We start from the raw sequence: 205,817 nt of genomic DNA, 5'->3' as shown, positions 1-205,817 counted from the left end.
CACTTAATTTAAAAGCCATTGTGTAATCTCTTTGCGTTCGCTTTTCTCTCTTTGATTCTTCTTTTTTCATAAATAAGTCGGTTTTCTGTCAACTTATTTTAGGACGGGACAGAGAAAATAAAAAAGCTGTCCTTAAAAAGAACAGCCTTTATATCATGATACATAAGAAATGGCAATTAAAAGCCAATAACCTATTTATTTCCATTTAATATTACATCCCATGCTTGGTCTCTGAATTTCTTCCTGTGCTTCACCAGCCAAAAGATTTTCAAAAGCAATAATTAAATCTTCTCCGGTTACATCTTTATTATTCCCAGGTCTTGAATCATCCATCTGACCTCTGTAGACAAGGTCCAATTTATCATCAAAGAAATAAAAATCCGGTGTACATGCCGCTTCATAAGCTTTTGCTACTGCCTGGCTTTCGTCAAATAAATAAGGGAAATCAAAATTCTTTTCGATTTGGAACTCAATCATTTTTTCAGGAGAATCAGCAGGATATTTTTCAATATCATTCGCATTAATGGCAATGAATTCAATTCCTTTATCATTATAATCTTCATATAGTTCGTTGATCTTATCGATCACATGAAGAACAAATGGACAATGGTTACACATAAAGATCACTAATGTACCTTTTTCGCCTTTCAGATCTTCTAAAGACTGTATTTCATTCGTTTTTGATGGGTTTGGAAGTTCAAAAAAGGGAGCTTTGGTTCCTAATGCCAACATATTTGAGGGAGTATTCATACCTTATTTCTTTGTTCACAAAGATAAAAATTTCTTTTATTAATAAACTGAGTTCTGAATAAGACATTTTTATTTTTATTTAATAGAGGATGGAAGTTATATGCCCTTAAAAACTCTTGATCATCAATTGTATTGATTTTCACTTTACTTATTTTTTATAAGATTTTTAAATTACATTCAAAAAGAGGTCTCTAGCTCCCATTCTTACAGCTTTGAGCTACTTCTATCAATATCTATTAAATGTTAAAATCAAAATAACATTTGGAAGTTATGTTCAAAAGTTTGTAGTTTTGCTAACACTGTTAGTAAATAAATATCATGGGCCTACATGAACGCCGTCAAAGAGAAAAAGAATCTATCCGTGCAAATATTTTGCAGGCTGCTTTCACATTGGCGAAAACTGAAGGTTGGGCTTCGCTATCCATGCGTAAAATAGCAGATGCTATTGAATACAGCGCACCGGTAGTCTACGATTATTTTGAAAATAAAGAGGCCATCCTATTTGAAATTTCTTTAGATGGCTTTCACAATTTACATATAGAATTATTAAAAGCTCAGAAGAAACATGACAGTCCGGAGGATCAGCTTGTGGCTATTGTAGATGCCTACTGGAATTTTGCTTTTAAAAATAAAGAATACTACCAGCTTATGTTTGGTTTGGGAATGCAGTGCTGTGGAAAAGGCCAGATGAAAAAAGAATTTTCATCTTTTCAGGAAATGATTTATGAATGTACTTATGAAATTATCAAGAAAAACGGATCCAATCCGGATAATGCATGTCATATGTCTCATGCCCTGTTTTCAGCAGTTCACGGAATGATTTCCATTATGATGATGCGTACGGCAGATATCCCGTCTACTATGAATAAATCATCTTTAGATGAAACTGTTTCGTCTTTTATCAGATCTTTATAGATTTTTTTTGAGCTAAAAATTAACACCGTTAGGAAATTTAACACTGAATTAATGTAAATAATTCATTCAAACCTGATTAAAAACTAAAATTATTATGTAAAACTTATACAATTTAATCGGTAAAAGTAAGGATTTTTTCTTTAAACATTAACACCGTTAGCAAAATTAACACACTCACACCTCACACCTTCATACATTATATATATTTTAAAAATTCAATTATGGGAACATTCAACTTTATCGGACATTAAAAATTATGTAATTTTTTTTGAACAAATTATTAACACTGTTAGGAAAAAAAACAGCATTTATTACAAGGAATATTACTTAAATCTAACACTTCATTAAAAAAATTAAACTCAAAATGAAAATACCTGGAAAAACAAAGTTTATTGTACTTATCTCAAGTATAATTCTTTTACAGAGTTGCACCAAGGCTGCCGAAGGATCTAACGCCGCACCGCCAGCACCTGAACTTCCGGTTTATACCGTTATCACCTCTCCTGCCACCACTTATCAGGAACTTCCTACTGCTTTAGAAGGAAAAAACAATGTAGAAATCAGATCTCAGGTAGATGGATATCTTGATAGGATCTATGTAGAAGAAGGAGCTTATGTAAGAGCCGGACAGCCTTTATTTAAAATAGACTCCAGAAGCTATGGTGAACAGATGAATATGGCACAAGCCAATCTCCAAGTGGCCCATGCTAATATACAGAAAGCAAAAGTAGAAGTTGACAGACTTCAGCCATTGGTTGCTGCAAAAGTAGTGTCTGATGTGCAGCTTAAAACAGCGAAAGCCAACTATGAAGCTGCGGTTGCAGCGGCAGCCCAGGCCAGAGCATCAGTAGGAAGCGCAAGGATCAATGTAGGATTTACAACTATTACAGCACCGGTAAGCGGTTATATTGGAAGAATTCCTTATAAAAAAGGAAGCCTGATCTCCAGAACAGATCCTAATCCATTGACTTTATTATCAGACATCAGTGAAATTTATGCCTATTTCTCTTTAAGTGAACTTGATTTTATTGCTTTTCAAAATAAATATCCAGGTGCTACTTTAGAAGAGAAACTGAAAAATATGCCAATGGTAGAACTGGTAATCGCCGATAACAGTATCTATCCTCAAAAAGGAAAACTAAGTATTGTAGACGGGCAGTTTGATAAAACAACCGGAGCTATCAGCGTACGGGCAGTTTTCCCTAATGCACAGGGATCTTTGAGAACCGGAAATACGGGAAGGGTACGTATGCCTCAACTATTATCCAATGCTGTAGTTATTCCACAGGAATCTACTTTTGAAATTCAGGACAAAACATATGTCTACATCTTAGGAAAAGACCAGAAAGTAACAAGCAGACCGATAAAGATTTCCGGAAAAACAGACAGCTATTACTTCATCTCTGAAGGTCTTCATTCCGGAGACAAAATCGTCTACACCGGAATAGGAAGCTTAAAGGATGGAGCTTCGATCAAGCCAAAAGCAATTTCGTCTGACAGCTTATTGAAAGCAAAACCTTTATAGTCCTTTTCCGAATACAGAAGACTTAAAAAAATAAACTTCTTATGTTAAAACAATTTATAGAAAGACCGGTACTTTCAACGGTCATCTCCATAATACTTTTGTTATTGGGAGCCTTGTCTCTCTTTAATTTACCGATTGCCCTCTTTCCGGATATTGCTCCGCCAAGTGTTCAGGTAACGGCTTTTTATCCGGGAGCGAATGCCGAAGTAGTGGCTCGTTCTGTAGCTACCCCCATTGAGGAAGCTGTGAATGGAGTTGAGAATATGACTTATATGACCTCCAATTCCAGTAATGACGGAACCATGACACTGAGTGTTTTCTTCAAACAGGGAGCTGATGCTGATAATGCAGCAGTAAACGTACAAAACCGTGTATCAAAAGCAATGAGCCAGCTTCCTCAGGAAGTAGTACAGGCCGGAATTTCAACACAGAAAGTTCAAAACAGTATGATTATGTTTATGGGACTTACCAGTGATGATCCGAAACAATACGACGAGCTTTTCTTACAAAATTACCTGAAGATCAATGTCATTCCCCAAATACAGCGTATTCCGGGAGTAGCACAGGCTCAGGTATTTGGAACAAGAGATTATTCCATGAGAATCTGGCTGAAACCGGATAGACTGGCAGCCAATAATCTTTCTCCTCAGGAAGTTCTCGCTGCAATCAAAGACCACAACCTTGAAGCGGCCCCAGGCCGTCTTGGGCAGGGAAGTAAAGAAACTTACGAGTATATCCTTAAATATAAAGGAAAGCTGAACAAAAATGAAGATTACGAAAGTATCGCCATTAAAGCAAATAATGACGGATCATTCCTAAGATTAAAAGATGTTGCAAGAGTAGAATTTGGTTCTTATACTTATACTGCAACAAACAGAGTAGACGGAAAACCGGTTGCAGGATTTGCTATTTTACAAACTGCCGGTTCTAATGCCAATGAGATCCTTACAGAAATTGAAAAACAGGTTGATGTATTGAATACTACCCTGCCAAAAGGGGTAAAGCCAATTATCATGTATAACTCCAAGGACTTTTTGGACGCTTCTATTCATCAGGTTGTTGAGACATTGGTGATCGCTTTCATTCTGGTATTTATTGTGGTGTATATTTTCCTTCAGGATTTCAGATCTACGCTTATACCGGCTATTGCAGTACCGGTTGCTATTATCGGGACGTTTTTCTTCCTGCAGCTGTTCGGTTTCAGTATCAATATGCTTACATTATTTGCTTTGGTACTGGCCATTGGTATTGTAGTGGATGATGCCATTGTAGTAGTGGAAGCCGTCCATTCTAAAATGGAACATACAGGCATGCCCGTGGAACAAGCTACCATGAACTCTATGAGTGAAATTTCCGGAGCTATTATTTCCATTACATTGGTGATGTGTGCTGTATTTATTCCGGTAGGATTTATGCAGGGCCCGGCAGGGGTCTTCTACAGACAGTTTGCTTTCACTCTGGCAATTGCCATCCTGATTTCTGCAGTAAATGCATTGACATTAAGCCCCGCTTTATGTGCCATGTTCTTAAATGATCCTCAGGGTGAGCATGGTGAGCATGGTCATAAAAAAGGTTTTGGAGCGAGATTCTTCAATGCATTTAATGTGAGCTTTAACAATATGACCAGAAAATACATTTACAGTCTTAAGTTTTTAATTAAAAATAAATGGGTGGCTGTAGGAGGTCTTGTCCTTATTACAGCGGTAAGTATTTTCCTGATTAAAAAAGCACCTTCAGGATTTATTCCGACAGAAGATCAGGGATTCGTATTATATGCCGTGAACACACCTCCGGGAAGCTCACTGGAAAGAACTCACAGAGCAACTGCACAAATTGATAAAATCATTAACGGCGAAAAAGCAACCAATCACCTTTGGGTAGCAGACGGGATGAACTTCATCAGTAATGCCAATGCTTCTCCTTATTCTGCAGGTTTTATCAAGCTTAAAGATTATGACAAACGTGGGGATATGAAAGATCCTGACCAGATTGCAGCAACGTTGACAGGAAAGGTAAGCCAGGTAAAAGATGCCAACGCATTCTTCTTCAACTTCCCTACTGTACAAGGTTTTGGTAACGTTTCCGGTTTTGAATTCATGCTTCAGGATAAGACAAACGGTACTTTTGAACAATTGGGAACCACCACACAGGCATTCATCGGAGAACTGATGAAACGTCCGGAAATTGCATTTGCCTTTACAACGTATGCCGCCGGAAACCCACAGTATACTATTGATGTAGATACAGACAAAGCCAACCAGCTTGGAGTTTCTATAACTGAATTGATGCAGACTATGCAGATTTATTATGGAAGTAGCTTTGTCTCGGATTTCAACAGGTTTGGTAAATATTACAGAGTAATGGCCCAGGCAGATATTCCTTATCGTACGGATATTAACTCTTTAGAAGGAATTTATGTTAAAAATAAATCCGGAGAAATGGTTCCTGCCAAGACCCTGGTTACTTTAAAAAGAACTTTTGGCCCTGAAACCGTAACAAGAAATAACCTTTTCAATGCCGTAACTATTAATGGAACGCCAAAACCTGGATACAGTACCGGTGATGCCATTAAGGCTGTAGAAGAGGTAGCACAGAAATCCCTTCCCAGAGGCTATGGCTATGAATGGACAGGAATTACCCGTGAAGAGATTAAAACAGGTGGACAAACTGTATTTATCTTCCTTTTAAGTATCCTCTTTGTATACTTCCTGCTGGCAGCTCAGTATGAAAGTTATATTCTTCCGTTTGCCGTTATCCTTACCATTCCTACAGGAGTCTTTGGGGTATTTGCCTTCACAGGATTAGCCGGAATTGATAATAACATTTATGTGCAGGTAGGACTCATCATGCTTGTAGGGCTTTTGGCAAAAAATGCCATCCTGATTGTAGAATTTGCTGTTCAGAGAAGAAATGCAGGAAAATCACTGATTGAATCGGCTCTTCAGGCTTCAAGATTACGTTTAAGACCCATCTTAATGACCTCTTTTGCCTTTATCGTGGGTATGCTTCCATTAGTATGGACACAGGGTGCTTCTGCAAAAGGAAACCATTCCATCGGGTACAGTACTGTAGGAGGAATGCTTACAGGAGTTATTTTCGGAATTTTCATTATCCCGGTAATGTATGTGATCTTCCAATATCTGCATGAAAAAATGCCAAGCAGAAAAAAGAAAAGACTTCAGAAAAAACTACAGCAAGAGCAGGCTTTACCAGCTGTTCATTAAAATTATTGACAAATCTTAGGGATATAGAAACAATAACGTAACAAAAGGGTACACTTTAATTATTTTAAACTACAAGCTGTACCTCTATAAACTGTCCCTAAGAATTTTGTATCCTTTAAAAGCCTATTAAACAATGAAAAGAGTAAAAAATATTATATTAACGTTTGCACTGGCTTTAGGCTCTGTTTCGTGTGTGTCCAAACTGGCATACACAGAACCGGACCTTCCGCTTCCGGAAAAGTTCCAGTATACAGCAACTGCTGATACGGCAAGCATTGCCAACCTGGAATGGAAAGAATTTTTCAGTGACTCTATTTTACAGGGGTTGATTGAAAAAGGAATTAAAAATAATTATGACCTTCAGATTGCATTAAAGCAGGTTGCCGCTTCACAGGCAAAATTGAAACAGGCAAAATATATGCAATATCCTGATGTGGGTTTTGGAGTGTCCGGTCAGATTTCTAAACCATCCAAAAACAGCATGAACGGGCAAAGCTTAAATTTATTTTTAGGACAAAGTCATGTTGAGGATTATAATGCAGCATTCAACCTTTCATGGGAAGCTGATATTTGGGGGAAGATCAAAAACCAGCAGGAAGTTTCAAGAATGCAGTATCTGCAGACTTATGAAGGCTCAAAAGCTATCCAGACCCAGGTTGTAGCAGCTATTGCTCAGGGATATTATAACCTGCTGATGCTTGATAAACAACTGGTAATTGCAAAATCCAATCTGGAATTGAGTAGTAATACATTGCTGATTACCCAGAAAATGTGGGAAAGCGGTGATACTACTTCTTTAGGGGTACAACAGTCTGCAGCGCAGAAGCAGGCAACAGAACTGCTGATTTCTCAATTGGAACAGAATATTGCTATTCAGGAAAATGCTCTAAGTATTTTGGTAGGAGAAATCCCTAGTAAAATAAACAGAACGATTGAAATGGTTGATACATCTTTACCACAGAATATAACTACCGGTCTTCCGGCAGCTATGGTAAGCCGCAGACCAGATGTACGCCAGCAGGAGCTTGTTTTACTGGAGTCCAATGCTTTTGTCGGAATTGCACAGGCCAATATGTATCCTGCCTTAAAGATTACAGCTAACGGAGGGGTCAATTCCTTCAAATTTGATAACTGGTTTCAGATTCCGGCATCATTATTCGGATCTGTTTTAGGAGGAATTACCCAACCTATTTTCCAGAAAAGGCAACTGAAAACGGATCTCGAAGTAGCCAAAATTCAAAGAGAAAAAAATGTTTTGGCCTTCCGCCAATCGGTATTGAATGCCGTGGGTGAAGTTTCTGATGCCCTGGTTTCTAATGAAAATTTAAAAATCCAGGAACAAAAAGCAACGGAACAGTCTACTACATTAAAAGACGGAATTAAAAGTGCACAGCTTCTTTATAGAGGAGGTTCAGCCAATTATCTCGAAGTAATTACCGCACAGGGCAACTCACTTCAGGCAGAGCTGAATCTGGCTTCCATTAAAAGACAGAGATTAAGCAGCATTGTAGATTTATACAGAGCGCTTGGTGGCGGTTGGAAGTAGTAAATTAAATTATATTGTTATCATGCAGTCCTCTTTCAGGACTGCATTTTTATTTAAACCCATAATGTTCTGATAGATCAGGGTGTGCTTTGACCATATTTTTTTTGAACTGCAAATACGGATCCCGCTGTAGCAGAGTTTTTTGTAATAAATATATTATCAAACTGGGTTTCACTAATTGTCACATTCAATGTGTTATTACTCAATACTTTTACCATATCAGGAACTGTATTTGAATGCCCAACAATAACTACAACTTTCCCCTGATTTTGGGCAAGAATGCTGTTGATAAATAATTGAGTAGCAGCAATGGTAGTAGCCGGTGTATATTCTTTAATCGTAATTCCTTTGCTCACCGCTAGTGGGCTGGCTGTTTGCCGGGTGCGGTTATATGGGGTGGTATAAATATTATCTATATGAACATTTTCCAATAAGCGCTTTAATTCATCTGCCCTCAACTTCCCGGCACTGGTAAGATTAGGATCAGTTCCAAAATTTTCTTTTTCTGCATGTCTCAATAGAATGCATACCGTTTCTGTGCTGCTGATTTCTGACGGAAGAGGAATGCCTAATGGATTCTCAGTTCGCATAGCTGTATTCGCAATGTGGTTTTCTGCGGTACCTTGTTGATTTTCCTGGCTGGAAACTCTTTCACAACTTGTGAAAAAGACCATAATAAATGCCAATCCTGAAATAATTAATTTCTTCATAATGGTGTTAAATTGTGTTTTTAAAAATCTCTTATGTATTAGTAAGGAAATTTAATATAAAAAACACATATAAAGCTAATTACGAAAAAAAATAATGATTATATCAATGATATATTAAGTATTTCTCTAAAATCAATATTATCCCATTATATATTTTGAATAGAAAGATATTCAATTAAATTATTGAAATCATTTTGGCTGTAACCTAATGATAAATAGTAGATATCATCTGCTTTTCTATACCAGGTCAGCTGGCGTTTAGCATACCTGCGGCTGTTTTTTTTAATTTCAGATACCGCAAAATCCAGATCCCATTCTCCGTCAAAGTATTTGAATAATTCAGCATAGCCTACCGTATTTAAAGCTGTCAGCCCTTTGAATTTTTCAAGCCCTTTCACCTCTTTCAGTAAGCCTTTCTCCATCATTATATCTACCCTGCGGTTGATTCTGTCATACAATTCTTCTCTTGGAGCCTCTATTCCAATTCTGATCACCTTAAAATCTCTGGAATCCTGGGAAGTGGCAATCAGTTCAGAATATTTTTTTTGAGTCTGCCAGATCACATCAATGGCACGAAGAAGTCTCCGGTGGTTGTGAACATCCACTACTTCAAAATACTCCGGATCAAGCTCTTTTAAAATCTCCTGAAGCTTTTCTATACCTTCCTGCTCCATTATTCCCTGAAGCTTTTCCTGGTTTTCAAGATTAGCTTCCGGCAGATCATTTAAGCCTTCAATCACTGCTTTTTCATACATCATACTGCCACCCACAAGAATTACGGTATCGTGATCTTTAAAAAGTTCATTAAGTTTTTGCAAAGCATCTTCTTCATATTGCCCGATAGAATAATATTCTTCAACGGAAAGATTCCCTATAAAATGATGAGGAGCTTCAGCCAGTTCCTCTTCAGAAGGAGAAGCTGTCCCAATTTTCATTTCTTTAAAAAACTGTCTGGAATCACAGGAAACAATCTCTGTATTGAAATATTGAGCCAGGTCAATTGCCAATCTTGTTTTACCAATTCCGGTGGGTCCTACTACAGAAATCAAATTTTTCATCAGTTCACATTCATTATTTTATCGGTCAGATAGAATCTTTACAGATTTCACAGTGCTAATTTAAATGTTTATCTTTGTAGAACAATAAAAAACTATGATTTTATCAATGACTGGCTTCGGTAGAGCCGAAGGTGTTTTTGAAGGAAAAAAAATAACAATAGATATTAAATCATTGAACAGCAAGAGCTTTGATTTAAATATCAAGATTCCTTTACGTTATAAAGAAAAAGAATTTGAAATCAGAAAAATTCTTAACGATAGAATTATCCGTGGAAAGGTAGACTGCTACGTTAATCTGGAGAACCTGGAAGAGTCTAACGATGTAAAAATCAATAAAAATTTAATTGATTCATACATCAATGAACTTAAAACCATTACTTCAGACGGGCCTGATTATGAATATCTTAAAATGGCAGTAAGACTTCCTGATGCCATTACTTCAAGACCTGATGAACTTACAGATGGGGAATGGGAAGCTTTGGCAAAAATTGTCAGTGCAGCTATTGACCGTTTTGAAGAGTTCAGAAAAACTGAAGGAAGCATTTTACATGAAGAATTAAACAGAAACATCCAGAATATTGATAAATATCTTGGTGAAGTGATTCCTTTTGAAGAAGAAAGAATTATCAGTGTGAAAGAACGTTATCAGAAATCTTTGAAAGAATTTGAAAATGTAGATGAAACACGTTTCTACCAGGAAATGGCTTACTTCACAGAGAAGCTTGATATTTCAGAGGAAAAGGTAAGACTTACCCAACATTTGAAATATTATAAAGAAGTAATGGATAATGAATCTTTCAATGGAAAAAAACTGGGCTTTATTTCTCAGGAAATCGGAAGAGAGATCAACACATTAGGTTCAAAAGCCAATCATGCCCAAATTCAGAAACTTGTGGTTATGATGAAAGATGATTTGGAAAAAATTAAAGAACAGACGTTAAACGTATTATAGACGATAGACCTATAGACATGAGATGAGAGATTTGGTCTCCTGTCTCTCATCTAAAAATCTCTAAAATCTAAATGGATAAAGTAATTATATTTTCAGCACCATCCGGGAGCGGAAAAACTACATTGGTAAAGTATTCTTTGGAAACATTTCCGGAGCTGAAGTTTTCAATCTCCTGTACAACAAGACAACCGAGAGGAAGTGAGGTTCATGCAGTAGATTATCATTTTTTAACTCCTGATCAGTTCAGACAGAAAATTGCAGAAGGAGCTTTTGTAGAATATGAGGAAGTATATACTGATAAATATTACGGTACTTTAAAATCTGAGGTAGAAAAAATCTGGAATCAGGGAAAAGTTGTTATTTTTGATGTAGATGTAAAAGGAGGGATTTCTTTAAAAAAATATTTTGGTGAGAAAGCACTGTCTATTTTTATAGAACCCCCTTCCATTGAAGAATTGGAACGAAGATTGATTTCAAGAAATACAGATGATGCTGAAACCATCAAAACCCGCGTAGCAAAGGCAGAAGAAGAAATGTCCTATGCAAAGGATTTTGACAAGATCGTCATCAACAGTGATCTTGACCAAGCTAAAATAGAAATAGAAAGTTTAATAAAAAGTTTTATAGAAAGAAACTAGAATGTAGACATAGAAGTCAGTTAAAAATATGTGGATCACTTTTTACAGACTACAATCTACCTATACCTTCTATAAAGAAAAAAATTGAGGTTGATATGAGTACCGAAACATTAGAAAAAGCTAAATCTGCAATTCCTGTAAAGGGATTTCTGGATATAAAGGATATAGCAATTCCTCAGGGTGAAGAATTGGTAAAAGCCATTCTTAAACTTAAAGAAGAGAAGAATGCTGTCATTCTTGCCCACTATTACCAACCGGGAGAAATTCAGGATATTGCTGATTTCCTTGGAGATTCTTTACAGCTGGCAAGGCAGGCTAAAGATACAAATGCTGATATGATTGTATTCTGTGGAGTGCATTTCATGGCAGAAGCTGCAAAAATTCTGAACCCAACTAAAAAAGTAGTTCTTCCAGACACTCTGGCAGGATGCTCTTTGGCAGATGGATGTTCCGGAGAAGGATTGAGAAAAATGCGCGAGCAGCATCCCAATGCCTTAATTGCTACTTACATCAACTGTAACGCAGAAACAAAAGCGGAAAGTGATATCATTGTAACAAGTTCAAATGCGGAAACCGTAATTGAAGCATTACCGACCGACCGGCCGATCATTTTTGCCCCGGATAAAAACTTAGGAAGATACTTATCTAAGAAAACCGGCCGTGATATGATCCTTTGGGATGGAAGCTGTATAGTACATGAAGCATTTTCTATGGAGAGAATTGCCAAGCAATTAGCGGATAATCCTGATGCCAAACTGATAGCGCACCCGGAAAGTGAAGAAGCCGTACTAAAACTGGCTCACTTTATTGGTTCCACATCCGCTCTATTGAATTATGTAGAAAAAGATGACTGTCAGAAATTCATCATTGCCACAGAAGAAGGAATCCTTCATGAAATGAGAAAACGTGCTCCTCATAAAGAATTGATCCCGGCATTAGTTTTCGATGAAAGCTGTAACTGTTCGGAATGTTTCTATATGAAACGCAATACAATGGAGAAACTGTATTTGTGTATGAAATATGAACTTCCGGAAATTCTTATCGACGAAGAATTAAGGTTAAGAGCACTAAAACCCATTGAGGCGATGCTTGATCTTTCAAAAAGCATAAAATAAGCAAAAAGCACTGTTGTCACAGTGCTTTTTTTATATTCGTCGTCTATCCGGAGATAGTAATTCAATCAGTTTTCAGTTACCAATCTCCAAAACAATAAATACTTACTCTTACACAATTCTTTTCTTTGCAGTATTCGGGTAAGGCAAAATAATTATCGCAAGTTTGGTTGTATTCAGGTCCAGGGCCATACTTATTTTGAGTAGGACATCCTGCACAAATAGATGAATCGGCACCTTTAATATTCTTCAGTTTATTTCTTGATAACTTTTTCATATGATATTCATTTTAATAGGTTAAGCTTACAATATTTTTTTACTTATAGCATAGGTGCATAACATTTTCCTCCAGGTTTTAGCCAGCATCCCCATCTACCGCCTCCCATAAAACATACAAACTGTTCACCACCACATGCTTCAATCTGGATTTGTGTTGCACCACCATTAATCATTTTTTTCTCGTCTCTTGATAATTTTTTAATTGTTTTCATAATGTTATTATTTAATGATTTGTAAAAAAGATAGGCATTTCTTATATTAAATTAATGAGGATCAAAGCACTCATAGCTTACCAACACTCTACCTTTGCAGCACTCCGGTAACCCGTGATAGTCGCCACAGGATTTTGGCTGGCCAGGTCCATACGGTCCATCAGGACAGTATTCATTACAAACACCAATACCTCCGCCATTCACAGACTTTAGATTTTGTCTGTGGATTTTTTTTAAATTTCGCATGCTTATTTTTATTATGGTTAATACACTAAAAGTAAGATTTTTAATTAGTTAAATCTAATATTTTAACAAATATTTCTCCAAAAAAGGAATTAAAATAAACTATCTGAAATAATTTGCCATTTCAAATTAATTTGTACATTTGTCCTGTAAATGAATTTATTAAGAAACATATCTGATATTTCTGCTCTGAAACTACCTATTTCAGGCATATCTTCTGTTTCTACATTTACAACTACAACAACTACCCCATAACGGGGTAAATTTTCACATATTATTTCCAGTACCTGTGCTCTTTTTTCTAAAGAGTAAACATTTTGTTTTATCCAACCTTAAATAAATAATTGATGAAAATTTTAAAATTTGGCGGAACATCAGTCGCCACTTCCCAACATATTTTGCTGGTAGAAAATATTATAAAAAGAGAATCATTGCAAAGCAGAGCAGTCGTTGTAGTATCCGCACTTCATGGTGTAACGGATCAGCTGATTAAAGCAGCTGAATATGCCTCTCAAAAAAATGAAAATTACTTGCAGCTTATCAAGAATCTTGAAGAGAAACATTTAATCTTGGTCAAAGAGCTTATCCCTGTTTTAGAACAAAGTTCATGGCTGAGTTTTGTTAAAAAACATTTTAATGATCTGGAGGATTTTTATAATGGCATTTTTGTATTAGGTGAATTTACCCCCAGAATAAAAGATAAAATAGCTTCATACGGAGAATTTTTATCTTCAAATATTATTGCAGCAAGACTTCAGTCTGAAGGTTTAGACTGCCTGTGGATGAATGCTGGAGAGCTGATCAGAACCGACAGCAGTTTTACCAATGCTAAAGTACATTTTGATCATACAGGAGGCAATCTGGAAAAATATCTCAGCGAACATCAGAATCAAATCATTATCTGCCCCGGTTTTATTGCCCATGATGAAAAAAACAATACAACAACGTTAGGACGGGGAGGTTCCGATTATACTGCTTCTATCATTGCTGCGGCCATTCAGGCTGAAGAACTTCAGATATGGACAGACGTAAACGGAATGATGACTGCCGATCCCCGTTTGGCATCCAATGCAAAACCTATTGCAGAAATCTCTTATCATGAAGCAATGGAACTCTCCCATTTCGGAGCTAAAGTACTATACCCACCTTCCATTCAACCTGTGATGATAAAAAATATTGATCTTAAAATCAAAAATACTTTTGATCCTGATGCCCGGGGAACATTGGTATCCCATCATCTAACAGCTTCGGAGAATGATGAAAAACAAATTGCAGTAGGAATATCAAACATGAGTAGTATTGCTCTTCTTACTTTAGAAGGAAGCGGAATGGTAGGTATCCCGGGGATTTCTGCAAAGCTATTCCAATGCCTGAGCCATGAAAAGGTTAATATCATTCTTATTACCCAGGGTTCTTCGGAACATTCTATCACCATAGCCATTAATGAAAAGGATATTTTTTTTGCAGAAGCTGCCATCAACGCTTCTTTTGCAGATGATATTAATCTAAAAAGAATTGCTCCGGTAAAAATAGAACCCGGGCTTTCTATTATTGCCCTGATAGGAGAAAATATGAAAAGCAGAAGTGGTGTGAGTGCTAAAATGTTCGGGTGCCTTGGAAATAATGGCATCAATATAAGAGCTATTGCACAGGGCTCCTCGGAAAGAAATATCAGCATAGTCATTTCAGAAAATGACACCAAAAAAACAGTCAATATCCTTCATGAAGAATTTTTTGAATCTGAAATAAAACAAATCCACCTTTATATCTGTGGAACAGGTAATGTAGGTTCCAAACTGATACAGCAGATTTATAATCAGAATCCTTATCTGAGAGAAAATTTCCTGATCAATTTAAGAATTGCCGGGCTGTCCAATAGCCGTCATATGATATTTTCAGATCAGGGAATCAGCCGGGAGGAATATTCGGGCTGGAAAGAGCAGGGTGAAAAAGCTTCTGCCCAAAGATTTGCAGAGGAAATTATATCCCGTAATCTTCGGAATTCTGTTTTCGTAGATGTTACAGCAAGCTCTAAAATCCCGGAAGTCTATGAAAGCCTTCTAAAAAGGAGCATTAATATTGTTGCCTGTAATAAAATAGCAGCCTCATCAGATTTTGAAACCTATAAAACATTAAAAAATACAGCGAGAAACCACAGTTGCAGTTTCTATTTTGAAACGAATGTAGGGGCTGGGCTTCCGGTTATAGGCACTATCAGTGATTTGATCAAGAGTGGTGATAGAATTACATCAATTCAGGCCGTACTCAGCGGAACATTAAATTTTGTCTTTAATAATTATGATGGAAGCAGAACTTTCTCCGAGGTGGTTGCACAGGCTCAGAAAGAAGGATACACAGAACCTGATCCCAGACTTGATCTTTCAGGAACTGATGTAGCCCGCAAGATTTTAATCCTCGCCAGAGAAGCCGGATATCCGCTCCAATTTGAAGAAATAGAAAATACCAGTTTCCTTCCTGAAGAATGTATGCAGGGAAGTGTAGAAGATTTTTATGAAAAGCTTACAAAATATGAAGACCATTTTAAAAATCTGCTTAATGAATCCCGAAAAGCCGGCAAAATTTTAAAATATACTGCCGAGTTTAAAAACGGAAAAGCCAATGTAGGGTTACAGCATGTAGCTCCGGAAAGTGACTTGTTTCATCTTTATGGCAAAGATAATATAGTCATTTTTCAAACGTTACGATATTCCGAACAACCATTGGTGGTAAAAGGAGCCGGGGCTGGGGCTGAGGTAACGGCAAGCGGTGTTTTTGCAGATATTATGCGCTCAATTTAAAAAAAACAGAAATTATGAAAAGAATACGATTAAAAATACCTGCTACAGTGGCCAATCTGGTTTGTGGGTTTGATATTTTAGGAATGGCTATACATGATCCTTATGACGAAATGGAGCTGAGAATACTGGATGCTCCCGACATTATTATAAAACATGAAGATCTCTTCGGACTTCCTGAAGAACCTTTAAAAAATGTGGCAGGCATTGTATTGCTGAAGATTCAGGAACACTTTAACCTTTCTCATGGTTTTGAGGTGATCATTCGTAAACATATAAAACCGGGAAGCGGGCTCGGTTCCAGTGCGGCAAGTGCCGCCGGAGCTGCCTTTGGTGCCAATGTGTTATTAGGAAATATATTATCTGCGGATGAGATGATTCATTTTGCCATGTTTGGAGAAGAGCTTGCTTCGGGAGTACGTCACGCAGACAATATTGCCCCTTGTATTTATGGTGGAATCACATTGGTAAAATCCACCCATCCTCTAGACATCATCCCGTTGAATACTCCTGAGCTTTTTGTAGCCGCTGTACATCCTCAGGTTGAAGTAAAAACATCGGACTCGCGACAAATCTTAAAGAAAAATATCTCTTTAAAAAGTGCTGTTGAGCAATGGGGAAATATCGCCGGGTTAATAGCTGGGATTCAGAATAACGATTTCTCTCTCATTGGCAGAAGCCTTAATGATGTTATTATAGAGCCTGTCAGAAGTATTTTAATTCCAAAATTTGATGAAATTAAAATGAAAAGTATAGAAATCGGTGCCTTAGGAGGTGGAATTTCAGGGTCAGGACCTTCTATTTTTATGCTGGCCGAGAAAAAAGAAACAGCAGAGGAAATTGCCCTGATGATGAAGTCTGTTTACGATGAAGCAGGGATTGAAAGTTTGGTATATGTATCCAAAATAAACCCTTCAGGGATTGAAATCATTGAAAAAGTATAATTAAGAATATAATACAGATGAACTATTATAATTTAAAAGACAGCTTAGAAAAAGCTGATTTCAGAACAGCAACTATAAAAGGCCAGGGAAAAGAAAAAGGATTGTTTTTCCCCGAAAGCATTCCTCAGTTTGAAGAAGAGTTTATTCAAAATCTTCATCAATATACTCATGAAGAAATTGCTTACAGGTGTATGAGAGATTTCGTGGGAGATGAAATTCCCGAGGAGATATTGTGGGAAATTGTTTCAGAAACGGTCAGTTTTGATATTCCTTTGAAAAAAATTAACGATAAAATATCCATTTTAGAACTTTTTCATGGGCCTACTTTAGCATTCAAAGATATTGGAGCCCGATTTATGAGCCGGTGTCTTTCCTATTTTTTAAAAGATCAGGGAAAAAAAGTGACGGTACTTGTTGCCACTTCAGGAGATACAGGAGGTGCCGTTGCTCATGGTTTTTATAAGCTTCCGGAAATTGATGTAGTTATCCTTTATCCCAAAAACAGAGTAAGCCCGGTTCAGGAAAAACAACTCACAGCACTTGGTGAGAATATTTCAGCACTGGAGATCAACGGAAGTTTTGATGACTGCCAAAGCCTGGTAAAACAAGCTTTTTCAGATAAAGAAATTAATGATCATTTATTTTTGACATCCGCCAATTCTATCAATGTGGCAAGATGGCTTCCCCAACAGATGTATTACTTACTCGCCTTAAAACAATGGAGCCAATATGAAACTGAAAAACCTGTAATATGTGTTCCCAGTGGAAATTTTGGGAATATTTGTGCCGGGCTTCTGGCTCATTTCCGGGGGCTTCCGGCAGAACATTTCATCGCGGCATGCAATGAAAATGACACAGTTCCGGATTATCTGAACACTCAAAATTTTATCCCTCAAAAAGCAGTAGCTACCCTATCCAATGCAATGGATGTAGGAAATCCCAGTAATTTTGTGAGGATTTTAGAGCTTTTTGATCATCAGTTTGATCATTTAAAAAATAAAGTCTCCGGATATTCAGTAGATGACCAGCAGACTTTAGAAACTATTGCTGATGTTTATAAAAAATATCATTACATTCTTGAACCTCACAGCGCCGTTGCCTTCACCTCACTGGAACAGTACTTAGAAGTAAATCCTGGCAAGAAAGGATTTATTCTCGGAACTGCACATCCTGTAAAATTTCCTGAAGCCGTAGAAAAAGCTACTGCTGTAAAAGTAGAAATTCCTGAAGCGTTGAGTGACCTCATGAAAAAGGAGAAAAAAACTGTAGAAATAAGTTCGGATTTTAAAGAATTAAAGCGATTTTTGCTTAGTAAAATTTGAGACAATGAGTAAAATATATCTTGAGGATGTAAAAATATATGCCTACCACGGTGTACTCCCGGAAGAGAATATTATAGGAACATATTATATTCTAAACCTGGAGCTTCACACTGACCTTTGGGAAGCTGCGGAATCCGATAATCTGAATGACACCATAAGTTATGCAGATATCAATGACATTATTCATACCGAGATGAAGATCAAATCAAAACTTCTGGAACATGTGGCAGGAAGAATAATATCTAAAATCCATGACAACTTTCCTCAGGTTGACTACATCAGACTCAGAGTAACCAAAACGGCTCCTCCTATGCAGGGAGAGATGAGAGGAGCCAGCATTGAGCTTGAAAAAAGTTTTAAACCGGGAAATTAAAATTCTTATTTTCGTTTCATAAAAAAGATAGACCGTTGAAATTCATTAAAATATTATTTTTAGTAGCATGTATCAATGCTTTTGGCCAGGCCAGCGTTGATAACCAATTAGCCAGTTACAATTTTCCAAAGATCAAATCCAGTATTACAATGCCGGTAACGATCCCTCTTTCGGAACTTAGTAATATGATCAATGCTTCGGTAAAAGAGCTTGTGTATCAGGATGACTCTTATACCGATAATAATAACGACCAGTTTAAAGTAAAGGTATGGAAAACCAGGCCTATTCGTCTGGTAGGGGGAACCAGCCAAAACTTATTAATTGAAGTTCCTTTAAAAGTGTGGGCAGAAAAAGGCATTGGAACATTAGGCGTGTATACGTATCAAAATACAACCTTTGAAACGGTGATGTCTTTTAATACGACAGTAAGCTTAAAAAATAACTGGACCATTACCACCAATACACAGCCCAATGGCTTCAGATGGGTTACAAAACCTGTCCTGGATTATGGAAGAATACAAATTCCTATCACGCCTATTGTTGAAAAAAGCCTCCGGGAACAACAGCAAAAATTCTGTAAAACCATTGATCAGCAAATGGCTACCCAGCTGAACTTTCAACAATATGCATTAATGGCCTGGAATACTTTTCTACAGCCGTTCAATATTTCTGAGGAATATAATACTTGGCTGAAAATAAGCCCTGTTGGGGTCAATATCACTCCTTTAAAATTCTACGGGAACCAGATCAATGCCACACTTGGAATGGATATTTATTCTGAAACTTTTACAGGAAGTAAGCCTGTGGCCTCTCAACCTGTAACTGCAGTAACGAATTTCAACTTCTCTCCTACTGTTGCAGATAAATTTCTTTTGCAGACTACAGCCAATATCCCTTTTACAGAAGCCAGCAGCATGGCCAGAAAGACTTTCTTAAATAAAGAATTTGACATACGGGATTCTAAAGTAAAAGTAACAGACATCAGAGTCTACGGTGTTGACAACCGGGTTATCCTCGAAGCCCAAACCGACGGCTACATCAAAGGAACAGCTATCATTTCAGGGATTCCGGTGTATGACGAAGTAAAAAGAAAAATTGTTTTATCAGAAACCAAATTTAAACTGAAAACCACCAATATCCTGCAAAAAACAGCTTCCGTATTATTTCAGGGGAAAATTGTCAAAATGATTGAAGAGGAATACGGTATCCCAACTCAGGAACTGGAAGAAGCATCCAGAAAAAGTATTGAAGATGCTTTTAACAAAGAATATTATAAAGGGTTAAAGATGAATGGAAAAGTTTTTAATCTTAAACCCAGTAAAATCCTGCTGAACAGCACAGGAATTACCGCTGTAATTGATACAAATGCAGCATTAAAACTTCTTGTCAACGGATTTTAAACTTCAAATAAAATTAATTATAAAAAACTAATAACCAACTATGAGAAAATATTTAGTAATTGTGGATAGAAACAGATCCCAAAAGTGGACAAGGTTCGCTAATTTTGTTATTGACAGGCTTGTCATTACTTTGGCATTTCTTGCTCTTGGGTTTATTTCATCCCTACTATATCAACTTGCAAACATTGACTTTTTCATCAAAATTATTTATAAAATGTCACAAATGAATAGATTTGTTGATATACTGATAACCTCTTTAATTTATTTTATATACACCTTCCTTATTGAATACTTTACCAAAGGAAGATCCATCGGTAAGTATATTACAGGAACTAAAGTTATTTGTATTGATGGTACAGAACCTACCTTCAATGATTATCTTATCCGGAATATCTCCAGAATTGTTCCTTTTGATGCCCTCTCTTTTTTAGGTGAGAATGGCTGGCATGATAAATGGAGCGAAACAAGAGTTATTAACATCAAAAATTATCAGACTGAAATTCAAGCAAAAAGCGAAATTGACAGTCTTGGAAAGAAAGAAATTGCCTGAAAACTTTTGTTCATTAAGAAATTTTACTATATTTGCACACCTCAAAAATGGTAAAAATGGTACTTTGGCCGAGCGGCTAGGCAGTGGTCTGCAACACCATCTACAGCGGTTCGAATCCGCTAGGTACCTCTTCAAAAACCTCTAAATTTTATTTAGAGGTTTTTTTATGATCTAACGAGTATATTTAAAAATTTACGCTTTTTCCATATTGTAAAATTGTTATCTTTTAACATTCAGAAGAACCTGAAGCATCAATGTTTTCAAAAAAAAGCCTCCCGGAAAGAATGGGAGGCAGATAAAAGATAAATATGGATGATAATAATGTTTTATAAAATTAAAAAAGATTGAGAGAGGTAATTATGAGTATAATCATAAAATTAAAAACCCCGGACTTCTCCGGGGAACAATTCAAATAAACGGGCGATGAAAAACTTGTTATCGAAATTACAATACTTTATAGTACTGCTTTTATGAGTAAGGTCATAAAATATGGAAACAAAAAAAACCTCCCATTCAGGAGGTTAACAATAACTTAAAATAGGTTTTGAAAACTCTATCTTCCTCCAAAGATATCAATTATTATTCTTATAATCCATGATCTTAATCATCAAAAAAAGAAAAACCTTGCAAACTACCGACAGGCAAAGTATTAATTGGCAGAAATATAATCTTCAAAGCATCAAATATAAAAATTATCCTATTTTTGAAGCATGACCAGGGTCATAATAGCAAATTCCTGATCTATAAAATTCAACTTCTTACATTTTAGCTTATTCTGATTAAGCTATACTGATCATTTCTTGTAATTCTCTGTTGATAGATCAAGCATCGTATTAATTCAAGTTACATGCCAGATAATCACCTGCTTCTAAATTTTAATTTTATGGTACTTATTTTTTAATTCAAAAATGAACCGTAGATGTGTGCACAGATTGTCAAAAGTACTTATTGGGGGAGAAATTAAATATTACTAATATGTTATTAATTTATTTATTTTACTGTAAAATCAATAAAATATTTACAGCGCACAAATCGGTTTAATAGACATATGGTTATTTAACAATAAAAAGTATATCACGCTATTTTCATCTTTCCAAAACAATCAGCTACGTTTTTTTGTACTTCCAATGTAAAATTTACAGCCATATTTATGGTTATTTTTTGTAAATACAGAGCCAAATTTTCAAAAAACAACATAAATTTTCCTTGATATTTTTTTATTTAATAGAAATTTAAAAACATAACAAAAACAACACAACACACTCATTTACAGATAATTAAAATCAATAAACTTATCAAAAGGCAGGGATAAATTCATGAATTTATAAAGCATTTCCTTGATAATCATTCAAGCTTACAGCATATTTGTCTAAAGCAAGAATGTAGTGAGATTTTTTTATCTGCCTCATATCAACATCAGAAATAACTAATATCAATGAAAAAAACAATCTCTACTCTTAGTATTATATTTTCGGTTTTTATGTTTTCACAACAGAAAAAAAATGATTCTGTGAACAAGATAGTCGAAAAGCAAATACAGGAAGTCGAGATCAACATGAAGAAAAAACTTATAGAAAGAAAGGTTGACAGACTGGTTTTTAATGTTGAGAACTCAATAACAGCTTCCGGCTCTGATGCGGTAGAGGTTTTGAAAAAAACACCGGGTGTTGCCATTCAGGGAAACACTATCGGTATTATTGGCAAAAGCTCTGTTTCTGTTATGATAGATGAAAAAATGGTTCAGTTATCAGGAGAAGCCCTGATGAACTATCTAAGAGCCACCTCATCTGAAAATATAAAAAGTATAGAGGTGATTACCACACCTCCGTCAAAATATGATGCTGAAGGGAACAGTGGTATTATCAATATTCAGCTGAAAAAAGCAAAACAGAATTCCTGGAGTAACAGTACAAGGACTACTTATACACAAACCAGCTATCCTGCATTATCCCTGGGGAATACATTTAACTATAACAAAGACAGATACTCATTTTCAATCATGCTGGATGCTAAAAAAGGAAATGAAAATGTAACCGAGAGATCAAATATTGAATATCCATCCTATTTATGGATGAGTAAAGTGAAAAGAAAAGACAGCAAAGATGTTCAGAGTGTAAAAGTATCAGCGGACTATCAGATTTCAAAAAAATCAAGTATTGGAGCAATTTTTCAATTTTATAATTCCACACCGGACGTCCAGGAAACGAATATTGTAAACCTACTTAGCAGACAAGGTCAGGAAAATAAAATTTTATCAACGCTTGCTGAAACAGATGTGAAAAACTGGAACAATTCATTAAACCTGCATTTCACACACGATCTTGATTCTTTAGGAAAAAAACTCTCTGTTGATTTGGATTATTTCAAATTTAAGGAAGATAAAAACAGGCTTTTTGACACGCATGAAAACAATGTGTTACAATTATCAGCACAGAATCTAGGGCAACAGGATATCAATAACTTATCAGCTAAGATTGATTTTATCCACCCTGCAAAGTTTGCAAATTATACTTATGGAGCGAAGTTAACTTCAACAAAAAACGACAGTTCCATAAAATTTATAGATCAGACGACTGGAACTCCTGTAGTAGATCCGTTACAGACTGATGCTTATCAATACAGAGAAAACATACAGGCTGCCTATTTTGATCTTGCTAAAAGCTTTGGAGAAAAATGGCAGATAAAATTAGGGGCAAGAGCAGAATATACCCAGACTACGTCTAAATCTGTCACCAACAATACGGAATATAAAAATGATTATTTTAAAATTTTTCCAACGTTTTACATACTTAGAGCTATTAATGAGACTAATACCATCAACCTGAGCTATAGTAAAAGAATAAACAGACCTTCGTTTTGGGAATTAAACCCTTTTAAGTGGTATTTCAATGCCAACTCTTATGCTGAGGGGAATCCTTTTTTACAGCCAGCAATCAGTCATAATTTTGAACTGACACATACTTATAAGGAAAAATTATTTACTTCATTTTTCACCCAGCTAAAAAGCAACGGGTTTAGTCAGGTCCCTTATGTCAAAGATGATTTGACTCAGGTTTTTACAAGGTTAAATTATTATAAAAGCTATGCCTATGGAATTTCACAGAATTATGTTTTCAATAAATGGAGCTGGTTAGAAAGCAATGCCCAATACAATATTTATTATATAAAAACCAAGATTGATGATCAGTATAAAGATGCTGTACCTTCTCAAAGCGGGCTTGGTTTCGCCTTCTCACTAAACAACAGTTTTGTACTTAATAAAAGTAAAACAGTATCGGGAGAGCTTAATTACAATTACAACGCACCCAATAAAGGGTTGATATATAAACAAGGCGGGTCGATGAGGTTAGATCTCGGGTTAAGGTTCTTGTTCCTCAATAAAAACCTGCAATGTTCTATTAGCATAGATGATATTTTAAAAACAAGTAATCCTGATAACACAACATACACCAATGGTATCACCCAAACCTACAATGTGTATGCGGATACCAGAAGACTGAGGCTATCCCTACGATACAACTTTGGAAACAAAAATATTAGGGGTAAAAGCAGAGAAGCAGGAAACAGTGATGAAAAAAACAGATTAAAATAATATGATTTCCGGTTTTGTATGTGCACAATACACGACTACGAATAAATATAACCGTTTGCAAACAAATACCAAAGAAGGTTAATGTATCAAAACTTTACCAAAAACTTTAATTTAAAATTTTAATTAACATGAAAAATTCAAAACTTAAGAACATTTACAGTGCTGTACAATTAGACGCTGTAAATAGAGGTGAAATCATTAGTGTAAATGAGCAATTAGCTATCAGAGGTGGACAGGCTGCAGGATGGCAACCACTGTGTACAGTAAACGTAAACTCTGGTTGTAATATCGGTTGTACTCCAACAACTCCAACCACTCCAACTAAAGAAATCTCTACTATAGAGTAAATTAATTATCCTCCATAACTATTTTCAATAGTTATGGAGGTTTTTAACCCTTTTAAAAACTATACTATGTTCAAAAACTCTTATTATAAAATAAAATCGGAAGTAGGAAATGATACCGTGCTTTTTTATTCTACAAGGAGTGGCGAAACAATGGCTTTAGAAAGCCACACTGCCCTACTGTATGAAAATGAAAATTATGATGATCTTCCTGAGAATGTTTTTTCTAAGCTTCTGGCATCAGACCTCATTGTACCAAAAGAAGAAAATGAGCTGGATGAAGTGATACTAGAAAATAAAACAAGTATTGCCGAAAGCAGAACGTTGTATCAGGTGATACAACCTACAGCCAACTGCCAGTTGGGATGTGGATACTGTGGGCAAAACCATACCAAAGCCCTATTGAATAATGAACAAATGGATGCTATTGTTGAAAGGGTAAAATTTAAACTTGAAAGAGAAAATAATTTTGACGCTCTGGAAATAGGTTGGTTTGGAGCGGAACCGCTAATGGCCTTAAGCAATATTAAAGCATTAACTCCAAGATTAAAAGCATTAGCCGACAAGCACAATTTAAGATACTCTTCAAAAATGGTAACTAATGGGTTGTCTTTAAAATTGAATGTTTTCCTGGATCTGGTTAAAAACTATCACCTCAGCTTTTTTGAAATTACATTAGACGGTACAGAAGAATACCATGACAAAAGAAGATTCCTGAAATCAGGAGAGAAAAGTTACAGAATCATTCTCGACAATCTTATTGATATATTCAACTATGAAGGTTTTTCTGAATTAAATACTACTGTAAATATCCGCTGTAATGTAGATCAAACCAATCACGACAGCGTTACCCTGTTAATTGATGAGCTGAATTCTTTGGGAATTCATAAAAAGCTTTCCAGTTTCTATGTTGCCCCTATACATTCCTGGGGAAATGACGCCCACCTGATGTCTCTGGAAATTGCCAACTTTGCAGATAAAGAGATTGACTGGGTGATGTATTGCCTTAAAAAGGAATTCAATACCCCTGTGGTACCTAACAGAAAAAAACAGACATGTATGGCTATAGATCCAAAAGCAGAACTGATAGATGCTTACGGAAATATTTATAACTGTACAGAAATTTCATATGTTCCGGCTTATGACAAATCCGGTTATATCTTAGGAAATTTAAACAGAACAGAACCCAGCAATTTATTGGAAGAAAGACCATTTATTGACTGGAACGACCTGATTAGGGAAAACAAATCAAACTCTCCGTGTCATACCTGTAAAATACTTCCTATCTGTGGAGGGGCATGCCCTAAAACATGGAAAGAAGGAATTTTTTCTTGCCCGTCATTTAAATTCAATATGGAAGACAGGATCGCTTTATCCTATATAATTGCTCAAAAAGGATCAGAAGTTTTAAGTGCCTTTTAAAATAAATACCATGAAAAAATTTGATAATCTTTATAGTAAACTAGATCAGCTGGAAAAGCTAAACAAGCAAAAATACAAAGAGCAGCTGAAATTTGACGAACATGTGAATGAGATGATTAATTCTGTATGTTTAAATAAAAAAATATTCCTATTTTACTATGAAAATTATCAGAAAGCTCTGGAACAATCCAGACATGGAAATATCCTTACCGCTGAAAATCTTATAGTAAGAGCAGGAAAATACATAGACAAATCTTCACTGAGTGAAGATGAAAAAAAACTATATGATTTGATTTGTGTACCTATTGATGCCTATCTGCACTACAGGAAAGGAGATTTTTCTGCTGCTTTCACAGGTACAAAAAAAACAATGGAACTGGATTCTTATTTTGAAAAAAGATTTCCTATAGTTTTCTTTCATAAAATTCAGCAGATCCACAACCTGGCAAGAATCAGTTTCAGATCAATGGAAGTGGACCAGGCGCTTATGATCTTAAAAGACATATTCAGACTATTGATAGACAAAATTCCAATCACTTTTGAAAATATTGTTTACAACCCCGCATACCTGGAATACAATAGTGACGACCTTCGCAAGTCCATGATTTTTGACATCCTGGCCGATGTGATCACAACAGCAGAAAAACATAAGGAAAATGAAAAAATCACTATCTTAGATTTTTGTGATGAAATAATCAGCCATTCCTCATTTAATAAACTAGAAAACCAGCTAATCCTATGAAAGTATTCAAATTATTTATTGTAATGATCCTTTTCTTTTCTTTTGAAAAAGCCCATTCCCAAATGATTAAAAGCGAATTAAATACCGAAAAAACAGATTTTAAAGAAATCAGGATTGAAGATATTGCCCAGGTATTTTTCACTAAAGGTTCCGAAAATTCAATTATCGTGGAAAGGAGCTCAGACAAAGACAAAGAGATCCAATTCAGCATAACTGACGGTATTGCCTCTGTAAAGGCAGTCCATTCTACCGAAGAAAGCAAAAAAAATAATTACAACCTTTATATTACATCAAAAAGTGATGACATTTTCATCAATGCCTATAATCTGGGAATAGTACAGACCACAGATAAAGCCCAGTTCGGAACAATCAAACTTAAGGTTATCAATGCCGGAAAAATAGATCTCACCGTTGATACTCAAACCTTAGTTCTGAATATAGAAAATGTAGCTTCACTGAAAATTAGTGGAAAAACAGATCAGCTGACGTTAGATAAAAAAAATGTAATGCTTTCTAATCTGAGAAAATTGAAAGTAAAAAAAGATTAAGCACACACCGGGGGAAACAAAATTTTAATAACTGTATCCCTTAATTAATCCTGTTTCCGAAGCATAAATCAAAATGCTCAACAATACAAAATTGAAACAGGTTTTCCATCAAAGCACAAGTATTCATTGTTGCTCAGTATCCTTATACCAATCAAAGATAAATAATTAAGATAGTGCGTTTTATTGCTCAATATGATCAAATGGATTGCGGCCCTGCTTGTATAAGCATGGTGGCCAATTCTTATGGAAAAGAATATCCATTGGAATACCTTAGAGAAAACTCCTATATTACAAAAGAAGGGGTTTCTCTTTTAGGCATAGGAGAAGCCTCAAAAAAAATAGGATTCGATTACCATGCTGTAAAAGAGGAGTCTGACCACTTAATTTCCAATATTGAAAATAGTAAGAAGCCTGTTATTTTACACTGGGACCAAAACCATTTTGTTGTACTCAATAAAGTTAGCAATTCCTTATTCTCCAAAAAAAAAATATTTGAAATTTACGATCCTGCTCATGGTATCATCAAAATTTCTCAGAAAAAATTCGAAGAATCCTGGATTTCAGATCACAGCAAAGGAGTTTCTGTCTATTTAACTCCTACAGATTCTTTTTATGAAAATGAACCTCCTCAGCAGAAACTACTAACCGTTAAGCAGACTGTTGAATATCTACAACCCTACAAAAAAAAAATAGCACTGATGTTCTGCCTGCTTCTTGCAGGAAGTGCCATCACATTGATCTTTCCATTTCTTACACAGTCTCTGATAGATGACGGAGTAAGTTCAAAGAATTTAAATTTTATTTTTATTATCCTGCTGGCACAGCTGTCATTATTTTTAGGCAGTATCGTTATCAATATCTTCAGAAACTGGCTGACCCTCTATATAGGTACCCATCTGAGTATCAAAATTATTTCAGACTTTTTAAAAAAAATAATAGAACTTCCCATCCGGTTTTTCGACACCAAACTGCTTGGAGATTTCCAGCAAAGAATTCAGGACAATAATAGGATTGAGGAATTTTTAACCTCCCAGAGCTTACTCACATTTTTTTCCATAGTCACCTTCTCTGTTTTTTTTGGTGTTCTCGCGTATTACGATGTCAAAATATTGTTAGTCTATTCCATTTTAACCCTGATCTCTATTGCATGGTCATTTTACTGGCTTAGAAAGAGAAAAGTAATGGATTATTTTCGATTTAAACTCCGTAGTGAAAATCAGGATTCCATCTATGAGATGCTGAACGGAGTTACCGAAATGAAATTAAATCAATTTGAAGATTTTAAAATCTCAGAATGGGAAAAAATTCAAAAGAAACTGTTTAAACTTAATATCAGGATCTTAAAAATTGATCAGTATCAAATGTCCGGATTTGAGTTTTTGAATCAGCTTAAAAATATAATTGTCACTTTCCTGGCTGCTACCTATGTTGTAAAGGGAAACATGTCTTTGGGAGCTCTTTTATCCGTATCTTACATAATAGGGCAGATGAATTCCCCCGTAAGTCAAATGGTGAATTTCTTCCGTTCCTTTCAAGATGCAAAACTAAGTATGGAAAGGCTTAATGAAGTTCAGTTTAAATCCAAAGAAGAAAAAGAAGACGACCAACCTATCGAATCCAATGAAGATACAGCAGGCGATATACGCTTTGAAAATGTATCATTTCAGTATGAAGGGCCTCAATCACCTTATGTATTGAAAGATATCTCGCTTACCATTCCCCACGGCAAGGTCACCGCGATTGTGGGAGCCAGCGGAAGTGGAAAAACAACCTTAATGAAACTTTTACTGAGATTTTATAATCCTGTATCGGGTAAAATAAGTTTCGGAAAAACGAATATTTTAAATATTTCTCCTAAAAGCATCAGAAAAAGTTCAGGAGTTGTTCTTCAGGACGGATTTATATTTTCTGATACCATCGCCAGAAATATCATTACCCATGATGAAGCGGGTGATGATGAAAAATTATTAAAAGCAGTTACAACAGCCAATATCAGTGAATTTGTAAACTCTCTTCCTTTGAGATATAATACCAAAATTGGAGCTTCAGGTAATGGAATTTCCGGGGGCCAAAAACAAAGAATACTCATTGCAAGGGCAGTATATAAAGATCCTCAATACTTATTTTTTGATGAGGCAACATCAGCCCTGGATGCTGAAAATGAAAAAGTAATCCATGATAACCTTCAGGAGTTTTTTAAAGGAAAAACAGTAGTCATTATAGCTCATCGTTTATCAACTGTGAAAAACGCTGACAACATTATCGTTTTAAATGGGGGAAAAATAGTAGAAGAAGGCAGTCATCAGGAATTGGTCACTAAAAACGGTGAATATTACAAATTAGTCAAAAACCAGTTGGAATTAGGAAGTTAATATTCTATGGTTTTAACAAAACAAGCTTCCCTTTCACAGAGAAGCTTAATAAATAATGCAAAAAGTGATGATATGTAAAAAAATTATTACATAAAAATAATTAATAAGTTCATTTCACTTTTATGATCAGGATCATATAAAAAAAATCCTCGGAAATTCCGAGGATAAAAACTAATAACCATGAAAACTCAAATTAAACATGAGTTACATATCTACATTGAAAAATCGTGCCAAAATTTAAATTTTGATAAAAATATTTTAATGTATATTTTCAAAAGGTTAAATATTATATTTTAATATTTTCACCTGTTTTTTTTCATATTATTAAAAATAAGATCTCACTAATTACAACTATTCTAAATAGAAAACATCAAATAATCAATATAATTAAAGATCATTCAATAATAAGTCTAATAAAAAAGCTGAATTATAAAAAATAAAAAAAGCAGCCATAAATTCCAACCATTATAAATTGAAAATTAAATCCGTAAATTTAATGCAAAATATCTTGATAATTATAAATTAATTTGAAGATATTTTTTTTTAAAATGAAAAATAAAATTTAATTAAAAAATGTTTATTGGGATTACATGTAAATAGTGGCATTGACAAAATACTAAGCTTATTGTTAAAATGAACAAAAGAAGAAACACAAATATTAAATCCTCTGGCTTATGAAGTTCATTTTTATAAGGACTCTTTTTTTTGGCTCCATCTGATTAGGTTATAAAAGCTAGTTCATCAAAATCGATTTCTAATCTATTCATTCTTGGCTCATTTAAAACCAAGCATAATAAAAATAGAATATTACATCAAAAAGAAACTATATTGATGTAAGTTTATATTACCCAAACCTTTGCACCAGATCCGTACTATCTTTTCATCTGCTGTTATTTTAAAATAAAAAAAGCCTCCAGGAGAGGCCTTAAAAAACACAAATGATGAAAAAAAATTTTATATATTCAGAAATAAAATAATAATATTTAATCTTTATTCAAAATTATGCTGCTTTTTATTTTTATTTTATGACCTCAGTCATAAAATAATTTTTATTTTGTAATAATAAATCAAAACTAAAAACCTATAAAATAAGAAAAATATATCAACTATACTATGATCAAAGATATGTTTTTCATGAATATAGTTTTATAGTTTTACACATTAATTAACTCAAAAAAACGTGATAAAATTTTCTATACTTATAGCCAACTATAATAATGGAAAGTATTTTAGGGACTGCTATAATTCATTAGTCAATCAAACTTATGAAAATTGGGAAGCCATCATTGTTGATGATGCCTCTACAGATAATTCAGTAGAAGTTATACAATCAATTATCAAAGATGATCCCCGTTTCAAACTGTATCACAATACAGTAAATCAGGGCTGTGGATTCACCAAAAGAGAGTGCATGAAATATGCCGAGGGAGAGCTATGTGCTTACCTTGACCCTGATGATGCTATCTATACGCAAGCATTGGAAAAAACAATCCAGGAATTTGCAAATAATAACGATCTTGTAGCTACCTATTCCCAGATGATGCTGTGTGATGCCAATCTTATCGCTGATAAGGTGTTTGCCAGTACCAAACAAGTCTATAATAACCGATATTTTTTCAATTGCCCTATTCAATTCGCCCATTTTTTTACCTTTAAAAAAGAAACGTATTTAAAAACTTCAGGCATTAATCCAACACTGAGAAGTGCTGTTGACCAGGATCTATATCTGAAAATTCTGGAATATGGTGATGTAAAGTACATCAAAGAACCTTTATACCTCTACCGGCTTCATTCTAATGGAATTTCACAGCATAGCAGCAAGAAGGGAGCAAAAGAATCTTTCGCTAAAGTGATTTATGACACCATGAAAAGAAGAGGAATCAAGAAGATCAATAACCAGAATGTTCCCGAAACCTATACCAATTCAGAAGAAATATATCAACTCCTGGCTTATCAAACCAGTACTTTTCATCGTTTGCTTAACAAGATAAAGGTAACTCTACACTTATAATAAGAACTCCTCATTTGAGGAGTTTTTTTATGGAATAAAATAATTACTTATTGTATCTAAAACTCCTATTACCTTCCTTAATTTAAAGGTAGACATTCATTAAAAAGAATAATTTCTCCATTATTATACATAGAAAAGACCTCCAATCAGGAGGCCTAAAAAACACAAATGATGAAAAAAATCTATTCAGAAAAATCCAAACAGAATATCGTAAAATGTTTACTATTTATACTATAATTACATTTATGATTGATTTTACCATGAATGAAATAATAAGTATAAATTAAGTAACCAATGCAATTAACTTAATAATTAATTAAAAATACTTCTTTTAGAGGTTGGTAAATTTACTAAATATTTTGTTTTATGCAATATTATTCTTCCCAAGTTATTGGAATATATACTGTAATATATCCATCAGGACCTACCTGAGCATCTGAAACAGTCACTACAACCGATCCATAGCCAGTCCAGCCACCCTGTCCCTGCATTGCAGAAAACGTATAAGTTCCTGCGGGAATTCCTTCATAATACTGAGGTAAAGTCTGAAAGCCTCCGCTATAATACGTGTCATACACATCACCCGTAGTCATATTTTCAGCAAGAAAACTACCGACATCATGACTTCCGGAAAGAATTTTTGTTCCATTTTTAGAAAGCAAACCATATCGTATCTTATAAGTCTGTTCTTTTGTTTCATTCTTTGATACCTCTGGACGAGCTTGCGACTGTGTCTTCATAACATTATCAGTAGAAGACCATGAAACAGCAGTACCTAGCAGTCCGATGAAAGCCAGCGCTGTAAATGTTGTTTTTTTCATATTGAAAGTAATTTAGTTCTTCAAAATTAATCATCTCAGATTAATTTAAAGAAAACTATTAATTAATTAAAACTTACAATTAGCTCCTTACAAAAAAATCCCATTACCAACACTCAAAAAACCTTTTAAACAAATAGCAAAAACTATACTGAACACACACCTAACGTACAATATTTATGATATTTTACACAATAGCTTCTGCCTTATTTGATAATTTTAACATCCTTTAACAGAAATTTGGCTTCATAATTGGAAATAGAAATAAAACTAAAGTTGTTTAGACTCTAGCTTATTAAAATTTGAATTATGAAAAAGGTAATATTAGCAGGTTTTTTATCCGTTTTTTTAATGACGGCCTGCAAAAAAGATGATAGCATCGCTGAAAAATCTCTGGAAGCACAAAAACTTGAGTTTCAGGCCAAACAGCTTGAAATAGAAAAACAGAAGCTAGCCATTGAAAAGGAAAAGCTGGTTTACGAAGCTCAGAAAAAATCTGACAGCATTTCAGAACGCAAAAAAGCAAGAGCTGAAAATAATTCAAAGCCACAGGTTATAAGAGAAACCAGAACAGTCTACAGAGATAGAAACTCTGGTTCTAACTCCAATTCTAATTCCAGTTCCGGAGGAAGCAATGGAGATTATGCAGATAACGGAAGCAGTTCTTCACAAGGTACAACTAAGAAAAAAGGAATGAGTAAAGCCGCTAAAGGAACCATCATTGGTACTGTAGGTGGAGCCGCTGCAGGAGCTATTATTTCTAAAAACAACAGAGGTCTTGGAGCTGTAATTGGTGGTGTAGTAGGTGGAGCTACCGGATATGCCATAGGGAGATCAGGAGACAGAAAAGACGGAAGAGTACAGCCACGCAGGTAATATTTTTTAACAATACAATATAAAGATTGCTTATTTTTAAGCAATCTTTTTTTATGATACTGATTCTTTTTTCTGCTATTTTTATCATTCCGGTTCTGATTGGTGCAGGTAAAATCATGGACCTTTTCTGGGGCTCTCTCTCTCCTGGTATTGCCGCAAAAGCTTTAGCAGGAATTTTAGGAATAAGTATAGTATGGACTCTCCTTTCCTTTTTTATCCCCTTAAATATTTATGTAGAAATAGGTACCCTCTCATTGGGATTCCTTTTCTTTTTTAGAAATAAATTATACCTGGAATTATATCATTTCTCAGGAAAGGATATTTTTTTAATGATTACAATATCATTTATTATAATATTAGCCGGTACATTTTCGCCTTATATATTAGATCATTTCGGATACTATGTTCCAACCATACAATGGCTTACTGAATATGGATTGATAAAAGGAATTTCCAATCTGGATTTTACATTGGGCCAAATGTCTGTATGGCATATTTTTCAGGCTGGTTTTTCAAATTTCTCAGATCCTTTTTTAAGAATCAATACGATCTTGTTGAGTATTTATACCATTTATATTATGGAAAGAAAAGCATGGATACATCTGTGTTTTCTCCCTGTTTTATTATTGTTTTCACAATCTCCAAGCCCTGACCTCCCTGTTATTGCACTTTCTTTAATTATTTTGAATGAAATAATAGCTGGAAACAGAAACACAACCTTACTTTTTGCATTTTCCATTTTTATTTTTGCCATAAAGCCTACCATGATCTGGCTGCCCTTATTGACATTCCTCCGTACTGTTTTTATTTTTAAATCAGATTTTAAAAAACTGCTTTTTGGAATTTTTATTCTCCTTTTATTTTTCGCAAAAAATATCTGGACATTCGGTTACCCCGTATTTCCCGTTGCCTTAGGTGATTTGGGAGTATCCTGGAAACCTAATCCTGAAATCTTAAAAACTTCTTCACAATATGCTGTTCAAAAAACATATGATATGCAGTATTCTTATGAAGAAATTCAGAGATTCTCAACCTTTGATTACATCAGAAACTGGTTTTTCCTGGACGGAATAAAATCCATAATCAACATCCTGTTTATGGTAAGCCTGATTACTTTTTCAGCATTTGCCTGGATCAAAAAAAGAAAGCTGGTCACTTTAATTTGTATTTCATTACTCATAAAAAGTATACTTGTACTTGCTTTTTCCGCTCAGTACCGTTTTTTCATTGATGTATTCTTTGTGATATTTCTCATATTTTTTTATGACTATTTTGACAAACGGAAATCAGTCACCGTTTTCTCAACGTTAAGTATATTATTTATTTTTATTTTGTCCTTTCCAAACTTCATTCAGGAACATCTTCCAAGTTTTAGACCCGGAAATTTTATCGCCGGATTTGAAAAAAAACAATTTTACAGACCATCAACCTATGAATATCATCAATACAATACCTATGAGGTGGGCAATTTAAAATTCAATGTTTCGAAAAATTATCCTTTTAATTTTGACACTCCCCTTCCCGCCATATCAACAAGTTTTATTTTTGATGACGGCAAAGCAGGAATATTTCCCCAGCTTTCCGACAAAAACGATATCAGGAAAGGTTTTATATGGAAAAAAATGATTTCAAAAGAGAAAATAGAAGCCGAAGATGTTATTAACACTATTAAAAACACTGATAAATAGAACAAATACTGAAACTTTATTATCTGGAGAAAAAAAGGTAATTTTGTACTATGTTCAATACATTAGGTAATCTTCTTAGTCTTACAACATTTGGAGAAAGTCACGGAGTGGCTTATGGCGGTATCATCAATAATTTTCCGGCAGGTTTAACGGTAGATCTCGAAAAAGTTCAGTATGAGCTGAACCGGAGAAAACCGGGGCAGTCTGCTATCGTTACCCAAAGAAAAGAAAGTGACACCGTAAAGTTTCTTTCAGGAATTTTTGACGGAAAAACAACAGGTACCCCAATCGGTTTTATCATTGAAAACGAAAATCAGAAATCAAAAGATTATGACCATATTGCGGGTGCATATCGTCCGAGTCATGCAGATTTCACTTATGACCAGAAATTTGGGTTTAGGGACTATCGTGGGGGTGGGAAATCTTCAGCAAGAGAAACCATGAACTGGGTAGTTGCAGGTGCATTTGCCAAACAGCTTCTACCGAAACTTGAAATAAATGCTTACGTTTCTTCCGTAGGAGATATCTTCTGTGAAAAGCCATATCAGGCATTGGATTTTTCTAAAACTGAAAGCAATGATGTACGTTGTCCGGATGCGGAAACTGCTGAAAAAATGATTTCAAAAATTAAAGAAATCAAAAAAGAAGGCAATACCATCGGTGGAACCATTACCTGCGTTATTAAAAATGTTCCTGTAGGAATTGGTGAACCTATATTTTCAAAACTTCAGGCAGAACTGGCAAAAGCAATGCTGAATATTAATGCATGTAAAGGTTTTGAATATGGCAGTGGATTCTGTGGTGCAAAAATGACCGGAAAGGAGCATAATGATGCCTTCAATACAGATTTCACCACAAAATCTAATCTTTCAGGAGGTATTCAGGGAGGAATTTCCAATGGAATGGATATTTATTTCCGTGTAGCATTCAAACCTGTAGCTACTATTTTAAGGCCTCAGGACAGTATAGATAAAGAAGGAAACCCTGTTATTGTAGAAGGCAAAGGGCGTCATGATCCATGTGTGGTTCCAAGAGCAGTTCCTGTAGTAGAAGCTCTGGCTGCATTTGTATTGGCTGATCTGTTTTTGATCAACAAAACAAGAAATATCAATAATTTTTAAATATAATTTTTTGGTAATGAAAAATTACTGGGATAAAGGAATTTCATTTGAAGAATACCTTCAAATTGCAAAACAAAGATTAGAAAATCCAGCTAACCAACAGGAAGCGGACTACAAACAATATTACGAACTGGGACTTCAGAGAATGGACAGAACACTCAAGAAGTATGTTCCGGATGAAGAGCAATTGAAGGAATTAGCGGCTAAAAAATTTGACGGAAAGATTTTAATTATTTCTGAAGCTTGGTGTGGGGATGCAAGCGCTACCGTACCCGCCCTTTTCAAGTTCTTTGAAGACCATAATGAAGTCAAAGTTTTCCTGAGAGACAGTGATAAAAGTCTGATCAATCAGTTTTTAACCAATGGAACAGAGTCTATTCCTAAAGTAATTATCCTGGATAAAGATTTTAATGTGAAAAATTCATGGGGCCCACGTCCGAAATATGGATATGAGCTGCTTATGAAACATAAAGCTGATCCTGAAGGATATCCAAAAGACAGTTTTTACAATGACCTGCAGATTTATTATGCAAGAAACAGAGGTAAAGATTCTGTTCAGGAAATTTTAGATTTATTATAAAAATACGTCTGATACTTATTAACAGTAAAAAACAGTAAATGAAAAAGAACATTATTTATATTGTACTCATCGTCATTATTGCCATCATTGCTTTTGTGCCGGGAATAAGAAATTTCATGAAAGATCAGTTCTTTCCTATTGCTACTATTGAAAATGCTGTACATATAAGTGAGGAAGATTATGATATCGACCTTAAAGGGATCAACGCTTCAAGCACCAATCTTAAAAACTTTAAAAATAAAGCTGTTTTTCTGAACTTCTGGGGAACATGGTGTCCACCGTGCAGAAAAGAATGGCCCACTATTCAGAAGCTATATGATTCCAGAAAAGACAATGTTGATTTCGTCCTTATTGCCATGAATGATAAGGAAGAGGATGTAAGAAAATTTTTGAAAGAAAATAATTATACTGTTCCGGTGTATATTGCTCAAAGTCCTATTTCTGAAAAAATTCTTCCAAAAGTATTCCCTACTACTTTCCTTTTAGATAAAACAGGGAGGATTATTATAAAAGAGGATGCTTACAGAGATTGGAATACAGAGACTGTGCATCAGTTCATTGACAATATTATTAAATAATTACTTTTAACTAAATTTTATAATTTGTTGGTATAAGATTTGCGAAATTAACAGCGTTGAAAAACTTATTTAAAACCAAACACAAAATGAAATATTCAAAGTTAAACATTGCTAAAGAAGCTATCAATCACAAAGGTTTTGTGAGAAAGATTCCCGACATATTCAGAATGGTAAAAATGTGGAGAAAAGGAGCATATCCAATGAAATCCATAGATATCATTCTTCCTCTACTGGGAATTTTATATATCATCTCCCCTATCGATCTTCTTCCTGAGTTTGCCATACCGGTACTTGGAGTAATGGATGACCTGGCAGTATTATCGTTAACGATACCCAAGCTCATCAAAGAAGTTGATAAGTTTTTACTTTGGGAAGCCGAGCAAAAATACAGCGGGGCCAAAGTTATTGATGCTGAAATTATAAAATAATAATTTATTATAGTCTTTAAAACCATCCTTCAGGGTGGTTTTTTATTTACAAATAGGTGATAAATTTTTAAGCCTTATTTCAAATCCTTAAATTTGCAATATCTAATAAAAAATAATGGAAAGTAAAAAAGAATTCTTCTTAGAGTGTTACAAGCTAGGGATCATCAAATTTGGAAGGTTTACCTTAAAAAGTGGTATTGAAAGTCCATTTTATGTAGACTTAAGACCTTTAGCTTCAGATCCGAAAATTTTAAAAAATCTGGCCAATTATTTATTGGAAATGCTTCCATTAGATAATTTTGATCTTATCTGCGGAGTTCCTTATGCTGCACTTCCGATGGCTACTGCAATGTCTTTGGAAAGTTACATTCCATTAATTATTAAAAGAAAAGAAGCTAAAAGCTACGGTACTAAAAAGCTGATTGAAGGTATTTATCAGAAAGGCCAAAACTGTCTTTTAGTGGAAGATGTTATTACTTCAGGAAAATCTTTATTGGAAACGATTCCTGAAATAGAGCAGGAAGATCTGAAAGTTTCAGATATTGTTGTGGTTTTAGATAGAGAACAGGGAGGAAAGCAGCTTTTGGAAAGCAAAGGTTACAGAGTTCATACTCTTTTCAACATTTCAGAGGTATGTGTTATTCTTCAGGAAACAGGAGAATTATCTGATGAAGAAGTAAAAAGAATTCAGGACTTCCTACAGGGTAATCATATCCAGTTTGAAGAAGAAATCAGAGCCTCTTATGAGCAAAAACTGAACAGTGCCCAACATTCTGTTTCAAAGAAATTATTAGAAACCGCTTTGTCAAAGAAATCTAACCTTATTGCTTCCGCAGATGTTACTACAACACAGGAACTATTGGATTTAGCTGAAAAAGTAGGCCCCCATATCATTGCTTTGAAAACACATATCGATATCATCTCAGATTTTGACTATGAAAAAACAATTCGCCCATTAAAAACTATTGCTGAAAAACATCAGTTTTTATTAATGGAAGACAGAAAGTTTGCAGATATTGGAAATACCCAGGAGCTTCAGTTCACCAGTGGAGTTTTCAAAATTACAGATTGGGCAGATTTTGTAACCTCACAGGTTATCGGTGGATTTGAATCATTGGATTGCTTTAAAAATGTAGGAGTGGTAGCCATTGTAGGGATGTCTTCTAAAGGGGCCTTAACTACTGCCAGCTATCGTGAAGATGCTTTAAAAGTAGCTTTATCCCATCCTAATGTAATCGGTGGTGTATCCCAGAATAAAATTCCTGAAGACCTTTTATTGTTTACCCCTGGAGTGAATTTAGCTGATTCAGGCGATGGTAAAGGCCAGCAGTACAATACTCCCGAACATGTTTTTAAAACCTTACATACAGATTTCATCATCGTAGGAAGAGGAATTTATAAATCAGACAATCCGGAAGCTTCAGCGCTAACTTATAAAACTGAGGGTTGGAATGCCTATATTAATTCTTTGGAAAAAAAGGCAACTCAGGGTTAAAAATCCTATAAAGTATTTACAAAATAAGTTATATTTGGTACTTTATCACTTATATTTGAAAAAGATCACGTTTTGCCTTATTTTGTTTTTAGGAGTTGTACAGGTTTCTGCACAGAAAGACAGTATATATATTGAAGCAAAGTTATCTGCTGACAGAAAAACGCTTGAAGTCAATCAGGAAATTGTTTATTACAATCACTCCGACAAGCAGCTTCAAACCGTAAAACTCCTGAACTGGATTTCCGCCTATCATAAACGTGGAACCGCATTAGTCTACAGGAAACTGGAAGACAGAAACAATGATTTGCACTTTGCAAAGCCTGAGCAGTTGGGTAAGCTTCTGGAACTGAGTATTAAAAATTCAGAAAACCAGCCTATTGCTATAAATACTCTTTCGGATGAAAATTTATTTCTTCCTCTGAAAGATGCTTTACAACCCGGCGAAGCCGTTACGTTAAAATTACAGTACCGGATACAGCTTCCTGATAAAACATTTACAGGATATGGAACAGCCGGCCAGAATACAGCCTTAAAATATTTCTTTATTGTTCCGGATCAATTTGATCCGGACAATATTTCTAAAAAAGAATACCGTGATATTGAAGAATCTGTAAGTTTTAATACTTTCTGGACCGTCAATTTTGATATTCCTGTCAATAATTTTATCGAAAGTAACCTTCCTCAGGTTCAGATGAATTCTTTTAAAGGATACCTGGATTCTGACCCGGAATTTATAATTTCCACCAACAGCTATCCTTCTATTAAGGTTGATGTTGACGGCTTCAGTTCTGATATTAAATTTGGGTACAATCTGAAACCTGAAGAAAAACAAAACCTGGAATTCCTCCTACCTTTACAGTTGAAATTCCTTAAAGATAAAATTGGTTTTGTTCCGCAAAACCTTTTCATTTCTGATAAATTCAGGGCTAAGGAAGATTTCTTCGGAAATAATGATATCAGATTCTGGAAATTCAAATTCCAGTTATTTACAGATGCTGAAAAAACCGACCTTGATTATTTTGGAATCATAACCAAAAAAATTCTTGATGAAAATATCATTGCTGATAAAGAGAAAGATCACTGGTTTAAAAATGGCTTAAAATCTTATCTTGAAATTCAGTATCTGAAAAAATTCTATAAAGACACCAAACTTTTAGGGGCTCTTCCGGAGACCAAGTTATTCGGAATTAAGCCTTTAAAAATATTTCATGCATCAAAAGTTAAGCTTCTGGATCGTTATGGTTTGGCTTACCAATATATCATGCTGCAAAATCTGGATCAAAAGATTGACGACAATTTTTCTTCACTAAGTAACTTTAATGACATGGCTGTCAGCAGTTTTGAAACAGGAAGCCTATTTGATTATTCTGCTGATAAAATGGGAAATGACACCTTCAATGGTATCATAAAAAATTATATTTCACAAAATTCCGGAAAAAAAATAAAGCCTGAAGAATTTCTGAAAGGCCTTAGCGAAAAAGATAAAGCTTCGGGATATCTCACCAATTTCCTTAAGCTGAAAAACAGGGTTAATTTTAAACTGAAAAACATACGAAAAGAGAATGATTCTCTACATATCAAAATCACAAAAAATACAGATGCCTCTATTCCGGTAAAACTTGAAACCCAAACACGGGAAGGAGAGAAAAAAGCATATTGGATAGAAACAGAAGAAAATAAGAATAATAATGAATTACTTCTTCCGGCGTCAGATAATATTTATAAAGTCACATTAAATACAGGCTATAGCTTTCCGGAATCAAACTACAGGGATAATTTTCTGTATGCAAAAGGTATATTTTCGAATGCTAAAAAAATAAAGCTTAAGCTCATCAAAGACATTCCTGATCCTGAATACAATGAGATCTATATCAGTCCGAGAGTACGCTTTAATAATGCTTATGATAAATTTCTTTTAGGAATCAATCTTAAAAATCAATCATTCTTTGATCAGAAATTTTTGTATTCATTCACGCCAATGTACAGTTCAGGAACAGGAAAACTCACCGGTTCCGGAGCAGTCTCCTATTCTTTTCTGCCTGCTGAAAGTATTATTCGAAGCCTTACCTTTGGGGTTTCAGGATCTTATTTCCACTATGATTACGGATTGGCTTACCGAAAGGCATCGGTACTTTCCAATATCAGCTTCAGGAAAGATCCCCGGAGTACGATAAGCAGAAGTATTGGAATGTCTTATAATTATTTCGACAGGGATCTCAGCCCTGTTATGATTGCTAATAATGATTACAAAAAATATAATCTGTGGAGCTTAGGGTATGGTTACAGTGATAATCAGATGATTCATGAAAAGAGTTTCAGCCTGAGCACACAAGGAATGGAAGATTTCAACAAAGTTACTGCTGAAGCCTTTTACAGGTGGGAATTTGCCCCGAAACAAAAACTGAGCTTACGTTTATTCGCTGGGTATTTCGTAAGAAATGATACCCGAAATAATTTATTTAATTACGGAATTTCAAGAGTTTCAAATTATGCGTTCTCTTACAGCCTTTTGGGTGAGAGTGCTAACAGCGGCCTTCTTTCGCAGCAATTTATTTTAGCTGATGGAGGGTTTAAATCATTTATACCCGGCTCCGTTAACAAATGGATCACTTCCTTTAATGTAGATTCCAGTGTATGGAAAATATTTCATGTATATGCTGATGCGGGGATCTATAAAAATCAAAACCATCCTACCAAGTTTATATGGGACAGCGGTATTAAAGTAAGAATTATTCCGGATTTCCTTGAAATTTATTTCCCTATACAATCTTCACTAGGCTTTGAGCCTTCATTCAAGGATTACGCAAAACGTATAAGATATACGCTGGTTCTCAATCTGGGGACCATTATTAATGCTGCCAGAAGAGGCTGGTATTAAACAGGAAACAGATAAAACAATGGTTATATTCTAAACCGGATATTTAAAAATAAAAGGCTATCTTACTTTAAGGTAGCCTTTCTCTATAAAAATTAATCTCTTACAATTTTCTGAGAAATAGGAACATTATTAATTGTCCCTGTTACGAAATAAGTCCCTTTAGGCAATTCTGCAATATCGAGAGCTAAGACAGTTTTTGTAGGTGCTTTTTTCACAACGCGCCTGAAGGTATCATACACTTTAACATCGGTAATTTCGGATCCGAAAATGATCTCATTTCCTTTTATAAATGGATTTTGTACAAAACCGGACTTTGCAGTACCCTCAAGGGAGAAATCAACCAGATTATCATTGCTTGTACCCATTATTCTTTTGATCCCTGTTGTTATTGTTGGAGATGGAGCCGGCCCGTCACCCATAAACTGATCTGCATTAGAGCCATATCCTACAAAATCCAGCACATTGGATGATCCCGGTCCGGGAACCTGTACATTATCGGATGCCAATGCAATTTTTCCGGATACCCCTGAAATATGTATCCCCTTTGATTTATTAGGAGTTGCATCAAAATTAATTACCGTTGTAGCAATAAAATCAGGAGTTGGTAAATTGATGGTACCACCGCCAATCTCAGCCTCCTGAATCAAATAGGTTTGCTCCGGATTCAGAGTAATGTCAGGTAATGTATGATATTGGTTAAATGCCCCTACTGCCGGTGCATACTGAATAGTAGCTCCCGATAAAGAAACAGGAACACTTCCTATATTTTTTAAAATAATATAATTATTTTTTAATACAGCTCCGGAGTTTTCATTTCCTCCATAGATCTCATTAATAACGATTTGAGCATTTGTAAATACAGCAAACAGTACAGATCCAACAATAGTAAATATTTTTTTCATAGATGTTTAATTTTAGCAACAGGTTAATATAAAAATATCAAAAATAATACCATGGAATTGATAAATATTTAAAGCAACATGTTTAGGATATACCAAAAAACTACTGTTACAATGATTTTGATTACTATAAGAGTCCGAAGCTTCAATGAAGGGAACACGGTATTTACAGTAGAACCATGGGCTAATGAAATTAATTTCAGGTTTTATTACTATTTTTCCAGTATAAATAGCGACGTTATTATTCGTTCTTTTTGAGTGCTGATTTTATTAATGTTTCTGTACCGAACCAGCCCCAGTAAATACGGTGATTTGTAATTTTGCCATCTTTAATCTTCATTAATTCCAAAATATCAATTTGGTCACCATCGGGAGTCTCCCTCGGATATTCCCAGATTAATGTTTCTTTAGCCGTATAAGAATCTCCATTCCTATACCATCTTACCAATTCATTGGGGCGCCTTTTTGTCCCTTCTTCCAAAAACCGCAGAATTTCATTTTTACCTTTTAAGATCCCCGATTTTGTATCCAGAATTCTGGGTACAAGCGGGCTTTCAAAAACAGCATCTTCGGCATACAGATCAATCAGGTCCTGGGTTTGTATGTTTTTGGCATACAGGTGCCATTTTTCGTAAATATAGTTAAGTTCATTTTCCATCTTTAACCTAATATTTTTCAACTTTTCTCTATTGTAGAAAACTTCAATTTACAAAAAAATTGTTGTTCTTTATATAAGAAACCGTATTCGAGACAGAAGAGGTAGTATTGGAATAAATGGTCAACCGCAAATCAAAACTTTAGATAAAAAATCCGCTATTTCAATGAAATAACGGATCTATATTTTATCTAAAAGCTTAGTTTTAGTCTTTCAAAATCTTTTGAGATACCGGCTGATTGTTTACTGTACCGGTTACAATATAGTTTCCTTTTGTAAGTTCAGCTACGTTTACAGTTCCGTTTTGTTTTACAGAAGCTGTTTTCACAACTTGTCCATACATATTGAAAACTTTTACATCTTTTACATCAGCTCCAAAAGTAATTTCTTCATTTTTAACGAAAGAATTCTTTACAAAGTTTCCTGATTTTCCATTTTTAAATTCTGAAACGGCTAATGTTGGAGAATATACTTTGGCCACTAGATTATCAATGGAGATATTCCCAGTTCCTGAAGTAGCACTTCCACCCTGTCTGATAGCTACCCCACCAATTGTTGCAGAAGCACCTCCTGTTCCTGTACTGTTTGTAAGTAATGGCTGTGAATTGATTTGTAAAGTCGCTGTATTTGTACCAGGAGTTACTGTATTATCAATAATATAAGTTACTGTAATATTGGCAGGTGTTCCATAAGGAATTTCAGTTCCATAAGTAGGTGTTACAGCTCCCGCACCGTTATTCAATACGCCTAAAGTATACCCTGATGCAGTTCCTTTAGCATAAAGTCTTGCATTAAAATTATTTCCCGGACTAGCCCCTGAAGTAATTGTAAACATTAAAAAATAATCTCCAGATGTACTTAAACCCGCTGCACTGGCTACATTAATTGTAGCAGAATATTCGGCTTTGCTAACGGCAGTTGCACTAATAGTATACAAAGATGAAAATGCTTTATTTACATCTTCTGTATTTCCTGCAACTAAATTAGCAGCAGTTCCGTTAGATGTCAATTGTCCCGGAATAGCTCCACTGTGAGTAACCCAGCCATTTGCATTAAGAGCTCCTGTAAAACTAAAATCTTCCGTCAAAACGGTAGTTTGCGCATTCATAAAACCAATAGCAGAAGCTATTCCCAAAATAGTAAAGATTTTTTTCATTGTATGATGATTTAAATTTATAGCTTAAAAGTACAAAAAAACCATCACTCTACTAAAGTGATGGTGTATATTTAACAATTAGTTAAAATTATCTTTTAATAACCTTCTCAGAAACGTTTTTACCGTTTACAATTCCTGTTACAAAATAAATACCTTTTTGAAATTCAGCTACATTTAAACTTCCGTTTTCTCTCACTGAAGCTGTTTTGATCAATTGTCCACTTACATTGAAAATTTTAACTTCTGATTGTACTCCGAAGTAAATTTCATTTTCAACTGAAGTATTTTTAACAAAAGATTTGCTTGAAATTCTATTTTCTCCTGTTGCCAAGGTTCCTCCCTGAGGTGTTAAGGAAAAGTCATCTATAGCAAGACCGTCATCAGACTGATCAGCATTAAAATCAACAAACCGGATCCAAAATGTCTGTCCTACAGGAATATTTAGCGCCGTAATTGTTGAACTAAGTGCCGTTCTATAGCTTGCAGCATTCCCATCTCTTAGTCCTGCAGTTCCTGTAGCGTTAGTGGTTTCATAGGTTAAAGCTGAAACAGCAGTCCATGTTCCTGTAGTCAATGACGCAGCATCCGTGCTGTATTCAAATATAATTTTATCATTACTCCCTCTGTTCAGCTGTCCCATTCTCCATTCTTCACCAGTATACGATATTTGAAGATCTGTAATTTGATTTCCTGTATCATTTTTAAACTGAGCACCCCATCTTGATAATAAGTTACTGCTCGCCACAGATCCTAATGCTCTGTCTGTGCTGCCTGCTGATCCATAACTATAGGTATTTCCAGCATTTAAAGCTCCTGTATCTGCTGCGTATGTAGAATTTGCATTAGCTCCTGTCTCTAGAATGCTCCACCCTGCTAAACCTCCGGTTAAAGCCAGGGAACCTGTTCCCGTATTTACCAATTCATCAAAATTCTGAACGTAAGGAGTGTTTAGTGTCGTTAAGCTAATTTGACCAAATGCAAAACCTGTTAAACAAAATAAAGCTAACGAATAAAATTTTTTCATGATTAAAATTTAAATATTAATAATTTCAACCGCTAAATTATAGCTAAATTTCAGTCATTCGCAATAATTACATTAATTTTTTGTTAATAATACTAAACCCCATTCCGTTAACATTTTTTAATTATTTTTACGGATTATTTTCAGGACTTGCGGAATTTTATTCTACTATTCGTATTCTTCTTTTTAGGCATCTTCTCAGGGAGTGCCCAGGTATTTTCATGGAAAAACCCCAATGTGCCTGAAGACAGTATAAAAAAGGACAGTATTCTGGCTGCAAGGCTAGAACAGGATATTTTCACAAAGGATACCCTTGACTTTATAAGGACGAATAATAAAATTATTATTGATGAAGCTGTACTGGCTAAAAATGATAAAAAAAGATTTTTAGGAGAACTGAATTCTAAAGGTTCCATCATCCGGGGGATTACTTTTGGGAATAATCAGGGGCAATCTGTACAAAGTTCTATGGATCTTCAGATTTCAGGACGCCTTTCCAAGGATGTAACCATTCTGGCGAGTATTTCAGATCATAATCTACCAATTCAGGCTGATGGATATACGCAAACTCTGGAAGAATTTGATAAAATTTATATGCAGCTTAATATTAAGGATAAATCTATTCTTAGAGCCGGGCATTTAGATCTTGTTGAATCTAAAAATTACTTTGCCAAATATCAGAGAAGAAGCATGGGACTACAGTTTCAGACTGAATTTGGAACTGAAAATAAAACGCTTGTAGATGTTTCTATGGGAGTTGCACGAAGTGAGTTTCACAGAATCCGTTTTCAGGGGGTAGAAGGAAACCAGGGACCTTACCGCTTAACAGGTAAAAACGGGGAACAGTTTATCACACTGATCTCGGGATCTGAGCAGGTATTCATTGACGGTATTTTAATGAAGCGTGGTGAAAACCAGGATTATATCATCAATTATAATACGGGCGAGGTTACTTTTACCAGCTTCCGCCCTATTTTCCAGCAGAATTTCATTACCATCTCTTATAATTACGCCAACAGAAATTATTCCAGATATTTATTTACGGGTAAACTGGAGCATCAGAGGGAAAAGTTCAAAGTAGGCCTTAACTGGTTTATGGAAAATGATAATAAAAATGCACCTCTTTCTTTAAACCTGTCTAAAGAGGATGAGGAAATTCTTGCCAATGCCGGAAATGACCCTAATTTGATGTATGCTCCATCGGGGGTTGTTACCGAATATGATGTCAATAAAATCTTATATATTTTACATTCAAGTCCTACCGGAGACTTCTATGAGTTTTCCACAGATCAGAATGGAACACTTTATCAGGTTTCCTTTACTTATTTCGGAGCCAACCAGGGAGATTATAAAGTAGCACAAACCACTAATAACGGGCGTGTTTTTGAATATGCAGGACCCAATGGTGGTGATTACAGAGCCGTAAGAAAGCTTCCTTCTCCTCAAAAATCCCAGGTTTTCTCCTTAAACTCAGAGTATTTGTTACATGAAGGAAAAATAGGCACTGATATTTCCATGAGTAACTATGATATCAACTTATTCTCCTCAAAAGATTCTGATCAGAACATTGGATATGCCTGGCGAATTTTTGGAAATAAAAGTTTTACTAAAAACAACTGGAAAGGAACTCCAAGTTTTGAATACCAGTATATCGACAGACAATTTCATATTCTGGACCGTATCAATGATGTAGAATTCTCCAGAGACTTCAACTTAGTACAGGAATTCAACAACAGAACTCAAAACAGGTTCACTTTCAGCTTCCTGAATAAGTGGAATAATAAATCTACCTTAAATTACCGTATTAACTATCTGAATGAACAGGATTCTTATAAAGGAATTAAAAACGACCTGGATTTTGGTTGGATCAAAGGAAAATTCTTTACGAAAGGAAACTTTTCATTCCTTAATACCAATGCAACACTGCAGGATACCAAGTTTATCCGTGGTGGTGTTTCCACAGAATATACCGGTAAAAAAGGCAGCTGGACTATCGGAGGGAGCATGGAACATAATGAGAAAAAGTACAATGATACTCAACTCCTGGATGTGACCAGTTTCAGCTGGAAAGAAATTTTTGTTCAAAAGAAAATTGGCGACAGCACCCGAACCAAATTGCTTGCAAAAGTATACATGAGGGATAATGACTCTGTACGTGATAACAGGCTTCAAAGCATGAACAATATTTTGGGAATCATGGCAGAGAGCCAAATCATCAAGACTGAAAGAACTACTTTAAATGCGTTAATTCACTATAGAAAATTCTTCTATCAAAATGATATTGCTGATGCCGTAACCAGAAATAATGATTTTGTGGTTGGAAATATCCTTTACAATCAACAGCTTTTCAGAAACGGAATGCGTTTACAGGCATTCTATGAATTAGGAAACGGACAGGAGGCACAAAGAGAATTTCAATACATTAAAGTAACTGATGGACAAGGGGTTTATAAATGGACTGATTATAATGGAGATGGTATTCAGCAGCTGGATGAATTTGAGATCGCAGAATATTCGGATTTAGCGAAATATATTCGTGTTTACACCAATTCTGTACGATATATTCCTTCCAATAAAAATAAGCTGCAGCTGGCTTTATTTGTGAATCCTGCTATTGTATTTAATTCTGAAAATGCATTTTTAAAGCGTTGGAACTTCAATATTTCATTAAATTCTCAAAACTCTTTCTATAAAAAAGATAGGGTGCTGGTTCTTAACCCTTTTGAAAAAAACAGTGATCAGATTCTTAAAAACCAGAATATACTGACCTCTGTACAGTTTAATCCTACCGACAAATCCGGCTGGAACGGGAACTACCGGTTTATATCTAATGACAATCTTATCAATGCCAACTTCAGCAGTGAAGAGCGTGAGCAGATTTCTCATTTCCTGAATATAGGATATTGGTTCAATAAAGAATTCAGGGTAGACTGGGAAAACTCAATACATGATATTAAAAATTCTTCGCAGCTGTTTGCAACAAGAGATTACCGTTTAAATAATATGGAAACCAAGCCAAAGGCTACCTATAAATTTACTGATGCTATCCAGACTGAGCTCTCCGCTGCTTACCGCAAAAAAGAGAGAGTGGACGGAGAAGAAAACCTTAAAGCCTTTGATATCACCGGAACCATTCAGTGGGAGCGTAAAAAAACATCAATTCGTGGGAATTTCTCATTCATTAACAATACATTCACCGGAAACAATTACAGTATTGTAGGAAACCAGATGCTGGATGGTTTAAAGCCCGGAAAAAACCAAGTATGGAGTATCTTCATTCAGCAGGCAATCAATTCTTTCATTCAGCTAAATTTAAATTACGAAGGAAGAAATTCTGGCGACAGAACAATCCATATCGGAAGTATGCAGGTAAAAGCAAGCTTCTAAGGCTTGAAGACATTAGGAAGACAATGCTATACGCGCATATCTTCCATTCTTAGACGCTTAAAATCACCCCATCACACTCATAGATATTATCATATTTTCTAATCCTTAGAATTTTGTAAATTTGCACCATGATAAAAATAGGCAATATAGAACTGCCGGAATTTCCACTTTTGCTGGCTCCGATGGAAGATGTAAGTGATCCTCCGTTCAGACGTTTGTGTAAAATGCATGGTGCAGATTTAATGTATTCGGAATTTATTTCTTCTGAAGGCTTAATTCGTGATGCTATGAAGAGCCGTAAAAAGCTGGATATCTTTGATTATGAAAGACCTGTCGGAATACAGATCTTTGGAGGAGATGAAGAAGCAATGGCTATGTCTGCAAGAATTGTAGAAACGGTAAATCCTGATTTAGTTGATATTAATTTTGGGTGCCCTGTAAAAAAAGTGGTGTGTAAAGGAGCTGGAGCAGGAGTTTTGAAAGATATTGACCTTATGGTTCGTCTTACAAAAGCAGTGGTAAGTTCTACTCATTTGCCGGTGACCGTTAAAACCCGTTTGGGCTGGGACAGTACATGTATCAATATTGATGAAGTGGCAGAGCGCCTGCAGGAGACGGGAATCAAAGCGCTGACGATACATGCCAGAACCCGTGCCCAAATGTACAAGGGAGAGGCAGACTGGGAACATATTTCAAGAATAAAACAGAATCCAAATATTGAAATCCTTATTTTTGGAAATGGGGATATCGATTCTGCTGAAAAAGCATTGGAGTATAAACAAAAATATGCATGCGACGGAATTATGATTGGACGCGCAGCTATAGGCTATCCCTGGATATTTAATGAGATTAAACATTTCTTTAAAACAGGTGAACATTTACCTGAACCAACCGTAGCAGACCGTTTGTTAGCAGTACGCCAGCATGCTGAATGGAGTGTAGAATGGAAAGGGGAAAAATTAGGATTAATTGAAATGCGTCAGCATTACAGTAACTATTTCCGCGGGGTTCCTCACTTTAAGGAATTCAGAAAAAAATTCCTGGAAGTTTTCACATTGGAAGAAATGAGCAGCCTTATTCTGGAAACTCAACAGTTTTACGAAGAATATCAGGCACAGGCATAATAAACAAAACCATCAAAATGAATTTGATGGTTTTTTATTTATATTGTGTCAATGTTAATATCCTTCTGATGATGGTTGATTCTTAATTAATGCCAATGCTGAGGAAGTTCCAATTCTTTTCACTCCCATATTGATCATTTTTTCGGCATCTTCGGGAGTTCTTACTCCTCCTGCTGCTTTTACAGGAAGTTTTCCAGCATTATCCAGCATTATTTTCACGCCTTCAAATGTTGCTCCGTTAGGTTTTCCACCAGTGGTTTCAAAAAAACCTGTTGAAGATTTCACAAAAATGTGAGGAAAATCTTTTTCTGCAAAATTTTCTTCAGCCCAGTTGGAAATCTTTTTGGTAAGATCAGCAATTTGTTCATCTGTTAAAGCTGCAATTTCGATAATCCATTTTACAACCTTATGGTGTTCCAGCCCAAGCTGTGTACATTTTACAAATTCATCTTTTACCAAAGCTATATTTCCTTCAAGGTATGCCTTGTAATTAATAACAAAATCCAACTCATCTGCTCCATCTTCAATTGCTGTTGAAGCTTCTGCAAGCTTTTCATCAATAGAGTATGTTCCTTCATGAAAACCTATTACAGTTCCCACTGCAACATTTGAATCTCTTTCCTGAATATATTTTTTGATCTCTGCTACATAATCCGGACGGATCATTACAGCAAACAAACCATTATCAATAGCTTCCTGAGCCAGTTCCTTATCTTTTTGAAGAGTTTCTCCGTGTGAAATTCCTGATTGCTCAGGCGTTTTCAAGTAAGTGGAATCCAAATATTGTCCTATGTTCATATCGTTATACTTTCAATTGTCTGTAAATACCTTGTTCTAGAGATATAAAAGTTTCTGTTCTGGTTACTCCTTTTAGCTTCTGAAGCTTGCTAAGGATCTGCATCAAATGATCATTATCTTTACAAAGAACCTTCAGGAATATGGTGTAATTTCCTGTAGTATAATGGGCCTCCACTACTTCATTAATATCATGCAAAGATTTTACCACGTCAGGATAATGACTTGGCTGATCCAAAAACACACCGATATACGAAATCACCTTATATCCAATTTTCTTAGGATTAAGGAACGAGATCGAGTTTTCAATAACGCCTGCGTGTTCCAGTTTTTTAATTCTTTGATGTACTGCTGTTGTAGAAATTCCAACATTTTTTGAAATGTGTGCTAAAGAAGTTTTAGCATTGTCCATCAACATGTAGATGATTTCTTTGTCGATTGAATCTAAATGATAACTTGTGTTACTCGAATTTTTCATTTTCTACTTTTTTATTATTTATGTTTTTTAAGATAAGCCATTAAATCTGACAAAAACCGGAAAGTGATCGCTGTATCCGCCTAAATACCGTGTACCGGCATAAGTTCGGAAAGGACGTCCTTCAAAATTTCTGGTCCTGCTGCTTATTTTCTCAGAATTGAATACGCAAGCCTCCTGAAAGGCAAGAGTTTTATGGTCAAGAAGTGATCTCGACATAATGATCTGATCATACAGCAATCCAGATTTATAATGAAAAGTAGAATAATTTCTTGTGGAAAACAATTCCTGAAAAGGATTCATCAAAACCTTCTCATGATTATTGTCATAGAGAATTTTTACTAAATTTTCATCATCCGGGTTTTCGTTAAAATCACCACACAATATAACATGTTCCTTATCATCATCTACAATTTTCAGGATCCGTTGCCGGATTTCGTTTAATATAAAAGCTCTTTTAGGTTTATTGATATCTTTTTCGCGCTTAGAGGGAAGATGGGCGATAAAGACATTAATAATTTCCCCTTTATATTTAACCTTAGAAAAAAGTACGTCCCTGGTTGTGTCGTAACTTCCTGTGTTTTTATTTGATATTTCAAAAAAGAAAGTAATGGTTTCAGAATCTACAACCTCTACTTTATTTTTATCATATAGCATTGCTACATCTACTTTTCTTTCATCCATAGAATTGTAATGTACAATTCCATATTCTGAATGAAAAGGATCCATCTCTACAAGTTCTTCCAAAACTTTCCTTCCGGAAACTTCAGATAAACCTATTATAAATGGCAATACACCATTCTCCTCCTTCATCAGTTGGAATACATGAGAGATTTTAAAAAGTTTATTTTTATATCTCTTTTCATCCCAGCTTCTTAAACCTGATTTTGTAGGGTCCAGTTTATGAACAGGTTTTGGATCAGGTAAAAATAAATTTTCAACATTATAAAAAGAGAATAGCTCCATCAGCACAAATTTCTATCTTTAGTTAGTATGCTCTTTTTCAATTATAAATTTACTATTTATTTTAATTTCTTTAATTAATATTTGTTAATCTCAAAATTAATTTTTCAGTAAGAAACGGTCAAATATAATAAAAATCACTAACAAAACAATACTTAGTGAATTAATTTTTCAATCATTTTGTGATATTACCTCAATATCGAAAATTGAGACAATAAGCAAAATTTAAAATAAATAAAATAAAATATTACCTTAAATAAAAAACTACTAATATTTTTCTTTATAAAATATCATATAACAAATATTATTCCATTTACAAATATGATAAATAGGTTTGATAAAAAACCATATTATTTTTTAAAGTAAATCGGGACGTTTTTCTTTGGTAATTCTTACGGCTTCGTCATGCCGCCATTCTTCAATTTTTGCAAAATTCCCGCTCAGTAAAATTTTAGGAACTTCCAGGCCTTTATAACTTTCGGGTCTGGTATAAATAGGTGGTGAAAGCAGATCATCCTGAAAACTATCTGTAAGAGCACTCTGTTCATCATTTAAAACACCCGGCAGCAATCGGATCACCGAATCTGCAAGAACACATGCTGCCAGTTCACCTCCGGTAAGCACGTAATCCCCTATTGAAATTTCTTTTGTAATATGAAGATCTCTTAGTCGCTGATCAATTCCTTTGTAATGTCCACATAGGAAGATCAGATTATTCTTTATTGAAAGTGTATTGGCAATTTTTTGATTTAAAGTGACTCCGTCCGGCGTCAGATAAATAACCTCATCATATTCTCTCTGAGATTTAAGCTCCGAAATACATTTATCCAGAGGCTCTATCATCATAACCATTCCTGCTCCGCCTCCATAGGGTTCATCATCAATCTGCCTGTGCTTATTGACTGCCCAGTCTCTCAAATGATGAAAATGTACTTCTGCCAATCCTTTATCCATTGCTCTCTTCAAAATAGAAGTTTGAAACGGACTTTCCATTAATTCCGGTAGTACGCTTATTATATCAATTCTCATTGTAATGTTCCGTTTTTCTTTGTAGGTATAATAATTAATCTTAAAGATGAATCTTTATTGAAATAGCTCCACATCCAGTTGAAAAATATGGCCAGCTTATTTCGAACGCTCAAAATTAACATTAAATGCAGAAACATCCAGAAATACCACGCAAAAAATCCCTGAAATTTTATAAACGGCAGATCAACAACAGCCCTATGTTTACCAATAGTAGCTAAAGAGCCCTGGTCATTATATTCATATTCTTTCCATTCGGAAGAATTTTTCTTTAAGAAATTTTTTCCTAAATTTTTCGCCTGATTAATGGCCACATTAGCAACCTGTGGATGCCCTTGCGGATATTTCGGAGTTTCCATATAGGCAATATCTCCGATGGCATAAATATTATCGTAGCCTTTTATTTTATTATGCCGATCTACTATATATCGGTTTCTTATTAATTTTTCTTCCGGAAAGCCGTCTATTACATTTCCTGTAACTCCTGCTGCCCAAATAACGTTATTGGACGGAATTTGTTTACCGCTTTTCAGATGTACCTTATCTCCATCATATTCTGTAACCACTTCCCCACTCATAAAAGTTACCCCAAGGTCTTTGAGGTATTTTTCAGATTGATCCTGTGCTTCATTACTCATCACGGCAAGAGGTTTTTCTGTAGAACTTACCAGAATAATTTTCAGCTGATCAAAATTCATGTAAGGATAATCTCTGGGTAGAATTTCTTTTTTCATTTCTGCAAAAGCACCTGCCAGCTCTACTCCGGTAGGTCCGCTTCCTACAATTACAATATTCCAGTTTCCGTCATCACTTCTGCTTTTTTCCAGGATCAGTTTTTCAAAGGTTGTTAAAACATGATTTCTGATCCCGATGGCTTCCTGAGTATTTTTCATCCCAAAAGCTTTGCTTTCAAGATCTTTATTTCCAAAAAAGTTAGTTTTGCAGCCTGTAGCTATAATCAGCTTATCGTAAGTAAATTCAGCTTCGTCGGTAACAACTTTGTTGTGGGCAGGATCAATTTCTTTCACCTCCGTCATACGAAACTGGGTATTTCTGGATTGCTGAAAAATCTTCCTGAAAGGAAAGGAAATATTGGAAGGTTCTATCCTTCCTGAAGCTACCTGATAAAAAAGCGGCTGAAACATGTGATGATTCACCCTATCCAGTACAATAACTTTTTTATTTTTATTATTTAATGTTTTTGCAAGCTGTAGCCCCGCAAATCCTCCTCCTATAATGATGATTTTTTCGCGTGTTTCCATAATAAACAAATTTACTGATTTTATTTAGCATTTAGTAGTGAAAAAAGTTAGTTTTGCAAAACTTTATGACACCAAAAAAGTACACCAAAAAAACTACCAAACAGCTCCATATCAATAGACGGAAGAACTATTTTTTCCGCAGGAAGGTAATATTGGTACTATTACTTATTGCATTGATAGGAACCGGTTTTTATCTGAAACAATCTGTCAGTTATTATTATGCTCTGTACTTTAATAAATTTAGTCACAAAAAACTTCATAACAGCGAGAGAGAGGCATTAAGGATTCAAAAAATCCTTACGGATAACCTTGATAAAACTTATGGCTTTGATATTTCCCATTATCAAAACAGAGAAGATATTAAATGGGACAGCCTCAGTATTGGAAATAAAATCATCCCATTAGAATTTGTCATTATGCGGGCAACTATGGGCAACCGAAATGCCGATAAGCATTTTGAGGAATTTTGGGGAAAAGCTCAAAAACACAACCTTATCCGTGGTGCTTACCATTTTTACAGAGCTGACGAAGATCCCATTATCCAGGCAAATAATTTTCTTGCTAATGTAAAGTTAGAAAGTGGAGACCTCCCTCCTATTTTAGATATTGAAAAAATTCCAAAACGTAAAACAAACAAAAAGCTGATAGAAGATCTTAAAATATGGTGCAAGATAATTGAAGATACCTATGGTGAAAAACCTATCATCTATACCTACTACCATTATTATAAAGACTTTTTAAAAGGTGAGTTTGACGGTTATCCACTTTGGTTAGCCAATTACAATGATGTTCCGTCCCCCTCACCTGATGACCGGTGGGACTTTTGGCAGTTTACCGAAAACGGCATTGTTCACGGTATCAATACCAAAGTGGATCTTAATGTTTATCGTGGAAATTCCTGGTCTTTAAAAAGGTTGACTATAGATTAAGTTGTTTGCCACTTTACAGCATATTCATAATCTCGTTCCAGGATCCTACTCTTTTATAGCTTTCATTTTCAACCAGCTCATTGTGAGGCTGTGTAAAGATTAACCTTTCTCCATGGAAATGATCAAGGTTCTTGGGATAATCATCAATCATCACATCTCCCGAAACGACTCTTTTACTTCCACAAAGAACAATCTGTTCCCAGGTAATAAATGGAAAATGCTCTGCGAGCCAGTCGTATTTCTCTCTTAAACTGTTAGGAAATTCCATTCCGGCTGAAACAATATACAGTTCATACTTGTTGTTTAAATATTCCATGGCTTCACGACTGCCCTCCATAACAGGTAAAGTTCTGAAAAAACCTACTTCATTAACGTGTTTCTTTCCGTTGGGGAATGCGTCTATTTCAGGTTTACCCGTCAAATCACTGATCTCTATTTCCGTTCCTGAGTCTCTTTTTTCAAATTGTATCAGCTGATGATATACATCTGCCATTACCCCATCCATGTCGACAATTACTTTTTTCATTATTTCAAATCAGATTTTGTGTTATTAAAATTATTCTTCTCAAAATTACTGAATAGTTTTTTCAGGTAATGAACACAGTCTATTAAAAAATTATAAATATTCATTTTTATAAAAGAAGTTCCGGAAAGTTTTATGGTTACATTTTCGTATTTTTGCGGTTCAATTCAAAATCAAAATCAAACCATTAATTTCCAATGAATTACGTTTCTGCCGAAAATCTTACCAAATCTTATGGTATCAAAGTTTTGTTCGAAAACATTTCTTTTCATATCAATGAAGGAGACAAAATTGCTATTGTTGCCAAAAACGGCAGTGGAAAATCTACCCTTCTGAAAATATTAATGGGTAAAGAAATTGCAGACAGCGGTACTGCAATCATCAGTAAGGATATCCAGGTTGTTCTTTTTGACCAGGAGATTCATTATGATCCTAATTTAAATATTGAGGAATTTATGATGACTCTGGATTCAGCTCCTATCCTTGCGTTGAAAAATTATCATAAGTCCCTTCATTCAACCGATAATGAATTCATTGAAAAAGCTTTGGCTGATATGGAGGCTCATAAAGCATGGGATCTTGAAAATGAAATGAAACAGATTCTTTCCCAGCTTAAGATCACTGATTTGGATGCGAAAATGAGTACTCTTTCCGGAGGGCAGATAAAACGTGTTGCACTGGCAAAGCTATTAACAGAAACCAGAGCCGAGCACAGACATACATTACTGATCATGGATGAGCCTACCAACCATCTGGATGTAGACATGGTAGAATGGCTTGAAAATTATCTGAATAAAGCTAAAATAACTTTACTGCTTGTAACCCACGACAGGTATTTCCTGGACAGCGTCTGTGATATTATCTGGGAAATAGAGGATCAGAATCTTTATCTTCATAACGGTTCCTACGCTACTTATCTTGAAAACAAGATGATCCGCGAAGAGAATCTCAGTGCAACTATTGATAAAGCCAACAACCTGTATAGAAAAGAGCTTGAATGGATGCGAAGACAGCCTAAAGCAAGAACAACGAAGTCTAAAAGCAGAATTGATTCATTCTATGAAACGGAAAAGGTAGCTAAAACCGATACCAGAAAACAAGGACTGGAACTTGATTTCGAAATGAAACGCCTCGGAAATAAAGTTCTGGAACTGAAAAATATTGATAAAAGTTTTGGAGATAAAGTTTTATTAAAAAATTTCAGCTATCAGTTTCAGCGTGGTGAAAAAATTGGAATCATTGGAAAAAACGGAGCGGGTAAATCTACCTTACTAAATATTATCCAGGGCTATGAAAAGGCCGACAAAGGAGAAATTGAAACGGGAGAAACTATTTCTTTCGGTTATTTTGCCCAGAAAGGTCTTACCTATAAAGAAGATGAGCGTGTTATCGATTTCATTAAAGAAATTGCAGAGTTCTATCCTTTAGCCAACGGAAGGAGTCTTTCGGCATCTCAGTTTTTAAGATTATTCTTATTTGATGATCAGGCTCAGTACTCTCCTATTTCAAAACTTTCAGGAGGTGAAAAAAGAAGACTTCACCTGATGTATATTCTTTATCAAAATCCTAACTTTTTGATTTTTGATGAACCAACGAATGATCTTGACCTTCCTACATTAACCGTTCTGGAAAACTTCCTGCAACAGTTCCAGGGATCTCTAATTATCGTTTCCCACGACAGATATTTTATGGACAGGATTATAGATCATGTGTTGGCTTTCGAAGGAGATGGAAAAATAAAAGATTTTGTAGGGAATTTTTCAGAATACCGTGAAGCAAAAAGCCGTGAGGATGCTTTAGAAAAAAATACAGCTGTAAAGGCAGAACCTGTGAAAGAAAATACTCCTCTGCCGGAAACCACACCATCTTCCAATGCTAAAAAAAGAAAGCTCACCTTTAAGGAACAAAGGGAATTGGAAACTATTGAAAAAGAAATGCCAAAGCTGGAAGAACAGCGTGCAAAAATATTAGATCAGCTTAATAATGAGACAGATTATGAAAAAGTGGTTAAACTTTCTGCAGAATTGGAAGCCATTTCTGAAAAACTGGAAAATCACGAAATGAAATGGCTGGAACTTCAGGAAGCTTTATAAATAAATGAAAGATAAGTTATAAGTTATGAGTTATGAATTATGAGCTGAAGCAAATCATAGCTCATAATTCATAATTCATTTTTTATAAATAGATTACTTTTTCTTCTTTTGTACTTTTTAGAGAGGCATCTATAATTTTCATATTCTGAATAACTTCTCTTCCCGGAGAAGGTAAAGCATATCCAAATACAATATGTTCATAGATCTCCTGGTAGTAATTCATATAATTTCCTGCTTCGCTTGAAGTTAAAATTCTTTCGGTTTCAAAATTTTCATTCAGGAAATTTAAAATTCCGTCCGGCTGTTTTAATGGTTTCACCCATTCCTTTCCATACACCGGAATAGCACCAGCTACCAATTCATTTTCCTGATTATCGGTTCTTTCCTGTAAGAAACTGCCCTTATCCCCATGTATACTATAGGCATTATGAGCTTCTTTACTGAAAACTGAAGATTTTAATCTAACTCTTAGATCATTTTTGTAAAATAAAAGAATCTCAAAATAATCATTCGCAAAATCCGGACCTTTCATAGAGAAGACATCAGCAAAAAGCTTTTCAGGATATCCGAAATACTGCACAGCCTGGTCTACGAGGTGAGCCCCAAGATCATGAAGAGAGCCTGAACCTATCTGATCAGGATTTTCTTTATGCTGCTTCCCACTGGGTATTGTCCGGAATCTGTCGAAACGAATTTCAGCTTCTTTAACGTTCCCCAGCTTTCCATCTTTTAAAATTTTCTGTACCTGCAAAAAATCACGGTCAAATCTTCTGTTCTGGTATACACTTAGAAAAAGACCTTTTTCTTCAGCCAGTTTCACCAGTTCTTCAGCTTCTTCAACATTGACGGTAAATGGTTTTTCAACAATAATATTTTTACCTGCTTCCAATGCCATTTTTGCATACTCATAATGCGTCTGAACCGGGGTATTGATTACCACCAATTCTATATCTGCACTTTGAAGCATCTCTTCTACCGACCGATAAATAGTAGCTTCAGGATATTTTTCTTTGGATTCTTCTTTGCTTCTTTCTACTACAGCAGAAATAAAAAATCCGGGATGTTCCTTTAAAAAAGGAGCGTGAAACACTTTTCCACTCATTCCAAAGGCACATAGCCCTGCTTTTACCAATTGCATAATTTTATTTTTATAACAAATATATTCATAAAAAGCTCCTTATTGTCTATCCACAGGAACAATAACAATAAAACACAGATAAGTGATTTAATTATATGACAAAAATCATATATTAATTTTTATCTATTCTAAACAAATACTTACTTTTGCGGCTTATTTAAAACTGTTCTACATAAAAATAAAATGAAAAAACAATTACTTTCTTTAGGGCTTTTGTTTACTGCTGTATCTTTGAGTGCACAGCTGAAAAATGCTGAAGCAGATACTATCAGAACCCAGACTATTGAAGACATTAATCTTCACAAAACGGGAAATCCTAACCAGGCAAGATCATTATCCACAAAATCTAACCTGACGGTAATGGAAAATCCGCAGGCCATTGCCATTGTAACTCATGAGATCATTGAGCAACAGCAGGCAAAACAGCTGAGTGATGTTCTTCAAAATGTTAATGGAATGTATGTGACTTCCTCGAGAGGTAATTCTCAGGACAGCTTTGGTGGGCGTGGTTTCATTTTAGGAAATGACAATATTTTTAAGAATGGTTCAAGAATAAATAGTGGCGTTTTTCCCGAAGTAAGCGGTCTGGAAAGAGTAGAAGTTTTAAAAGGAGCTAATGCAATGCTTTTTGGTAATACAGCTGCTGGTGGTGTTATCAATATGATTACCAAAAAACCTAAATTCAATTTTGGTGGAAGTGTAGGGCTGAATGGTGGAAGCTGGAATTCATATAAACCAACAGTTGATATCTATGGACCTTTATCCAAAAATATTGCATTCAGAATAAATGGTGCCTATGAGCATGCTGAAAGTTTCAGAGATATTGTAGAATCAGAGAAATATTACTTCAATCCTTCGTTCTTATTTAATTTAAGTGAAAAATCTCAATTAATTGTTGAGGCAGATTATCTTAAAAATAACTTTACTCCGGATTTCGGGATTGGATCTATTACTGAAAAAAACCAAAGCTATAGATTGAATGATGCAGTTTCCAGAAACACCTTCTTCGGAACTGACTGGCAATATCAAGATGTACAACAAGCTTCTACGAATGTAACCTTTAATCATCAGTTTAACGAAAGATGGTCTTTGAACGCTACTGCTTCTTACCAAAACTATACTAAAGATTATTTTTCTTCTGAAAGAGTACAATGGATATATGACACTAAAGATGCAACTGTAGATCCTAATAGATTATCCTGGAAAAGACCTTTTGGCAGAACTTACAACGAACAAAATTATACTTCTGCACAAGTAAACATCAATGGTGAATTCAATACAGGAAAAATCAACCATAAAGTTTTAATTGGTTCAGATGCTGATTATAGCCAGGCGGATGCTTATGCTTATAATATTACAGCTCCTAAAAATCTTCTATATTTAGATGATCCTTCAACATGGGGAAGTATTGATATGCCCAATTCTACTCTCAATACAAGAAATAGAATCAATACAAGAAGAATTGGGATCTATGCACAAGATTTTATCAGCTTAACAAAGCAACTAAAAGTAATTGCAGGGCTAAGATGGTCTTATATAGAAAATATGCCTACACTAACAACCCGCTTTACATTAAATGATAAAATTGAAGTAGCAAATTCTTCAACGTCTGACAATGCATTTTCTCCAAAAATAGGTTTGGTTTATGCACCGAATGAAAATCTTTCGGTGTTTGCAACTTATACGAATTCGTTTGCTTCAAATGCAGGATATACTTCAGATCAATTTGGTAGTGTAAATACCAACCAACCTGTTACTGATGTTCAAAATCAGTTAACTACTTTATCAAAACAAAGCATAAAACCTTCAACAGTTGACCAATACGAAATTGGTATCAAAAAGAATTTCTGGAACAATGCTTTAGCAGTTAACTTAACGGCTTACCAGATTATGTACAATAATTATTATCAAACATATTGGTTCGCTTCTGGTTCCAACGGAGCACCAGTAAATTCCACAGATACTAATCTGAAGGAATTTTCAGGAAATATGAGAAGCCGTGGAGTAGAATTAGACATTACAGGAAATCCTACAGAAAACTTATCTATAATCGGAGGTTTTTCTTATAACAATTCCGTTTACATTGATACTCCTGAAAAGGGATATGTTGAAAATCAAAGACTGGTAAGAACACCTGCTACAACAGCGAACGCTTCCGTTTTCTATAAATTTACAAACTATGTAAAAGGCTTAAAAATTGGAGCTGGAATTTATTACATCGGAGACAGAATCGCTGGATGGAATGATTCAAAATCTACAAACGCAAGTAGAAACAACGTGAGTAGAATGTTTGATTTAAAAGACTACACAACTGTTTCTTTATCTGTAGGCTACGAGTGGAATAAGTTCTCTATCCAAGGGAAAGTGGGTAACTTGTTTGATGTTGTAAACTATAACGTTCACGAGAATTATTCTGTAAACCCAATTACGCCGAGAAATTATTATTTTACATTGACGTACAAACTTTAGAAATAAGTAAACATTTATTTCTCAACTCAAGTGGAAATTGCATTTTTGCAGTTTCCACTTTTGAAATTTAAAAAACAAACTATATAATATGGATAAGATTAAAGACACAAGAAGTTTCATGAGGGTTACACACCGTTACCTTGGATATTTTCTTGCGGGAATTATGGCTGTGTATGCAGTAAGCGGAATTCTGCTTGTGTATAGAGATACAGACTTTTTGAAGAATGAAAAAAAATATGACAAAACCGTACCTGCCCATCTTTCAGAGAAGGAACTTGGAAAAGAATTGAAAATTAAAGGTCTGGAAGTTGAAAAAACAGAAGGAAATATTCTTCATTTTAAGCAGGGAACTTATGACAGCACAACAGGTAAAGCTCAATATGCAAAAAAAGAACTTCCGTTTGTACTGGATAAAATGGTAAAACTTCATAAATCCCAATCCAAAGATGCAATCTCCCCTTTAAACGTATTTTTCGGAGTTGCTCTTTTCTTCTTTGTTATCTCAAGCTTCTGGATGTTTAATCCTAAAACTAAAGCTTTCAAACGAGGAATAAAATTTACGATTGCAGGATTAATTATATCCGTGATACTTCTGTTCATCTAAAGAAGAAAGTTAAAATCTGAATACTTGTTATTATGATCTCAACAAATAACTAGTAAAAAGAGAATAGATATTTTTTTTAAAATTAATTATATTCAATTTAGTGCCATTCTTTTTACGTAATATAATTGCGAAATATTCATTAATTATGTTAAAAAAATTAATTCTATCTTATTGATATCGTTAACAATAATTTTGAAAAATTATCTAAAATTAGGAGTCTGGCACATTTATTGTTTTTTCTATAATTCGTGAATAATAAACATTTAATTATTAAAATAATAAATTATGAAAAAACTTATTTTAACAGGGATATTAGCCGTAGCAGGCTTAACAGCAACTGCAAACGCTCAGATTCAAAAAGGTAATTGGATGGTAGGTGGTAACCTTGCAGGCGCCAACTTCGGTTTAAATAAAGGAGGTGGTTATGATTTCAATATTCAGCCGAAAGGAGCTTACTTTATTGAAGACAATATTGCTATTGGGGGTTATGTAGATTTAGGTTTCAAAGGAGCTAAAGATGCACCCACTACTTTCACGTATAACGTAGGAGCATTAGGACGTTACTACCTTAATCCGGGAGAGCAGGGAGTAAGCAATCTTTTACACCACGGAAGATGGTTCTTAGAAGGTAATTTAGGTGTAGGAGGAACATCAATCTCTAAAGGAGGTTCTTCTTCTAACGGACTTAACTTCGGATTTGGTCCTGGTTATTCATATTTCATTACGCCAAACATCGGTTTAGAAGGATTGGTGAAATATGACGCTAACGCAGGATTCGGAAGTGGAGGTTATACCAACAAAATTACTTTTGGTCTAGGATTCCAGATTTATCTTCCAACATCTAAAGGAAAACAAATCATCAACGACGTTAAGTAATCACTGAAATACTTATAAAAATTGAAAGCGCCCTGAAATTATTTCAGGGCGCTTTTCGTACAAATAAAACTAAACTATAAAAAATCAAATAAATCATATATTGGGTTGGGGCGTATATCTCAGATAAGGTTTTATTACTGTAACTCCTTTGGGGAATTTTTCCCTGGCTTCTTCTGTAGATATTGCAGGTGGTATAATAACGTCATCACCATACTTCCAGTTAACAGGTGTAGCGACTTGATGGCTATCTGTAAGCTGTAAAGAATCCAGCACTCTCAGTATTTCATTAAAATTTCTGCCCGTTGATGCGGGATAGGTAATAATGAGCCTCACTTTTTTTGCAGGATCAATGATCAGTAGAGAGCGGACTGTAGCTGTAGCAGAGGCATTCGGATGAATAAAATCATACAGCTCTGACACCTTTCTGTCTTTATCAGCAATAATAGGAAACTGTAAGTCTGTATTTTGGGTCTCATTAATATCCTTAATCCAGTTTTGATGATCTTCTACTTCATCCACACTCAGGGCGATCACCTTTGTTCCTCTTTCAGCAAATTCGGCCTGCAGCCTGGATGTGTAGCCTAGCTCTGTAGTGCAAACCGGAGTATAGTCTGCCGGATGTGAAAATAAAATTCCCCATGAATCTCCAAGATAATCATAGAAGTTGATATCTCCTAAAGATGAAACTGCCTGAAAGTTTGGCGCTGTATCTCCTAATCTGATTGACATATTATTCGCGTTTGTTAGTCTACAAATTTAGTAGACTTTTTGGAACTAACAAAATTTTTCTTGAAAATTTATATCTTTATTAAAAAAATTCATGCAGAAAACAGGGCTCAGCTATATAGAATTGGTATATAAAGTATTGGAAAACTGGTATATAACGTTTGCCGAACTTACTCCCAAACTTATTGTCGGGATTTTAGTATTTACTTTTTTCCTGATAACAAGTAAGTATTTAAGTGTAATTGCCGTAAAATTATTCCATCGGTTCTTCCCCAAAAGCAAAAAAGAGAGTTCTTTAGTTACTTTGATTGGAATATTCAGATTTCTGATTATGATGCTTGGAACCTTTATTTCGCTTGAGATTATGGGCTTTAGTGGCTTCCTTTGGAAGTTTATCGGAAGTTTGGGAGTGGCAGGGGTTATCGCAGGGGTCGCTTTGAAAGATCTTGTTTCAAGTATTTTTTCAGGAATGCTTATTGGAATTGATAAGGCCTTTAAGGTGGGAGATTATATTACCATTGGTACCCACTCCGGAACAGTACAGGAAATTGGTTTTTTAACTACAAAGATCCTTACTGATGATGGGAAAAAAGCATACATTCCCAATCAGATCGTTTTTAATGCACCATTCTATAATATTACAGCATCTCCGCAGCGCAGAATTATCCTGAATTTTGAGATTCCTGCTGATGAAGATATCAGTAAGGCACAGAAAAGCATTCTGGATGTTATTAAGAGCCTTGATAATGTGGACAAACTGGATACTGCTGAGGTAATTTTCACAGATTTGAAGCAGGGTTCATTTAATCTTCAGGTAAAATTCTGGATAAAAATAGGTGCCAATCTAGCCCAGGTAAAAAGTAAAGCTTATTTAGGTATTAAAGAACGTTTTGATGTGGATAAAATCCAGCTGGTCACTCCTACAAGTATCAGTATTACCAATGGAGAAACTAATGTAACCGAGAATCAGGATAAATAAAAATATTCTTTAAAAAATGTAAAAGACTGCTTCAACAATTGAAGTAGTCTTTTTTTTGGAATATTGGATAGACTGGATAAATGCTAAGGCGATAAAGATTTATATATGGTCTGAAAATATTATTAAAACCACTTAATTTCTAAAAAAATTTATTTATAGCAAAATTAAGTTCCATTTTTCGACACTTTTTATTTCACTTTCAATAGAATTAATTTTAAATTTCAAAAAAAATATAATAGTTTTGCAGCCATTAAAAAAAAACAAATTGTTTATGAAGAAAAAATATTTTATAGCTGTTTTGGCTGTAAACATTCTATTGTTTACTTCTATTCAATCCTGCATGCATGAAAGTTTAGAAACAGAGATTGTAAATGTTCAGTCTGATCCTGTTTCTTACATTAAAAGTGAATATATGAGAGGTAAGGATATGGTAGTAGGAAAGCAAGTTGAATGGGAAAAAGCGAGAAAGTATGATGATGGAAAAAATATTATCCTCATTACTGTTCCCATAAAAAACCAAGGAAGCAAAATCATTGAAGAGTTAACATTTAGAATTGATAATAATAAAGTTTCCGGACACCTCTGGAAATTTGAATCTGAAAGAGGATTTAATTCATCAGATTACAGCCTTTCTGCTCATCAAATTATGGAAAAAATGACAGGAACGGCTTCTTATATTGCTTTAGAAGGTTCTATGAGATACAAAATACAGCTTGTGGATGGTAAATTTATTGAAGAAATAGCTTATAGAGATCACGGAGGTATTTTGCCTGGTCGCTGTAAACCCTGTCATGGAGAAATAGATGAAATTGTTATTACTGTTCCTGGAGGAGGAGGAACAGGTGGAGGTATTGATCCGACGACTAATCCTAGCACTCCAATTCCGGGAGGAGTGGGTGGCCCCACTAATCCACAAAACCCCGATAATCCTCCAAAAAATGAAGAGCCATGTAAGAAAATAAAACAACAGAAGAACGATCCTAATTATAAGGCAAAAACCGATTATCTTAAATCTAAAACAGGAGCTTCTTCCGAAAGTGGCTTTAGAGTCGGGAGTCCAGTTCCTGGCTCTGGGCAAACAGAAACGCAATATCAAGAGCTAAGCAACTCACCCGGAACCAGCCAACTTGATTTTAAAATATTCAATAATACTTTTGGAGTGATGCACTCTCATTACGATGGGCTAATTCCTATATTTTCTCCGGGAGATATTAATAACTTCATTCAGCTTCTTCTTAATGCTAAAGCCAATAATATACCTTTAGATAATGTATTTTTGACCGTGGTTACAAGTAGTGGAACTTATCAACTCAGAGGGGATGGAATTAATGCGGATAATTTAAGTTTATATACAGATACGCAGATTGATGCTTTAAATTTAGAATATATTAAGAAAATAGGAGACTCAAATATTTCAACAGAAAATCTCCAAAAAGGCTTTTTAGAATTTATGAAAAGAAACATGAATATTACTGACGCTAAGCTTTTTGATCTCAGTGATGAGGGAAAAAGTAAAGAATTAAAAACCAACGGCAATAATTTGGATAAAGTAGATTGTCCATAATAAATAATAAATAAAATGAAAAAAATAATCCTTATACTTCTTTTATCTTGCATTAATAAAATTAATGCTCAGCAAATATTTCCACTCAATACTCCAAAGATTAATATTCCTAATGGAGCATATTATAAAGATTTGGATGGAGAACTTGATCCTTATATAGGAATTTGGAAAGGAACTTGGGATGGAAAAACGTTATATCTTCAATTAAAAAAAGTTAAAGATAGATCTGTTGCAAATGATGGAACATATTATGAATCTGACCAAATTATGGGCGAACGAAAAGTAATAGCAGCCAATGGAACTGTCGAAATAGATCATATATCTAATTTTAATCAGAATAGTCCTGAATTTTATGGCATTTTTGGACAGTACAATAATTTTGTGCAAAAGTATTTACTTTTCCAACCTAAAAACATGTGTAATTCAAGAGGAAATGTAGATATTAATTTTATAGGAAACCAAAAAGAACAAATAAAATTGCATTACAAATTAATGCCTATGCATATTTCAAAAGGTTGCGAAAATTCTAACCAACAATATCAAAATGATATGCCAATAAATCTTAATTTCCCTAAAGACATTGTACTTACAAAACAATAGAAGTTCTAGTATGTATTCAAAATAGCCTTGTCAATTCAGGGCTTTATCGTTTTACTTATATCATACCAAAGCCCTTTTTAAGGTTAAGGGCGATATTATTTTAAAAGCAATGAAGAAAAGCGAAACTTTCTAAAAGATTTAGATGCTGAAATAAAAGAAAGTAAAATATCTGATAATAATCCAATTGAATTAAATCTTCATTCCATAGAAATTTAGACAACCACTTATTAAAGTACCAGGTTCTTTACGCCCTAAAAAACAGCTTACAATTTAATATTTTTTGCCGCTTTAATAGAAAAAAACCGTTCCAAAAATGAAACGGTTTTCTATTTTATATAAAAATTTCAGATTACGCTAAAACTTCTTTTACTTTGTTTGCAGCTTCTTCTAAAGTAATTGCAGAGTGTACCGGAAGACCAGACTCATCAATTAATTTTTTAGCTTCTACAGCGTTAGTTCCCTGTAATCTTACGATCAATGGAACCGGAAGGCTTCCCATAGCTTTGTAAGCATCTACAACCCCCTGAGCTACTCTGTCACATCTTACGATACCTCCGAAGATATTGATCAAAATTGCTTTTACGTTTGGATCTCTTAAGATAATTCCAAAAGCAGTCTGTACTCTCTGAGCATCAGCAGTACCACCTACGTCAAGGAAGTTAGCAGGGTTACCACCAGATAATTTGATGATATCCATAGTTGCCATTGCAAGACCAGCTCCGTTTACCATACAAGCAACGTTACCATCTAATTTTACGAAGTTAAGACCAGCTTCACCAGCTTCTACATCGATAGGATCTTCTTCTCTTGTATCTCTCAACGCTTCAAGGTCTTTGTGACGGAATAATGAGTTACCATCTAAAGTTACTTTAGCATCAACAGCGATAATTTTGTTATCAGAAGTTTTTAATACAGGGTTAATTTCGAAAAGAGAAGCATCAATTCCTGTGTAAGCATTGTAAAGAGATGAAATAAATTTCACAAATTCTTTAAAAGCATTTCCTTCAAGACCTAAGTTGAAAGCAATCTTTCTAGCCTGGAAACCTTGAAGACCCAACGCAGGATCAATAAGTTCGTTGTGGATCAAATGAGGAGTTACTTCTGCAACGTGCTCAATATCCATTCCTCCTTCAGTAGAATATACAATTGTATTTTTACCTTCAGCTCTATCTAAAAGAATAGAAACATAAAATTCTTTAGTTTCAGATTCTCCAGGATAATAAACATCTTCTGCAACCAAAACAGAGTGTACTTTTTTACCTTCAGCAGAAGTTTGTGGAGTTACCAACTGCATTCCGATGATATTCTGAGCGTTTTCTTTAAGCTTATCCATGTTTGGAGAAAACTTAACACCACCCCCTTTACCACGACCACCTGCGTGAATCTGTGCTTTTACAACCCAAGCCTGAGCTCCGGTTTCAGCAGTCAATTTTTCAGCAGCTGCTACAGCTTCATCTACGTTGTTTGCAACGAAACCACGTTGGATAGCTACTCCATACTTTGATAAAATCTCTTTTGATTGATACTCGTGAAGATTCATATTATTTTTATTATTTTATTTAAAAATTTAAAGGTTGACAAATTTACTAAAAAGACATGGAAGTTCAAGATTCTTCATTCAAAAATTAAAGATTACTTACCTTGATTTTTGACATGTTACTATAAATTCCTCTATTCTTCCGTTAATTTTTCAGACTGTGAACCGATAAACGGAATTCTTGGAGCCAGGAAATATCCTGTAAGACTGGCGAACAATATGGGTACGAAATAAGTAAACCCTGTGAGTGTTCCCAAAATAATGGTGGTGCTCATGGGTGTTCTCGTCACACAGGCATTGATGGCAGCCATACAGCTTACGATAGCTAAAGTAGTATCAACAGCCGGAAACAAATTATGAATAATTAATCCTAATGTTGTTCCTACAAAAAACAATGGAATGATAAAACCACCTCTCCATCCGGAAGTTACGGTAATGGCTATAGCCAGGATTTTAAATACCAGAACCAGAATCAGGAAGTTCAGTCCGAAATTCCCGCCGATCAGCTGATTGATTTCGTTATGTCCAAAATATCTTGTGATAGGAAAATTATAGGCAATAATTCCTAAGATAATTCCACCTACCAATGTTTTAATATAGATTGGAAAGTTTCTGTATTCAAAAATTTTCTTGAAAAATTTGACCACGAAAATAAAAATCCAGCCAAATAAAGTTCCTACCATTCCAAATGCCGTAGCATAGGCAAAATCATATACTCCCGCATAATGATAAGCCTTCAGATCCCATGTTGCCCCAATTCCCAGATGGATAATTAAAGCAAACATCAGATAACTGAAACAGCTTGCTACCAACGCCGGGATAATCGCTTTATAATATTCCACTGCATGTTTATGGTGCAAAATTTCCAGAGAAAAAAGACTTCCTCCCAGAGGTGCTCCAAATAAGGCTGTAAAACCTGAAGCCATCCCTGCAATACTTAAAGAACGTAATTCTTCACCTTTCAGTCTGAAAATTTTTCCCAACCATGTTCCTGTGGAGCCCGTTACCTGCACCAGGGGTGCTTCCGGTCCTAAACTTCCTCCCGAAGCTACACAGAAAAGTGATGAAAGGATCATCGAAGGATTATTCTTCGGTTCCAGTTTTCCTTTATTAAACCTGATGTTATTAACGATCAGATGAATTTCTCCGGGATCACCAATGAAATGAATGACCAACCCTGCCAAAAGACCACAAATTGCCATCGTAGGAATTACCATCCATCCTTGAAAATGAGCCAGAAATTCGGTAAAATATTCCAGTACAATCCAATATCCGCCGGCAATAATACCTCCTACAAGCCCCGTAAAAGCCCACATGAAAAAAGTACGGCTAAAAACAAACGGATTAAACCTTATCGGCTGATCCAAAAGGTTGAATGTCCTTATAAGCCGTCTTCTTCTATTGATTTTCATTCTTAGATTCTATTTTTAGCAAAATAAAGAATAAGCATTCCCCAGCTTAAGATCATCATCAGACCTCCAAGCGGTGTGATAGGTCCTAAGAATTTAAGGTTAACCCCTAAATAATCCTGCATACTCAGGAAATAGATACTTACAGAGAACAAAAGTGTTCCTGCAATCATTAAAATAGAGGTCCATTTTTCAGTAGAAGTTTCAAATTTTAAAATGTATCCAATGATCAGCAGGAAAAAAGCTGCATACATCTGATATCTCACTCCTGTTTCGAAACTTTCCAGTCTTTCCACAGCTAATATTTTCTTTAAAGCATGGGCACCGAATGCGCCCAGAATCACAGATATCATTCCGTAGACCGCACCAAAAACTAAAGTAATTGTTTTCATTTTATAATTCTTCTAATTCTAGAGTTAAATATTTTTTTGTATTATAATCCTGCCAGGTTCCTACAATTTTTTTTCCGTTCATGTCTGCTTCTACAGAGGCTTTCAGAATCCATTGATTTGTTTCCTGGCTGTAATATTCACTTTCGGTAATTGAGATATGATTTCCTTTCATTTTCCCATTCCACTCAATCAGTTTTTTACTTTTATCATACCAATATACCGCTGAAAAGGAACTTTCTTCGTTCGCATCTTTGGCAGCATAAAAGTCTTTAATAAGAACTGTAACCGGATATTTCCCGTCTATCTTTCCCTTGTACAGCTTATTACTGAAACTGGTTTTATCCACTTTTTCAGATCCGCTGAGTAAATTTCTGGCATAAGGACTCCAATAGTTCTCAAGTTCTTTATAAGGAAACTCAATAACATGATCGTCCAGTTCATCCAGTGCCCTCATCGCGTGGTTCGCACATCTTCCGGCAATAAACTTAAGCTTTTCTTCAGTGAAAAAAAACTTGATTCCAGGTAAAGTATAATCCGTATAGCAACCTTCGTAAATACCAATCTGATCCAACACTTCTTGTGAAGGGTTTTTCTCTGATTTTAACTGTGTGAGAAAGTCATTAATATTTTTTCTTATTCTTTTCTGAATAATGCTTTCCACTGTTTTAACAGCATTTGGCTGGAAAAGATCCTGAATGTTGATCAAATTTCCGGTTCTCAGATCAAAATTCTTCCAGATCATGAAATTTTCCGGATAGGCTCCGGAAGCTTCTCCATCTATGGCAAGACATAAAATATTCTTTGGCGTGTCCCTTTTTTCCCAACTATAAAAATGAACATAGTTGGAGTAAGAAGTCTTTCCGCCGGAAACAAGCTTAAAAGGATTTCCTCCTGATCCGGGAACATATTCCAGCTGATCAACCTGTAAAAAAGTATTGATCTTATTTTCTACAGTTGGATTATCGGGATAAGAAACCACAGGAAAATAACAGTTTTCAGATTTCGGCTGTAAAAAATTAATTTTCAGATTTTTTTGCTGTGAAAAACTTAAGCCGGAAATCAACAGAAAGAATAAGATACTTTTTTTCACTATTTTGATTTTAGGTATATTAAAATAAACTTGGCAACCAATGTAGAAATTCCCAGTATAATAAACATATTGGAAAATCTTTTGGAACTTTTAAAACCTTCCATATTCGTTCTCTTCAAAAAGATTCCGAAGATGAGAAATACAATGGGTAAGATGATCTGTAACATTAGTTTTCTCTCATTCTGTTAAACTCATTGATAACCTCATGGTGGCTTACCGTTTTATCTTTAAAATAAGTAACAAAATGATGTTTTTCCTCTTCTGTAGCTCCCAATTGGTTTAAGATATTCAATAAGTGCATTTTCATATGCCCTTTCTGAATACCTGTTGTTACCAGAGAACGCAATGCACCAAAATTCTGAGCCAGACCTGAAACGGCCAAAATACTCATTAACTCTTGTGCAGAAGGTTTTCCAAGTAAGGCTAATGAGAATTTCACCAAAGGATGAAGATTGGTTAGCCCTCCTACTACTCCTACAGAAATCGGAAGATCGATCCAGAATCTGAAAACTCCGTTATCTGTTGTACAGTGAGTCAGGGATCGGTATTGTCCGTCTCTTGCCGCATAAGCGTGAGCACAGGCTTCTGTTGCCCTGAAGTCATTTCCCGTTGCAATCACTACAGCATCTACCCCATTCATGACCCCTTTGTTGTGAGTAGTGGCACGGTAAGGTTCAATTTCAGCAATGGTAACAGCCTGTTTAAACTTAGCTGCAAATTCTTCAGGAGAAATTCCGCTATCGTCTTTCAAATCTTCCATTTTACAGGAAACCTCAGCTCTTACCACACAGTCAGGAGTAAAGTTGGAAAGGATATTCATAACAATCTGCAATGAATTTTTTTCTTCCTGATTAAAGTCATCACTGGTTGCCACCTCCTGTCTCAAAGTTTTTCCAAACTGCTCAAGACATGAATTGATAAAGTTCGCTCCCATTGAATCTACCGTATCAAAACTGGCTTTAAGCTGATAGTAATTTGGCATTTCTGCTGTTTTGTCAATAAGGCTGATGTTTAGAACTCCACCACCTCGTTTTCTCATATTGGCAGTAATGTCTTCAGTAGCTTCAAATAATTTCTTCTTCAAATTAAAATTAAAGAAATGTAATAATTTATGAGGCTCAATATTAAATATAAAATGGGTGTGGCCCAGTTTTTCAGTGTTGATAATGGTTGTTTTAAAACCACCCTTGTCAATCCAGAATTTAGCAGCTTTGGAAGCGGCAGCTACTACTGAACTTTCTTCAACAGCCATTGGAAGTGCCAATAGTTTGCCGTCAATTAAAAAGTTCGGAGCAATTCCGTAGGGCATATAAAAATTGGAAATCGTATTTTCAGAAAATTCCTCATGAAGTTTCTGAAGATCTGCATCATCATTCCAATATTGTTTTAATATATGTTGGTAGTCCTGATTTCCTTCAAGATATTCGTTTACGAGCCAGTCGATTTTCCCTTGCTTAGGTAGCTTGGAAAAACCTTCGATAGGTTTATGATTCATGATATAAACTTTAATGAGCCGTAAATATAATGATTTTGAGGCTTTTTTTTGTTGATAACTTCTATGAAAAAAGATTGACATTTATCAATTTTGGAACTAAATTTGAGCATTATTTAAACATCAATCTGATACAAATTATACCAATCTTATAAAAAAATGAATTTTGACCGCCTTAAAGAAAAACTTGAAATCCTGGCTGACGCAGCAAAATATGATGTTTCCTGCTCATCCAGCGGAGGCACAAGAAAGAATAAAAAAGGCGCTTTAGGAGACAGCTCTGTAAGTGGGATTTGCCATACCTATACAGAAGACGGAAGATGTGTTTCTTTACTTAAGGTTTTATTGACCAATCACTGTATTTATGATTGTGCCTACTGTGTTTCCAGGAGTTCTAATGATATCAAAAGGGCCGCCTTCACAGTGGAAGAAGTGGTAGACCTCACCATTAATTTTTACCGCAGAAATTATATTGAAGGATTATTTCTGAGCTCCGGAATTTTCAAAAATGCAGATACCACGATGGAACGCCTTGTAAGAGTAGCCAAAAAATTACGCCTGGAAGAAAACTTTAATGGTTACATCCATTTAAAATCTATTCCGGGAGCCAGTGATGAGCTAATGCAGGAGGCGGCTTTATATGCAGACCGGCTGTCTGTTAATCTTGAAATCCCTACGGAAAGCGGATTAAAATTATTAGCTCCTGAGAAAAACAGACAGGATATGATCAGCCCGATGCGGTATATCCAGAAAGGGATCAGCCAGTATGAGGATGAAAAGAAAATCTTAAAGAAAGTTCCCAAGTTTGCTCCAGCAGGACAGTCTACTCAAATGATTGTAGGGGCTACCAATGAAAACGACCTGCAAATCATCAAGGTTGCCGATCATTTTTATAAAAATTTCAATCTGAAAAGGGTATATTACTCGGGTTACGTTCCGGTTTTGGAAGATAAAAGATTACCTTCACTGGCAACAGAGGTTCCGATGTTACGGGAAAACAGACTCTATCAGTCCGATTGGCTGATGAGATTTTACGGTTTTAAAGCAGAGGAAATCTTAGATCCTGCTATTCCTTTTCTTGATCTGGAAATGGATCCGAAATTAAGCTGGGCATTACGACACTTAGATCAGTTTCCAGTTAATATTCAGACTGCCGATTATCAGATGATTTTAAGAATTCCCGGGATTGGTGTAAAATCTGCACAGAAGATTGTGAGTGCAAGGCGTTTTCAGATTTTAAGTATGGATCATCTGAAACAATTGGGAGCAGCGGTCAACAGGGCAAAATATTTTATTGATTTTAATACAGGGAATGCTTATTTGAAATATTTAACGGATAAAAATTTCAGAAAACTCCTGGTAGGAGGAAGCTCATCTAAATTTCACAATCAATTTTCACAACAATTGAGTTTATTTTAAATATGACCGAAAATGAATTGAAATTAATCTGTTATAGAAAATAAAAAAGCTCCTTATCGTTCTGAAAATACAATAGAATGACAAAAACAACAATTGTTATATTTTCAAATTCTCAAATTTTCAAATTAAACTATGACAACCCTTATCTATGACGGAAGTTTTGACGGTCTTTTTACTGCAATATTTGAAGTTTTCGAATACCGTTATAAAGATGTTGAAATAACGGGCAGGGAAAAGTTTTTTCAGGAAAATATTTTTGCTGAAATTCATGAAGTCATTACGCAGACAGAGAAATCAGACAGGGTTTTAAAGAAATTAGAACAAAATATCGGGAAACAGGGAATTCATCAGTTGCTGAAAGTTTTTTTATCTGACAATCCTGAAAGTGAAACATTGATCTTATCCGCTGTTAAACAATCTATACAATATCCGGAAGAAAATATTCTGGAAAATTTTGCAGATCCTGATATTTTAAAAATTTCAAAAATCTGTAAGTCTGTTGACCGGGAACGACATAGAATAACCGCTTTTGTACGCTTTGAAAAAATGAAAGATGGTATTTTTTTCGCCAAAATAGATCCGGACTTTAATGTTCTTCCGTTGATCAGAAAACATTTTAAAGACCGTTATCAGGATCAGAAATGGATGATCTATGATCTCAGAAGAAACTACGGAGTCTTTTATGATCTTGAAAATTGTGATTTCTTTTATCCTGAAGAGAAACCGGATTTCAATCAGTACCAACAGAAATTTCATGATGAGGAAAATAACTATCAAACGCTTTGGCAGCGGTATTTCATAAAAACCAATATTGTGGAAAGAAAAAACTTAAAACTCCATATTCAGCATGTACCGAAAAGGTATTGGAAGTATTTGACGGAGAAGTGGTAAAGAGACAATTTGAAAATTTGAGAATGAAATAATTTGAAAATGATTATGCACCGGCTTGTAATATGCAGAAGAAATTATTGCTCAGACCTCAGATTGTAGATAACTTTTATTTACCAATATAATTAATCTCAATTTATCATACAAGATGTTAAATATCAATACTATACAACGTAATAATTTAGTATCTTACTTTGTGGATAACTTTTTATTGGCTAAAAAAACACCTAAGCCTTTTTTAAAGCCCTCTTTTAAGATTTGATATCCGGCACAATGTTAATCCTACTTCCATTTTGTGGATAACTTCTATTTGCCTTGCTTAATATAGATCGCCCCGAAAATAATTCTACTTATTTGTTGGAAAACATTCAACACTTCATATTGTGGATAACTTTTTCCTGTCACAAATATCCTCAGGCTCCTGTGGCAGGGCTTTCATACAATATATTAAACGTCAATTATTTACAATAAAACAAAATCAACATTGCAGCTTTGTGGATAACTTTTAGATTTAATAAAAAAATATAAATATGAAATAATATTCGGAATACATCATTAACAATACATTTTTTAACTATTTATAAATCTGTAATATATCTGTACAATCTGAATTCATCATTCCATTTTGTGGATAACTTTATTAATGAATAGTTCGCAGGGCTTTTTTGACGATATACAGCGTTTCTTTGGTAGGACTTTCACGCAACCATTCATCACAGATTTCCGTAACGAATTCCGGTTGTGATTTACTGGCATCATTCAGCCAGTTTCCTACACTATCCTGTACATATTTTGAAGAATCTGACCGTAATGGCTCCAAGATGACCAATCCTAATCCCGGATTTTGCTTTAATTCCGGAATATGCTCGCACCAGACTCCTCTGGGTCTCGTTGATTCACTGGCAAAACGTCTGACATTTTCATCTTTGTGTGAGGTCCAGCCTGATAAAATTGACAGGCTTTCTGTAAGATTCTTTGAAATATCCGGACGTACCGTCATCCAACAGATTTCCCTTACTCCGAAATGACGATCAGAAGCAAAGGGCTGTATATTTTCCAGTTTCTGTTTAAGGTCTGCAGCTGTATTTCTTCCCACAGTATAAGCAGCCCAGCAGCGCACCAAATCTGCCTGATGTCTGGAAAGCGTCAGTAAAAATGCTTGATCTTGATTTTGATTAGTAAGATGCAGCAATCCCACTCCAATCGTTTCATTGATTGTATTAACGGTTTGTTTTTTCAGCTGATTCACATTTTCTACAATAGGTTTCAGATATTCTGTCCGCCCATTTTGCTGAAGAAGATTTTCCAGCAGTAATTTTTGATCTACGGCCAGCCATTCTGTAAGATTAGCTGTTTCAAGTTCTCCCCTGTTCAGCTGCTCCAGAATATCTTCCGGAATGTCTTTGATGGAACGTGCTCCTTTCCTTTTTTCTGTCATAATGCTTTTATTAATTCTTCTATATCCACTCTGTTCATGTAATTTACATCTAAAAACTTATAGATCACCATTCTATTTTCATTCACCACAAAAACAGCAGGAACAGGTAAACTATTTTCATCATTTTTATTAAACTCAGAAAGCTCTATTCCTAAATTCTGATAATAAGGAAGTACAAAATCCTGAAGCTGAAACATAATCCCCAGCTTTTGAGCGAGATTATTATCCACATCGTCAGCACTTCAAACTCAAATTTATTTTTTTCAACCATAGCCAGCGAATGATCAGTACTTTGTGGAGAAACAGCAACTAAAGTAGTATTTTTATCTTTTAATAAAGAAAGCTGATCCTGCAAAAATTTCAGTTCCAAATTACAGTATGGGCACCAACTTCCTCTATAAAAAGCTAGCACCATTTTACCCTTTTTAAGGATTTCCCGGGAAGAAATTTGTTTACCATAGGCATTAAAAAAGAGAAAATTCAGGCATATGCTCTCCAACCTGAATACTGTTTTCTTCAATATTTTTTGTCTTTATCTCTTCAATAGACCGCCCAAACACTTCAAAAACTTCTTGCGGAAGCTGCGAAAATAATTCCTGATTCAACTGTTCAATCTGCTTTGCCAACTTATTCATTACTTTTTAATTTATTATTTTTACAAAGGTCTAAAAGCCTTTAGAAACAGGCAATACCGCATATTTTTCACCCATAGGGATAAAAAAGTCAATTTTATGGAAACAAAGGGAAGAGCTGAAGAAAATAAAATATGTCCACTGGAGGTAGCTGTGAACAGCATCAGCGGAAAATGGAAAATTCCTATCGTATGGCAGATCAATGAGGGCAAAAAACGACCCAGTGAATTTCTTCGTGGTATTGCCAAGGTGGATCGGAGGGTTCTTAATCAACAGCTCAATGAAATGGTGGAAGACGGTATTTTAATAAAGCAGTCTTTCAACGAATTACCTCCCAGAGTGGAATATACCCTCACGGAGCTTGGTGAAAAACTGGTTAAGATTCTCTGGCAGCTTAATGACTGGGGAAAACTGTTGGTTCCTGAAGAAGAGAAAATATAGTTTTTTACCCGCAGATACTCCCAATTACCATAGATCTAAAATATTCTTCAGTACACGAGTTTTATACTTTATAAACCCCACCTATTACAAAAATCATCATATTTGTAACTGGATCAAAATACGATATGAAAAAAATTATTTCAGGACTAACTCTTATTAGTGTCCTGGCAAGTTGCACCCGGGATAAAGCATCTTCAAAACTTGGTTCTCAGGAAACCCAGGATTTCCTTTCTGAAAGTTCCGTCCGGATCAATAAAGATAAAAATACTACCAAAGAAAGATTCTCAGCTCCTAAGGATTATAAATGGCAGGATGAAGAATCCGGTTCTTTCGGATATTTTATTGAGAATTTTAAACTGAAGCCTTATGGAAGCCAGATCCTGAAATATGATGGAACTCCTATTTCTACGCAACATCTTCATGAAGCTGTTTTTGATATTGATACAGGAAATAAAGACCTGCAACAATGTGCCGATGCCGTGATACGGCTGAGAGCAGAATATTTGTATGCTGATAAACAGCCCGATGCCATCAAATTCCATTTTACAAGTGGAGATTTGCTCAGCTGGAATGATTATAAAAACGGAACAAGAGCTTTTGTCAATGGCAATTCTGTACGTTTCAGAAAAACAGCAGGATTTGATGATTCTTATCAGAATTTCAGAAGTTATCTTGACCTCATCTTCAACTATGCAGGAACGATCTCTTTACATCAGGAGACGAAACCAATCACTAAAAATTCAGATTTAAAAACCGGAGACATCCTGATTACTCCAGGAAGTCCGGGCCATGTGGTATTTATTGCAGGAGTGTGTAAAAACAAGGAAGGAAAGAGATTATTTTTGCTCGGTGAAGGGTTTACTCCGGCCCAGTCCGTTCATTTGCTTTCTAATCCTTTTAACAAAAATACTTCGCCCTGGTATGATTTTAATATTGATTCGCCGGAAACCAAAACGGCACGATATATTTTTAAGCCTACAAACTTCAGAAGCTTTTAATAATTTATATTCAAAACTATTAGAAAGTTACTGCCATAATCTGAACTTGTTTTTGTAAATTTGTGTTCGAAATTTTTTACTAGATGAAAGAGAGTGCTGTAAAAAAAATTGCAGTTCTTACTTCAGGAGGAGATTCTCCAGGTATGAATGCTGCATTAAGAGCGGTAGTAAGAACCGCCAATTATTATAATATCGAATGCTACGGAGTGAGAGAAGGCTACAACGGCCTTATCAACGATGATTTCCTGAAAATGGGAGCCCGTTCCGTAAAAAATATAATCAACCAGGGTGGAACCATTCTAAAGTCTGCCAGATCCCAAGAGTTCAGAACTAAAGAAGGCCGTCAGAAAGCTTATGACAACTGTGTCAAGCTTGGAATAGACGGATTGGTATGTATTGGTGGAGACGGAACCTTTACAGGGGCTAAAATCTTCAATGAAGAATTTGGAATCCGGGTAATAGGTATACCGGGAACTATTGACAATGATATCTTCGGAACTGATAATACCATCGGGTATGATACAGCCCTGAATACAGCTATGGAAGCTATTGACAAAATCCGTGACACGGCCACTTCTCACAACAGGGTTTTCTTTGTGGAGGTGATGGGTCGTGATGCAGGTTTTATTGCTTTAAACAGTGGATTGGCAACGGGTGCTTTAGATATTCTTATTCCTGAGAAAAAAGACAGCATGGATGATCTTTTTGCGAAATTCAGAAAAGCTGAAAAAACAGGAAAGGCATCCAGTATTGTAGTGGTAGCAGAAGGTGAAAAACTAGCCAATGTTTATGGGTTGGCAGAAAAAACAAAGGAAATATTCCCTGACTATGACATTCGTGTGGCGGTTTTAGGACATATGCAAAGAGGAGGATCCCCAAGTTGTGCAGACAGAGTATTGGCAAGCAGGCTTGGATATGGTGCCGTAGTAGGATTAATGGAAGGACAAAACAATGTAATGGCAGGAATGCGCTCCAATGATGTGGTGTATACTCCTATTGAAGAAGCCATTAAAAAACATAACGAAATCAACAAAGATCTGATGTTGATTTCAGAAATTTTAGCAATCTAATTATTTTTATAATCTAATAAAAACAAACTATTATGTCAACAATTAAAGTAGGTATCAACGGTTTTGGTAGAATTGGACGTCTTGTTTTCAGAGCAATGACTGAAAGAGACAACATTGAAGTTGTAGGAATCAATGACCTGATCAATGCAGAATACATGGCTTACATGTTAAAATATGACTCTGTACATGGTGTTTTCCCAGGTGAAGTTTCTGTAGAAGGAAATGATCTTGTAGTAAACGGAAAAAAAATCAGAGTAACTGCTGAAAAAGATCCTAACAACTTAAAGTGGAATGAAATTGGAGCTGACTATATCGTAGAATCTACAGGTCTTTTCTTATCTAAAGATTCTGCTCAGGCTCACATCAATGCAGGTGCAAAAAAAGTAATTCTTTCTGCTCCTTCTAAAGATGATACTCCAATGTTCGTAATGGGGGTAAACCACAAGGAACTTACTGATGATATCAAAATTTTATCAAACGCTTCTTGTACTACAAACTGTTTAGCTCCTTTAGCTAAAGTAATCCACGATAAATTCGGAATCGTAGAAGGTTTAATGACTACTGTACACGCTACAACAGCAACTCAAAAAACTGTTGACGGTCCTTCAATGAAAGACTGGAGAGGTGGTAGAGCTGCTCTAAACAACATTATCCCTTCTTCTACAGGTGCTGCTAAAGCAGTAGGAAAAGTAATTCCTTCATTAAACGGAAAATTAACAGGTATGTCTTTCAGAGTACCTACTGTAGACGTTTCTGTAGTTGACCTTACGGTAAGACTAGAAAAAGCTACTTCTTACGATGAGATCTGTGCTGCGATCAAAGAAGCTTCTGAAGGTGAATTGAAAGGGATCTTAGGATATACTGAAGATGCAGTAGTTTCTCAGGACTTCGTAGGAGATAAGAGAACTTCTATCTTCGATAAAGACGCTGGTATCATGCTTTCTCCAAACTTCGTAAAACTTGTTTCTTGGTATGACAACGAAATGGGCTATTCTAACAAGTTAGTAGATATGCTTGTACACGCTGCTTCTTTATAATAAGTAATGAGCATTAAGTAATATAAAACCTTCCCGATGGGAAGGTTTTTGGTTTTCAGGATTACTGTTTTTCAAATTCCATAAAAATTTTGAATCTGGCATTTCCGGAACAATGCCTTCTTCTATCCGGAAATGGATCCTGCCAGCGTCTGACTGAAATTACCGGAACATTCCATCCGTATCTGATCCATTTCAAGTTCTTGTGTTCAAACATTTTCGTTTTAATCCAAGCATTGGCTGTAGCTTCGATCTTATTACGCGGTGTCGGTGCATCGCCACAACCTCTTACTCCCCGCCAGGAAGATACAAGGTCGCCCTCAACTCTCAAAATGTTTGATGCAATTATTTTAGTCTGATCAACCTCAGGATTAATAAATTTCGCATTTAATGAATCCTTAACTTGTCCGAAGATCACTCCTGTCCAAAGCAAAAGTGGCAGTAAAATTTTTGTGTTCATAATTATTTGTTTTAGGGTTAAAGTTTTTACCATTGAAAATAAGAGCAGAGCAATTCAATTCTGAAACAATATCTTTTTAGAACTGATATTTGATGACTCTTAGCTTCACAACAAAGTTTGGATTTTTATGGAGACAAAAAAATAACCCGTTTGTGTTATTTTTTTGAAGGCCCGGAATAACATTTCATATAATAGCCTGATAAATCTCACAAGGGAATTTCGGTGTAAAACTTGTACTTTTATGTAACATGGAAAGAACAATGATACAACCACGGTTTAAAGACTCTCCTCACTTCAAAAACTTTTGGAAAGAAGGCAACGGAAAGCTGCTTATTGAATTTTCAGGAGCTGAAGTAAGCTTTGAAAACTTTGAGAAATATTCTCAATTCTTCTATCATGTAGACGAAATTGGTGATGAGGTTGTAAAAGAAGTTTATTTTACAAAAAAATACCAGGAAGCCTCCAGAGAAATTGAAGGCTATATCCGCAATGGAGTTTCTGAAACCGACAATGTTCCTGACAGCATAAAAAAATTATTCGCCCAAACCCAAAGAGTTCCTGAGTGGCTTGATTATAACCTGATCAAAAGTGGTGCTGAGCTTTGTATGAGAAGTAATCTCGATTCTCTGATCTCCCTACGGGATTACTGCCTGATTGGAGGATATGATTATGCTTATCTTAATAAACCGCTGGTTGTAACGGAAGCCTTGAAAAAAGGGGCTGTAAAGCGTCTTTCGGAAACACTGGACTTCTGGGTGAATGTTACCCGCTACAATGCACTGGAACCTCATGCAAAAGGTTATGAATTTGCAATAAAAACCCGTCTCATTCATTCCTATGCCAGGCTTTCCATAAAAAAACATTATAAAGACTGGGACACTGAAAACTGGGGAGAGCCCATCAATTCCTGGGATATGATGGCTACTTATATTGGGTTCAGCCTCGTTTTTCTTCACAGCCTTCAAAAACTGGGCAATACTTTTTCTGCGGAAGAAGAACAAGGTATTTTCCACCTATGGAAATATGTAGGATATCTACTGGGAATTCCGGAGCAGCTTCTTCCGGATAACAAAAAGCAGGCTACAGAATATTTCTTTCTATGGACTTCAGTTCAGCCACCTTCAGATAAAGATTCTGTTCTCCTTGCCCATTCTTTACTGAATGAATCATTAGAAAACCCTATTTTAAAATTTGAGTTCCAAAGAAAAAATTTAAGGTATCTCCACATCTGCTGTACCTGGTTTCTTTTGGGTGACGAAGTTTGTAAAAGACTACAAATTCCGGAAGTTTCCAATAAAAAATTATTTCCGAAATCCAAAATATTTTTTAATAAAATCTATGACAGGCTGGTAAGCCGGAAGGCAAGAATACAAAGAGGAAATAAGGATCAGATGAAGGTACTTGAAGATTATCTGAACATCACAAAAAACTCAAATTTTCATTAGAAAACATCTGTTCTGCAGATAAAAAATATATTTTAAAATTTCCCGGAAGCTATATTCTGCATCTGCTTAGTTATGAATGAGATCAGTAGTAAAAATTTATCATTTTTTAACTTTAAAAACAGGTTTTACCCATAAATAATATTAGTTTTTGATATTTAAATTATGTATTTTTGAGAAATATTTTAATAGCGATGAGTAACATTGAAGATAAGAAAAAAGCACTCGCATTAGTGCTTGACAAATTAGATAAAACATACGGAAAAGGAACTGTAATGACTCTGGGGGATGCTGCCGTAGACACTACCATAGAAGTTATTCCTTCAGGATCTTTAGGATTAGATATCGCATTAGGCGTAGGTGGATATCCAAGAGGAAGAATCATTGAAATATATGGGCCTGAATCTTCAGGTAAAACAACATTGACTCTTCATGCTATTGCTGAAGCTCAAAAAGCAGGTGGTATTGCGGCATTTATTGATGCTGAGCATGCTTTCGACAGAACATATGCTGCAAAATTAGGAATTGATTTAGAAAACCTTATTATTTCTCAACCGGATAACGGTGAGCAGGCTTTAGAAATTGCGGATAATCTTATCCGTTCAGGAGCTATTGATATTGTTGTTATTGACTCTGTAGCTGCGCTTACTCCAAAAGCTGAAATTGAAGGGGAAATGGGGGATTCTAAAATGGGTCTTCATGCAAGATTAATGTCTCAGGCATTAAGAAAACTTACGGCTACTATTTCAAGAACAAAATGTACGGTAATTTTCATTAACCAGTTGAGAGAAAAAATCGGTGTTATGTTCGGAAACCCTGAAACAACTACCGGTGGTAATGCTCTTAAATTCTATGCTTCTGTAAGACTGGATATCAGAAAAGCAAGCGCTCCAATTAAGCAGGGTGACGAAGCTATCGGAAGCCGTGTGAAAGTGAAGATTGTGAAAAACAAAGTAGCTCCACCTTTCAAACAGGCTGAATTTGACATTATGTATGGAGAAGGAGTTTCTAAAGTAGGAGAAATCCTTGATACTGCAGTAGACATGGGAATTGTAAAGAAAAGTGGTTCTTGGTTCAGCTACGAAGAGACCAAATTAGGTCAGGGACGTGATGCTGTAAAAGATGTTTTAAAAGATAATCCTGATCTTGCTGAGGAATTGGAAAATAAAATCAAGGAAGAATTGAAAAACAAATAATTTATTTCAATTAAAATAAAAAACGGTCTGAATTTTCAGACCGCTTTTCTTTTGTATGCTTATTATTATTCTGCAATCCTACCCTGCAGCTGTAGGGCTCCGGCAACCTGCATTCCTTTTGTCAGCCTTTCAAATCTCATATTTCCTTTACTAACAAAAGCATCAATGGTAAAGAAGTCTTCCATTTCAGAATTTGTAATCAATTTTAATTTCAGGATATAGCCTTTAGCGCTTCCATCTGCCAGTACTTCCGTTTCTCTGAAGTCAATAATTTTACCTATAAAATCAAAACATCCATAATTAGGCAGGTCCTGACTTGGCTTATACGCTGTAAAATCCTCTCCGGTTATCGTTCCGTCCGGTAACTCAAAGTTCTCATGAAGATCCAGTACAAAAATAATCCCACTGATATTAACATTTAAATTTGTCTGTGTTAAATATCTGTTCCTATTCTTCACATAATCCGTTGCGAAAAACCAAAGTCCAAAGGTATCTCTTGCCGAACCTCCAATCACCGCTTCATTGTTGTTCACATTTTCCCATTCGTTAATTTCCTTTGTCTCAAAATTCAGGGAAAAATCAGTTTTTACTTCCGGATACATGGTATTAAAATCATCGGAAAGCACCGGCTTGAATTTTACATCTTTAAATTCTGTGTACTTCAGTTTATCCTGGTCATAAGCAGGATCTTCCATTCTAAATAAAGACATGGTATGAATCAAATACTGAGAAAATTCTTCCTGATTCTGAAAATTTTCAAATCCGAAAACACCACCCCACGTGCTTGCAAGCGTATGCACATTTGATTTCTTAATAATGATCCCGGCTTCATTAACCCATTCCGGTATTTTAATTTCTTCTATATTGGTGAAGTACTCTTTACCTTCTACCAACTGGTGATTCATGATTTCATTATTTTCTTCCTGAGAAAATTCCGAAAAGCCTTTATAAGTAATACTTTGGTTTTCAAAAACATAAGACAACGCAGTTTTAGCCTTATCAAAACCTTTACAATGATAGGAAAGCGTGATAGATTTGAACTCTCCCTCCTTTGTTGCCACTTCGTGGTTGTCATTATCGTCAAACTTAGAATGGTATAAAATCATATATGACCTGATCTTACCCTCTTTAAGTTCGGACTCAAACTTTTCTTCCATTCTTCCAATAGCATCTTCCATTGAAAACATATAGGTAGCATCTTTCACCATATAAGCAAAGCCTTCCACTTCACCATTTTCCTTTTGAAATGCAGAAATAGGAGCATAATCACCCTTTAGCTGAAGCGCAATGGAATAGACAATATAATCATTGTAAACCTTTATTTTTTCATATTCATTATTGATCTTCTTTTCTTCAACCGGCTGTGAAGGTTGTTCAGGTAATGTATCTACCATTACTTCCACTTCTTCAGCTTCTGCCATTACATTTTTATCTGATGTTTCATTGTGCTGAACCGGAGCATAAACTTCCTCCTGTCTGTTTTCTTTTTTCTTAAAAAAATTAAAGATTCCCATATTGTTATTATAATTGGCGGTAAATATAATAAAAGGGATGAATAGACCTCTCATAAAAAAAATGTCATTCTGTCACATTCTTCGCTGTGGTATTTTTTTTGAGAAGTATGTTGAACAATTAAAATCTAAAATATTATGACTAAAGGAAATATTAATGTATCTGTTGAAAATATTTTTCCTCTTATTAAAAAGTTTCTTTACAGCGACCACGAAATATTTTTAAGAGAGTTAATCTCTAATGCTACTGATGCTACATTGAAATTAAAGCATTTGACAAGTATCGGAGAGGCTAAGGTTGAATATGGAAACCCAAAACTTGAGGTTAAAATTGACAAGGAACAAAAAACGTTACGCATCATCGATCAGGGTATTGGCATGACGGGTGAAGAGGTTGAAAAATACATCAACCAGGTTGCATTTTCCGGAGCTGAAGAGTTTTTGGAAAAGTATAAAGATTCTGCAAAAGATTCCGGAATTATCGGACATTTTGGGCTTGGATTCTACTCTGCATTTATGGTAGCTGAGAAAGTGGAAATCCTTACCAAATCATATAAAGATGAACCCGCTGTAAGATGGATCTGCGATGGAAGCCCGGAATTCACCCTTGAGGAAACCACAGATAAAACAGACAGAGGTACAGAAATCATCCTTCACATTGCAGAAGATTCTGTAGAGTTTTTAGAAGAAGGAAAAATCCGTGAGCTATTATCAAAATACAATAAATTCATGCCTGTTCCTATTAAATTCGGAACAAAAACACATACCCTGCCTTTACCGGAAGACGCCCCTGAAGATGCAGTTGCGGAAACAGAAGAAGTAGATAATATCATCAACAACCCTACACCGGCATGGACTATCGCTCCAAGCGAGCTAACCAACGAGGATTATATGAAGTTCTATCACGAACTGTATCCAATGCAGTTTGATGAACCTCTGTTCAATATTCACCTTAATGTTGATTACCCTTTCAATCTTACCGGAGTTTTATTCTTCCCAAAACTGAGCAACAATCTGAATATCGACAAGGATAAGATCCAGCTCTACCAGAATCAGGTATTTGTAACAGATGAAGTAAAAGGTATCGTTCCGGATTTCCTGATGCTTCTTAGAGGGGTTATCGACTCACCAGATATTCCGTTAAATGTATCCCGTTCTTATCTTCAGGCAGACGGTGCTGTAAAGAAAATTTCTTCTTACATTACCAAAAAAGTAGCCGATAAAATGGTTTCTCTGATCAATGAAAACCGTGAAGATTATGAGAAAAAATGGAACGATATTAAAATCGTTATCGAGTACGGAATTATCACTGAAGAGAAGTTTTCTGAAAAAGCAGATAAATTTACGTTGTATCCTACCACAGACGGAAAATACTTTTTATGGGATGAATTAGTTGAGAAAATCAAGCCGTCACAAACAGATAAGGACAACAAATTAGTTGTTCTGTATGCTACCAATGCTGATGAACAGCACAGCTACATCCAATCTGCAAAAGATAAAGGATATGAGGTACTTTTATTAGACTCTCCTATCATTCCTCACGTTATCCAGAAACTGGAAACTTCCAAAGAAAACATCTCATTCGCAAGAGTAGATGCTGATCACATCAATAACCTGATCAAAAAAGATGAGCCGGTTATTTCAAAATTAAATGAAACTGAAAAGGAATCTTTGAAAAAGAATGTAGAAGAAGCAATACAGGATGCTAAATTTACGGTTCAGCTTGAAGATCTTGACAGCAGTGATGCTCCGTTCACCATCACTCAGCCAGAGTTTATGAGAAGAATGAAAGAAATGCAGGCTACTGGCGGAGGCGGAATGTTCGGAATGGGAGGATTCCCCGAAATGTACAATCTTGTTGTCAATTCCAACAGTGAACTTTCCAATCAGATTTTAAAGACAGAAAGTAGTGAAGAAAAGCAAAATTTGATCAAATATGCTCTGGACCTTGCCAAGCTTTCACAGAACCTACTGAAAGGAAAAGACCTGACAGATTTCATACAGAGAAGCTATAAGCAACTTGAAAAATAATAATACGCAAGAGACTGTTTCATTTTGAAGCAGTCTTTTTTTTGTATGAAAAGTTTGGAAAAACGCAAAGGCGCAAGTTTTTTGATATAACTCATGCTTTAAGGCGCAAAGATTTTATCTCCGATAAAATTGTTTACGGTATATTTTATTATCTCACGCTGATTTTGCAGATTACGTAGATTTTAATCAGCATTTGCTGAATCTGCGAGAAAATTTAATCCTATTCTGTTCCTTGCTGAAAATCTTTGATTTTCTTGCGTCTTAAAATTTCCACAATACATGAAGAATTCTTTTCGTCTTACAAAAAATAAAAACAATCCAAAAATCATCAACAGTAATCTAAATGAATATATTATTGTATTAAACCTTATAGGTTTAAATCTCATCTCTTACCAAATAATCTTTGATCACTCGGAAGTTATTGCAAAATAAAAGGCTAATACGAAGAAAATTTTCAACAATTAAATCAAATAGCACCTGTATTTTTAAGTTTAGTTTCATTTATCTTTAATCTTATTCTTTAAAACATATTTTTTTTTACTTTTTATTGTATAGCTTATGCTTTTTTGCCATTTTTGTATAAAATGTCGGTCATGCAAAAAGAAAAATTACGCATCATAAGAAAGCAAAAAGGCTATACCCAGCAACAGGTAGCTGATTTTATCGCAACGGATGTATCCAACTACAGCAGAAAAGAAAGTGGTGATGTAAAGATCATTAAAGATGAATGGGACAAAATTGCCCGTTTTTTAGAAGTTCCTGTAGAAGAAATATATGAGGAAGAGGAATCTAAAATTATTGTGAATAATGATCATCCGGTATTTAATGACAAATCTGCAAATGCCATCGTGACTCAGAATAATTATGATAATATCCCAGGAACTATTGTTGAGAACCTACAATCTTATATCACCTTATTAAAAGAAGAGAATAAAAGGCTGAAAGATAACTTGAAAAGTCTGAAATAACAACTGTTTAGAACAGGCGTATTTATTCTATAATTCAATAAGTTACACTCAATGTTACAAAAAAATTCATCCATTGGCAATGCCGGTGGATGAATTTTTTAATATAGGTTGTAGACTAAAATCTTTATACCAAAGCAAAATCATTTGCTATAGCTGTAAAAGAAGCTATCGGAAGCTAATTATTGGAAATATAAATGTATTAAAGCTCTTCCATCGGATTCCAAAACAGTTTTTTGAAATTTTTTATCCTAAGATTTTCTATCGTAAGACCTTCCGCTTCCAGCTTTGGTTGAAATTCAGGAACAGAGAGCACTCCTGAACTTGAAATCACACGGTGAGCAGGAACATCTTCAGGACATCCTCCCATAGCTTTCCCTACATGACGGGAATGATTCGGGTAGCCCACAGCTTTGGCTATAGCTCCGTATGTAGAAACCCTGCCCTTGGGAATAAGTTTCGCCACTTCGTAGACCTGTTGTTTGAAAATTTCATCCATACCTTTCTGTAGTTGATTAAGTAATTGAAAACCATACAATCCGGATTTCAAAAGATTTGCATTATTTTTGAACTCATATGGATTCAATGATGTTTCATTTAAAAGATAAAGATATGAAAAAATCATTTTTCCGGCTGCTGAATGCAGTCAATAAAAAGGTACTTCCATCTCTGAGTAAGAAAGATCCTAACCAGTTAACAAAAATTGAAAAAGGAATCTTGGCGTATCGCTATTTTGTACTCGTAAATTCAATGGATTGATGTTTTTATAAAATTTTTATAGAACTACAGATGACACAGATCTTAGGATAGAATGTGTTGGTAAACGCTAAGACGCAAGGGATTTGAATACTCCATGTTATTGTAAGGCGCAAAGATTTTATCTACGATAAAATTGCACAGTACATAGTTTATTTTATCTCGTTGATATTGCAGCTTACGCAGATTTTGAAATTTAATCTTATATCCTTTCATTTTCCCTGCTGAAAATCTTTGATTTTCTTGCGTCTTAAAACAGTATGCTATTTACCATTCTTTGCGCCTTTGCGTTTTCAAACAAAGCCAACATCAGAAAAGAAAGCCACTTTAAAGCAAATCGATCAAAATTAAAAATTAAAAAAGAATCTTGGCATATCCTTATTTTGTACCCGTAAATTCAATGGTTTTATAAATTTTAAGAACTACAGATGACACAGATCTTAGGATAGAATGTGTTGGTAAACGCTAAGGTGCAAAAGACTTGAATACTTCATGTTGTAAGGCGCAAAGATTTTATCTGCGATAAAATTGCACAGTGCATAGTTTATTTTATCTCGTTGATATTGCAGCTTACGCAGATTTTGAAATTTAATCTCATATCCTTTCATTTTCCCTGCTGAAAATCTTTGATTTTCTTGCGTCTTAAAACAGTATGCTATTTACCATTCTTTGCGCCTTTGCGTTTTCAAACAAAGCCAACATCAGAAAAGAAAGCCACTTTAAAGCAAATCGATCAAAATTAAAAATTAAAAAAGAATCTTGGCATATCCTTATTTTGTACCCGTAAATTCAATGGTTTTATAAATTTTAAGAACTACAGATGACACAGATCTTAGGATAGAATGTGTTGGTAAACGCTAAGGTGCAAAAGACTTGAATACTTCATGTTGTAAGGCGCAAAGATTTTATCTGCGATAAAATTGCACAGTGCATAGTTTATTTTATCTCGTTGATATTGCAGCTTACGCAGATTTTGAAATTTAATCTCATATCCTTTCATTTTCCCTGCTGAAAATCTTTGATTTTTCTTGCGTCTTAAAACAGTATGCTATTTACCATTCTTTGCGCCTTTGCGTTTTCCAACAAACAAACAAACAAACAAACAAACAAACAAACAACACCAGAAATAAAAAAGCGCTCCAAATCAATTGAAGCGCCTATTATAGTCATCTCTTCTGAGAAATTTATTCTTAAGAATTTTCTAAGATGTAAGAGAACATCAATGGTGCACAGATCGTTGCATCACTTTCAACGATAAACTTCGGTGTAGTGATATCCAGTTTACCCCAAGTGATTTTCTCATTTGGAACCGCTCCTGAATATGAACCATACGATGTTGTAGAGTCAGAGATCTGGCAGAAATAAGACCAGAAAGGAATGTCATGCATTTCCATATCCTGATATAACATAGGTACTACACAGATTGGGAAATCCCCAGCAATACCTCCTCCTATCTGGAAGAATCCAACTCCCTTACCTCCTGAGTTTTTAGTATACCAGTCAGCAAGGTAAGTCATATACTCAATTCCTGACTTCATTGTAGTAGCTGTAAGCTCTCCTTTGATGCAGTAAGAAGCAAAAATATTACCCATTGTAGAATCTTCCCATCCCGGAACTACGATTGGCAGGTTTGCTTCTGCAGCAGCAATCATCCAGGAATTTTCTCTAGGAATCTCATAATACTGCTCCAATACTCCTGAAAGGATCATTTTGTACATAAATTCGTGCGGGAAATATCTTTCTCCTTTCGCTTCTGCATCTTTCCAGATTTCAACGATATGTTTCTGTAATCTTCTGAATGCCTCTTCTTCAGGGATACAAGTATCTGTAACTCTGTTTAATCCTCTCTCCAACAGATCCCATTCCTGTTGTGGAGTAAGGTCTCTATAGTCAGGAACTCTTTCGTAGTGGGAGTGAGCCACAAGGTTCATAAGATCCTCTTCAAGGTTTGCTCCTGTACAAGAGATGAAGTCCACTTTTCCCTGACGGATCATTTCTGCAAGGATTTTACCTAATTCAGCAGTAGACATTGCTCCTGCTAAAGTAATCATCATCTTTCCACCATCTTTAAGATGCGCCACATATCCTTTAGAGGCATCTACCAACGCTGCCGCATTGAAATGCAGAAAATATTTTTCTATAAACTCAGAAATTGGTTTGTTCATTTTTTTAATTTTTGCAAAGATAAAACTTAAAAATGGAATGCAGCCAACGCACTTGAAGAAAGTATAATGGAGGTCTTCTTTTTTATCATTTGTTAAATGCTAAAGCTGTTTTGTTGGGAAACGCAAAGGCGCAAAGAACTTTTCATGTAGTGTGAAAGTTTTTAGGCGCAAGAAAATCTAAGATTTTCAGCAAGGTTATGTATATGGATTCAACAATTTCAATTTTATCGGAAATAAAATCTTTGCGCCTTAAAGCACACATAATATAAAAAACTTACGCCTTTGCGTTTTCCAAAACAGTTGAGCTAATGAAATTAAAAAAGTGGGGTTCAAAGTGAACCCCGCTTTCATTGTAATTTAATAGTTTTCAACAAAGATTTATCCTTCCCAAGGAGCTACTTTCAGGATTTCAATTTTACGTTCTCCATCTTTGAAAGGCCATTCTATAACATCTCCTACTTTATAGCCTACAACGGCAAGGGCAATATCAGAAAGTATGGAATGTTTATTCTTTTTAAGTTTTGCCTGAGTAGAAGGCACAAAAATATATTCGTGCTCCAAATCCAGGGTGTGATCTTTTAAAGTCACTTTTCTGTTAACAGTTACGATATCAGAAGGTAAATCTCTTCTTAAAACCTGTTTAGCTTTTCTAAGTTCCTGAGAAAGTCTGTTTTCTTCCTGAATGCTTACTTTCTTTCTTCTGAGTGTATCTTTTATGGCATCATAAATCCCTGTGGTTACAATAATATGATCGGACATTTTTTCAATTTTAAGATTAAATTGCGGTCATTCTCCTATGATCCAATGTAGAATATAAGCATAGATATACTGTATTCTATGGATAGAAAACTGCAAAAATAATAGATAAAAAGTTTGGAAAGTCTCCCTGTCTTGGATCCTGACAGGGCTTAATTGATAAAGTCCTTAGAACTTTTAAGAAAAGAATCTCTATGTAGATAAAGTAATGACAGCAGCAATCCTGACGCTCGGCGTATTGCAGATAAAAAGATTGTTGCTGTCATTATATTGTATTTTAATCCTAACAAATATAGGACTTAAAATCGAAATCCAGTGGCAAATCATCGTCAAATTAATATTTTTCCACCATTATCATATCTTTCAACATACTGAAAGCAATCGTTATTTCTGAGTAAACAACTACAATTTAAACCGTCTGTTTTCTTTCTTATCAGAAAGCTTTTTCTTACTATCCAGTCTTTTCTGTTTCTGAGCTTTTGAGGGTTTCGTAGCAGTTCTTTTTTTGGGAACAATGAGAGCTTTGTTCACCAGTTCAATTATTTTCTCTATCGCTTTATTTTTATTCATCAGCTGGGTTCTGCTTTCAGAAACAGTTAAAAATAAAACTCCATCAGCATTGATTCTGTTTTTCAGTTTATCCAATATTAATGCTTTCTGATCTTCATGAAAAAAAACAGATGCACTCACTTCCCAAAGTACGGTAACAGCAGTCTCTACTTTGTTCACGTTTTGTCCTCCTGCTCCACTACTCCGGGAGGTCTTGAAACTGAGTTCTTTTGAAAAGTCTTTCATTGTATTTACTTTTTAGAACAAGAAAAAATCAAGCCCTTTCATTTATCTTTTTGTACAGTTCTATTCTATTTATTTTTCCATTTGGCGTTCTTGGCACTTCATCTATAAAAATAATCTCTTTGGGTTTGTGGAAATTTTTATCAAATGATATTTCTGAAATCCTCATGATCAGGTCCTCAGATTTATTTCCTTCTATAACCAGTATCAATTTTTGGCCCAAACTCTCGTCTTTTAGTCCTAAAAATACAACTTCATTCGGGATCATTTTTTTCACCAGGGCTTCAAGAGTTTCCGGAAAAATTTTTGCACCGCCGGAATTGATTACATTATCAATCCGTCCCAAAAATCTAAACTGTTTTTCACCTTTAATTTCAACTAAATCATTGGTTATTAATACATCATCATTTACAGCAGGGGCAAAAATTTTTAAACATGCTCTTTCATCCAAAGAAATACTTACATTTTCAAAAGCAGTAAAATAGTCTGCCGGCTCGGGCACCAGCTGCCTTAATGCAATATGAGAAAGTGTTTCAGACATTCCATAGGTTTCAAAAATACGATTTGAAATATTCAGATTCATTTTAAGAATTTTATTTTTTAAACTCTCGGAAACTGCGGCACCACCAATAATGAGATTTTTGATCAAATGAAGCTTATCCAATGAATTTTCTACCTGAAGAGGAGTCATTGCACAAAAATCTATTTCCTCCTCTAAGTTTTCAACAGGTCGTAAGGATGGTTCTGATACTATCAGCCTTAATTTTCTTTCCATAGCACGCACTACCATCATTTTCCCGGAGATATATTCTACCGGCAGACATAAAAGTGCCTTGTCCCCTTTTTGTAATCCCAAAAAGTTACAGGTCATTACCGCAGAATTAATCATTTTATTTTTCTCAATTTCAAAAATCTTAGGTGTTCCGGTAGAACCTGAAGTCTGCACTTTTACCGTGTTGGCATTAAAAGACCATTCTTCTAAAAAGGATTCAACTTTTTTTTCAAATTCCGTATTGAACGATAAATTATTAATATTGAGATTATTGAAGTCTATCACCATATTCTAGTATTCATAAAAGCACAGTAAATTTAGAAAAATTTTTAAAAAGTTCTTGTAAGTAAAGAAAAAAGCTGTAAATTTGCACCACCAAAATAAAACAGACCTATAGTGTAACGGTAGCACTCCGGTTTTTGGTACCGTCAGTCGGGGTTCGAATCCCTGTGGGTCTACAAACCATCCTTATCTAAGGATGGTTTTTGTTCTTTATAAAACCTTATTTTGTAATAATATGCACTTATTTCCTAAGAATCTTAAGACTGACGCCAGCTTACACAAATCATAATCTATTATCTCCCTCTCTCCTTTAACAACTTTTTGTAAAAATTCCCAATCTTCTTTCAGACTTCCCATTGTCAAGCCCTTAGGTTCTTCATACGAGTTATACAATTCTCCTTCAAGAATATTCCAGTATAAATCCTCTCTTAAAGTTATTGCACCCGCATTATCAAGCTTATTTAGCTCTCCAAGTAAACCATGTATGAGATTTTTAATCTCACTTATTTTCAATTCCGAATATATATTTTCCATCTTTAAGTTTTTGACCAAAGGTAAATATCCTATGGATAATTGTAGAAAACAGGTACAAAAAAAAGACCTCAGCAAGAGGTCTAATATTATAATCAATTATTTTTTCAGCGCATCAATTTCATCCTGAATAGATTTAATCCGGTCTCTCAGCTCCTGGCTTACTTTTCCGGGAATTTTTTTAACTTTCCGTAAATCCAGTGCCAGCATAATAGAGGCAATTCCCATAAAGATAAAGGAAACTCCGGTTAGGGTAACCAAAGAAATTCCGGTAAATATAGGATTGAATATAAGCAGTAAAGAAAATATAATTCCTCCGGCACTGGCAAGAGCTACATTTCCCCAGCTCATTATTTTCATACTTTTCAGATCAAAAGCAAAGCCCAGTAGCTGAAAAGAACGAAACAGTAAGGTAAATCCTACAACAAACGGAAGTACGGCCATTGAAATCTGGGGATTTGCAATAAGGTAAAGACCTATTGCTGTGGTTAATAATCCACTTACAAGAAACCAACCCCACCCCTGTAAGGATTTGTTGTTTTGAAGGGAAAAGAATATTTCCGTAATTCCCGAAAATAAGAATGAAACACTAAAGAAAATAGAAAGTGTAACATAAGTGGCAAGCGGCACACTGAATACATAAAAACCACAGATCAGAAAAAGAATCCCAAAAATCAATGGGATATACCAATGTTTTACAGTGTTTGTAAGGGTTTGAAATAAATTGGCCATAGGTGTCTTTTTAGTGTTGCCTACTTTATGAACGGTGTTCGGCATCTCCGTGACAGCATTTTCAGACAGGCTGTAATTTTCACCTAAATTTGAAATACTGTCTTTACTAAGGTACAAAAAATGACACACATAGTGAATAAAATCGCAGATGAATTAATTTTTCCGGTCAGCTATTTAACCTTATACCCATAAGAAAACATATCTGATGCTATAATAATTCAATCCAGTCTGCTGTCAAATGCTTTATACTAATATGATACAATTACCTATATAGAGGAAAACAAAAAAAGATGAAAATAAATTTATTTTCATCTTTTAAAACATATGATTGTTTTATATTTTATTTCGGTTTATACAGTTTATACATTACAAATAAAAAGCCCAGCCAAACCGGAATTAAAATCACCTGAATTTCCATTCCTGTAATACTCATCAATATTAAAATTAAAACCAAAAAGGCAATACAGATATAATTGGATACAGGATAGAATATGGACGGAAACTTGGATTGAATTCCTGATTTATTGATAGATCTTTTAAATTTCAAATGGGTATAGCATATCATCAGCCAGTTGATAATTAATGTAGATACTACCAAAGCCATTAGGTACTCAAAAGCTTTTTCAGGAACCAGTTTATTAATGATGATACAGATTCCGGCAAAACATGAGGAGATTAGGATAGCATTTGTAGGGACAGAGTTTTTATTCAGTTTTTTCAAAAACTTCGGGGCATTCCCCTGCTGGGCAAGTCCAAAAAGCATCCGGCTGTTACTGTAAACACTGCTGTTGTAAACTGATAAAGCAGCTGTCAAAACAATTAAATTAAGAACATTCGCAATCAATGTATTGAACTGAATTACTTTACCAAAAAGACTGAATTCAAGGCCATTTAAGTTTTGAAAAACCATTACAAACGGGCTTGACCCTTCTGTAATTTCTCTCCATGGGCTTAATGAAAATAAAATCACTAATGCTCCTACATAGAAAATAAGGATTCTATAAATCACCTGATTAGTAGCCTGAGGAATTGTTTTTTCAGGATTTTTAGCTTCTGCTGCTGTAATACCGATCAGTTCCAATCCTCCAAATGAGAACATAATCATGGCCATGGCAGCAAACAAACCTGAAAATCCGGTTTCCGTTTTATTAAACAGCCCTTTTGGAAAGAAACCACCGTCATTCCATAGGTTTGTAACAGTAGCCTTCTCTCCTCCCGTTCCACTAATAAGCAGATATACTCCGAAAACAATCATAGCAATAATGGCTACCACTTTGATGATAGAGAACCAAAATTCAGTTTCTCCATATACTTTTACAGAAGCAAGGTTGAGTGCTGTGATCACTACAAAAAAGAATAAACTGGAAACCCAGAGTGGTATTTCCGGCCACCAAAAATGGATATAGTGTCCAATAGCCGTTAATTCGGCCATACTTACAAGAATATAGAGAATCCAGTAATTCCACCCGGAAGCAAAACCCGGAAAATTCCCCCAATATCTATAGGCAAAGTGGCTAAAACTTCCCGATACCGGCTCCTGAACTACCATTTCACCAAGCTGGCGCATAATAAAAAAAGCAATAATACCGGCTAAGGCATACCCTAAAATAACCGAGGGCCCGGCTAATACAGCTGCGGGTCCAATTCCTAGAAATAATCCGGTTCCTATGGCACCTCCAAGGGCAATTAATTGTATATGTCGGTTTGTTAATCCTCTAACTAAAGTTTCGTTTTGTCCTGTTTTATTTTCGTTGCTCATAGAATGAATTATTCAGGCGCTAAATATATAAAAACTTTTCACAGAAATTCTCGTTCCATAGGGCAAATTGACAATTCCGGCTCACGAAAAACAAAAAAGCTATTTTATTTTTAAAGATATTCTTTTGGAATTGAAATATTGTTCTTCTTCATATATTCCAAAAGGTTCTGGTATTTATCCTCATATCCATCGTCAGTTCCACATTTGTGTGAGATACTGCAGATATCAGAAGGTTTAATATCTAAAATATCTGAAATTTTAGTCAGGATATCCAGATTGATCTTCACCTTGGAATTTTCAATATCGGAGTATGCCTTCTGGGAAATACCCATTTCGAAGGCCATATATTCCTGAGTAAGATCTCTGCTCCTACGAATTTTCCTGATATTTTGGCCACACACTTTCATCATTTCTGTTTTAGTAGTTTTTGGTATAGTTTAGAAGATTACCTATTAGACTCTAACAAAGTTAATAAATACCTTTGGCAAAACATAATACACATTACATGATATTTATTTTCATCATAGAAAAAGACAGAAAATAAGTCTGTTTCAGAGAAAATATCACTTCGGTAAACACTATTGGAATTTATGGAGACGCAAAAATTTAATTATGACAATAATATTGTCAGGGCATTCCTCTATGCTACTATCGTATTCGGGCTCATCGGATTTCTGCTGGGACTTACTGCAGCATTAATGCTTTTCTACCCGGAATTACCTGAATTTTTATTCGGTACAGATGATACCACTATTAAAAGTTTAGCATCGGGAAATATTCAGGGACTGATCAACACTCAGGGCGCTTTGGGCTTTGGAAGAATCAGAATGCTTCACACGAGTGCCGTCATTTTTGCTTTCGTATGTAATTCCTTTTTCTGTGGTGCTTATTACAGTATGCAAAGACTCCTGAAAACAAGAATGTACAGTGATACATTATCATGGATACATTTCTGGTCATGGCAGTTTATGATCATTACCGTAGTGGTTACTTTCTTAATGGGAATCAATACTTCTAAAGAATATGCTGAACATGAGTGGCCTATTGATATATTAATTACCTTCTCATGGGTGATCTTCGGGATCAATATGTTTGGAACTATCACCAAAAGAAGAGTAAGACATTTATATGTGGCGATATGGTTCTATGTGGCAACCTGGATTGCTGTGGCCATGCTTCACATCTTCAATAACCTTGAGGTTCCTTTATCTTTCACAAGCTGGAAATCTTATTCTGTATATGCAGGTGTAAAAGATGCATTAGTACAATGGTGGTATGGTCACAATGCGGTAGCATTCGTATTGACCACTCCTGTATTAGGTCTGATGTATTACTTTATGCCAAAAGCGGCACAACGTCCGGTATTCTCATACAAACTGTCTATTATTCACTTCTGGTCGTTGATCTTTGTATACCTTTGGGCCGGGCCTCACCACCTGCAATATACAGCATTACCGGCATGGGCGCAGGCAGTAGGAACAGGATTCTCTATTATGCTTATTGCTCCGTCCTGGGGAGGAATGTTAAATGGTCTTCTTACTTTAAGAGGAGCCTGGGATAAAGTAAGAGAAAATCCTATCCTTAAATTCTTCGTAGTAGCAATTACCTGTTATGGTATGGCTACTTTTGAAGGACCTTTATTAGCAACAAAATCTTTAAATAAAATCGGTCACTATACCGACTGGGTTATCGGTCACGTACACTTAGGAGCTCTTGGATGGAATGGTTTCATGGCATTCGGGGTGATCTATTATCTGGTTCCTATTATGTGGAGAACGTCACTTTGGTCTAAAAAATTAGCCAACTGGCATTTCTGGCTGGGAACATTAGGAATTATTTTCTATGCAGTACCGATGTATATTTCTGGATTCACACAAGGATTAATGTGGAAACAATTCAATCCGGACGGAACATTATTGTGGAAAAACTGGCTGGATACTGTTACAGCAATCATTCCTTACTTTAAAATGAGATTTTTAGGAGGTATCCTTTATCTGTCCGGAGCTATTTTAATGGTAATCAATGTGATCAGAACGGTTAAAGCCGGTTCATTCCAAAAAGAAGTTCCTGCTGAAGCACCAGTTTTAGCCAATATCGGTACAGGAAGAAAAGAAGGTGAAGGGGTGCATTTGTGGTTGGAAAGAACTCCTGCACTTCTATCTATTCTTGCATTTATTACAATTGCCATTGGAGGGCTTGTGGAAATTGTTCCTACGCTATCCCTTAAGCAAAGTGTTCCTACTATTACTGCGGTAAAGCCATATACACCACTGGAACTGGAAGGAAGGGATTTATATGTCCGTGAGGGATGTAACTCTTGTCACTCCCAAATGATCAGGCCTTTCCGTGATGAGGTATTACGATTCGAAGGTAAAAACGGACAGTATTCCAAAGCAGGGGAATTTATCTACGACAGACCGTTCTTATGGGGATCCAAGAGAACAGGGCCTGATCTTCACAGAGAAGGTGGCAGAAACCCGGATTCATGGCACTTTAAACATATGTACAACCCAAGAATTACTTCTGCAGGATCCATCATGCCCCGTTTTCCTTGGTTAATTACCAATAAACTGGACCGTTCCCAAATGGTTGATAAAATAAAATTAATGAAAAATTCTTTTGATGTACCCTACACAAAAGCTCAGATTGATTCTGCCAGCCAATGGGCAGACAACCAGTCAAAAGATATTGTAAAAAGAATTTATGCAGAAGCTACGGATGTAAAAGACCAGATGGCACGAGAAAAAATAGCAAAAGGATCTGCTTATGTACCACTTGAGCAAAGAGAAATTGTGGCAATGATCGCTTATCTTCAGAGATTAGGTACAGATATCAAAACGACACAGATTCAAACAGCAAGTGCAGACTAATCATTAAAATTGTATTGCAATGAAAACGAGAACCCCACTTTCAATATATATCGCAACAACGTTAGGTTTAACGATCATGGCTTTTGAAATGTTCGCCAGCGATTCCGGATATTTTTCTTCTCCATTTTTCTGGGCGCTGATACTGATTGCCATCATTCTTCTGATGATCATGAATTCTATAGGAGATATGATTGAAAATGAAAGTTTCAGCAGACTATCGGATGAAGAGAAAAAAAAGTATCTGGCGGAAAAGAGTGTTCCCTATTATGAAAAGTTATGGAACTCTGCTTTCAAAAAACAATCTGTAACTGAAGAAAAAGATATTCTTATTGACCATGGTTTTGATGGCATTACAGAGCTTGATAATTCACTTCCGAAATGGTGGATCGGCTTATTCTGGTTCGGATGTATCTTCTGTGTTGTGTATTTAACAGCTTTTAGCTTTACAGATTATGCCCATCCGGAAGCGGAATATACCAAAGAAACAAAAACAATGCTGGCTTCCATTGCAGAATTTGAAAAAACGGCACCTCAAATTAATCTGGAAACTGCAAAATACAGCGCAGACAATATTGCAGAGGGACAGGAACTTTTCAAATCCAATTGTGTGACCTGTCACGGAGATGGTGGAAAAGGAGGTATTGGCCCCAACCTTACCGACACCCACTGGATCAACATCAAAGAAAAAAGTTTATTTAAAAATGTTTTCTGGATGCTTGAAAACGGTTCTCCGAACAATCCTACCATGAGACCATTCATAAAAGACGGAACCATTACAGGAAAAGATGCTGAAAAAATTGCTGCCTATGTTTATCATATTAACCAGGAAACCTCTCCTATTACAGTTGCGCAGGGCGGTGCTGCAGCACAGGGAGAAGAGGTGAAATGGGAAAACGGAAACAATTAAAAACTAATTATCTCAATATACAAATAATGCCAAGCCCCCTTTAGAACTACATTTGAATTTTCATTTTTGCTAACTAACCTTTTCAATATTTCAACATCAAAAAATGATATAAAGGGGGCTTTTTAAAGAATAAAATCCACACCTTGGCTCGTCTTACTCAACTATTCACTTGACAACTACAGACTAAAAATTCCATAATAAGACAGCCAAGGCAGGATTTTTGCATTTGCAAGGGTACCACAGCAAAGTGAAAATAATTTAGTATTATTATCTTTGTCAGAAACCACATCGCATTTGAAACTAAAAATCAACATTACAAAACTCTTAAGGCGTATTGCAATAACCTTTATTTCGATATTGGTTCTCCTTACCCTGTTGATCCTAAGCTTAAGGCTTCCAGCCGTTCAGAACTTTATTAAAGACAAACTTATCGTCTATCTTGAGAAAAAAATCAAGACCCAGGTAAGCCTTGAAAAAGTTTATATCGGATTTCCAAACAGTCTTGTTATGGAAAATCTTTATCTCAAAGGACAGGATGTGGATACTCTTTTGTCTGTAAAAAAGCTGGATGTAGGCTTACATATGCTAAAGCTCATCAATTCTACCGCAGATATTACCTCTGTAGATATGCAGGGAGCCCGTGCTCATGTTGTAAGAAAACCCGACGGTAAATTTAATTTTGATTACATTATTGATGCTTTTGCTACCAGTGATAAAGAAGAAAGCCCTTCCAAACCTTTCATTATTTCTCTTGATAAAATTAATTTAAAAGACGTAGGAGTCACTTTTAACGACCAGCAGTCGAGAAATGATATTAGCCTTTATTTTACATCTTTCGATACCAGGGTTAAAAAGTTTGATCTTACTAAAAATACCTATGCTGTTAATGATATTAACCTTGATGGATTAAAATTAAAACTAAAGCAGGGCCTAGTAGAAGAGGTTTCCAAAAAAGTTGAGAAAAAAGTAGATTCACTCAATGAAAAAAAGCCTATGAATATTGGGCTAAGAGGAATTAAGCTCACCAATTTCGACATTGACTACGGAGATGAAAATACTAAGACTTTCGCTAAAGTTCTGTTTAAAGAGCTCAGCACGAAAGTCAACAAAATTGATCTTGAGAATAACAACTACAGCGTTGCCAATGTATTTTTATCCGGAGCAGATATTAATGCTAACCTTTATCTTCCGGCTCAGAATGCCAATCCAAAAAAGGAAAAAGAAGCTGAAGTTTCCAAGGCATCAGATCAGGATAAGGCCATGAAACTGCTGTTAGGAAAACTTGTTCTTAATGATGTAAAAGCTACCTACAACAATACAGCAATTGCTCCTACCAAACAGGGAATGGATTTCAATCATCTGAACTTTTCAAAAATGAATATGGAGGTGAGAAGCTTCAAAATGGAGAATAATACGTTTGCGGGAACAGTAAATTCTGCAGAAGTTCAGGAAGCCAGAGGTTTGAATATTCAGAAATTCAATACAGATTTCGTGTATGGGGAAAAAGAGGCTTATCTTAAGAGTCTTTACCTTCAAACTCCCAAAACCCTTTTGCGGGATGAGGTGATCCTGAATTATAATTCTATTGACCAGCTCACTTCAAATCTGGGTGCTGTTAAAGTTTCAGCTACTATTAAAGATTCAAAAATCGGGTTTTCTGATATTTTGAATCTTGTTCCCACTTTAAAAAATACTGTTCCATTCAACAAATATCCGAATGCTGTTTTAAATCTGAATGCCAATGTAAAAGGAAGTGTCAATGATCTTTTAATCCAGGACCTTAAAGTGTCAGGATTGGATCAGTTGAGAGTAGTGGCTTCAGGAAAGATCAAAAATGCAATGAATCCCGATCAGTTATATTATGATGTAAGAATCGGAGAATTTTCTTCCAGTGCCAAAACAATTTTCAATCTTGTCCCTAAAAATACAATTCCTTCCAATATTTCTCTTCCTTCTCATTTCAGCATTAAAGGAAACGCAAAAGGCACTACAAAAGTAGTCAGCACAGATCTCAATCTTTATTCTACGCTTGGAAATGCAGCAATCATAGCAAATGTTGATATGCGCAGAAAAAATCATGAATTGTATGATATAAAAGCCAATCTTCAGGGAGTACAGGTGGGGAAAATCATTCAGAATAAAGATATCGGTCCTGTCACAGCCCAGATTGCAGCAAAAGGAGAAAGCTTTGATTTTAAAAATGCCAATGCAGACTTAAAAGGGCACGTAGCTTCGGCGGTCTATAAAGGTTACCGATACCAGAATATGAATCTGACCGGAAAAATTAACAAAGGGGTTTATCATATTATTTTAGATTCCAAAGATCCGAATGCCAGTTTACAACTGACCGCGTCTGGTGTTTATAATGAAAAAAATCCTACGGTAAAAGTAAATGGAGAGATCATCAAACTCGATGTTAACAAGCTTGGTTTTTATGATAAACAGATGATTATTGCCGGAAAAATTGATGGAGACTTTAGCAGTTTAGATCCTAATAACCTAAATGGCTATTTAAACCTTAAAGATTTTGCTTTTTCCGATACCAAAGAAGTTTATCCTGTGCAGGAAGTCAATTTAAAAGCATCTTCTACCAACGATTCAACACAGATTATATTCAATTCTCAAATTGCAGATGTTGAGCTAAAAGGAAAATACAAGCTCACTCAGATCTTCGGAGCTTTAACGCAGACCATCAATCAGTATTACCAGTTTCAGAAGCCGGATAAAACACAGAAAATTGATCCGGGGCAGCATTTTAACTTTCTGGCAAAGATTAAAAATGATGACCTTATCAGAAAATTTGTTCCTGACCTGAAGAGTTTTGAAACCATTAATCTGACAGGAAATTATGATGCAGATTCCCAGAAGATTGAGATTGACGGGCAAATTCCCCAGTTGCTATATGGTGAAAATTCCATTGAAAATGCAGCACTGAAAGTCACGAATGAAAATCAGGCGTTACAGTATAACCTTAATGTAGCCGCTCTGAAAAGTTCCAGCTTAACTTTAAAGAAAATCAATATTGGTGGAGATGTAGCCGATAATACAATTAATTACAATGTTACTACTAAAGATGATAAAGATGCCACTCAGTTCCTCATTGCAGGAAATGCAAAATCACTGAATGACATTACAGAAATATCATTGAATCCCAATGGGCTAAAACTCAACTATGCAGATTGGAATGTTGCCGAAAACAATAAAATTCAGATCAGTAATAAAGGGATTTTAGCAGACAACTTCATCCTGTCTAATGGAGGAAGTGAAATATCTCTTCAATCGGAGAATGACAGTCCAAATAGTCCTTTGAATATTTCGTTGAAAGATTTTAAAATTGAAACCATTACAGAACTTATTAAAAAAGATACGGTTCTGGCAAGAGGTACCATTAATGGTACGGCTCAGCTGAGAGATGTGATGAAAAAGATGACCTTCACTTCGGATTTAAATATTTCAAATCTGATTGTGTATGGAAGTCCTGTCGGAAATCTTGCTGTAAAGGTGAATAATTCTTCACCGAATCTTTTAAATGCTGATATCGTTCTTTCCGGAAATAATAATGATGTGAAAATTCTTGGAGATTATAATACTTCTTCAAGCACCTTTGATCTGAATATGGCTATCAATCAGCTTCAGATGAAAAGTATCCAAGGCTTTTCCATGAATGCAATTACCAATACGGAGGGTTATCTCTCGGGGAATTTAAAAATCACAGGCAGTTCGGAAAAACCCAATATCTTAGGAAAAGTAAAATTCAATGATGCCGGCCTTGAAATTGCAAAAACAGGAAGTGATTTCAGAAAGCTCAATGATGAGATAGACTTTACCAGCCGTGGTATTGAATTTAATAAATTTAAGATCAATGACAAAGACGGAAACGCTCTTGTTGTAGATGGGCAAGTACTTACTCAGACTTATAGGGATTTCGCCTTTAATCTTAATGTAAATGCTAAAGATTTTAAAGTGGTGAACTCTGAAAAATCAAATGATGCCATGATGTATGGAGTTCTTGCTATTGATGCCGGACTTCGTATCCGTGGAAACCTTGATTTGCCAAAGGTAGACGGAAGACTAAGCGTGGCAGACAATACTGATTTCACTTTTGTACTTCCTCAGTCTACTCCATCCCTGCAGGAAAGAGACGGCATTGTAGAGTTTATTGATCAGGATCAGGTGGTCCTCAATAAAACGGTAAAAGCAGACTCTCTTAATGCACAAAGCCGTATCAAAGGAATGGATGTAAGTGTTAATATTGAAGTAAGCAAAGAAGCAAAAATTTCACTTGTCATAGACAAGGCCAACGGAGATTTTGTACAACTTCAGGGAGAGGCTGAACTTACCGGAGGGATAGATCCGTCAGGGAAAACTACACTCGTAGGGGTATATGAAGTAGAAAAAGGAAGCTATGACCTTTCTGTGAGTTTCCTGAAACGTAAGTTTGATATTCAGAAAGGAAGTACCATTACCTGGACCGGAGAGCCTACGACAGCCATCATGGATATTACCGCAGTTTATAAAACTGAAGCCGCTCCTATTGACCTTGTAGAACAGCAGATAGGTACTGATGGAGGAGCATCCTTTATGAATCAGTTTAAGCAGAGGATACCATTCAATGCTTTACTGAAAATGAAAGGTGAGCTCCTGAAGCCACAGCTTAGCTTTGATGTTACCACAGAAGAAAAAAATAACGCTGTAGCAACTAATGTAAAAGATATTGTTGATCAGAAACTGGCCCAGCTCAGAACCCAGGAATCTGAATTGAATAAGCAGGTATTTGCTTTACTTCTCCTGAACCGTTTTATTGGAGAAAATCCTTTTGAAAGCGGTGCCGGAATGTCTGCAGAAACCATGGCAAGACAGAGTGTGAGTAAAATTCTCTCCCAGCAACTGAATAATCTTGCTGCCGGGCTGATAAAAGGGGTTGATCTCAATTTCGGGCTTGATTCCTCAGATGATTATTCAACAGGACAGAAAAATACCCGAACAGACCTTAATGTAGATATCAGCAAAAAACTGTTGAATGACAGACTGAAAGTAACGGTAGGAAGTAATTTCGGACTGGAGGGTGATGCCCGTCAAAATGAAAACATGACGAATATTGCCGGCAATGTCTCTGTGGACTACAGCCTGTCTAAAGACGGCAGATACATGCTGCGCGCTTACCGTAAAGATGAATATCAGGTGGCTCTTCAGGGGCAGATCATAGAAACCGGAGTAGGATTTATCATTACATTGGATTATGATAAATTCCGGGAAATATTTCAAAAGTCAAAGGAGAAGAAACCTAAAAAGAATCAAAATAACCAAGTGGTAGAATTTAAATAATGAGTAATAAGTTCCATACATATTGTAAATATCTGTTTGTTTCCGGGATTTCATCGGTAGCTATTTCCTGCAGCAATACCAAATATTTAAGAGAGGGTCAGATGCTCTATACCGGTGCAGAGGTAAAAATCTTAAATGACACTATTTCGAAAAAAGAGAAAAAAGACCTTCAGTCAGCACTGGAAGCCAACCTTACTCCCAAACCGAACTCTACATTCCTGGGACTTCGTCCAAAGTTATATTTCTATAATATAGCTAAGGAACCCAAAAAAGACAAAGGTTTTAATTACTGGCTTAAATATAAAGTAGGTGAAAAGCCTGTATTATTAGGTGATGTAGACCGTGAATTCAATAAAGACATTATTGAAAACTATTCTGAAAACAAAGGATATTTCAATGCACGGGCAACTTATGATACGGTTTCAAAGAACAAAAAAGCTCAGGTTATTTATACGGTAAGACCTGGTGCCAGATATATGATTGAGGGCGTAAAATTCCAGAAAGACTCTACCCTCGTTAATCAGGAAATTCAAAGTTTAACCAATAAAACGCTTCTTAAAAACGGAAAACCCTTTGATCTGGATGTCATCAAGACTGAAAGGGAAAGAATTGATAATGGCTTAAAAGAAAGAGGATTTTATTACTTCCACCCCGATAATATTATTGTACAGGCAGACAGTACTGTGAATAAAAATCATAAGGTTGAACTCAACGTAAAACTTAAAGATAATACCCCGGATCTGGCTACTCAACAGTTTAGTATTGATAAGGTGATTGTGTTTCCCAATTATAACATCCAGGATGTAAAAGATGGGAAATACAGTATCCCAATGGATAAAGACTCCCTCACTAAGTATGCTTTCGATGATATGTATGTTATTGATCCGCAACATAAATTCAAACCAAAAATTTTCGACAGAGCTTTATATTTTAAAAAAGGAGATCTTTATAACCGTTCCAACCATAACCTTACGCTAAACCGGTTAATAAGTCTGGGAGTTTTCAAGTTTGTAAAGAATGAATTCGTTGTCGCTGACTCATTATCTCATAAATTTGATGCTTATTATTTACTGACTCCAAGGCAAATCCAGTCACTTCGTCTGGAAGCACTGGGCAGAACAAACTCCGCAAACTATGCCGGTAGTGAGCTGAATCTGAACTGGACACACCGGAATTTCTTCCGTGGGGCTGAGCAATTTAAAGCCGCTATTTACGGAGCTTTTGATTTCCAGATGGGTGGTCCTAAAGATGCCAACAATATTTTCCGTGGAGGAACTAATGTGCAGCTTTCCATTCCAAGAATTGTAGCACCTTTCCGTTTTCATTCTTCCAGCGAATTTGTTCCGAGAACCAATATCACATTAGGATACGAATTTCAGAACAGAACAAAATATTATACACTTAATAACTTTACGGGATCATTTGGGTACATCTGGAAAGAAAATGCCAGAAAAGAGCATGAACTGAAGGTAATTGACATTACCCTGGTTTCTCCAGCTAAAGTTACAGAAGAATACATAATGAAATCTGAAGGTAAACCTGCCATGCAGCGAATTATAGAAAGACAGCTTATTTTCGGACCTACCTATTCTTATACTTATACGAATACAATGCTTCCCAGAACAAATACATTCTACTATAAAGGAACGCTTGACCTGGCAGGAAATATTACAGGACTGGTTACTGGAGCCAATGTAAAGAAAGATAAGCAAAAAGAAATTTTCGGAATTCCTTTCAGTCAATATGTTAAGATTGAAAATGATTTGAGGTTCTATCATAAGTTTACAGAGAAATCCTCACTGGCAACAAGAATAATTGCCGGAATAGCTTATCCGTATGGAAATTCAGAATTTATTCCTTTTTCCAAGCAGTTTTTCTCGGGAGGGAGTAACAGTATCAGGGCTTTCCGTGCAAGAACATTAGGACCCGGGAGTTTTGATCCCAGAACCTTAGAGGAAGGTGCCTATTTTGATCAGTCCGGAGATATAAAGCTGGAATTTAATGCCGAATACCGTGCTAATCTATTTAAATTTCTGAATGCTGCAGTTTTTGTGGATGCCGGAAACATATGGCTGATCAATAGTGATAAGGATAGACCCGGCGCCAAGTTCTCAAAAGATTTTTTAAATGAAATTGCTGTGGGAGCAGGAGTTGGTCTGAGACTTGATTTTTCTATCCTAATCTTACGATTAGATTTAGCTATGCCATTGCGGGTACCTTATTATGAAAAAGGAGACAGATGGGCTTTCGATAAAATTAATTTCGGAGATTCCAGCTGGAGAAAAGATAATCTTATTTTAAATATTGCCATCGGATATCCATTTTAATATGATCAATAATATAAAATTTTTCTGGGAGGTTCTAAAGGAAACATTTACAGAATGGAACAGCTCTTCTGCGTCAAAAGACTCGGCAAGTCTGGCCTATTATGCCATTTTTTCTATTCCGGGATTATTAATTATTATTATCTGGGTATTGGGGAATTTTTTTGGCGAAGAAGCTATACGTGGGCAGATAAGTACTCAGATCAGCGGCATTATGGGGCCTGACGTAGCAAAAAGTATTGAAGGGATGCTGGCTGGAGCACTGATTGACAAAAAAAACATTTTTATGAAAGCTGTAGGAGTAGGATCTTTAGTTTTTGGTTCTACAACTCTTTTCTTTCAACTTCAACATTCACTCAATGCACTTTGGGATGTAGAAGCGGCTCCTAAAAAAGCGCTGCTCAAATTTTTACTGGACCGGGCCAATTCCTTGGGAATGATTCTTATCCTGGGGTTTTTGCTGATGATCACGATGATCTTATCTTCCCTTATCAGTCTTTTTAATACAATCATTACCCAATATTTCGGTTTTGAAACTTATATGCTTGTAGAATTAGTGAACTTTGCCATAGGTTTTGGGCTCGTCATGCTTTTGTTTGCTTTAATGTTTAAGGTTCTTCCGGATGTACTGATCTCCTGGAAATCGGTGTGGAGAGGTGCTTTTTTAACAACCGCCCTATTTACATTAGGAAAGTTTCTATTAAGTCTTTATTTCAGCCAGGTAAAGCCCACTTCCACTTTTGGAGCTGCCGGAACTGTGATTCTGATTATGATGTGGATTAATTATTCCTGTATGCTGATATTTTTTGGGGCCAAATTCACCAAAGTCTACACGTACAAAAAAGGATACAAAGTGGTTCTTTCCAAACATGCAAGATGGAGTCCTGCGAAACTATATGCAGATAGCCTTAAGCAGATGCATGGTAAGGATGATAAACTGCAGGATACATGATGCAAGAAGAAGGGTGTGAAACGTAGTTTTTGGGTTTTAATCTAATGTAAAGAATTTTTATCTAGCTTCTACTCTCCGGCTTTTCACTGCTATTATATAATATATTTTACAAAAAAAAATGCCTCCTGAATTCAGGAGGCGTATTATTTTCTACATTCTGTTTACGGTTCCGATTCCCAGAAGCTCTAAAGATTTTTTAATCGTCTTGGCTGTAAGGTCTGAAACATTCAGACGGAATTGTTTTACATTTTCATCATCCTGAATCAGGATTGGGTTATTCTGATAGAAAGAGTTATATGCTTTCACAAGATCATATACATAATTAGCCACTAAAGCCGGGCTTAATGTTTCTGCTGATTTGGCTACTACAGTCTTAAAGTTGGTCAACTGCATAATCAGCTCTTTCTCAGATTGATTGAAAACTACATCAGCTGTCTCTTTCTGGGTATAGCCTGCTTTAGATAACAATGACTGAATACGTGCATAAGTATACTGGATGAATGGTCCTGTATTCCCGTTGAAATCAATACTTTCGGCAGGATTGAAAAGCATTTTTTTCTTAGGGTCTACTTTTAGCATAAAATATTTTAATGCTCCAAGTCCTACTGTCTCATAAGAAGCTTCTTTATCTTCTTCTGAAAGAGTCTCCAGTTTCCCAAGCTCCTGAGCCTTAGATTTCGCAGTTTCATACATTTCCTGCATCAGGTCATCAGCATCTACTACCGTTCCTTCACGGGATTTCATTTTACCTTCAGGAAGCTCTACCATTCCATAAGAAAGGTGATAAAGCTGGTCTGCCCACTCATAACCCAGCTTCTTTAAAATCTTAAATAAGACCTGGAAGTGATAATCCTGTTCATTTCCTACGGTATAAATCAGCTTCTTGATATCGCTTTGTTTAAAACGTCCAACAGCAGTTCCTAAATCCTGTGTCATGTAAACGGATGTACCGTCAGAACGTAATAACAACTTCTGATCAAGTCCTTCATCCGTAAGGTCACACCAAACAGAGCCATCTTCTTTTTGATATAAAACTCCGTCATCCAACCCTTGCTGAATAATATCCTTTCCTAACAGATAAGTATTGCTTTCGTATTGAACCTGGTCAAAATCAACACCTAATCTTTTATAGGTTTCATTGAATCCTTTATATACCCAAGAATTCATTTCTGCCCAAAGGTTTCTTACCATTTCATCTCCATTTTCCCAATCTAAAAGCATTTTTTGCGCTTCTTTTATCATCGGAGCATCTTTCTTAGCCTGCTCTTCTCCTACTCCCTGTCCTACAAGATCTGCAATTTCTTTTTTGTATTTTTTATCAAATTCTACATAGTAGTTTCCTACAAATTTATCTCCTTTGGTATTGGTTGTTTCCGGGGTTTCGCCATTTCCAAATTTCACCCAAGCCAACATCGACTTACAGATATGGATTCCTCTATCATTGATAATTTGCGTTTTGATCACATCATAGCCAGCCTCTTTTAAGATCTGAGCTACAGAAAATCCTAATAAGTTATTTCTGATATGCCCCAAGTGTAAAGGCTTATTGGTATTCGGTGAAGAATACTCTACCATCACTGTAGCATTTTTCTTTTCTATTGTTGAAAAACCATTGCTTACGGATCTGAAGTTATCCACAAACAACTGGTTTTTAACTTTAACATTCAAAAAACCTTTTACCACATTAAAGCTTTCAAATAAATCTGATTGTTCCGTTAAAGCTTCCCCTAATTCAACTCCAATGCTTTCCGGATTTTTCTTTAATTGTTTTACCAACGGAAAAGTAACAATGGTAAAGTCACCCTCAAATTCCGTTTTATTTTCCTGAACCTCCAGCTTAATGTCTTTTAATTGATATACATTTAAAATAACCTCTGAAAGTTTCCCTTCTATAATATCTTTAATATTCATGTGTATATATTACTTTTTTAAAGGCCACATGGAATAGCCTTACTTCATCTCAAAAATTTGAAGTACAAATTTAGTGAAATAAAAAAGACAACCCTATACATCAAGATCACAGAGTTTCAATTATTTAATTTATTTTTCACATTATTACACTGAAAAGCAATAAATTACCAATAATTTTCCTATATTTATTTTACTAATTAAAACAAAATATATCATGAAAAATCTAAGAAAAATCTCTAAAACAGAACTTAAACAGATTAATGGAGGAAACGCTCCCTGCTGTGAGCCATGGGGAACCTGCCCTGATGGCTATAGACAATGCCAAGCCTGGGGTGCCTGCTTACCATTTTCAATCAAGTGCAAAGGTGAATAAAAAATATAAAAGAGGTCTTGAAGACCTCTTTTTCTTGTTTAAAAACTTTTTCAGAAAAAACTGCCCGAAGGCGGTTTCTTAATTTGAATATATTATATGAATACTTTTTAGTTTACATCCCAAATTAATTTTGTATTCATTTTATCTCCACCAATAGAAGCAGACGCAGCTTGATAATTCGCTGTATTTAATGTCTGTACATTAGTTGGATAGAAAATTCTGGTTGGTACATCTGTTAAGCCAGCAATAAGTGACGTAAATGTATAGGTAGTTACCCCCGTTGCGGATGGCTTATTAAGATTAGCCGTTTGCCCAGGCAATAACAATGTATTAGGGTATCCGGTTCTTCTATATTCTGACCAAGCCTCATTAGACTGCATAAATAATGCAATATACTTCTGTGTCATTACATTAGCTTTACTCGCTGCAGGAAGCGCGCCTACAAATGTATTGGCTTTAGCGGCATCAATTCCCCATCTTTCCATAGATGCTTTCACACCTTTTTCATAATGATCTTGTGACCAGCCATTCGCTTCTGATAGTAAGAATTCAACCTCTGCATACTCCATGAATATTTCGGTAGCACCAGGTTTTAGGATATTTTTACCAAAGAAACTTGAGGTACCTGCCTGACTTGAGGTTAATGTAGATGGTACACCATAAGGCATTCCTTGGATTTTGCTAATATCTGAAGCTTCGGCCATTGTCTGCTGTCTAATATCAGTTGCTGTCACCGTTGTTGGAGCTGCATATTTAAAAATTCTAGGATCTACCCCAAAAACTCCGGATTCTCCTTTAAGTAGCTGAACAAAAGTCTTTGAAACAGCAAAATCAGATCTGTCAATGTAGGTTGAAAAGAATGGTGATGGATTAACCAGATTACTTTCATAAGTTAAGCCCACAGTATCATCATTAGAAGTCATCACTCCTGAAGCGATAGCATCTGCAATATGTGCCTCTGCTCCCGGAACCACACCTTTTACTCGGGTTGCAATTCTCAATCTTAATGAGTTTGCAAATTTCTTAAGCTTAGCAGGGCTTTTAAACAATTGATCACCTTCAGAAAAAACGGTTGATGTAGAAAGATCAATCATTTCCGAAGCCTCTTTAAGCTCTTTTAAGACATCTGCATACACTTTTTGCTGTGTAGCAAATTTAGGTTGCAATGTTGCATCAATATTTAATGCCTGAAAGTCAGCATCCTTATTACCATAAGACCAATAAGGAATATCACCAAAAGCATCTGCAAGGTTAGCAAACACATAAGATAACATAATTCTTGAAGCTGCGATCTGGTTTTCATTACTTCCATAAGCCAACATTTTACCTTTTGATGCTGGATCAGTATTAAGGTCAATAATTTTCTTATAGTCCTGTGCTACGTAATAAGTCCTTGTCCACAACTGAGTTCCTGTGGTAAGTCTGTACTGATATCTGTCCTCTTCAGTATATATTCTTTGGGCAGAATATTGAACAAATGGGAGCATCATTCTCCCTGATACCCAGCCATCTCTTGTGAAATCCATGTACTCTTTGTTCCCGTTGTTGAACAACCCTGTTGGCAGAGGATTCTCTGTAGAATTCGGATTGACATCAATTTCATCAAATTTATCTGCACAGCTGTTAATTGCTAGAGACAAACCTACTACCACTATTATAGAAAATATTTTTTTCATTGTAATTAAAATTTAAAATTCACATTAACTCCATACATCCTTGTAGATGGTAAAGAACCACCTTCTAACCCCTGAATATTACCTGACCCATAAGAAGTATTCTCCGGATCAACTCCCTTGAAGGCAAGATTCCATGCAAAAAGGTTTCTTGCAAATGCGGATACTCTTATTCCTTGAATAGAATTACCAATAAATGACTTTGGAAGATCATAAGATAAAGTAATGTCTCTTAACTTAATGTAACTTGCATCAAAAACATTCTGTGCATCAACGGTGTTATAATATGATTTCCCCCATGTTGGTGCATCTAATCGGATATCGTTAGGAGCTCCATTTTCTTTAACACCTGGAAGAATCACACCAGCCTCTCTATTTCCTCCAAGAGCAGTTTCCTCAAGCATCCCGTTATTCATTCCCCACATGTGAGTTGTTGAGAAGTATTTACCTCCTTGTTGAATATCAATCAGGAAAGATAATCCAAAACTTTTATATTTGAATGAGTTTCTGAATCCCATATTGTAATCAGGAAGTACTGAACCTAAAGGCTTAATCGCTGAAGCTTTATAACGTCCGGTTGCATCTACTACCTTATTCCCGTTGGCATCATATACAAAATCAGTTCCCAGAATTGTACCGTATGAATATCCAACCTGAGCAGCTAACTGTACTCTGAACGGAGCATTGGTCAGGATAAGATTTTCAAGATTACCTTGCAATTCTACAAGCTTGTTTCGGTTTCTCGTAAAGTTCCACGCAACATCCCATGAGAAATCTGCAGTTTTTATAGGAGTAATATTTACCGTCGCTTCGATACCTTTGTTAGTCATCTCTCCGGCATTGATTCTTTTAAATCCAAATCCTGTTGCAGGATCAATTGGTAACGGAATAATCAGATTTGTAGTTTTCACATCATAGTAAGTAACATCAAACCCTAATCTATTTTTGAAGAAGTTCATTTCTAGACCAATTTCCTTAGTAGTTTTCAAGTCAGGAGTAAGGTTGTTTTCTCCTTTAGTAGGGGGCATAGAATAAGTTGGGCTTCCCCAGAATGAATTTCCTATTGTTGCATAAGTTCCTCTAATATAAGGATCAGAACCTCCTGCAATTCTTGACCATCCTGCTCTCACCTTTCCAAAAGAGATCCAGTCTGTTTTAAGAAGCTTAGAGAATACGAAACTACCTGTTACGGAAGGGTAAAACTGATCATCATTTAGCATAGAGAACCAGTCATTTCTACCTGTAGCCTCTAAGAATAAAAAGTCTTTATATCCCAAAGACACCGATGCAAATAAACTTTTTACTCCTACGTGAAAAGATGAGTTAGTTGCACGTGCAATTTCTCTACTGTTCGATAAATTATATAAATCAGGAATAATTAATCCCCCAACAGAATTACCCTGCATGATATCCCACTTACGATTCATAATATTAAATCCTACAAAGGTACTTAAATTGAAATCTCCGAAATTATCATTGTAGTGTAATCTCCCTTCATAGTTGAATTCAGAGTTATTACTTTTTCTAAGATTATATTGAGATTGTGCCGCTGATCCAATAGCCACTCTTGAGGAAATGGTTTGTGAATAGGTATCTCCATATACCTTACCAGAAACATATACTTTCTTAGAAAAATTATACGTCAGTCCAGCATTTCCAAAGAATCTATTTCTGGTATCTGCAGAAGTATTTTCATAGATCGTCCAGTAAGGGTTATCAGAGAAGTTTGGAGTACCATCATTCCAAGCAGTCCTGTTCCAGGATCTCTGCATTCCATTTGGTAATTTATAATTTTGCAATTCTGAAAAATCAAGCTGTCTCTGTCCCCACTGGTAGAACTTCTGTGCTACAGAGTTATCCCCGTATCCTTGTTCTGGTCTGTTGAAACCATCGGTACGCACATAATTAAAAACTGCATCAGCTTTTAAATTGTCAGTCAATTTGGAATTAATATTTATACTGAAATTATCTTTCTTAATTTCAGAATTTGGTACAATACCGTTAATTTTTGTATTGGTATAGGATAGTCTTATATTTGTATTTTCGAATGATTTAGAAACAGAAATGTTATTGGTATAAGTTGTTCCAACTCTAAAGAAGTCATCAACATCTTTTCTAGGAGCAACCCACTGTTTCAGCTTCATATATTGATTAGGAAATTCAGGATCAAAAGAATCCCAGCCTAAGTAATATAAATTCGGGTCATATTTAGGACCCCAGCTTTCATCTGTTCCAAATTCAGGAAGATTATACGTTACCCCATCTATTTCCTGAGTTTGCAGTGCTAATTCTGAACCACCTCCATATAGGTTTTGTAATTTTGGTCTGATGTAAATAGATTCAAAGGAAACACCTGTATTAAACTGTACCTCAGTTCTCCCTTTTTTAGCTGATTTTGTAGTATAAATAATGGCTCCGTTTCCTGCTCTATATCCATATAAAGCAGCTGCCGGGCCTCCTTTTAAGACCGTTACACTTTCAATATCATCAGGATTAATATCAAATGTAGCATCTCCATAATCTCGACCTCCTGCTCCTCTTTGAGTATCATCATTATTAACATTTGAGTTATCTAAAGGAACTCCATCAACCACAATTAATGGACGGTTTTCACCAGTTAGAGAACTGATCCCTCTCATTGTAATTCTGGTAGACCCCCCCATAGAAGAAGGAGCTGTTACCTGGACCCCTGCGACATTTCCTGATAATGCACTTACAGCATTCGTTTGCCCGGCATCAGAAATAAGGTCTCCTTTGATTTCTTGAGAGGCATATCCAAGAGCTTTCTTCTCTCTCTTAATCCCCAATGCAGTCACCACTACACCCTCAATCTCTTTAGTCTGTGTGACGGTATCATTTTTCTTCTGCTGAGCACTTACAATAGCAACAGATGAAGACAATACCACTACAAGTAGACTCGTTGTTAGTTTCTTCATAATCAAATTTAATTTTGTATCCGTACAAATTTGTAAAACCTTATTAACAAGTCAAAGAAAAAAAATTAAAAAAATATAAAATACTCAATATAAAACGATAAAATATATTAATTAGTTAAAATTTTAAGTTAAAAACTTAAATAAACATCAATAAAACAAAGTTTCTTATTGTTTTTTATCAAAATTTAAATTTTAAATAATCTTATAAATAAATATAAAGTAAATCATCAGTAAAAAATATTTGTATAACAATATATAATGAAAAAAATAAACAATGACTTAATGAAAAATAGAATTATACAGATCCATGAAATTTACAATAATGAAGAAACAAGTACTATTATTAAATAAAAAACCGCCAAAAGGCGGTTTTAATATGAATGTTAACTGAATGTGTGTTAAAATATGTTTACAGTATTAGTTGGTATCCCAAATTAATTTTGTATTCATTTGATCTCCACCAATAGAAGCAGACGCAGCTTGGTAATTCGCTGTATTTAATGTCTGAACTGTTGTTGGATAGAAAATTCTTGTTGGTACATCTGTTAACCCTGCAATAAGCGAAGTAAACGTATATGTTGTTTGTCCAGCTGCAGAAGGTACATTCAGATCAGCTGTTTGCCCAGGCAACAATAATGTATTAGGATATCCTGTTCTTCTGTATTCTGACCATGCTTCATTAGGCTGCATAAATAATGCAACATACTTTTGAGTCATTACATTTGCTTTATTAGCAGCCGGAAGAGCAGCAACAAATGTATCAATCTCATTAGAAGCAATACCCCATCTTTCCATAGATGCTCTAACTCCTTTTACATAATGATCCTGTGACCAGCCATTAGCTTCAGCCAATAAGAATTCTACTTCCGCATACTCCATAAAGATTTCAGTATAACCAGGCTTTAAGACATTTTTACCAAAATAACTTGATGAAGCAGCCTGACTGGTTGCCAAGGTACTTGGTACACCATATGGCATTCCTTTGATCTGGTCAATATCTGTAGCTTCAACCATATTCTGAGCCCTGATATTAGATGCTTTTACAGAAGTTGGAGAAGCATATTTGAAAATTCTTGGATCCACTCCAAAATTACCTTTTTCTCCTTTAAGCAACTGTACAAAAGTTTTTGAAATTGCAAAGTCTGATCTCTCAATATAGGTTGAAAAGAAAGGAGATGGGTTAACCAAGTTATTTTCATACGTTAATCCCACCGTATCAGCATTAGATGTCATCACCCCTGAAGCAATAGCATCTGCAATATGAGCTTCTGCTCCCGGAATAACCCCTTTTACCCGGGTTGCTATTCTTAATCTTAGAGAGTTCGCAAACTTTTTCAATTTTTCAGGGCTACCAAACAATTGATCTCCATCCGTTAAGATAACCTCCTGATTATCATCGATCATTTCAGAAGCTTCTTTAAGTTCTTTTAAAATGTCTGCATATACCTTCTTCTGAGTAGCAAATTTAGGCTGCAGTGTTGCATCAATATTTAATGCCTGGAAATCTGCATCTTTATTCCCATAAGACCAATATGGAATATCCCCGAAAGCATCTGCTAAATTAGCAAACACGTAAGATAACATAATTCTGGATGCTGCGATCTGGTTTGCATTAGCTCCATAATTAGCCATTTGAGCTTTAGTAGCCGGATCAGTATTCAGATCAATGATCTTCTTGTAATCCTGAGCTACATAATAGGTTCTTGTCCACAATTGTGTACCCGTAGTAAGCCTGTATTGGTATCTGTCCTCTTCAGTATACTGTCTTTGTGCTGAATATTGAACAAATGGCAGCATCATTCTTCCTGATACCCAACCATCTCTTGTGAAATCCATATACTCTTTGTTTCCATTGTTGAACAATCCTGTTGGTAATGGATTCTCCGTAGAGTTTGGGTTGGCATCTATTTCATCAAATTTATCTGCACAGCTGTTAAGTGCTAATGATAAACCTGCCAGTGTTAGTATTGAAAATATCTTTTTCATTGTGATTAAAATTTAAAGTTTACATTAACTCCGAATACCCTTGTAGATGGTAACGAACCTCCTTCTATTCCCTGAATGTTTCCTGATCCGTATGATGTATTCTCAGGATCGATGCCTTTATTAGCTAAATTCCAAGCAAACAGGTTTCTTGCAAAAGCAGATACTCTGATTCCCTGAATAGAGTTTCCAATGAAAGATTTTGGTAAATCATAAGATAAAGTAACATCTCTTAACTTAATGTAGCTGGCATCAAAAACGTTTTGCGCATCCACAGTGTTATAAAATGATTTTCCCCATGTTGTTGCATCTAAATGAATATCATTTGGAGTACCGTCTTCTTTAACTCCCGGTAGGGTAATTCCTGCTTCTCTGTTTCCTCCAAGTGCAGATTCTTCAAGCATACCCGAAGACATCCCCCACATATTGGTTGTTGAGAAGTATTTACCTCCCTGCTGAACATCAATTAAGAATGACAATCCGAAGCTCTTATATTTAAATGAGTTTCTGAATCCCATATTGTAATCAGGAAGTACAGAACCTAAAGGCTTGATCTCTGAAGCTTTATAACGACCTGTAGCATCTACTACCTTATTACCGGCAGCATCATATACATAATCAGTTCCTAAGATTACCCCATATGAATATCCTACCTGAGCAGCAAGCTGTACTCTGAACGGTGCATTGGTCAAAATATAATTTTGAAGATTTCCTTGTAGATCAACAAGCTTGTTTCTGTTTCTTGTGAAATTCCAGGTAAAATCCCATGAGAAATCACTGCTTCTGATAGGCGTAATATTCACCATGGCTTCAATACCTTTGTTGGTCATTTCCCCGGCGTTAATTCTCTTGAATCCATATCCTGTAGCCGGATCAATTGGCAATGGAATAATCAAATCTGTAGATTTTACGTCATAATATGTAACGTCAAATCCAAATCTGTTTTTAAAGAAGTTCATTTCCAAACCGATCTCTTTCGTTGTCTTGATCTCAGGTTTGATCATTGGCTCTCCTTTAGTATTAGGCATAGAGTATACCGGACTTCCTCCAAATGGAGTTTCTATCGATGCAAACGTTCCTCTGATATAAGGATCAGAGCCTCCTGCAATTCTTGACCATCCTGCTCTTAATTTACCAAAAGAGATCCAGTCTACATTAGCAATCTTGGAGAACACAAAGCTACCAGTTACTGAAGGATAAAACTGATCATCATTAAGCATTGAGAACCAGTCATTTCTTCCGGTTCCTTCTAAGAATAAAAAGTCTTTATATCCTAATGAAACGGATGCAAATACACTGCGTACTCCTAAATGGTAAGATGCATTAGATGAACGTGGAGCCTCTTTACTATTCGCAAGATTATACAATCCCGGAATAATTAATCCTCCTACAGATCTGCCTTCCAAAACATCCCATTTACGATCCATAATATTGAATCCTGCAAATGTATTTAAACTGAAATCACCGAAGTTATCATTATAGTGAATTCTACCTTCGTAGTTGAATTCAGAATTATTCCTTTTTTGAATAACATATCCTGATTGTGCTGCTGAACCAACAGCTACTCTTGATCTGATTTGCTGAGAGTAAGTATCTCCGTATACCTTTCCTGAAACATATACCTTCTTAGAAAAATTATAGGTTAACCCTGCGTTTCCAAAGAATCGGTGTCTGTTATCATCAGAAGTATTCTCATAAATAGTCCAGTACGGGTTATCTGAGAAGTTAGGAGTACCGTCATTCCAAGCAGTCCTGTTCCAGGATCTCTGCATTCCGTTAGCCAGTTTATAATCTTTCAGTTCTGAAAAATCTAGCTGTCTTTGTCCCCATTGATAAAACTTCTGTGCTACTGAATTATCTCCATATCCCTGCTCCGGTCTGTTAAAACCTGCTGTATGGACATAATTGAAAACAGCATCTGCTTTTAATTTATCTGATAATTTTGAGCTAACATTTAAACTGAAGTTATCTTTCTTAATTTCTGAATTAGGTACAATACCATTAATCTTAGTATTGGTATAAGATAATCTTACATTCGTATTTTCGAATGATTTAGAAACTGAGACGTTATTGGTATATGTAGTTCCTACTCTAAAGAAGTCATCAACATCTTTATTAGGAGCTACCCACTTCTTCAGTTTCATATAATCATTACTGAACTCAGGGTCAAATGAGTTCCAACCTAAATATAATAAATTAGGATTGTATCTTGGTCCCCAGCTTTCATCGGTTCCAAACTCTGTAATATTATAGGTCTGGCCGTTAATATCTTCTGTAGGAAGTTCTGACTCTAATCCACCTCCATATTGATTTTGTAATTTGGGTCTGATGTAGATGGATTCAAAAGATACACCTGTATTAAGCGTAACTTCTGTTCTCCCTTTTTTAGCTGATTTTGTGGTATAGATAATTGCTCCGTTACCTGCTCTATATCCGTATAGTGCTGCCGCAGGACCTCCCTTCAATACCGTTACACTTTCAATATCATCCGGGTTGATGTCAAAAGTTGCATCTCCGTAATCTCTTCCTCCAGCTCCTCTTTGAGTATCTACACTGTTAACATTTGAGTTATCTAAAGGAATTCCATCAATAACAATTAAAGGTCGGTTTTCTCCGGTAACCGAACTAATACCTCTCATGGTAATTCTGGTAGAACCTCCCATGGAAGAAGGTGCTGTAACCTGTACCCCTGCAACATTTCCCGACAATGCACTTACAGCGTTCGTTTGCCCTGCATCAGAAATAAGGTCCCCTTTGATTTCTTGAGAGGCATATCCAAGAGCTTTTTTCTCTCTCTTAATACCTAATGCAGTCACCACTACACCCTCAATCTCTTTAGTCTGTGTGGCGGTATCATTTTTCTTCTGTTGAGCACTTACAATAGCAACAGATGAAGACAATACCACTACAAGTAGACTCGTTGTTAGTTTCTTCATATCAAATTTAATTTTGTATCCGTACAAATTTGTAAAACTTTATTAACAACACAAAATAAATTCTTAAAAAATTATTAACTATTTAATAATTTTCAATCAAATAAGCATAAAAATTATTAAAATAAGTTAAAATTATTTTTTTTAACAAAAATTAAAAAAAAATTAAACATTTTTCTTCTAAAAATACTAACGATTATTATTATTGATAATATTCATATAAGTATCAAATAAAATCAAACAATAAAATACTGTAAATGAGATAAATACAATAATTTTCAACTTTTAAAACCATTAATAATTTCACAATTGCAATGCAATGCATATTTATTTTTTTTATCTTAAAATTCGAAAAAACATTCTACAAACAGCGAGCAACGCACTACAAACGCAATAAAAAATCACAAAAAACGTAAATAAATTAATGTAACAAAAGCACCAATATGGTACCATTAAGTAAAATTGTTTTTAGGTTAAAAAAAAGCAATTTTAAAACCTCTTGACAAATCATAAAAATCATACTATTATCGTTCATTTATTTTAATTCATTAGCTTAAAAACGATTTATTTTCAGAATTTCAAAAAACAAACGAAACGTCTTTTTAATAGGTTTGTTTTTACTAATTTTACAGTCTTATGCAAGATATAGATACACAACTATTACATAGATGGTCAGACGCTTATATTGAAGCAGGATGTGACGAAGTAGGAAGAGGCTGTTTAAGCGGACCAGTGGTTGCTGCTGCTGTAATTTTGGATGACAGTTTTAAGCAAAATTTAGTTAATGATTCAAAAAAATTAACTTTTAAAACAAGAATGGAATTGGATGATTATATCAAGGACAATGTAAAGACTTATGCCATCGCTGAACTGCCTCCTTCATTCATCGATGAACACAACATCCTCAATGCCAGCATCCATGCTATGCACCGCGCTCTGGATAAATTAGCAATCACTCCTGAACTTATTTTAGTAGATGGCAACAAATTCCATCCCTATAATTTTATTCCTCATCAATGTATTATCAAAGGAGATTCAAAAGTACTGTCTATTGCTGCAGCTTCTATTCTTGCAAAAAACTACAGAGACAGATTAATGATCGAGCTGCATGAAGAACATCCGGAATATGGCTGGGATACCAACTTTGGGTATGCTACAAAAAAGCATCAGGAAGCTTTGATAAAGCATGGCCCCACAAAACACCACAGACAGTCATTCAGATTAAAGTATGATTAAAAGCAATACCCTTGAATACCATCAGATACAACATAAAAAAAGAGAAGCAGTTAAACAGCTTCTCTTTTTTTATGTCATATATATTTTAGACTATTTCTTTTTATTTCTTTGTTGCTCCTGAGCTTTTTGCTGATCCTGAGCTTTCTCCATCATTTCTCTCATTCTTTTTTGGAATTTACCTTCCGTTTTAGGCTTTTCTTTATTAGCCTGAATCTGAGCATGAATTTTCTTCTCATCCAGAATCACATACTTAATAACTAAGATAATTAAGATATTGATCGCATTCGATACGAAATAGTACCATGAAAGACCGGACGCTGAAGTGTTAAGGAAGAATAGGAATGTAATCGGGAAAATATACATCAATACTTTCATATTTGGCATTCCTTCCTGCTGAGGCTGCTGCATATTTCCTGAAGTCATCACCGTATAAATTAAGATAACAATAGTACACGCCAATGCAAAAATACTCAAGTGATCTCCCAGGAAAGGAATTTTAAATGGCAATTTAATCAAATCGTCATAAGCTGTCAAATCTTTTGCAAACCAGAACCCCTGACCTCTTAAATCAATAAAGTTCGGGAAGAAACGGAATAATGCGTAGAAAATTGGAATCTGAACCAATGCGGGTAAACATCCTGCCATCTGGTTAACTCCGGCCTTTCTGTAAACCTCCATAGTAGCCTGTTGCTTCTTCATTGGGTCTGCATCTTTCAGTTTGGCATTTACCTCATCAATTTCCGGACGGATTACTTTCATCATCGCACTCAACTTATGCTGCTTATACATAATGGGTGACAAGATCAATTTTACAATAATAGTCATCAGGAAGATTACCCAACCTGCAGTTAATCCCCAATCAGCAATAAGGTTATACATCGGCATAAAGAACCCACGGTTCATCCATCCGATAAAAGACCATCCTAATGGAAGAATCTCATCAAAATTTTTATCGTAAGATTTCAATAATTTCAGATCCAGTGGCATAAAGTACCAGGTAAAGTCCTGATTCAGTTCACTTCCGGTCATCTGAACGAAACCTTCATAGTTTAATTTTTTCAGATACTCGCCTTCTTCCACCGACTCCTGGTTTCCTTTACTTTGTGTGAAACCATTCTTAGCCTCAATAACAGAAGTAAAGAACTGTTGCTTTACACCAATCCAGTTAAGGGTTTCTTTTTCCTCTTCCATGGTAGTTCTTCCATCATAATCATAATCTTTATAATTATTAAAAGCATAGGAGAATTCTGAATGAGACTGCTCCTGAGCTCTACCTTTTTCTAAGTTTCTTACACTATAATCCCAGATAAAATCTGCTTTATTATCTGAAGTAATTTTAGAAAGTCCTTGTGTTCTTACTTTAAAATCTAAAGTATATTTTGGAAGTAATGTATAAATAAACTGAATAACAGCGCCGTTATAATCAGCTGTTAGTGTTACAGCATTCCCATTAACAGAAGGGGCAAAAACTAAATCTTTAGTGTTGACAACCTTTCCTGTTTTATCTTTAAACTGAAATCCGTAGGTTGAATTATTTTTATTGATCAGATATAGAGGAAGATCCGCCTGATCTGTTTTGTGGTCATATGCTTTGTATTCTGAAAGCTGTACTTTGGAAACCTGTCCTCCTAAACTTGAGAATTCTACATTCAATTCTTTGTTAGACAGACTTGCTGTTTGGATGGAACCAGGAGTTACATTTGGATTGATATTACTTGCCTGAGTTTGTTTTACCGGGTTTTTAACCTGTTCAGTTTTCTGCTGCTCAGCTTTTAACTGCTCTTCTTTCGCCTGCTTGTTCTGAAAATAGAACATAAAGCCGAAGAGAACCAGGCATAAAACCGCGAAACTAATCATTTGCTTCTTATCGATTCCGTTGTTTTGTTGCATTTTATTTTATATTAAAATTTTAAACTTAGGATGTACCTTTATATGTACATAATTTTGAGCTGACAAAAATACTGTTTTTTTATCAAAACTCTATGCTTTACTACGTTACTATATAATAAACTCAAGCTGAGAATAATCAGCCTGAGTTTATAGTAAGACGTTTATGATAAAATTTTACCTTATTTCTTTTTATAAGGACATTTAGTATTCTTTATTGGGAACAATGTAACATACTTACATTCTTTTCAAATACTAAAATATCTACTTAGATGTTTCGCAAGCCTTAATGAAAGCTCTGAATAAAGGATGTGGCGTTGCTACCGTACTCTTATATTCAGGGTGATACTGAACCCCTACATAGAATGGGTGACCAGGAAGTTCAAGAGCTTCTACCAATCCAGTTTCAGGGTTTGTACCTGTAGCCAGGAAGCCATTTTTTTCAAATTCCTGCAGATATTCACTGTTGAACTCATAACGGTGACGGTGTCTCTCGGAAATATTTTTACTTCCGTAAACATCAAATAATCTGGATCCGTTTTTCAAAGAACATTTCCATGCTCCAAGACGCATTGTTCCTCCTTTATCTACTACATTTTTCTGTTCTTCCATTAACGAGATCACAGGATCAGGCGTTGCTGTATCAAATTCTACTGAATTCGCTTTGGTATGTCCAAGAACATTTCTTGCAAATTCAATGGTCATGATCTGCATTCCCAAACAGATTCCCAACATAGGAATTTTGTTTTCTCTTGCATATTTTGCAGTAAGTACTTTCCCTTCTATTCCTCTGTCTCCAAATCCGGGAGCTACAAGAATACCGTTCACTCCTTTCAGAACATCCTTAATATTATCTTCTGTGATATCTCCACTGTATACCCATCTTACCTTCACTTCAGTTTCAAGATCGGCACCGGCATGTTTAAATGCCTCAGCAATAGAAATATATGAATCCTGAAGGGAAACATATTTTCCTACCAACGCAATTTCCACTTTTTTCTTAGGGTTCTGGAATTTCTTTAAGAAGTTCTTCCAGTCTTTAAGGTCAGCTGTTTTATCACTTTTCAGATCCAGTTCTTTCAACACTACATCGTCAAAATTCTGCTTCTGAAGATACATTGGAACTTCATAGATCGTTTCCAAATCTTTACATTCAATAACGTTTTCCAAAGCAACGTTACAGAATTGTGCCAGTTTTGCTCTTTGATCTTTAGGAATTTTATGCTCTGTTCTGCAAACCAAAACATCAGCCATAATTCCGCTCTCCATCAATTGGCGCACGGAATGCTGAGAAGGTTTTGTTTTTAACTCTCCACTTGAAGCCAGGTATGGCAATAATGTTAAGTGGATCACCATAGAATTACTCTCTCCCAATTCCCACTTCAGCTGACGAACAGTTTCAATGTATGGTAAAGATTCAATATCCCCTACTGTTCCCCCGATCTCTGTAATAATGATATCGTAGTTCTGTTTTGAAAGGATTTTAATTCTGCGTTTAATTTCGTTAGTGATATGAGGAATCACCTGCACTGTTTTTCCAAGGAAATCTCCTTTTCTTTCTTTTTCAATTACAGTCTGGTAGATTTTTCCTGTAGTAACGTTGTTGTTTTGAGAGGTAGGAGCATCAAGATAACGCTCATAGTGGCCTAAATCCAGATCCGTCTCTGCACCATCTTCGGTTACGTAGCACTCTCCGTGCTCATAAGGATTCAATGTTCCCGGGTCGATATTGATATAAGGATCAAGCTTTTGGATCGTTACATTAAAACCGCGTGATTTTAGCAATAGTCCCAGAGAAGCAGACACGATTCCTTTTCCCAAAGATGAAGTTACACCTCCTGTCACAAAGATGTACTTTGTATTCTTTTTACTCATTAGATTAGGTTTGTGCAAAGTTAGGGGAAAAAGAAACACAAAGCAATCTTTTAGATTTTGAAAATACTAAAATAACCTTCAAACAATAATAAAACCTGATTAAAAAAATATTTATATCAGGTATAAACAAATGGCCAAAAGCAGTAACCACCATAATTTCGGTATGCAAATTAAAATCAAATTACAAGGTGTTAAAATATACCGATTGATGATTTTAGTAACTGTATTATCTATTATTTAGGAAAGTAAATTTCTCAGGCTGAGAACTTTTAGAATAATAAAAACAAAAAAGGGTTTCCATGGAATTGGAAACCCTTTTATTTAAAATGATATACAATTATTGTTTTACCAATTCAAGGTAAACGTTGATATCAACATCTTTTGCTACTCCCGTTCCGGTAGGATCATATTTGATATTATAATCCAAACGGTTAATGGTGAATTTCCCCTGCAGTCCCATCACTTCTTTTCCATTCTTATTTTTTGTTATTCCGCCAAATGTTACAGGGATGGCAATTTCCTTCTGTACATCTTTAATGGTCAATTTTGCCTTCAAAGTATAGGGACCGTTTTTATCTTTTACTACAGAGGTTCCTTCCAATAATATTGAAGGATACTTACCTGCTCCAAAGAAATCATCACTTTTAAGATGTTTGTCTCTCATCTCCACACCAGTATTGATGGTTTCAGCCTCCACACTGATATCGAAGGCTGCATTTTCAAGATTGGCATTTTTTGTAGTTACCGTTCCGCTGAATTTATCGAATCTGCCCTGAACAAAACTGATTCCCATATGCTTAATCGTAAAATTTACAGAAGAATGCATAGGATCAATAGCCCAGCTCCCTTGTGCAAAACCTGATACACTTAATAAAGCGAATACGAAGGATAAAAAAACTTTTTTCATTGTAATTATATTTTATATTACTATTTTAATTTAAACAAAGCTAATATATAAAAGATATTCTTGACATTGATGTATGTTAGTTTTTATTATTAAATCCCGTAAAACTTCGAAAGAAAAATGCATTTTTTTATAACTTCGCAGTATGGCAAAACTGAAAACAGCATATTTCTGTCAAAACTGTGGTTCTCAATACTCTCAGTGGATGGGACAATGCAAAAACTGTGGAGAATGGAATACATTAGTGGAAGAGGTGGTGGAAAAACCCTCTCATAAGACGCCTCCATTTTCCAAGACCAAACAGCATGTGATCAATATCATTGAAGTGGAAACCAGTGAAGAACCGAGAATAAAAACCCCTTCCGAGGAACTGAATCGTGTACTGGGAGGTGGGATCGTTTTAGGATCGGTTACTCTTATTGGCGGGGAACCCGGAATTGGAAAATCTACGCTTCTTCTTCAGCTTGCCTTAAAAATGAAGAAAAAAGTCTTCTATGTTTCTGGTGAGGAAAGTGCTTCTCAAATTAAAATGAGGGCAGACAGGCTTACGGATGTTCAGAACCCCAACTGTTTTCTTTACACCGAAACATCATTGGAAAAAATTCTTCATGAAGCTAAAAAACTGGAACCTGATTTTATCATTATTGATTCTATTCAGACGCTGCAGTCTCAATTGATTGAAAGCTCACCCGGAACAGTTTCTCAGATCAGGGAATGTTCCAATGAAATTATTAAATATGCCAAGGAAAACAGTACGCCTGTATTCCTGGTAGGGCACATCACCAAAGACGGGCAAATTGCCGGTCCTAAGGTGCTGGAACATATGGTAGATGTAGTTTTGAACTTCGATGGGGACAGGAATCATCTTTTCAGGTTACTGAGGGCCAATAAAAACCGTTTTGGTTCCACTTCTGAAATTGGCATTTACGAGATGATCTCTCAGGGATTAAAGGAAATTAAAAATCCTTCTGAAATTCTGATTACCAAGAAGTTTGAAGAGCTTTCCGGTAACTCGGTAGCTGTAACGCTGGAAGGAAACCGCCCGATGCTATTGGAGATCCAGGCTTTGGTAAGCACTGCTGTATATGGAACACCACAGAGAAGTTCCACAGGCTTTGATTCAAAAAGGCTGAATATGCTGTTGGCCGTATTAGAAAAAAGAGCAGGTTTTCAACTTGGAGCTAAGGATGTTTTCCTTAATATTACCGGAGGTATAAAGACGGATGATCCGGCTCTTGACCTGGCGGTGATAGCCTCCGTTCTTTCATCCAATGAAGACATTGCCATTTCTGAACACTTCTGTTTTGCCGGAGAAATTGGGTTAAGTGGAGAGATCCGTCCGGTAGCTCAGATAGAACAGAGAATCACTGAAGCCGAAAAACTGGGCTATGAAAAAATATTTGTTTCCAATCTTAATAAAATACCGAAAAGAAAATTTGGGATAAAAATTGAGGAAGTGAGTAAAATTGAAGATTTCCATGAAAGACTTTTTTAGAATAAAATAAAAAATGCAGCTCGAAAACATTCAGAAGTTTGTCCTGGTATTGCTTTATGGTGGACTAACCTTGCTCTCATTTACGGTATTGATAAATCCTATGCGGGTCAACAGGAAAGCCAATTTCTTTTTTGGAATGTTTTTATTGTTGTGGTCCAGCTATTGGGTCCAGGATATTTTAAGTTTTTGCGGAATTCCCGCTGAACCGTTTTTTATCTATTCACTGTATACTGTACAGATATTTACTCCTATACTTTTATTTTTCAGCGTTATCTATTTTATTAATCCTAACTATACATTTAAAGCGAGGGACCTGGTTTGTTTTATCATTCCTGTTATCTATTGGATATTATTATTCTATTTAGATAACAATCCGATCATCCGCATTACAGTACTATTGATAGATGTTTCTCATAACCTGCCCTATATCGCTATCATTTATTTTAAAATAAGGAAACATCAGAGAAGAATTAAAACAATTTCTTCCAACACAGAGAATATTGATCTGCAATGGCTTATTAAATTAAGTTTTCTGCTTTTTATAATGATCATCATCACGGTTGGTTACGAGTTGTTTAATACTTTCGTGTACAAAATGCATCAGCATCTGGTTATGGACCTGTTATTTTTATTCATTGTCTACAGCACGCTCTATTATGTGCTTCGCCAACAGGAAATTTATCCCATAAATAAGGAACAACGGGATGAGTTATTAGCCATTGAAATAGAAAATGAACAGGAAGTGACAGAAAGGAAGAAATTAATTTCCGACCATGAATTTGAAACTCTGAAACTGAAGCTAAATGTTTTAATGGAAACGGAAAAACCTTATCTGGATGGCGATCTTAACCTGCTGAAACTTTCTGATCTGGCCCAGGTGAATGCCCATCAGCTTTCTTATCTTCTGAACAATGGTTTTAATGAAAATTTCTTTCATTTTGTTAATAAATACAGAATAGAACATGCTAAAAAATTATTAACAAATGAGTCTTTTAAAAAGCTTTCCGTCTTGGGGATTGCATTTGAATCCGGGTTTAATTCTAAAACAGCCTTTAATACTATTTTTAAAAAAATGACCGGAATGACGCCTACTGAATTTAGAAAAAAGCAGGAAGGGGTTTAAATTTAAAAGTATTTACCTGTGAAATATTTTCCATTCACATTTAATTCCTACCTTTAAAATATGAATTATCTGGCTCATTCTTTTCTATCCTTTACTGACGGACAGATCGTAGGACAATTTCTTGAAGATTTTATCCGGAATAAAGACCGCTTTTCTTTCCCTAAAAATATCCAGGACGGAATTACTTTGCACAGAGCCATTGATACCTTTACAGACTCCCACCCGGCCATTCATGAAGCAAAAAAGGTATTTGCTCCCCTGGTAAGGTTGTATGCAGGAGCCTTTGTAGATGTTTCCATGGATTATTTTGTAGCCACAGATCTTTCCCTAAATTCTTTAGCAGAATGGAAAGCCCATTCACTGAAGGTTTACAGGGTACTGAATGAGCATCAGGAATGGCTGCCTGAGAATTTCAAAAAAATGCTGGTAAAAATGGAGCATGACGACTGGCTTTATAATTACCGTGAAGACTGGGGGATAAAATTCAGCATTCAGAATGTTCTTAATAAAGCTAAATATCTGGAAAAAGACATTCCTGTTTTTGAAGCTTTTTTAGAGAATAAAAATACCCTGCAGCAATGTTATGATGATTTTTTTCCGGACCTGCTTGCTCATGCAAAAGGAATTAATACCTTGCTTCAGCTTGAAGGTTAATTTATAAAAAAAAGCTACATCCTGCTGTACCTGTTTATAATTTTTATCTTTTATAGCGCTATCGGAATTTAAAACTGTTTATACAGATAGCGGTTAGGATATGACAACTTTTCACTCTTCCGCTGACCATCCATTATAATATGAACAATATTAATCTGATCATCAAACAGATTATACAGAAAACTGACAGCCGTTTCTATCTTTTTAGGATTCGTTACCGGCTCTGATTCCAGGAAGACATTGACGGATTCCTGATCTTCTTCATAGCCAATATAACTGATTTTCAGAAACATGCCATCGGCTTTTAGTTTAAAATACTCCAGGCAATATTTTTGTAAGGCTTCGTTCAGCCTTGCTTTGTATTTTTCATCATTAAAATGAAATGAGTTCCCATACTTCTTACTCAACCCGTTTTCCAGGTCATCTAAGAAAAACCTTCCGGCTACCTCAAATGTTTTTGATTTTGAGTTATAATTTATTTCTACCGAACCTACATGATAAGGATGTACATTTTCAGCTCTGAAACTCTGACAAATAACTGTTAGCGATAAAAAAAATATTAAAAAAAATTTACCCGGCATTACTTCTGTTTTTTTGACAAATATAAAAAAAGCAGCAGTTATAAAACTGCTGCCCCGTTATTATTATAATCTGACTGACATTTACTGCTTAACCACTTTTTTAGTTATTGTTGTATTGTCATTCAATGCAATTGTAAACATATAGACTCCTTTTACCAATGCTGAGACATCAATTTTATTTGAATCTTTTGTAACATTTGCCGTCTTAACCAACTTTCCGGATGCATCATGAATAGTTAACAAAGCTTTAGAGTAATTTCCTAACATAACACTCACAACATCCTTAGCCGGGTTTGGAGTGATATTCACTGTAGAATTCAGTTTAACATCTACTGTTCCCAATGCAGAGTTTGTTCTCACAAAGTATCCACCAAAACCTGCAGACTGAAAGCTTACTTCCCAATATTGGTAAGTATCATTCCACACCACATCAGCCGCATTAGGAGTAATAATTGTTGCTGCACTTCCAAAAGAAGCTACAGTACCTGTGTTTCCGGCACTAGTTCCTGTATATTTTTCCACTATTACATTCGCTTTATTGGCGACATCTGTAGGTGAAGTTGGCAATTTCAGTACGTTTGTTGCATTATAGGCATCAAAATCCGCCTGTTTAAAATATAATGTTACTTTTCCTGTTGCTGTTGCTGCATCTGTAGCAGGATTAATCTCATATCTTCTTGAAACATAATTAGGCTGTACATTATCAGCCCATACTTTTGATGTTACATTTCCTGTCACTGTACTTGCGGTTTCTTTTTCAACTCTGGCAATCAGCTGGCAGGCATTCGTAAAATAATTATATCCTGCAGCTACAGCACTTGCTTTTGTCTGATTAGCAGTAGCCAGAGTTTTCACTTCTGCTACATTTTCATAAATGGTCGCTCTCATTTTAAGATCAAAAGTTCTTGCTGTCCAGCTTGTTCCGTCCGTTGAAGTTTTGCTGCGTCCGCTTACTGCAGTAGCTTCATTTTTGATAGCCACAGTTCCGCCTAAGCCGTTGATGACAATATAGAAATCTTTCCCCGTCACCATTTGAACGTTTAAGCTAGATAAATCAACATAATTCCAGGTAAATCTTTGTATATTGGTATCCCATGATGAAATAGTTTTTGTAGCAATAATATCTCCAGGATCTCCATTAGCATTCACTTTTCTTACTTGAATATCAACCGCAAGATTAGCAGGAATTGCTCCTGACCCTGTTGTAAAAGAAAAGCCTCCCAATTTACCCGTTAACGTTGGTGTATATCGAACAGCCAAAGCTGCATTGGTAAAAGTAGTATTAGCTTCTGCATTAACTGTAATATAAGGTTCATCATATGCAACAGTCTCAAAATTAGACTTTACACATCCTACTTCATCTGTAACTGCTTTATAAATATCTAACTTTCCATATCCCCATCTTGCATTTGGGACGTTCCCTGTTGCTCCGTCTTTTCTAGCATTGGAAGTAAGACGTGATTTAACCTGTGCAGCCGTCAATGTTGGGTTCGCCTGAAGCAATAACCCTACAGCTCCCGCAATTCCCGGAGATGACATACTGGTCCCTTGATTCATCACATAGTAGTTGGTATTTGCAATAATAGTCGAAGCATCGGGTACAGAACTACTAGATCTTGAAGAAATTACAGCCTGCCCTGAACCTGTAATATCAGGTTTTTGAAAATTATCAACTCTTGGCCCCTGTGCACTAAACGACGATATTAATTCCTGAGGAGTATTACCGTATCCAAATCCTCCTCCTGTGGTATACCATGTTACTCTTCCCAAATAAGAAGCCACTGTGATGGCACTTGATGCATTTCCCGGAGAACCAACAATATATTCATTATCTCCGTTTTGTAGTGTGGTAGCAACTCCCTGGCTGCTAAGCCATCCATGGGTACTAATCGTTTGGGTTCCGTTATTGGTAATTTCCAGCGTATACGTTCCCTGGCAATTAGCCGTAGATCCGGTAACCCTGTTGACAACTAACTGAACATAACGTTTGTTATTATCTGATCCCCAATAGTTATACATAGTAGCCGTAAATCCACCCCCCAGAATACTATGCGTGGTATTTGTACTTATATTCTGTGTATACTGCTGGCCATCAGGAGCTGTTAATTTTGCAGTAACTGCTGTATTATCATTAGCATACATGATAAAGCTGAATACTGAGGCAGCAGAAGTATTACTTGCTACTGTAAAAGTATAAGACTGTGCAGCACTTGCTTCTATATCAACTTTTCTGTGAAGATTGGCACCATAATCATTGCCTGCTGAAATAACAACTACTCTTCCTGGTCCTGAAGATGTAAAATTGTCAACAGCAACTTCATGGGAAGATGTTCCGTCATGAGCACTTCCCTGCCCACCGATACTCATATTGACAACGATAGGTTTGTTTAATGCGGTGGCTACATTCTTGAAATACGTTAAAGCATTAATGGTATTCGTAGTAGGAAAGGATCCGTTTCCTCCTTTTACAAATACAATATCGGCATCGGATGAGAATCCTTTATGTCTTTTATCAGCAAAAGCAGCACCGTTTCCTGCAGCAGTACCGGCTACGTGAGTTCCGTGTCCGTTAATATCATTTTCACGAACAAAACCTGCCGGAGTACCGTCCAGTTCATCTTCAATCTGAGCTCTGGTATACTCCACTCCTGTTGCAAATCCTGTCGGAGAGACCTCACTTCCCTGTGCCGTTAGAGTCTGATCCCAAATAGAAACAATTCTACTTTTTGTCTGATCATCAGCTTTTCTGAAATCAGGATGCTTCCAGTCAATCCCGGTATCATAAATTCCTACTAAAACCCCCGTTCCATTATAAGCTGTATTGTTGAAAGCTCCATCCTGTAAAAGGCTTGCCCCCGACTGTGCTCTGCTAACATCATTATGAAGCTCGTCAAAGGTAGGAGCCATTACAGAAGTTACATAAGGAAGTTTTGTAAGTTTATCAATGTCCTCAAGACTTACCAATGCCGTAGAAAAAGTAGGAAGCTGGGTCTGTACTAAAAAGCCATCTGCTTTCAATTTTTCCGGATTTTTAGTATAAATAATACATGAATACATGGTCTGAGCTCCTTTAGAGGTCACCACCAGATGCTGATCCAATTTCATATCAGCATGTTCCAATCCTTTTATAGGATTTCCTTTTAATAGGCTCTCTTTATTTTTTAACAAAATATCAAAGCGAGAGTCTAATTTTTGTACCTGCCCGTAAAAAGCATAAGAATACAATCCTAAAAAAGCAGCTGTAGCATTTCTAAGAAGCTTCGCTCCTCCGCGTGAAATGTTTACTTTTGCAAAGAGTAATTTTTTAAAATCCATTTTCATTTATTTAACACTACAATTATACAATTTTTATCTAATTAAATATTAATGTATAATATTAATAACTCAACAAATCGTATAGTATTAAAAATTCAACAATTAAATCAATTTAACATAATAATAAAAACTAAATAATCTATTGTAAAAATGCAGGATTTTCTATTCTATTTAAACCTTGGATGGGAGCATATTATTTCCCTTGATGCATTAGACCATCAGCTTTTTGTTCTGGCATTGATTGCTGTATATTCTTATACTGACTGGAAAAAAATTCTGATTCTTGTAACAGCATTTACCATTGGACACTCTATCACACTGGCTTTAAGTATTCTGGATGTTTTCAGGGTTCCTTCCGACTGGGTTGAATTTTTAATTCCATTGACTATTGTTGTAACCTCGCTGGATAATATTGTGATGAAAAATCAAAAGCAAACTTTAATGCGTGCCAATTACTATCTTGCCTTGATCTTTGGTCTGATCCATGGTATGGGTTTTGCGAATACGGCGAGAGTAATGATTGCAAAAAGCCAGGGTATTGCTATTCCGCTTCTTGGTTTCAATATCGGCCTGGAGCTAGGACAAATCATCATTGTTTTTGCAATTTTAATCATTCTTTTTATTTTGCTTAAAATTTTCAAGGTCAATAAAAAGGATTGGGTATTGTTTGTTTCTTCGGGAGTATTTGCATTATCTCTAAAAATGGCATTGGAAAGAATTCCTTTTTAACCTTGAAATATTTTCATTATTTCAACAGCTTATTATTATCTTTGATCATTATTAAATCATTTCGGTTATGAAGCTAAAAGTTGTTATACTTTCACTTTCTGTATTTGCATATACAGGTTTCACCGCACAAAATATTCAGAATAATCCTGGCAGCAACCACGGAAATAAATTCGAGCAGCTCGGGACCATACTTCCTACACCTAATATTTACAGAACAGCTTCAGGAGCTCCGGGACACGGATACTGGCAGAACAGAGCGGATTACAATATCACGGCTTACCTAGATGAAGACAAAAAAAACCTGAAGGGTTCTGAAACGATTACCTATTACAATAATTCTCCTGATGATTTGGATTATATCTGGCTTCAGCTAGACGAAAATGAACATTCCAATATCAGAAATGCAGGATATGGAGCCTCATCTGTACTTCCTGCTTCTACAAACGATCAGCAGCTTAAAGCAACTGAGCTCCCTGTAAAAGACAACGGGTATGGAGTAAACCTTGAAAAAGTAACGGATGCTTCCGGAAATCCTCTGAAATATACTGTCAACAAAACGATGATGCGTATAGATCTTCCAAAAGCATTGAAAAAAGGAGAAAAGCTCATCTTTACAATAGACTGGAATTATAATATTTCCAACAGAATAAAAATGGGTGGCCGTGGCGGTTATGAAAACTTTCCCGAAGACGGCAATGATCTTTTTACCATGACACAATGGTATCCCAGAATGTGTGTATACAGTGATTTCCAGGGATGGCAAAACCATCAGTTTACGGGAAGAGGTGAATTTGCACTCGTTTTTGGAGATTTTAAAGTTTCCGTGAATGTTCCGGCAGATCATATTGTGGGCGGAACCGGGGAATGTAAAAATTATGATCAGGTTTTAACTTCTGATCAGTTATCAAGATATAGAAAAGCTGAAGCGGCAAATGAACCTATAGAGATTGTCACTTTGGATGAAGCTAAAAAAGCAGAGAAAAACCATTCAAAACAGAGAAAAACATGGGTTTTTGAAGCGAATAATGTAAGAGATTTCGCATGGACTTCTTCAAGAAAATTTGTGTGGGACGGAATGCAGGTAACCATTCCTGAAAACAATAATAAGGTAATGGCTATGAGTTTCTATCCTAAAGAATCTTACGGACTTTACAGAAAGTTTTCCACAAAAGCAGTAGCCCATACCATTAAAACCTATTCGGAATTTACCATTCCCTATCCTTATCCTGTAGCACAATCTGTGGAAGCAGCCAACGGTATGGAATACCCGATGATCTGTTTCAATTTCGGAAGAACCGAAAAAGACGGAACCTATTCTGAAGGAACCAAAAATGGAATGATCGGAGTGATCATCCATGAGGTAGGCCACAACTTCTTCCCCATGATCATCAATTCTGATGAAAGACAGTGGGCCTGGATGGATGAAGGCCTCAATACCTTCACAGAATATCTTACGGAAGAAAAATGGGATAATAAATTCCCATCTAAAAGAGGACCGGCATGGACGATCGTAGATTATATGAAACTTCCGAAAGATCAGCTGGAACCCATCATGAGTAATTCTGAAAACATCGTTCAGTATGGACCCAATGCTTATTCAAAACCGGCGACTGGGCTGAACATCCTTCGTGAAACCATCATGGGAAGAGAACTTTTTGATAAAGCATTCAAAACCTATGCTAAAAGATGGGCATTCAAACACCCTGAACCTGCCGATCTTTTCCGTACCATGGAAGATGCCAGCGGTGAGGATCTTGACTGGTTCTGGAGAGGCTGGTTCTACGGAACGGATCCGGTAGATATTGCCATTGATAAAGTTACTGTTGCTACTCCTGATCTGGAAACACTAAAAGCAGCTTCCGAGAAAAAATACCAGGTAGAAAGTCCTTTGGTAAACAGCTTCGAAGATATTTCTAAAATAAGAAACAGAGAGGATAAGAATATTACTTTTTATGTGGATAAAGACAAAGATCTTCAGGACTTCTATTACAGATATGACAGAGGTCAGGAAAAAATAGATACCCATAAGGAATACACTGCCAAAACTGAAGCCTCCACTCCTTTGGATGCTAAGGATAAAGAGAAATTCAAAAACCTTACGGCTTATCAGATAGATTTTACTAATAAAGGTGGGCTGATCATGCCTATCATCCTTGAGTTTACTTTTGAAGACGGCTCAAAATCTTACGATAAATCATCGGCTCAAATCTGGAGGCTTAATGAACAGAAGGTTTCCAAGACGTATTATTTTGATAAGAAATTAGTATCTATACAGCTTGATCCTATGAAAGAAACAGCTGATATTGATACTTCCAATAACTTCTGGAGTAGTACCGGATCCAGCAGCGGAACTTCCAAATTCCAGTTATTTAAACAAAAACAGGAAGCAGGCTCCGTAAGAGGAGGTGCAAACGGAAAAGTAAATCCGATGCAGGCCTCAGGAAAAAAATCATAAAAAAATAAAAGGTTGTCTTAAACAGGAGGCAACCTTTTTTCTTATAAAACAGCTTCATCATTTTCGGTTAAAGCCCAAAATCTGCGGGAGCTGTATAATCTGTGGGAAACTTTACTAGGAAAAATTAATTCAGATAAGCTTTTAAAGAATTTTTATATGTTCTCCCAAGCGGAAGTTTCTCCCCGTCTTTAAGGTATACATTCGCGGTATCATAAGAACTGATGTGAGAGGACAATACTATATAGGATTTGTGAATCCTTATAAAGCCTAAGTTTTGAAACTTTTCTTCGAAATTAGACATTCGCTCAAGGATCATATATTTTTTCAAATGGGTAATCAGGATGATATATTCTCCAAATCCCTGAATCCATTTGATATCTTCCAGTAAAACTTTATTCATGATATAATTGGATTTGAACATAATAAAGTCTTCCTTCTTTTGATCTTTCGTAGATTTTTTAAACTGAAGAAAATCCTTTGCTTTGGTCACTGCTTTTCTAAAAGTTTCAAAGTCTACCGGTTTTACCAGGTAATGAACGACATCAAGTTCAAAAGCTTTTACAGCATACTGGGTTTCCAGTGTAAGAAATATACACAGGGGTTTATAGGGAAGCTGAAGTAAAAGTTCAATTCCGTTGATATAAGGCATATTAATGTCCAGAATTACGAGGTCTACTCTATTTTCCTTCAGGTATTCAAGGGCATCCTGAGGATTCTGAAATACTTCCAGCAGATCGACATCTTCCATCCGCTCACAATAATGCCGGATCAGTTCTAATGCCGGATATTCATCATCTACACTTACAATCGTCAGGTTGGCCATTACAGTTTAATTTTTAATATAGTCTGATACATATTGTTTTCCATACTTTCGGATATAAAAGTAAATCTCTCAGGATAATATTTTTTCAAAATACTGATCACCGCTTCATTTCCCAGCCCACTATCATTAAGATTACTGACCAGAGTCCTGTTTTGGGCAACGGAATTTCTGATATCGAATAAAAATTCATGATTCTCTATTGTATAGCTTAGTTTTATAAAGCTTCCCGCTTCTATACCCATCGCAGAATGTTTTAATGCATTTTCAAATAAGGTAAGACAAACAGACGGTGGTATTTCAATCAGGTCCAGGATTTCTTCATCTTCAATATCAAAACTGATATCCTGCAGGTTATTATATTTCAGCTGATAGAGTCCTTTGAGAGACTGGATCGAAGAAAATTCCTGTGAGATCGTAATATATTCTTTATTGGTGTCATAAATAACATATTGAAGTAATTTACTCAGGTGCAAAATAGATTCTGAAGTATTTTCGGATGGGGTAATACTCTTGGAATAAATATTATTAAGTGTATTCAATAAAAAATGAGGATTCAGTTTGGATTTCAGGAGATCAAGATACAGCTGATCTTTTTCTTCACCCAGATTTTTAAAATCCTGCTCAATAAGAAATTTATCTTTTGTTATTCCCAAAAATGAAGCAACAAGAATCACAATCCCCTGGACAGTATATACATTGTACAGAAATTTAGTATTGGAGAGGATTTCATTAAACTTCATATTAAATACAGCAGGTTCCAGTAAAATTCTGAAAAGACTTGAAACCAGAAAACATATCAAAGCATACAGAATAAATTCCGGGTATTTATTGGAAAGGTAAAACTGGGGAACCAGATAAAAATAGACCAGATAATAGATTCCTATATTCAGAATAAATGCAAACAATACACTCCATATCAATTCCGGAACATCTAAAAAGTAGTTTTCGGTGAAAAAAATAATAGCCAGGAACACCAAAAAGAAAAAAATATGCTGAAACCTCAGCAAAAATCCCCAGTGGTATTTCATGAGCGTTTCCAAAACCTTCGCATTAAATAAGATCCTGAAAACCAATAATATAAATATGATATTTATCAGTAAAAACATCCGGTTAAATGAATTTTCCCATTTTTCAAATATAGCATCTTTTTACGCCAGATTGCAGTTCACTGATAAAAACAGCCATTGATTGAAAAATAAATTCCCGGCTTCTTCTTATAAATATATTTGAGACATCGGGATATTAATCAAATCTTACATGAAAATTAAATTACAATTAATTATAATCATAGTATTGGGATTCAGCAGGCTTGTTGATGCACAAAGCCGTGATAACTACAATATGTGGTTTCAGTACTTAATGTCAGCAAAACTGACTGATAAAAATACTTTGACAGCACTTTCTCAATACCGTTCTTTTGATATGGCTTATGATACAAGGCTTTTCCTGGTCTCTGCCTATGTAGATTATGAAGTTGCCAATGAGGTACGCCCTGCGGTGGGAGCTATGTTTTTGGTTCTGGACTCTTACCGCTCAGACAGCTCTAAAAAAGAAAGGTATGAAAAAAGGCCTTTCCAGCAGGTATCACTGGGAGGTAATATAGGAAGAACATCTATTTCTCACCGTTTCCGTGTGGAAGAACGTTTTATAAGCAATCCGGACGAATTTATTGTAAGACTGCGTTATCTTATTTCTCTGAGAATTCCTTTCAACAGAGCCGGAGAAAAAGAAAAGCTGTACGGTATTCTGAAAAATGAAATCAGGATGAATGTCGTGAAAGAAGACCCATTTGACAGCAATCGTCTGACAGCAGGAATAGGTATAAAAACCGGAAAAAATTCCGCAATAGAAGTTGCATTTATCAACCAGCTGGAAACCGGGTCTACCAGTAACTATGCCTATATCGGCTATAGAAACAGCTTCGACTGGAGAAAAAACAAAAACAAATAATCTAAATACACTCATTATTATGCTTACATTCCTTGGGTTTCTGATGATCATCATCTTTATGGTGCTTATCATGAATAAAAAAATGACTCCGCTTACCGCCCTGGTGATTATCCCTGTCACAGTGGCATTATTTGCTGGTTTTGGCCCTCACTTGGGGGAGATGATGAAAAACGGAGTTAAGGAAATAGCCCTTACCGGTGTTATGCTGATCTTTGCTATACTTTATTTCAGCTTAATGATAGACACCGGGCTTTTTGAGCCTCTCGTGAATCTTATTTTAAAAGCCGTTGGAGATAATCCTATCAAAACAACGATTGGAACAGCTATTCTTACCACACTGGTTTCATTGGACGGTGACGGTTCTTCTACTTATATTATTGTAGTGGCTGCCATGTTACCTCTTTACAAAAAACAAGGAATAAACCCACTCGTATTAACCTGTATTATCATGCTGGCCGGAGGAATTATGAATATTCTTCCATGGGGCGGCCCTACAGCCAGAGTAATGAGCTCCCTGAAACTGGGGCACACAGAAATTTTTGTACCTATGATTCCTATTATGGTACTGGGAATTGCCTGGGTTATATTTGTAGCCTATATTCTGGGAAGAAAGGAAAAGAAAAGAATTGCAAAACATGGGAAGTATACCCGTTATGCAGCCAGTGATATTACCGGTGAGTCGGATCCTAGGCTCCTGCGTCCCAAACTGATTTGGGTGAATCTCTGCCTTACCATTGTTCTTCTTACCGTTATGATTTTAGATATTGTTCCGCTGGGAATTGCCTTTATGATTGCTTTCTGTATAGCTTCTGTTATCAATTATCCTAAACTGAAAGACCAGCAGAAAATCATGTCTAAACATGCAGGAAATGCTTTATCGGTAGCAGGAATGATCTTTGGTGCAGGAATTTTCACCGGAATTCTTAACGGATCAGGTATTATGCAGGCAATGGGTAACAGCATGATAGAAATCGTTCCTAAAAGCTGGGGAGGTTATTTGAATATTATCACGGCTGTATTCAGTGTTCCTCTTACCTTTTTCCTTACCAATGATGCCTATTATTTTGGAATATTACCTATTGTTGAAGCCACAGGCCATCAGCTGGGAATTGCTCCTGATATTCTTGGGAGGGCAAGTCTTGTGGGGCAGGCTTCCCATCTGCTCAGTCCGTTGGTTCCTTCCACCTATTTATTGGTGTCATTGGCCGGGGTAGAATATTCAGACCACCTGAAATATACGTTGAAATGGGCTATCGGGTCATCGGTGATCATGTTGCTGGGCGCTCTCCTTCTCGGGACCATCTGATCTGTTTTTTTTCATAATTATTAAGTTTCAACGTTATAATGATGCCCTAGTTTATATATTTGTTGTATAAAGACCGCATATCTTCCACGAATGAATCTCTTACAGTCTCAGAAAACATTTACCGGCAGGTACCTGAAAAATCTTACCTTATATGTATTCACAGCCATTATAGGCGGAGTACTGACAGGTCATTATGCTCCGGAAGCAAGCATAAAGCTGGGCGTGGTAAGCCGGTATTTCTTCATCATTCTGGAGTCTATTATCCTACCCATTATTTTTATGGCAATTATGTACGGGATATGCCAGCTTTCTGATATTAAAAATGCAACACGCATCGTATGGCAAACGATTTTATATTTTCTTATCATCAGCTCAATAGCTATTGTACTGGGATTTATCTTTGGCTCCATCATACAGCCGGGCGCTGACACAGGCATTAATACCAGCAAAATCAATACGTCTCTTCCCAAAACTTTCGAAATAAAAGATGGAAAAATTTCTACCATTTTATACCTGAACAGACACGGCCTATTTCTTATTCTGTCCATAGTCCTGGGAATATCCATGAATCTTTCAAAAGGAAGGAAGAAGTTTTTGAAACTGCTGGATAAGGGGTTAAGCATTTTTTATATTTTTATTAAATATCTCTATCTTGTTCTTCCCATCATCATCTTTTGTAATATTGCTTACGGAGTAGCTATCTATGGGATCAATACCCTGTTGCCGCTTAGTAAAGTGGTGGCTACGGTATATCTGGCAGACATTGTCTTTATTTTCGGAATATTAGGATTGATCTCCTACCTTTTCAAATTCAACCTGCTCAAATTCCTGCTTAATATCAAGGAGGAAATTATCCTGGTCATTACTACCTCTACTTCCAAAACAGCATTCCCATTAATTTTTGAAAAAATGGAGTCTGAGGGCTACAGCAGGAAGATTTTAAGATTTATTATTCCTTTAGGCTATAACTTCAATCTGGCAGGAGCCTGTATTTATATTTCGGTAACCTGTTGTTTCCTTGTTCAGTTTTATAATATCTCACTGACGATTAATGATTATATCTGGCTGTTTATCATTATTTCTTTTACCTCAAAAACAGCGTCAGGAGTTCCCGGTTCCGGATTTTTAGCTCTTATATTTACCCTGAACAGATTTGGAAAAATACCCCTTACAGATTTAGCTCTGCTTTACAGCGTAGACCGTTTTATGAATGAAGCCAGATCAGTCACCAACTTTATAGGCATTGCAGTAGCCGGAGCCATTATTTCAAAATTCAACCAGCAGCAGAAAAAAGTTCTACCATAGTTTCAACAGATTAACCTATCATAGATTTAAAAGCTTAATCAAAATGTAACTTTTTGAAAGCCAAAACTACTTATCAGCAAAAAAGCTATGAAAACATTTCTGATCCTTTTGCTCATAGGCAGTACTCATGTATTTTCACAACAACTGCTTACCCCATCCAATACCAGTATTGATCTCCAGCTCATACAGGACGAAACATCTGAAGCAGTATGGTATGCTGAAAATGCCGGTCAAAAAATAAAAATCGGTAACATTACTACCCAGATTAAAAAATTAAACACAACAGATCTGCTCATAGAGACCACCGTAAAAATGAAGCAGATGCCCAATACCCCTTGGGTAGATTCCACCCTTGTGAAAACCGCCAATCTTCAGCCGATACGCCATTCATCCTTTAATATGAACCGCGATATGGTTTTTACCTACCACAAAAACAAAGTAACCGGGTATTATCTTGATAAGAAAACTCAGAAAAAAGATGATATTGACATGCCTGCTACCCATTATTTTGACAGCAGCAGTTATCCGACACTGATCAGGTTTCTACCCTTGAAAGAACACTACACCGCAGAAATTTCCATTTTTGATTATAATCCCAATGCGGTAAAGAAAGGAATAATGAAAGCCTACATCCAAAGTGTAGAAAAAGGGGACTATCAGCATAAAAAAGTATGGATCGTAAAAACCGCTGACGACATTACAGAAAAAACAACGACTGTAACCTATTATATTGATTCTGAAACACGGAAAATCCTCAAACAGGACATTGAATCGGGAACAAGAAAAATGTCAATAGAAACAATACAATAAATAAAAAAATATCATTTAACACCTGATAACCAAATCATTATTTTCAAAAAAAACACAAAAACATATCACACATTAAGGAAAAATATTTATATTTGATCCACTAAACACCAAATGTCAAAAACCTGATTGACGTTAAATGTTCAGGAATTGTACACCTTATATATTATTAACTATGAAAAATGCTAAATTATTAAGCAGAGATGCTCAGAAATCAATCAACGGCGGCGCTATAGGACGCTTTTGCTGTGAATACAATTACAAAGGACAATGTATCCTATGGATTGGACCCGGACAATATTGCCCATAGTAAAAACCAACTCATAGTGTTCAATAAAAGCCGGAAGATTTTCCGGCTTTCTGTTTTTATTTTTCTGCCAAATTTTCACATCCCCCGACAAAAATCTGCCATTTCATCCACTGACCCCTGATGGCATACATTTAGAGAATTATACTACAGAAATACTTAAAAAATAAATATATTATGTCAGTAAACTTTAAACCATTAGCAGACAGAGTTCTAGTAGAGCCAATTGCTGCAGAAACTAAAACAGCATCAGGTATTATTATCCCGGACACTGCAAAGGAAAAGCCGCAAGAAGGTACTGTAGTGGCAGTAGGTCCTGGTAAAAAAGATGAACCTACAACTGTTCAGGTAGGTGACAAAGTTCTTTATGGAAAATATTCAGGTTCTGAATTGAAATTGGAAGGAAAAGATTACTTAATTGTAAAAGAAGCTGATTTATTGGGAATTATCGGGTAAGCTTCTAGCTATTGGCTTCTGGCAAATGGCCTTCTACATAGAATTTAATTCATGAGAGATTTTAAAAAATTTGAAGTTTGGCAATTAAGTCATCAATTGACTTTAAAAGTATATACTTCAACCAAAAACTTTCCGAAAGAAGAAGTTTTTGGACTTACTTCTCAAATAAGAAGATCATTTGCGTCAATTGGATATAATATTTCAGAAGGAAGCGGCAGAAATTCAGATAAGGAATTCGCCCATTTCATCAATATTGCATTAGGATCATCCAATGAAGCCGAAAACCAATTAATTCTTGCTAAAGATTTGGGATACATTCATGAAAATGATTATCAAAATATTTTGGAAGAATTAACAATACTGAAAAAGAAGCTTATAACATTGTGGAATAAGCTAAAAGTAAACTAAAATTAAAAATCAAATTGCGACTTGCATAAAGCCAAAAGCTAACAGCCAGTCGCCAAAAGCTAAACAATATGGCAAAAGAAATAAAATTCGATATTGAATCAAGAGACGCGTTAAAGAGAGGTGTTGATGCATTGGCTAATGCAGTAAAAGTAACTTTAGGTCCTAAAGGTAGAAACGTAGTAATCGAAAAATCTTTCGGTGCTCCTCACGTAACTAAGGATGGTGTTTCTGTAGCAAAAGAAATCGAACTTGAAGACAGAGTAGAAAATATGGGAGCGCAAATGGTAAAAGAAGTTGCGTCCAAAACTAATGATATCGCAGGAGACGGTACTACTACCGCTACTGTTTTGGCACAGGCTATCGTAAGAGAAGGTCTTAAGAATGTAGCTGCTGGTGCTAACCCAATGGATCTTAAAAGAGGAATCGACAAAGCAGTAACTGCTGTTGTTGAAAACCTTAAATCTCAATCTAAAACAGTTGGAGATTCTACAGAAATGGTGAAGCAGGTAGCTTCAGTTTCTGCGAACAACGACGAAACTATCGGATCTTTGATCGCTGAAGCTTTCGGAAAAGTAGGTAAAGAAGGGGTAATCACGGTAGAAGAAGCTAAAGGTATCGATACAACTGTAGATGTTGTAGAAGGTATGCAGTTTGACAGAGGATACCAGTCTCCATACTTCGTGACTAACCCTGAGAAAATGGTAGCTGAAGTAGAAAACCCATATATCCTTTTAGTAGAGAAGAAAATTTCTTCAATGAAAGAATTGCTTCCGGTTCTTGAGCCAATTGCACAAGGTGGTAAGTCTCTATTGATTATCTCTGAAGAAGTGGAAGGTGAAGCTTTAGCTACTTTAGTGGTAAACAAATTAAGAGGTTCTCTTAAAATTGCTGCTGTAAAAGCTCCAGGATTTGGAGACAGAAGAAAAGCAATGTTAGAAGATATCGCGATCCTTACTGGTGGACAGGTAATTTCTGAAGAGCAAGGTTTTACGATGGAAAACATCTCTTTAGATATGCTTGGAACAGCTGAGAAAGTAACAATCGATAAAGACAACACAACAATCGTAAACGGTGGTGGTGATGAAGCGAAAATCAAAGGAAGAGTAGCTCAGATCAAAGCTCAGATGGAAACTACAACTTCTGACTACGACAGAGAGAAACTTCAGGAAAGATTAGCTAAGTTAGCTGGTGGTGTTGCTGTACTTTATGTAGGAGCAGCTTCTGAAGTGGAAATGAAAGAGAAAAAAGACAGAGTAGACGATGCATTACACGCTACAAGAGCAGCTGTAGAAGAAGGTATCGTTGCAGGTGGTGGTGTTGCTTTAGTAAGAGCAATCTCTGCTTTGGAAAACCTTACCGGAATCAATGCTGACGAAACTACAGGGATTAAAATCGTTAAGAGAGCTATCGAGGAGCCATTAAGACAAATCGTTGCTAACGCAGGTGGTGAAGGTTCTGTAATCGTTGCTAAAGTAGCAGAAGGTTCTGGAGACTTCGGATACAATGCTAAAACTGACGAGTATGTTCACATGCTTGAAGCAGGTATCATTGACCCAACTAAAGTAACAAGAGTTGCCCTTGAAAATGCAGCTTCTGTATCTGGAATGCTTCTTACTACTGAGTGTGTAATCACTGAAGTGAAAAAAGACGAACCAGCTATGCCAATGGGTGGTGGAATGCCAGGAATGATGTAGTAGCAAGTTGCTAAGACAAATTTATATATGAACCGCTCTGCTTTTGTGGGGCGGTTTTTGTTTGAAATATGGTTTCCCGTAAGGAAATACTATATTTATATTTTATATTTAAAAATTAAAAATAGATAGCTAAAACCAAAACAACATTAACATAATTATATATTGGGTCAATGCGTAAATTTGGTTGTTATAAACAGTTTTCCAAAAATATACATATAATGAAATTTTATTATTTTCAATAAATTAATTAATACCATGTCACTAATTAAAAAAGATTACACTGAAGAACAGTTCAATATTATTAATATTAAAATTCACTCAAAAGAGGATAATAAACAGGCTTTGTATTCTCAAATGATTAATCAAATTTTTAATTTTACAGATTTCAATGTTAAAATTGGAAATAAGAATGGGTTAGTTTTAAAAAAAATTGATAAAAACCCAATTAATAAGTCATTACTAGGCAGTGAATTTTATGAACTTCAATATAAAAGTTATGAAATTTATGAATGTGAATTTATTAAGTATAAAATTGAAGATGAAAAAGATAAACATTATGATACTAAACGTAAAGAAATAAAACCAGGTAACCCAAATGCTGTTGTAAAACCAAACGCATACGAAATACCTTTTTATTTTATACCAGCAGTTCATAGACTATTACTTCCAATAAAATCAAAAGTCACTCCGAAACAAGTTGAATTATTTTTTAAGGAAGCATTACTTAAAATTTATGAAACTGAAAGCTACTTCAATATAGATATCGCAAAAAGTGTAGATGAAGTTGAAAAAATATTCAATTTCAAAACCTTGGACAAACTACAATTAGAAATTAGTTATACTAATGATGATTTGGGAGATGATGAAAAATTATTTATGGATACTTTATTAAAAGAATCAAATGTCAATAAATACAAAGCTGAATTCGATTCTGAAAAAAAGGAATCATTAAATTTAGATTCTAAGTTAATAAAAGGAGGAATTGAATTAAGTAAAGAAAATGGCACTCTAAAAGCAACTGGAACAAACTCATTTGATAACAAAGTGATTATAAATACAAAAAATGAATTTGAAAATTTTAAAATTAAAGTTAAAAAAGAAATTAATCCACTAATTTCTATTTTACGAGATTCATTAAGGAAATGGAGACTTTAAATAAAAAAGAAGAATTTGAAAATTCTTTTAAAGGTTTATTCAGTATAATTTGGAATAGAAAATTATACAAAAAACCTGTATACATAGTTTCTGGATTATTAATCATTTGTATTAATGTTTTATTCTTTTTTGTCAAAAATTTTATAACAGACAGAGAGTACTTTGATCTATTAAAAATTTATGTTACTACATTCTTACCTGCATTTGTAACATTTTGTGGATTTACAATGACCGCATATTCTTTAGTTGTAGGTTTTTTAAATTATGGAGTCTTCAAATCTACAATTGAAAAATTTTATAGTTTAAAAATTCGTACTGAACAATTGGGAAATGATAATAAACTTCCTAAGTTTTCAGTTTATCAACAAGCAATAGCATTATTTGCTTTGGCAATTTTAGTATTGTTAATTACTGTTTGTTATTTTCTAATTGTAAAATTCACTACTGAAATTCAATTTGAAATCGAATCCAAATTAGTAGAAGTATTTAATGCTATAAATTTACTAATCCTTATACTTTTAACTAATTATAGCTTTATATTAATTGTATATAACATTGTAAATATTTTTACATTAAGCCAATCTCTGAATAAGTTGATATATAAAGAAGAACTGGAAAAACTAACAAAGGACAAATAAAAACTTCTTATAAATGGTCTTAATTTAGCGAGAATAGGTATAACATAATTAAATTTTAAATCATATGGATCCACAACTAGGGACGATATTATCAAAAGCTCTATTAGACAATTCAAATTTTCTAAGTACATATAAAGAAGAGTATAAAATATATTTATATACAAATGACCTCTTATTTTTAATCGCAATAGATGAATCAAATTTAGTTTGTGGATGCTTTGAATTCACTCAAATAGAGCATGAAGACGAGGATAAAATTCAGTTAGCGCACATGTACGTATATGAGGGTTTTAAAGGATTAGGAATTGGAAAAGCAATATTAAAAGAAGCAGTAAACCTATGGAATATTTTTGAGCTTCCATCAAAGAATAGAATAATGAAGATACATACTATTATATTGAAGATGGAGAAAAATTTATTATAAGCTGCTTTCGAGAGAGTATTCTAACCGAACCAAAATTTAAAAATCCTGAAAATAATTAAAAAACTCCCCCCGCTGCGCAAAGTCTCCCGACTTTGAGCTAGCAATATAACAAAGTCAATCTTTAAAGGTTGACTTTATTTGTATAGTAAGACCTTCAATAGTTATTCTAAAATTTATATATTTAGAATAAAACAAACACAATGAAAGAAGGTTATATTATAAGAGATCAGGATAAACCTCATTTTATTACTTGTACAGTTATAGATTGGATTGATGTTTTTTCCCGAAAAACCTATAGAGATATCGTTATAGAAGCGCTAAAATATTGTATCAAAAATAAAGGAATGATAGTGTACGGCTATGTCATCATGACTAATCACATTCATTTAATAGTACAATCAAAAAGTCATAATTTATCAGATTTATTAAGAGACTTTAAAAAATTTACCGCCAAAAATATCCTGGAAAAAATCAAAAGTGAACCTGAAAGTAGAAAAGCGTGGATGTTAGAGAGATTCTCAAAAGCAATCGAAATGCATAATAGAAATAAGTGCTATCAATTTTGGCAATATGGGAATCATGCTGAGGAAATATTTACATCACATTTTATGTGGGATAAGTTAAATTATATCCATCTCAATCCTGTAAGGGCTGGATTTGTTGAAAAAGGATATCATTATCTTTATTCTTCAGCTGGTAATTATGTTTTTGGAAAAGGATTACTTGAGGTTGAGATTGCTGAAAATCCAGTCATAGATCCTACTAAGAAAAATGAATTTTGGAAATATAATAATTATGATGAATGAAAATAAGTGCTCAAAGTCGGGAGACTTTGCGCAGCGGAAAACCTCTATCGGGCATATACCGACAGCGGGATGATAAAAGTTGAGTATGACAAATATGACGAGGAGGATTACGAAGTATTTGAGGGAAATATTTATGTCTTCTTAATTAAGGAAATTAATAATTTAGAACAAGATTACCAGGAGTATATCAACGAAGGAAAATCATAACCCATTTTCACACAACCTTTCAATATGAATCCACAATAAAATCCTAGGTCTCCCCATTTCAGATTCTTTATCATTACCCCTGCTAAAATACCCACTCCCCATTTCCTATTCCCCAGATTTTACCTATATTTGTTTCTATAACGAGCAAATATGCAAAACTAATAACCGGCCGTTCATGAAACTCTATACTTTAATAGCAGTACTATTTTTGCTATTCTTCAGTTGTACTGAGAAAGGCAAATACATTGTCGGCCAGGAATGGCAGTACAAAACCCGTCCTACGGAAAAAAGCTCAATTCTTAAAATTTTAAAGATTGAGGAATATCCTAAAACCGGAAAAGTAATTCATATTTCCATCAGTGGTTTAAAAATGAGAAACCCTGCCAGTCCCAAAGGTTTTGCAGAATACATCAGCCATCTTCCTATTTCAGAAGAAGCTTTAGACAAAAGTGTCACTAGCCTGAAAAATAAGACAGGCAAAAAACCAGATTCCCTTGAAATGGACGGCTATTCTTACTGGAGAAAAGATTTTGACAAAGGAAATGCCGGGATATTTACCATTCCCGTTTCTGAAATTGTCGGGCAAATGGAAAAATCTATTGTTGCAGGGGATTATGTTAAGTAAATTTCCCAGATCATCCAGTTTCACACAATTCTCCCAACTTTGCGCAAATAAAATAATTATCCAAAATCAGGAAAGCTTCTAAAAACAAGCATTAGCAAAACAATAACAGAAAAAACAATGACATTTTTATTTACTGCAAGAGGAATATACGATAAGAACTATGAAGACGGAACGTCTTGGGATAAGTATATTGAATGGTCTAAACTAAGTCATCTCAAAGAACTTGTTTCGCTGGATGGAATGCTAAATGAAATTTTAGTTGAGCCAGACTATGATAATGCCAACGATTGGGATTATATTCACGTTATTGAACAATACCAAACAGGCTTTTTTACAACCCTTGATTTTGTATTTAAAAGATTAAGTTCGAAAGAAAAGTTCAATCTTCTGGCAGTTGTTGTAGCACCAGATCAGGAATGCAGCCAAATTAATATGGACGGGTTTGAATTTATAGGGTATGAACTGCTTGATCAAGATTTCAACATTAGTGCTTTGACTAATTGTGGTGGCTTCTTAGAAACATTTTTACCAACAGACCTAAACAACAAAGGACTTATTGACGAATTTGAAAAAGCATATGACATCAAAAAACGACTTCTGGAAAATAACCCTGATGAACACCATGCAGATACAAATGTAATTGCAGTTTGGAGGCATAAAACAACTGGCAGGTAAATAATTGACACTTGAAAATACTATCGTCGCTACCGCACGATTATATCGTGTGACTCTGGCTTTTAGATTACATTATTAAAATTTATAATACCATAACTTTTTAATTATATACAATCACTTCTCCTTTATTTTCTTTCTATGTTTCAAACCAAAATTAATTAAGGCATTGACAACATCTTCAGTTTCTTTGGCGTGTGTGGTAAGTGCATACGACACGGTAACAGGTTTGGTGTTATTAACCGTTCGGGTAATCAGTAAATTATCTTCCAGTTCCTGCAGCTCTCTGGATAGAACTTTTGGACTTATTCCCAGAGCTGTCTCCTGCAGATCTTTGAACCGCATTGTTTCGTAATGATACAAATTATGGAGAATACAGAATTTCCACTTGCCACCCAATAATTCAATGGCATCTTTAAGCGCCAATATTTTTTCTTTACTGATGTCATTTTTTTTGGCACTCATAGTATAGTTACTTTCCAAAAGGTAATGGATAGTAAAGGTAAAGTTTCTTTCACATAATTTTACACTGTAAAAAAAAAATAAAAATGAAAGTAACAGTAATTGCCAACATTTCGGCTAATGGTAAAGTATTATTATCCGATCATCCACATCATCAGTTGCCACCAGAAGCAATGGATTTTTATGTAGAATTCGCAAAAAAAGTTGGGAACCTTGTCATAGGTGTAAAAACCTTTGAAAATTTTTTAACCTTCCCACAGGAAGTCAAAGGACATTTCAGCGGAATAGAAATCGTAATACTTTCTGAAAAACCCTATACATCAAAAGGCTACAAAACCGTTGAGAGTCCCGAAGAAGCTATTGAATATATGTCAGAAAAGGGGTTGCACGAAATGGCAGTTGGCGGTGGAACACGTGCTTTTAATGCTTTTATAGACAAAGATTTGGTGACAGACATTTATTTTAATATTCATCCACTCATCACAGGAGTTGGCGGTGTTTTAGGAAACAACAGTGAACTGAACTCAAAATTTAAACATAAAGAATATAACCTTAAAGACGGTTTCCTTCAACTGCATCTAAGTAAAGAAGACTGAATAACAACGATCTAAAAAAGGTGAATACAGTCTCAGATATATTCTTGACGAAAAAAATATGAATAACCGAGATCAATTATTAACATTACAATCTATCTATTAACAGACCCTCGCTACCGCACGATTGTATCATATGGTTTTGGCTTTTAGATTATATTATTAGAATGTTTAATTTATAATACTTGAACCACATGAAAGGATTCGTGCGGTAGCGAGGGGGCAGCGGGGAGCTTACCGCAATATACCTGAAATAATATCGTCAATTCATACATTCATCTGACTAAAATGCTGGATGCTGCACACCTTATTCTTGAAAGTCGAAGAAAGAAATAAAGAGCGTTAAGCTGCTCAAAGTCTAGTGTGATCGTTGTTTTACATTTAATTCTACGTCATTGATGAAAACAATCTAAAAATATTAACACAATTGGATCTGTTTTATATTAGAGCAATGTGTAAATTTGGATATTATCTGCCATTTTGCAGAACATACAAACTGACAAAAAAATAAGATATGGGTTGGAAAGCATCAGCTATAATAATTAATAAACCGACACAGGTAGACAACGAAACGCTACTAACAGAGCTAGGATTTAATAATCTGACAAGAATTGAGGATGAGCCTTTTGAAGTTGCTATTAATCCTGATGACAACAAGGTTTATATCGGTTCATATAAAAACAACTTATTGGTTTGTGCATCCGGCATTCCAACGCAATTTTTTGACGAGAATGAAACCCCAATCGAAAAAACATTCAACCGGATTTTTCCAAATTCTGAAATTTGTTCAATAGTATTACATAGTGCAATTAACTTGTGGGGATATTCAGTGACAAAGAATGGAAAAAAAATAAGAGCAAGAGCAGGCAATTCAGATGATGGAACATTTGTGGAGATTGGTGAGCCGCTTGACGAAGAAAAAGAACTTTTAAGTAAATCTAAATTAGATGAAAACGGAAATAAAGTTTATGTATTAGACGAATTTCCTGACGAAACATTTAGTGAAGATCAGGTTGGAGAAAACTTTGTTTTTTTAATTTGTAAAAGATATTTTGATCAAAAGCTTGACAGTGCACACGATTTGCTCTTTAAAACAACTTTAACAGGATACCAGTATTGAAAAATCGAGCAAGATGAAATACAACCTTTTTAACAGGCAACAGAAGAAAAAGCTTGGTGAAAATTTTGGTAATCAGACTTTTCTGGCCTATTTTGATACCACAACCAATAAGGTACAGCAGTTATCCTCCAATATGATTCCCAGAAGACACTCTGACGTCTTTTAACCAAATCAGCTATTAAAAATACAGGTAGCAGATATCAGTGATAGTACACTTGCCAATACAACCAGTGAAAACCGCGTATTGGAAACAAAAGTTTATACCAATGCACATAGAGACGGTTTTATCATCAGCAATAAAAATAACAGCAATCAGTTTGCATACACGGTTTACTCCACAGATGGGAAGCAGGTCAGTAAAGGTTTTGCCTATTACAATAAAATGATAGATCTGTCCAGAGTACAGCCTGGAAATTATATTTTTAGTTTTAAAAATGAGAAAGGGATTTTGCAGCAGGTTAAAATTTTCAGATAATACCCCTAAATGCTATTGATGATAAATTGTGATCTGGAAACAAATTTTGAGTAATAAAATCATCTTTAAATTCTTAGATTTGAAAACTTATAACTACACTATGACTGCTCAGGAACTTGAATTATTATTATCTGCAAGAGTTCAAACATTTGATCTGAAAAAGACAGCATTCGAGACTCTTCATAAAATACTCTCAGAAAATCCTGAAGATGCAGTTGGTGGTTTTGAACTCAATGAAATCACCTTACAGTTTGACGGATATCAATATCTGGTCAACAAAAGATATAGTGGTCCAATTATCAGAACACGCATAGGCCTATATGTGAAAAACGAAATTTATCTTAGTGATTTGGAACCTATCGGTTATTACGAGCTTGAAACAGATTTGGATGGCGAAATTATTGACGATTGGTTTATCATAGAAAGTGAAAAGTATATAAAAGACATTGATATCATTTCACATTTTCAACACATGCATCAAAAGATGCCGCTTCAGTATTTGAAAAGAAATCATGTTCAGTATAAATTTATTCCTACATTTCCTTAGTAGGAACATTATTCATAAGCAAAGAATTTCAGGGAGCAGGAATCTTTATTCACAGAGCACAACTCTTTTTAGAAACAGATTCCCCCTCACTTGATGAAGTTTATTTAAAGGAGTCAAAGAAATTTTTGAAAATGATAAGTGATTATCTGATAGAAAATAATCTGATATCTGAAGAGTTGAAACAAAAATTAACCCAATAACCTTGGTCTCAAAATTACAAATGGAAGATATTTTTAGAAACTACGAAAAAACAATATCCCGAAAACACAGCATTGGCTTTACACCTAAATATAAAGAAGAATTCAGAACATTTGTGAACGAAGCTCTTTTCATCGCTATTGCAGAAAAAACATTTGAAAAACTAGGTTGGGATCTGGTGTATAAAGACGATTATAATGTAGAAGCAAAATATAAAGTTACAGGTTGGATAAACGGGCGTTGGACTGAAATTATTACAGCGAACTATAAGAATGGTAATGTTTCAGTAAAAAGTGAATCCTTAGGAAACGAAATATGGGATAATGGGAAAAATTCTAAAAGGGTTAAACTATTTATTTACGCTTATCAGGAAACCTTAAAGACTTTTAATATACAAGCACTTAAGGATCTCGAAAAGGAAATAGAAAAGAAAAACAATTGGGATGATTATATCATTCCTGAAACCCTACCACAACCCAGGCCAACAAAAACTCCAAATATAACATTACCAATTATTGGTGGCATATGCATTTCCTTGATAACCGGTTTTTTGGTCGCGCTGCTTTCGATAAAAGGGGTATACTTTATTGGATTATTTGAATTCCTTGTGGCAACAGCTCTTGTCTTTGTAATGAAGTATGTACTTAGATTCTCAAACTATACTGATTTTAATAAGTTACAGTATCTGTTTGGTGCAATGATACTTTTAACCTACATTTCAAACCAATATTTCCAATATGAAGTTATTTTGAATACAAATAATCTTGAGAGAATTGGATTTTTGAATTTTTTACACATAAGATTTTTACAAGGTTTTATAATAAACAAGATAAACACCGGATGGATTGGATGGATTGTTAGCTGGATTATACAGCTTGGGTTAACCGGTATTTTTGTATATTTCAAACTAGCTAATGCGCTTACAAAATATGTTATTGAAAGAGTACCGCCAGAAGTAGTTGACTTTACATTTTATCATCTGTTAAAAGATAAGTCAGAGGAGGAAGTCAGATCCGAGCTTGCTAAAAAGGGATGGTCGGATATACAACATCAAAATGAAGCTTTTGAAGCAATTGGAGGTCATCAAAATGTAGTAACATTGAGAAGGGTTAAGTAATACTAATTAAAACAAACACTAAATCATAAAGCCATTGAAAACAAAATTATTATTCCTTTTATTTTTGGGCTCATTGTCAGCCCATGCACAAACACTTTATTTTAAAAATCTCGCTAATATGTCTGCAGGTAGGGGTGCCATAACCAGTGTAATTGTAAATGACAATATATATGTGAGCAATGGATATCAGGAAAAAGGAGGTATCGCCAATTATATTGAGAAATATAATATTACTGATAACAGCTGGAGTATTCTCAATTCTACTCTATTTACCAAAAAATTTGCTAATTCTGAGACTTATAATAATAAAATATATATTTTTAATGGTTGGGGAAATAGCCATCTTGAAATTGTAGACCTTGCCACCAATACAATAACGAAGGGGGCTGTTAATCGTTCCTATACAGGAAATGCAGGTTCTGCCATCCATAATGGCAAAATATATGTGTTTGGTGGCAGCGGATTAAGCGGAGCCAAAAACACCGTATTTTCTAATAAATTTCAGGTGTACGATATCGCTTCAAATACCTGGAATTCATTACCGGATATGCCCACAGCCAGAGAAACAAAGGGCAAAATTGTTAATGATAAGCTTTATGTCATTGGTGGTTTTAACGGTACCCCATCCCGTCTGATCAATGTATACGACCTCAACACTAATCTTTGGATCAAGCAATATACAATGCCTGCTGGTATATCGGGACACGCATTAGCAGTATCCGATAATAAGATTTTTATTGTAGGTGGTTTTAATAATCAAACTTTTCTGGCCTATTTTGATACGACAACCAATACATTCCATCAGTTATCATCCAATATGATTCCCAGAAGACATGCTGCAGCGGAAGTATATAACAATAAACTGTACATCATCGGTGGAAGTACAACGTCTCTCACCAGCTCAGCTATTAAAAGCATACAAGTGGCAGATATTAGTGAGAGTATACTTTCTGCAAATACATCCAATGAAGATCATGAAACTAAAACAAGGGTCTATACCAATGCAGCCAGAGATGGTTTTGTAATCAGTAATAAAAATAATAGCAATCAATTCGAATACACCATTTTCTCAATGGATGGAAAACCAATCAGCACAGGGTTTGCCTATTATAATAAAAATATAGATTTATCAAAAGTCCGAAGTGGAATTTACTTTTTTAGTTATAAAAATGAAAAGGGGGTTTTACAACAGGTTAGAATTGTAAGATAATCCTTTCCCCCTTGAGAGTATCAGAATTAAAAGTTCACAGAATAATTCGTAGACAATCAAAAATAGTTGACAAGTATGGCAATAGAATTTTTGAAGAATATGAATATGATTTCAAATACAATCCCTATTTTAAGAATAGTGAAATGCAAAGATTATTTGCAAAAATCATTGATATATTGCCATTTATTTTAATCTTAATTTTTCTTTGTAACCTGACAGCTCTTCAAAGTTTATTGTGGTCTGTTGTACTAGTTATGATGTATGGAGCAATTAGTGAAACTATCTTTGGAAAAACTTTAGGAAAAAAAATATTTAATCTAATCGTAATCGATGATTTTGCCCATAAACCATCATTATCAAGATCATTAAAACGAAATATTCTCTGCTTAATAAATTTCTTTCCCACATTTACAGATCAACAAGACAGAACTGGAGTTTGGATAACAGTAATGAATTTTAATATGTATTTAAATAACAAATTTGCGAGGACCTATATTATAAAAGAAAAAATGTTGAAAGAAATAGAAGAAATGCTGGAAAAGCAAGCATAAAGATTGTGAAAAGTAAATTCAGAATTTAAGAATGCAGAACTTTAAAAAATCATTTCAAATAGTGTATGGATAAATGTATAGTTGCCCGATTTTTTTTTTTAAGCTCCTTCTGCTAATAGTAAAAAACAATAACTGGCAATCGCACACTAAAAAACACTATGATTAAAATGAATTTAAACTTTAGTGATATGAGCTACGCAAAGTCTTCCGACTTTGCCAGTAAAATAGGTAATCCAAAGTTTGGAGACTTCGGAGAGCAAGCAGAAATTATAAAAACAGCTAAAAATGATTAAAAATATTAAAGATTTAATTCCAAAAAATAAAGATGATTTATCTACAGCTGAAAAACTAACCAACTATTCCTACGACGATGTAAAAGAAATTATTCCGAATTTACTCGAATGGCTGCAAGACTTTAACTGGCCAGTGGCAAAACCTGTTTCAGAATACTTAGAAAGCATCAATGATAAAATTACAACAGACTTACTTTCGATTTTAAGAAGCAACGAAGATGAAGTATGGAAATATTGGATTATTACTATTTTTGGCCCTATAACTCAAAGTCATACTATCAAAAATGAAATAATTCGGATTGCTACTTCTCCAACAAAAAATGAGATCATTCAAGAAGTAGATGAAGTTGCGAAAGGAATTGTGAATAATAGAAATTGGATATAAAAAACTATTGACACCCAATTCCTCAAAGTCTTACGACTTTGAGCAAAATAAAAAATTCTCAAAATCACGAACAAAAAACTAAACATGCAATCTTGTAAACAACTCCTCTTACTTTCCATTATTCTGTTACTTCTAACGAATAATACATGGGCACAAACAAACAGGATCAACCAAATTGATTCTCTGATGAAACGGTCAAATCAGATGGGTGACTTTAACGGAAATGTTTTAGTGTCAGAAAATAGTAGAATTATTTACCATGCTTCTTTCGGCTTCACTGATGCTACAAAAACAAAGAAATTAACAACTGATTACAGGTTTAATATTGGTTCTATTACCAAAGAATTTAGTGGTGTCGCATTGCTTCAATTGCAGGAACAGGGAAAATTAAAAATAGAAGATCATGTTTCCCAATATATTCCGGAATTACCCAAATGGGCCAGTGAAGTCACCATAAAAGATTTGTTACAGTATACAAGCGGACTACCCAATGTAAATTGGAAAAAAATTAAAAATAATAAGGACATTTTCGATGATTTAAAATTAATTGACAAACTAGATTTTGTTCCAGGAACTCAATACGATTACAACATGAATAATGTTTTTCTAAGACAGTTTATTTTGGAGCGGATTACGGGAATGCCTTTTAACCTGTATGCAGAAAAGTTCATTTTTAAGCCTTGTAAAATGACATCTTCTGTAATGACTCCTTTTGAAAATGAAAACAACATTGCCAAAGGATTTAATAATGATTCAGTGGCAGACAAAGCGGATCTGCCCCTAACAGGAGGAACTTACTTAACGACTCTGGATTTACTGAAATGGTCAGGCTGTCTTCATTCCAATAAAGTCATCAACGCAGATTCATTATTTGAGCTGGGGCAGCAATTTAACCTACCGGAAACTCAATCTTCTCTAGGACAGGCAAAATTTAAAAACAGAAAACTAATTGAGCATGTACACGATGGGAGATACGGAAACTATGAAGCCTTATTAGTTTCTGATCTCAATAAAAAGCTGACTATTATTCTGCTAGGAAACAATCACAACGGAAAATTATTTGAAATTTCTGATGCTATTGCAGGAATTTTGAAAAACAAAAAAGAAAGATAAGATCATGAAAAAAGCATTTGAATTCCTCAGCCATTTAAAAGAAAATAACAACAGGGAATGGTTTGCCCAACACAAGCCTGAATATGATTTGATTGTGAAAGAAAACAAAGATTTTTTTAATCAGATCTATACTGAACTTCAGGAATATGATAATCCGAAAGGAATTCATATTTTCAGAATTTACAGGGATGTTCGTTTTTCTAAAGATCAGACGCCGTACAAAACCAATTTCGGAGTGGGATATTCCCGTTCAAAACCGATGTTAAGAGGTGGATATTATATTCAGCTGGAACCCGGCAACAGTTTTGTAGGAGGCGGATTCTGGGGACCTGAAACCAAAGACTTACTTCGTCTCCGTAAAGAATTTGAAATCAGTACTACAGAAATCGAAAAGATTACTTCTGACGAAACCTTTGTAAAATATTTCGGAGAGCTCAAAGGTGATTCCGTAAAAACGGCTCCGAGAGGTTTTGATAAAAATCATCCGGCTATAGATTTAATCAGAAAAAAGCAATTCGTAGTCATGCGAAAATTCACCGATAAAGAGGTTTTATCCGATAATTTTCAAAAGGAAGTTGTATTAACTTTACTGGCGATGCGTCCCTTTTTTGATTATATGAGTGAAGTACTGACAACAGACCTCAATGGAGAGCCTTTATTTTAACTCTGAATCAGCTATAATTTTCAGCTACACTATCTCTAAAATACAAATAAAACTCTGAAAATGTAATAATTAGACCACTGAAATTGTTTTTATATAAAAGCCAGTATGAAAAACCTAAACTACAATCTTCTTTTTGTTTTGCTGATTATTTTCTGCCAGGCACAGAAAAAACAGTCACCGGAATTCAAAAGAACCCAAAAAGAATTAACGGATAAACTCGCAAAGATCAGTAAGAATACAAGCTTCAATGGATTTGGAGTGGCGCTGGTGAATGATCGTGATATATTGTATCAAAACGGATTTGGTATTGCCACTTTAAAACCTTTTCAAAAATATGATGAAAACACCGTTCAAAATATAGCCTCGGTTACAAAAACATTAAATGGTATTGCAGTCCTTAAAGCTCAGGAATTGGGAAAATTAAAACTGGATGATCCCGTTAATCAATATCTTCCATTTAAAGTGACCAATCCCTATCATCCGCAAATCCCGGTAACGATCCGGCAATTGACCACCCACACCTCTTCTATCAATGACAATAGCGCCTATTTAAATAATAATGTTGTTTTAAAAGATACTGTCGATCTCGCCAACCATCTACATATTGACATCTCTCCTACCCACTTCAATCCACCTTCTGCAAAAATTTCCATTGAAGAGTTTTTAACTCATGTGCTCAGCGAAAAAGGAAAATGGTATGCTAAAGATGTATTCACCGAAAATAAGCCCGGTGAGATCTTTAATTATTCCAATATTGGAACCACCCTGGCAGCACTGGTTCTGGAAAAGGCAACAGGAATGTCCTATGACACATTTACCGCGAAATATATTCTTGGGCCCTTACAAATGAATCATTCCGGCTGGAAATTTAATGCTGTCAATTTTTCAAAGTATACGCAGACATTTATCAATAAACAAACACCCTACCCCTATTATTCACTCAACACTTATCCTGACGGAGGATTGCTGACCACTTCCAGTGATATGAGCAAATACCTTCTGGAACTGATGAAAGGATATTTTGGAAATGGAAGCATTCTTTCCAAAGAAAGTTATAAAGAATATTTTACGCCACAGCTGAAAGCCGAAAACTTCAAGGACAGAAGCAACAGTGAATACAGCGACGAATACAATATGGGCATCACAATGGGCTTTGGCTCTACCGGAAACTTTGGACACACCGGCGGCGATCCGGGAATGAATTCCGTGATATGGTTTTTTAAAGATCAAAAGATGGGCAGATATTTAATCGTCAATACAGATTGGGATCAAAAAGTTTCGGGAAAAGACCAGAAAGCTATTTATGACCTGCTGGATGAATATTTTATAAAACTGGATGCACTGAGCAGGTTACATTAACATTTATACGTAGATTTGGGTAATAACCAATATGATATGAAAGCTCAGGACATTGAATTATTACTGAAAGAAAGAGTTACGGGATTAGAATTAAAAAAAACAGCATTTGAGAGTCTTACTTATATATTTTTAAACAATGCTGCCGATAAGAATTTTTTATGTGGCTTCGAACAACAGGAAATTAAAACAATGTTTGACGGATACCAATATCTTATTGACAGGCGTTTCGGTAGCTCTATTATTAGAACAAGAATAGGGTTGTATATTGAAAACGAAATTTATCTTGACAATTTAGAACCCATTGGTTATTACGAACTGGAAACAGATTTGGATGGTGAAGTATTAGACGACTGGTTTGTTATTGAAAAAGAAAAACATTGAAATAGTGTGAATGCTACGATGAAACAAACAACACTAAAACATACTGTATGGACAAAAATGAAAAAGAGCGAAGAAAACAAATCCTAAATGAGCTGAGACAAAAGCAGCAGGAAAAATTTGAAGTTACAGATTATCTGGTGGTAATCAATACCGACGAAAATGGACTACTAGATGATATAGCAATGGAAAGCTAACCTAAAAAACTAAGATATTTTTATTAAAAAAAAATAAAACACTAATGTCAAATGCTGAAAAGGTAATTAACGAAATCGATACATTTTTAGAAAAGTCGATGCTCAAAACCTCTACAATCACCGGAGAAGAATTCATCAGTTTTATAGAGGAAAAATGGGAAGAAGCTGATGATAAAAAATATGATATTTATCAGGCTTACATTATAAGCAGCCGGATGATCAACGAATACATCCGGGAAAAAGATTTTGAAAATATGATGAGGTGGCTGGAGATTTCAGACCGCCATTCCGCTGCTCAGAAAGATGCTTCTTATATCCGGAATTATTATACCGGAGAATGCTGCCTGGAATGTGGCAATGAAGAAAAAGCCCTGGAGTATTTCAATTTATGTTATGCTGAAAATCAGGATTATATTTTTTCAAGGGCCCCTTTTTGCTATGAATTTTTCAATAAACATCTTGATGAGCCAAGAGACTTGCCTGATCATGCAGAAAGTGATGATGACTATCTCGATCTTAGTATCGAACTGAAGTATTGGCAGACTTTCTTCGATCAGGAAGATCCTGAATTTTATTATGAACTCCTGGATGAGGAAGATGAATATATGGACGAGCCAACCCAGGAACAGCAAAACGGATTAGAATATTTACAAGAAAACCAGGAAATCATCCTAGAAAAAATATTGACTGATCTTTTAAAACAGTACCCTGATTTACAAAAAAATTACAACTATTCTGAAGAAGATAAAACTGATTTCATGCCTGATTTAAAAGATATACAAGGTTTTGCCAGTCTTTTATCACCCACTTATTTTTATATTACCTCAATAGTTAGAGATCACTACCCATACATCGGTTTAGGCTTTTCGTGTTCCTGGGACAGCGAACATGGGTTGGGAGTTATGATTCATAAAGACCGGATTATAGAAATAGGAAGCGCAGCCACGGCATTTGACAGCTGGGCAGCGGAAAAGGACGTAAACAGTATCAACAGCTAGTTTTCTTACCTGGAGAATAGGAAATGATAGGAAAGCTCAGAAACCACTCTAATTTTTTGAAGTGGTTTTTTGTTTTGTTAACTTTATGAATGTATTATTGTAAAAAATTATTGCCATGTACATTCAGGTTTCTGAAGATTTCAAAAAGAAGAGTAAATCCGCTATTCTTGCGATTAGCATTTTCGTTCTTGTATATATCCTTATGTTTCTTTTTACCATTATTTTGGCTGTAGCCTGTATTGGTGGAGGGATCTTACTTATCATCACCAAACCCATGTTCTTAACCCTCATGTTGGGAGTAGGAGCTGCAGGAACAGGCGTTTGTGTTTTCTTTTTTATCATCAAATTTTTATTCAAGAAACATATCAACGACAGAAGTTATCTTACAGAAATTACAAGAACACAGGAACCTGAGCTTTTTAAAATGATTGATGAAATTGTAAAAGAAGCTGAAACGGATTTCCCTAAAAAAGTATATCTATCCTATGATGTAAATGCCAGTGTTTTTTATGATTCAAGTTTTTGGAGTATGTTTCTTCCAATAAAAAAAAATCTGACCATAGGCGTTGGATTAATCAACACCTCTACTAAACAGGAATTAAAAGCTGTTCTTGCCCATGAGTTCGGACATTTTTCGCAGCGTTCTATGAAGGTGGGAAGCTATGTGTATAACGTGAACCAGATTATTTTTAATCTTGTTAATGATGATCAATCCTACCGGAACTCTATAGAAAGCTGGGCAAGTATGAGTGGTTATTTTTCCATTTTTGCAGCGATTTCCCTTTTTATAACCAATAAAATACAATGGGTTCTTTCGAAAATGTATTCTTTTGTCAATATCCGTCATATGGCGCTTTCCCGAGAAATGGAGTTTCATGCCGATGAAGTGGCTGCCCATATTGCAGGTTCCGTTTCATTGGAAGAATCTCTTCTCAGAATAGAACTGGCAAGCAACTCCTATAACAATGTGATTAGTTTTTACGATGCCAAGGTTTCCAAAAATCAGGCGAGCAAAAACATTTATAAAGAACAGTCTTTTGTGATGAATTTTCTGGCCACACAAAATGAACTGGAAATGAAACATGATCTTCCTAATGTAAAACTTTCAGAATCTGGCCTTTTTAACAAGTCTAAATTGATGATTGAGAACCAATGGGCATCGCACCCTTCTCATGAAGAGCGTATCGCAAGACTTCGAAATCTTAATATTATAAAGGATACCGACAACGGACACGCCAAAAACTTATTCCAGGATTTTGAAAAAACTGAAGAAAAACTTACTGCAAAGCTCTTTTCAAGGGTTAAATACCAAAAAGAAAGAACTGAACTGGAACTGAACGTTTTTAAAACAGAATTTGAGGAACAATACAACAGGGATTCTTTCGACAAAATTTTCAACAGTTATTACGATAACAAAAACCCTGATTTTACCATTCAGGAAAACACTACCACAAAAGATCTTCTTTTTGATGATCTTTTCAGCAAAGAAAAAGTAGAATTAGTCTATACCCTGATCGCTCTTGAAAGTGATAAAAAAACAATTGAAGCTATTGTCAATAAAGAATTGGTTTTAAAAACATTTGATTACGACGGAAAGAAGTATACTGCTCAGGAAGCTAAAAAACTGATTCCTGAAATTGACCATTCTATTTCTGAAATACAAAAACAAATTCAGCAGAATGATTCCGACATTTATCACTATTTCTTTTCCTCCTCAAATGATTCCGGTAAAAAAGCTGAATTTATAAATGCTTATCAGCTTCTTTCAGCATATGACAACAGCTATGAGGAAAAATTAAAGGTTTATACAGATATTGCTCAGGCAGCAGCCTTTATGAGCACGAAAACGATGCCTGAGCAGATCAAACGAAATTTCCTGAATCTAAAACCATTGGAGGATACATTAAAAAATGAAATCAGGCCTTATTTAGAAAATACTGCTATCTCATTTTATCTGGAAGAACAGGAAATAAAAGATCTGCACTACTATATTGACAACAATTTAATGTACTTCAACAATGACCATTATATTGATACCAATCTGCAGCTTCTGATGAGAGCCATTAATGTCTACCCTTACCTTCTCAACAGGAAGTATTTCCTTATGAAAAAAGACCTTTTGCATACAATGAAAGAATTGGAAAATTCTGGTTATACGGAGAAGGTGAATTGATATTTTAACTTTATAACGTAACTTTTTTAATTATCCGGCATGGAAGTATTGATTCATTTTCTTTTTGAGATCGTAAAAATTGTAATACTCAGTGTCGTATACTCCTTAGTACTGTTTATTGTTATTAAAATGTTCAGTAAAAAGCAGACCAAAGATTTTAAACTATGGTTAAAGATGAATCTTTTGATTTATATTCTTTTATTCATTTTTATGTTTACCCATTGGGGAAATCATGGGTTTGGAGATAGTGCCCGTATTCCGTTAAAAAAGGGGTTAGCTCTGGAAAATATTGACTGGGTCCCAGTCGCATCCATAGAAGATATACAAACGGAAAACCAATCACCACTTGAAACGACAGAGTTTCTAATTGTTAGTGATAAACTTTTAGGGAACCTACAAAGTAATTTCTATGATTATTCAAACCAATATTTTATCCTTGATTTAAAAAGTGAAGAATTAATAGAATTTGAAAATGAAACAAAATTCGATGTTTATCTTTATAAAAATAAATTACCTGATCGTAGCAGTCTTTTAGGTTTTGAAAAAAATTACAACCAATATTGGAGTGGTTGGCGGTTTTGGCTCCTTCCATAAATTCAAAGGATTACTACTTGTCCCAATTTATCTTCATTGCCTCATTTTGTGAATTTTTTTATTAATTTAGATCTCTGAATTAATAACGTTCCTCGTTAAAAAACATACTAGAATACGATCTTAACAATGAACACAAAGCTGGATACCATCCTATTTTATGTAAAAAACATTGAAGTGATGAAAAACTTTTATGTTGAAAACTTTAATGTGAAAGTCATTGAAGAAGATCCTGTTTGGGTACTCCTGGATGCAGGAGGTGTAAACCTGGCATTTCATAAAATCGGAGATCAGTATCTTGAAAAAATAGATGAAGGATATCTATATGACAACAATACCAAAATAGTTTTTACAGTTGACCTTGATATAGAATCTGCCAGGAATGAACTTCTTTCAAAAAATGTTCAGATGAGAAAAATCAAAACATTTGAAAACTATGATTTTTGGTTATGTGACGGAACAGATCCTGAAGGGAATGTATTTCAGTTAAAAAGTAAAAAAATAAAATCCCCATTTTAAAATGAAACAAGTAGTATTAGATTTAGCCATCACTTTAGACGGGTTTATTGAAGGCCCCAACGGAGAAACCAACTGGTGTATTATGGATGATGACATGGATTTTGACGGTTTTCTCTCAAGTATTGACACTATTTTTTATGGAAGAGTAAGCTATGATGCCTGGGGAAATTATCACCCGGAAGAAAATGCTACTCCGGAAGAGCAAAAACTTTGGGAAGCTGTTCACTCAAAAAATAAATTTGTGTTTTCAAGCCAACACAGAGAAGATAAAAATGCAACCTTTATCAATGCTGACATTAAAGAACAGGTTTCAGAAATCAAAAAACAAGGTGGAAAAAATATCTGGTTATATGGAGGGGCAAATCTCATTACAACTTTTATCCAGGACAACCTGATCGATGTTTACAGAATTTCTGTCCATCCAATTGCTTTAGGTAGTGGAAAGCCTCTGTTTAAGGATTTAAAAGAGCGACTCAATTTAAAATTAATAAAAACCAATGTTTTTAAATCCGGAGTGGTACAGCTTATTTATACTCCTCACTCATGAAAAAAATAATTATTATTAGCTGTATAATTCTGGCTGCCGTTTTCTTTAATTATCCTGTTTTTGACAGCGAAGGAATATCTTATATCATTATTCTTTGCTGTTTCGTTGTGATTACTTTTTCTACAGCAAAGATTTATAATCCTGATAAGGAAGACTATCAATCTGTTGAAAAAGAAATGGATTGCTTACTTCAATATGGTGGAACTTTTAATCAAGATGATTCTATGAAAATTAACCTTGGAAATTGTGATAAAAAATGCCAAGAAATTTACTACCCACAGCCTTATTTTAAAATTAAAAGTGGTTTTGTATACCCTAAAAAAGCTTTTGAAATTAATGATATATTAGCCTATCGGTTAATAACTTCTACTTGGAAATCTATAGAGTAAAAGAGGTTAAAAAATAATTTATTAATGATCGATTAATTAACTTAGATTATCATCTTGTAACTGATCTATTTATGAAAAACAACCCAATCATATTGAAGATTTTTATTATTATTCTTTTGCTTGTGAATCGAGATTTCAATGCACAAAATTTATCTACTGAGATGTTTACCAATCAAAACAGTATTGACTCTCATTTTGTTGCTGATCAAAAGATTAAAAAATTATTTCCTAAAAATGAAAAAAAATTGATTCAGCTCATTATTAAAACAGACAATGATTCCATTCATTCTATTTATATAAAAAACAACCAAAATAAAAACATACAACTAATTCCTCAAGACAATAGTTTATACCTTATCCAGGAAGCTTTAACCAAAGATAAACAATGGCAACCCATCGAATTTTGGGGATATTCTACCTGTGGTAATAGCTATGATAAAACAATGTTATTTTTTCCTCAACAAATAATAAGGCTGTCTTCTCGGAGATATTCCGGAGAGTTTCAAACTCGGATTCGTTTTAAACTTTTACTAGATAAACAGGTTTACTATTCTAATTCTGTACGGTCTGCAATTAGTCCTGAAAAATTTAAAAAATCAAAATGGTTTAACGAAATAAAGGAAATGTATGGAAAATATAATACTCAGGATATAGAAAACAAATTGTTTCTAAATACTTCTCTGTGAATAATAGACTGTAGTTTTTTTTCGTTGAAAATAACAGCTAAAAGAATAAGAGCAGAAATCCAAATTCACAGCGATGTTCAAAACTATAAAAGCCTTTTCCTTTTTTAACAGATAGTATTTTTCATATTATCTTTTTTATTAATTTGGGAGTATTTTAATTGTATATATGATTGAAAATCATGGATGTACTTTGATAGGCACTTTGGCCCATAAAATTGAATATAAACCAACCAAAATATAAACTATTATGAGCTTAAAAACATTAGTCACCAAAAGCGTTCAGTACAACACCTGGGTATTCAACAAATATCTTGACTGGTTATCCACAAAATCCGATGAACAGCTTAACCAGGAAACCATTTCAAGTTTTCCGACCATCCTGAAAACATTACACCATATCTGGCAGACCCAGGAATACTGGTGGAGTTATATTTCTGAAAATAATGACTTTGATTTTGCACAGACGGCAGCTACAGATAGTAAAGAAGAGGTTTTTAACGCCTTAAGAAACAACTCACAAAAGCTTGTGGATTATGTAGAAAACTTATCTGAAGAGGATCTGGAAAAAAATATAAAAGTTGAATCCCAATGGTTCCAATGTGATTTTACAAAATATGAATATATTCAACATATTATTATCCATGGAACTTTTCACCGTGGGCAGATTGTAACAATGGGAAGAAATATAGGAATAACGGACGCCCCAATGACAGATTTTAATTTCTGGAATATTTATAAAGATCAAAAATAATTTCTCTACAGTCTCCAAAACATCACAACAAACCTATGAGGTTTCAGCTCCAACTACGATACCTGCAAAATATATTTATCTTACACTAAGCTTTTCCGCAAGATTAAAATCGTATTTTTCTAAACACATCAATTGCTGTGAATAAAATGTGGATAACTTTTTTATCACCTAAAATCCAGCCTACAAAAAATGTTCTAAAATCCAGGCAGTGAGATCCTTTATTGACGTATATATTTTAAACATTGTAGATAACTTATCCACAATCGCTTCATGGATTCTATTAAAAATAAGATCCCTTCAATACCATTACACATATAAAATATTTTTATTCATAATTATTTATTATTGTTTTTTGTAAATTGCAATAACAAAAAAAATCACCAAATAAAGAAATATAATAATAAAATAAAATTTATACTGCAAAAAAGTTCAAAAACCTAATATCAGTTTTTCGTACTTACGGATTTCTTATCAAAATTGTAAAACTGAATGATAATAACTTCGTTCACATCCCCTTATCAAACACAAAAAGATTCTATAAACAAATGAAAATAAATTTAATAACCCAACACTTTTATTCCCATGAAAACAACCGACATTCAAGAAAACATTATCCCCTACATAGGGGAGACAGCTCCTTACATTTCTATTCCTGAAAACATCATTGTTAATAACCATAGAATAGAAACAGAAATAACAGACTGCAATTTCAAAAATGAAAATTTTTCCAATTTATTAAAAATACTGGCATCTTTGGGAAGCTGCAGTCTATACCAACTTTTAAATAACACCTCAAAAGAAAAAATTTATTTTTTAGGCGAAAAACTGAGGATTAGAAAATTATCTTATAAGACTGCCCTTGATACGGTATCAGTTGTCTGTGAGAGCTTCCTTGAATCCAATAGAAAAGGTAAATCTCACTTAAATGTAAAAGACACCCATTCAGGAGAAATCGTATACTCTTTCGAATTGGATTATTATATCATAGCAGAGGATACATTCAAACTTTTTTATAAAGATTATTTCAATAACACTCCTGTAGAATATCATGATGAGAAGCTTCCGGAATGCCAGATCATCCGCACAGAAGACAAGCATCAGTTCACGATCTCAATAATGCCTTTTACTCCCAATCAATGTAAGGGCCATTTTGAAAATTATCCTATTGTACCCTTTGTATTTGTTGCGAACTGCGTATTAAAAGAGATATTCAATTTCCTGGAAAATAAAGACTCCTACGAGATAGACAGTTTGGAAGGCTACGCTTCTAAGGCTATGCCAACAGGAAAAGGATTTATGATCGAAGTTTTCCATCAAAAGTTTTTAAAAGATCTTATTTATTTCAAATGCGAAATAAAGGATACCTCAGGAAATTCATACGCCGTCATTATTATCAATATAAAATCAAAGAATAAAAATTAAATCCAAAAAAAAATAAACACTGCATTAATGTGGTGTTTATTTTTTGGCAGTACCTATAACAAGATATTAATGACCCTTAAGCAGATTTGAATCGGGTTAAAAAAAATAACAGACAGGAATTTTTGTACCTTACTACAGAAAACCAATCCAGTTAGTAATGAAAAATCATCTCTTTATTTTGTTCATTCTTTTTTATATTCCGTGTTTGTCACAGGATAAAATAACATTATCCCACGCTTCCCAACATGAAAATTTTATTGAGATCGGTATAGAAATAGATAAACCAACCGGTAAATTTGACCTCATAGATCTGGATACAATGATGGTTACAGACCATAAAAAGAACATACTGAAAGAAAGTAAAGAATATCCTTTAAATTATAATTACAACAATGGAACAAATAAAATAAAACATTATTACATTCCTGATAAAAAGTTCAAAGCAATAGACATATCCGGAATCCTTAATTATTTTACGCCATCAGAAGCAAACAACTCATACTTTAATTTAGGTCCTCTTAAAAATATAGTCCGAAACACGAATCTGATTGATAAAAAAATAACAGAAAAAAGTCCATCCCTTTATTTTAGCATCCTGGATTCCACAGCCATCAACAAGGTTTTTCCTGATTTCCAATATAGATTGGATGATGATAAAGATTATGCAAAAATAGACTTCGAAAGCTTTGATATTATGTATGCGTACAGGTATAACAATAAGCAAAAACTCATATATTTCATCAACGACGATATGGACCCCGGGTACAATACCTTAACCTTACATGATAAAAAAACAGGCATTATTTATAAACTGGTTAAATTAAAGCGTGACATGTCTTCTTCCGAGAAAGATCAAACCAATGTGGAGCTCATGATAGAAAATGAACAGTCCATCAGGAGAATCCCTTTTGAATTGAAAGATATAATAGTGAATAAAAATTAAATAAACGATGAATATGATAAAGTCTCCAGTATTGCTATTCTGCAGCTATTTTCTATTGTACTCTTGTTCCGGTCCGGCACCTGCGTCAAAAATCACAGCTATTTCTGAGGTAAAGGCGGAAATTGAAATTTATCAAAGCTTAACAGATAAAAATGATAATATCGTTACTGTAATTTTATATGATAAAAAAAATAAAGAGATAGGCAACGAGTCTATCAACATTTGGGTCAATCAAAAGGCAACAGATTACCAAATCATGCAAAACTTATATTATACCAAAAAACACTATTACCGAATTGAACATATACAGCCTGAAAACGGGCAGTATGATCTTCAGATACAATTGGCCAATGGCAAGAAGTTCTTTCTCGGAAATGCTACCGCACTTACCACGAGTAGTCCCAACAATATTATCTATAACAAGGAAGCTTCTCTGAACCAGGACTTTTCTATACAGTGGTCCAATCTGTATGATGTAAATAGACTCTGCATTTCAAAAAGTGTTGAAATAGAAAACAAGGAGAATACTAACATTCATTCTTTTATAGAAGGACCTACAGACACTATAAGGATTAATGCTGATGGAGATTATCAGATAGCATGGGAAAAATTATTATTTAACCCTAAAGAAAAACTCAGTACCATGAGCTTTACATTTATTGCACAGAAAAAGGGTACACTTAATCCCCTGTTGCTAAAAGGAAGCAGTATAAAAATCTGGGGTGAACATCAAAAACGAACCTCTTTCAAATAAAAATATTTATATTTACTTACCGTAAGATCATCTGTTGTTTTCTGATTCACCTTTACATCTCCTACAGATGATCAATCAGAATAGCAAAATCATAAAATATACTTTTCAATGTACAATACTACGATCCAAAAAGAATGGTTCTCAGAAGGAGAACGCTATGCTAAAGAAATTAATGAAATGGTTGAGTTTGGCGAAAAAAACGGCTGGGAAAACTGGAAAGGTGATGAACCGGAGGATAAAAGAGCCCATTTAGCCCCGGAAGTATTTGAATTACTTACAATAGCCAATCAAAATGGCGAAACAGAGCTATTCAGAGCACAGTTTCCACCGGCCCACACTCCAATTATTCCATTAATGAAAGAAAAATCTCAAAGTATTGAGCAGTTACATTTCATTAGTGGTCAGAAAATTGTTTTCCTTACCGGTACCTCATATGAAAAAAGACAGGCTTATGTACTTGATCATGATAACATCACAATGCTGGATGAATCTATTCATGCCATTGGAAAATCTAAACAGGGAAATATTTTTGCCATAGCCACTCCCGGAAAAATATCTGTTTATAAAGATTGGAACGGAGAAATCATCAATGAGTTTACGCTCAGTGAAACCGAAGATTCCGGAATTACAGAGATGATACCCTTCAATGATGGAAGTAAAGTTCTTATCGTTTCTTCAAACGGAATCCATCTGATATCCAAAGAAGACAAAAAACTTATTCACCCAGTCAATGAAGACAATGATGAAGACTGGACTTCGCAAATTGACATGGAGAACGCAGCTTTATCTCATGACAATACTTATATTGCTGTGGGCGATCAGGGCTATGATCACAGAATATTAGATGCGGAAGGAAATACGTTAGGATCTATCGGGCCACAATCTTCCTATCCTCATTTTTGTCTGTTTGCAAAAGATGACAGCCAACTGATTACCAATTCCTGTCACTTCTATAATGGCATCACCATCGGAATCAATTCAGATCAGTATGTAGGAGCAGATATCGAGGCATACACAGAAAGTGATGATTTCACTTTCATTGATGAAGAGATGAGAATCTATGCAGGAGTGGCTATGAATGACCATTATATTCTTGGTGATGCCTATGGCTATATCAAAGCATTTGACAAAAACGGAAACCAGCTTTGGAGGTATTTCCTGGGATCAACAATTTCCGGAATGACTATTTCAGACAATGAGGAAACACTTTGGGTAGCTGCCCATTCCGGGATTTTACATAAGCTAAGACTTAATAAAGGTCAGAGAGACACCCATACCATAGGTAACGGAAAACATTATGAAGAATTCAGGTTACTGATCTGGAAAGATGAACCACAGATCTGGAAATGGTAAGTTTTAGATCCAGATCCTATGACATCTAAAGCTTTATTTAACATAAACTACAAACCATTACAACTACTTATATGGAAAAATACGCAGTCTCAGCAGACGGACAAAAAATTTATTATAAAGAATCCGGAAGCGGAAAAATATCAGTCATCTTTGTACATGGCTGGTTGGGAAATGCTCAATGGTGGGAAAGCCAACAGATCTATTTTAAAGATCAATACCATATTGTGCAGCTTGATTTAGCCGGCCATGGGAAATCTGATGCATCAAGACAGGATTGGACAAGCGAGCAATATGCTAATGATATTAAAGCTGTTGCAGATGAAATTCATTCCTCAGATATCATTCTTGTGGGGCACTCTATGTCCGGAGCCTACGTGCTTGAAGCAGCATTAAAAATTCCACAGGTGAAGGCTCTTGTTTTAATTGATACCCTAAAAGATCTTGATGAATCTTTTACAGAAGAACAGGTTGAGCAATTTCTGTTTACCCATTACCGTAATGATTTTAAAAATGCTGTGGAAAATATTCTTCCTCAATATTTATTTACAGAAAAAACACCTGTTGAAGTAAAAGAAAGACTTTCCTATGAATTCCTTCAAAATGAAGCGGAAACAGCAGTTAATTTACTCAAACCATTATACAAAACAGATTTTAAAATAATTGCAGAACAGATTCAGATACCGGTGGTTGCCATTAACTCTGATGCCTCTCCCACCCATCTTGAAAACAACCGCAAATATCTGAAAGATTATGATTATGTGACTATTTCAGAAGTTGGCCACTACCCTATGCTGGAAAAACCTGATGAGTTTAATGCTCTACTTGGTGAAGTAATTAAAAAATTGATCTAAACTACAGAACCCATGCAAAACACCCGGATATTTACCACATCTGTTGCGAGTGTTTATCCACACTACATTCAAAAAGCAGAAAAAAAAGGCCGTACAAAATCAGAAGTCGATGAAATTATCTGCTGGCTGACCGGCTATGACGAACAGGCACTTCAGGAGCACCTGGATCAAAAAACTGATTTTAAAACATTTTTTGAAAAGGCTCCTCAGATCCATCCTAATGTTTCTCTGATCAAAGGGGTCATTTGTGGATACCGGGTAGAGGAAATTGAAGATGAACTGATGAGAAATATCAGATATATGGACAAACTCATCGATGAATTGGCAAAAGGAAAGAAAATGGAGAAAATATTGAGACAATAATATGTTACGTAGATGATATTGGAAGAAATAACGGAAAAACTCATTCTTTTATCCGAAGCAAAACTTAGTGCTGAAGAATGGATACATTGGTTCGCGCAACATAAAGAAAATGTGGAAAAAATATGTGGCAGAAGGGCTTTCCTTGGTATGAAACCTAAGGATAGTTTCAGCGGCACCAGAAATCTATATATTGGACAGCTGGCCGCTTTTGACTGGCTGCAGTCACAAAAAATAAGCCCTAATTTATCTGATCTTTATAAAAAAGGCTGGGAAAAAGAATTCAATGACTTTTGTAAAGCAGAAAAAGAAAGAGAACGCCAGCTTCAAAAAACAGTGGAAAATCAGTTTGGGTATTTAAAAAACATCTATCCAAGATTCCTTAAACAACTTACAAAATCCTACAGTACTTCTGATCATATTGAAAAAGGAGCATCCCAGGAGCGCATTCAAAACAAAGAAAAAGAACTTTCAATACAGTTCCCGGAGGACCTGATTTTATTTTATCAGAATATATCAAGGCTTGAACTTGAGGGGCTAACCATTGATTTTGAAGAACTCGACACTGAAATTATTCAAAGCAAAATCTATCTGGTCTTAGGAGAATTTTGGATCTATGGAGATGGAGATCCGTTGTTATATCATTGGGAAAGTCAGAAAGTTTATATTCTCGCTCATGGGCATCAGCCTCCAAAGCCGATCAAAATAGCAAATTCTGTATCTGATCTCGTTGAAAAAAAATTAGTTTCTTATCTAAAAGAATATGAAAATTAAGAAAAGAGAACTTCAGAAATCAATAAGGAGCATCCTCACAGATGCATTTAATTGATTGATAAAAGTATCGGAAATTTCTTCTCCAATTCAAAAAACTTCCCGAAATTAGCGGTCTATGCGTTAAATACTATTCAATGAAATAAAAATTTAAATTAAAACATACAGCAAAACTTAGTATAAGTTTTCTTCGGGGCAGGGTGCAATTCCCTACCGGCGGTTACAGTCCGCGACTCCTTTCTTTTGAAGGGACTGATTTGGTGAAATTCCAAAACCGACAGTTAGAGTCTGGATGGGAGAAGAAAATGAGATGATCAGTAAGATTCCTTATGGGCTCTTATTGTGTCGTATTTCATTTCCATGTACCGAAGACTATTTTAACTTTTAAAAGTAAAATAACATGGAAAAATTATTAGAACAATTCGGAGCTACCTCCAAAGAACGTGTAGAAAAAGCACTTCAAACATTACAACAGGGAAAAGGTATTCTTTTAGTAGATGATGAAAACCGTGAAAATGAAGGCGATATCATCTATCCCGCGTCCACCATTACAGAAAAAGACATGGCGCTTCTGATCCGCGAATGCAGCGGTATTGTCTGTCTGTGTATCTCTGAGGAAAAAAGTAAACACCTCAACTTACGTCCCATGGTGGAAAACAACAATTCAAAAAATCAAACGGCATTCACCATTACCATTGAAGCCAAAGATGGTGTTGAATCCGGTGTTTCAGCCAGAGACCGTGTCACCACTATCAGGACAGCTGTTGCTGCCAATGCTCAGGCTGACCATATTGCCAGCCCGGGACATGTATTTCCTTTAATCGCCAAAAAAGGCGGAGTATTTGAAAGACGGGGCCATACGGAAGGCAGTGTAGATCTTGTAAAAATGGCTAATCTTGGGGATGATGCGGTCCTTTGTGAACTAACCAATGAAGACGGCTCTATGGCAAGACTCCCCGAAATTGTGGATTTTGCCACCAAAAAAGGGATGACCGTCGTAACCATTGAAGATATTTATGCTTACCGCAAAATGATCATCAGCAATTAAAATAAAATATATTTAACGCACAGAAACAGCCGGCTGATTGTATCAGGCGGCTGTTTTTTATAGAGTCAATAGTATTTAAAAAGTAGCAGCCGGAGCTGTCTCATTATTAAGTTTTCTTTGAAGCTCAGTTTTCTTTCCTGTTGAGAAATCATAGCTCAGTCCCAAAACAAACATCGATTTGTTATTCATAATCTGTGTATGAACTCTGTAATCCACAAGGCTTTCCTGAAGACTTTTCGTTTTGTATTCCGAAGGCATTCCCATCCAGTACATTCCTGTAGAAAAGGTCCAGTTCTTATGTTTATAGCTTACAAAAATATTATTCTGATTTTCATTGGTATTGAGGAAAGCTCCGCTCAGACTGTACACCGGAATATTGAACTGATATTGAAGTGAAAAAGCTTTATATTCAGAAGACAGCACAAAATAATTCCCTAAATAATTATTTTTAATCAAAGCTCCCGCATTTGTTTTTACCGTTTCAGAAGTAGGCGTTATCACCGCTTTTATGACAAGCAGGCTGTTGCCAAAAGGCTTATAAGATCCTGTCAGCTGTACGCCGTACCTCTGGCCGTTTTTTCCGTTCTCATAAGTCAGTGCATACCCATCTAATGCTGCATCATGAACATAATATTGGTTAATCACCCTATCCGTATACCGGTAAAATAAAACAGCATTAAAATCAAAATGCTTATTATTAAAAGAATACGTTAATGTATTCGAAAAAACCTGCTGTGATTGTAAAAAAGGATTTCCCCTTTGTACAATATTCGGAGCCAGCTGTACCACATTGCTGCTCAACGCATTACTCCACGGACTTACCGGGCTGTAGCTCCCTGTAAAACGGAAGCTTTGATTGTTTTTCAGCTGATATCCTAAAATCACTTTGGGAGTAAAGGTCCATTCATCAAAAGTATTTTCAGCACTTTTATTGTGAATATTGGTAATTCCGGCGCCAAGGCGGTAAGTAAACTTTTCAATTTTCCCGGAAAACTCGGTATAAAAATACTGTTCAAGATAAGTAACACTATACTGAGAATAGCCGGCAAGATTATTAAGGTCATTGGAGATGGAAGATCTTGAAATACGATACCCTGATGAAAGCTTTCCTGCTGCAAAATCATGAGTATGGGCAAGTTCCCCTACAATACTTGTCTGCTTGGCTTTCAGTGTCATATCATTGTCATATACCGAAAGCCCGGAACCTATGATCCATTCTTTTGCCGTTTCCGAGGTATTGGTTGTATAATGAGATCCTACCACATTAATACTCAACTCATCCTTTTCCCCTATTTTCTTTGAATAATATAAATCCAGTTTAGGAATCACATAATCTGAGCCGTTATTTTTAAACATCGCATGTTCTTCATGAGCTTGATCTTCAGTAAAGATACTTTGCCCTACCCCTTTTGAAAACCTGCTGAAAATATCCATGTTTAGCTTTGCCTGAAAAGCATAATTGTCAGGAACCAGCCTGGTGTAACGCAATGCTACATTCTGAAAAGTATATCCAAAATGATCCGTTCTGTTTTCATCCGAACGGTAATGCTTTCCATTCAGCTGATAATCATAAATACTGTTTACTCTTCTGTCATCGTAATCCCTTAAATTCAGGGAATATTCAAGTCCGAAATTATTTTTCCCTTTGGTATAATTGGCATAGGCAGCACCATTCACAAATCCTGTATTAAAGGCTGAAGATACATCAGCTCCAAAAACATATCCCGTTTCCGTAGATCTTGTCAGAATATTAACAACAGTATCTGCTCTTGTTGCCCATCTTGCTGGTGGGATATCATAATACTCCACTTTTACCACCTCACTGGGGGCTACACTGCGGATCTGTAAATCCGTAGCTTCAATGCCATTGATAAGAAATAATACAGTACCTCCTTTTGTACTCGTAATTGTATTGGCTACAGGATCAAGCTGCAGCTCCGGGAGCGTACGCAGCAGATCTTTTGCATACCGTGCTTTTTCCAGGGCTTCTTTGTCAAAAGTATAGACTGCTTTATCTGCAAACTGTCTTTTACGTTGTGCCTTTACAATAACTTCCTGAATCTCTTCGGTCTTCGCTCCCTTAACAGTATCATTCACCTTCTCCTGCGAAAACATAAAAGCCCCACAAAGTACAAACACGGTATATATAGTTTTTTTCATATCAGAAATGCAATAATACAGATAAGACAGCACAAGTATTACATTTATTACATTTATCTTCTGTATCAGAACCAATAATTAACTAAATCATTGCAATCTGTTATCTTTTTTCTAATAATCGATATTATTATGTTAAATTCAGCCCGTTTTTTGCTGGTATTATCTTACACCACAAAATATAAGATCATGAAAAAAGCAGGTATACTTATCCTTGGTCTGGCGTTTTTAGAAGCCGCAGCTCAGGATCAAAACAGTTCGGCAGAAAAAATGAATATGATCAAAACGAATGTTACAGCTTATGCATTCAGAAATATTAACCTGTCCTATGAAAGAGCCATTAACCGGTGGTTCTCAGTAAACATTGGATTTGGAACCATGCCGGAAGGAAAAATTCCTTTTATCAATGCTTTTCTGAAAGATGTAGACGAAAAAAGATTTCAAAACCTTAGAGTAAAAGCTACCAACTTTACAATAGAACCCCGATTTTATGTTGGACAGGGATATGGAAAAGGATTTTATATTGCTCCCTATTACCGGTACTCTGATGTTTCCTCCAATACCTTTGATTTTTATTACGATTATCATGGTCCTGATGGAAATACATATCAGATTCCGCTTAAGGGCCAGGGAAAAACCAATGGAAACAGTGGCGGCCTCATGGTTGGAGTACAGTTTTTCCTTACAAAAAGTCAAAACCTGGTACTCGATTTTTGGATTGCAGGAGCTCACTATGGAAACGGAAAAGGTGACTTCTCCATGTCCAGCGACTTTCTATTGACTCCCGATATGCAGGCACAACTAAAAAAAGAAATAGAAAAACTGGATATCCCGATCGTAGATTATACCGTGGAAACCAATGCCAATGGTGCTATGATAAAAGTAGACGGCCCATGGGCAGGTTTTAGAAGCGGACTTTCTTTAGGATACCGGTTTTAAAAAAACAACAAAAAGTATACAAACCGTTCTTTTTTTCAAGACCATTTAATTTTTCCTGAAAGTTGTATATTGCTCACATTATTACGGGATTTTTGGGAAAATAAAAAATATGAATACATCACAAATTACCACCGGCCAAAGGATCAAGGCCATTGTGGGCGGCTCCGTCGGAAATCTTGTAGAATGGTACGATTGGTATGCTTATGCAGCATTTGCCATCTATTTTTCGCATTCATTCTTTCCGGATTCCGATCTCAATGCACAGTTAATGAATACAGCAGGGATATTCGCTGTCGGTTTTCTTATGCGACCGATCGGAGGATGGCTGTTTGGAAGTATAGCCGATAAAATAGGAAGAAAAAAAGCAATGACACTTTCTGTATTGCTGATGTCTTTTGGGTCACTGCTTATTGCCCTTACCCCCACCTATAAATCCATAGGAATCCTAGCTCCTTTATTACTGCTTTTGGCAAGACTGCTCCAGGGATTAAGTGTGGGAGGTGAATATGGAGTTTCCGCTACCTACCTCAGCGAAATGGCAACTCAGGACAGAAGAGGGTTTTACTCAAGTTTCCAGTATGTAACATTAATCGGAGGACAGCTTATTGCCCTGGGAATCCAGCTTATCCTGCAAAAGTTATTGCTTACAGAAGCACAGCTGGAAAACTGGGGTTGGAGAATTCCCTTTGTGATTGGAGCTTTACTTTCCGTTATTGCATTATACCTGAGGGCTAATCTCCATGAAACGGAAGCTTTTGAAAACAAAAAAGAGGTCAGTGACAAGAAAAAAGGCAGTGTGGGAGAGCTTTTGAAGCATCCTCAAGCGCTTCTTACCGTAGTAGGACTTACCTTGGGAGGAACCCTGGCTTTCTACACCTATACCACTTATATGCAGAAATTCTTGGTGAATACGGTTCACCTTACCAAAGAAGAATCTACCTTAGTCTCATTTATATCATTATTCATATTCGCCTGTCTACAGCCTGTATTTGGGGCCTTATCAGATAAAATTGGAAGACGTCCTCTTCTTTTGGGTTTTGGTATTTTAGGAACTTTATGTACGGTTCCTCTTCTTACAGCACTGAGTACCACCACTTCCATATGGGGAGCATTTTTTCTGATTATGGCAGCATTAATTATTGTAAGTGGTTATACTTCTATCAACGCTGTGGTAAAAGCTGAGCTTTTTCCTTCCGAAATCCGGGCTTTAGGAGTAGGTCTTCCGTATGCGCTTACAGTAGCTATTTTCGGAGGAACAGCAGAGTATATTGCTCTTTGGTTTAAAAAAATAGGGAGTGAAGAGTTTTTTTATTGGTATATCACAGCATGTATTTTTTTCTCTCTCATCGTCTATGCGAGGATGAAGGATACTAAAAAAAATTCAACACTGGATAAAGATTAACAGAATCAACATAAAGAAACCGGCGCCTCAGAAAATCTGAGGCGCCGGTTATATTTTTAATGGTAAGCTTGTTTGAATTTTTCTATCATACTGTCCAGATTGTGTCGCTGGACATACACACTTTTCACCTCTTCATATCTTGGCGATTTGTAGAAAACTTCATGGAAATCCATACTTCCGTTTCCTACTTTTACTACTTTCTGAACTTCAATATTAAGTTTTTTCAGTTCGTCTCTAAAGACTTTAAATTCATCTTGGATACTACTACTCATTTATATGTTTTGGGTTTTAATTAAAAATTCCAGTTTTACGTGATACCCCTACGACATTCAAGGCATCGTCTTAAATATTTAATAAATTTAGTAATTTTTATCAATATAAACACCTTCATGTCATTATTTTTTTATTTTATTCAACAAAAACGCAAAAGATATATTTATTTCTATAATTTAAAAAAGATCAAAAAAAATAATGGAATAAACATTTGTATTGAAAAAGATTCTCAATGAAGAAAAAATTTCTTTATTTTAAAAATGAAGAGTATATAACTTTCTTTTGTTTTAGCCTTATATAGAGCTTTGCAGCAAAAAATGCTTTTTAAAAAAAAATAATTAAAAAATATTGTAACATTTTCAAAAGGCTCGTCTCTAAAAGACAAATAAACCTTAAAACCTTAGAGATCATGAAAAAGTTCACATTCCTTCTTATCATCATGTTATTTTTTGCAGCATTATGCAATATATTCGGTCAGGAAAAATCATATCCATTTGAAGTAAAGAAAACCGGAAAAGGAAAACAGTCTTTAATTTTTATTCCTGGTTTTGCCTCATCAGGAGACGTTTGGAATGAAACTACAGCAAAATTCGAAAAAAATTACACTTGTTATACTTTAACCATGGCAGGGTTTGCAGGGATAAAACCAGAAACTGATGCCAGTTTTAAAAATTGGGAAAAAGCAATTGCAGCCTTTATAAAGGATACAAATATCGAAAAACCTATTATCATCGGGCATAGTATGGGAGGAGGCCTGGCTTTGGCTATTGCCGCAGATTATCCTGACCTTCCGGGTAAAATTATTATCGTAGATACGCTGCCTTGCCTGGCTGCACTATCCAATCCTGATTTTACAGCTAAAGAAAATAATGACTGCTCAGCAATTGTTAATAAATTAACCGCCATGACAGATGAACAATTCCGCCAAATGCAGACACAATCTATCCCCCGTCTTCTGGCGGATACTTCCATGCAGGAAACCGTAATCAACTGGAGTATGAAATCTGACAGAAAAACATTTGCCAGTATGTACTGTGATTTCTCCAATACAGATCTCAGAGAGAAAATAAAAAGTATACGGTGCCCCTCTCTTGTTCTGCTGGAATCTTATTTCGTTAATTTTAAACCAGCTATCGAGGATCAATATAAAAATCTAAAAAACACCAATATGCAATATGCTTCCAAGGGATTACACTTTATTATGTATGATGATAAAGAATGGTATTTTAATCAGCTGAACAACTTTTTGTCTGCGAAATAATGGTATTTGAAGAAATATATGAACTATACTGGCAGAAGATATTCCGTTTGTGTATGGGATATGTGAATGATACTGATTCTGCTCAGGATCTGGCTCAGGAAACCTTTATTATTGTATGGCAACAACTACCAAAATTCAGAAACGAATCCAGTGTAGGAACATGGATCTTTAGAATTGCCTCCAATAATTGCCTGCGTCAGATTGAGAAAGAAAAAAGATTTACCAAAACAGACCTTCCTATTAATCTCGAAGAGAAAAAGCAGGAATCGCTGGAGCCTCAAATACAATTGCTTTATCAGTTTATTTCAGAGCTTCCTGAAACAGACCGTATTATCATTTCTCTGGAACTGGAAGAAGTAAAACAGGCAGAAATAGCCCATATTGTTGGTCTTTCAGAATCCAATATCAGGGTAAAAATCCACAGGATAAAAGAAAAATTAACGCAAAAGTTTAAAGAAAATGGATACTAATATAGATTTCAAGAATATATGGAAGCAACAAACTTCCAAAAAACCTGATCTGGAAGATCTTCTTGACAAACTGAAAAAGTTTAAGAATGAAAATCTCCGCAAAATCATCATCATGAATGTTTTATTGATTGCCACTTCCCTAGGTATTGCCTTCATCTGGTATCAATTTCAGCCTCAGCTTATGACTACAAAAGCAGGAATCATACTTGTCATTTTAGCAATGGTTATCTTCTTATTGGCTTATAACAAAATGTTTATGGTTTTTTATACCCTTGACCATACTCAGTCCAACAGCCAATATCTTCAGAGTCTGTATACAGTGAAAAATAAGCAGAAATTTATGCAGACTACCATGCTGAACCTATATTTCATAATGCTTTTCCTGGGAATCTGTCTTTATATGTATGAATATACTTTACAAATGACCTCTTCTTCTGCTGTATTCGCGTATATCCTTACGTTGGCATGGATAGGTTTCAACTGGTTTTATATCAGACCTAAAACGATCAGAAAACAAGAGGCTAAACTTAATGGATTAATTAATAAATTTGAAGAAATTAATAATCAACTACAGGACTTATGAATTTTTCAGAAAATAAAATCTATTGGGAAAACGTATATGAAACAAAGAATCCTGAGCAGGTAAGCTGGACACAGGAAAAGCCACAAATCTCCCTTGATTTTATTAAGTCAGCAGGATTGGGAAAAGACGCCAAAATTATTGATATTGGTGGCGGAGACAGTAATCTTGTAGATTTTCTCCTTACAGAAGGATACACCAACATTACCGTGCTCGACATTTCTGCCAAAGCATTGGAAAAAGCAAAACACAGACTGGGAGATGCCGCTGATCAGGTGAAGTGGGTTGCTGCGGATATCACAGCATTTACACCTACGGAAACTTATGATATCTGGCATGACAGGGCTGCCTTTCACTTTCTGACAACACCTGAGCAGGTTTCAAAATATATAGATATTGCAGAAAAAAACATAACCGGATGCATGGTCCTTGGAACTTTTTCTAAAAATGGCCCTACCCGATGCAGCGGGCTGGATATCCGGCAGTATGATGAAGAATCTCTGGCTGAAACATTTAAATCCGGATTTGAAAAAATAAAATGCATCACTGAAGATCATATCACACCTTTCAATACCCTTCAGAATTTTGTTTTCTGCAGTTTTAAAAAGCTTTAAAAACACATTGTTCTATTTTTATGAGTAAGACCCGAGAAAATCTTTGATTTTCTCGGGTCTTACTCTATATTAGTTTTAAAAACAGCAATTATACTTTGCACTGGGTTTATGATTCCGCTTCTACCTCATGACGCAGCTGAGCCTTGTAAAGAGTAGCATAATATCCGTTTTTATCCAAAAGATCAAGATGTGTTCCTTCTTCCACAATTTTGCCATGCTCCATAACAATAATCTTATCTGCTTTTTCAATAGTAGAAAGTCGGTGTGCTATAATAATTGATGTTCTGTTTTTAGTAATCTTTTCCGTAGCTCTTTGGATCAGCTTTTCACTTTCATGGTCAATGGAAGATGTTGCCTCATCGAGAATCAGAATTTTGGGATCTGATAAATAAGCTCTAAGGAAAGATAATAATTGTCTCTGCCCTAAAGAAATAGAGGAACCTCTTTCACTTACTACATAATCATAACCGCCAGGCAGCTGTTCTATAAATTGGTCAACTTCAATTTCTCTTGCTCCCGCTTTTATTTTTTCCAGCGTGATACTGTCATCACCAAAGGCAAGGTTTTCAAAAATACTTCCATGGAAAAGAAAGACATCCTGCAATACAACTCCGATATGGCTTCTTAAATTATAAAGCTCATAATCTTTAAGATCTACATCATCAATAAGTATTTTTCCGGAATTGATATCATACAGTCTGGTGATCAGACTGATAATGGTGGATTTCCCAGCTCCCGTTGCCCCTACAATAGCCACTGTTTCTCCCGGATTTACTTTAAAGTCGATACCTTTCAGCACCTCCTGTTTTTCATCATAAGCAAAATGTACATCATGAAATTCAATTTTACCTGCGAAATGGTCTTTTTGTATAGTTCCGTTGTTTGGCATTGAATTATCCTCATCCATCAGCCCCAATACTCTTTCAGCTCCTACAATACCTCTCTGGATATTATTAAAACGGTCTGCAATCTGTCTCAACGGACGGATCAGCATTGAAATATATTGAATAAAAGCAATTACAACTCCTGCACTGATCGTAATATAACCTCCGTAAAACAGGATAAATCCTATAAAAAGAGAAGAAATAAGCTCTACAACGGGAAAGAACAATGAGAAGATGAAAACCGTTCTCAATAATGCTCCTTTCAGGGTAATATTAATATCATCAAATTTTTTGAATTCAGATTCCTGTCTGTTGAATACCTGAATAATAGGCATTCCCGCCAATCTTTCCTGAACAAAAGAGTTTTGATTGGCAGTCCAGTTTCTCTCGTCTCCAAATGCCTTTTTAAGTCTTTTCTGGAAAAATCTTGTAATGATAACCATTAAAGGTAAAATAGCCAAAGTGATATAACTTAAATGCACATTGGTATTGAACATCATGATCAATACAAAGACAATCCTCAGAACATCTCCGAAAACCATCAGAAAGCCGTCCGTATACACTGTTGCAATCGTTTCAACATCTCCTACAGCACGGGTGACCAGCTGTCCGATAGGTGTTTTATCAAAAAATGAAGTTCTGAAATAGATCAGCTTGGCATATAATCTTTCTCTGATATCCCGAATTACATTTTGCGAGATAAAATTTGAAAAATAGACTAAGAAAAAGTTTAAAACAGTTTCTGCAAATACCAATCCCACCAAAATGTAGATATGCTTCATCATTACAGCTTTATCCTGCAATTTTGTAATATCATTATCCACCACTTCCATGGTAAGATATGGTCTGTAAGTAGAAACAATTGAAAGTATGACAGAAATTACTAAAGTAAGAATGAACCAAGAACGAAATTTCATTCCAATAAAGAACAATCTTTTTATAATTCCCCAGGTATCTTGTTTTTTCATTGTACAAATAGAAGAAAAGAATTAAAATAAAATTCTATGCAAAAATAAGATTTTATAATTGGACTGGCTTCAGAACTTTTACAAATCCTAATAGAAAATTTCAGATACCTGTCATTTACAATATGAATATCTTCCGTCTGTTTTATATGAATTAAGTGGTAGCAGTCTTTGTATCGCTACCTAACTTTGCTGACTTTCGGATACTTCCCCTATTTTTTCTATTTCTATGGAAGGTTTTTGAAGATGTTCTTTTTGGAATTTTTTCTCAAGAAGCTGGTAAATACCCCATACTGCTGCAATAGAGATCACCCAGCCAATCATATTGACCAAAGAAAATCCGGTATAGTTCACATCTTCCAAAGCGGCAGGATCAGTGAGTCCTTTATAAACTCCATAGCTCATTCCTAAAACAATCTGGCTTCCCAAATAAATTCCTATCGCCAAAAGGCCGAAATGCCATTTTGTTTTTCCAAATCTCCCGGCTAATTGTGCATAATACCGATAAGCACCAATAAGTATAAAAATTGATAACATGGTTATTTCTTTTAGTTTTTTTTATTTAAAATTCGTAGCCTACATCTACCAGATATAATCCGTGAGCAGGTGCTGATGTACCCGCAGCATTACGGTTTTTGTCTTCAATTACTTTACGGAGATCCTCAGGCTTCAGTTTCCCGACCCCAATCTCTACCATGGTTCCCACAATAGCCCGAACCATATTTCTTAGAAAACGATTGGCGGAAACAGTGAATTTCAATTCTGATCCTTCCTGCTCCCATTCTGCTTTATACATTTTACAGATATTCGTTTTGTTATCTGTTTTTAATTTTGCAAAACTCGTAAAATCCTCATATTCAAACAAAATCTTACAGGCCTCATTCATTTTATCAATATCCAGTGATCTTTTCCAGTGCTGCCAGGCAGATTCCTGTGTAAATGGATTTTTTTCCAGCGAAATATAATATTCATAGGTTCTGTAGGTAGCATCAAAACGGGCATGGAAATCGTCCTTCACCCGAAAAATCTTTTTAATTGAAATATCAGGCGGAAGAAAACCATTCAGTCTCCTCGGAAACTGATCATTCAGCTCCTGTTCCGTATCAAAATGAGCAAATATTTTTTTGGCGTGAACTCCTGTATCTGTTCTTCCGGCTCCCGTAGTTTTAATTTCTTCCCTTAAAATTGTGGAAAGAGCTTTTTCCAGTTCTTCCTGTACAGAAATAGCATCCGGCTGTATCTGATAGCCGAAATAATTCTTTCCGTTGTAAGAAAATTCAATAAAGTATCTCAATGTAGTATAATAACTCCGCAAAAATACTTTAATTTACTGAAATATTTGTTGAAAAGTCTTTGAGAATATGACAACAATCCTTATGAAAATTCCTATTTTTGCAATCGTATGAAAAGATGGTACCTTTATCCTTTTTCCCTCGGTTATCATTTGGTAACGGGTATCCGAAACACAATGTATGATTTAGGGATTTTTAAGTCGACAAAATTCAAGACACCGATAATCAACGTCGGAAATCTTTCTGTGGGCGGAAGTGGAAAGTCACCGATGGTGATGTATCTTGCCCAGTTTTTATCCAAACATTACAGAACCGGAGTGCTCTCCAGAGGTTACGGAAGGCTGACCAAAGGGTATGAAGTAACTAATTATGAGAGTAATTATAAAATGGTGGGTGATGAAGCAATGCAGCTTTTTGAGCGTTTTAAAAACCGTTTTGTAATCGCTGTTTCAGAAGAAAGAGTTCCCGGTGCCAAAAAAGTGATCGAAGATATGGACCTTAATGTACTGGTATTGGATGATGCCTTACAGCACAGAGCTATCAAAGCCGGGTTTAATATTCTGATGACAGACTTTAATGATCCTTATTTTAAGGACTACCTTCTTCCTGCCGGAGATCTTAGAGAATCCAGAGCGGGTGTCAAAAGAGCAGACATTATTATGGTCAGCAAATGTCCTGATGAACTTACTGAAGAAACAAAACGCTATTATATTTCAAGAATAAAACCTTCTTATAAACAGAAAGTATTCTTTTCATCCATTGGGTATGACGAAAATGTATACGGAAAAGAGAAAATGCTTCCTGATAACAACCTGAATTATTACGACATCTTACTGATTACAGGAATTGCTAATCCTAAACCACTGTTGGAGCATCTTGCAAAATTTTCGAAAAGAGTAAAACATCTGAAATTCAGAGATCATCATAATTTTACAGATGATGATATAAAAAAAATCGTTGCGGAATATAAAAAATTAGGTGAATATAAGCTGATATTAACCACAGAGAAAGATTATGTTCGTCTGAAAACTTTTGACTATCTTAGAGATATTGTTTACTACTGGCCTATCAATGTTCTCATTGATAAAAAGGAGGAATTCAATCAAATCATCTTGGATTATGTTAAAAAATATTAAGGAGACCGCAGATTTCATTAGAAATATCATTCAGGATACTCCTGATTTTGCGGTTGTTTTAGGTTCAGGACTGGGAAAACTGCAACATGAAGTAGAGCCCATCCATATTTTAGAGTATAAAGACATCCCCAATTTTCCACAAACTACGGTAGCAGGGCATACCGGAAAGCTGATCTATGGAATACTGGAAGGAAAAAAAGTGCTGATGATGAGTGGCCGTTTTCATTATTATGAAGGACATTCTATGGAAACTGTGACTTTCCCTATACGGGTTTTTCATTTGTTGGGAATTCAAAACCTTATTCTTTCCAATGCCTGTGGCGGAGTAAATCCTGCTTACAGTGTTGCAGATATCGTTATTTTAAAAGATCATATCAACATGATGCCCGAACATCCGCTTCGGGGTAAAAATATTGATGAACTTGGGCCTCGTTTTGTAGATATGAGTGAGCCTTACAATAAAGAAATGATCAGGGTAGCTGAGCAGGCTGCTTCTGAAAATAATATCAAGATCCACCAGGGTATTTATGTAGCCCTCCAGGGACCAACTTTTGAAACACCTGCCGAATACGGTATGATTAAAGCTATTGGTGGTGATATGGTAGGGATGAGTACCGTACCGGAAGTTATTGTTGCCAGACACATGGGAATGGATGTTTTCTGTATGTCCGTCATTACAGATCTTGGCGGTCCGGATATTGCCCTTTCCGTTTCTCACGAAGAAGTACTGAATGCGGCCAATAAAGCAATGCCTAATGTCATTGCTGTGGTAAAAGGCTTGATTAAAGCATACCCATAACAAGTATTTATTTCAACGCCAAAAGGTGTTTTTTTGGGCACTAAGTTATTTTAAGTGCCAACCTGTATATAAAAAGTACTCCTACATTTTGGGAAAGCCTCTGATTTTAATCAATACGTCACCTGAAGGAATGAGAATTCTACTTGGGTGGCAAATTAAAGATTGACAAGGCGGTCTATTAATACTATCATTTATGTTTAAACTATAGAAATTATCAATATTATAAATTTTTCCTAATTCATAAAAAATGAATTATCAATTGCTTTTCATTCATTAGATTTGTATAAATGAAATTGTCAGAATGAGAAAGTTGTTAGTAATTTTTATGGCAGGTATTTTTGGACTCAGTTATTCACAAAAGGTACCTACAGCTCTAAAAACGGGATTTTCCAAAGAAGCATTACAGCAGAAACTGGAAGATGAAGAAGGAAAGAGCATCACGGTTCAGCAGATACTTGATCAGCATAAAGGAAAAGTTTTAGTCATTGACTTTTGGGCCGGATGGTGCAGGGATTGTTTGAAGGCACTTCCTAAAGCCGAGGTCTTAGAAAAAAACAATCCGAATGTAGATTTTGTATTCTTATCATTAGAAAGATCAAAAGAAGGTTTTGATAAAAGTCTTGTCAGGTTCAATATGAAAGACAAAAATAATTATTGGTTTGCTTCCGGGTGGAAAAATGACTTCAATAATTATGTAGATCTTAATTGGATTCCAAGATATATGGTTATTGATCAGAAATCGGCCATCGCAAAATATTATGCTATTTCTCCCGAAGATCCTGAAATTCAACAGACCATAGATCATCTTTTAAAATAGTAATATTCATTTAACCGGGGAATAAAAGCTGAGCGCTTTCAATTTATTTTTTACGTTAAAAAATTCAACAATTGAACACCATGACTACAAGAGAAGCAAAAGAAGAGGATTTAAAGATTCTTTTAGAATTTGAACAGGGAATTGTTTCGGCAGAAAGACCTTTCAACATTACACTTATTGATGGCGAGATCCATTATTACGATTTGACACATTTTATAAAATCTCCGGATGCGGTCTTAATTGTTGCTGAAGAGAATAATGAAATCATAGGATCTGGATATGCCCTCATCAAAAAAGCAGGAAGCTATTATTACAAATTTGAAAAGTATGCTTATCTGGGTTTTATGTATGTAAAACCTGAATACAGAGGAAAAGGCGTTAATAAAGTGATTACCGACGAACTGATCAGTTGGGCAAAGGCCAGAGATATTTCAGAAGTAAGACTTGATGTATATGCTGAAAATGAATCTGCTGTCAAAGCCTATGAAAAAGCAGGTTTTGAACCTCATCTTCTTACTATGAGATTGAAACCGTAACGAATAATTCAGCATAAATAAAGGAATCCATATCTTTGTGATATGGATTTTTCTTTGCCGCTTCGTAAAATTATTCATGTGGATATGGATGCATTCTATGCTTCTGTGGAGCAGCATGATAATCCAACACTGAAAGGCAAGGCCATTGCTGTAGGAGGTCAGCACAGAGGTGTTGTGGCTGCGGCCAGCTATGAAGCCAGAAAATTTGGAGTCCGTTCGGCAATGCCCAGCAAGACAGCAAAGGAAAGATGTCCTGATCTTATTTTTGTACCGCCCCGTTTTGCCCGGTATAAAGAAATTTCAAAAAAAATCCGGGAAATTTTTCACGAATACACAGATCTTGTAGAACCATTATCTCTGGATGAAGCCTATCTGGATGTCACTGAAAATAAAAAAGGGATGGATTCCGCCAATCTGATAGCCCGGGAAATCCGTCAGAAAATATTTGAGGAAACCGGATTAACCGCTTCTGCAGGAATCTCAGTGAATAAATTTCTGGCAAAAGTAGCTTCTGATATCAATAAGCCTAACGGACAGAAAACGATTCATCCTGATAAGGTAGAAAGTTTCCTTGAAGAATTACCTGTTGAAAAATTTTACGGTGTTGGAAAAGTTACGGCTAACAAAATGTTTAGTTTAGGAATTTACAAAGGAAAAGATTTAAAAAAAAGATCGCTGGAAGATCTGGTAAGGCTTTTTGGAAAATCGGGTGCCCATTATTACAATGTGGTACGGGGAATCCATACTTCGGAAGTAAAACCTCACCGGATTCAGAAAAGTGTAGCAGTGGAAAGAACTTTTTTCGAAGATCTTTTTGATGAACAGCAGATCAATGAAAAACTGGAAAGCCTCGGACAGGAACTTCATCAGCGCTTACAAAAAAATAATATTCTTGGAAGAACCCTCACATTAAAAATTAAATATAAAGACTTTTCCCTTTTTACAAGAAGTATTACTCAGGAAAATTATTTCAGTTCTCCGGAACAGTATTTCAGCATTGGAAAAAAACTTTGGGAACTTCGTCCTTATGATAAAGCAGTCCGCTTACTGGGACTATCCCTTTCTCAACTCAATACTGAGGAAAAAAAGCTGATTTCTGTTCAACTAAAAATTCCGTTTAAAGAATTCGAAAATGAATAGATAAAAATTTTTCGTTATCTTGTATCTACCAAATCCTCAAATATATGAACCAAACAATGATTCAGTTTTTCCACTGGTATTCTGAAGGTGATGGAAAATTGTGGAAAGAAGCCGAAAAACAGGCCGGATATTTATCAGAATTAGGAATCACATCCGTATGGTTCCCTCCTGCTTACAAAGGAACCAATGGAGGGTATTCCACAGGATATGACGCCTATGATCTTTATGATCTTGGCGAATTTGACCAAAAAGGAACTGTATCTACGAAATATGGCAGTAAAAATGAGTATCTAAAAGCGATTAAAGCACTTAAAAATCACAATATAGAAGTTATTGTAGATATCGTGCTGGGGCATAAAGCGGGAGGTGATGAGCTGGAAAAATTTAAAGCAGTAAAAGTAGATGAAAACAACAGGGAAAAAATTATTTCTGATGTCATTGAAATAGAATCTTATACTAAATTTACATTTCCGGGAAGAGGAAAAAAATATTCTGATTTTGAGTGGAACTTTACCTGCTTCAGTGGTGTAGATTATGCAGAAGGTATGGATTCTCATATTTTTAAAATACAGTCTGAATATGGAAATGACTGGGAAGAAATGATAGATGATGAGAAAGGAAATTATGACTATCTGATGTATAATGACATTGAGCACAGAAATCCTTTTGTACGGGAAGAGCTTAATAACTGGGCAAAGTGGTATTTCGACCAGACCGATTTTGATGGAGTGAGGCTGGATGCCTTAAAGCATATTTCTTTTGATTTTTACAAAGAATGGATTTCCCTGCTTCGTTCCAATACAGGAAAAAATATTTTTGCTGTAGGTGAATACTGGGCACCGGGCTATCTCCATCTTCTTCAAAAATATATTGAGGTTACCGAAGGCTGCATGAGTCTTTTTGACAGCTCCCTGCAGAATAACTTTCACAATGCTTCAAGGGAAGGTGATTCTTATGACCTGCGAAGAATTTTTGATGAAACGCTTACCCAGGCAGATCCATTACATTCTGTAAGTCTTGTTGCCAATCATGACACCCAGCCTTTACAAGATCTGGAAGCTCCGGTAGAGCCTTGGTTTAAGCCTATTGCTTATGCTTTGATCTTATTGAGGAAAGAAGGCTACCCGTGTGTATTTTATCCTGATCTATATGGTGCTCATTATGTTGATAAAGACAGAGAAGGGAACGATCAGGAGATATTCATGCCTAAAATAGATGGCCTTGAAATACTTCTTAAAGCAAGGAAAGATCATGCATATGGAAATCAGCGGGATTATTTTGAAGATGCCAACTGTCTTGGATGGGTACGGGATGGTGATGATCAGCACCCGGGGTGCGCTGTTGTCTTAAGTAATAAAGATGCCTACAACAAGCCCATGGAAATAGGAAAACAATATGCCGGAAAAAGTTTCAGGGACTTATTGAAAAGATATGAAGAAAAAATAACGATTGATGAAAACGGCTGGGGAGATTTTCCTGTTCCTGCAGGAAATGTGAGTGTATGGATCAGTGAATAAGAACAGATATCAATAAAAAAGCATACCTGCCCAAATGAGTCATGTATGCTTTATCATTATTTAATTGATAGTTTCTAGCATTGAATACCCCGGCAGTTTCTAAAGTCTATAGCCCACTCGCAGCAGAAATTTTCTTCATTATAAGCACAGCAAACTCTGTCACGGATGATGATTCCACCTTTCATATTTTTAAGTTCTTGTCTGTCGAATCTCCGTGCGTTAAGAAAAAGTTTTGTTTTCATGATTATTATTTTTTATGGTTTAGTTATTAAATATACATTAAAAATAATAATTACAAATGAATAATAAACGCCAACTGCATGTTTTAGTATATAATTCACAGAAAACAAATATTGAAAATACAGTTGACCATCCGTCAAAAAGTTCTTTGAATTTTTGCCACCCTTCCAAGGAAGGGAATATTTATTAAGATTAGGGATTTTACAAGATTGATGTATAGCTACATCTTTCGGAGTTCCAGGATTTCAGGTCTTTCGGCAATATCGGATATTTTTCCGGTACGGACAAACTCCGCCCAGAGCGCTCTTACTCTTTTCCCATTTTTATGAATATATGTCCATGGAATATCTTTTAACAGTCCTGAGGATTTCCACGCTGGTTCATTTCCAAAAATCAACGGCAGATCAATACAGTGTGGTGCTCCGATATGATTATCTTTCAACAGGGAATGAATTCTGAACAAATAAACATTTCCTCCTGCTTTTGCGTAATTATCTGCAAATAACTTTGCCGGATGGCCATAGATGAACTCGGTGGTTTTCCTAACTATTTTATTCATTATTTTCAACCCCATACCCTTCCCGAAAAAAGGATGTAAAGATTCTGAAGTTTTAAGATAAAATGCTGTTTCATCATTATTCAAACCAATCAGAACATCATATTTTCCGGCACTCTCTTTCCATTTTGTTTCAGATTCTTCTTCTCTGCACAAGGGAGGAAATCCATACTGCGTTCCAAATGGCATTGCTGCTTTTAAACCATATTTAAACACTGATGGGACGAACTTTCTGTACTCATCCGCTATTTTCAAAACATCGGTTTCATCTTTCAGTATTTCTGTTTTTCTGAGGAATTCAGCTGACATCTTTTGTCTTTTATGACGTAACCCTAAAGGAGCACTCTGGATAATGACCCGGTGAAATAATCCATCTGTTCCTTCTGAAATCATCAGATGGGCTATTGCATCACCTCCTGAAGACTGCCCCATAAGGGTAATATTTTCAGGATCTCCTCCAAAATCAGCAATATTAATCTGGACCCATTTTAATGCTTCAATAATATCAAACAGTCCAAGATTCGGAGGTCTCTTTTCATCGCCACCTAAAAAACCAAAGATTCCTAAACGATAGGAAACACTTACTACAATGATATGTTGTTCCTTTACCCATCCGGCAGGATCTGCAGTATCCATATCACCACAGCCAATCTCATGAGAACCTCCATGAATCCAAACAACTACAGGAAGTTTTTCATTTTCAATAATGTTTTCAGGACGGGTCACGGAAAGATACTGAGTAGACTCATCAGTCTCGAAGACTTCAACAGGTATTGTACCGATCATCTTTTCCACAAGTGGGCTTAATGCCTGTGGACAAACGGGAGTTTTATCAGGAGGAAGATTATCTGATAGGGAAGATTCTACCGGAACAGGTAATTGAAATCTTTCGGAATGGGCATAACGAATACTTTTAGCCTTGATGATCCCGTTTTGTTTTAATGCAATAATTTTTCCAAAACGAGTTTCAAAAATAAAGGTTTCTTGCTGATTTGGTGTCGTCATTAGATTGTGAAAACTTTTCTCTTTAAATTTAATTTTGTTTTTTGAGAACAGAAAATTATTTAAACAAAAAATCTTATAGTTTAAACCACGAATCTCACGAATGGACGCACAAATATTCACTAATCAGAATTGTATTAGTGAAAAAACTAGTGTTATGAGTGTTGAAAACTTTAGTTCAGGAGTTTATATTCACTGGGAGAAATTCCTACTTTGGTTTTAAATAACCGGGTAAAGTGCTGTGGATATTTGAACCCCAGATTATAGGAAATTTCACTGATTGATTTCTCCTGATCCAGGATTTGTTCTTTGGCCACATCAATCAGTTTGTTGTGGATAAATTCCTGTGCTGAAACTCCCAATTCCTTTTTGATAAGATCTCCAAAATAATTAGCTGAGAGATTGAGTTTTTCTGCAAAGTAGTTCACCATGGGAAAGCCTATATTTTTAGGATCATCAGATTTTAAATATTCATCTACGAGATCTTCAAATTTTCCGATCACTCCCTGGTTAATATGATCTCTGGTAATAAACTGGCGGTCATAAAAACGCATGCAGTAATTTAAAAACAGTTCAATATTATTAACAATGAGTGACTTGCTGTGTTTATCAATAGACTGTTCCAGCTCAAGTTTAATATTTTTAAAGCAATCCAGTACCACTTCTCTTTCTTTCTCGGAAAGATGGAGTGCTTCATGTACGTCATAAGAGAAAAATGAATAGTCTTTGATGTTTTTTCCTAAGTTGGTTCCTTTTATCAAATCCGGATGGAAAATTAAGGCAAAACCTGCAGGCTGAATAGATCTGTCTTTATTATAAATTCCATAGGTTTGACCAGGAGCAATAAAAACCAAAGTTCCTTCCTGATAATCGTAGCTGTGCTTTCCATACTGCATGTCTCCACACATTACATCTTTCAGAAAAACGGTATAAAACCCAAACATTCTTTTATGCTGGCAAATAGGATCTGATTTTGAAAAATCAATGATACTTACCAGCGGATGCAGGGTTTCATGATTTGCCATTTTATTATATTCCGAGACCGTATTATAGATTTCAACCTCCTGATTTTCCATGAAGTATATTTTTATTACTATTCAAAATTACCACTTTCATTTGTAATTGAAATAAGGTCTGTAAAATTGGTAAGTAATTCGGTAATCTGTATAAGTCTTGTTTATCTGAAAGTTTCGACTTTTGTACCGTTATGGAAACTTTTAATACAACCATTTTTCCGAAAGGAGAAAAAGCCCCTTCCGATTATTTTTTTGGAGGAACAGCCTGGATTCATCTTTTAAAACCGAATGAAGATGGGCTGAACTGCCAGGTCGGAAATGTCACTTTTGAACCCAGATGCAGAAATAACTGGCATTCTCATGGAGGTGGACAGATTTTAATCGTAACTTCAGGAAAAGGTTTTTACCAGGAAAAAGGAAAACATGCCCAGGTTTTACATCCGGGAGATGTAGTCAACATTCCTCCAGATGTGATCCACTGGCATGGAGCAGCACCTGACAGTGAATTGACACATATCGCCATTAATGTCAATACCCAAAATGGGATTGTAGAATGGTTGAAACCTGTAACAAACGACGAATATAACAATTTATAAAACTGAACTTATTAACTTTAAATTAATTAATCAAATGAACACATTTACAGTAAAAGCCTATGGTACGGAATCTACCACAGCAGACCTGAAAGAAATGAATATTGAAAGAAGAGAAATTACCTCTACCGATGTAGAAATTGAAATTCTCTATTGCGGAGTATGTCACTCTGACCTTCATACCGCAAGAAACGACTGGGGAGGAACAATCTACCCTGCCGTTCCGGGGCACGAGATCGTAGGAAAGATTACAAAGGTAGGAAGCGAGGTTTCCAAGTTTAAAGTAGGTGATCTGGCAGGTGTAGGATGTATTGTAGATTCATGCGGCCACTGTGAAAGCTGCCAGCATGATCTTGAACAGTATTGCCTGAATGGATTTACCGGAACTTACAATGGTCATGACAAGCACTCAGGTGGTCATACTTTCGGTGGCTATTCTCAGAAAGTAGTGGTTAATTCTGATCATGTATTAAAAATACCTGAAAATCTTGACCTTGCAGCCGTAGCACCACTTCTATGTGCAGGGATTACAACCTGGTCACCACTAAGACACTGGAATGTAGGTCCGAATTCTAAAGTAGCAGTAGTAGGTTTAGGTGGTTTAGGTCATATGGCAATTAAACTTGCTAAAGGATTAGGTGCCGAAGTGACTTTATTTTCAAGAACTCCGGGAAAGACTGAAGACGCAAAGCAACTGGGCGCTGACCACGTTATTATTTCTACAGATGAAGCCCAAATGGATTCTGTAAAAGGAAAATTCGATGTGATTATTGATACCGTTCCTTATGTACATGATGTAAATCCATATGTTACTACTTTAAATATCAGCGGAACTCATGTACTTGTAGGATATCTGGGAGGTTTAGAACCTATTCTGAATACTGTTCCTATGATTTTGGGAAGAAAATCTGTGGCCGGTTCTGTAATCGGGGGTATTGCAGAAACTCAGGAAATGCTGGATTTCTGTGGAAAACACAATATTGTATCGGAAATTGAAATGATCAAGATGCAGGAAATTAATGAAGCCTATGAAAGAATGCTGAAGAGTGATGTGAGATACCGTTTTGTGATTGATATGCAGTCCCTGTAATCGACTATACAACATGAAAAGGTTCTTCTGATTGAAGAGCCTTTTTGCTTATTTTTTATGGGTTTTGGCTAAAGCCAATGGTATTTTTATATAAACCAAAACGGACTAAAGCCCGTTTCTATTGATGTAGAAGGTGTTTAATGTTCACATTATACTTTTTACCTTATACAATGTATTCTCATTTATACTTCCCATCCATATCCTGGAATGCCCATTCTGCCATAGCGTCAATCACTGTACCAAGTCCGTGACCGGCTTCACTTAGTGTATAGGTAACATGCGGGGGTACAACAGGTCTTGCGGTCCTGATGATCAGTCCGTCTGCTTCCAGCTGTTTTAAATGCTGAATCAGCATTTTTTCTGTGACGGCAGGAATTGCTTTTTTCAGTTCACTGTATCTTTTTTCTCCTGTGGAAAGATTAAACAGAATAATAGGTTTCCAGAACCCTCCTATCCTTTCCATAACATACATTACAGGACAATCCTGCAGTACTTTTCTGTTCTCCTGAATGGTTGAACTTTCTTTGATTGCTGTCATAGTTACATACTTTAGGGTAAGTACTTGTATAAAAGTAAGTACAAATATAACTTTGTATTCGGAAATAAAAAAACATTTATTATGAAATCGCAATACTTGATCAATTCATAAAAGTTAATCAATATGCAGCGATTACATATGATCATTAAAAAACAATAAAAAATTTACATATGAAAATCATCATCACAGGATCATTAGGAAATGTAGCTAAGCCTTTAGCACAACAATTAGTCAATGAAGGGCATAACGTCACTGTAATCAGCAGTAACGAAGCAAGGAAACAAAATATAGAATCATTGGGAGCTGTTCCGGCTATCGGATCTATTACAGATATTGATTTCCTTAGCAAAACATTTGAGGGAGCCGATGCAGTTTTCGTCATGACCCCTCCTGCTATCAGTGAAAATAACATTGTTGACAATACTGTTGATGCAGGAAAAAATTATGCTGAAGCATTAAAAAAGGCCAATGTAAAAAGAGCTGTCATGCTCAGTAGTGTAGGTGCAGAATCTCCTGTAGAAACAGGGCCTATCAAAGGCCTTCACCAGATTGAGAAACTATATCAGGAGGTTGAAAACACTTCATTTACATTTTTAAGAGCCGGATATTTTTACACTAATTTTTTCAATGATATTCCCTTAATCCAGAATGCGGGAATTATTGGAGGCAATTATCCCGCAAATACTGAAGTTCCGTTGGTACATCCTAACGACATTGCTAACGCAGCCGCTGAAGAGCTTGTAAAAAATGGAAATGGTAACAGCATACGTTATATCGTAAGTGACAGCAGAAAAGCTTCTGATTTTGCCAAAGTCTTAGGAACTTCCATAGAAAAGCCTGAACTGCCGTGGATAGAATTCTCAGATGAAGATTCTTTCAACGGAATGCTACAGGCCGGGCTTCCACAGGATATGGCAGAACTGTATACTGAAATGGGAAGAGGGATAAGAACCGGTATTGTACAGAAAGATTTCATGGATCATGGATCTCCTGTTACAGGAAAGACAAAGCTTGAGGATTTTGCTAAAGAATTTTCTTCTAAGTTTTAAGTTATTTGGATATAAAAAGAATCGGCGCACCTTTGGTGCGCCGATTCTTTTTTGACGTAATCATTCGTTATCCGATTATTTTTCTTCCTTCAATATTTCCTTCAGGACTTTCAGTTTTCCATCAATGGGTTGGTCAATTTTCAATCCTAAAATTTCAGCGACCACAGGATAAACATTAATATTGGCAAACTCATCTACTACCAAGTTATTTTTAAATTTAGGTCCCCATGCATAAAATGTTGCTTTCATTTCAGGAACAACTTTAGGATTGTACCCATGTTTTCCCACAGATGTTTTCTTTCCTTTCTCAAGAAATATTTTGGGCGCTTTCGGAATCAGAAGAATCTGCCCTATTCTGTGGTATTGGTCATCTCTTGTTGCAAAATGGAGATATCTGGGTAGCTTTTTGTCCAGATAGACCTCGTAATCTTCCGTTTTATGAGCCTTTAATTCTTTATAAACAGACTTGATCTCAGCAGGATTTTTAACATATATCCTCAATAAGGTCTGGGAGTTATAAAAATCAAACCTGCTTTTATCAAAAAGTACAGCTGGAATTTCCAGTGGAGCTCCTCCATCCACTTTGATCATTCCATGGTCTGACACAAAAATAAAATTGACATTTTTTAAGCCCAAATCATTCACTTTCTGAACCAGATCACCAATAGCATGATCAATTAAATGAACTGCATTTTCGGTTTCTTTCGTATCGGGTCCATAATGATGTCCGCTTCCATCTACTTCCGGGAAATACAATGAAATGAAATGAGGTCTTTTATCTTCGGGTAATTTCAGCCAGTTCACTACTTTTTCTACTTTTTCTGAAGGAGTAAATTTTTCATGATAAGGATAATAGTAGCTTGGTCTTATTCCTCCGGCATCGCTGGCAGAGCCCACCCACATTAAAGAAGCAGATACTAACCCTTGTTTTTCAGCCAATCCCCAAAGTGGAGTTCCGCCATACCAGCTTCCATCTTCAGCATTTTTCTTATTGCTCATGGCATAGGTTTCATTTCTCTTATAATCGTAGAAAAAATTATCTATTAACCCATGATGAGCAGGATAAAGTCCGGTGATCAGGCTCCAATGGTTAGGAAATGTAATACTGGGATAGCTTGGGATCATTGCCTTTGCCTGTATACCATTATTGGAAAATTTCAGGAGATTTTCAGCATTATATCTTTTAGCATAATCATACCGAAAACCGTCAGTTGAGATCATAATCACATAAGGTTTTGACTGAGCCTCTATTGTATTCTGCCGACCCGGAATGACTATCTGGGCTGTATCAACAGTTGCCTGCTGGGCAAAGACCGTAAAGGAAATAAGCAGCAGTAAAAAATGTATTCCTCGCTTCATTATTTAAAAAATTTCAGCAAAGTTACATTCTATACCGCTCTCTGAAAAGTTTAAGAGATTAAAAGTATATTAAAACCATTTATTTTGATTAAAAATATACTGACTATCAGATAATACGCTTCATTTCAAACTGGGATACCCAGTTTTTAAGGCCTATTCTTTCACTAAGAAAATGAAAGGTGCTTTCTGAAACCTCATCTACATTATTTAAGGATACGGTTTCTCCATTATTTTTCTCTTTAATAGCTTCGAAAAGTCTGGTTGCAATTCCTTGTCTTCTGTGATCTTTATCTACAGCAATATGGTATATTTTCTTTGCTACCGGATTATAAAAAGCGTATCCTGCCAGTTTTCCATCTTTATAGGCACCAAGGACTATACAGTCTTTGCGCATATCTTCAAGGACAAAAACTGAACCCTGCCATGACGGTTCAATATCCCAGAAAGCACGGAGATTGTCCCATTGAACCTCTTCCAGTTCTTTTATTACAATATCGGAATCTGTTTGTTGTACATTAATATTCCCATTGAAACAAAGCAGTCTCCGTACAACAGTAAATCCTAAATTTTCATAGGCCCTGATCGCCGGCTTGTTTCCATCAATCACTTCAAGGATTAAGGTGTCTACTTTTCTGTCTTTTAATATGGGAAGGATAAAATCATACATTTTTCTTACCAGCCCTTTTCCTCTGCTTTCAGGAACGACTCCCGTTCCGGCATTATAGATTATTCTATGAGGATCTTCTGTTTTTTCGGCATTAAGAATAAACCCTACCAACTGCCCGGACTCAAATGCCCCTACCGATAAGTTTAAATCTATTTTTTCAGAATTAATTTTTGAGATAAGCACCTCTTTTGTCAGATGAAAAGGAACAATATAATCAGAAAAAGAAAGATTAAATACAGATAAAAGCTCCTCTACATTAGTATTTTTTAAAGTTTTGAATTCCATTGGTTTAATAAAAATTATGAGTTAAAAAAATTACCATTCTCTTTCAAGATCTTCTTTCCAGTCGTAAGGCATTAATTCTTTTAAGGTTACAAATATTCCGTTTTTCACTTCTATCACGGCATTGAGATTTTCTCTGGATAGCTGGCTCATCAACTCCCTGCAACGTCCACAGGGTGGTACTGCATTTCCATCATTTCCTACTGCTACTGCGGCCTTGATCTTATGCTCTCCATTTTTCAACATTTCAGCTACAGCACTGTGTTCCGCACAAAATCCCATAGAGCATGCTGTGTCTATACTGATTCCAGTGTAAACATTTCCGTTTGTAGTTTCAATAGCTGCGGCAACTCCTCCATATTCTATAAAATCATTCAGCCTCTTGATTTTTGCCAATTGACCGGCGATTTCCTTTAGGTCTTTTTCCATTGCATTAATTCTTTATTTTCGGTGTTCCAAATACCACTCAACAGCCTTTCGTTCTTCTCTCTTGATAAACGGATCTTTTCCTTCATTATAATCATTCCCGTCATACCATTCTTTTTCACTCAAATATTCTTTTAGTTGCTGATATTGATTTTTCACTTCAGAATGAGTCCGTAAGTAATCCCGAAATGCAATATGACGAAGCCAATGTTCAGAAGAAGTGGGAATTACATGAATATGGGCGATACGAAGCTTATGATCGTGAATTCCTTCAGGAATTTCATCTCCTGCTTCAATAATTTCCGGAAATCCTAAATGCTGAGGCTGATCTGTAAGCTTTATAAAAAAACGGCGGTATGGCATATCCTCGTTATACTTCCGGTAATAAACATAATCCTGTCCCTGTAATAAAGGAGGAACCTTATCCAGTTCTTCTTCATTTTTCACCCCAATCATAATGTCTATCACGGGTTTTGCAGATAAACCTTCCACTGATGTACTTCCGATATGTTCAATGTGTGGGTTCAAAAAACCGATGCTGTTTTTCAATTCATTTTTAATCGTTTCAAATTGCTTTTTCCACAAAGGATTGTATTTTTCAAAAGTAATTTTCATAGGATATCCGGTTATATACAAATATATAAAAAATCAAACAATCCCTTTAAAATTAAGCCTTTTAAGATTTCCAGAAGTAAATAAAATAATAGTACCTCTGAAAAATCAGAGGTACTATTGAAAATATGTAAAATGTGATTAATCCGGCCAATTGGCAAAAAGTTCGTCCATATATATACTGGTAGGATTGGAATAACTGGTCTTTATTTTATCTCTCCACTGATACCAGTTTCTAGACCCTTTAAGCGCCTGTTCCAGCTGTGAAGCCGTATATCCGGTAACTCTGTCTGCAGGGTATCCTACTCCAAACATAACATTCTGATTATTTCCGTCAATCATATCATATCCGCCTGATGTATAATGATTTTCAGCACTAATGGTACGGTTCTGGAAGTTATTGGAACCTGTAGATCTGTAAACCGCATATCCTCTTATCCTTTTATATCTTTCTAAGGTCATCAAAGTTTCCACAGTAGTTGGCCAGCTTTCAAGAAGTCTTCGGTTTCGGTTTTTGACCGCAGAATTGGAAGACAGGAAGGAATCCTGGCAAATGTCATTATACGCCGATCTGTCTATAATTGAATGCAGGGCGTGGCTCAATTCATGGATGGTTGTTCCGTACACCATATCGGATAATCTTCCATATGCTTTAATATGGACCTGGGCTGATAAACCAAAAGTAAGTTCACTTCTGATGTGAGAATAAGAAGAAGGTACTCCCCACGGTGCTGATTTACGGGCTGCAATCTTTATCTGGCTCTGTCTTCCGAAATTATAGATATGGTTATTCATAGGCGGAGAAGTAAGTCCAAATCTATACCCATAATAGAAATCATGTGCCGCCTGATGTATCAGAGCGTGATATTCATCTTCTCCTCCATCAATAACTGGGTACCATGCCTGCTGCTTTACATTGGGACCTTTCATTTCTGCCTGGAAAATAGATCCGTTTCTCACACTATAATTATATCTTTCCCACTGGATAACATATTTTGCTTTTCCACGTACTGAAGAAGTGGAGAAATAGCCGTTCCCGTCTGTAATTCCCTGTGCTACAGTAAACCATTGTCTCATCAATACCTGAGCTCCGGTTACCGGTACTACATCTAAAATATCATCTTTGACCTGAATTCTTCCGCTCGGATACCATTTTTTCCCAAATATCCATTTTGCCTGGGGAGTAGAATCATCGGTAAGCAGATCTGCTTCATTCCCTGTAAGTTCATAGGCCAGGTATAAAAGGTTATTAAACAGATCTGTTTTGTTGGCTAATTTTCCGGTAACTTCATATCTTTCTATATCATCAATATCGGAAAAATAAGGATCCTGTTCAGGGATATACAGTTCACTCAGGACTTCATGCTCAACTGCAGGAAGGTTTTTTCCTACGGGAACTGCAGTATAATAAACAGGAATAGAGTCTCTGTCTGGAGCTCTGTTTTCCAGGAATCCATCTGCATATTCAGCATCTAATCTGTAATCGAAGTAATGAATGGTAGAATCCTGCTTCAGCAATCCTACTTCATCTTCATTTTTAGGGTTGAATTTAAGGTAAAGATGGGAAGGGCGTACTTCGAATCCTGCGGTTTGTTTTGGGTTTTTAGCTCTTAGCTGTTCAAGAGCAATTTTCATGGTTTCAACAGAATAAGGGTTTTTCAAAAGGATAGAATCCCCGGAAAATGAACGGGCATACACGTTAATGTTATTTTGCTCTAAGGCTGCTTCATTTTGCATTTCAGTTGATTCATCTTTACACGAATACTGAAAGGAAAGTAATAAGGCCCCAAAAGCAAATAGCAATATCTGCCCAAATTTAAATGTGGTGCGTGTTTTCATTGTAAGTTATTAGTTTTTTACGCCTTAAAAGTAGGATAAAAATTAAAAATACAATACACTTTTAGAATAATTAATCGTTAATTTGTAAATATTCTTTATACATTCATCCAATCATCTTAAAAAAATTAAAAAATTCATTATTTTTCTTCATAATAATACCTCCGAAAAATCAGAGGTACTATTGAAAATATGTAGATGTGTTTTCTCTGGACTATTCTTTAATCAATTTTTCATAAGACAGACTTCCGTCTTTCAATAGAATTTCAAAATAATATATTCCTGACTTCAGATCTTCAATGCTAATGGTTTCTTTATCCGGTTGTACAGATTTTATCTTTCTTCCTGCTGCTTCATAAATATCAATAGATTTTATACGATCAACGTTTTTAAAACTAACTGTTTGCTTAGCAGGATTCGGATAAAGGCTTACTTTCTTAGTTTCGGTAACTGCCTCAGTGGTTGATAAATTGCTTGCCGTCATTGTTAACGTTACATATCCTCTGTTAGAAGAACTATGTTGAGATATTGCTGTGCTTCCTCCTCTAGCAAAAAATATATCCAGAGAGCCTGCTGCATTTGGGATTACAAAATCACCGGCACTTCCGGATAAACTTCTGGTCGCAATAACAGTCCGGGTAGTTCCTGAAACAGTGTTGGAAACAAGAGTCCAATCCTGAACAGCATCTACACTAGGGAATGCCCCTATACCATTAAAACTATAATCAAGGTTTGAGCTGCTGTTATAAATAAATCCGTCTGCACCGGCTTCCATTCCGGAATCACCGGCACCTATTCCCAGATAGGAAGTACTGTTTCCGGTAAGTGTCAAGGTTGCCAATGTGGGTGAAGTTTCCAGCTTCACGGTCATTCCTGTTGCCCCAAGACTTACAACGCCTGAGGAAAACTGGGCCCATGCGAAATTGGCAAGAGCCATACTTAAGGTGAGTAAAAGTTTTTTCATATCAATTTTTTAAGAGGTTAATAATATCTTTTTTATCTGTTTTTAATGCATATTCAAATGGGGTCATTCCCATTGAATCTTTTTTTGTTTTATCTGCATTGTACTTCAACAGCAGCTCTACCAGTTCTTTATTTCCAAACTTCACAGCCCAGAATAATGGTGTATATCCTGTGGTGTCGGCGATATTAGGATCAGCATTTTTCTTTAATAAACGCTCTACCAACTCTTTATTATATTTCACCGAAAGTCCGGATAAGGCTGTCCCTTCATCACTTTTATAATTCACATCTTTTACGTGCTCAATCAGAAATTTAGCCACCTCTACATTTCCTCTGTAACAGGCCAAAATAAGTGGCGAAAATCCATTTTCGTTGGTTTGATTGATCACATCCGGATTTTGTTTCATCAGCTCCTGTACTTCTGTGACAGTTCCACTTCTTGCAATATCAAATATTGACTTTACTTTTTCCTGAGCCACCAGGAATGAGCTCAGGAAGACCGTTAGTAATAAGATCAGATTTCTCATTGTTTTATCAATATATAGTTGTATTCAACATTTACACTTTCTGCAATTTTCTTTGTCACCATCTTAGGGATTGTCACTTTATAGTCTGCGGGTCTGGCTACAAAATTTCCCTGCATATAGATTTTACCGTCTTTAGTATAGA

General features: G+C 35.4%; 189 protein-coding genes, 2 tRNA genes and 1 riboswitch (1 of these 192 only partly in view). Of the genes, 122 read left to right on the top strand and 69 right to left on the bottom strand.

What is annotated here, in order from left to right:
- Positions 1-195: 195 nt before the first annotated feature.
- A complete protein-coding gene (locus MP478_RS12870) occupies positions 196-750 on the bottom strand; it encodes a thioredoxin family protein (protein WP_230041200.1) in 555 nt (184 codons plus the stop codon).
- 318 nt (positions 751-1,068) lie between these two features.
- Between MP478_RS12870 and MP478_RS12865 the strand changes: the two genes are divergently transcribed.
- From MP478_RS12865 to MP478_RS12850, 4 genes are all read left to right on the top strand, one after another.
- A complete protein-coding gene (locus tag MP478_RS12865) occupies positions 1,069-1,665 on the top strand; it encodes a TetR/AcrR family transcriptional regulator (protein WP_230041201.1) in 597 nt (198 codons plus the stop codon).
- Positions 1,666-2,029: 364 nt separating this feature from the next.
- Positions 2,030-3,190: an efflux RND transporter periplasmic adaptor subunit gene (locus tag MP478_RS12860; RefSeq protein ID WP_257200672.1), complete on the top strand. Its 1,161-nt coding sequence runs from the start codon at positions 2,030-2,032 to the stop codon at positions 3,188-3,190.
- A gap of 41 nt (positions 3,191-3,231) precedes the next feature.
- Positions 3,232-6,414: an efflux RND transporter permease subunit gene (locus tag MP478_RS12855; RefSeq protein ID WP_257190898.1), complete on the top strand. Its 3,183-nt coding sequence runs from the start codon at positions 3,232-3,234 to the stop codon at positions 6,412-6,414.
- A 133-nt stretch (positions 6,415-6,547) separates the two neighbouring features.
- Positions 6,548-7,960: an efflux transporter outer membrane subunit gene (locus MP478_RS12850; RefSeq protein WP_257200671.1), complete on the top strand. Its 1,413-nt coding sequence runs from the start codon at positions 6,548-6,550 to the stop codon at positions 7,958-7,960.
- Positions 7,961-8,037: 77 nt separating this feature from the next.
- On the opposite strand, the gene MP478_RS12845 is transcribed toward MP478_RS12850, so the two are convergent.
- Entirely contained in the window at positions 8,038-8,670 is a 633-nt protein-coding gene (locus tag MP478_RS12845; protein WP_257200670.1) for a histidine phosphatase family protein, read from the bottom strand.
- Positions 8,671-8,816: 146 nt separating this feature from the next.
- Positions 8,817-9,728, bottom strand: coding sequence for a tRNA (adenosine(37)-N6)-dimethylallyltransferase MiaA (gene miaA, locus MP478_RS12840; protein ID WP_257200669.1), 912 nt, complete (start codon positions 9,726-9,728; stop codon positions 8,817-8,819).
- A gap of 94 nt (positions 9,729-9,822) precedes the next feature.
- Here miaA and MP478_RS12835 point away from each other — a divergent pair, with 94 nt between their 5' ends.
- The 3 genes from MP478_RS12835 (at position 9,823) to nadA (ending at position 12,433) form a co-directional block, all read left to right on the top strand.
- Positions 9,823-10,680, top strand: coding sequence for a YicC family protein (locus tag MP478_RS12835; RefSeq protein WP_230041207.1), 858 nt, complete (start codon positions 9,823-9,825; stop codon positions 10,678-10,680).
- A gap of 71 nt (positions 10,681-10,751) precedes the next feature.
- Positions 10,752-11,318: a guanylate kinase gene (gene gmk / locus MP478_RS12830; protein ID WP_257200668.1), complete on the top strand. Its 567-nt coding sequence runs from the start codon at positions 10,752-10,754 to the stop codon at positions 11,316-11,318.
- A gap of 95 nt (positions 11,319-11,413) precedes the next feature.
- A complete protein-coding gene (nadA, locus tag MP478_RS12825) occupies positions 11,414-12,433 on the top strand; it encodes a quinolinate synthase NadA (RefSeq protein WP_257200667.1) in 1,020 nt (339 codons plus the stop codon).
- A gap of 76 nt (positions 12,434-12,509) precedes the next feature.
- On the opposite strand, the gene MP478_RS12820 is transcribed toward nadA, so the two are convergent.
- The 3 genes from MP478_RS12820 to MP478_RS12810 are packed head-to-tail and all read right to left on the bottom strand — an operon-like array spanning position 12,510 to position 13,167.
- Complete coding sequence (locus MP478_RS12820) at positions 12,510-12,707, bottom strand: hypothetical protein (protein ID WP_257200666.1); 198 nt, start codon at positions 12,705-12,707, stop codon at positions 12,510-12,512.
- Between the two features lie 43 nt (positions 12,708-12,750).
- Positions 12,751-12,921: a hypothetical protein gene (locus MP478_RS12815; protein WP_157969924.1), complete on the bottom strand. Its 171-nt coding sequence runs from the start codon at positions 12,919-12,921 to the stop codon at positions 12,751-12,753.
- A 51-nt stretch (positions 12,922-12,972) separates the two neighbouring features.
- Positions 12,973-13,167 carry a hypothetical protein gene (locus MP478_RS12810; protein ID WP_257200665.1) on the bottom strand — a complete coding sequence of 65 codons (195 nt, stop codon included), beginning with the start codon at positions 13,165-13,167 and terminating at the stop codon, positions 12,973-12,975.
- Positions 13,168-13,511: 344 nt separating this feature from the next.
- On the opposite strand from MP478_RS12810, the gene thrA reads away from it, so the two are divergent.
- The 14 genes from thrA (at position 13,512) to MP478_RS12740 (ending at position 31,579) form a co-directional block, all read left to right on the top strand.
- The gene (gene thrA / locus MP478_RS12805) at positions 13,512-15,962 is read left to right on the top strand and encodes a bifunctional aspartate kinase/homoserine dehydrogenase I (protein ID WP_257200664.1); all 2,451 of its coding nucleotides are present in this window, start codon (positions 13,512-13,514) and stop codon (positions 15,960-15,962) included.
- Between the two features lie 14 nt (positions 15,963-15,976).
- Entirely contained in the window at positions 15,977-16,903 is a 927-nt protein-coding gene (locus tag MP478_RS12800) for a homoserine kinase (RefSeq protein ID WP_257200663.1), read from the top strand.
- Between the two features lie 17 nt (positions 16,904-16,920).
- Positions 16,921-18,225 (top strand): threonine synthase, encoded by a 1,305-nt coding sequence (gene thrC, locus MP478_RS12795; protein WP_257200662.1) that lies wholly within the window; start codon positions 16,921-16,923, stop codon positions 18,223-18,225.
- A 4-nt stretch (positions 18,226-18,229) separates the two neighbouring features.
- Entirely contained in the window at positions 18,230-18,598 is a 369-nt protein-coding gene (gene folB, locus MP478_RS12790) for a dihydroneopterin aldolase (RefSeq protein ID WP_257190907.1), read from the top strand.
- A gap of 35 nt (positions 18,599-18,633) precedes the next feature.
- Positions 18,634-19,998: a DUF4403 family protein gene (locus MP478_RS12785; RefSeq protein WP_257200661.1), complete on the top strand. Its 1,365-nt coding sequence runs from the start codon at positions 18,634-18,636 to the stop codon at positions 19,996-19,998.
- Between the two features lie 40 nt (positions 19,999-20,038).
- Entirely contained in the window at positions 20,039-20,548 is a 510-nt protein-coding gene (locus tag MP478_RS12780; protein ID WP_230041217.1) for an RDD family protein, read from the top strand.
- 58 nt (positions 20,549-20,606) lie between these two features.
- A tRNA-Cys gene (locus MP478_RS12775) sits at positions 20,607-20,677 on the top strand.
- Between the two features lie 1,381 nt (positions 20,678-22,058).
- Entirely contained in the window at positions 22,059-24,140 is a 2,082-nt protein-coding gene (locus MP478_RS12770) for an outer membrane beta-barrel family protein (protein WP_230041218.1), read from the top strand.
- A 128-nt stretch (positions 24,141-24,268) separates the two neighbouring features.
- A complete protein-coding gene (locus tag MP478_RS12765) occupies positions 24,269-24,487 on the top strand; it encodes a hypothetical protein (protein ID WP_230041219.1) in 219 nt (72 codons plus the stop codon).
- A 66-nt stretch (positions 24,488-24,553) separates the two neighbouring features.
- Entirely contained in the window at positions 24,554-25,906 is a 1,353-nt protein-coding gene (locus MP478_RS12760; protein WP_230041220.1) for a radical SAM/SPASM domain-containing protein, read from the top strand.
- 10 nt (positions 25,907-25,916) lie between these two features.
- Positions 25,917-26,648, top strand: coding sequence for a hypothetical protein (locus MP478_RS12755; RefSeq protein ID WP_257200660.1), 732 nt, complete (start codon positions 25,917-25,919; stop codon positions 26,646-26,648).
- Positions 26,645-27,196: a DUF2807 domain-containing protein gene (locus MP478_RS12750; protein ID WP_257200659.1), complete on the top strand. Its 552-nt coding sequence runs from the start codon at positions 26,645-26,647 to the stop codon at positions 27,194-27,196. The genes MP478_RS12755 and MP478_RS12750 overlap by 4 nt, the downstream gene beginning before the upstream one ends.
- A gap of 200 nt (positions 27,197-27,396) precedes the next feature.
- Complete coding sequence (locus MP478_RS12745; protein WP_373691706.1) at positions 27,397-29,568, top strand: peptidase domain-containing ABC transporter; 2,172 nt, start codon at positions 27,397-27,399, stop codon at positions 29,566-29,568.
- Between the two features lie 1,180 nt (positions 29,569-30,748).
- A complete protein-coding gene (locus MP478_RS12740) occupies positions 30,749-31,579 on the top strand; it encodes a glycosyltransferase (RefSeq protein ID WP_257190913.1) in 831 nt (276 codons plus the stop codon).
- Positions 31,580-31,953: 374 nt separating this feature from the next.
- Here the strand turns inward: MP478_RS12740 and MP478_RS12735 are convergent, their stop codons facing one another.
- Entirely contained in the window at positions 31,954-32,400 is a 447-nt protein-coding gene (locus MP478_RS12735) for a hypothetical protein (RefSeq protein WP_257200657.1), read from the bottom strand.
- 306 nt (positions 32,401-32,706) lie between these two features.
- Between MP478_RS12735 and MP478_RS12730 the strand changes: the two genes are divergently transcribed.
- The 8 genes from MP478_RS12730 to MP478_RS12695 all read left to right on the top strand — a co-directional run bounded on the left by MP478_RS12730 (position 32,707) and on the right by MP478_RS12695 (position 42,041).
- Entirely contained in the window at positions 32,707-33,273 is a 567-nt protein-coding gene (locus MP478_RS12730) for a YMGG-like glycine zipper-containing protein (protein WP_257200656.1), read from the top strand.
- A 53-nt stretch (positions 33,274-33,326) separates the two neighbouring features.
- On the top strand, positions 33,327-34,961 hold the full coding sequence (locus MP478_RS12725; RefSeq protein ID WP_257200655.1) for a hypothetical protein: 1,635 nt from the start codon (positions 33,327-33,329) through the stop codon (positions 34,959-34,961).
- Between the two features lie 50 nt (positions 34,962-35,011).
- Positions 35,012-36,082, top strand: coding sequence for a chorismate synthase (aroC, locus tag MP478_RS12720; RefSeq protein WP_230038012.1), 1,071 nt, complete (start codon positions 35,012-35,014; stop codon positions 36,080-36,082).
- A 16-nt stretch (positions 36,083-36,098) separates the two neighbouring features.
- The gene (locus MP478_RS12715) at positions 36,099-36,662 is read left to right on the top strand and encodes a thioredoxin family protein (protein WP_230038014.1); all 564 of its coding nucleotides are present in this window, start codon (positions 36,099-36,101) and stop codon (positions 36,660-36,662) included.
- Positions 36,663-36,700: 38 nt separating this feature from the next.
- Positions 36,701-37,240 (top strand): TlpA disulfide reductase family protein, encoded by a 540-nt coding sequence (locus MP478_RS12710; protein ID WP_257190918.1) that lies wholly within the window; start codon positions 36,701-36,703, stop codon positions 37,238-37,240.
- An 86-nt stretch (positions 37,241-37,326) separates the two neighbouring features.
- A complete protein-coding gene (locus MP478_RS12705) occupies positions 37,327-37,668 on the top strand; it encodes a YkvA family protein (protein WP_230038018.1) in 342 nt (113 codons plus the stop codon).
- A gap of 115 nt (positions 37,669-37,783) precedes the next feature.
- Positions 37,784-39,163 (top strand): orotidine-5'-phosphate decarboxylase, encoded by a 1,380-nt coding sequence (gene pyrF, locus MP478_RS12700; RefSeq protein ID WP_230038021.1) that lies wholly within the window; start codon positions 37,784-37,786, stop codon positions 39,161-39,163.
- A gap of 55 nt (positions 39,164-39,218) precedes the next feature.
- Entirely contained in the window at positions 39,219-42,041 is a 2,823-nt protein-coding gene (locus tag MP478_RS12695) for an aminopeptidase (RefSeq protein ID WP_257200654.1), read from the top strand.
- Positions 42,042-42,133: 92 nt separating this feature from the next.
- On the opposite strand, the gene MP478_RS12690 is transcribed toward MP478_RS12695, so the two are convergent.
- The 4 genes from MP478_RS12690 to MP478_RS12675 all read right to left on the bottom strand — a co-directional run bounded on the left by MP478_RS12690 (position 42,134) and on the right by MP478_RS12675 (position 45,775).
- Entirely contained in the window at positions 42,134-42,943 is an 810-nt protein-coding gene (locus MP478_RS12690; RefSeq protein WP_257200653.1) for a T9SS type A sorting domain-containing protein, read from the bottom strand.
- A 238-nt stretch (positions 42,944-43,181) separates the two neighbouring features.
- Positions 43,182-43,598 carry a nuclear transport factor 2 family protein gene (locus MP478_RS12685; protein ID WP_257200652.1) on the bottom strand — a complete coding sequence of 139 codons (417 nt, stop codon included), beginning with the start codon at positions 43,596-43,598 and terminating at the stop codon, positions 43,182-43,184.
- 202 nt (positions 43,599-43,800) lie between these two features.
- Positions 43,801-44,751, bottom strand: a complete 951-nt coding sequence (locus MP478_RS12680; protein WP_257200651.1) for a T9SS type A sorting domain-containing protein — start codon at positions 44,749-44,751, stop codon at positions 43,801-43,803.
- Positions 44,752-44,839: 88 nt separating this feature from the next.
- Positions 44,840-45,775: a T9SS type A sorting domain-containing protein gene (locus MP478_RS12675; RefSeq protein ID WP_257200650.1), complete on the bottom strand. Its 936-nt coding sequence runs from the start codon at positions 45,773-45,775 to the stop codon at positions 44,840-44,842.
- A 147-nt stretch (positions 45,776-45,922) separates the two neighbouring features.
- Here MP478_RS12675 and MP478_RS12670 point away from each other — a divergent pair, with 147 nt between their 5' ends.
- Positions 45,923-49,159, top strand: a complete 3,237-nt coding sequence (locus MP478_RS12670) for a hypothetical protein (protein ID WP_230038033.1) — start codon at positions 45,923-45,925, stop codon at positions 49,157-49,159.
- Positions 49,160-49,287: 128 nt separating this feature from the next.
- Positions 49,288-50,283 (top strand): tRNA dihydrouridine synthase DusB, encoded by a 996-nt coding sequence (dusB, locus tag MP478_RS12665; protein ID WP_257200649.1) that lies wholly within the window; start codon positions 49,288-49,290, stop codon positions 50,281-50,283.
- A gap of 54 nt (positions 50,284-50,337) precedes the next feature.
- On the opposite strand, the gene deoC is transcribed toward dusB, so the two are convergent.
- From deoC to MP478_RS12640, 5 genes are all read right to left on the bottom strand, one after another.
- Complete coding sequence (deoC, locus tag MP478_RS12660) at positions 50,338-51,081, bottom strand: deoxyribose-phosphate aldolase (RefSeq protein ID WP_257190924.1); 744 nt, start codon at positions 51,079-51,081, stop codon at positions 50,338-50,340.
- A 4-nt stretch (positions 51,082-51,085) separates the two neighbouring features.
- Positions 51,086-51,556 carry an Lrp/AsnC ligand binding domain-containing protein gene (locus MP478_RS12655; protein WP_047490188.1) on the bottom strand — a complete coding sequence of 157 codons (471 nt, stop codon included), beginning with the start codon at positions 51,554-51,556 and terminating at the stop codon, positions 51,086-51,088.
- A gap of 27 nt (positions 51,557-51,583) precedes the next feature.
- Complete coding sequence (locus MP478_RS12650; protein ID WP_257190925.1) at positions 51,584-52,519, bottom strand: endonuclease/exonuclease/phosphatase family protein; 936 nt, start codon at positions 52,517-52,519, stop codon at positions 51,584-51,586.
- 354 nt (positions 52,520-52,873) lie between these two features.
- On the bottom strand, positions 52,874-53,545 hold the full coding sequence (gene trmD / locus MP478_RS12645) for a tRNA (guanosine(37)-N1)-methyltransferase TrmD (protein WP_230038041.1): 672 nt from the start codon (positions 53,543-53,545) through the stop codon (positions 52,874-52,876).
- On the bottom strand, positions 53,542-54,804 hold the full coding sequence (locus tag MP478_RS12640; RefSeq protein ID WP_257200648.1) for an NAD(P)/FAD-dependent oxidoreductase: 1,263 nt from the start codon (positions 54,802-54,804) through the stop codon (positions 53,542-53,544). The genes trmD and MP478_RS12640 overlap by 4 nt, the downstream gene beginning before the upstream one ends.
- Before the next feature lie 65 nt (positions 54,805-54,869).
- Here MP478_RS12640 and MP478_RS12635 point away from each other — a divergent pair, with 65 nt between their 5' ends.
- Positions 54,870-55,733 carry a glycoside hydrolase family 25 protein gene (locus tag MP478_RS12635; protein WP_257200647.1) on the top strand — a complete coding sequence of 288 codons (864 nt, stop codon included), beginning with the start codon at positions 54,870-54,872 and terminating at the stop codon, positions 55,731-55,733.
- Between the two features lie 13 nt (positions 55,734-55,746).
- Here MP478_RS12635 and MP478_RS12630 read toward each other — a convergent pair whose 3' ends face one another.
- Complete coding sequence (locus tag MP478_RS12630; protein WP_230038047.1) at positions 55,747-56,259, bottom strand: 5'(3')-deoxyribonucleotidase; 513 nt, start codon at positions 56,257-56,259, stop codon at positions 55,747-55,749.
- A 194-nt stretch (positions 56,260-56,453) separates the two neighbouring features.
- On the opposite strand from MP478_RS12630, the gene MP478_RS12625 reads away from it, so the two are divergent.
- Complete coding sequence (locus MP478_RS12625; protein WP_257200646.1) at positions 56,454-58,349, top strand: ABC-F family ATP-binding cassette domain-containing protein; 1,896 nt, start codon at positions 56,454-56,456, stop codon at positions 58,347-58,349.
- Positions 58,350-58,431: 82 nt separating this feature from the next.
- On the opposite strand, the gene MP478_RS12620 is transcribed toward MP478_RS12625, so the two are convergent.
- On the bottom strand, positions 58,432-59,487 hold the full coding sequence (locus MP478_RS12620) for a Gfo/Idh/MocA family oxidoreductase (protein ID WP_257200645.1): 1,056 nt from the start codon (positions 59,485-59,487) through the stop codon (positions 58,432-58,434).
- Positions 59,488-59,670: 183 nt separating this feature from the next.
- On the opposite strand from MP478_RS12620, the gene MP478_RS12615 reads away from it, so the two are divergent.
- From MP478_RS12615 to MP478_RS12605, 3 genes are all read left to right on the top strand, one after another.
- The gene (locus MP478_RS12615; RefSeq protein ID WP_257200644.1) at positions 59,671-61,956 is read left to right on the top strand and encodes a TonB-dependent siderophore receptor; all 2,286 of its coding nucleotides are present in this window, start codon (positions 59,671-59,673) and stop codon (positions 61,954-61,956) included.
- An 88-nt stretch (positions 61,957-62,044) separates the two neighbouring features.
- Complete coding sequence (locus tag MP478_RS12610) at positions 62,045-62,560, top strand: hypothetical protein (RefSeq protein WP_230038054.1); 516 nt, start codon at positions 62,045-62,047, stop codon at positions 62,558-62,560.
- 285 nt (positions 62,561-62,845) lie between these two features.
- Positions 62,846-63,436 (top strand): porin family protein, encoded by a 591-nt coding sequence (locus MP478_RS12605; protein WP_230038056.1) that lies wholly within the window; start codon positions 62,846-62,848, stop codon positions 63,434-63,436.
- A gap of 93 nt (positions 63,437-63,529) precedes the next feature.
- On the opposite strand, the gene MP478_RS12600 is transcribed toward MP478_RS12605, so the two are convergent.
- Positions 63,530-64,165, bottom strand: a complete 636-nt coding sequence (locus MP478_RS12600) for a peroxiredoxin (protein ID WP_230038057.1) — start codon at positions 64,163-64,165, stop codon at positions 63,530-63,532.
- Between the two features lie 91 nt (positions 64,166-64,256).
- On the opposite strand from MP478_RS12600, the gene MP478_RS12595 reads away from it, so the two are divergent.
- From MP478_RS12595 to MP478_RS12585, 3 genes are all read left to right on the top strand, one after another.
- Entirely contained in the window at positions 64,257-65,141 is an 885-nt protein-coding gene (locus MP478_RS12595; RefSeq protein WP_257190933.1) for a mechanosensitive ion channel family protein, read from the top strand.
- Between the two features lie 271 nt (positions 65,142-65,412).
- Positions 65,413-66,705 (top strand): hypothetical protein, encoded by a 1,293-nt coding sequence (locus MP478_RS12590; RefSeq protein ID WP_257200643.1) that lies wholly within the window; start codon positions 65,413-65,415, stop codon positions 66,703-66,705.
- Between the two features lie 15 nt (positions 66,706-66,720).
- On the top strand, positions 66,721-67,305 hold the full coding sequence (locus MP478_RS12585; protein ID WP_257190935.1) for a DUF6705 family protein: 585 nt from the start codon (positions 66,721-66,723) through the stop codon (positions 67,303-67,305).
- 349 nt (positions 67,306-67,654) lie between these two features.
- On the opposite strand, the gene sucC is transcribed toward MP478_RS12585, so the two are convergent.
- From sucC to MP478_RS12560, 5 genes are all read right to left on the bottom strand, one after another.
- Positions 67,655-68,845 (bottom strand): ADP-forming succinate--CoA ligase subunit beta, encoded by a 1,191-nt coding sequence (gene sucC, locus MP478_RS12580; protein WP_047490155.1) that lies wholly within the window; start codon positions 68,843-68,845, stop codon positions 67,655-67,657.
- 131 nt (positions 68,846-68,976) lie between these two features.
- Positions 68,977-70,254 (bottom strand): chloride channel protein, encoded by a 1,278-nt coding sequence (locus MP478_RS12575; protein WP_257200642.1) that lies wholly within the window; start codon positions 70,252-70,254, stop codon positions 68,977-68,979.
- A 2-nt stretch (positions 70,255-70,256) separates the two neighbouring features.
- Complete coding sequence (locus MP478_RS12570; RefSeq protein WP_230038068.1) at positions 70,257-70,643, bottom strand: DUF423 domain-containing protein; 387 nt, start codon at positions 70,641-70,643, stop codon at positions 70,257-70,259.
- 1 nt (position 70,644) lies between these two features.
- Positions 70,645-71,733 carry a hypothetical protein gene (locus MP478_RS12565; RefSeq protein ID WP_257190937.1) on the bottom strand — a complete coding sequence of 363 codons (1,089 nt, stop codon included), beginning with the start codon at positions 71,731-71,733 and terminating at the stop codon, positions 70,645-70,647.
- Positions 71,734-71,899: 166 nt separating this feature from the next.
- Complete coding sequence (locus MP478_RS12560) at positions 71,900-73,228, bottom strand: hydroxymethylglutaryl-CoA reductase, degradative (protein WP_257190938.1); 1,329 nt, start codon at positions 73,226-73,228, stop codon at positions 71,900-71,902.
- Between the two features lie 156 nt (positions 73,229-73,384).
- On the opposite strand from MP478_RS12560, the gene MP478_RS12555 reads away from it, so the two are divergent.
- Both MP478_RS12555 and MP478_RS12550 read left to right on the top strand, forming a co-directional pair.
- Positions 73,385-74,644, top strand: a complete 1,260-nt coding sequence (locus MP478_RS12555; RefSeq protein ID WP_257190939.1) for a putative DNA modification/repair radical SAM protein — start codon at positions 73,385-73,387, stop codon at positions 74,642-74,644.
- A 132-nt stretch (positions 74,645-74,776) separates the two neighbouring features.
- Positions 74,777-75,535 carry a TIGR03915 family putative DNA repair protein gene (locus MP478_RS12550; protein WP_257200641.1) on the top strand — a complete coding sequence of 253 codons (759 nt, stop codon included), beginning with the start codon at positions 74,777-74,779 and terminating at the stop codon, positions 75,533-75,535.
- 637 nt (positions 75,536-76,172) lie between these two features.
- Here MP478_RS12550 and MP478_RS12545 read toward each other — a convergent pair.
- From MP478_RS12545 to MP478_RS12530, 4 genes are read right to left on the bottom strand one after another with little or no spacing between them, the layout of a single operon-like run.
- On the bottom strand, positions 76,173-76,970 hold the full coding sequence (locus tag MP478_RS12545; RefSeq protein WP_257200640.1) for a DNA alkylation repair protein: 798 nt from the start codon (positions 76,968-76,970) through the stop codon (positions 76,173-76,175).
- On the bottom strand, positions 76,967-77,200 hold the full coding sequence (locus MP478_RS12540) for a hypothetical protein (RefSeq protein ID WP_230038080.1): 234 nt from the start codon (positions 77,198-77,200) through the stop codon (positions 76,967-76,969). The genes MP478_RS12545 and MP478_RS12540 overlap by 4 nt, the downstream gene beginning before the upstream one ends.
- A complete protein-coding gene (locus MP478_RS12535) occupies positions 77,122-77,469 on the bottom strand; it encodes a redoxin domain-containing protein (protein ID WP_373691708.1) in 348 nt (115 codons plus the stop codon). The genes MP478_RS12540 and MP478_RS12535 overlap by 79 nt, the downstream gene beginning before the upstream one ends.
- On the bottom strand, positions 77,435-77,605 hold the full coding sequence (locus MP478_RS12530; protein ID WP_257200638.1) for a hypothetical protein: 171 nt from the start codon (positions 77,603-77,605) through the stop codon (positions 77,435-77,437). The genes MP478_RS12535 and MP478_RS12530 overlap by 35 nt, the downstream gene beginning before the upstream one ends.
- Before the next feature lie 96 nt (positions 77,606-77,701).
- Between MP478_RS12530 and MP478_RS12525 the strand changes: the two genes are divergently transcribed.
- The 4 genes from MP478_RS12525 (at position 77,702) to gap (ending at position 81,148) form a co-directional block, all read left to right on the top strand.
- Entirely contained in the window at positions 77,702-78,043 is a 342-nt protein-coding gene (locus MP478_RS12525; protein WP_257200637.1) for a helix-turn-helix domain-containing protein, read from the top strand.
- A gap of 125 nt (positions 78,044-78,168) precedes the next feature.
- The gene (locus tag MP478_RS12520; RefSeq protein ID WP_257200636.1) at positions 78,169-79,041 is read left to right on the top strand and encodes a DUF4846 domain-containing protein; all 873 of its coding nucleotides are present in this window, start codon (positions 78,169-78,171) and stop codon (positions 79,039-79,041) included.
- Between the two features lie 83 nt (positions 79,042-79,124).
- On the top strand, positions 79,125-80,111 hold the full coding sequence (pfkA, locus tag MP478_RS12515) for a 6-phosphofructokinase (RefSeq protein ID WP_230038086.1): 987 nt from the start codon (positions 79,125-79,127) through the stop codon (positions 80,109-80,111).
- A gap of 32 nt (positions 80,112-80,143) precedes the next feature.
- Complete coding sequence (gene gap / locus MP478_RS12510) at positions 80,144-81,148, top strand: type I glyceraldehyde-3-phosphate dehydrogenase (RefSeq protein ID WP_076354623.1); 1,005 nt, start codon at positions 80,144-80,146, stop codon at positions 81,146-81,148.
- A 61-nt stretch (positions 81,149-81,209) separates the two neighbouring features.
- Here the strand turns inward: gap and MP478_RS12505 are convergent, their stop codons facing one another.
- Entirely contained in the window at positions 81,210-81,605 is a 396-nt protein-coding gene (locus MP478_RS12505) for a hypothetical protein (protein ID WP_257190945.1), read from the bottom strand.
- Between the two features lie 248 nt (positions 81,606-81,853).
- Here MP478_RS12505 and MP478_RS12500 point away from each other — a divergent pair, with 248 nt between their 5' ends.
- Positions 81,854-83,050, top strand: a complete 1,197-nt coding sequence (locus MP478_RS12500; RefSeq protein WP_257200635.1) for an oxygenase MpaB family protein — start codon at positions 81,854-81,856, stop codon at positions 83,048-83,050.
- A gap of 191 nt (positions 83,051-83,241) precedes the next feature.
- On the top strand, positions 83,242-84,243 hold the full coding sequence (gene recA, locus MP478_RS12495; RefSeq protein ID WP_047490101.1) for a recombinase RecA: 1,002 nt from the start codon (positions 83,242-83,244) through the stop codon (positions 84,241-84,243).
- A gap of 65 nt (positions 84,244-84,308) precedes the next feature.
- Here the strand turns inward: recA and MP478_RS12490 are convergent, their stop codons facing one another.
- Positions 84,309-85,811 carry a hypothetical protein gene (locus MP478_RS12490; protein ID WP_257190947.1) on the bottom strand — a complete coding sequence of 501 codons (1,503 nt, stop codon included), beginning with the start codon at positions 85,809-85,811 and terminating at the stop codon, positions 84,309-84,311.
- 81 nt (positions 85,812-85,892) lie between these two features.
- Between MP478_RS12490 and htpG the strand changes: the two genes are divergently transcribed.
- Entirely contained in the window at positions 85,893-87,785 is a 1,893-nt protein-coding gene (htpG, locus tag MP478_RS12485) for a molecular chaperone HtpG (protein ID WP_230038093.1), read from the top strand.
- Between the two features lie 593 nt (positions 87,786-88,378).
- The gene (locus MP478_RS12480; RefSeq protein ID WP_230038095.1) at positions 88,379-88,753 is read left to right on the top strand and encodes a helix-turn-helix domain-containing protein; all 375 of its coding nucleotides are present in this window, start codon (positions 88,379-88,381) and stop codon (positions 88,751-88,753) included.
- A 199-nt stretch (positions 88,754-88,952) separates the two neighbouring features.
- On the opposite strand, the gene MP478_RS12475 is transcribed toward MP478_RS12480, so the two are convergent.
- Positions 88,953-89,249, bottom strand: coding sequence for an MGMT family protein (locus MP478_RS12475; protein WP_230038306.1), 297 nt, complete (start codon positions 89,247-89,249; stop codon positions 88,953-88,955).
- A gap of 113 nt (positions 89,250-89,362) precedes the next feature.
- On the opposite strand from MP478_RS12475, the gene MP478_RS12470 reads away from it, so the two are divergent.
- Positions 89,363-89,509: a hypothetical protein gene (locus MP478_RS12470; RefSeq protein WP_230038097.1), complete on the top strand. Its 147-nt coding sequence runs from the start codon at positions 89,363-89,365 to the stop codon at positions 89,507-89,509.
- A gap of 1,187 nt (positions 89,510-90,696) precedes the next feature.
- Here the strand turns inward: MP478_RS12470 and MP478_RS12465 are convergent.
- The 4 genes from MP478_RS12465 to MP478_RS12450 all read right to left on the bottom strand — a co-directional run bounded on the left by MP478_RS12465 (position 90,697) and on the right by MP478_RS12450 (position 94,279).
- The gene (locus MP478_RS12465; protein WP_230038099.1) at positions 90,697-91,671 is read right to left on the bottom strand and encodes a deoxyhypusine synthase family protein; all 975 of its coding nucleotides are present in this window, start codon (positions 91,669-91,671) and stop codon (positions 90,697-90,699) included.
- A 378-nt stretch (positions 91,672-92,049) separates the two neighbouring features.
- Positions 92,050-92,430 carry a GreA/GreB family elongation factor gene (locus tag MP478_RS12460; RefSeq protein ID WP_257189754.1) on the bottom strand — a complete coding sequence of 127 codons (381 nt, stop codon included), beginning with the start codon at positions 92,428-92,430 and terminating at the stop codon, positions 92,050-92,052.
- Between the two features lie 399 nt (positions 92,431-92,829).
- Entirely contained in the window at positions 92,830-93,222 is a 393-nt protein-coding gene (gene arfB / locus MP478_RS12455) for an alternative ribosome rescue aminoacyl-tRNA hydrolase ArfB (RefSeq protein ID WP_230038103.1), read from the bottom strand.
- Positions 93,223-93,250: 28 nt separating this feature from the next.
- Positions 93,251-94,279, bottom strand: a complete 1,029-nt coding sequence (locus MP478_RS12450) for an AMP-binding protein (protein ID WP_257200634.1) — start codon at positions 94,277-94,279, stop codon at positions 93,251-93,253.
- Positions 94,280-94,378: 99 nt separating this feature from the next.
- Here MP478_RS12450 and MP478_RS12445 point away from each other — a divergent pair.
- Positions 94,379-94,449: transfer RNA gene (locus tag MP478_RS12445), tRNA-Gln, on the top strand.
- 34 nt (positions 94,450-94,483) lie between these two features.
- On the opposite strand, the gene MP478_RS12440 is transcribed toward MP478_RS12445, so the two are convergent.
- From MP478_RS12440 to MP478_RS12425, 4 genes are all read right to left on the bottom strand, one after another.
- Positions 94,484-94,807, bottom strand: a complete 324-nt coding sequence (locus MP478_RS12440; RefSeq protein ID WP_257200633.1) for a hypothetical protein — start codon at positions 94,805-94,807, stop codon at positions 94,484-94,486.
- Positions 94,808-94,903: 96 nt separating this feature from the next.
- The gene (locus tag MP478_RS12435) at positions 94,904-95,536 is read right to left on the bottom strand and encodes an HdeD family acid-resistance protein (RefSeq protein WP_257200632.1); all 633 of its coding nucleotides are present in this window, start codon (positions 95,534-95,536) and stop codon (positions 94,904-94,906) included.
- Between the two features lie 340 nt (positions 95,537-95,876).
- The gene (locus tag MP478_RS12430) at positions 95,877-97,295 is read right to left on the bottom strand and encodes an amino acid permease (RefSeq protein WP_257200631.1); all 1,419 of its coding nucleotides are present in this window, start codon (positions 97,293-97,295) and stop codon (positions 95,877-95,879) included.
- A 110-nt stretch (positions 97,296-97,405) separates the two neighbouring features.
- Positions 97,406-97,705, bottom strand: a complete 300-nt coding sequence (locus MP478_RS12425; RefSeq protein WP_228406077.1) for a helix-turn-helix domain-containing protein — start codon at positions 97,703-97,705, stop codon at positions 97,406-97,408.
- 180 nt (positions 97,706-97,885) lie between these two features.
- Here MP478_RS12425 and ccoN point away from each other — a divergent pair, with 180 nt between their 5' ends.
- The 5 genes from ccoN to MP478_RS12400 all read left to right on the top strand — a co-directional run bounded on the left by ccoN (position 97,886) and on the right by MP478_RS12400 (position 109,673).
- Positions 97,886-100,165 (top strand): cytochrome-c oxidase, cbb3-type subunit I, encoded by a 2,280-nt coding sequence (ccoN, locus tag MP478_RS12420; RefSeq protein ID WP_257200630.1) that lies wholly within the window; start codon positions 97,886-97,888, stop codon positions 100,163-100,165.
- Between the two features lie 19 nt (positions 100,166-100,184).
- Positions 100,185-101,072, top strand: a complete 888-nt coding sequence (locus MP478_RS12415; protein ID WP_230038115.1) for a cbb3-type cytochrome c oxidase N-terminal domain-containing protein — start codon at positions 100,185-100,187, stop codon at positions 101,070-101,072.
- 294 nt (positions 101,073-101,366) lie between these two features.
- Positions 101,367-106,397, top strand: coding sequence for a translocation/assembly module TamB (locus MP478_RS12410; protein ID WP_257200629.1), 5,031 nt, complete (start codon positions 101,367-101,369; stop codon positions 106,395-106,397).
- Positions 106,397-108,724 carry a BamA/TamA family outer membrane protein gene (locus MP478_RS12405; RefSeq protein WP_257200628.1) on the top strand — a complete coding sequence of 776 codons (2,328 nt, stop codon included), beginning with the start codon at positions 106,397-106,399 and terminating at the stop codon, positions 108,722-108,724. Before MP478_RS12410 ends, MP478_RS12405 begins: the two co-directional genes overlap by 1 nt.
- 1 nt (position 108,725) lies before the next feature.
- Positions 108,726-109,673: a YihY/virulence factor BrkB family protein gene (locus MP478_RS12400; RefSeq protein WP_230038121.1), complete on the top strand. Its 948-nt coding sequence runs from the start codon at positions 108,726-108,728 to the stop codon at positions 109,671-109,673.
- Between the two features lie 150 nt (positions 109,674-109,823).
- On the opposite strand, the gene argS is transcribed toward MP478_RS12400, so the two are convergent.
- On the bottom strand, positions 109,824-111,584 hold the full coding sequence (argS, locus tag MP478_RS12395; RefSeq protein ID WP_257189763.1) for an arginine--tRNA ligase: 1,761 nt from the start codon (positions 111,582-111,584) through the stop codon (positions 109,824-109,826).
- A gap of 260 nt (positions 111,585-111,844) precedes the next feature.
- Here argS and MP478_RS12390 point away from each other — a divergent pair, with 260 nt between their 5' ends.
- Complete coding sequence (locus MP478_RS12390) at positions 111,845-112,039, top strand: hypothetical protein (protein ID WP_257189764.1); 195 nt, start codon at positions 111,845-111,847, stop codon at positions 112,037-112,039.
- Between the two features lie 25 nt (positions 112,040-112,064).
- Here MP478_RS12390 and MP478_RS12385 read toward each other — a convergent pair whose 3' ends face one another.
- From MP478_RS12385 to MP478_RS12370, 4 genes are all read right to left on the bottom strand, one after another.
- Complete coding sequence (locus MP478_RS12385; protein ID WP_257200627.1) at positions 112,065-113,633, bottom strand: SusD/RagB family nutrient-binding outer membrane lipoprotein; 1,569 nt, start codon at positions 113,631-113,633, stop codon at positions 112,065-112,067.
- Between the two features lie 5 nt (positions 113,634-113,638).
- Positions 113,639-116,566 carry a SusC/RagA family TonB-linked outer membrane protein gene (locus MP478_RS12380; RefSeq protein WP_257200626.1) on the bottom strand — a complete coding sequence of 976 codons (2,928 nt, stop codon included), beginning with the start codon at positions 116,564-116,566 and terminating at the stop codon, positions 113,639-113,641.
- A 417-nt stretch (positions 116,567-116,983) separates the two neighbouring features.
- Positions 116,984-118,552: a SusD/RagB family nutrient-binding outer membrane lipoprotein gene (locus tag MP478_RS12375; RefSeq protein WP_257200625.1), complete on the bottom strand. Its 1,569-nt coding sequence runs from the start codon at positions 118,550-118,552 to the stop codon at positions 116,984-116,986.
- 5 nt (positions 118,553-118,557) lie between these two features.
- The gene (locus MP478_RS12370) at positions 118,558-121,485 is read right to left on the bottom strand and encodes a SusC/RagA family TonB-linked outer membrane protein (RefSeq protein ID WP_257200624.1); all 2,928 of its coding nucleotides are present in this window, start codon (positions 121,483-121,485) and stop codon (positions 118,558-118,560) included.
- A gap of 633 nt (positions 121,486-122,118) precedes the next feature.
- Between MP478_RS12370 and MP478_RS12365 the strand changes: the two genes are divergently transcribed.
- On the top strand, positions 122,119-122,718 hold the full coding sequence (locus MP478_RS12365; RefSeq protein ID WP_230038131.1) for a ribonuclease HII: 600 nt from the start codon (positions 122,119-122,121) through the stop codon (positions 122,716-122,718).
- A 90-nt stretch (positions 122,719-122,808) separates the two neighbouring features.
- Here MP478_RS12365 and yidC read toward each other — a convergent pair whose 3' ends face one another.
- The 3 genes from yidC to MP478_RS12350 all read right to left on the bottom strand — a co-directional run bounded on the left by yidC (position 122,809) and on the right by MP478_RS12350 (position 127,387).
- Positions 122,809-124,608, bottom strand: a complete 1,800-nt coding sequence (gene yidC / locus MP478_RS12360; protein WP_257200623.1) for a membrane protein insertase YidC — start codon at positions 124,606-124,608, stop codon at positions 122,809-122,811.
- A 261-nt stretch (positions 124,609-124,869) separates the two neighbouring features.
- Entirely contained in the window at positions 124,870-126,480 is a 1,611-nt protein-coding gene (locus tag MP478_RS12355) for a CTP synthase (RefSeq protein ID WP_257189771.1), read from the bottom strand.
- A 337-nt stretch (positions 126,481-126,817) separates the two neighbouring features.
- Positions 126,818-127,387 (bottom strand): YceI family protein, encoded by a 570-nt coding sequence (locus MP478_RS12350; protein WP_257189773.1) that lies wholly within the window; start codon positions 127,385-127,387, stop codon positions 126,818-126,820.
- A 142-nt stretch (positions 127,388-127,529) separates the two neighbouring features.
- Here MP478_RS12350 and radA point away from each other — a divergent pair, with 142 nt between their 5' ends.
- The 3 genes from radA to MP478_RS12335 are packed head-to-tail and all read left to right on the top strand — an operon-like array spanning position 127,530 to position 130,656.
- On the top strand, positions 127,530-128,879 hold the full coding sequence (radA, locus tag MP478_RS12345; protein WP_257189774.1) for a DNA repair protein RadA: 1,350 nt from the start codon (positions 127,530-127,532) through the stop codon (positions 128,877-128,879).
- A 13-nt stretch (positions 128,880-128,892) separates the two neighbouring features.
- Complete coding sequence (locus tag MP478_RS12340; RefSeq protein ID WP_257189775.1) at positions 128,893-130,002, top strand: helix-turn-helix domain-containing protein; 1,110 nt, start codon at positions 128,893-128,895, stop codon at positions 130,000-130,002.
- Between the two features lie 60 nt (positions 130,003-130,062).
- Positions 130,063-130,656, top strand: a complete 594-nt coding sequence (locus MP478_RS12335; protein WP_257200622.1) for an ACP phosphodiesterase — start codon at positions 130,063-130,065, stop codon at positions 130,654-130,656.
- A 68-nt stretch (positions 130,657-130,724) separates the two neighbouring features.
- Here MP478_RS12335 and MP478_RS12330 read toward each other — a convergent pair whose 3' ends face one another.
- Positions 130,725-131,237 (bottom strand): DUF6702 family protein, encoded by a 513-nt coding sequence (locus MP478_RS12330; protein ID WP_257200621.1) that lies wholly within the window; start codon positions 131,235-131,237, stop codon positions 130,725-130,727.
- Between the two features lie 81 nt (positions 131,238-131,318).
- A complete protein-coding gene (locus MP478_RS12325; RefSeq protein WP_257200620.1) occupies positions 131,319-134,552 on the bottom strand; it encodes a S8/S53 family peptidase in 3,234 nt (1,077 codons plus the stop codon).
- 150 nt (positions 134,553-134,702) lie between these two features.
- On the opposite strand from MP478_RS12325, the gene MP478_RS12320 reads away from it, so the two are divergent.
- Positions 134,703-135,281 (top strand): HupE/UreJ family protein, encoded by a 579-nt coding sequence (locus MP478_RS12320; protein ID WP_230038143.1) that lies wholly within the window; start codon positions 134,703-134,705, stop codon positions 135,279-135,281.
- Positions 135,282-135,348: 67 nt separating this feature from the next.
- The gene (locus MP478_RS12315; RefSeq protein WP_257200619.1) at positions 135,349-137,736 is read left to right on the top strand and encodes a M1 family metallopeptidase; all 2,388 of its coding nucleotides are present in this window, start codon (positions 135,349-135,351) and stop codon (positions 137,734-137,736) included.
- Positions 137,737-137,860: 124 nt separating this feature from the next.
- Here the strand turns inward: MP478_RS12315 and MP478_RS12310 are convergent, their stop codons facing one another.
- A complete protein-coding gene (locus MP478_RS12310; protein ID WP_257200618.1) occupies positions 137,861-138,559 on the bottom strand; it encodes a LytTR family DNA-binding domain-containing protein in 699 nt (232 codons plus the stop codon).
- Positions 138,559-139,665 carry a sensor histidine kinase gene (locus MP478_RS12305; protein WP_257200617.1) on the bottom strand — a complete coding sequence of 369 codons (1,107 nt, stop codon included), beginning with the start codon at positions 139,663-139,665 and terminating at the stop codon, positions 138,559-138,561. The genes MP478_RS12310 and MP478_RS12305 overlap by 1 nt, the downstream gene beginning before the upstream one ends.
- Before the next feature lie 151 nt (positions 139,666-139,816).
- On the opposite strand from MP478_RS12305, the gene MP478_RS12300 reads away from it, so the two are divergent.
- From MP478_RS12300 to MP478_RS12240, 13 genes are all read left to right on the top strand, one after another.
- Complete coding sequence (locus MP478_RS12300; RefSeq protein ID WP_257200616.1) at positions 139,817-140,509, top strand: DUF2490 domain-containing protein; 693 nt, start codon at positions 139,817-139,819, stop codon at positions 140,507-140,509.
- Complete coding sequence (locus MP478_RS12295; RefSeq protein WP_373691704.1) at positions 140,454-141,815, top strand: CitMHS family transporter; 1,362 nt, start codon at positions 140,454-140,456, stop codon at positions 141,813-141,815. Before MP478_RS12300 ends, MP478_RS12295 begins: the two co-directional genes overlap by 56 nt.
- Before the next feature lie 90 nt (positions 141,816-141,905).
- Positions 141,906-143,120, top strand: a complete 1,215-nt coding sequence (locus MP478_RS12290; protein WP_257200615.1) for a cation:dicarboxylate symporter family transporter — start codon at positions 141,906-141,908, stop codon at positions 143,118-143,120.
- Between the two features lie 87 nt (positions 143,121-143,207).
- Complete coding sequence (locus MP478_RS12285; protein ID WP_257200614.1) at positions 143,208-143,930, top strand: hypothetical protein; 723 nt, start codon at positions 143,208-143,210, stop codon at positions 143,928-143,930.
- Between the two features lie 481 nt (positions 143,931-144,411).
- Positions 144,412-144,690, top strand: a complete 279-nt coding sequence (gene groES, locus MP478_RS12280; RefSeq protein ID WP_045500963.1) for a co-chaperone GroES — start codon at positions 144,412-144,414, stop codon at positions 144,688-144,690.
- Positions 144,691-144,741: 51 nt separating this feature from the next.
- A complete protein-coding gene (locus MP478_RS12275; protein ID WP_257200613.1) occupies positions 144,742-145,098 on the top strand; it encodes a four helix bundle protein in 357 nt (118 codons plus the stop codon).
- Between the two features lie 68 nt (positions 145,099-145,166).
- Positions 145,167-146,792, top strand: a complete 1,626-nt coding sequence (gene groL, locus MP478_RS12270) for a chaperonin GroEL (protein WP_230038159.1) — start codon at positions 145,167-145,169, stop codon at positions 146,790-146,792.
- A gap of 255 nt (positions 146,793-147,047) precedes the next feature.
- Positions 147,048-147,947 carry a DUF4747 family protein gene (locus MP478_RS12265; protein WP_257200612.1) on the top strand — a complete coding sequence of 300 codons (900 nt, stop codon included), beginning with the start codon at positions 147,048-147,050 and terminating at the stop codon, positions 147,945-147,947.
- Positions 147,935-148,585, top strand: a complete 651-nt coding sequence (locus MP478_RS12260; RefSeq protein WP_257200611.1) for a hypothetical protein — start codon at positions 147,935-147,937, stop codon at positions 148,583-148,585. The genes MP478_RS12265 and MP478_RS12260 overlap by 13 nt, the downstream gene beginning before the upstream one ends.
- Before the next feature lie 64 nt (positions 148,586-148,649).
- Complete coding sequence (locus MP478_RS12255; RefSeq protein ID WP_257200610.1) at positions 148,650-149,009, top strand: GNAT family N-acetyltransferase; 360 nt, start codon at positions 148,650-148,652, stop codon at positions 149,007-149,009.
- A 200-nt stretch (positions 149,010-149,209) separates the two neighbouring features.
- Positions 149,210-149,815 (top strand): transposase, encoded by a 606-nt coding sequence (locus MP478_RS12250; RefSeq protein WP_257200609.1) that lies wholly within the window; start codon positions 149,210-149,212, stop codon positions 149,813-149,815.
- A gap of 382 nt (positions 149,816-150,197) precedes the next feature.
- Complete coding sequence (locus MP478_RS12245; protein WP_257189789.1) at positions 150,198-150,647, top strand: hypothetical protein; 450 nt, start codon at positions 150,198-150,200, stop codon at positions 150,645-150,647.
- 117 nt (positions 150,648-150,764) lie between these two features.
- Complete coding sequence (locus MP478_RS12240) at positions 150,765-151,322, top strand: hypothetical protein (RefSeq protein WP_257189790.1); 558 nt, start codon at positions 150,765-150,767, stop codon at positions 151,320-151,322.
- Between the two features lie 114 nt (positions 151,323-151,436).
- Here MP478_RS12240 and MP478_RS12235 read toward each other — a convergent pair whose 3' ends face one another.
- Positions 151,437-151,784 (bottom strand): helix-turn-helix domain-containing protein, encoded by a 348-nt coding sequence (locus MP478_RS12235; RefSeq protein WP_257200608.1) that lies wholly within the window; start codon positions 151,782-151,784, stop codon positions 151,437-151,439.
- Positions 151,785-151,867: 83 nt separating this feature from the next.
- Here MP478_RS12235 and MP478_RS12230 point away from each other — a divergent pair, with 83 nt between their 5' ends.
- The 31 genes from MP478_RS12230 to ribB all read left to right on the top strand — a co-directional run bounded on the left by MP478_RS12230 (position 151,868) and on the right by ribB (position 176,137).
- The gene (locus MP478_RS12230; protein WP_257200607.1) at positions 151,868-152,377 is read left to right on the top strand and encodes a dihydrofolate reductase family protein; all 510 of its coding nucleotides are present in this window, start codon (positions 151,868-151,870) and stop codon (positions 152,375-152,377) included.
- A gap of 511 nt (positions 152,378-152,888) precedes the next feature.
- The gene (locus tag MP478_RS12225) at positions 152,889-153,494 is read left to right on the top strand and encodes a hypothetical protein (protein ID WP_257200606.1); all 606 of its coding nucleotides are present in this window, start codon (positions 152,889-152,891) and stop codon (positions 153,492-153,494) included.
- A gap of 13 nt (positions 153,495-153,507) precedes the next feature.
- Positions 153,508-153,660: a hypothetical protein gene (locus tag MP478_RS12220; protein WP_257200605.1), complete on the top strand. Its 153-nt coding sequence runs from the start codon at positions 153,508-153,510 to the stop codon at positions 153,658-153,660.
- Positions 153,661-153,738: 78 nt separating this feature from the next.
- Complete coding sequence (locus tag MP478_RS12215) at positions 153,739-153,969, top strand: T9SS type A sorting domain-containing protein (protein ID WP_257200604.1); 231 nt, start codon at positions 153,739-153,741, stop codon at positions 153,967-153,969.
- Positions 153,970-154,048: 79 nt separating this feature from the next.
- Entirely contained in the window at positions 154,049-154,516 is a 468-nt protein-coding gene (locus tag MP478_RS12210) for a hypothetical protein (protein WP_257200603.1), read from the top strand.
- A 220-nt stretch (positions 154,517-154,736) separates the two neighbouring features.
- Positions 154,737-155,831, top strand: a complete 1,095-nt coding sequence (locus MP478_RS12205; protein WP_257200602.1) for a hypothetical protein — start codon at positions 154,737-154,739, stop codon at positions 155,829-155,831.
- Positions 155,832-155,949: 118 nt separating this feature from the next.
- The gene (locus MP478_RS12200; protein WP_257200601.1) at positions 155,950-157,041 is read left to right on the top strand and encodes a T9SS C-terminal target domain-containing protein; all 1,092 of its coding nucleotides are present in this window, start codon (positions 155,950-155,952) and stop codon (positions 157,039-157,041) included.
- Positions 157,042-157,052: 11 nt separating this feature from the next.
- The gene (locus tag MP478_RS12195; protein ID WP_257200600.1) at positions 157,053-157,592 is read left to right on the top strand and encodes an RDD family protein; all 540 of its coding nucleotides are present in this window, start codon (positions 157,053-157,055) and stop codon (positions 157,590-157,592) included.
- A 167-nt stretch (positions 157,593-157,759) separates the two neighbouring features.
- The gene (locus MP478_RS12190; protein WP_257200599.1) at positions 157,760-157,885 is read left to right on the top strand and encodes a hypothetical protein; all 126 of its coding nucleotides are present in this window, start codon (positions 157,760-157,762) and stop codon (positions 157,883-157,885) included.
- Positions 157,878-158,270, top strand: coding sequence for a DUF5071 domain-containing protein (locus tag MP478_RS12185; RefSeq protein ID WP_257200598.1), 393 nt, complete (start codon positions 157,878-157,880; stop codon positions 158,268-158,270). The genes MP478_RS12190 and MP478_RS12185 overlap by 8 nt, the downstream gene beginning before the upstream one ends.
- Positions 158,271-158,456: 186 nt before the next feature.
- A complete protein-coding gene (locus MP478_RS12180; protein WP_257200597.1) occupies positions 158,457-159,383 on the top strand; it encodes a serine hydrolase in 927 nt (308 codons plus the stop codon).
- A 4-nt stretch (positions 159,384-159,387) separates the two neighbouring features.
- Positions 159,388-160,047: a DUF2461 domain-containing protein gene (locus MP478_RS12175; RefSeq protein WP_257200596.1), complete on the top strand. Its 660-nt coding sequence runs from the start codon at positions 159,388-159,390 to the stop codon at positions 160,045-160,047.
- Between the two features lie 105 nt (positions 160,048-160,152).
- Positions 160,153-161,406 carry a serine hydrolase gene (locus tag MP478_RS12170; protein WP_257200595.1) on the top strand — a complete coding sequence of 418 codons (1,254 nt, stop codon included), beginning with the start codon at positions 160,153-160,155 and terminating at the stop codon, positions 161,404-161,406.
- A gap of 36 nt (positions 161,407-161,442) precedes the next feature.
- Positions 161,443-161,787, top strand: a complete 345-nt coding sequence (locus MP478_RS12165) for a hypothetical protein (protein WP_257200594.1) — start codon at positions 161,443-161,445, stop codon at positions 161,785-161,787.
- Positions 161,788-161,834: 47 nt separating this feature from the next.
- Positions 161,835-161,981: a hypothetical protein gene (locus MP478_RS12160; protein WP_257200593.1), complete on the top strand. Its 147-nt coding sequence runs from the start codon at positions 161,835-161,837 to the stop codon at positions 161,979-161,981.
- 44 nt (positions 161,982-162,025) lie between these two features.
- On the top strand, positions 162,026-162,979 hold the full coding sequence (locus MP478_RS12155) for a hypothetical protein (protein WP_257200592.1): 954 nt from the start codon (positions 162,026-162,028) through the stop codon (positions 162,977-162,979).
- A gap of 115 nt (positions 162,980-163,094) precedes the next feature.
- Entirely contained in the window at positions 163,095-165,152 is a 2,058-nt protein-coding gene (locus MP478_RS12150; RefSeq protein ID WP_257189806.1) for a M48 family metalloprotease, read from the top strand.
- A gap of 39 nt (positions 165,153-165,191) precedes the next feature.
- A complete protein-coding gene (locus MP478_RS12145) occupies positions 165,192-165,746 on the top strand; it encodes a hypothetical protein (RefSeq protein WP_257200591.1) in 555 nt (184 codons plus the stop codon).
- A gap of 126 nt (positions 165,747-165,872) precedes the next feature.
- Positions 165,873-166,262 carry a VOC family protein gene (locus MP478_RS12140; protein WP_257200590.1) on the top strand — a complete coding sequence of 130 codons (390 nt, stop codon included), beginning with the start codon at positions 165,873-165,875 and terminating at the stop codon, positions 166,260-166,262.
- A 1-nt stretch (position 166,263) separates the two neighbouring features.
- Positions 166,264-166,809 carry a dihydrofolate reductase family protein gene (locus MP478_RS12135; protein WP_257200589.1) on the top strand — a complete coding sequence of 182 codons (546 nt, stop codon included), beginning with the start codon at positions 166,264-166,266 and terminating at the stop codon, positions 166,807-166,809.
- Complete coding sequence (locus MP478_RS12130) at positions 166,806-167,198, top strand: hypothetical protein (protein ID WP_257189809.1); 393 nt, start codon at positions 166,806-166,808, stop codon at positions 167,196-167,198. Before MP478_RS12135 ends, MP478_RS12130 begins: the two co-directional genes overlap by 4 nt.
- A gap of 71 nt (positions 167,199-167,269) precedes the next feature.
- Positions 167,270-167,884, top strand: coding sequence for a hypothetical protein (locus MP478_RS12125; RefSeq protein ID WP_257189810.1), 615 nt, complete (start codon positions 167,270-167,272; stop codon positions 167,882-167,884).
- A gap of 247 nt (positions 167,885-168,131) precedes the next feature.
- Entirely contained in the window at positions 168,132-168,635 is a 504-nt protein-coding gene (locus MP478_RS12120; protein ID WP_257200588.1) for a DinB family protein, read from the top strand.
- A 582-nt stretch (positions 168,636-169,217) separates the two neighbouring features.
- Positions 169,218-170,057, top strand: a complete 840-nt coding sequence (locus MP478_RS12115; RefSeq protein WP_257200587.1) for a hypothetical protein — start codon at positions 169,218-169,220, stop codon at positions 170,055-170,057.
- Positions 170,058-170,214: 157 nt separating this feature from the next.
- Positions 170,215-171,000, top strand: a complete 786-nt coding sequence (locus MP478_RS12110; RefSeq protein ID WP_257200586.1) for a hypothetical protein — start codon at positions 170,215-170,217, stop codon at positions 170,998-171,000.
- Between the two features lie 13 nt (positions 171,001-171,013).
- Complete coding sequence (locus MP478_RS12105; RefSeq protein ID WP_257200585.1) at positions 171,014-171,754, top strand: hypothetical protein; 741 nt, start codon at positions 171,014-171,016, stop codon at positions 171,752-171,754.
- Between the two features lie 108 nt (positions 171,755-171,862).
- A complete protein-coding gene (locus MP478_RS12100; protein WP_257200584.1) occupies positions 171,863-173,107 on the top strand; it encodes a hypothetical protein in 1,245 nt (414 codons plus the stop codon).
- A gap of 71 nt (positions 173,108-173,178) precedes the next feature.
- The gene (locus MP478_RS12095; RefSeq protein ID WP_257200583.1) at positions 173,179-173,958 is read left to right on the top strand and encodes an alpha/beta fold hydrolase; all 780 of its coding nucleotides are present in this window, start codon (positions 173,179-173,181) and stop codon (positions 173,956-173,958) included.
- A 12-nt stretch (positions 173,959-173,970) separates the two neighbouring features.
- Positions 173,971-174,321: a DUF2200 domain-containing protein gene (locus MP478_RS12090; RefSeq protein ID WP_257200582.1), complete on the top strand. Its 351-nt coding sequence runs from the start codon at positions 173,971-173,973 to the stop codon at positions 174,319-174,321.
- Positions 174,322-174,333: 12 nt separating this feature from the next.
- Positions 174,334-175,092 carry an SMI1/KNR4 family protein gene (locus tag MP478_RS12085; RefSeq protein ID WP_257200581.1) on the top strand — a complete coding sequence of 253 codons (759 nt, stop codon included), beginning with the start codon at positions 174,334-174,336 and terminating at the stop codon, positions 175,090-175,092.
- Positions 175,093-175,271: 179 nt separating this feature from the next.
- Positions 175,272-175,397: riboswitch (FMN riboswitch) on the top strand.
- Positions 175,398-175,489: 92 nt separating this feature from the next.
- Positions 175,490-176,137: a 3,4-dihydroxy-2-butanone-4-phosphate synthase gene (gene ribB, locus MP478_RS12080; protein ID WP_257200580.1), complete on the top strand. Its 648-nt coding sequence runs from the start codon at positions 175,490-175,492 to the stop codon at positions 176,135-176,137.
- A 75-nt stretch (positions 176,138-176,212) separates the two neighbouring features.
- Here ribB and MP478_RS12075 read toward each other — a convergent pair whose 3' ends face one another.
- Positions 176,213-178,297 (bottom strand): outer membrane beta-barrel protein, encoded by a 2,085-nt coding sequence (locus MP478_RS12075; protein ID WP_257200579.1) that lies wholly within the window; start codon positions 178,295-178,297, stop codon positions 176,213-176,215.
- A 186-nt stretch (positions 178,298-178,483) separates the two neighbouring features.
- Between MP478_RS12075 and MP478_RS12070 the strand changes: the two genes are divergently transcribed.
- Positions 178,484-179,233 carry a DUF3575 domain-containing protein gene (locus MP478_RS12070; RefSeq protein ID WP_257189821.1) on the top strand — a complete coding sequence of 250 codons (750 nt, stop codon included), beginning with the start codon at positions 178,484-178,486 and terminating at the stop codon, positions 179,231-179,233.
- A gap of 109 nt (positions 179,234-179,342) precedes the next feature.
- Positions 179,343-180,635 (top strand): MFS transporter, encoded by a 1,293-nt coding sequence (locus tag MP478_RS12065; protein WP_257200578.1) that lies wholly within the window; start codon positions 179,343-179,345, stop codon positions 180,633-180,635.
- Between the two features lie 56 nt (positions 180,636-180,691).
- On the opposite strand, the gene MP478_RS12060 is transcribed toward MP478_RS12065, so the two are convergent.
- On the bottom strand, positions 180,692-180,907 hold the full coding sequence (locus tag MP478_RS12060; protein ID WP_209801178.1) for a hypothetical protein: 216 nt from the start codon (positions 180,905-180,907) through the stop codon (positions 180,692-180,694).
- Positions 180,908-181,317: 410 nt separating this feature from the next.
- Between MP478_RS12060 and MP478_RS12055 the strand changes: the two genes are divergently transcribed.
- From MP478_RS12055 to MP478_RS12040, 4 genes are read left to right on the top strand one after another with little or no spacing between them, the layout of a single operon-like run.
- Positions 181,318-182,169 carry an alpha/beta fold hydrolase gene (locus MP478_RS12055; RefSeq protein WP_257200577.1) on the top strand — a complete coding sequence of 284 codons (852 nt, stop codon included), beginning with the start codon at positions 181,318-181,320 and terminating at the stop codon, positions 182,167-182,169.
- Complete coding sequence (locus MP478_RS12050; protein WP_257189825.1) at positions 182,169-182,639, top strand: RNA polymerase sigma factor; 471 nt, start codon at positions 182,169-182,171, stop codon at positions 182,637-182,639. Before MP478_RS12055 ends, MP478_RS12050 begins: the two co-directional genes overlap by 1 nt.
- Positions 182,629-183,222 (top strand): hypothetical protein, encoded by a 594-nt coding sequence (locus tag MP478_RS12045; protein WP_257200576.1) that lies wholly within the window; start codon positions 182,629-182,631, stop codon positions 183,220-183,222. The genes MP478_RS12050 and MP478_RS12045 overlap by 11 nt, the downstream gene beginning before the upstream one ends.
- Positions 183,219-183,833 carry a trans-aconitate 2-methyltransferase gene (locus MP478_RS12040; protein WP_230038238.1) on the top strand — a complete coding sequence of 205 codons (615 nt, stop codon included), beginning with the start codon at positions 183,219-183,221 and terminating at the stop codon, positions 183,831-183,833. The genes MP478_RS12045 and MP478_RS12040 overlap by 4 nt, the downstream gene beginning before the upstream one ends.
- Before the next feature lie 106 nt (positions 183,834-183,939).
- On the opposite strand, the gene MP478_RS12035 is transcribed toward MP478_RS12040, so the two are convergent.
- The 3 genes from MP478_RS12035 to truA all read right to left on the bottom strand — a co-directional run bounded on the left by MP478_RS12035 (position 183,940) and on the right by truA (position 186,997).
- Positions 183,940-185,685, bottom strand: a complete 1,746-nt coding sequence (locus MP478_RS12035; RefSeq protein WP_257200575.1) for an ABC transporter ATP-binding protein — start codon at positions 185,683-185,685, stop codon at positions 183,940-183,942.
- 180 nt (positions 185,686-185,865) lie between these two features.
- The gene (locus tag MP478_RS12030; RefSeq protein WP_257189828.1) at positions 185,866-186,219 is read right to left on the bottom strand and encodes a hypothetical protein; all 354 of its coding nucleotides are present in this window, start codon (positions 186,217-186,219) and stop codon (positions 185,866-185,868) included.
- 25 nt (positions 186,220-186,244) lie between these two features.
- Entirely contained in the window at positions 186,245-186,997 is a 753-nt protein-coding gene (gene truA, locus MP478_RS12025) for a tRNA pseudouridine(38-40) synthase TruA (protein ID WP_257200574.1), read from the bottom strand.
- An 87-nt stretch (positions 186,998-187,084) separates the two neighbouring features.
- Between truA and lpxK the strand changes: the two genes are divergently transcribed.
- The 6 genes from lpxK to MP478_RS11995 all read left to right on the top strand — a co-directional run bounded on the left by lpxK (position 187,085) and on the right by MP478_RS11995 (position 192,919).
- The gene (gene lpxK, locus MP478_RS12020; protein WP_230038248.1) at positions 187,085-188,110 is read left to right on the top strand and encodes a tetraacyldisaccharide 4'-kinase; all 1,026 of its coding nucleotides are present in this window, start codon (positions 187,085-187,087) and stop codon (positions 188,108-188,110) included.
- A complete protein-coding gene (locus MP478_RS12015; protein ID WP_257189830.1) occupies positions 188,094-188,909 on the top strand; it encodes a purine-nucleoside phosphorylase in 816 nt (271 codons plus the stop codon). The genes lpxK and MP478_RS12015 overlap by 17 nt, the downstream gene beginning before the upstream one ends.
- A 301-nt stretch (positions 188,910-189,210) precedes the next feature.
- A complete protein-coding gene (locus MP478_RS12010) occupies positions 189,211-189,726 on the top strand; it encodes a thioredoxin family protein (RefSeq protein ID WP_257200573.1) in 516 nt (171 codons plus the stop codon).
- 80 nt (positions 189,727-189,806) lie between these two features.
- Positions 189,807-190,262 carry a GNAT family N-acetyltransferase gene (locus MP478_RS12005; protein WP_257189832.1) on the top strand — a complete coding sequence of 152 codons (456 nt, stop codon included), beginning with the start codon at positions 189,807-189,809 and terminating at the stop codon, positions 190,260-190,262.
- Between the two features lie 42 nt (positions 190,263-190,304).
- Positions 190,305-191,402, top strand: coding sequence for a DNA polymerase IV (dinB, locus tag MP478_RS12000; protein WP_230038257.1), 1,098 nt, complete (start codon positions 190,305-190,307; stop codon positions 191,400-191,402).
- 44 nt (positions 191,403-191,446) lie between these two features.
- On the top strand, positions 191,447-192,919 hold the full coding sequence (locus MP478_RS11995) for an alpha-amylase (RefSeq protein WP_257189834.1): 1,473 nt from the start codon (positions 191,447-191,449) through the stop codon (positions 192,917-192,919).
- A gap of 74 nt (positions 192,920-192,993) precedes the next feature.
- Here MP478_RS11995 and MP478_RS11990 read toward each other — a convergent pair whose 3' ends face one another.
- The 3 genes from MP478_RS11990 to MP478_RS11980 form a co-directional block, all read right to left on the bottom strand.
- Complete coding sequence (locus tag MP478_RS11990) at positions 192,994-193,161, bottom strand: hypothetical protein (RefSeq protein WP_257200572.1); 168 nt, start codon at positions 193,159-193,161, stop codon at positions 192,994-192,996.
- A 218-nt stretch (positions 193,162-193,379) separates the two neighbouring features.
- Positions 193,380-194,720 (bottom strand): carboxylesterase family protein, encoded by a 1,341-nt coding sequence (locus tag MP478_RS11985; protein ID WP_257200571.1) that lies wholly within the window; start codon positions 194,718-194,720, stop codon positions 193,380-193,382.
- A gap of 170 nt (positions 194,721-194,890) precedes the next feature.
- Positions 194,891-195,793, bottom strand: coding sequence for an AraC family transcriptional regulator (locus MP478_RS11980; RefSeq protein ID WP_257200570.1), 903 nt, complete (start codon positions 195,791-195,793; stop codon positions 194,891-194,893).
- A gap of 131 nt (positions 195,794-195,924) precedes the next feature.
- Between MP478_RS11980 and MP478_RS11975 the strand changes: the two genes are divergently transcribed.
- Together MP478_RS11975 and MP478_RS11970 are read left to right on the top strand one after the other, a co-directional pair.
- Positions 195,925-196,329, top strand: a complete 405-nt coding sequence (locus MP478_RS11975) for a cupin domain-containing protein (RefSeq protein ID WP_257189839.1) — start codon at positions 195,925-195,927, stop codon at positions 196,327-196,329.
- A gap of 34 nt (positions 196,330-196,363) precedes the next feature.
- Entirely contained in the window at positions 196,364-197,416 is a 1,053-nt protein-coding gene (locus tag MP478_RS11970; RefSeq protein ID WP_230038268.1) for an NAD(P)-dependent alcohol dehydrogenase, read from the top strand.
- Positions 197,417-197,594: 178 nt separating this feature from the next.
- Here the strand turns inward: MP478_RS11970 and MP478_RS11965 are convergent, their stop codons facing one another.
- Positions 197,595-197,954 (bottom strand): helix-turn-helix domain-containing protein, encoded by a 360-nt coding sequence (locus tag MP478_RS11965; RefSeq protein ID WP_257200569.1) that lies wholly within the window; start codon positions 197,952-197,954, stop codon positions 197,595-197,597.
- Between the two features lie 170 nt (positions 197,955-198,124).
- Between MP478_RS11965 and MP478_RS11960 the strand changes: the two genes are divergently transcribed.
- Positions 198,125-199,003 carry an NAD(P)H-binding protein gene (locus MP478_RS11960; RefSeq protein ID WP_257200568.1) on the top strand — a complete coding sequence of 293 codons (879 nt, stop codon included), beginning with the start codon at positions 198,125-198,127 and terminating at the stop codon, positions 199,001-199,003.
- A 75-nt stretch (positions 199,004-199,078) separates the two neighbouring features.
- Here MP478_RS11960 and MP478_RS11955 read toward each other — a convergent pair whose 3' ends face one another.
- The 8 genes from MP478_RS11955 to MP478_RS11920 all read right to left on the bottom strand — a co-directional run.
- Positions 199,079-200,362, bottom strand: a complete 1,284-nt coding sequence (locus tag MP478_RS11955; protein ID WP_257200567.1) for an ectonucleotide pyrophosphatase/phosphodiesterase — start codon at positions 200,360-200,362, stop codon at positions 199,079-199,081.
- A 106-nt stretch (positions 200,363-200,468) separates the two neighbouring features.
- The gene (locus tag MP478_RS11950; RefSeq protein WP_257200566.1) at positions 200,469-201,314 is read right to left on the bottom strand and encodes a GNAT family N-acetyltransferase; all 846 of its coding nucleotides are present in this window, start codon (positions 201,312-201,314) and stop codon (positions 200,469-200,471) included.
- 30 nt (positions 201,315-201,344) lie between these two features.
- Positions 201,345-201,740, bottom strand: coding sequence for a cytidine deaminase (locus tag MP478_RS11945; RefSeq protein WP_257200565.1), 396 nt, complete (start codon positions 201,738-201,740; stop codon positions 201,345-201,347).
- 12 nt (positions 201,741-201,752) lie between these two features.
- Positions 201,753-202,352, bottom strand: a complete 600-nt coding sequence (locus MP478_RS11940; protein ID WP_257200564.1) for a GrpB family protein — start codon at positions 202,350-202,352, stop codon at positions 201,753-201,755.
- A 138-nt stretch (positions 202,353-202,490) separates the two neighbouring features.
- Positions 202,491-204,188, bottom strand: a complete 1,698-nt coding sequence (locus tag MP478_RS11935) for a hypothetical protein (protein WP_257200563.1) — start codon at positions 204,186-204,188, stop codon at positions 202,491-202,493.
- A gap of 211 nt (positions 204,189-204,399) precedes the next feature.
- Positions 204,400-205,149, bottom strand: coding sequence for a T9SS type A sorting domain-containing protein (locus tag MP478_RS11930; RefSeq protein ID WP_257200562.1), 750 nt, complete (start codon positions 205,147-205,149; stop codon positions 204,400-204,402).
- 1 nt (position 205,150) lies between these two features.
- A complete protein-coding gene (locus MP478_RS11925) occupies positions 205,151-205,675 on the bottom strand; it encodes an ankyrin repeat domain-containing protein (RefSeq protein ID WP_257200561.1) in 525 nt (174 codons plus the stop codon).
- Positions 205,672-205,817 carry the final stretch of a YceI family protein gene (locus MP478_RS11920; RefSeq protein ID WP_257200560.1) on the bottom strand. Its footprint extends 400 nt past the window's final position, so 146 of the gene's 546 nt are visible here — the last part of the coding sequence; its start codon lies off the right edge, out of view; its stop codon occupies positions 205,672-205,674. The genes MP478_RS11925 and MP478_RS11920 overlap by 4 nt, the downstream gene beginning before the upstream one ends.

Origin of the sequence: Chryseobacterium sp. WG14, assembly GCF_024586945.1 — a bacterium.
Classification (GTDB): domain Bacteria; phylum Bacteroidota; class Bacteroidia; order Flavobacteriales; family Weeksellaceae; genus Chryseobacterium.
The sequence above is the reverse complement of the archived record's forward strand: the minus strand, read 5'-3'. Positions and strand labels throughout refer to the sequence as shown.

What these genes read in the sequence shown, in the direction of transcription:
- ribB (WP_257200580.1), top strand. Translation starts at nt 175,490, where the DNA reads ATGGAAAAATTATTAGAACAATTCGGAGCTACCTCCAAAGAACGTGTA.
- MP478_RS12175 (WP_257200596.1), top strand. Translation starts at nt 159,388, where the DNA reads ATGAAAAAAGCATTTGAATTCCTCAGCCATTTAAAAGAAAATAACAAC.
- MP478_RS12755 (WP_257200660.1), top strand. Translation starts at nt 25,917, where the DNA reads ATGAAAAAATTTGATAATCTTTATAGTAAACTAGATCAGCTGGAAAAG.
- MP478_RS12310 (WP_257200618.1), bottom strand. Translation starts at nt 138,559, where the DNA reads ATGGCCAACCTGACGATTGTAAGTGTAGATGATGAATATCCGGCATTA.
- MP478_RS12095 (WP_257200583.1), top strand. Translation starts at nt 173,179, where the DNA reads ATGGAAAAATACGCAGTCTCAGCAGACGGACAAAAAATTTATTATAAA.
- MP478_RS12730 (WP_257200656.1), top strand. Translation starts at nt 32,707, where the DNA reads ATGAAAAAGGTAATATTAGCAGGTTTTTTATCCGTTTTTTTAATGACG.
- MP478_RS12855 (WP_257190898.1), top strand. Translation starts at nt 3,232, where the DNA reads ATGTTAAAACAATTTATAGAAAGACCGGTACTTTCAACGGTCATCTCC.
- MP478_RS12060 (WP_209801178.1), bottom strand. Translation starts at nt 180,907, where the DNA reads ATGAGTAGTAGTATCCAAGATGAATTTAAAGTCTTTAGAGACGAACTG.
- MP478_RS12325 (WP_257200620.1), bottom strand. Translation starts at nt 134,552, where the DNA reads ATGGATTTTAAAAAATTACTCTTTGCAAAAGTAAACATTTCACGCGGA.
- dusB (WP_257200649.1), top strand. Translation starts at nt 49,288, where the DNA reads ATGATAAAAATAGGCAATATAGAACTGCCGGAATTTCCACTTTTGCTG.
- MP478_RS12810 (WP_257200665.1), bottom strand. Translation starts at nt 13,167, where the DNA reads ATGCGAAATTTAAAAAAAATCCACAGACAAAATCTAAAGTCTGTGAAT.
- MP478_RS12860 (WP_257200672.1), top strand. Translation starts at nt 2,030, where the DNA reads ATGAAAATACCTGGAAAAACAAAGTTTATTGTACTTATCTCAAGTATA.
- MP478_RS11970 (WP_230038268.1), top strand. Translation starts at nt 196,364, where the DNA reads ATGAACACATTTACAGTAAAAGCCTATGGTACGGAATCTACCACAGCA.
- MP478_RS12250 (WP_257200609.1), top strand. Translation starts at nt 149,210, where the DNA reads ATGAAAGAAGGTTATATTATAAGAGATCAGGATAAACCTCATTTTATT.
- MP478_RS12820 (WP_257200666.1), bottom strand. Translation starts at nt 12,707, where the DNA reads ATGAAAAAGTTATCAAGAAATAAACTGAAGAATATTAAAGGTGCCGAT.
- MP478_RS12845 (WP_257200670.1), bottom strand. Translation starts at nt 8,670, where the DNA reads ATGAAGAAATTAATTATTTCAGGATTGGCATTTATTATGGTCTTTTTC.
- MP478_RS11985 (WP_257200571.1), bottom strand. Translation starts at nt 194,720, where the DNA reads ATGACGACACCAAATCAGCAAGAAACCTTTATTTTTGAAACTCGTTTT.
- MP478_RS12615 (WP_257200644.1), top strand. Translation starts at nt 59,671, where the DNA reads ATGAAAAAACAATTACTTTCTTTAGGGCTTTTGTTTACTGCTGTATCT.
- MP478_RS12560 (WP_257190938.1), bottom strand. Translation starts at nt 73,228, where the DNA reads ATGAATCATAAACCTATCGAAGGTTTTTCCAAGCTACCTAAGCAAGGG.
- MP478_RS12780 (WP_230041217.1), top strand. Translation starts at nt 20,039, where the DNA reads ATGAGAAAATATTTAGTAATTGTGGATAGAAACAGATCCCAAAAGTGG.
- MP478_RS12405 (WP_257200628.1), top strand. Translation starts at nt 106,397, where the DNA reads ATGAGTAATAAGTTCCATACATATTGTAAATATCTGTTTGTTTCCGGG.
- dinB (WP_230038257.1), top strand. Translation starts at nt 190,305, where the DNA reads ATGGATTTTTCTTTGCCGCTTCGTAAAATTATTCATGTGGATATGGAT.
- MP478_RS12550 (WP_257200641.1), top strand. Translation starts at nt 74,777, where the DNA reads ATGACAACCCTTATCTATGACGGAAGTTTTGACGGTCTTTTTACTGCA.
- MP478_RS12030 (WP_257189828.1), bottom strand. Translation starts at nt 186,219, where the DNA reads ATGTTATCAATTTTTATACTTATTGGTGCTTATCGGTATTATGCACAA.
- MP478_RS11940 (WP_257200564.1), bottom strand. Translation starts at nt 202,352, where the DNA reads ATGAAAATTACTTTTGAAAAATACAATCCTTTGTGGAAAAAGCAATTT.
- MP478_RS11945 (WP_257200565.1), bottom strand. Translation starts at nt 201,740, where the DNA reads ATGGAAAAAGACCTAAAGGAAATCGCCGGTCAATTGGCAAAAATCAAG.
- MP478_RS12440 (WP_257200633.1), bottom strand. Translation starts at nt 94,807, where the DNA reads ATGGAAAATATATATTCGGAATTGAAAATAAGTGAGATTAAAAATCTC.
- MP478_RS12675 (WP_257200650.1), bottom strand. Translation starts at nt 45,775, where the DNA reads ATGAAAAAATTTTATTCGTTAGCTTTATTTTGTTTAACAGGTTTTGCA.
- MP478_RS12815 (WP_157969924.1), bottom strand. Translation starts at nt 12,921, where the DNA reads ATGAAAACAATTAAAAAATTATCAAGAGACGAGAAAAAAATGATTAAT.
- MP478_RS12370 (WP_257200624.1), bottom strand. Translation starts at nt 121,485, where the DNA reads ATGAAGAAACTAACAACGAGTCTACTTGTAGTGGTATTGTCTTCATCT.
- MP478_RS12620 (WP_257200645.1), bottom strand. Translation starts at nt 59,487, where the DNA reads ATGCAATTGGTAAAAGCAGGGCTATGTGCCTTTGGAATGAGTGGAAAA.
- MP478_RS12595 (WP_257190933.1), top strand. Translation starts at nt 64,257, where the DNA reads ATGCAGAAAACAGGGCTCAGCTATATAGAATTGGTATATAAAGTATTG.
- MP478_RS12850 (WP_257200671.1), top strand. Translation starts at nt 6,548, where the DNA reads ATGAAAAGAGTAAAAAATATTATATTAACGTTTGCACTGGCTTTAGGC.
- MP478_RS12430 (WP_257200631.1), bottom strand. Translation starts at nt 97,295, where the DNA reads ATGAGCAACGAAAATAAAACAGGACAAAACGAAACTTTAGTTAGAGGA.
- MP478_RS12520 (WP_257200636.1), top strand. Translation starts at nt 78,169, where the DNA reads ATGAAAAAAATTATTTCAGGACTAACTCTTATTAGTGTCCTGGCAAGT.
- MP478_RS12390 (WP_257189764.1), top strand. Translation starts at nt 111,845, where the DNA reads ATGGAGGAAACGCTCCCTGCTGTGAGCCATGGGGAACCTGCCCTGATG.
- MP478_RS12505 (WP_257190945.1), bottom strand. Translation starts at nt 81,605, where the DNA reads ATGAACACAAAAATTTTACTGCCACTTTTGCTTTGGACAGGAGTGATC.
- trmD (WP_230038041.1), bottom strand. Translation starts at nt 53,545, where the DNA reads ATGAGAATTGATATAATAAGCGTACTACCGGAATTAATGGAAAGTCCG.
- MP478_RS12365 (WP_230038131.1), top strand. Translation starts at nt 122,119, where the DNA reads ATGCAAGATATAGATACACAACTATTACATAGATGGTCAGACGCTTAT.
- MP478_RS12155 (WP_257200592.1), top strand. Translation starts at nt 162,026, where the DNA reads ATGTCAAATGCTGAAAAGGTAATTAACGAAATCGATACATTTTTAGAA.
- MP478_RS12110 (WP_257200586.1), top strand. Translation starts at nt 170,215, where the DNA reads ATGAAAAATCATCTCTTTATTTTGTTCATTCTTTTTTATATTCCGTGT.
- MP478_RS12500 (WP_257200635.1), top strand. Translation starts at nt 81,854, where the DNA reads ATGGAAAGAACAATGATACAACCACGGTTTAAAGACTCTCCTCACTTC.
- MP478_RS12130 (WP_257189809.1), top strand. Translation starts at nt 166,806, where the DNA reads ATGAAAAAAATAATTATTATTAGCTGTATAATTCTGGCTGCCGTTTTC.
- MP478_RS12640 (WP_257200648.1), bottom strand. Translation starts at nt 54,804, where the DNA reads ATGGAAACACGCGAAAAAATCATCATTATAGGAGGAGGATTTGCGGGG.
- MP478_RS12260 (WP_257200611.1), top strand. Translation starts at nt 147,935, where the DNA reads ATGGAGACTTTAAATAAAAAAGAAGAATTTGAAAATTCTTTTAAAGGT.
- MP478_RS12140 (WP_257200590.1), top strand. Translation starts at nt 165,873, where the DNA reads ATGAACACAAAGCTGGATACCATCCTATTTTATGTAAAAAACATTGAA.
- MP478_RS12320 (WP_230038143.1), top strand. Translation starts at nt 134,703, where the DNA reads ATGCAGGATTTTCTATTCTATTTAAACCTTGGATGGGAGCATATTATT.
- MP478_RS12180 (WP_257200597.1), top strand. Translation starts at nt 158,457, where the DNA reads ATGAAACGGTCAAATCAGATGGGTGACTTTAACGGAAATGTTTTAGTG.
- arfB (WP_230038103.1), bottom strand. Translation starts at nt 93,222, where the DNA reads ATGAAAGACTTTTCAAAAGAACTCAGTTTCAAGACCTCCCGGAGTAGT.
- MP478_RS12625 (WP_257200646.1), top strand. Translation starts at nt 56,454, where the DNA reads ATGAATTACGTTTCTGCCGAAAATCTTACCAAATCTTATGGTATCAAA.
- radA (WP_257189774.1), top strand. Translation starts at nt 127,530, where the DNA reads ATGGCAAAACTGAAAACAGCATATTTCTGTCAAAACTGTGGTTCTCAA.
- MP478_RS12685 (WP_257200652.1), bottom strand. Translation starts at nt 43,598, where the DNA reads ATGGAAAATGAACTTAACTATATTTACGAAAAATGGCACCTGTATGCC.
- MP478_RS12330 (WP_257200621.1), bottom strand. Translation starts at nt 131,237, where the DNA reads ATGCCGGGTAAATTTTTTTTAATATTTTTTTTATCGCTAACAGTTATT.
- MP478_RS12680 (WP_257200651.1), bottom strand. Translation starts at nt 44,751, where the DNA reads ATGAAAAAAATCTTTACTATTTTGGGAATAGCTTCTGCTATTGGTTTT.
- MP478_RS12075 (WP_257200579.1), bottom strand. Translation starts at nt 178,297, where the DNA reads ATGAAAAAAACTATATATACCGTGTTTGTACTTTGTGGGGCTTTTATG.
- pfkA (WP_230038086.1), top strand. Translation starts at nt 79,125, where the DNA reads ATGAAAGAGAGTGCTGTAAAAAAAATTGCAGTTCTTACTTCAGGAGGA.
- MP478_RS12490 (WP_257190947.1), bottom strand. Translation starts at nt 85,811, where the DNA reads ATGAGAGGTCTATTCATCCCTTTTATTATATTTACCGCCAATTATAAT.
- MP478_RS11935 (WP_257200563.1), bottom strand. Translation starts at nt 204,188, where the DNA reads ATGAAAACACGCACCACATTTAAATTTGGGCAGATATTGCTATTTGCT.
- MP478_RS12800 (WP_257200663.1), top strand. Translation starts at nt 15,977, where the DNA reads ATGAAAAGAATACGATTAAAAATACCTGCTACAGTGGCCAATCTGGTT.
- MP478_RS12435 (WP_257200632.1), bottom strand. Translation starts at nt 95,536, where the DNA reads ATGGCCAATTTATTTCAAACCCTTACAAACACTGTAAAACATTGGTAT.
- miaA (WP_257200669.1), bottom strand. Translation starts at nt 9,728, where the DNA reads ATGAAAAATTTGATTTCTGTAGTAGGACCCACCGGAATTGGTAAAACA.
- MP478_RS12600 (WP_230038057.1), bottom strand. Translation starts at nt 64,165, where the DNA reads ATGTCAATCAGATTAGGAGATACAGCGCCAAACTTTCAGGCAGTTTCA.
- pyrF (WP_230038021.1), top strand. Translation starts at nt 37,784, where the DNA reads ATGGAAAGTAAAAAAGAATTCTTCTTAGAGTGTTACAAGCTAGGGATC.
- MP478_RS12610 (WP_230038054.1), top strand. Translation starts at nt 62,045, where the DNA reads ATGGATAAGATTAAAGACACAAGAAGTTTCATGAGGGTTACACACCGT.
- MP478_RS12115 (WP_257200587.1), top strand. Translation starts at nt 169,218, where the DNA reads ATGAAAACAACCGACATTCAAGAAAACATTATCCCCTACATAGGGGAG.
- MP478_RS12300 (WP_257200616.1), top strand. Translation starts at nt 139,817, where the DNA reads ATGAAAATTAAATTACAATTAATTATAATCATAGTATTGGGATTCAGC.
- MP478_RS11960 (WP_257200568.1), top strand. Translation starts at nt 198,125, where the DNA reads ATGAAAATCATCATCACAGGATCATTAGGAAATGTAGCTAAGCCTTTA.
- MP478_RS12010 (WP_257200573.1), top strand. Translation starts at nt 189,211, where the DNA reads ATGAGAAAGTTGTTAGTAATTTTTATGGCAGGTATTTTTGGACTCAGT.
- MP478_RS12285 (WP_257200614.1), top strand. Translation starts at nt 143,208, where the DNA reads ATGAAAACATTTCTGATCCTTTTGCTCATAGGCAGTACTCATGTATTT.
- MP478_RS12340 (WP_257189775.1), top strand. Translation starts at nt 128,893, where the DNA reads ATGCAGCTCGAAAACATTCAGAAGTTTGTCCTGGTATTGCTTTATGGT.
- MP478_RS12230 (WP_257200607.1), top strand. Translation starts at nt 151,868, where the DNA reads ATGAAAGTAACAGTAATTGCCAACATTTCGGCTAATGGTAAAGTATTA.
- MP478_RS12570 (WP_230038068.1), bottom strand. Translation starts at nt 70,643, where the DNA reads ATGAAAACAATTACTTTAGTTTTTGGTGCGGTCTACGGAATGATATCT.
- ccoN (WP_257200630.1), top strand. Translation starts at nt 97,886, where the DNA reads ATGGAGACGCAAAAATTTAATTATGACAATAATATTGTCAGGGCATTC.
- MP478_RS12090 (WP_257200582.1), top strand. Translation starts at nt 173,971, where the DNA reads ATGCAAAACACCCGGATATTTACCACATCTGTTGCGAGTGTTTATCCA.
- thrC (WP_257200662.1), top strand. Translation starts at nt 16,921, where the DNA reads ATGAACTATTATAATTTAAAAGACAGCTTAGAAAAAGCTGATTTCAGA.
- MP478_RS12085 (WP_257200581.1), top strand. Translation starts at nt 174,334, where the DNA reads ATGATATTGGAAGAAATAACGGAAAAACTCATTCTTTTATCCGAAGCA.
- MP478_RS12745 (WP_373691706.1), top strand. Translation starts at nt 27,397, where the DNA reads ATGGATTGCGGCCCTGCTTGTATAAGCATGGTGGCCAATTCTTATGGA.
- MP478_RS12275 (WP_257200613.1), top strand. Translation starts at nt 144,742, where the DNA reads ATGAGAGATTTTAAAAAATTTGAAGTTTGGCAATTAAGTCATCAATTG.
- MP478_RS11950 (WP_257200566.1), bottom strand. Translation starts at nt 201,314, where the DNA reads ATGGAATTCAAAACTTTAAAAAATACTAATGTAGAGGAGCTTTTATCT.
- MP478_RS12870 (WP_230041200.1), bottom strand. Translation starts at nt 750, where the DNA reads ATGAATACTCCCTCAAATATGTTGGCATTAGGAACCAAAGCTCCCTTT.
- MP478_RS12100 (WP_257200584.1), top strand. Translation starts at nt 171,863, where the DNA reads ATGTACAATACTACGATCCAAAAAGAATGGTTCTCAGAAGGAGAACGC.
- MP478_RS11955 (WP_257200567.1), bottom strand. Translation starts at nt 200,362, where the DNA reads ATGAAGCGAGGAATACATTTTTTACTGCTGCTTATTTCCTTTACGGTC.
- MP478_RS12065 (WP_257200578.1), top strand. Translation starts at nt 179,343, where the DNA reads ATGAATACATCACAAATTACCACCGGCCAAAGGATCAAGGCCATTGTG.
- MP478_RS12650 (WP_257190925.1), bottom strand. Translation starts at nt 52,519, where the DNA reads ATGGAGCTATTCTCTTTTTATAATGTTGAAAATTTATTTTTACCTGAT.
- MP478_RS12050 (WP_257189825.1), top strand. Translation starts at nt 182,169, where the DNA reads ATGGTATTTGAAGAAATATATGAACTATACTGGCAGAAGATATTCCGT.
- MP478_RS12400 (WP_230038121.1), top strand. Translation starts at nt 108,726, where the DNA reads ATGATCAATAATATAAAATTTTTCTGGGAGGTTCTAAAGGAAACATTT.
- MP478_RS12040 (WP_230038238.1), top strand. Translation starts at nt 183,219, where the DNA reads ATGAATTTTTCAGAAAATAAAATCTATTGGGAAAACGTATATGAAACA.
- MP478_RS12760 (WP_230041220.1), top strand. Translation starts at nt 24,554, where the DNA reads ATGTTCAAAAACTCTTATTATAAAATAAAATCGGAAGTAGGAAATGAT.
- MP478_RS12105 (WP_257200585.1), top strand. Translation starts at nt 171,014, where the DNA reads ATGATAAAGTCTCCAGTATTGCTATTCTGCAGCTATTTTCTATTGTAC.
- groL (WP_230038159.1), top strand. Translation starts at nt 145,167, where the DNA reads ATGGCAAAAGAAATAAAATTCGATATTGAATCAAGAGACGCGTTAAAG.
- MP478_RS12635 (WP_257200647.1), top strand. Translation starts at nt 54,870, where the DNA reads ATGACACCAAAAAAGTACACCAAAAAAACTACCAAACAGCTCCATATC.
- MP478_RS12055 (WP_257200577.1), top strand. Translation starts at nt 181,318, where the DNA reads ATGAAAAAGTTCACATTCCTTCTTATCATCATGTTATTTTTTGCAGCA.
- MP478_RS12475 (WP_230038306.1), bottom strand. Translation starts at nt 89,249, where the DNA reads ATGGATGAAATTTTCAAACAACAGGTCTACGAAGTGGCGAAACTTATT.
- MP478_RS12545 (WP_257200640.1), bottom strand. Translation starts at nt 76,970, where the DNA reads ATGACAGAAAAAAGGAAAGGAGCACGTTCCATCAAAGACATTCCGGAA.
- gap (WP_076354623.1), top strand. Translation starts at nt 80,144, where the DNA reads ATGTCAACAATTAAAGTAGGTATCAACGGTTTTGGTAGAATTGGACGT.
- MP478_RS12315 (WP_257200619.1), top strand. Translation starts at nt 135,349, where the DNA reads ATGAAGCTAAAAGTTGTTATACTTTCACTTTCTGTATTTGCATATACA.
- MP478_RS12765 (WP_230041219.1), top strand. Translation starts at nt 24,269, where the DNA reads ATGAAAAATTCAAAACTTAAGAACATTTACAGTGCTGTACAATTAGAC.
- MP478_RS11995 (WP_257189834.1), top strand. Translation starts at nt 191,447, where the DNA reads ATGAACCAAACAATGATTCAGTTTTTCCACTGGTATTCTGAAGGTGAT.
- deoC (WP_257190924.1), bottom strand. Translation starts at nt 51,081, where the DNA reads ATGAACATAGGACAATATTTGGATTCCACTTACTTGAAAACGCCTGAG.
- MP478_RS12225 (WP_257200606.1), top strand. Translation starts at nt 152,889, where the DNA reads ATGGGTTGGAAAGCATCAGCTATAATAATTAATAAACCGACACAGGTA.
- MP478_RS12585 (WP_257190935.1), top strand. Translation starts at nt 66,721, where the DNA reads ATGAAAAAAATAATCCTTATACTTCTTTTATCTTGCATTAATAAAATT.
- MP478_RS12170 (WP_257200595.1), top strand. Translation starts at nt 160,153, where the DNA reads ATGAAAAACCTAAACTACAATCTTCTTTTTGTTTTGCTGATTATTTTC.
- MP478_RS12015 (WP_257189830.1), top strand. Translation starts at nt 188,094, where the DNA reads ATGTTAAAAAATATTAAGGAGACCGCAGATTTCATTAGAAATATCATT.
- MP478_RS12710 (WP_257190918.1), top strand. Translation starts at nt 36,701, where the DNA reads ATGAAAAAGAACATTATTTATATTGTACTCATCGTCATTATTGCCATC.
- MP478_RS12425 (WP_228406077.1), bottom strand. Translation starts at nt 97,705, where the DNA reads ATGATGAAAGTGTGTGGCCAAAATATCAGGAAAATTCGTAGGAGCAGA.
- MP478_RS12355 (WP_257189771.1), bottom strand. Translation starts at nt 126,480, where the DNA reads ATGAGTAAAAAGAATACAAAGTACATCTTTGTGACAGGAGGTGTAACT.
- MP478_RS12655 (WP_047490188.1), bottom strand. Translation starts at nt 51,556, where the DNA reads ATGAAAAATTCGAGTAACACAAGTTATCATTTAGATTCAATCGACAAA.
- MP478_RS12465 (WP_230038099.1), bottom strand. Translation starts at nt 91,671, where the DNA reads ATGAACAAACCAATTTCTGAGTTTATAGAAAAATATTTTCTGCATTTC.
- MP478_RS12165 (WP_257200594.1), top strand. Translation starts at nt 161,443, where the DNA reads ATGAAAGCTCAGGACATTGAATTATTACTGAAAGAAAGAGTTACGGGA.
- MP478_RS11975 (WP_257189839.1), top strand. Translation starts at nt 195,925, where the DNA reads ATGGAAACTTTTAATACAACCATTTTTCCGAAAGGAGAAAAAGCCCCT.
- MP478_RS12735 (WP_257200657.1), bottom strand. Translation starts at nt 32,400, where the DNA reads ATGAAAAAAACAACATTTACAGCGCTGGCTTTCATCGGACTGCTAGGT.
- MP478_RS12865 (WP_230041201.1), top strand. Translation starts at nt 1,069, where the DNA reads ATGGGCCTACATGAACGCCGTCAAAGAGAAAAAGAATCTATCCGTGCA.
- MP478_RS12190 (WP_257200599.1), top strand. Translation starts at nt 157,760, where the DNA reads ATGAATTTAAACTTTAGTGATATGAGCTACGCAAAGTCTTCCGACTTT.
- MP478_RS12835 (WP_230041207.1), top strand. Translation starts at nt 9,823, where the DNA reads ATGATTTTATCAATGACTGGCTTCGGTAGAGCCGAAGGTGTTTTTGAA.
- argS (WP_257189763.1), bottom strand. Translation starts at nt 111,584, where the DNA reads ATGAATATTAAAGATATTATAGAAGGGAAACTTTCAGAGGTTATTTTA.
- MP478_RS12070 (WP_257189821.1), top strand. Translation starts at nt 178,484, where the DNA reads ATGAAAAAAGCAGGTATACTTATCCTTGGTCTGGCGTTTTTAGAAGCC.
- MP478_RS12220 (WP_257200605.1), top strand. Translation starts at nt 153,508, where the DNA reads ATGAAATACAACCTTTTTAACAGGCAACAGAAGAAAAAGCTTGGTGAA.
- MP478_RS11980 (WP_257200570.1), bottom strand. Translation starts at nt 195,793, where the DNA reads ATGGAAAATCAGGAGGTTGAAATCTATAATACGGTCTCGGAATATAAT.
- MP478_RS12235 (WP_257200608.1), bottom strand. Translation starts at nt 151,784, where the DNA reads ATGAGTGCCAAAAAAAATGACATCAGTAAAGAAAAAATATTGGCGCTT.
- lpxK (WP_230038248.1), top strand. Translation starts at nt 187,085, where the DNA reads ATGAAAAGATGGTACCTTTATCCTTTTTCCCTCGGTTATCATTTGGTA.
- MP478_RS12715 (WP_230038014.1), top strand. Translation starts at nt 36,099, where the DNA reads ATGAAAAATTACTGGGATAAAGGAATTTCATTTGAAGAATACCTTCAA.
- MP478_RS12705 (WP_230038018.1), top strand. Translation starts at nt 37,327, where the DNA reads ATGAAATATTCAAAGTTAAACATTGCTAAAGAAGCTATCAATCACAAA.
- MP478_RS12450 (WP_257200634.1), bottom strand. Translation starts at nt 94,279, where the DNA reads ATGGTGATAGACTTCAATAATCTCAATATTAATAATTTATCGTTCAAT.
- MP478_RS12290 (WP_257200615.1), top strand. Translation starts at nt 141,906, where the DNA reads ATGAATCTCTTACAGTCTCAGAAAACATTTACCGGCAGGTACCTGAAA.
- MP478_RS12035 (WP_257200575.1), bottom strand. Translation starts at nt 185,685, where the DNA reads ATGAAAAAACAAGATACCTGGGGAATTATAAAAAGATTGTTCTTTATT.
- MP478_RS12335 (WP_257200622.1), top strand. Translation starts at nt 130,063, where the DNA reads ATGAATTATCTGGCTCATTCTTTTCTATCCTTTACTGACGGACAGATC.
- folB (WP_257190907.1), top strand. Translation starts at nt 18,230, where the DNA reads ATGAGTAAAATATATCTTGAGGATGTAAAAATATATGCCTACCACGGT.
- MP478_RS12135 (WP_257200589.1), top strand. Translation starts at nt 166,264, where the DNA reads ATGAAACAAGTAGTATTAGATTTAGCCATCACTTTAGACGGGTTTATT.
- MP478_RS12245 (WP_257189789.1), top strand. Translation starts at nt 150,198, where the DNA reads ATGAAACTCTATACTTTAATAGCAGTACTATTTTTGCTATTCTTCAGT.
- MP478_RS12460 (WP_257189754.1), bottom strand. Translation starts at nt 92,430, where the DNA reads ATGTCCGATCATATTATTGTAACCACAGGGATTTATGATGCCATAAAA.
- aroC (WP_230038012.1), top strand. Translation starts at nt 35,012, where the DNA reads ATGTTCAATACATTAGGTAATCTTCTTAGTCTTACAACATTTGGAGAA.
- MP478_RS12555 (WP_257190939.1), top strand. Translation starts at nt 73,385, where the DNA reads ATGAATTTTGACCGCCTTAAAGAAAAACTTGAAATCCTGGCTGACGCA.
- MP478_RS11925 (WP_257200561.1), bottom strand. Translation starts at nt 205,675, where the DNA reads ATGAGAAATCTGATCTTATTACTAACGGTCTTCCTGAGCTCATTCCTG.
- MP478_RS12005 (WP_257189832.1), top strand. Translation starts at nt 189,807, where the DNA reads ATGACTACAAGAGAAGCAAAAGAAGAGGATTTAAAGATTCTTTTAGAA.
- htpG (WP_230038093.1), top strand. Translation starts at nt 85,893, where the DNA reads ATGACTAAAGGAAATATTAATGTATCTGTTGAAAATATTTTTCCTCTT.
- MP478_RS12605 (WP_230038056.1), top strand. Translation starts at nt 62,846, where the DNA reads ATGAAAAAACTTATTTTAACAGGGATATTAGCCGTAGCAGGCTTAACA.
- MP478_RS12385 (WP_257200627.1), bottom strand. Translation starts at nt 113,633, where the DNA reads ATGAAAAAAATATTTTCTATAATAGTGGTAGTAGGTTTGTCTCTAGCA.
- MP478_RS12150 (WP_257189806.1), top strand. Translation starts at nt 163,095, where the DNA reads ATGTACATTCAGGTTTCTGAAGATTTCAAAAAGAAGAGTAAATCCGCT.
- MP478_RS12265 (WP_257200612.1), top strand. Translation starts at nt 147,048, where the DNA reads ATGTCACTAATTAAAAAAGATTACACTGAAGAACAGTTCAATATTATT.
- MP478_RS12295 (WP_373691704.1), top strand. Translation starts at nt 140,454, where the DNA reads ATGCCTATATCGGCTATAGAAACAGCTTCGACTGGAGAAAAAACAAAA.
- yidC (WP_257200623.1), bottom strand. Translation starts at nt 124,608, where the DNA reads ATGCAACAAAACAACGGAATCGATAAGAAGCAAATGATTAGTTTCGCG.
- MP478_RS12380 (WP_257200626.1), bottom strand. Translation starts at nt 116,566, where the DNA reads ATGAAGAAACTAACAACGAGTCTACTTGTAGTGGTATTGTCTTCATCT.
- MP478_RS12125 (WP_257189810.1), top strand. Translation starts at nt 167,270, where the DNA reads ATGAAAAACAACCCAATCATATTGAAGATTTTTATTATTATTCTTTTG.
- sucC (WP_047490155.1), bottom strand. Translation starts at nt 68,845, where the DNA reads ATGAATCTTCACGAGTATCAATCAAAAGAGATTTTATCAAAGTATGGA.
- MP478_RS12145 (WP_257200591.1), top strand. Translation starts at nt 165,192, where the DNA reads ATGGAAGTATTGATTCATTTTCTTTTTGAGATCGTAAAAATTGTAATA.
- MP478_RS12690 (WP_257200653.1), bottom strand. Translation starts at nt 42,943, where the DNA reads ATGAAAAAAATATTTACTATTGTTGGATCTGTACTGTTTGCTGTATTT.
- MP478_RS12205 (WP_257200602.1), top strand. Translation starts at nt 154,737, where the DNA reads ATGGAAGATATTTTTAGAAACTACGAAAAAACAATATCCCGAAAACAC.
- MP478_RS12045 (WP_257200576.1), top strand. Translation starts at nt 182,629, where the DNA reads ATGGATACTAATATAGATTTCAAGAATATATGGAAGCAACAAACTTCC.
- MP478_RS12160 (WP_257200593.1), top strand. Translation starts at nt 161,835, where the DNA reads ATGGACAAAAATGAAAAAGAGCGAAGAAAACAAATCCTAAATGAGCTG.
- MP478_RS12725 (WP_257200655.1), top strand. Translation starts at nt 33,327, where the DNA reads ATGATACTGATTCTTTTTTCTGCTATTTTTATCATTCCGGTTCTGATT.
- MP478_RS12590 (WP_257200643.1), top strand. Translation starts at nt 65,413, where the DNA reads ATGAAGAAAAAATATTTTATAGCTGTTTTGGCTGTAAACATTCTATTG.
- MP478_RS12200 (WP_257200601.1), top strand. Translation starts at nt 155,950, where the DNA reads ATGTCTGCAGGTAGGGGTGCCATAACCAGTGTAATTGTAAATGACAAT.
- MP478_RS12350 (WP_257189773.1), bottom strand. Translation starts at nt 127,387, where the DNA reads ATGAAAAAAGTTTTTTTATCCTTCGTATTCGCTTTATTAAGTGTATCA.
- MP478_RS12750 (WP_257200659.1), top strand. Translation starts at nt 26,645, where the DNA reads ATGAAAGTATTCAAATTATTTATTGTAATGATCCTTTTCTTTTCTTTT.
- gmk (WP_257200668.1), top strand. Translation starts at nt 10,752, where the DNA reads ATGGATAAAGTAATTATATTTTCAGCACCATCCGGGAGCGGAAAAACT.
- recA (WP_047490101.1), top strand. Translation starts at nt 83,242, where the DNA reads ATGAGTAACATTGAAGATAAGAAAAAAGCACTCGCATTAGTGCTTGAC.
- MP478_RS11930 (WP_257200562.1), bottom strand. Translation starts at nt 205,149, where the DNA reads ATGAAAAAACTTTTACTCACCTTAAGTATGGCTCTTGCCAATTTCGCA.
- MP478_RS12185 (WP_257200598.1), top strand. Translation starts at nt 157,878, where the DNA reads ATGATTAAAAATATTAAAGATTTAATTCCAAAAAATAAAGATGATTTA.
- MP478_RS12480 (WP_230038095.1), top strand. Translation starts at nt 88,379, where the DNA reads ATGCAAAAAGAAAAATTACGCATCATAAGAAAGCAAAAAGGCTATACC.
- MP478_RS12630 (WP_230038047.1), bottom strand. Translation starts at nt 56,259, where the DNA reads ATGAAAAAAGTAATTGTCGACATGGATGGGGTAATGGCAGATGTATAT.
- groES (WP_045500963.1), top strand. Translation starts at nt 144,412, where the DNA reads ATGTCAGTAAACTTTAAACCATTAGCAGACAGAGTTCTAGTAGAGCCA.
- MP478_RS12375 (WP_257200625.1), bottom strand. Translation starts at nt 118,552, where the DNA reads ATGAAAAAGATATTTTCAATACTAACACTGGCAGGTTTATCATTAGCA.
- thrA (WP_257200664.1), top strand. Translation starts at nt 13,512, where the DNA reads ATGAAAATTTTAAAATTTGGCGGAACATCAGTCGCCACTTCCCAACAT.
- MP478_RS12470 (WP_230038097.1), top strand. Translation starts at nt 89,363, where the DNA reads ATGAAAAAATCATTTTTCCGGCTGCTGAATGCAGTCAATAAAAAGGTA.
- MP478_RS12240 (WP_257189790.1), top strand. Translation starts at nt 150,765, where the DNA reads ATGACATTTTTATTTACTGCAAGAGGAATATACGATAAGAACTATGAA.
- MP478_RS12575 (WP_257200642.1), bottom strand. Translation starts at nt 70,254, where the DNA reads ATGAAAATCAATAGAAGAAGACGGCTTATAAGGACATTCAACCTTTTG.
- MP478_RS12525 (WP_257200637.1), top strand. Translation starts at nt 77,702, where the DNA reads ATGGAAACAAAGGGAAGAGCTGAAGAAAATAAAATATGTCCACTGGAG.
- MP478_RS11965 (WP_257200569.1), bottom strand. Translation starts at nt 197,954, where the DNA reads ATGACAGCAATCAAAGAAAGTTCAACCATTCAGGAGAACAGAAAAGTA.
- MP478_RS12415 (WP_230038115.1), top strand. Translation starts at nt 100,185, where the DNA reads ATGAAAACGAGAACCCCACTTTCAATATATATCGCAACAACGTTAGGT.
- MP478_RS11990 (WP_257200572.1), bottom strand. Translation starts at nt 193,161, where the DNA reads ATGAAAACAAAACTTTTTCTTAACGCACGGAGATTCGACAGACAAGAA.
- MP478_RS12120 (WP_257200588.1), top strand. Translation starts at nt 168,132, where the DNA reads ATGAGCTTAAAAACATTAGTCACCAAAAGCGTTCAGTACAACACCTGG.
- nadA (WP_257200667.1), top strand. Translation starts at nt 11,414, where the DNA reads ATGAGTACCGAAACATTAGAAAAAGCTAAATCTGCAATTCCTGTAAAG.
- MP478_RS12530 (WP_257200638.1), bottom strand. Translation starts at nt 77,605, where the DNA reads ATGAATAAGTTGGCAAAGCAGATTGAACAGTTGAATCAGGAATTATTT.
- MP478_RS12255 (WP_257200610.1), top strand. Translation starts at nt 148,650, where the DNA reads ATGGATCCACAACTAGGGACGATATTATCAAAAGCTCTATTAGACAAT.
- MP478_RS12305 (WP_257200617.1), bottom strand. Translation starts at nt 139,665, where the DNA reads ATGTTTTTACTGATAAATATCATATTTATATTATTGGTTTTCAGGATC.